The sequence below is a fragment of the Pseudomonas sp. H2_D02 genome, from assembly GCF_054677635.1.
The window spans coordinates 3,106,184-3,336,869 of sequence record NZ_CP162816.1 but is presented as its reverse complement, the minus strand read 5'-3'; the positions used below and the strand labels follow the sequence as shown (position 1 = coordinate 3,336,869).

Here is a 230,686-nt window from a genome sequence, read left to right as displayed (position 1 = left end):
TCGCGATCCTGTTCTTCGGCGTCTTGTTCGACGCCGGACTGTTCGACCCGATGATCAAGACGATCCTCCGTGTGGTGAACGGCAATCCGGTGAAGATTGCCGTCGGCACGGCCATTCTCTCGTTGACCACCGCGCTGGATGGTGACGGCACGACCACCTACATGATCACCTGCGCAGCGATGCTGCCGCTGTATAAACGCATCCAGATGAACCCGATGATTCTTGCCAGTATCTGCGTGCTTTCATTGAGCGTGATGGGCGGGATGACACCGTGGGGCGGGCCGGCCACTCGGGTCATCGCGGTGCTCGGGCTGGACGCCGCCGAGTTCTTCATTCCGCTGTTGCCGACCATGGCCACCGGCGCCGCCGGGGTGCTCTACATCGCGTATGTACTGGGCCGGCGCGAGGTTCGGCGGATCGGTGTGGTGACCCTGTCCAGCGGTGGAGATGACTGCTACATCGATTCCATCGTCGGCCAGGGGGAGCATAAAAAACCGAAGAACGTGGTGCCCAACCTGATACTGGTATCGATGGTGATGGTCTGCCTGGTCACCGGGCTGCTGAATTCGGTGATCAGTTTCTTGCTGGGATTCGTGATCGCCCTGGTCATGAACTACCCGAACCTGAACCTGCAGAAAGAACGGATGCTCGCCCATGCTGGCAATGCCATGGTCGTTGTGTTGCTGGTGTTCGCAGCCGGGGTGTTCGCGGGTATTTTCTCCGGCACCAAGATGGTCGATGCAATCGCACAACTGCTGGTCAATACCATCCCGCCGTCCTGGGGCCATCTGTTTCCGCTGGTGGTGGCAATCACCAGCATGCCGCTGACGTTCCTGCTGTCCAACGATGCCTATTATTTTGGCGTCGTGCCCATCCTTGCCAATGCCGCGACAGCGTACGGGATCAGCCCGATGGAAATCGCCCGCGCCTCGGTACTGGGCCAACCCGTGCATCAGATCAGCCCACTGGTGGCGTCGACGTTATTGCTGGTCGGCATGATCGATCGAGACCTTGGCGACTTCCAGAAGAGCACGATCAAATGGGCGGTACTGCTTTCGCTTCTGATGACGGGGTTGTCCCTGTTGACCGGGGCGATCAGCCTGTTTACTTGAGGAAAGCGTCGGCGGAACTGGTCGAAGCCCACGGACCTGCTATCTTCATCAAAGACCTGAGTAGTTGCGATCCCATACGTATCCAGGTCTGTACAGGGAGTGGGTGAAGTTGGAAGCAGTGGAACTGCTCGCTATTGACGAACGGCTCATGCCATCGCCCCATGGCGAGTGTGATGTGGTCATCGTCAATTACAACGCTGGTGAGCTATTGCTGGCGAGTGTCGGATCGGCCTTTGCCGCCGGCGCCTCCAGGGTGATCGTCGTGGATAACGACTCCCACGACGACAGCCTGAGGTTGCTCGAGCGAACCCACGCCGACGGCGACTCGCTTCGAATCGTTCGCAATGCCACAAATCTCGGCTTTGCCGTGGCGTGCAACCAAGGCGCCCACCTCTCAGCGGCCCCCAACGTGCTTTTCCTCAACCCTGACACCGAGCTGGCCGCCGATGCCTTGGAGCGCATGCTGCAAGCACTGCGCAGCTCACCCGGAATCGGCATGGTCGGTGGATTCCTGTGCAATCCAGATGGCAGCGAGCAGCCCGGTGGACGTCGGGTATTTCCGACACCCAGGCGCGCCTTCATGCGAGCGTTCGGACTTTCGCGGCTCTCAGCTCTTTTTCCATCGATGCTGTCGGACTTCCTGCTGCACAAGGAACCGCTACCCAGCACCCCCGTTGTCGTCGAGGCCATCTCCGGAGCTTGCATGTTGGTCAAGCGCGAAGCGATCGAGAGCGTCGGGCTGTGGGACGAAGATTATTTCCTCCATTGCGAGGACCTGGACTGGTGCATGCGCTTTCATCAGGCCGGTTGGCGCGTCCTGTTCGTGCCGGATGCCCGGGTGATGCATGTATTCGGTGGTTGCAGCCGGCACCGACCCTATTTCGTCGAATGGCACAAACACCTGGGATTCCTGCGTTTCTATCGTAAGTTTTTCCGCCGCAAGTACCCAGCCGTACTGTGGGTCAGCGTGGTCATCGGCGTGTGGTTTCGATTCGGCCTGATGGTTGTTCGCCACGCGACTTCCCGGCTCTGACATTCATGGAACCAGCGGTAAAGAGCGTTCAATGCGGATAGGAGTATTAGGCGGCTCCAGCCTCCTGGGTAAGCACGCCCTGCCATTGTTGGCACAAAACGGCCATTCGACCAGCGCGTTTACCCGAGGGGTGCCCAACGTATCTTGCCCCGGTGTAACGTGGCGAAACGCAGATGACTGGCACGGATTGACGCTGGACACGTTGCTGTCGTTTGCCCCCCTCTGGGTGTTACCCGACTATCTGGAGCGCCTTGCCAACACCCAGGTCAAACGTGTTGTCGTCCTATCCTCCACGAGCCGCTTTGCCAAGCACGCATCGCCCGATGCCCAGGAAAGGGACGTGGCACAACGTTTGATCGAGGCAGAGGAACAGCTCCAGCAATGGGCGACCGAACGGCAGGTTGAATGGGTGATCCTGCGACCGACCCTGGTCTATGGTTTTGGCCGCGACAAGAACATTTCGGAAATAGCGCGTTTCATTCAACGCTTCGGAATTTTTCCGCTCATCGGCGGCGCGACTGGTTTGCGCCAACCGGTGCATGGTGGTGACGTGATCCAGGCGTGTCTATCCGCCATGAGCACACCGGGCCTGCCCAGTGGCGGCTATAACCTCTCAGGGGGAGAAGTCCTGCCCTATCACCTGATGGTGAGCCGGATATTCGAAGCCATGGGACGCCCGCAGCGAACATTGGTCCTCCCCGCCACCGTCTTGAGCAAGGGCATTTCGCTCCTGCGCTGCCTACCACGCTACCGGCATCTTTCAAGCGCGCTGGTGACGCGGATGAATCAGGACCTGGTATTCGACCATTCCCAAGCCAGCGAACGGCTTGGCTTTGCTCCCAGGAAGTTTCACCTGGGTAACGAAGACTTGCCTGAACGCTGAATTGACCTTCGATAGCTAACGCATTTTCCCCTGTGGGAGCGAGCCTGCTCGCGAAGACGGCATCACCGTCGATGAAGTGCCTGGGCGTGCCGACCTTTTCGCGAGCAGGCTCGCTCCCGCCAAGGGGTTCCGCGAACCTGCATTGCCTCCCACTTAGCCCTTCTCCACGCCAGGCATCTGCCGTTGAACATGGGCCTGCCAAGCGCCCCATTTGCTTTCGAAGTACGCCTGGTTCTTATCCCAGAGCGCCTGATATTCGCCGCTGGCGATCAGCTTCCTGAACGATGCCTGCCCATAGTGATGGATAAACGAATCTTCAGCACACACAGTCCGGTAGCCCGCCGCCTGCACCCGACGGCTGTAGTCGTCGTCCTCGAACATGCCGATCCCGAATGCCTCATCCAGATCCCCCACTTCTTCGAGGATGCCTCGGCGAAAGGCAACACAAAACATCGCGAGCATCGGAATATCGAATGACCGTCCCTTGTGGGCTCCGGTATAGCGGTCTGCAAACGCTTGCATCTGTTGGATATCGGTGTAGGAAACCTCGATTTTCGCTTCGTTGCCGACCGCATTCGTGACCGGCCCCACCATGCCGATACTGGGCTCTCTCAAATGCATGACCAGCGGATCCAGCCAGCCGCCCGGCACTATCGTGTCGTTATTGAGCAACAGCAGGATGTCACCATCGGCTTCTCGCAACCCTTGGTTGTTGGCCGCCGCGAAGCCACGGTTGTCCGGGTTGAGGATGATCTTCGCGGTCGGCACCTCGTTGCGCAGGCGCTCAAGGTAATCCGCCGTGCCGTCCTGCGAGCCGTTGTCGATCACAAGGAGCTGGTAATTGGGCCAGGTGGTATTGCGAAGAATGCTATTGATGCATTGAATCGTCAGACTGAGATTGTTGTACGTCACGAGCACGATGGAGACTTTTTCATACAGTCCGGCGATAGCCAGTTGCAGGCTATTGAATCGATCCTTCCAATCATTGGCCCGGGCGAGCTCCACGCGCCGCTTGTACAAGGCCAGGTCGCGTTCGGCCAGGGCCCGCTCGATCTGCTCGATGAACTCATCGACTCCGGTTGCAAAGTACAGCAAGTCTTCATAAATGCTCATCTCCGCCAATGGCGTGGAGATCACCGGCTTTCCTGCACTGATGTACTCGTAGAACTTCACCGGATCGACCGCATGCGTCACGTTGTAAAGCCTGAAGGGAATCAGGCAGGCGTCGAAATGGTCCAGGTAAAGCGGCATCTGCGCGTAAGGCTTGCGGCCCAGCAACTGCACGTTGGGCTTGTGCTCGAGGCCCGCCAGATCGTCGACGAAAATGTCCCCCACCAGAATGAAGTTCCACTCGGGTCGGCGGTCCGCCAACGCCGCCAGCAATGGATAATCGAGCCATTGCGCCAGGGCGCCGTAGTAGCCAATGACCGGGCCGACCAATCCATTCAGCAAATCATTGGTGAAACAGTTCTGCCGGAAAAAATCGAAGTCCACCGCGTTGCGGACCAGCATGCAGCGGGGGTTGTGGGCGCACCACTTCTGGTAAAGCAGCCCGGCGGAAACGGTGACCAGATCCGCCTGCACAACCAGGGCTTTCTCCTCATTCAGCAATTGTTCGCCGATGTTTGGAAAACCATCCCAGTCATCCATGCAGTCGTAGTGCACGCGCCAGCCATGCAGGGCACGCAGGCTGAGGGCCACGGGGCTCCAGTAAGCGATATGCACCACCGAGAGGGCGGTTCTGATCTGCATATCGGCGACCAACGCAGCCAGGGCATGCAGCAAGGCCTGATGATTCTCAGGCGTTACCACTTTTTCGTAATACGCCGCTTGCGCCTCGCGTTGCAGGGCCACTTCAAAGATATTCGGCGCTACCAACGTCAATCGATACAGCTGCCCCTCCTCCGGTAGGCTGGAGGGCACGATATAAAAAACCCGGTGACCATTGCTCGCGAACTGCCCCATCAATTGCTGCGGTCGCTGGAAGCGTGCGGCCCAATCGATGTTGGCGAAGCAGAGAATATCCAGACGCCCTTTCGTGACGAAATCAGCTTCCACGCCAGGACTCGGCAACGGCCGCGGCGCTGTTGGGTAGGCCGTCGCGGCGACCGGCTCGGGCAATTCATGCGTGGCGCCAAAACCATAACGCATCATCCGGAAAAGCGCGCGCAGGGGCCGGGTCAAACGCCACGAACGGGTGTTCTGCAGGAAATCCACTTGTGCCAGGGCGATATCGCGCTCGTTGATGGCCGCGTCTCTTTGAGCCAAGGCGGCGTCACGGTCGATCTGGCTGCTGTCGATCTTAAGCACGTGGGTACCCATGCAACGGGGTGTCGTCGCCCGCCGGCCACATCGAACTGAGGGAACCCGGTCGATAGAACGTCGCCGTCAGGCTTCGGCGGGAAGAACGGCAGCCGCTCACCACGGGCGTGACCGCATGCCAGGAATTATCCGAACGCACCAGGATCGCCGAGTTGCCCACCAAGGGCTCGATCTCGGCCGCCACGGCGCTGGGATCGTTGCCGCGCAGGATGCTCAGGCACCCGCCGTCGTTGCGATCCCAGGACTCATTGAAATAAAGGATATGGGTGACCAGTTTATCCGGCAGGTCCGGATGGGCCCCCAGGCTCGCGCCGGGGCCGTAATGAAAGACGTTGACCTCCATCGGCACGCTGCGCAGGTCGATCCCGGTCATCTCCGACATGGCCTCTCGATAGCCCGCCGAGCCCAGGTCCTGCGCCAGTTCCAACCACGCCTCGCTCAGTTCTTCGGGGAACGCGATGGCATGGGTGCCCATGCTCACCAGGGCGCGGGCTTCATAGTCATAGTTTTTCTCTCCACCGTAACCGCTCACCGTCTTGAAGTGATCATGGGGAAAGGAGGCCGCCAACGCGGCGGCATCCTCGGGCGAATACAGGCCGCCGATTTCAGCCCATGAGAACGGGTGAGCCTTGAGCGCCGCAGGCGTGAGACGAGAGAGATCTAGCATTGTCTGTTCTTGTTCACTGTGAGGTTTCTGATACCACGGGCGATGGAGCGCAGTGGCGCGGTCATTCGGAACGAGTTGGAGTTCTGCAACTCAAGCATCCTGGCATCACTGAGGGCCAGTTGCTGGCTGAGCTGGACAATCCGTTGCTGCTGAGCAAGGTTGGGTGGCGGCTCGAGGGTGCCTGGCTCCGGCACGACGGGCTTGATCGACGATTCAGCCAGCGCTGGCTCACCCCCCTCGGCCGCGGCCTCGAGCAGATTGGGCAGGTGTTGCAGGAACGCTCCCAAAACCGGCTGGGATGAGGTTTTACCCTGGCGAATAATCGCCGCGACCCGATCCCAGTGATCGACCAACTGATCCGCCGCTGCTTGCGCCGCCAGCGATGGGCGGGTCTTGCCCAACCGCGCGACGAACCATTGCGGGTCGATTGTCGCCGGGTCCGGCAACGCATGAAGCGAGTCGAACCCAGCCAGGGCCGTGTACTTGCCGGTGGTCAGGTCTGCCGAGCAAAACACCGGGACACCAAACGCCAGGGCGGTGATTGCCAGGTGGTAGCTGTGGCCGATCACCGCTTGTGCCTGGCTGATGATTTCCGCCATCAGCAACGGTTCCGGCCAGAACGACAACGTGATGGCCCCGGGCAGACGCCCGGCGATGACCGACGGATCGTCGCCCAGCACGGGGCCTATCGGGACCACCAGGAACTGATAATCCTGGAACGCCTCGGGGTGGTTTTCGAACAGTTTCATGAATGACTCCACGACATGAATGGCGTGGATCACGATGTACGGCCCAGTCAGCCCGGCGTGCTCGCGCAGGCGAATGAATTCTGCGGAGGGCTGCTGCTCATCGATCAGGTGCGGCAAGCCAAACGCGGTATCGGGCAGCACGTCGATGTCGGCATGCTGGGCGAGCGCGCCGAGCGTATCGCGCGTCAGTGCATCACGGACTCGCACGTACTGGCTTTGTTCGAGGGCCATCGTCAATAGCGGCCTGGCCCAGGCGGGAACATCGTTGCAGTGCATACCGGGGGCATTCCATATCACTGGAATAGCATGCTGCAACGCGATCAACGCAGGCGTCAGCCAATAACCGGTCGGGTGATGGATATCGGCAGTTGGCGGACCATAGCCATGGGCCACGACTTTATCGAAGCGGATCAGAAATCCACCGCCGATCAGGACGCCATCCAGGCTGGCCGCCATACCGGGCAGTTCCGTCAGCGACGTCACTGCGTAGGGCCATTCAGGGCGGCGTTTTTCATGATAGGAAAACCGATGCAGCTCGACTGGCCCCAAGCGCCGGCCCAGCTCCGCCTCGGCAATGATCGGAAACAACAGGTCGCCGTAGTTTTCGACGTCGAAGGTGCCGAATATGGCGACCTGCCACCCTCGCTCGTCCTGGTGTCCCGCCAAAACCGTTTCTCCTTGAGCCCCGCAGGCGTTGAGAAGCGACTGGACCGATGGAGGATCGATTCTCTTCAGTCCCAGGTCGACCATGCCCAGGAATTGCCTGGGGCTTGGCAACATGTCGAACGCCAGCGGCGCAACCTGTTTCTCGATCAGTTGCGAAGTGTCTTCCGTCGCCCCGTGCAACAGCTTGAGGGTGACATGATAGCGGCCCTCGGCGAGGTTGGCCGGGAAGCGCACCGTGATCGCCGCCCGCCGCCAGCCGTTCTCGACCGGGCCTGGTTGCAGGGCGAAATTGCCACCACCAATCACCAGCAGCCTGGCCTCCTGGACAGTAAAGCTGATGTTGGGTTGAGTGATCGACTCATGCAGCATCGCCTCGACGCGAATCTCGATGTCGTCGCCATACAGGTAGCTGGAGCAAAGCTGCTCGGTATTGGTGAAGCAGGCAGCGCTGATATGCCCCTCTTCGGTTCCGAAGGCTATCCCCTCCTGCCCGCCGATAAACGACTTGCGTGTCACCGGTATGACCCCGCCGCTGGCCCAGCGACGTTGCTCATCACGCATGTCGAGCAAGTGCAGCTCGGCCATTTCGTCAGGCGAGCCGCTGGCCACGACCCGGCCCGCACGCAGGTAGATGACTCGGTGGCAGAAGCGCTTGACCATGCTCATGTCATGGGAAACGAACAGCAGCGTCGTGCCCTTCGCAGCCAGTTCTTCCAGCCGGTTCAGGCATTTGAATTGAAAGGACGCATCGCCGACCGAAAGAGCTTCATCGACGATCAGGATCTCGGGTTCCACACACACCGAAACGGCGAAGGCCAACCGCACCAGCATCCCGCTGGAATAGATCTTGGTGGGTTGGTCGATGAAGTCGCCGATATTGGCGAAGGCGAGGATATCATCGAAGCGAGCGTCGATTTCCGAGCGACTCAAGCCCAGCACTGCCGCGTTCACATAGACATTTTCCCGCCCGGTGAACTCTGGATTGAAACCAGACCCCAGCTCAAGCAGCGCGGCAATCCGGCCATGTCCCTGGACACTGCCCCGGGTCGGCATCAACGTTCCGCAGATCAGTTGCAACAACGTGGACTTGCCGCTGCCGTTACGGCCGATGATTCCGACGGTCTCGCCCTTGGCGATGGTCAGGGAAACATCATCCAGGGCCCAGAACTCACGGTAGAAACGCTTCCTGCCGCGCACCAGCATCTGCAACAGACGGTCCTTGGGCGCATCGTAAATCTGATAACACTTGCTCAGGTTCTCGGCGCGGATGGCCACTTCAAACGACATCGGCAAAACCCTTCCATGAAACACGACCCATATTACGGCGCCGCTGAACAGTTCCTTTGTCGGGCGCTGCGGATGAGTTAAGCACAGAAACGGGAAAAAACGCCGGATGAATCTACACTGGGTCTACCTCCATGAAGAAGCCACTCAAGGAGCCCCGAATATCGCCTCAAGGATCACGCAACAATGCAGTCGTTCAACACGTCCCCTGCTGCCATGGTCAAGAGTGTCCTGATCAATCGCCTGTTGATCTTCGTGTTGATCCGCAGGGAAGTCGCCGGTCGTTACAAAGGCTCGATGCTCGGTATCTTGTGGTCGTTCTTCACGCCCGTGTTCATGCTGGTGGTCTACACATTCGTATTCAGTGTCGTGTTCAAGGCCCGCTGGTCGGGCGGCGGCGAGTCCAAGAGCGAATTCGCCCTGGTGCTCTTCGCTGGCCTGCTGGTCTTCAACCTGTTTTCCGAATGCATGAATCGTGCGCCGGGCCTGGTGCTGGCCAATACCAATTACGTCAAGAAAATCATATTCCCATTGGAAACCCTGCCCCTGGTGTCGCTCGGCGCAGCACTGTTCCACATGGCCATCAGCGTGCTGGCCTGGCTGATCTTTTATGTCGTCCTGTTCGGCCCCCCGCCGATAACCGCCCTTCTGCTGCCACTGGTGCTCTTTCCAATGGTGTTGCTAACGCTGGGGCTCTCCTGGTTCCTCGCCTCGATCAGCGTCTACCTGCGCGATATCGGCCAGTTCATCGGCATCATTGTCACGGCGATGCTGTTCCTCTCGCCGATTTTCTATCCACGCTCGACGCTTCCGCACAGCTATCAGGCCGCCTTGCAGGCAAACCCGCTGACGTTGCCGGTGGAAATGGTTCGCGATGTGCTGTTCTGGGGCAGACCGCCGCAATGGGATCAATTGGCCACCTACTCGGCGATCGCCGTGCTGGTCGCCTGCGCCGGGTTTGCCTGGTTCCAGAGGACCCGAAAAGGCTTTGCCGATGTCATATGAGCCCGTTGGCGTGGCGCGCTGGGCAGCACCCGCTATGATGATTCATGGCACGGCTGGAGCCGGTGCTTGCCTGGTGATTGAAGTCGACAACAATCCTGAAACATTTGGGGTGCGTTGCCGTAATGACCAAAGGACCGAAGGAACGCATGGACCCAATCAACCGTCTTGTTGATCGCATTGACCAGCTGACTCGCTCGACACAATCCAGATCCATAGAAGCCTTGCAGTTGGTCAAGGAGATCGAGAATCGGGATCGGCTCATCAATCAGCTGCGCCTCGATTCCAAAGCGCTTGGCACTCGTCTGTCACTTCAAGAGTATGACGCCCGGCGGCTGCGCGAGCGGCTGCGGCTGGCTGAACAGCGCCTCAAGAACGCCGAGGCGTTGCTCAAGACGAAACAGCGCGAGGCGGTCGCGCTGTCAGATTGGGCGGTGGATCTGCGTGCCCAACTGGCGGCGAAGCAGGCTGAGCTGTTCAAACTCTGCGACTGGGGCAACGCCATCGAGCGCGCACCGCTGCGTTATTCGATACGCAAGATGGCGTATCGACTGTCACGCTGGGTCTACGCGTGGCTGCCCCTCACCGCACAGGTGAAAAGCAAGCTGGCGCGCCGGCTTCGAAACGGGTTCAAGCAGCGCAAGGCAAAGCCAGGCGAAACAGCGGCATCCGCAAGCCTCGCCCCGCTGCCGTCCCTGCCACCGTCGCCGGACCTGGCTGTGCCGTCCAACGCCGGACAACCGATGATCCTGATGTTCGGCGTGATTGACTGGCACTTCCGTATCCAGCGCCCGCAAAACCTGGCCAAGGAATTGGCCAGGGCAGGACAAACGACTTTTTATATCTCCAACCACTTTATCGACGATGATGACCCCGGTTTTGAAGCCGAGCCCTTGGCGGGTTCCCATCGGCTGTTCCAGATTCGTTTCAAGGTACGCGGCGCGCCAGCCATTTATCATGCCCCACCGTCAGCCGCCGCGATCCGCCAGTTGTGCCAAGGCTTGGCGATGTTGTTGGAGTCAGCGAATGTCGGTGCCGTGGATTGCATCGTCCAGCACGCCTACTGGTTCCCACTGGCCAGGCGCGTCCCCAACTCCACGCTGGTCTATGACTGCATGGATCATCATGAGGGCTTCGGCAATGTCGCCCAGGAATTGCTCGACCTTGAAATCGCCTTGATGCGCAGGGCGGACCTGCTGGTGGCGACATCCGACTGGATCGAACAACACGGCAAGCGGGAAAACCGCAACGTGGAGGTGATCCGCAACGCCTGTGAGTTCAGCTTCTTCAGCCAACGTCCAGGCAAGGTCTATCAGGACCCCGCCAACAGAAAGATCATCGGTTATTACGGTGTCATTGCCGAATGGTTCGATCTGGACCTGGTCAGGCAAGTCGCTCGATCGTTCCCGCAACACCTGATCCTGCTGATCGGCAGCGACACCGTCCAGGCAAGGAAATATTTCAAGCACTGTCCGAACGTGGTCCTGGAGGGCGAAGTCCCGTACGCCTCCCTGCCCTACTATCTGCACGCCATGGACGTGTGCCTGCTTCCATTCAAGGTGATGCCGCTGACCCTCGCCACCAACCCGGTCAAGGTCTATGAGTACCTGAGCGCGGGCAAACCGGTGGTCTCGGTGAAACTGCCGGAGTTGAGCCAGTTCGGCAAACTCGTCTGGGCCGTTGAACAGCCGGATGAGTTTATCTTGGCCATACGCAATGTCCTGGATGCGCTGCCGGAGGCCCGCGCCCTGCGGCAGGCGCGTCAATCATTCGCTCGGGGCCAGACCTGGCGGCATCGGGCCATCCGCCTGCGCCAGGCCATCGCGACATTGCCACTGCCCAAGGTCAGCGTGGTGGTGCTGACCTATAACAACCTCGAACTGACCAAGGCCTGCCTCGACAGCCTGTTGACCCAAAGCCAATACCCCAATCTGGAAATCATCGTCGTTGACAACCACTCCAGCGACGAGACCCCAGCGTATCTCTGCGCCTGGGCCGAAGGGCACCCGGACCGGATCGTCATCCTCAACCCGGACAACAAGGGGTTCGCCGCGGGCAACAACGTAGGTCTCGCGGCAGCCAGTGGTGACTACCTGGTTATCCTGAACAACGACACGATCGTTACCGCTGGCTGGATCAAGGGCTTGATTCGCCATCTACGGGACAACAAGGAAATCGGCATCATCGGCCCGATCACCAACAACATCGGCAATGAAGCCAAGGTCGGCACCCGCTATGACCGGGTAGACGACATGCCCGCCGAAGCCGCGCGAATGACTCGCGCCCGCATGGGCGAATGGTTCGAGATCAATACCCTGGCGTTTTTCTGCGTGATGTTCCCGCGCTCGACCTACGAGCAGATCGGTGGCCTCTGCGAAGAATACGGCCTGGGTTTTTTCGAGGATGACGACTACTGCCGCCGCGTACAGCGTCGCGGCATGCGCGCGGCCTGTGCCGAGGATGTCTTCGTGCACCATCACCTGTCCGCCTCGTTCAACGCCCTGGGGGCCCGGAAAAAGCAGGCACTTTTCGAGAAGAACCGGGCGATCTACGAGAGCAAGTGGGGATCCTGGGTTCCGCATACGTACCGAGACGCCTGAACGTCCTTCGCATGCAACGCTATTTACTTAAGGGAGCAGATGAATGTGTGGCGAGGGAGCTTGCTCCCGCTGGGCTGCGTAGCGGCCCTTAGCCCAGCCACCGCAGCGTGCCAGATTGCTTGCATTCTGCCTTTTGGGGCCGCTGCGCCCGAGGCGTCGGACCGGCCCAGCGGGAGCAAGCTCCCTCGCCACGAATCTTTGGTTTGCCTTAATGAACAGCACTGTCCCTTCAGCCGAGACGATAATTTGCCCAGATACAGCCTGAAATACGCAGTGGTGTTATTGGTTCTACTGGCGAGTGTGGCGGTCGGCGCCTACGGGTTTTCGACGCTTGAAATGGTGTCCATGAACAGCGGCGCCCGGACGATACTGCTGTCCTTGGGAAGCCTGGCTGTCCTCACCGTCTTCACTCGCCGAACACCGTACATCCTCTGCCTGGGTTTACTGGCCTGCTTGTCCATCGTCTGCGCACAGGTGTGGCCGGTGATGGTCGTCGCGTTGTTGGCACTGTCTGCCACTGTGCTCGGCAAGTGGATGCTCAAGCGACACAACACGGCCGACTGGAGCGTCCATCTGCTGGTGGGAGCGGGCACGCTCGGAACCTTCACAGGCTGGGCGGCGTACCTGCCGATCAACTACCCCTGGCTGTACGGCGCGCTGCTGTCGTTGCCACTTCTACTGGGGCGCAAACACGTGATCTCGCTAGGTCACGAACTGCTGGAGCACACCCGGGCTGTCCGCTCGGCGCAAACACCTATCCAGACGGGGCTCGACGTACTGATTTGCGGCTTCGCCTGCCTTTACGTCCTGGTCGCCTTCATGCCCGAGGTCGGCCACGACGCCTTGGCCATGCACCTCTTCATCCCTTCACACATGGCGCAGCGGCATCAGTGGTCGTTCGACGCGAGCACGTACGTGTGGGCGGTCATGCCCATGCTGGCCGACTGGATCTACAGCATCGTCTACCTGCTGGCCGGCGAAACGGCATCACGCTTGACCAATAGCGCATTCACCCTGTTGCTGGCGTGGCAGATCCACAACATGACCCTCTGGGCCGGAGGCTCTGCCACGAGTGCCCGCTGGGCAAGCCTGATCTTTCTCTCGACGCCCCTCGCCTTCGCCGAAAGTAGCAGCCTGCACATCGAGTCGGCGTGGACGGCCTTCATGATGGCCGGGACGCTGGCGATCCTGAAGGTTTCCAGCTTTACACCGGAGCCCAGGGAGCGCTTGTCGCAATTGCTCTTGGCTGGCCTCCTGCTGGGCTTCGCCCTGGCGACCAAAGCCGTGACCTTGAGCGTGCTGCCGGTCCTGTTGGTGGTTCTCTTGTTTCAGTACAAGGCCTGGGCCATCCAAGGGGTCGTCAAGACGCTGCTGCTGGGCGGCGCCGGCCTGATGTTGGCCGGTGCGCCCCCCTACGTCTCGGCCGGGTACCTGACCGGCAATCCGGTATTTCCGTTTTTCAACGCCATTTTCCATTCTCCGCTCTGGCCGGACATCAACTTCGAACCGCCGGCCACTTTCGGTACGGGGATGAGCTGGGACACGCTGTACCGGATGGTCTTCAAGTCGCCCGAGTTCATCGAAGGGCGAGTCGGCGCGGCAGGCTTCCAATGGTTGTTGCTGCCGACCGCTGCGGTCGCCGTGCTGTTGAGTGGCAACAGAAAAGCCCTGTGGATCCTGCTGGTCGCCGCCGGCGCGATGTTCGTGACGTTCCACTCAACGGCCTATCTGCGTTACGTGTTCCCCTCCTTCGCCCTCTTCTCGGTGATCCTCGCCCTACCGTTTTCCGACAGCAGGATCTTCCCGCGCAGCCTCGCCATGGTCGCCGGTGCCTTGTTGATCCTGACCAATACTCGTTTCATCCAGGCCGCCACCTACTATGGCGACATCAAGCCCTCCGCGCTGTTGAGCCAGGCCGGTCGGGAGGGCTATCTGCTGGAGCGCCTGCCCCTGCGGAAAATGGTCGACACCGTCAACGCGTTGAACACCGGCCATCAGCCCGTGGCGATCTTCGCGTCGCCTTTGATGGCGGGCTTGCGCGGCGATGCCCTTTACGCCTCCTGGTACAACCTCAAGTGGAAGGGCGAGGTCGACGCGGCGACTTCATCTTCGGAGCTTGCCCGGCGCTTGCGCCAGCGCCAAGTGAATTGGCTGGTGATCGACCTCAAGTCCCTTCCCCAGGCGCGACTGGACCTGCTGCTCAACGTGTCAACCTCCTATGCCCGACTGGGTGACCTGGACCTGCGCAAACTCAACGTCACGCACTACGAGCATCTGCTCAATCCGCAGCTGTCCAGCCTGGACGGCTGGAGCCTGACGACACCTTCGAGCTACGACCCATCGCGCAAAACCCTCACGGTCAACGTCAAGGCCCCGGCGACGCAACGGGTCGAGGTGACGCCGGGGCTGACGTACATCAACAGCGTATCCGCACGCTGCGCAACGACGCCCACCAAGGGAAGAATCCAGGCCAACTGGATGGACGCCCAAGGCGCCTTCATCACGGCCAGCATCGAAACGTTTGATTGCACCACGCAATGGGAGACCCACGAAATGAACGTCATCGCCCCCGCGAATGCCACCTCCGCGATCATTTATGCCTCCGGCCACACCGACACTCCGCTGGAGTTCAAGTCACTCTCATTCAGGCGATAGCGGGCGATCACGATGAATTCAAAAACCGAGCTTTTCACGGATGAACAGCGAGTCGCCGTGGTCATCCCCAGCTATCGGGTCACCGCGCACATCGTCGATGTCATAGACGCCATAGGGCCGGAGGTCTGGCGCATCTACGTCATCGACGATGCCTGCCCGGATGGCTCGGGCGGGCATGTGCTGGCCTCCTGTAACGATCCTCGGGTCAAGGTGCTGCCCCACGACGTCAACAAGGGCGTGGGCGGTGCGGTCATGACCGGCTATCGAGCAGCCCTGGCCGACGGTGCAAGCATCATCGTCAAAATCGACGGGGACGGCCAGATGGACCCGACCCTGATCCCGCTGTTCATCGAACCGATCCTGGCCGGTGAAGCCGACTACACCAAGGGCAACCGTTTTTTCAATCTTGAAGAAGTCCAATCGATGCCGCGGCTGCGCCTGTTCGGCAACGCTGTATTGTCGCTGATGGCCAAACTGTCGACCGGTTACTGGGACCTGTTCGACCCCACCAACGGCTACACGGCGATTCACCGCGACGTGGCCCGGCTGCTGCCTCTGGACAAGGTCAGCCAACGCTATTTTTTCGAGACCGACATTCTGTTCCGGCTGAACACCGTGCGCGCCGTGGTCGTGGATGTTCCGATGGAAGCCCGATACGGCGACGAAGTCAGCCACCTCAAGATCTCGAGAATCATTGGCGAGTTCCTGTTCAAACACCTGCGCAACTTCACCAAGCGCGTGCTCTATAACTACTACTTGCGCGACATGTCCCTGGCTTCGATCGAGCTGCCGCTCGGGGTCCTGATGTTCTTGTTCGGCATCTTCTTCGGCAGCTACCACTGGTTCGAATCGGCACAGAATGGCGTCGCGACGCCAGCCGGAACCGTGATGCTCAGCGCACTGCCCATGCTCATGGGGCTGCAACTGATCATGGCATTCCTTGGTTATGACATCGCCTCGGTGCCCAACAGGCCCCGGCACTCCAGGCGCAGCAAAGCAACGTCGTTACGGGAAGAAAACTCATCAAAGCATTAAGGGATTTTTTATCGGACCCGTCGCTCAAGGCGTTGGACGTCGATGGCATCGAGCGCCTCGAACTTCACGACAAAGTGCTCGGGCGCAAACGGATGCTGCGGGAGGTCTTCGTGGAGTTCCACCACGCGTTCCATCGCCTGGCAGCGCGCTACTTCACAGCGGAAGGCCTTGAAGTGGAGCTGGGGGCCGGCATCGCGCCCATGCGCAACTCATACCCGCAAGTGCTGGCGACTGACATTGTCTGCACTGAGCGACTGGACATGGCGCTCGATGCCGAAGCAATGAACCTGGGCGATCGTTCGGTCCGGGCATTTTATGGCCAGAACTGTTTTCACCACTTTCCTCACCCGGATCGTTTTTTCAAAGAGCTGGAAAGAACCCTCAAGGTGGGTGGCGGCGCCATTTTGATCGAGCCGTTCCACGGCCCGTTTGCGGCGTTTCTCTATAGGCGCTTGTTCAAATCCGAAGGGTTCGACATGCAATTCCCCTCCTGGGAAACGCCCTCGACCGGCCCCATGAACGGTGCCAACCAGGCCCTCAGCTACATCGTCTTCGTGCGCGACAGGGAGGCGTTCGAGCGCAATCACCCCGGCCTGGAAATCGTCCATCAGGAGATCTGCGGCAACTATCTGCGCTACTTGATTTCCGGCGGCCTGAACTTTCGCCAGTTGTTGCCTGATGCGCTGATCCCCGTGCTCAAAGTCACCGAAAAATTGCTGCATCCGTTGCGGCGGGTATTGGCGCTGCATCACATCGTGGTGCTCAGGAGGACGTCTTGACCTTCATCCGATACGGCGCCATCCAGCTCATGGCCTATACGTTGGACATGGGTGCCTTTTTGCTGTTGATCACGTTTTTCGAGGGGCACCCCGTCCTGGCCAACATCGCCGGCAAAGTCACCGCCGGTGTGTTCGCATTTTTCCTGCATCGACACTTCACGTTCCAATCGACCCACGGCAGCGGCAAGGCCCAAGCGGTGCGCTATTTTTCATTGCTCGCCATCAACATCCCAGTCGCTTCGGCACTGTTCAGCGTGGGCCTGTATTTCGTCGACAGCCCTGCCCCGGTGAAATTGATCTGCGACGTGGTCTGCGTAGCCTTGACCTACTGGATCAGCAAACTGTTCGTGTTTCACTCCAACACGCCCCCGCCCGCTCCCGCTGACCGCGCGGAGGGTGCTTGATGAAACTGGTGATTACCGGCGCGACCGGCTACATCGGACAACGTTTGGCCGCCCTCGCGGCAGCCAGCGGACACGAGGTCATTTGCGCCACGCGCCAGCCATGCCCCGCCCGTTACACCTGGCTTCCCTATGACCTGCGGGGCCCGGCCCCCGATTTCCCCGTTGGCACCCAGGCGTTGATCCATTTGGCGGCCGATACCTCCAACACTGCCCACCGCGACGCGGACGACGAAGTCAGGGCAGCCCAGGCGCTGATCGAACGCGCCCACCAAGGCTCGGCCAAGTTCATCTTCATCTCCAGCCAAACCGCCGAAGCCACGGCCCCGAGCGTTTATGGCAGGACCAAGTGGCGTATCGAACAACAGGTGCTCGCCGCCGGCGGCACCATCATCCGCCCCGGCCAAGTCTATGGCGGCCCCGAGCGCGGGCTTTTTGGGCAGTTGTCCCGTTGGGTCCGGCGAAGCCCGTTCATACCGATCCTCCTGCCTGCGCCTTGCGTGCAACCCATCCATGCCGATGACCTCGCAGCCTCGATACTCGCGGTTGTCGAGCGGGACGACATGCGTGCCGAAATCCTCAACCTGGGCGCCGTGCAGCCCATCGCGTTTGGCCGTTTCCTCATGTCGATCGCGACGCACCGGGCCCGTACCACTCGCCTGCCGATCCCGGTGCCCGTGGTATTGCTCAGGCTATTGCGTCGCTCACTCGGCCAGTCGTTGAGTACGAAAGTGGGCCTGGAGCGAATGTTTTCCCTCATCCAACTGCCGCCCATGGACAGCGAGCGCTCCCTGCAAAGAGTCGGCATCACGCTGCGCCCCCTTGCCTACGGCATGCATCGTTCCGGCCACGGTCAACGTCGAGGCCTTCTCCAGGAAGCTGCGGTTGTCTTGAGCTACCTGCTCAAACACCCGCCACAAAAAAGCCTGGTCCGCCGCTATGCGCGGGCACTGGAGCGAGCCGGCAAGCGGCATCCTGTCCTCCAATCGCGCCTGCTGACGCGCTGGCCAATATTGCTCGCGCTTCTGGACAACCCTGCCGTCCTGCTCAAGCCTGATGGCCGGGAGCTGGCCTGGCGCCTGCACGTCGCACTGGGTATCGCCGAAGCCAGCCGCCAGGGTGCACTCGTGTTTCTCGGCGACCAGCAGCCGCGAAGCCTGGTCGCCACGGCGGTTGCGCTGGGACTGACCGCACTCAAGGCGCTGGTATGGAAGCTGGCGGCGTTGGCGTGCCGTCCCTTTGCCCGCCAACTGATACTTGAAAGGGAAACCCCGCGTGGCGCCTGAATTCGACGTCATCATTGTCGGCAGCGGTCCGGCGGGGACTTCGGCTGCCTATCCGCTGGTCAAGGCGGGCCTGAAAGTCCTCATGGTCGATGCCCAGGCCGATACGGCCTCACCGGTGCTGCCAAGCCGTCCGTTTCTCGACGCCAGGGCCAACGACGAGCACCAGTGGAAATGGCTGATCGGCGAGAACTTTCACGCCTTGAACCAGCTGGACGCGGTATCGCCCAAGCTGAAGACGCCGACCCATACCCATGTCTTCGAAGGGTTCAGCGCCAGCAATCACATCGAGACCGACAACTTCATCGGCATCGGCTCGCTGGCCACCGGCGGCCTGTCCAATGCCTGGGGCTGCGGCGTGGCAGCACTCGGAGCCAGCGACTTTGCCGGGTTGTCCTTCAGTCACTCCGAGATGCAGGCGTCCTACGAAACGGTCGCGCGCCGAATCGGTATCAGTGGTCGTGCCGACGATGACCTGTCGAGCTACTTCGGCCTCGATGAATGGTCGCAACCGCCCCTGCCGCTGGACACCTTGCATCAACGCCTGCTCGACCAGTACACCCGCCGCCACGCGGCATTTCACGAGCACGGGTTTCGCCTGGGCCGCTCCAGGGTTGCCGTCCTGAGCCAGCCCATGGACGAGCGCAAGGCCTGCGATCTATCTGGAAACTGCTTGTGGGGCTGCCACAACCAGGCCTTGTACAGCGCGTCGCAAGAATTGAAGAAACTCAAGCAATACCCCGGCTTCCAGCACGTCCAGGATTTTCTTGTGGAGGACTTGCTGGAACAGGAGGGTTCATGGGCAATCATCGATCGTCGTTCAGCCCGTCGCTTGCGCGCTACGCGCCTGCTGTTGGCGGCCGGCACCCTGGCCTCGACCAGGCTCGCCCTCAAGGCCCTGAACCATCGCGACTCGATACCGCTGCTGTCATCGCCGACGGCGGCGTTCCTGCTGTGGCTGCCAAAAATGCTCGGCACCCCCAGGACCTCGACATTTGGCCTGGGCCAGCTATCGTTCGCCCTGCAGCTATCGTCCAGCACCACCGCGTTCGGCTCGACGTTCAGTACCACAGGCTTACCCATGAGCGAGTTCGTCAGCCGGATCCCCCTGAGCAAGCGCTACAGCATCGAACTGCTGAGGAACCTGCTGAGCGCTTGCGTCGTCGGAAATATTTTCCTTCCCGGGCAGTTGTCCAACAACACAGCGGTCTTGCGTGCCGATGGTTCGTTGCACATCCACGGCCAGGTACGTCCCGAACTCCCCGGACTCATGCAGACTGCCGAGACGAAGCTGCGCCGGTTCTATTGGACGTTGGGCGCGCTGTTGATGCCCATGAGTTTCACCGTCGGCCGTCCCGGGGCGGATATCCATTACGCGGGAACCCTACCGATGCGCTCGATGCCGAAGATCGGGCAGACCGATCGCCTGGGTGAGATCGCAGGCCTTGGCGGAGTGCACATCGTCGACGGCGCCTGCCTGCCCAGCCTGACCGAAAAGTCCCACACGCTGACACTCATGGCCAATGCGGACCGGATAGCCCGCTCACTTGCCACCACGATAGGAAATCAGAAGGCATGACCCACAAGGTACTCTGCATCGTCGGCACGCGCCCGGAGGCGATCAAGATGGCGCCCGTGATCAAGGCGCTCCAGGCCGAAAACAATATCGAGTGCCGGGTGCTCGCCACCGCCCAGCACCGAGGCCTGCTGGACCAGATCCTGGAGGGGTTCGCGATCACAGCCGACCTGGACCTGGACATCATGCGTCCCGACCAGTCATTGGCCACACTGACCTCACGCTTGACGCTTGAACTCGACGGCGTACTGCAATCGGAGAAACCGGATGTCGTACTGGCTCAGGGCGACACGACCACGGTCATGTGCGCCGCATTGACGTGTTTCTACCGGCGGATTCCCTTTGGCCATGTCGAAGCCGGCCTGCGGACCGGCGACCTCTGCAACCCGTTTCCCGAAGAAGCCAATCGGGTGATCGCCAGCAAGCTGACCCGCTGGCATTTCGCGCCCACCCAGCGCGCCGTGGACAACCTGTTGGGCGAAGGGGTCGCCAACAGCGATATCAGCCTGACCGGCAATACCGTGATCGACGCCTTGCTGATGACCGCCGAACAGGACTCAGCCTTGGCTGCCCCGCTGGATGCCAGCAAACGCCTGGTGCTGGTGACCGCCCATCGACGGGAGAACTTCGGCGAACCGTTCCGCAATATCTGCCAGGCCCTCAAGCGACTGGCCGAACGAAACCCAGGCATCCAGATTCTCTATCCCGTCCATCCCAACCCGAACGTCAAGGATGTCGCGCATCGCCTGCTCGGCCAAACCCCAAATATTCTTCTCTGCGCGCCGCTGGATTACGCGGCGTTTATCGCGGCGATGAAACGCTCATACCTGATCATCAGTGACTCCGGCGGGGTGCAGGAAGAAGCGCCAGCCCTGGGCAAACCCGTGCTGGTGTTGCGGGAGGAAACCGAACGCCCGGAGGCGGTCGAGCTCGGCGTGGTCAGGCTGGTCGGTGCCAACCCGGACACCATCGTCGAACAGGCCCAGCGCCTGCTCGATGACCCGCAGGCGTACCGAGCCATGGCCCGCGGGGTATCGCCCTATGGCGATGGCAAGGCCGCAGCCCGCATCGTCGAAGTCTTGAAGCGGTACTTCCAGTCATGCGCATGATCTATCTGTCCCCGGTGCCGTGGGCCAACTTCAGCCAACGCCCCCACCACTTCGTCGACTGGTATCACCACCAGACCGGGGCGCCGGTGCTCTGGATCGATCCGTATCCGACGCGCTTACCTGCATTCAATGATTTCAGGCGCAAGGCGCCTGTTGCCCAGCCACAAAATGTCAGCGTTCCCTCCTGGCTGCAGGTCTGCAAACCCCGAAGCCTACCCATCGAGCCGCTCTGGGGCTCGGCAACGGTCCTGAAGCAGCTCTGGCGCAACACGTTCCAGGAGGCCAGCGCATTCTCCGCAGAAGGCTCCTGCAGGGTGTGCGTCGGAAAACCTTCCGAACTGGCCTTGCAACTGCTGGCGCTCATCCCCGCAAGCCATACCGTCTACGACGCCATGGATGATTTCCCGGCCTTTTACCAGGGCCTGTCGCGCAGGTCCATGGAGCGTCGCCAGGCACAGATCATTCAACGCGTGTCAAAAGTATTGGCGTCGTCCAGCGCGCTTCGCGACAAGCTGCTGGGCATGACCGATCAGGTCGAACTGGCCCGCAATGCCTGTGACATGCACCGGCTGGCGCCTGTCGACAGCCTCGACCTGGGCCCCAAGCAGCAAGTGCTCGGCTACGTCGGCACGCTGGGTCGTTGGTTCGATTGGGACCTGGTCATCGCGCTGGCGCAGGCTAATCCCGGCAACCAGATCCGGCTGATCGGCCCTCTTTTCACTGCGGTGCCTCGCCTATTGCCAGCCAATATCGAGTTGCTTCCCGAGTGCTCCCATGCCAGCGCGATCGCGGCCATGGCGACGTTTTCGGTTGGGCTGATCCCTTTCAAGCTCAACCGCCTCACCGCCTCGGTCGACCCTGTCAAATACTACGAATACCGCGCCCTCGGCCTGCCGGTCATCTCTACCCGCTTCGGTGAAATGGCCCTGCGCGACCGGGAGCCGGGCGTCTGGATCGTCGATGAGGACGCTGATTTGCGTAAGGTCGCCGTCGAAGCGCTTGGCAGTCGAAGTGATCATTCGGCTGTCGAGCAGTTTCGTGAAGCGCATCGTTGGGCCCAGCGTTTTTCTGCGATAGACCTCACGCAATCCCCCCTGGAAAAACCAAAGGTGTCGTAGCTCATCCGGCGGCGATAAACCCCCGCTGCAAATCCTCAATCAACACCCCGACGTCTTCCAATCCGACATGCAACCGGACCACCGGATTCAGCGCCCGGTCCTCGGCACTGTTCCGATCCTGGGTGTCAGCGACCGTCACCAGGCTCTCGAACCCGCCCCAGGACGCCCCCAACCCGAACACCTGCAAGGCGTCGATGAAGCGCTCCAGGCGAGCGTCGTCCTTTTCGCGAAGCTCGAAGGACAGCAGCCCGTTACTGCCCTTGAAATCCCGTTGCCACAACCTGTGACCGGGATGCTCGGGCAGTGCTGGATGGAAGACCCGCTTGACCTGCGGTTGCGCCTGCAACCAATGGGCGATTTCCAGTGCCTGGCGCTCATGCGTCTCCAGGCGTGGGGCCAGGGTACGGGCGCCGCGCAGGACCAGGTAAGCGTCATCCGGGCTGACGGTATTGCCGAAGGTGTCACTCATGGCCGCGAGTGCCGGCCACGCCTCCTGCCGTGTGCAAACGCTGCCCATCACCACGTCGCTGTGGCCGCCCAGGTATTTGGTCAGGGCCATGATCGAGATGTCGGCGCCCAACGCCAGTGGCCGGTACAGCACGCCCGAGCCCCAGGTGTTGTCCACGGCCAGCAAGATGCCGCGGGATTTGCAGAGTGCGGCGATGGCTGGCAAGTCGCATAGCTCGTACAACAGTGAGCCGGGCACTTCGGTGTAGACCATCTTGGTGTTGGCTCGCAGCCGTCCGGGCAGGTCGCAGCCATCGGGAGCGAAGTACTCGACCGCTACGCCGAAGGCTTCGAGGAAATCCCGGGCCACGCGCCGTACCGGGGCATAGACCGCATCGGTGATCAGCACATGATCGCCGGGCCGCAGGTAGGCCAGGAAGGTTTGCGCCACGGCGGCCAACCCGGTGCCAAACAGCCGGGTGCGGTAGCCTCCCTCCAACTCAGTGACCAAGTCTTCCAGCGCGAAGGCCGTCGGATTGCCGCGGGCGCCATACGTCAGGACTCGCTCGCTGTCACGCCGGGAACGGGCGTCACGCATCTGTGCCAGGTTGTCGAACAGCACCGTGCTCAAGCGGCTGACCGGTACGTTGACGGTTCTCGCACCGCTGCCCTTTTCGGTGCGCGCGCCATGGATCAGACGGGTGCGGAGTCGCTCGCCCACAGCGCCTTGAGACGATCCGTGCAACGGCTTGAGGCTGGCGACTTCCTCGGCGTTCATTTGCGCCAGCAAGCCGATCTCCCAAGCCAGGTATTGGCGCGCCGCATCCTTGTTGCCCGCGTGACGGTCATGGGTGAAGAACAGAAAATCGATGCACTGCGCATCCGGCAGCGTGTCCACGCCTTCTCCCAGCGCCAGGCCCGCCGCACGCCAGGCATCAGGACCGCCCTCCAGCAAGCGGACTTCAGCTTGCGGTAGCTCGAGTGCCGCCAAGGCCGCCAAGCGAGGGTCATCAGCCACCAACACCAGTGGCCGCTGCTCCCCCGCCAGCGCACGCGACAGTAATGGCCGGATCGACCAGCGCGCCCCGGCAATATGCCCGTGGCGATACGCCCGACTCGAACGCAGGTCGATCAAGGCCACCGCGTCATCCTTCAGGGCATCGGCCAAGGCCTGCACGCTGATCAGCGGCAGCCTTTCAGGCGTGACGATAGCTGGAGCCGGCAAAACCAAGCCACTACTCAACCCATCTGATAGGACAAAAGCCTGGTGCCCCAGTTGCCGCAGCCAACTGGCGATGATCGGTGCACGCACGCCGTCGTTGTCGAACAGCACCACGCGCGCCTGGCGCACCCCCACATACAGATCGGTGGATTGGATCAACTGCCCGCCCGGTGTGTGTTGCGCACCCGGCAGCGTGCCGGCGGCAAACTCCTCGGCGGTGCGCACATCGCAGAGGAAAAGGCTGCGCCCGGCATCCGCTGTCCACTGCTCGACCTGGGCAGCCCCGACGACAGGCACTCCAGCCCGCGCGGCCAGTCGTGCCGCCGCCAAGCGCTGGCCTGGCAACGCGCTGCGTGACACCTCATCGGCATATCGACGCTCGCTGCCGTGTTCCAGCTGGAGATCTGCCAGGTACCAGCCTTGCGTACCGTTCTCCAGGGCATAGACCGGGTTTTTCAAACCCAGGTCGATCAGCGTCTGGGCACCGATGATGCTGCGGGTCCGACCGGCGCAATTGACCACGATGGGGGTTTGCTCGTCCGACACCAAGTCGTGCACGCGATAGCCCAATTCACCATTCGGGCAACAGATCGAACCGGGAATGGTCATCTTGCGATACTCCTCCATCGGTCGGCCGTCGAGGATCACCAGCGGTTCACCCTCGGCTTGCCATTGCGCCAGTTGGCGGGCAGTGACGTGAGGGGTGTGACGCACCGCCTCCACCTGCTCGCCAAACGCCTTGGAGGGCACATGCACACCGGCGAACAGCTGATAGCCCGCAGCCTGCCAACCTTCGGCGCCGCCCTCCAGGATGTGCACATTCACGTAATCCAAAGCCCGCAGGCGTTGCGCCGCGCGCGCTGCGAGGTCTGTGCCATCCTGGTCGTGAATCACCAACCGGACCTTGGGGTTGGGTGCCAGCCGCCGAGCGTCCAGCTCCAGGCGGCTATAGGGCAGGTTCACCGCGAAAAACAGATGGGCTTCGCCATACTGGCCGTGCTCGCGCACATCAAACAGGGCGATTTCCTGCCCGTCGAACAGCCACTGCTGCAGTTGCTGGGGGGTTACGATCTGGCTCATGGGGGTCCCGTCGGAAGAAATGGAATGACTGAATTCAAGGGGCGTCAGTGGGCATAGGCCTTGATCGACGGTGCCATTTGCGAGGCGTTGTAATTGAGGATGCGCCCGTCGGCCTCGACGCCGTAGCGGCCGTTGAGCGATTCCAGCGGCAAGCCATAGAGATGGAAATGCAGGGTCGGTTGCTCCCCGGCCACGCGGATTCCATGCACGTCCTCACCCAGGAACGCGATGGACGTCCCCGGCTGCACGACGACTTCCTTTTCCAAGTGCAACGTGGTGTAGCCCGGCTCGCGCCCTTCGTCATCACGTCGATAGACGTAGTTGATTTCCTGGCCTTCGACGGCACTGATGATCGCCCACGTCTCATGGTTGTGAGGGATCGTGCTTTTGCCGGGCAACAGCGAGTTCAGGTAGAGGGTCGGGGTGTCGCCGTCGTCATTGAGGCGATAGCGGAACGCAGTGCTGCCCTGCCCCGGGACCGGCGCGGGGAAGGCCTCGAAGTTGAACAGGTCGCGGCGCTCGGCCAGGCCTTCCAGGAGCACGACGATGTCCTCCAAGGCCGCGCGATCCACACCGCGCTGGTGGATGACGCGCACTTTCTGCAGGAAGTCTTCGATGACGTCGGGACGCTTGAAAATACTCATGGGGCGGGCTCCTTGTTTAACGGAAAGTCAGACGGACAGGCTGTAGCGGCTCAGGTTGGTCAGCAGATAAGGATCAGCGCCGATGGGCGGTCGCCGCCCTGGGTCACCCAAGGCATGGCGCAAAAACTCCCGAGTGCGCTCGCTGGTAGGCCGCTGGAAAATCCGGGCGGCGCTGCCGTGCTCGACGATCACGCCGTTCTCGGTGAAATAGACGACGTCGCTGATCTCCTCGGCGAAGCGCATCTCGTGGGTCACCAACACGCAAGTCATGCCCTCTTCCGTCAGCTCGCGGATCACCGCCAGTACCTCACCGACGGTTTCCGGATCCAGGGCCGAGGTCACTTCATCGAACAGAATCAGCTCCGGACGCATCGCCAGTGCACGGGCGATCGCCACCCGTTGTTGCTGGCCGCCGGAGAGCTGCCCCGGGTAGGCATCGGCCTTGTGTTCCATGCGCACCTTGGCAAGCAAGGCACGGGCGTCCTTCTCGGCGTCGGCCCGGTGGCGGCCCAGCACCTTGCGCGGCGCGATCACCAGGTTCTCCAGCACCGACAGATGCGGGAACAGGTTGTACTGCTGGAACACGAACCCCACGCGCTTGCGCAGCTCGATGCGCTGGGCCTCATGGGCCAGGGTGTGGACCTCGGTGGCGCCGACGCGAATGCTGCCCTTTTGAGGCTGCAACAGGCCGGTGATGCACCGCAGGATGGTCGACTTGCCCGAGCCCGACGGGCCGATGATCGACACGGCCTCGCCACGGCGCACGTCCAGGTCAATGCCCTTGAGCACCGGGTTGCCGCCGAACGAAAGGTGCAGGTCGCGCAGGCTGACCAGGGGTTCTGCGACGGTTTCAGTCGAAGGCATAACGTCGCTCCAAGTATTGGGTGAGGCGGGAAATCGGGTAGCAATAGGCAAAGAACAGCACCAGCAGGCTCAGGTAGATCACCACGGTGAAGCCGGTCTGGTTCACGGTGTTGCTGGCGATCTGCGCGGTGTCGATCACGTCGTGCACACCCACCAGGGAGGCCAGCGCAGTGCCCATGGTGATCACTGCGTAGAGGTTCATCCACGGCGGCAACATGCGCTTGAAGCACTGCGGCAGGATGATCGAGCGGAAAATCTGCCCACGGCTGAATGCCAGGGACCGTGCCGCCTCCCATTGGGTGCTGGGGATCGAGGCGATGGCGCCACGGAAGATTTCCGCGACATTGGCGCTGGCTGGCAAGGCCAGGCCGAGGGTGACCTTGACCCAGTCGGGAAACGCGACATAGGTGCTGCCGATACGAATCTCGAACGGGAACACATAGGTGGTGAAATAGATCAGCACCAGCCAGGGCGCGTTGCGGAAGACCTGCACCCAGAGCCGCGCCGGCCAGCGCAGCAGGCGCAGGGGCGACAGGACCATGGCACCGACCAGCAGCCCCGCCACGGAGCCCGACCCGATGGCCAGCAGGCTGATCAGAATGTTCTGGCCGAACCCGGCGGCCAAGGCGGGAGACCACTGCAGCAACGCCTTGAGCACCGGACTGTGCTGCGCGAAGTACACCAGCCCGCACAGCGCGCCCATCCCCAGCAGCAACTTGCCGATATGGCGACGCGGCCAGGCGCGGGGCAAAACGACGGAAGAATCAATGGCCATAGCCGGGCATCCTCAGGCGCGCTTCGAGCCAGCGCCCGACGCAATTGACGGTGAAACTCAGCAGGCCGAAAAAACCCAGGATCAGGATCATCAGTTCCAGCACGTTATCGCTCTGGGTCCAGATCATGATCGCCGCGTAGGTGATGTCACCCACGGCAATGGCCGAGGCCACGGCAGTCATCTTCACCAGGTCGATCAGGTTATTGATCAGCGCCGGCAAGGCGAAACGCAGGGCCAGTGGCAGTTGCACGCTCCACAACAATTGGCGGTTGTTGAACGCCAGCGAACTGGCCGCCTCCATCGTCACCGTGGGCACGGCTTCGATGCCGGCCCGCAGTGCCTCGGCGTGGAACGCGCCCTTGTGCAGCGAGATGACGATCACTACCCAGGCAAAAGGTGTCAGCGGGTTGGCCGCGCCGACGGCTTGGGTCAGCAGCATGTTCAGCACGAGGAACGCGCAATACAGTTGCACCAAGGTCGGCGTATTGCGGGTCACTTCGACAAACACCCGGGCAGGTCCTGCCAGCCAGGGCTTGCCAGAGGTCAACATGGCCGCCAGGCCGACGCCCGCCAGCAAGCTGCCGACGATGGTCAGCAGGCACAGCAGCAGCGTGGTCAACGCGCCCTGCTCCAACGTGCCGCGCTGATAGGCATCAACCAGGAAGTTGTAGTTGAGGCCAAACCCGGCGCTCCAATGAACGAACGCCTCCAGCCAATGAGTCATGGGCGATTACCTTGAGCGTCGGGATGGGTCGAGAGAGACGCAGGCACGACGATCTCAGGCGCCGTTGGCCTGGAACTGTTTCTGCAACTCCACCAAGGCCGGTGACGCCGGGGTGATGCGATGACGGGTCTGGGCCTCGATCAGCCAGCCGCTGCGGTGCAACTGCTGGATGATCGGGTCGAGCCTGGCCTGGGTATCGCTTTCACCTTTGCGCGTCCAGACCACCGAGGGCGCCGGGTTCAGCTCCGGACTCAGGGCGCGGTAGCCCTGCCACTCGGGGTTCTCGGCAACCAACGGATTGATCAGCGTGGCGTCATGCACCGCGGCGACGCAGTTGTTGCCCCGCAGTGCCAGGAGCGACTCCGAGGAACTCTTGAAGGCCTTGATCTCGACGCCCAGCTCGGTGAGCGGCTTGATGTAGCTGCTGCCCTGGGAGGTGCATACCGGTTGATTCTTCAAGTCTTCCCAGCGGCTGATCTTGCTGTCCTTGAGCACTGCCGCAGTACCGCCGACGCGGTAGAACGGCGTGGGCACGAAGCCGAGGATTTCACCGCGCTCGGCGGTCCATTCCATGTTGGCAATCAGCAGGTCGACCTTGCCCTGCTGCAAGAACTGCACGCGGTTGGCGGGCAGTACCGGCACCAACTGCACCTCGGCGCCGAGTTGCCGACCCAGTTCCTGGGCGAGATCGACGTTGAAGCCGCGAGGTTTCTGGGTAGCAGGATCGATTCCGCCGAACGGGCCACCGGACAACAACACGCCCACTACCAACGCGTGGCGTTGCTCGATCTTGTCCAGCGTGGCATCGGCATGGGCAAGGTGGACGGTCGACAACGAGACCAAGGCGCCCAGCAGGACAGGCAACAAGCGTTTTACGGATGAGCGCTCAAGTGACATGGAATTCCCCTCATGGATGGCCGGCGTCCCCCGGCCTGATGAGTGGGCATCCTAGGTAGCGCCCGGAGCCAACGGAAATTCAAATATCTAATATCGTTATAACTCGTCAGGTTTGGTCTCCAAACGAAAAACGAATAACCACGGTTTCCTGGGGTCGCAGAGCATATCGAGCGAGAGCGGCCCACCAAACACATAAAAATCTGTAATGTTTAGGTTTTCAGCCTTGATGTGAAGCGGTGACCATGTCGACCTTGGATCTCGAATTACTGCGCACCTTCATTGCCGTGGTCGATCACCACAGCTTTGCCGAAGCAGGCGCCCAACTGGCCCGTACGCAATCGTCGGTGACCCAGCACATGCAACGCCTGGAACAGCAGGTCGGGGTCACGCTGTTCGAAAAACGCGGCAGGCACAAGCAGCTCACCGAAGCGGGCCAGCAACTGCTACGGCACGCACGACAAATGCTTTCGCTCAACGACGATGCGCTCAATTCCCTGCGTGAAAGCAGCCTGAGCGGCGTGTTGCGCATCGGCTCGCCCCACGACATCGCCGACACCATCCTGCCGCCGATTCTCAGCCACATCGCCCGCTCGGCTCCGCGCCTGCGCCTTGAAATCGACGTTGGGCGCAGCCCGTTCCTGATGGATGACCTGCACCGGGGCAAGGTCGACATGATCATCTCGACACGCCAGGACCCGAACCTGGAAGGCTTCGCGTTGCGCACCTCGCCGGTGTGGTGGATCTGTTCGGCGCAGTATCTCCATAATCCCGGCGAACCCCTGCCGTTGATCCTGGTGGATGAGCCGAGCATCTATCGGCGCTATGCCCTGGAAGCGCTCGAACGCGCGAATATCCCATGGCGCCAGGCCTACCTGGCCTCGAACCTGATCGGCATCAAGGCCGCCACCCGCGCCGGCCTGGGCGTCACGCCCCGCAGCATGGAAATGCTCGGCCCGGACATGCGCGTGCTGGGTGAGAACGATGGCTTGCCACGGCTGCCGGATGTGACCTATCACCTGTGGATCCGGCCCAATACCGTCAACCCGCTGGTGCGCCGGGCCTATGACCTGATCAGGAACAATCAAGGGCATTGAGACGACGCTGTCATTGCCCGAAACTGCTCCCGACAGTCAATACGCGAAGCCCTGCCCCAACTCACTTTCCATCCATTCCAGGAAACGCCGGACGCGAGGGAAACTCGAGTGCGCCTTGGGAAACACCAGGTGGTGGGCAGCCACGGGGGCGCTGAGCGCTTCTGGCGCCACCTCGACCAGGCTGCCGGCCGCCAGGTATTTCTTCGCCAGCAACGTGCTTTCCAAGGCAAACCCCAACCCATGGCTGGCTGCTTCCAGCGACATGTATGACCGGTCGAAGCTCAAGGCGTAAGGTTTCTCCGGGCGCGCCAGGCCATGTTGAGCGAACCATTGCGGCCATTTGAGTAAGGTGGCTTCGGAAAGCACCAGGTCGCAATCCAACAGGTCGGACGCGCTGCGGATCGGGCATTGCGCGAGCAGTTTCGGCGAAGCGAGCACCGCGAAGGTTTCGTTCTGCACGGTGCGGACTTCGTAACTGGGCCAGTTTGCAGTGCCGTGGCGGATATCCACGTCGATCTTGTCTCGACTGAAATGCAGCGATTCGTAGGAACACGACAGATTGATCTGAATATCCGGGTTGGACGCTCGAAAAGCCTCCAGTCTCGGCATCAACCACAACAACCCGAAGCTGGGCGCCGAGTGCAGGCGCAAACAGTCCAGGCTCACGTCGCTGGCCGCGCGCTCGGTGGCGACCGCCAGGCTATGGAGCACCCCAGAGACTTCCTTGAGGTATTGCTCGCCCACCGGCGTCAGCGTTACCCCTCGAGCGGCGCGGACGAACAATTGCCGGCCAATCATGGCTTCGAGTTTCGCCAGTTGATGACTGACCGCAGAGGGCGTCAGGTCCAACACTTCCGCAGCCCTGGCGACGTTGCTGAACCGGGCCGTTTGCTCAAAAGCCTGAATTGCTTTCAGCGGTGGAAGAATCAAGGGGGCATCGGTGTCGGTACGCATGGCAGATCACTCGACAATAGTTCTAATGATTGTTGAGCTTCGCCGTGAAAGCTTCCATCCGCAAGCAACCGAGTGCTGAATTTTTTTCAGCGCTGAATGATTTTTACGGCATTGCTCAGCCGGGAGGCAAAGCAGAAGCTGAGTCATCGGTTTTTTCCAAATCGACCCAATAAAAACAATCCGAGGTATCCCTCCATGCTTCTGCAAGGCAAAGTCGCGATCATTACCGGCGCCGCATCCGCCCGTGGCATTGGCCGCGCCACCGCTACGACATTCGCACAGCACGGCGCCCGCGTCGTGATTCTCGACCTGGATGAATCTGCCGCACGCGATGCCGCCAGCGCCCTGGGCGAAGGCCATCTCGGCCTTGCGGCCAACGTTGCCGATGAATCGCAGGTCCAACGGGCCGTCGCCCAGGTCGTCGAACATTTCGGCCGAATCGACATCCTCGTCAACAACGCCGGCATCACCCAACCCCTCAAGACCCTCGATATCCGCCCATCGGACTACGACAAAGTGCTGGACGTCAGCCTGCGCGGCACCCTGCTCATGTCGCAGGCGGTGATCCCGCTGATGCGCGAACAGCAAGGCGGCAGCATCGTCTGCATGTCTTCGGTGTCGGCCCAACGGGGCGGCGGCATCTTTGGTGGGCCGCATTATAGCGCCGCCAAGGCCGGCGTATTGGGCCTCGCCAAGGCAATGGCGCGCGAGTTGGGTCCGGACAAGGTGCGGGTCAACTCCATTGCCCCGGGCTTGATCCACACCGACATCACCGGCGGCCTCATGCAGGATGAGCGTCGGCACGCGATCATCGACGGCATTCCGTTGGGTCGCCTGGGTGCGGCGCAGGATGTCGCCAACGCCGCCCTGTTCCTGGCCAGCGATTTATCGTCTTACCTGACAGGCATCACCCTGGATGTGAACGGCGGCATGCTGATTCACTGATGCATCTGGGCGGGCCATCGCGGCCCGTGCGGTTCTGGATCGAAGACCCCAGCCGGGCTGTTTGCCTGGCGGTCAATAAAAACAAGAGATCAGGCCATCATGACTACTTTGTCGCTCGAAGCGGTTTCGACCGTGCGTTCCAATGCCTACCGGAAAACGGCCTGGCGGCTGATGCCTTTCCTGATGCTGTGCTATTTGTGCGCCTATCTGGATCGGGTCAACGTCGGTTTCGCCAAGCTGCAAATGATGAACGACCTGGCGCTCAGCGAAACCGTCTACGGGCTCGGCGCGGGCATGTTTTTCATCGGCTATTTCCTCTGCGAAGTCCCCAGCAACGTCATCTTGCACAAGGTCGGCGCTCGCGTCTGGATCGCGCGGATCATGATCACCTGGGGCATCATTTCCGCGCTGTTCGCCTTCGTCGAAACTGCCTGGCAGTTCTATGCCCTGCGTTTTTTGCTCGGGGTCGCCGAAGCAGGACTGGCCCCCGGATTGCTGCTTTATCTCACCTACTGGTTCCCGTCCTATCGGCGTGCGCGCATGACCGTGCTCTGGTTCATCGCCATCCCCTTGTCGGGCATGGTGGGCGGCCCGCTCTCCGGCTGGATCATGAACCATTTCGCCGGCGTGCACGGCTGGGCCGGATGGCAGTGGATGTTCGTGCTCGAAGCCATTCCCACCGTTGTCGTCGGGCTGTTGGTGCTGAGTTATCTCAAAGACGGCGTGCATCAGGCCCATTGGCTGGACGATGAAGAGAAGGCCCTGGTCAGCCGTGAACTGGCCGAGGACAACCAGCAGAAGGTCACCCATGCCTCGGTGGGCGAGTTCGTCCGTGACCGCCGCCTGTGGCTGCTGGCCGGGATTTATTTCTGCGTGGTCATGGGCCAGTACGCCATCACCTTCTGGCTGCCGACGCTGGTGCGCAACGCCGGGGTTTCCGATCCGCTGCACATCGGTTTCCTGACCAGCCTGCCCTACCTCTGCGCCATTACGGCCATGTTGTTGATCGGTCGCAGCGGCGATAAGCATCGCGAGCGGCGCTGGCACCTGATCGCACCGATGATCGCCGGTGCCATCGGGCTGACGCTCGCCGCACTGCTGGGGGGCAACATCCTGCTGTCCATCCTGAGCCTGTGCCTGGCGGCGTCCGGCATCCTCTCTGCGTCCTCGATGTTCTGGATGCTGCCCACGACCTTGCTCGGCGGGGTATCCGCCGCCGCAGGCATCGCGGCGGTCAACAGCTTCGCCAACCTTGCCGGCTTCTGCTCGCCCTACCTGATTGGCTGGATCACCACGCAGACCGGTTCCAGCGCCATCGGCATGTACCTGATCACCGGCGTACTGCTGGGCGGCGCCTTGCTGGTGCTGCGCATTCCCGCCGCCCTGGTCAATCGTTAAGTCACCGGAGTTCCACCATGACTCGCTCGCTTTCATCCGCTTCATCCACGTCCCTGGCCGACCGCGCCCACAATATCCGTCGTCATGCGCTGCGCATGGGTCAGGTCCAGGGACAAGGCTACGTCGGCCAAGCCCTGGGCGCCGCCGACCTGCTGGCAGTCGCGTACTTCCACGCTATGAATCATCGGCCTGAAGACCCTGAGTGGGAGCAACGTGATCGCTTCTATCTCTCCATCGGCCATTACGCGATCGCGTTGTACGCGGCCTTGATCGAGGCCCGGATCGTTCCCCTCGATGAGCTGGAAACCTATGGCGCGGACGACAGCCGGCTGCCCATGTCGGGCATGGCGACGTACACGCCGGGCATGGAAATCACCGGAGGCTCCCTCGGCCAAGGCCTGGGCATCGCCGTAGGTGCCTGCCTGGGCCTGAAGCGCAAAGGCTCGCCCGCCTTCATCTACAACCTGCTGTCGGACGGTGAATTGAACGAAGGCTCGACCTGGGAAGCCGTGATGTCGGCGTCGCACTGGAAGCTCGACAACCTGATTGCCATCGTCGACGTCAACAACCAGCAGGCCGATGGCTACTCCAGCGAAATCCTTTCGTTCGAGCCGATCGTTGACCGCTGGCAAGCCTTTGGCTGGTTCACTCAACGCGTCGACGGCAACGACCTGGATGCCCTGGTGACGGCATTCGATGCGGCGCGTAACCACCCTTCCAGCCAGCCCCGGGTGATCATCTGCGATACACGCATGGGCAAGGGTGTGCCGTTCCTGGAAAACCGCGAGAAGACCCATTTCATCCGCGTCGAAGAACACGAGTGGGACCTGGCGCTGAACAACCTTGAAGAAGGAAAACACTCATGAGCAACGCCGCCAACACACCGAATGCGATGGGCCAGCCGGGCAAGAAACGCTTGACCACCTCAGCGATGATCGCCTCGATTGCCGCCGAAGGACAGGCGACGAAAACAGCACCATTCGGCCATGCGCTGGCCGCATTGGCGGACCAGCGCCCGGACATCGTCGGCCTGTCCGCCGACCTGTCCAAATACACCGACTTGCACATCTTCGCCAAGGCCCATCCGGATCGTTTCTACCAGATGGGCATGGCCGAGCAGTTGCTGATGAGCGCCGCGGCGGGCATGGCCCGGGAAGGTTTCGTGCCGTTTGCCACGACCTACGCGGTGTTCGCTTCCCGTCGGGCCTACGACTTCATTTGCATGGCGATCGCCGAGGAAAACCTCAACGTCAAGATTGTCTGTGGCTTGCCAGGCCTCACCACCGGTTACGGTCCGAGCCACCAGGCTACGGACGACCTGGCGATCTTCCGCGCCATGCCCAACCTGATGATCGTCGACCCCTGTGACGCGTTGGAAATCGAGCAGGCCGTACCGGCCATCGCCGCCCACCAAGGCCCGGTCTACATGCGTTTGCTGCGCGGTAACGTGCCCTTGGTGCTGGACGAATATGGCTACACGTTCGAGATCGGCAAGGCCAAGACCCTGCGTACCGGCAATGATGTCCTGATCATTTCCACCGGGTTGATGACGATGCGTGCCTTGGAAGCCGCCAAGCAACTGCAGGCCGACGGCGTCGATGTCGCGGTCCTGCACATGCCGACCATCAAGCCGCTGGACGAACACACCCTGCTCGCCGAGGCCAGAAAGCCAGGGCGACTGGTGGTGACCGCGGAAAACAGCTCCATCATCGGCGGGCTGGGCGAAGCGGTTGCCGGGGTCCTGCTGCGCAATGGCGTGACCCCGACATTCAGGCAAATCGCGTTGCCAGACGCCTTCCTCGACGCGGGCGCGCTGCCGACGCTGCATGATCGCTACGGCATTTCCACCCAGGCCGTTTGCGCGCAAATCAAAGCCTGGCTTTAACGGCAAGCGCCGGGTACCGGCGATAGGTACCCGGCAGCTCCAAGCAAAAGGGAGCGAAACCTGATGCCTGATGAATGGCTCGATCCCGGGTTCAGCAGTCTTGTGGCCTCGGGTGCGGAACAATGGTCGCTGAGCACGCTGCCGGCCATCCGCGCCCGAGTTCATTCGACCTTCAAACCCGAGCACCACGTGCGATGTGAAGTGTGCTGGATTCCTGGCGCCGATGCCGAGCATTTGCGCCTGTGCCTCTACCGGCCGAAAGGCCTCGCGCCAGATGCGAAGCTTCCGGCGATCCTGTCCATCCATGGCGGTGGCTTCGTACTCGGAAAGCCCGAGATGGCCGATGACCTCCTGGCGGACCTGGCCGACGAGTTGGGGGCCCTCATCGTTGCGGTGGATTATCGACTGGCGCCCGAACATCCTTTTCCTGCACCCCTCGACGACTGTTACAGCGCCCTCGCCTGGCTGTTCGAAAACAGTCAGGACCTGGGCCTGGATTCCCGGCGCGTTGCAATCATGGGCCATAGCGCCGGTGGCGCGCTTGCCGCCGCATTGGCCATCATGGCGCGCGACAAAGGCCGGTTTTCGCTGGCCGGCCAGGTGCTCATCTACCCGATGCTCGATCACCGCACAGGCTCAGCGCAATCCCCCTACCCGAGCAGGAAAACAGCCACGTTCAGTTGGCTGCCGGAGCCCAATCAGTTCTGCTGGCAGTGCCTGCGCGGTGGCTACGCCCTGGACGATGATCGTGTCGGCCTGTTTTCACCGGCCCTGCAACCAGACCTTTGCAACCTGCCGCCGACGTTCATCGCGGTCGGTGCGCAAGATCTGTTTCTCGAGGAAGACGTCGATTTTGCGATGAGGCTGTCTCGCGCTGGGGTCGCCCTGGAGCTTCACGTCTATCCTGGCGCGCCCCATATGTTTGACCAGGTGCCAGGGCGCATCGCGGATCAATCGACCTGCGACATCGTTCGGGCGTTGAAAGTATTTTTGAGGAAGTGACGAAGCGGGATCCGGACCTGCAATCCAACGGTGAAAACTTGCGCGCCAGCGTCTATGGTAGATATCTGCAACGCAGACCATCCCCTAGGGTCTGTACGAAATGTGTTCGCGCGAAAGCCAGACAAGGCGAAACGGGGCGAGGAAGCGGGAGTACATGAGCATTCCGAGCCCCGTTTCAACGCAGTATGGGTGAGTGCGGATACATTTCGTACAGAGCCTAATAACAAGATTGCCGTGAAAGCCCTGCGCGGGCGTCACGCCCGATGGGAGCCTTTCATGACCCTGCACAGCGCGCAGCCGATCCCCAGTGAACTGGCGGCCTTCGTCAACGACCATTTTTCCGGACGCGGCCTGAAGCCCGATGGCGTCATCGCCCAGTCCTGGTACCGCAGCGTCGTGGAGCACCGGCTCGATCCCGGTGCGGCGAGCCGCAAGAACATCCTCAGCGCCGAGGATATCCGGCGTCATCAGGAACAACACCAGCAGTATCTTTCCATCGCCAGCCAGGGCGTCAGCGGTCTGGCCCGGCGCGTGGTGCCCGCCGGCTTTGCCGTGCTGCTGAGCGACGAGCGCGGCATCACCCTGGACTCCCGGCTACCCGACCAGCCCGACATCTATACGCAATCAGGGCTGGTGGTGGGTGCGCAGTGGGAGGAATCGGTGGTGGGCACCAATGGCATTGGCACAACGCTGGCTGCCGCGCAGCCATTGATCATTCATCGGGAGGAGCATTTCCTGGCGTCCAATTTCGGCCTGAGCTGTTCGGTAGCGCCCATTTTCGATGCCCAGGGCCTGCTGCGCGGCTGCCTGAACGCGACCTGCATGAACAGCGCGGGCCCTCGGGAAAGCCAATACCTGACGCTGCAACTGGTGATCATGTATGCGCGCCTGATCGAAAATGCACATTTCCGCCAGAGCTACCGCGACCGCTTGACCTTGTCCCTCAAGCCCCTTGATGAAATCGCCGACCTGGCCAACGAACAGTTACTGGCGCTTGATGAAAGCGGTCGCATCATCGGCGCCAACCGTGCCGCCTTTGTCGCCCTGGACTTGGCTGAGGGTCCAGCACTGCTGGGCACCGTCATCGATCGCCTGCTGCCAACCACGGTGGACGAGCTGCTCAAACTCACCAACGGTGGCGCCCAAGGCGTGCGTTTGCGTGGTCTGCGGGATGAGGCGTTGCTGGAGGTCGGCCTGCGGATCCCGTCTCAACAGCACCGCCCCCGCCCCGTCGCCCGCCCTGCCCCTGACGCACACCCGGACCTGCAACAACTCGCCGGCCTCGACCCCCAACTGCAACAGAGCGTCCACCGGGTGCGCAAGGTGATCGACAAAGGCATCCCGATTTTGATTACCGGCGAGACCGGCACCGGCAAGGAAGCCTTTGCCCGCGCGATCCACCACGCCAGCCTTCGTCGCGCTGGGCCTTTCGTCGCACTCAATTGCGCAGCCATTCCGGAGACCCTGATCGAGAGCGAGCTGTTCGGCTATCGCGCCGGCAGCTTTACCGGCGCGAACCGAAAAGGCATGAAGGGCAAGTTGGAACTGGCGAATGGCGGCACGCTGTTTCTCGATGAAATTGGCGACATGCCCGCCCATTTGCAAACCCGCTTGCTAAGGGTGCTGGCGGAGCGGGAAATCGCGCCGCTGGGGGCTGAAGTGCCGGTGGCGCTGGACATCCAGGTGATCTCGGCGACTCACCAGGACCTGCCCACGATGATCGGCGAGAAGCGCTTTCGCGAAGATCTGTTCTATCGGCTCGCCGGCATGAACCTGGCGCTGCCCGCCTTGCGCGAACGCGGTGACCGCGCCGCGCTGATCGAGCAACTGCTCGCGGCACAGGACGAAACCCGCGCGCTACGACTGAAAGCGGATGCCCGTCAGTGCCTGCTCGACTACCACTGGCCCGGCAATATCCGCCAACTCCTCAATAGCCTGCGCTACGCGGTGGCCCTGGCTGAAAACGGCGTTATCGACCTGGACTGCTTGCCCAGCGAAGTGCTGGCGCCACAGCGCCTGTCACTGTCCGCCAGCACCACACCGTTGGCCGTCAGCTTGGGCGAACAGCTGGGCGACGAAGAGTCCCGTCGCCTGCTGGCAACCCTGCGCCAGCATCGCTGGAACATCAGTGCCGCCGCTACCGACCTGGGCATCTCCCGCTCCACGCTGTACCGCAAGATGAAAAAGCATGGCGTCGTCGCGCCCAACGACCAGTTCTGATACGCCCAGAAAAATGCCGGCGCCCTTGCGGGTGCCGGCATTTTTCTCGCCAGATCACACTTGGATGTAAACCACGTGGGTATGGGTGTACTCATACAAGCCGTGCTTGCCGTCCGCGCCGCCAATGCCGGACTTGCGCGCCCCGGCATGGAAGCCCTGCATCGCTTCGAAGTTCTCTCGATTGATGTAGGTTTCGCCGAAATCCAGCTCGTTGCTCGCGCGCATGGCGGCACTCAGGCTGCGGGTGTAGATCGATGACGTCAGGCCGTACTCGCTGTCATTGGCCAGGGCGATGGCTTCGTCCAGGCCTTCGACAATCTGGATCGGCAGCACCGGGCCGAAGATCTCCTGGCGCATGATCGCCATCTCGCCACCACACCCAGCCAGCACCGTCGGCTGGTAATGGAAGCCCTGGCCCTTGTCGGCCACCGCGCCGCCCGTGACCACTTCAGCCCCCTGCTCCTTGGCAATGGTGACCATCCGCGCAACCTTGTCCAGCGCCGCCTGGTTGATCAGCGGCCCCATGTCCAGATTGTCCTCGGCCAACGGGTCGCCGTAGCGGGTCGCGGCCATCGCGGCGGCGATCTGCTCGATGAACTGATCGGCGACCTTGCGCTCGACATACACCCGCTCGGCGCAGTTGCAGACTTGCCCGGTGTTGATCACCCGCGAAGCCGTGATCGCCTTGACCGCGAGGTCCAGGTCGGCGTCCGCCAGCACGATGGCCGGCGCCTTGCCGCCGAGTTCCAGGTTGAGCTTGGTGATGTTCGGCGCCGCCGCGGCCATGATCCGCGAGCCGGTGCCGACGCTGCCGGTGAAGCTGATCAAGTCGATGCCGGCATGGCGGGTCAGGTTATGCCCCACGGTCGCCCCCGTGCCGCTGACGACATTGAACACCCCGGCCGGCAGGTCGGTCTCGGCCACCAGGCGGGCAAACTCGAAGCAGTTGATGGGCGTTTCTTCGCTGGGCTTGATCACAATGGTATTACCGGCCACCAGCGCCGGCGCCATCTTGCGAGCGATCAGGAAGAACGGAAAATTCCACGGCAGGATACCGGCCACCACACCCAGGGGCTTGCGCAGCAGAAAGATGCTTTCGCCAGCGCGGTCGCTGGTCAGCACCTCGCCCTCAAGGCGCCGTGCCCACTCGGCCATGTAGTCCAGGTAATCGGCGGTGAAGTTGACTTCCACCCGCGCCAATCCCAGCACTTTGCCTTGCTCGGCGGTGATGATATGGGCGAGTCGTTCGGCGTTGTCGCGCACTTTGCTGGCGATTTTGCGCAGGTAGCCGGCGCGCTCGATGGCCGGGCGGGCGGCCCAGCTTTTTTGCGCCTTGCGCGCTGCGGCAATCGCCGCTTCGACTTGCTCGCCGCTGGCTTCGGGCACCCGCGCCAGTAAAGCGCCGTTGGCCGGGTTGTGCACCTCAATGCTTGGGTCGCTGGGAATGAAGGCGTTGGCGATGAAGTTCTGGTAATTGATGATCTCGGTCATGTGCTTGCTCTCGCGGTCAGTTTCAGAACGATGCAGGTGCATTCATTTGGCGGTGAAGGTTTTCCAGACCCCGCCTTCCTGCTGCAGGTCGTGGGCGCGCTTGATCAGGTATTGATGGATCTGCTCCACCTGTTCCGGCGTGAAGGCGTCGGCGAAGGACGGCATGCCATCCGGGACTCGACCGCCGTAGAGAATGCCGAGGAACATCTGGTGTTTTTCCGCCGTCAGCTTGCGCAAGTCCGGCAGCACGCCGCCGCTGACTGCATGAATGCCGTGGCATTGGGAGCAATAGCCGTCGTAGAGCTTGGCGCCGGCGTCCACTGCGGCCAGGTCGCCGGTCAGGGGCGGCGGTTTCGGGGTGTCGGCGAGCGGTGCCGGCTCGTTGAGTTTCGCCGTGCCGCCCAGCTTGTAGGTCAACACCTGGGAGAACGGCCGGACCCCGGCGCGCAAGGACAAGGCACCGGCAAAGGTCGAGAAGGCGCCGCCCCATCCGGCCATGAACGTCACGTACTGCTCACCGTCCACGCTGTAGGTAATCGGCGCCGCCATCACACCGCTGGCCGCCGGCTGCTCCCAGAGTTTCTTGCCACTATCGGCGGCATAGGCAATCACCCGGCCGTCGGCGCTGCCCTCGAACACCAGGTTGCCGAGCGGTGCTCAAGGTGCCGCCGTTGAAGATCGTCACATAGGGCACTTCCCAGGCCGGTTGTTGCTTGACCGGGTCCCAGGCGATCAGCTTGCCCGACCAGCCCTTGGCCATTTCCAACAGCCCATCGGCGTCCTCCGGCATCATCCCGGTGCGCAGGCCCAGTTGGTACATGCTCTTGAACGGGTTGCGCTTCGGCGCCTCGGGAATGTGCTCGTAGTAGGCGGACATGATGTGCGCCGGGATATACACCAGGCCGGTGTTCGGGTTGTAGGACATCGGCTGCCAGTCATGGGCGCCCCAGAACGCGGGCGTGACCAATTTGCGCTTGCCATCCTTCCAGTACGCGGCATTCTCGTCATCGACGATGGGCCGGCCCGTCTTCATGTCCATGCCTTTGGTCCAGCTCTGCGGCACGATGCCCTTGGCCGACAACAGCTCACCCGTGGCGCGGTCGATCACGTAGAAAAAACCGTTCTTCGGCGCCTGCATCAGCACCTTGCGCGGCTTTCCATCGATCGGCAGTTCCGCGAGGATCATGTGCTGGGTGGCGGTGTAGTCCCAGGCGTCCCCCGGCGTGGTCTGGTAGTGCCAGGCGTACTCGCCCGTATCGGCGTTGACCGCGACGATGGACGACAGGAACAGGTTGTCGCCCTTGGCCTGGCTCCGCCATTTCGGGTCCCACAACGATCCATTGCCCACACCGATGTACAGCAGGTTCAAGTCCGGGTCGAACGCAAAGGAATCCCAGGCCGTGCCGCCACCGCCCTGGGCCACATAGGCGTCGCCGTGCCAAGTCTTGGCGGCGATGGCCATGGCCTTGTCTTCCGGCGGCAACTTGGGATCACCCGGCACCGTGAAGAAGCGCCAGGCCTGCTTGCCGGTCTCCGCGTCGTAGGCGGTGACATAACCGCGTACGCCGAACTCGGCGCCGCCGTTGCCGATCACGACTTTGCCATTGACCAATCGCGGGGCCCCGGTGATGGTGTAGCTGCGCGAATGATCGGCCCGGGTGTCCACCGACCAGGCGCGCTGGCCGGTCTTGGCGTCGATGGCTTCAAGACGACCATCGAGCACACCCACGTAAACCTTGCCCTTCCACACCGCGACGCCCCGGTTGACCGCGTCGCAACAAGCCTCACCGGCGCGGTTGCGGTCGGACTTGGGGTCATACTTCCAGATCAACTTGCCGTCGCGCGCATCCAAGGCGTAGACCACCGAGAACGGACCGGTCGTGTACATGACGCCATCGACCACGATGGGCGTGGCCTCGACACCGCGATCCAGGTCCAACTTGTAGCTCCAGGCGAGCCCCAACTGGCCGACGTTCTGGTCGCTGATCTTCTTCAACGGGCTGTAGCGTTGCTCGTCGTAGGTGCGGCCGGTACTCATCCAGTTACCGGGTTCCTGGTCGGCGGCGATGATGCGCTTGCCGTCGACATTCGCCGGCAGGTCCTGCGCCCAGCCCGGGACGGTATGGAAGGTAAGCGCCAGCACGACAAATAGCGTCTTGAGAGGAACGCGAAGGGGCGCGTTCCGAGAAGCAGTAGGCACGGCGAGGCCAATCTGTGTCATGGGAGGACTCCTGGTTCTTATTAGTAGCGAAGCCATTGCGCTGCGCACCAGGAGAGGAGCAACCCCCATGCCACCGTTTGGAAAAGCTTTGCAAGCCCCGTTTTACGGGGTCTTCGGCTCGTTTCGCGGATCGTGCAGCCGTGCGACAGTTGTCGCATTTGCCGCGACAGCTGTGCCAGAGGTGAGTCAGGTTGCGCACGATTCGTGAAGAAAGCCGTCACACGCCGGGCCTTAGCACCCGCGAGCGCGCGCCCTACAATGAGCGCAACCATCAGCAGGAGAACCAAGCGATGTTCGCCTCATTTGAATCGGGCCGATGCCAAGTCAATGGCATCACCGTCAGCTACCGCAAAGGTGGGAGCGGCCAAGGCCTGCTGCTGCTCCACGGGCATCCCCAGACTCACGTCATGTGGCACAAGATCGCCGAACCCTTGGCGGAGCATTTCACCGTGGTCGCGGCGGACCTTCGTGGCTACGGTGACAGCGACAAACCGGCAGGCGACGCCGAGCACCTCGCCTACTCCAAGCGAGAAATGGCCCAAGACGGACTCGAGCTCATGCGCGCGCTGGGATTCGTGAAATTTGACGTGCTGGCGCATGACCGAGGCGCACGCGTCGCCCATCGCATGGCCATGGACCACCCGGACGCAGTGAAGCGTTTGATCACACTGGATATCGCGCCGACCCTGGCAATGTATGAGCAAACCAACGAAGCGTTCGCCCGAGCCTATTGGCACTGGTTCTTCCTGATCCGGCCAGCTCCGTTTCCCGAAACGCTCATCGAGGCTGATCCGGAGCTTTACCTGCGCAGCGTCATGGGCACCCGCAGCGCTGGCATGGCGCCTTTCACCGACGCCGCATTTGCCGAGTACTTGCGCTGCCTGGCACTCCCTGGCACCGCTCATGGCCTGTGTGAGGATTACCGGGCAAGTGCCAGCATCGATCTGGAGCACGACCGGAGCGACCGGCAAGCCGGGCGAAAACTCTCAACGCCGTTGCTGGCCTTGTGGGGAGCGGACGGCGTCGTGGGCCGGTGCTTCGATCCGCTTGGCGAATGGCAAAAAGTCGCGACCGACGTGCAAGGGAAAGCGTTGCCGTCGGGGCATTACATCGCGGAGGAAGTGCCAGGGCTTTTGATGGACGAGGTGCTTGGTTTCCTGCTTCCTTCGGTCCCGGGAGGCAGGTAGTTGCAGGCGGTGTCCGTTTCGACAACACTCGCCAGCAGATGCCCTTATCCATCGAACGGTGAACCGACATGTCAGGCGAAAAATCGATTGCGAAATTGCTCAGCGCAATGAGCCCGACGCTCAACGACGGGGATTACGTCTTCTGCTGCGTCGCCGACATGGACCTCGTCAAAGGCGAGGAAATACTGGGCAGTTTCCGGGAAAAGGAAGGCCTGACCGTCATCATCGAGCGCAACAGGGCCCAGGCCCTGGGCCTGCACTTCGACTACGTCGCCGCCTGGATCACCTTGACCGTGCACTCCGCCCTGGATGCCGTCGGGTTGACCGCCGCCTTCGCAACAGCCTTGGGCAACGCGGGCATCAGTTGCAACGTCATCGCCGCCTACTACCACGACCACATCTTCGTGGGTCGGGAAGATGCGCAGCGGGCGATTGAGGTTCTGGAGGCGCTTGCTCGGTCTGGAGGCAGCGACTGAGCCGAAACTGCGGTCGACGGAACAAACCATCCAGGACAGTTGCTCCCACAACGATCGCCGTGGCGTACGCAAACCTTGGAACCACCCCAAAACAACTGTGGGAGCGGGCTTGCCCGCGAAGGCGTCCGGTCAGCTACATCTTTTTGACTGACACTCCGCCTTCGCGAGCAAGCTCGCTCCCACATGGGTTTTTGGGTCGTTATCAAGATCAGCGTCCACCACCCATCCCTTCTGGGAGCGAGCACGCTCGCGAAAACAGTGGATCAGCTTGCATCTATGTTGAATGTGCCGCCGTCTTCGCGAGCAGGCTCGCTCCCACAGAGGATAGCGTTCAGCCGAAACCAGGTCGGCACCTGCCCAACGGTTGACCTCTACGCCCACCCCTCCAGCCGCAACGTGGCGCGCACCAGGCGTTGCTCTTCGTTTTCGATTTCCCTGAGGTTCTCGCAGATGCTCTGGATGTGGGCGATGGCCGCCTTGCGCGCCTGCTCCGGCAGCCGCCCGGTCACGGCGTTGTAGAGCCGGGCGTGTTGGCGGTCGATCTGGCGCTTTTGCGGCTCACGGTGGTAGAGGTTGTTGACCGAGGCGAACACTGAGCTGAGCAGCAAGTCCGTCAGCGAACGCAAGGTCTGCACCAGCACCGGATTGTGCGAGGCCTCGCAGATCGCCAGGTGAAACGCATGGTCGAGCCGGGCATGGACGCTGGCCTCCAAGGGACGGCTATGGGCGTCGAGCATAGCCTCGTAGCTGCGGGTAATCAGTACGAAATCAGCCTCGGTCCCGCGCAGGGCCGCCAGGCGCGCGGACTCGCCTTCGAGCAGGCTGCGGACCTCGAACAGATCATAGAGCGTGCGTGGCTGCGAGCTGAACAGGTGCATCAGCGGCGACGCCAAGCCATGCCCCGACAAGTCGGCCACGAATGACCCCTTGCCCTGTTCAGTCTTGATAATCCCGCGGGCGCGCAGCAGCTTCAGTCCCTCGCGAAGCGCGGTGCGGGAGACACCGAGCTTTTCCGTCAGTCGCCGTTCCGAAGGCAACAGCTGCCCGGTCTTGAGCACGCCATCGACGATCAGGCGTTCTATGCGCTCGCAGACCACGTCGGCGACTTGCGGGTTACGGCGCGTCTCGAAGCTTTCCATCGAATCTCCAACTGGTATGACCAGCTCTGTCATCGGATCCAGAGGTTTTCAAACACAGCGATAGCTCGCTGATTTTTCATTGAATTTTCAAACAGCCAAAAAGAACAGGGTCGAAGAACTGGTTCGACCAGTCCAACAACACATGGACAGTAGAACGCCTCGGACCAATGATGCAAGTCAGCCGTATCAGAACAGACCTCGAATAAAAACAACTTGAGGGTCGCCTGCGAACCATGAACATTCTCTACGATGAACGCGTCGACGGCGTCTTGCCTGACGTGGACAAAAATGCACTGCTCCAGGCCCTGCAAACCCAGCTTCCCGACCTGGAAATCCTCCATCAGCGCGAAGCGCTCAAACCGTACGAATGCGACGGGCTCTCCGCCTACCGCACCACGCCCATGCTGGTGGTGCTGCCGCGTCACATCGAGGAAGTCCAAGGCGTGCTTCGCCTCTGCCACGCGCGCCAGGTGCCCGTCGTCGCCCGTGGCGCGGGCACCGGTTTGTCCGGCGGTGCGCTGCCGTTGGAGAAAGGCGTGCTGCTGGTGATGGCGCGCTTCAACAACATCCTTCACATCGACCCCGCCGCCCGCACCGCCCGGGTCCAGCCGGGCGTGCGCAACCTGGCGATTTCCCAGGCGGCCGCGCCGTTCGGCTTGTACTACGCGCCGGATCCCTCTTCGCAGATCGCCTGTTCAATCGGCGGCAATGTCGCGGAAAACGCCGGTGGCGTGCATTGCCTCAAATACGGGCTGACCGTGCACAACCTGCTCAAGGTCGACATCCTCACCGTCGATGGCGAACACCTTACCCTGGGTTCCCAGGCCCTCGACTCACCGGGGTTCGACCTGTTGGCGTTGTTCACCGGATCCGAAGGCATGCTCGGCGTGATTACCGAGGTCACGGTCAAACTGTTGCCCAAGCCGCAAACGGCCAAAGTGCTGCTGGCGGCCTTCGATTCGGTTGAAAAGGCTGGCCGGGCGGTGGGTGACATCATTGCCGCCGGGATCATCCCGGGCGGTCTGGAAATGATGGACAACCTGGCCATTCGCGCCGCCGAAGACTTCATCCACGCCGGCTACCCGGTGGACGCCGAAGCCATTCTGTTATGCGAACTCGATGGCGTGGAAGCCGACGTCCATGACGACTGCGACCGCGTGCGCCAGGTGTTGCAACAGGCCGGCGCCACCGACGTGCGCCAGGCTTGCGATGAGGCCGAACGCGTGCGTTTCTGGGCCGGACGCAAGAACGCGTTTCCTGCGGTGGGCCGCCTTTCGCCGGATTATTACTGCATGGACGGGACGATCCCCCGCCGGGAACTGCCCGGTGTGCTGCAAGCTATCGCGGCGTTATCGGCGGAGTACGGCCTGCGGGTCGCCAACGTTTTCCACGCTGGCGATGGCAACATGCATCCGCTGATCCTGTTCGATGCCAATCAGCCGGGCGAGCTCGATCGCGCCGAAGCCCTGGGCGGCAAGATCCTCGAATTGTGCGTGGAGGTCGGCGGCAGCATTACCGGTGAGCACGGTGTGGGCCGCGAGAAGATCAACCAGATGTGCGCGCAGTTCAACAGCGATGAGCTGACCGTGTTCCATGCGGTCAAGGCCGCGTTCGACCCGAGCGGGCTGCTCAACCCAGGGAAGAATATTCCGACGCTGCATCGCTGCGCCGAGTTTGGCGCCATGCATGTCCACATGGGTCAGCTGCCCTTCCCTGAACTGGAGCGTTTCTGATGGGCAGCGAACACGATTTCGACGACAGCGCCGCGCTGCTGGAGCAGGTCAACCAGGCCCTGGAAAACGCCACGCCGCTGCGTATCCAGGGTTCCAACAGCAAGGCGTTCCTGGGGCGCAGCGTGGCGGGCGAAGTACTCGACACGCGCTCGCACCGCGGCATTGTCAGCTACGACCCGACTGAACTGGTGATCACCGCTCGTGGCGGTACGCCGTTGACGGAGTTGTTCGAAGTGCTCGACGCGGCGCAGCAGATGCTGCCTTGCGAACCGCCCGCCTTCGGTGAAAATGCCACGGTGGGCGGCATGATTGCCTGCGGACTCTCGGGGCCACGTCGTCCCTGGTCAGGCTCGGTGCGCGATTTCATCCTCGGCACACGAGTCATCACTGGCCACGGCAAGCACTTGCGCTTCGGCGGCGAGGTCATGAAAAACGTCGCCGGCTACGACCTGTCGCGCTTGATGGCCGGCAGCTACGGCTCGCTGGGCGTGGTGACCGAAGTGTCCCTCAAGGTCCTGCCAAAACCACGGCAGACCTTGAGCATCAGCTTGGAGATGGACGCCCAGCGTGCCTTGCAGCGCCTGGCGGAATGGGGGCAGCAACCGCTGCCGATCACTGCCGCGTGCCACGATGGCCAGCGCCTGAACCTGCGACTTGAAGGTGGCGAAGGCTCGGTGGCCGCGGCCCACGACCGTTTGGGCGGCGAGCGACTGGACGCTTCGTACTGGCAGGACCTGAACGAACATCGGCTGAGCTTCTTCGATGAAGATCGGCCCCTCTGGCGCCTCTCCCTGCCGCCGAACACACCTCGCTTGCCGTTGCCCGGCGTCCAACTGATCGATTGGGGCGGCGCCCAGCGCTGGCTCAAATCCGACGCCGAAGCGACCTTCATCCGCTCGATCGTCGAACAAGTCGGCGGGCATGTGACCTGCTATACCCCTGGATTGGCCGACAGCCCTTTCCAACCGCTGCCCGACGCATTGATGCGCTATCACCGGAACCTGAAGCAGCAACTCGATCCACGGGGCCTCTTCAACCCCGGCCGCCTGTACGCGGAGCTTTGAACCATGCAGACCACCTTGAGCGAATACGCCCGCCAATTGCCCCGCGCCGAAGAAGCCGAACGCATCCTGCGCAGTTGCGTGCACTGCGGTTTCTGCAATGCCACCTGCCCGACCTATCAATTGCTGGGCGATGAACTGGATGGTCCGAGGGGGCGCATCTACCTGATCAAGCAGGTGCTCGAAGGCAACGAAGTGACCCGCGCCACCCAGGAACACCTGGATCGCTGCCTGTCGTGCCGCAACTGCGAAACCACCTGCCCCTCCGGCGTCGATTATCACAACTTGCTGGACATTGGCCGGGCGGTGGTCGATGCGGCAGTCCCGCGCCCGCTCGGCCAACGCCTGTTGCGCGAGGGGTTGCGCAGCGTGGTGCCCAACCCCAGGCTGTTCAAAGGATTGGTGAGCGGCGGCCAGGTTTTCCGCGCGTTGCTGCCAGACACGCTGAAAGCCAAGCTGCCCCGCAACGTGCACCCAGCAAAGCCACGACCGACCACCCGCCATGACCGGCAAGTGCTCATGCTCGAAGGCTGCGTGCAACCAAGCCTCTCACCCAACACCAACGCAGCCGCCGCACGGGTACTGGATCGATTGGGCATCAGCGTCACCGCGATTCGCGAGGCCGGTTGTTGCGGGGCGGTGGACTATCACCTGGACGCCCAGGCCGCCGGCCTCGATCGTGCCCGGCGCAACATCGACGCGTGGTGGCCGGCCATTGAAAGCGGCGCCGAAGCCATCGTGCAAACCGCCAGCGGTTGCGGCGCCTTCATCAAGGACTACGGGCACCTGCTCAGCAGCGATCCGGCGTATGCCGCCAAGGCCGCAAAAGTGAGCGCCCTGGCCAAGGACCTGGTTGAAGTACTGCGCGACGAACCGTTGGATCAGCTCGGCGTACGCAGCGACCAGCGCCTTGCTTTCCACTGCCCCTGCACGTTGCAGCACGCCCAAAGACTCGGGGGCGCAGTCGAAGCGATCCTGGGACAGCTTGGATTCAACCTCACGCCGGTGCCCGACAGCCACCTGTGCTGCGGCTCGGCGGGCACCTACTCGCTGACCCAACCCGAACTCTCCCGGCAACTGCGCGACAACAAGCTCAACGCCTTGGAAAGCGGACACCCGGAAGTCATCGCCACCGCCAATATCGGCTGTCAATCCCACCTCGACGGCGCTGGCCGAACCCCTGTCCGGCACTGGATCGAACTGGTTGAAGAGGCGTTGCCTTGAGCGAGCGCTGGAGACTTCCATGTAAAGCAAAGCCCTACTGAGCAAGCCGAAGCGGCACTTGGATCATTCAACCCGGCACAAAGGCGAGCAACCGCAAAACCCGCTCACGCCTGCCCTCCCTGCCCATCCGCCAACGCCGCGCCGTTGAGGTAATGGTCGCCCAGCAACCGGCGCTGGGTCAGCAACGCCGGCTCGGCGGCGTCCGGCAATGGCCGCGGCAAGCTGCGCCCGGCCAACTCGAAGTACGCGTGACCGGCCACGCGCGCCGCCTCCGCAGCGGCCAGGCGAAAGGCGATGGCGGTCGATTGGGACGTGTCGGCGCGTTCGAGCAAAGCATCGGCGGCGTCGATGCGGATGCGCAGGTCGCCGACTGCCGCGACCACCAGGGCCTCATGTCGCGCGCTCTGCCCGCGCAGGTAGTCAAGCAGAGCCGCCTCGACGTGGCGGGCATGGGCGAGGTCGCTACGACCTTGGGAATGTGAATAGGACATGCTCGATACCTCAATTCCAGGAATGACGTTGCGGCTTGATGTCGTTGAGAAGCTGGTTGCCGACCAAGTGATATTTCCAGCGCACCGGGTCGTGCAGGGTGTGGGTCCGCGCGTTGCGCCAGAACCGGTCCAGGCCCTGGCTGGCCGAGACGCTGCGCGTGCCGCCCAGCTCCAGCAAACGGCTGGACGCCTCCAAGGCGATCTCGGTAGAGAGCACCTTGGCCTGGCCAACGATTACGGAAGCCTCGGCGACTCGTTCCTCGCTGGGTTCGGCGACGGCACGGTCGACGGCTCGGGCCGCACGCTGCAAAATCGCCTCGGCCGCTTGCAGGCGCCAGGCCAGTTCACCGATCAACGCTTGGCCCAGCGGGTCTTGCCAACCGTGCTGCAGGCCGCTGTCGACCCAGGGGCGCGCCTGGCGGGCGACGCGCAGGGTCTCGGCGAAGGCGCCACGGGCAATTCCGGTGTCCACGGCGGCTTGGATAATCTGCGAAATCGGACCGTCGGAAGTGGGTTGGTCATAGGCCTTCCAGGCCGGCACCACGTCGATGGCAGGCACTCGCACGCCGTCGATACGCACCTGGCCGCTGGCGGTGATGCGCTGGCCGAAACCGTCCCAACTGTCGATGACGGTCAACCCGGCAGCATCGCGCGGCACCAGGGCGATGTGCACATGCCCCACCTCGTCAACCCCGGCCACCGGCACGATATGGGCGAACAATGCGCCGGTGCAGTAGGCCTTCTCGCCGTCGAGTACTGCCGTGTCGCCATCGAAGCGGATCTGCGTCTGGAAGGTCGTGACGTATTGGCTTCGCGCTTCGGAAAAGGCGTTGCCGAAGCGATCCCCCTCAAGCACCTTCGCGTAGTAGCGCCGCTTCTGCTCTTCGCTGCCGGTCAAGCCGAGATTGCTGAGGACGCCGAAATGGTTTTGCGGTAGCTGGCCGAGGGATGAATCGGCGGCGGAAATGATGGCGATCACCTCGCTGAGGGTGACATAGGACACCCCGGCACCACCGTAGGCCTTCGGCACGCTGATCGCCCACAGGCCGCTTTCGGAGAAGCGTTCCAGTTCATCCCAGGGCAGCCGTCGCTCACGATCGCGCAAGGCGGCCTCCCGGGCGAAATCCTCGGCCACACGCTGCGCCACCTCGATGGCCTCGGCGTCGCTGCGAATGATATGGGCCGGGCGCCGAGGGCCTGGACGGGCCGGCTGGGACGGGTCAACGGTCGGTGAATGGCTCATGGGCTGCTCCTTGCGTAACGGGTTCACCCAAAGCCAGAGCACACTCCGTACCAAGCCTTTAAACCCTTTGTATTCAATGCATTGCGATCCGACAGCAGGCCTGGAAAAGCCCCTGCAACAGCAAACTGCGGATTCACTGTTGCCCACCGAACACTCGACCGTCAGCCGGCCTTGCCGCCCAGATAGAAATGCTGGATGTCTTCCCGCGCCGCCAACTCCGCACCGCTGCCCTCACCCACCACCCGACCGTTTTCCAGGACGTAGGCGTAGGTGGCATGGCGCAGGGCAACGTTGATGTTCTGCTCGGCCACCAGAAAGCTCATGCCCTCCTGGGCATTGAGCTGGGCGACGATGGCGAAAATCTCCTCGACAAGGATCGGCGCCAGCCCCATGGAAGGTTCATCCAGCAACACCAGCCGAGGCCGGGTCATCAATGCCCGGCCGATGGCGAGCATCTGCTGCTCGCCGCCTGAGGTCAGCCCGGCCTGGGTCTTGCGCTTGGTCTTCAGGCGTGGGAACCAGGCGTAGATGCGCTCCAGATCCTGCTCCAGCTGTCGGCGCGTCGGCTTGCGCAGGAAACCGCCGCTGCGCAGGTTGTCCTCGACGGTCAGGTGGGCGAACACATGGCGCCCCTCCAGCACATGGACGATGCCCTGGCGGGCCAGCAGATTGGCTGCAACGCCGGCGGTGTCCTGCCCCTGGAAAGTGATCCGGCCCCGGCTGACGTGCGCACGGTCAGCCTGGACCAACCCGGAAATGGCCTTGAGCGTGGTGCTCTTGCCGGCCCCGTTGGCGCCCAGCAGCGCAACGATGTCGCCCTGCCCGACCCGCAGGGAAACTCCGGCCACGGCAAGGATCGCGCCGTCATAGATCACTTCGATGTCGTGTACCGCCAATAGCTCACTGCTTGCGGTGCCGGCAAGGGTCGCAATGGTCATGGGTGCTTCCTCCTCGGGCGCGGGTGCGCCCGGTTGTGTGTCGTGTGCAGGGTCATTGCGCCGCGCAATCGCGGGCGGACACGCCCTTCTCTTTCGCATACTCGGCGGCCTTGGCATCGATCAACGGGCGCAACGTCACGCGGTCGGCCTGGACCCAGTCGGTGATCAGCTTCCATTGCTGGCCGTCCCATTGCTGGACCTTGGCGGCCCCGCCCCCTTCGTGGTCGCTGCAAGACAACTTCAGCGGCTGCATCAACCCAAGGAAACCAATCTCCTTGAGGCGGGCATCACCGAGGTCGAGGTGCTCCAGGCCCCAGCGACCCTCCTCACCGTTGAGTGGACGATTGCCGAATTTTTTCTGCCCGGTGCGGATCGCCTCGACGGCAATGGCGGCGTTCACCAAGCCGGAGTTGTAGTAGACGCTGCCAAAACTCTTCGGGTCCTTGAGGTCGCTCTTGCCGGTATCGAGGATGTACTGGCGGATGCGTTGGTGGATGTCGAAGTCGGCACCGCCCGGATAAGGCGTCAGCGCCAGGTACCCCTTGCCCGCCTCGCCGGCCGGCAGCACGTCCTCATTGGAACTGGCCCAGATATCACCGACGATGCGCTCCACCGGGTAGCCGAAACGCGCCGCAGTCTTGATCGCCACGGGCGTGGACACGCCCCAGGTCCGTAGGAACACCCAGTCCGGCTTGAGTTGCCGCACCTGGCGCCACTGCCCGGCCTGTTCGTTGCCCGGGTCGGCCACCGCGATCTGGATGTTCTCGAAACCATACTTCTGCGCCAACAGCGCCAGCGGTCCCTGGGTTTCCCTACCGTAGGCCGAGTCGTGGTAGACGGTGGCGATCTTCTTGCCCTTGAGCTTGTCCAGCCCGCCCTCGCGCTCGGCCACGTAATTGATGAACGCCGAGGCCTCGCTGTAGAACGTCAGCATGGCCGGGAAGTTGTAGGGGAATACCCTGCCGTCGGTGGCCTCGGTACGGCCATAGCCGAGGGTGATCAACGGGATCCGGTCGGCTTCGGCCTTGTCCGCGAGGGCATAGGCCGCCGGAGCGCCGTTGGGTGCGTAGATCGCCACTGGCGCGCCGTTGAGGCCGTTCTTGAAGCGCTCGTAGCACTCGATGCCCTTTTCCGCCGTCCATTCGGTCTCGCACTCCTGCCAGACCAGTTTGACGCCGTTGATCCCGCCTTCCACCTCGTTGATGTAGCGCAGGTAGTCAATCATTCCGGCCCACACCGGAATGCCGCTGGAGGCATAGGCGCCGACCCGGTAGGTGGCCAGGGGGAAGAACTGTTCGTTGGCTGCCTGGGCAGCCGGTACCAGCGTTGCACAGGCGCCCAATGCCAGGCCGATGGCGGCGAGGCTACGTTTGAAAGTTGCATGCATGTCTGTCTTCTCGATGTGGTCTTGTGCGGTGTTGGAACCTCCTTTCCCTCGGTAGGGTCAAGGTTCGTTGGGTTGTAGGTCGGCGCTCAGAACCGCAGCGGCCAGACCCTGATGCGTTCGCGCAGGTCGCCGAGCAGGCGCGCCAGCCCCTCCGGTTCCTTGATCAGGAACCCGATGATCAAGGCGCCGAAGAGCACCTTCTGCAGGTTCTGCAATTGCCCGGCGTCGACGTTGCCGTTGAACAGCCATTGCCCGGCATGGCTGAGCAGGATCGGCACGAGGCTGATGAAGGCCGCGCCGATGAAGCTGCCGGCAATGCTGCCCATGCCGCCGATAATGATGATGAACAGAATCTGGAACGAACGGTTGATGTCGAAGCTGCCCGCGCTGGCTGTTCCCAGGTAAGCGAATGCCCAGAGCGCCCCGGCGATTCCCAGGTAGAACGAACTGACGGCGAAGGCCATGCGCTTGTCGCGCTCCACGGCAATCCCGATCACGGCGGCAGCGGTGTCCATGTCGCGGATCGCCATCCAGTTGCGTCCGACCTGGCTGCGCACCAGGTTGACCGCCACCCAGGTCAACAGCACCACGCAACTGAGGGTCAACAGGTAGCGGCCGACCGGCGTCGCCAGGTTATGGCCGAACAGTTCCAGGCGCGGCGCGCTGATGGTGCCGGACGAAGCGTAGTTGTAGAACCACGGGAACTTGGCGAACACCCACTCCAGAAAAAACTGTGAGGCCAGCGTGGTGACCATCAGGTAAAAGCCCTTGATCCTTGAGCTGGGAATGCCGAACAGCAGCCCGACCACCCCGGCAATCACCCCACCGCCCAGCAGCGCCAGTGGCAGCGGCAGGCCAGGTACGCGCAGCAGCAGGCCGTAGGTGGCAAACGCCCCCACGGCCATGAAGCCGGCGGCGCCGACCGAGGTCTGGCCGGTATAGCCCGTCAACAGGTTCAGCCCCAGGCCCGCCAGCGACAGCACCAGAAAGGGAATCAGGATCGCGTTGAGCCAATAGTCGTTGCCCAGCCACGGCAACCCGACAAACGCCACCAACAACAGCAACAACAGGCCCGGCCGCCAACGGCGACGCACCAGGGTCAGGGGCGCGTCGTCGAAGCTGGCAGTGAGGCGCGGAACAGTAGCGGTCATGGCGTCATACCCGTTCAATGATCCGGTCGCCGAACAGGCCGGACGGACGGATGTAAAGGAAAATCAAGGCGAGGAAATAGGCGAACCAGGGCGTGATCCCGCCGCCGACCAGTGGGCCGATGTATGCCTCGGCGAGGTTCTCGGCCGCCCCGACGATCAGCCCGCCGACGATAGCGCCGCCGATCGAGGTGAAGCCGCCGATGATCAACACCGGCAGCGCCTTGAGCACCACCAGTGACAGTGAGAACTGCACGCCTTGCCGCGCGCCCCAGAGCAACCCGGCGACCAGGCCTACCACCCCGGCCACAGCCCAGACGATCTGCCAGATGCGGTTGAGGTTGATGCCCAGCGACAGTGCCGCACGGGTGTCGTCGGCCACGGCGCGCAGGGCAACACCGATGCGGGTCTTGTTGAACAGCAAGGCCAGCACCGCCACCGTCAGCCCCGACACGCCGGCGGCGATCAGGTCGAACTGGCTGACCATGATCTCGCCCACGAACAGCGGGACGTCCTCGATACCCAGGTCCAGCGCACGTACCTGGGCGCCCATCAGCCCTTGGGCGAGGCCTTCGATGATGAACGACAGGCCAAGGGTGGCCATGAACAGGGTGATCTGCGAACGGTTGACCAGCGGACGCAGCACCAGCCGCTCGATCAACAACGCGCCGACAATCATCACCAACACCGTCAGGACCAACGCCAGGGCGAAAGAAAAACCCTGCTCGCGCAAGCTGACGAAGGTCAGCGCGGCGAACAGCAGCATGGCGCCCTGGGCGAAATTGAACACGCCGCTGGCCTTGTAGATCAGCACGAAACCGATGGCCACCAGGGAATACAGGGTGCCGGCCAACAGCCCGCCGACCAGGGTTTCCAAAAAGAAATTCATGCGTGCGAAACCCCCAGGTAAGCGGCGATCACATCGGGGTTGGCCTGGACTTCAGCGGGCGTGCCGTCACCGACCTTGCGTCCGTAGTCAAGCACCACCACATGACTGGAGAGGCCCATGACCACCTGGATGTCGTGTTCGATGAGAATCACCGTAGTACCCAGGTCCCGATTGATATCGGCGATGAAACGGCTCATCTCCTGTTTCTCCTCAGCGTTCATGCCGGCCATCGGTTCGTCGAGCAACAGCAGGGTCGGTTGCGCGATCAGCGCCCTGCCCAGCTCCACGCGTTTCTGCAGGCCATAGGCGAGGCTGCCCACGGCGACGTCGCGCCAGGCCTGCAACTCGAGGAATTCCAGCACCTGCTCGGCCCGCTCGGCGAACGCCCGCGCCTCGCGCCGGGCTCGCGGCAGGCCCAGGGCCTGTTCGAGGAAAAACGTGCGCTGGAAGCGCGACAGGCCGGTGAGCAGGTTGTCCACCACGCTCATTTTCTTGAACAGCGCATTGTTCTGGAATGTCCGGCCGATACCGAGCCGCGCCGCCTTCAGCGGATGCGGACGGTGCAACGGTTCGGCGGCGAAGAACAACTGGCCGGCATCGGCCCGGTAGACTCCGTTGAGGATGTTCAGCAGCGAACTCTTGCCCGCGCCGTTCGGCCCGATCAAGGCGCAGATCTCGCCAAGCCTGACGCTGAACGAGAGATCGGAAATCGCTTTCACGCCGCTGAACGACAGCGACACATTGCGCACCTCCAACAGCGAACTCATGCCGCTCGCTCCAGGTATTCCCGCAACCACGCCGGGCCTTGCCGCACGGCGCCTGCGGTCGCGCTCGGCACCTCGATCCGGCGCAGTCGCTGGAAACCGAGCAGGTGCCGCACCCGCGCCTTGAGCCAGCGTCGCAGGCCACGGCGCGGATCATCCAGGGTCCATTCGCACAATCGTCGGCGCCAACTGTCCGGGGTCGGCAGACGGGCTTCTATTTCCGCCGCCAGCGACTCCACTCGCGCAGCAGACAGCAGCAAGGCCGTCGGGGCGATCTCGCGGCGATCGCGGCTGGCCGATTCTCGAGTTTCCGGAAAGGCCAGGCCTTCGCCGCCCTCCAGCCAGCGACGGAACAGGTGCGCCAGTCCATCACGCCATTCGGTGCCTTCATCGATCCACACCACCGCGTCGTCGGCAACCTGGGCCCAACCCTGGCGCTGCGCTGTCGGCGCCTCGGCGACGAACAGCACCGACAGCGATTGCACCTGCCACAAGCCGCGACGCACCGCATTGGCCTGGGCCGAATACAGCCGCAACGGCCAATCATCATCGAGACCGCACTGCAGCCAGTGCGACACGCTTTCGCGACGCTGGACAAAGGCGAACGCCGGACGGATCAAACGCAACTGGCGTCGCAGATCCTCACCCTGGCTCTCGCGGTCGATCACCACGCTGTGCCCACCCAACTGGCGCGCCGCCAGTGCCAGGATCAGCAGGCTCGGCTCGAAGGCGCCGCTCAGCGCCAACCGCGCCCCCGGGGCAAACCCCTGCTGGCGCAGACCATCGCAGACACGCTCGACCTCGCGTTGCACATCGATCCACCGCCAGGCCCTCCACACGCCGAGGCGTCGATGACGCAAGGCAATCTGCGTCGGTCGCTCCCTGGCCCAACGTTGCAAGGCGACCAAGGCGTTGTCCGTCACGCTTTCAGGCAGTGGTGCATTGAGTTCGAAGAGGCTCATGCGCTTACTCCTCATCCACCAAGGCCGGCTCGGCTACACGGGTGCGCTGGCCCAGCCGGCTCAAGTCCCGATAACCGGCACCCGGGTGGCTGGCGGGCAAGCGCGGGCCGTCACCGAACAGCTTGTCGCGCAGGGTGCCGGGGCGGTATTCGGTCTTGTACGCGCCGCGCTGTTGCAGCTCGGGCACCAGCAGGTCAACCACATCGCGGAAGGTTTCATGGGCCAAGGCGTAGGCCAGGTTGAAGCCGTCCACATCGGTTTCCTCGACCCAGGCCTGTAACTCGTCGGCGACGGTTTGCGCACTGCCGACGATCAACGGGCCGAAGCCACCGATGCCGACCCAATCGGCCAGTTCCTGGACGGTCCACTGCTTGTCCGGGTCGGCGGTCGAGAACGTCTCCACGGCCGACTGGATGGCGTTGGTATGGATGTGCTTGAGCACCTGGTCGGGTCGGTACTGACCGAAGTCGATGCCGGTCCAACCGGAAATCAGCGCCAGCGCGCCCTCGTAGCTGCTGTAGGATTTCAGCTCCTGCCACTTGGCCTGCGCCTGGGCGTCGGTCTCGTCGACAATCACCGTTTGCAAGTTGAAGATCAGCACCTTGCGCGGATCGCGCCCGGCCTCGGCGGCACGCCGCGCGGATATCGGCCACGGTCTTTTTCAGGATGACCTTGGACGGCGCCGCGACGAATACGCACTCCGCATGCCCCGCAGCAAAGTCCTTGCCGCGACTCGATGCCCCCGCTTGATAGAGCACCGGCGTGCGCTGCGGCGACGGCTCGCAAAGATGGATGCCCGGGACCTGGAAATGCTTGCCCTGATGACGGATCTCGTGGACTTTGCTCGGGTCGCTGAAGATGCCGCGCTCCCGGTCGCGCACCACCGCGCCCTCCTCCCAACTGCCTTCGAACAGTTTGTAGAGCACCTCGAGGTATTCGTCGGCGTAGTCATAGCGCGCATCGTGATCGCTGAGCGCCTTCTGCCCGAGATTGCGCGCCCCGCTGTCGAGGTAGGACGTGACGATGTTCCAACCGATCCGCCCCTTGGTCAGGTGGTCCAACGTGGACAGGCGACGGGCAAAGGGATAGGGATGTTCGAAGGTCAACGAGGCAGTCAGGCCGAAGCCCAGGTGCTCGGTCACCAAGGCCATCGGCGTGATCAACGCCAGTGGGTCATTGACCGGGACTTGGGTCGCCTGGCGGATGGCGGCGTCGCCATTGCCGCCGAGCACATCGTAAATACCGATGACATCAGCGATGAAGATACCGTCGAACTTGCCGCGCTCCAGCAACTTGGCCAAGTCGGTCCAGTAATCGAGGTCCTTGTACTGCCAGGCCCGGTCCTTGGGGTGTCGCCAGAGCCCCGGAGACTGATGACCGACGCAGTTCATCTCGAAGGCATTCAAACGAATTTCACGTGGCATGGAAACTCCTGCTCGATAGATTCAGCACCCAGTCCCGGTGCTCTTTACTGCTCTATCAACACGATTCATGCCAAGAAAATTGTTCTTTAGATTTCAATCAGTTAGGTATTTCCCCAGCCAGCAAGGGTGCTGGTTCACCCATAGAGATGTTGATCAGCTGTTCGGTGGCAGACAGTGGCCTGCTCGTTGGAAAACCCCGCAGGAGTCTCCCGACTCGGCTGTCCATGCAGAGGGAACAGCCGCTACGCTTGCCCAGGTCAGCAGCGGCTCATGGAGTTGGAAAGCCAATGGAGAAGAACAGTGAACTTGACCAGGCCACCTTGCGCCTGACCGTCAGCGCCTGCGCACTGTTGTATATCGTCGTGCTGGTCGGCCTCGATCCGGACGCCGCCACGCGTTACGCCCCCATCATCATCTACATCGTCACGTTCATCTTCGCCTCGGTGTTCCTGCGCATGGCAATCAAGCGCTGGCCAGGGCATTTCTTCTGGCGGCGTCTTTTCGCCATGTTGCATGACTACACCGGTATTGCGTTCGCCATGGTGCTGGGGGGCGAAGGCGCGTTGCCGATCTATGCAGCGCTGCTCTGGGTCACCCTGGGCAATGGCATGCGCTTCGGCTCGCGCTACCTGGCCCTGGCAACGGTCATTGCACTGTCGACCTTGGTGCTGATTTTCTGGCTCAACCCCTTCTGGCACACGCAGCCCTACATGTTCCTGATGCTGATCGTCACGACCATCGTGGTGCCGGCCTATGCGCACATCCTGCTCAAACGCACACGCATCGCCTCCGAAGAGGCGATTGCCGCCAACCAGGAGAAATCGCGATTCCTGGCACAGGCGAGCCATGACTTGCGCCAGCCGATCCATTCCATTGGCCTGTTCACCGCGTGCCTGAGGGACGCCAGGCTGGGCCTGGAGGAGCTGCGGCTGGTGGACAACATCGACCGCTCGCTGCACACCGTGTCGCAACTGTTCCGCTCGATCCTCGACATCTACACCCTGGATCACGGCAAGTGGGTACCGCAGGCTGACACCGTCCACTTGGGCGCCTTGCTGCAAGACGTCGTCAAGCAGAACACCGAGGCCGCGCGCTGGGCCGGCGTCGAGCTACGCCTGCGCGCCTGTCCCTATTGGGTCAACGTCAATCCAGGAATGCTGACCACCATGGTCCAGAACCTGTTGTCCAACGCCCTCAAATATGCGCCGGGGCAACCGGTATTGATCGGCGTGCGGCGCCAGGGCAAGGGCCTGGCCGTGGTGATCTACGACAAGGGACGCGGCATCGCCAGTGAGCATCTTCCTGAGGTATTCAAGGAGTTTTATCGCGTGCGCCATGTCCGCGACAAAGACGTCGAGGGGCTTGGCCTCGGCCTGTCCATCGTCAAGCGCATCAGCCAGTTGCTTAATGTCGACATCCACATCCGCTCGACAGTCGGCCAAGGCACCAAAGTGGCGATCAGCGGCCTGGAGCAAGCGGCACCCCGGGCCTCGGCGCCCAGGGTCTCCGGTGCCCGTGACCGCTTGAACGGATTACGGGTGTGCCTGGTGGAAGACGACGCCAACGTCCTGATGGCGACGTCCGCGCTGCTCGAGAAGTGGGGTTGCGATGTGCAAGGTCACAGTGACGGCGAAGGCTTGTCCAGCGACTGCGACATCGTGATCGCCGACTTTGACCTGGGCACCAAGGTCTCCGGTGCCGAGTGCATCGCCGCGATACGCGCCCAACGCGGCTGGGAAGTTCCGGCGCTGGTGATCACCGGACACGACATCGAGCGGATCCGCCAGTCCCTGCAAAACATGAATGTCTCGGTGCTGGCCAAACCCGTACGCCCGCCGGAGCTGCGAGCGGTATTGCTTGAGCAGCTCAAGGCCATGGATCGCCAGGGCGAGGCTCCAGCCAAGTCGTCCTCGGAACCGGATTGAAAGTCCGGGTGGTCAATGACTGAAGGCTTGGCTGAAAGACGTGTCGATAATTCCAGCAGTGGCCAACGGCGCCGGCAGGGCCTTGACCGTGTACAGGAAGTCCGCCGTGCTCTGCAGGTCGGCGGCGGCCTGCGAGTCCACCGGACCGACGCTCATGTGAGCCTGGCGCAACCAATGGCGCGAAACGTCCTGGTCCAGATTGGCTTTCTTCGCCCAGAGGTCGGCGTATTGATCGGTGTGGTTGTCGACCCAGGCGCGGGCCTGCTTCACGCGACCGAGGAAGTCGGCGATGGCTTCGCGCTTGTTGTCGATGGCCGGTGTCGAGGCGGCGATGGCGCTGAGGCCGGGCATCAGGTTCTTCGCGGTCAGGATCGGCCGCGCACCGGAGAATAGGATCTGTTGCGAGATGTAGGGTTCCCACACCGGAAAGGCGTCGATGCTGCCCTGGGGCAAGGCGGCGGCCGCATCGATGGGCATCAGCTTGATGAACTCGACGTGGTTGTCGGGCAAGCCGGCCTGCTCCAAGGCGCGCAGCGTCAGTTGCTGGCTCCAGGCGCCGGGCCAATAGGCGATCTTCTTGCCCTTGAGGTCGGCGATGGTCTTGACCGGCGAGTCCTTGGGCACCAGTAGCGCAATGGTGTCCGGGTTCTGCCGCGAGACACCGATCAGCTTCACCGGTGCCTGTTTGGCAGCCAGGAACAGAAAGCCCGAGTCGCCGAGGAAACCCAGGTCCAGGTCACCGGTATTCAGCGCCTCGGCCAGGGGCGCAGCGGCTTGGAAGTGTTTCCAGTCGACACGATAAGGGGCGCCTTCCAGCACGCCCGAGGCCTCCACCGAAGCCCTGACGTTGTAGTAGTTCTGGTCGCCGACGTGCAGCACCAGCGGCTCGCCAGCCTGGGCCAAAGGGGTGGCGAACAATGTGCTGAAAAGCAAACGACGCAGGGATCGGGTGAACGTCATGACAGCATTTCCTGGATGATTTTTTAGAACATAACGCTCCTATCAATTCCTTTAGAAATTCTTTTAGCGCATAAGCTCATAGTCATAATTCAGCCAGTGTTCATGGCGCAACAGCACCGCAACAGACTGTTCGCCGATCAACATTTCCTCCGATGCCTTGCGCAGTGTCAGCGCCCGTTGGCCGCCTTTTCGAGGCTGTGGCACAGAGCCTGCATTATTCCTTTAAGGCGCGATTTTTTCCCGCTGTCCGATCTTTCGGAAATAAGAACATTGCTTTCTCACCGCCTTGTCTGGAGCTTTCCATGAAACCCGCTCTCCGTTTCACCCTGGCCCACGCTAGACAGCTGATCAGCGCCTGCACCCTGGCGCTGGGTCTGCCGTCCATGGTCCTGGCCGCCGAAAGCCCTCCAGCCGAAGTGCATCTGGACTACGCCTATTATTCGCCGGTCAGCCTAGTGCTCAAGCACTTCGGTTACCTGGAAAAAGCCCTGCCCCAGACCAAGGTGAGCTGGGTCTTGAGCCAGGGCAGTAATCGTTCGCTGGAATACCTCAACAGCGGCGGCGTCGACTTCGCATCGTCCGCCAGCCTCGCCGCGGTGTTGAGCCGAGCCAATGGCAGCCCGATCAAGTCGGTGTATGTCTACAGCCGCGCCGAATGGACAGCGCTGGTGGTGCGCAAGGATTCGCCCTACCAGACAGTCGCCGACCTCAAGGGCAAGAAGATCGCCGCCACCAAGGGCACCGATCCCTACCTGTTCACCCTGCGCAGCCTGCAACAAGCCGGGCTGAAGAAAGACGATGTGGAACTGGTGCACCTGCAGCATCCGGACGGGCGCACCGCACTGGAAAAAGGTGACGTCGACGCCTGGGCCGGTCTCGATCCGCACATGGCCGCCAGCGAAGTCCAGGCCGGATCGCGCCTGCTGTATCGCAATTCCGCTTTCAACAGCTACGGCGTGGTCAGCGTCACGGAGAAATACGCCCAAGAGCATCCGCAGACCATCGACACCGTGATCGCCGCCTACGAACAGGCCCGGACGTGGTCGCTGGAGCATCCGCAAGAACTGGCCAAACTGCTGGCCGACGAATCCGGGCTGCCGCTGGAGGTTGCCAAGCTGCAACTGTCACGCACCGACCTGGGCAGCCCGCAACTGAGTGCCAAGGATGTGCTGGCTTCCAAGGCTGCCGCGCCGATCCTGGTCTCCGAGGAATTGGTACGGCGCGGGGTGAACGTCGACCAGGTGATCGATCAACTGCTCGACACCGGCCGCCAGCAAGCCGTCGCCCGTCAATAACCCCTAGCCCAGGCGACAACCGATCCGCGCCTGGCGCGGATTCGGCATTGCCGGAGAATCGCCATGAGCAGCAACAACAAAGACCTCTCCAACCCACACCTGGCCCTGTCCCCAGCGGACAGAACGCCGCTGTTCGATTCCGATCGCTGGCGACTGCGCCTCAAGGGATTGGCCCTGCCGGTGCTGATCATCGTGTTGCTGGAGATCATCGTGCGCATCGGTTGGCTGCCCGCCTACCAGATGCCGGCCCCCAGCGAGATCGCCCTGACCCTTGGCGAACTGGCCGAAGGCGCCCTGTGGAAGCACATCAGCGCCAGCCTGCTGCGCGTGCTACTGGGCTTTGCCATCGGTGCCAGCCTGGCGTTGGTCTTCGCCGCCTGGGTTGGCCTGAGTCGGGAAGCCGAAGCCTACCTGGAACCGACCTTCGCGGGCCTGCGCTCGATCCCCAGCCTGGCCTGGGTGCCGTTGCTCCTGCTGTGGCTGGGCATCGACGAAACCTCCAAAGTGGTGCTGATCGCCATCGGCGCGTTCTTTCCGGTGTACCTCAATGGCGTGGCGGCGATTCGCAACATCGACCGCAAGCTGGTGGAAGTCGGCCACATGTATGGTTTCAGCCGTCGCCGCCTGGTGCGGCGGATTCTCCTGCCTGCCGCCCTGCCCGGCCTGTTCACCGGGTTGCGCAGCGGCATGAGCCTGGCCTGGATGTTCCTCGTGGCCGCCGAACTGATCGCCGCGACCAAAGGCCTGGGCTATCTGCTCAGCGATGGTCGCGAAACCTCGCGCCCGGACATCGTGCTGGCGGCGATCATCGTGCTCGCCGTGCTGGGAAAGCTCAGCGACGGCCTCCTCGCCGGCCTGGAGAAACGCTTCCTGGCCTGGCGCGACACTTTCAACGGCACCGAGGACTGAGCCATGCCCCAAGCCCTGCTGGACATTCACGTGGCGCGCAAGAGCTTCGCGACCACCACCGTGCTCAACGACATCCACCTGCAACTGCAGCCTCGGGAAACCTTGAGCCTGCTGGGCCCCAGCGGCTGCGGGAAAAGTACCTTGCTGCGCATCGTTGCCGGCCTGGAAAAAGACTTCGAAGGGCAACTGCTCAGCCACACCGAACAGTTGGCCTTTGTGTTCCAGGAACCGCGGTTGATGCCCTGGCTGACGGTGCAACAGAACATCGGCTTCAGCGACGATGACCACTATGACAAAGCCTGGGTCGCGCAGTTGATCGAAGAAGTTGGCCTCAGCGACTTTGCCGATGCCTTGCCCAAGGCGTTGTCCGGCGGCATGGCGCAACGGGTGGCGATTGCCCGCGGCCTGTATTCGCGGCCGCGGGTGCTGCTGCTGGACGAGCCCTTCAGCGCGGTAGACGCTTTCACCCGGATGAAACTGCAAGACCTGTTGCTGCAACTGGCCGAGCGTCACGCCATCGCCCTGCTGCTGGTAACGCACGATGTCGACGAGGCGCTGTACCTGAGCGACCGGGTCCTGGTCATGGACAATCGCCCCAGCCGCATTCGCCAGGAACTGGCGGTGCAACTGCCGCACCCACGCGATCGGCGCGACCCGTTGTTGGCCCGGCTCAAGGCACTGGCGCTGACTGAATTGCATCGGGCTCACGTGATTTGACTAGGGCACTTCGCTAAGCATTTAAAAGCATTAATAAATAAAGAATCAGTATTTATGGTTATAAACATAACCACGTACTCTCAGCTCATCCCGTCCCATTGGTCACGACAGTGAAGTGCCTTATGAAACCGACTGACAACGTTATCGATTGCGTCCAATTCCGCAAACGCAAGCAGGCCCAGCAACGGGCCCGGGCCATGTGGGAAATGTACGCGCGTAATGCCGGTTACCAGGCGTTCCAGTGGGTCCAGGCATCCCAGTCGACCGCGACGTACCAGGCGTGAGCGCCCAGGAACCCTCGCGCTTTCTGGCGAGCACCGACGAACCCGAAGTGGATCTGAACAATCTGGAAGCCTTGGATGAGGATCCGATCTGCGAACGGGTCGCGCAAAACTTGCAACGCCTGCGCGGCAAGCGACACTTGTCCCTCGACGCCCTTGCCCGCCAGTGCGGGGTTAGCCGGGCCATGCTGGCCCAGATCGAATCCGGACGCAGCGTGCCGTCGATCAAGGTGCTGTGCAAAATCGCCAAGGGTTTGAAGGTATCGGTCGCCGCATTCCTCGAACACCGTGCGTTCGAAGGCGTGGCGGTGCTGTCGGTCAGCCAGAGCAAACGCCTGGTCAGCGCCAGTGGTGCCTTCGTCAGTCGCGCCCTGTTCCCGTTCGACGTGGCACGCCAATCGGAATTCTACGAACTGCGCCTGGGCCCCTTGGGCGAGGACCAGTCCGAAGGGCACGGGCCTGGCGTGCAGGAGAACCTGGTGGTGTCCCAGGGTGTGTTGGAGATCAGTGTCAACGACGAGCGCTACCTGCTTTCCACGGGTGATTCGATTCTGTTCTACGCCGACCAGCCACACCGATATCGCAACCCGGCCGACAGTGAAGCAGTGGCGTACCTGGTGGTCACCTATCCGGAACGCCTGGACTGAAGACGAACATGCAAAAAGCCCGGCATTAACGCCTAGATGCTGTTCAAGGCACTCGACAAACCCGTGGCGAGGGAGCTTGCTCCCGCTGGGCCGCGCTTGTAGGAGCTGCCGAGCGAAGCGAGGCTGCGATCTTTCCAATGACACTCGAATCCCAAGCGAAAGATCAAAAGATCGCAGGCTTCGCCAGCTCCTTCAGAGCCGAGCGGGAGCAAGCTCCCTCGCCACAATGGATCGTGCCCGCGTCGAGAGCGAACCAGCCCGGTTGTCATCAGCAGGTGCAGCACATCATCGGCATGCCATTGCAGCTCATCATCATCGGCATGCTGCAGTCGCCCATCATCTTCATCATCAACGCGCAGCAGTTTTTCATCATGTCCATGTTCATGCCGGCCATCGGCATGACTTTGCACATCATGCAGTCCGCCATCACCGTGCTTTCCATCACGCACTTCATCGACGGCATCGGCATGCCCATCATCGGCATTGGCATCATCATGCTCGCCATCGGCATGGCCGTGCTCACCGGGGACATGCACATCATGCTCATGTTGCCGCAGTGCATCATCATCGGCATGCCGCAGTTCATCATCATCTGCATCATGTCGGCGCTGTTCTTGAACATGGCCATGTCCATGCCTAGGCAGCGGGCATCATCTTGCACATCATGCCGTCATCCATCATTTCGCAGGTCATGGTCGCCATCATCATCGGCATGCCCATCATCGGCATCATCGGCATGTTGGCGTTCATCGGCATTGGCATCTGCATGGCGTTCATCATGGTGGTGTTCCCTGTAGGTTCGAGAGTCGGACAAGCTGATGGGGGCGGATTCTAAGGATTGGCCCGGGCCCGACAAGATGGCGATCGAACAGCAGGAATGAACGTTCAAGCAGGCTTACCGGAGTGACGCGCGCCAAGCCTTCTGTTATTGCACGTCTTTCGCTCTCATTGCAGACAGTAAGTAAACGACAGCGTCGATTTCCCGGTCATGGGTATGCCATCCAACGCTATATAAATAACCGTAAGAAATAATCGATCTAAACTCGCATACCGGCCGGACGCACGACCCGGCGGGGTCCGAGATAGGCGCGTCCCATTCCTGGCCCGACTCAAAGCCCTCGCCCCCAATGAACTGCAGAACTTGCCAATGACGGAACGATTGCGAGAATCTCCGCCACATGCAGCGATGGCTTTCAGTTGCTTAAAGAATTGACGCAGAGGAACAATCATGACGGAGCTGCCAGATGGGAGCGATCACGACGCAGCGTCCGACGACGTGAGCCTTGCCGCCTGGACTCGGGTCTGGGCGGATCTCGGCGTCAGGCACGCACCGCTAGAGACGTTTGAAGAACTCATTCGACACTATTGCGAGCCACACCGCGCTTATCACAACCGCCAGCATCTAGCGGAGTGCCTCCACGTACGGCGACGCGTCAATGCCGCTTGCCAGGCACCCGCCGAAGTTGACCTCGCGCTATGGTTTCATGACGCGATCTACGACCCCCTTCGCACCGACAACGAGCTGCGCAGTGCACAGTGGTTGGACGACGTGGCACGGGATAACGGACTGGACGAGGAAACACGACGCAGGCTTTACGACCTGGTCATGGTGACACGGCACGACGGTGCCCCAGCGACGGCAGACGAGGCGGTGCTGGTGGATACTGACCTGGCGATCCTGGGGGCCTCCTTCGAGCGGTTTGAGGAATACGACCGGCAAATCCGCCTTGAATACCAATACGTGCCCCTGCCTATGTACCGTCAGAAGCGGCGCCAGGTCCTGGAGCGTTTCCTGGCGCGTGAGCGTATCTACACGACCCCCTTGTATTTCGAGGCATTCGAGCAGCAGGCACGGGAAAATCTCGCCCGGGCTATCCCCCGCCTTGATTGAAAACCGGATTCAAGCGTCAACGTGATTCGTCTTCAAGGTTTTTCAGTCATTCGCCGATACAGGCCTGATAAACTGACCGGCTCGCCGATAGCCCATCGCGGCGCAACGACTCAAGGAGTTCCAACGGACATGATTGTCGGCATTGACCTGGGCACCACCCATAGCCTTATCGCAGCATGGCGCGACGGCGCGGCGCAACTGGTGCCCAACGCGTTGGGCGAGTGGCTGACACCGAGCGTGGTCGGCCTGGACGATGAAGGCCGCGTCATGGTGGGCCGCACGGCCCTGGAGCGCTTGCAAACGCACCCCCGACTCACCGCCTCGCTTTTCAAGCGCTACATGGGCAGCGCCCGTCTCACCACCTTGGGCAACCAGCAGTTCCGGGCCGAGGAGCTCTCGGCCATGGTGCTACGCAGCTTGCGCGAGGATGCCGAGCGGCATTTCGGCGAACCGGTGGAAGAGGCCGTCATCAGCGTTCCCGCCTATTTCAGCGATGCCCAGCGCAAGGCCACGCGAATCGCCGGCGAGCTGGCCGGATTCAAGGTCGAGCGACTGATCAATGAACCCACCGCGGCCGCACTCGCCTATGGCTTGCACCGGCGAGACACTGCCAGCACTTTCCTGATATTCGACCTTGGTGGCGGGACGTTCGACGTGTCGATCCTGGAGCTGTTCGAAGGGATCATGGAAGTGCGCGCCAGTGCTGGCGACAACTTCCTTGGCGGAGAAGATTTCGACACGCTGCTGGTCCAGGATTTCGTTGCCGCACAGGCAGGCAACAACGAGGCGCCGCTGGCCCTTGGAGACCCACAGCTCTACGGCCGGCTGCGCCGTGAAGCTGAACGCGTGCGCAAATCCCTGGGCCAGGAGTCAAGCGCAACGTTCGCAATACGCCAGGGCGAGCGCGAATGGCGTCGCGAATACACCCAGGCCAGCCTGACCGACCTTTATGCGCCCCTGTTCAGCCGTCTTCGAGCCCCTATCGAGACCGCGTTGCGAGATGCCCGCATCCGCGCCGGCGAGCTGGACGAAGTGTTGCTGGTGGGCGGCACCACCCGCATGCCGTTGGTACGCAAACTGGCCGCCAGCCTGTTCGGACGCTTTCCCTCTATCCAGCTCAACCCCGATGAAGCCGTGGCGTTGGGCGCAGCGGTGCAGGCAGGCCTGAAAAGCCGCGACGCGGCACTTGAAGAAATCGTGCTCACCGATGTCTGCCCGTACTCCCTGGGCATCGAAATTGCGGTTGAGTTTGGCGGCAAGCTCGAAAGCGGGCATTACCTGCCGATCATCGAACGCAACTGCGTGGTGCCCGTGAGCAAGGTCAAGCGCGTCTTCACACTTCAGGACCAGCAAAAGGTCGTGCTGCTGAAGGTCTATCAAGGCGAAAGCCGTCGGGTCACTGAAAACATTCTCTTGGGCGAATTGGAAATTCCCGTGCCGCCCATGGCTGCCGGAGAGGTGGGGATCGATGTGCGCTTCACTTACGACACCAACGGTCTGCTGGAGACCGATGCGCAGACCGTCCAGACCGGTGAACGGCGCAACCTGGTGATCGCCAATAACGCCGGCGTGCTGGATAGCGAAGAAATCGGCCGGCGTCTCAAGGCCTTGGAAACGCTGAAGATCCACCCACGCAACGAACAACCCAACACCTTGCTGATCGCCCGGCTGGAACGTCTCTACCAGGAAAGCCGCGGTGAGCTGCGCCAACGAATCGATGAGTTGGCGACCCGCTTCGGCCAGATGCTCGAAACCCAGGAATTGCATGACATCCGGGCACTGCGGATGCAGATCAGCGCCCAGCTCGACAGCTTGGAAGAAGGTGTCTGACGATGACCTGCTGGGTTGTACTCGGACTGCCGGAAGATGCCGACAAGCGCAGTATCAAGCGCCAATATGCAAGCTTGCTCAAGCAGCTTCGCCCGGACGAAGATCCAGTGGGTTTCCAGCGCCTGCGCGAAGCTTACGAACAGGCATTGGAATGGGCCGACTGGCAGCCGGAAGTCGTAGTCGACGAAGATCAGCCCACCCCTGCCAAGCTGCCCCTCGTGGATTTTCCGGCCCCGCAGTCAGCGCCGACAACGCCTCCACCGAGCCAGCGCGTGGCGACGCAGTGCCTGGAAGCGGTAAGCGCCGCCAATCTCCACGACCGTCTGGTGCAGGCGCGCCTTTATGGCTGCGAGCGTGAGTTCGAACAAGGCCTGCTGGAGCTTTGCCTGGCGCAAGAGGATAGCTACGACCTGGCTGAAGCAGCCGTTGAGCAGTTGCATTGGCTGACCCTTTGGCAACGCGAGGACTTGCCCGCCGCCGCCACCGAGCAGCTGCGCGGCAGGCTCATGGATCTGGCATGGTCTCGCCTGACTGGGGCCTGGCACGATGACCGACGCTTTCTCGATGTCGCCCGCCAGCTCGACACCAGTCCCTGGCTACAGACCCTGGACGCCCGGCAATGGCTGAACCGATGTCTGGCCATGGCGCTGCTGCAGGCGCCGCAGTGGTCGCAAACATTGTTCGATGACATTTGCGAGCAGCAAGGTTGGAAGCAGACCGGCCAGTACACACCTTGTCCCGAACCCTGGTGGAGCCAACTCCTGGCGCGCAGCCACTGCGCCATCTTCCTGGCGCAGCAGGCTCGTCTCACTCAGCTCTTCGACAGCAGCGAGTCCCAGGCCGCGCGAATGCTGTTTGGATCACACGATGAAGACGCCCGGGTGCGTTTGAGCATGACCTTCAGTGCTACGGACTGGGATGCCTGCGAGGCGCTGTATCGCACCGTTCAGCTTCGCTATCCACAACTGCTGAACGAGAGGCCACAGCTGGGGCCGGACAATTGGCGCCCGTTGCGTCGGCAGCCGCCGGTCCTGGCCGTGCCACTGGCCATACTCGGCACTTCGATCTGCATGAGCTGGCTCTTTGAATATCGGCTCGGTGGCTCGTTCTACACCAGCGTAGTCGATATGTTGCTTCGCGCCCTGTTGCTCGGTGTCGTCGGTTGGGCACTTCACGCAGTGTGCAAGAAACTGAGCCGCAAAGCCTGGCGCCTGGACCATTGGATAAATGACCATTACGGTCGCTGGCTGAGTCTGCGGCGCCCCACTCCGATGCCGATCCGCGAGATCCTCTGGGTCGGGCTGCTGGGCGGCCTCATTTACTTAGCCGGCGGTGTTGCCGGGGCGGCGACCTTCTTTGGGACGCTCGGTGTGCTGGGAGCCTTGAGCCGCCGGACGCCCTTCGATCGCGGCAAGTCTTTCCTGGCCCGACTCTATGACCAGGTGCCCGGCGACGTGCTTATTGGCCTTTTCCTGGGCATGCTAGTGCCCATGGTCTTGTTGGGGAATACCTGGGCCAAGAGCACGTATGTCAGCAAGAATGAAGGCCTCCAGGTCTGGCCACAGCGCATTTGTGCCGCCCGACAGTCCACCGCTTCGCCATGCCCTTCGGTACTGTCTGCAACCGAGTGGCAAGCTTTCAAGAAACCTCAGGCCAATCAACCATGATCAGCACCCGCGCTTTCATCACTGCAGTTGTCGTGCTACTGACGATGACTTGGCTGGTTCAGCGCCTGGCCGGGCCGTCGGACGAGGATAAGGAAAACCGCGTGCATTGGGACGAAGTTCAGGAGATAAGTACCTGCCTGGTGGACGGAGCGGAGCTATTCGAGCAGCGTTATGTCGACTACCGTGCCCGCCGGGCCTTGCCGGAGGACGAATGGATTCGCAAAATGGGTTTCGTCGGCTTCGGCATGGGGTCGGGCATCGACGCCGAGGAGTTCATCCGGCCTCAGGGTGCTCAGCCATCACCCTGCAAGCATGGGTTCAGTATTGGTGAGCCCGGCAGTCTGCAAGCCCTCGCGGCGAACTACATCAAGGCCTATGACAACCTGCGCCCGAACGCCCGGATCGCCGAACTGTGGCTGGCGAATCATCGCGATCAGCCTCAGCCTGACCAACTCGATAAGCTGGACCGCGACCTGACCCTGCATTTGCAGGACGCTCGTGACCAGGCGATACCGTTGCGCCAAGCATTGGAACAGCCGCAGCTAAAGGTGCGTGAACAACAGTTGGCGTCCATCGAAAAGCACCTGGGACAGGACCAACATTGGTACACGCTGCGCTTCATGATCCAGGCCCGTCAGACCATCAACGCCTTGGACGCCATGACTGAAGGCGCCCCGCTGACGCCGCAACAACTGCTCGCCCTGCAACATTCGCTGACGGCTCACTGGACAGACACCGAAGCCTTCGTGCAAGCCCTGCCGCGCCTGCGATCGGCTAACGGCAACCCGCCCGTGTGGAGCAAAATCAGTCTGGCAGCCAAGGAATGGCTTACCGCCGTTGAGCGCCTGCAACAACACTGGGGGGCCGGGGCCGACGCCGCAGAACTGAACCAGGATCTTGCTGCCGCACGGGCCGGGTATGACGAATTGCGGATGCGTTACAACGCTGCGGTGCAGTCCCAGTATTGAAATTAATTGGATTGGAGTGGGGTCATGGTTTGCGTAGCTGTCCAGGAAGAAGTTCGAAGCCGTCTGCGCCGCGCCGAGGATGAACATGAGGTCAAGGTCCTGCTCGCCGTTGAGTCAGGCAGCCGCGCATGGGGCTTCGCATCGCCCAATAGCGACTATGACGCGCGCTTCATCTACGTCCATAAACCTGACTGGTATCTCTCGGTCGGCCTTGAGGAACAGCGCGACGTTATCGAGTACCCGATTGTCGACGACATGGACATCAATGGCTGGGATCTGCGCAAGGCATTGAGGCTGTTCTGGAAGTCGAATCCAGGGTTTGTCGAGTGGGTGCAATCCACCATCGTCTACGAGCATTGCGGCTCCTTCCACGAACGTGCCAAAGCGTTGCTACCGCAGGTGTACTCGGTTGAAAGCGGCATCTACCATTATCGCAGCATGGCGAAAACCAATTTCCGTGGGTATTTGCAGGCACCGGAAGTACCGCTGAAGAAGTATTTCTACGTGCTGCGACCCTTGCTCTCCGTACGGTGGCTGGAGCGGTTCGATACACCGGCCCCCATCGAGTTCGACACGTTGCGCCAAGTCATCGACGGCGAACCAGAACTGCATCGGGCGATCGATGACTTGCTTGCGATCAAGCGCGCCTCACCAGAAATGGGGCTTTCACCGCAAATCATGCCTATTCAGACATTCGTCGAGCGTGAACTGCATCGGCTTGAAGCCATCAAGCCGACCCGCAGCGAACGTAAGGAAGTCGAGCCGCTGCTGTCGGAATTGTTTCGCTCGGTCCTGAAGGAAACGTGGAAATAGTCCAAGGCACAGGTTTTAGGCTGGTCTGGCTTACGAGGAATGCATCATGGAGTTCGTAGTTCATAGCTATTGCCTGAAAGGCGCACGCCAGGAGCCTCTGCTGCCTCCTGTCACCCTGACTCCGTCCTCGTTGACCTTGACGGTCGCCGAGTTGATTCGCCTGGCCGTTGCCGAGCAGATCGCCGCATTGTTGGCTCAGCACTCGCTGCAACAAGTGTCGGTGCGTGAAGTGCTCGACCGCCAATACTTGAGCGAGCGGGACATTCTTCAACAAGCCAGCGAAGGGGCGGTAGCCATGCCTCACGCCAGCGCGTCCCTGGACCTGGATGTTGGCGTTGAAGCCGAGCGAGCCTTGAAGGGTTTTGAAACCCGTGCGTTTCGCATTCTGCATAACGGCGTCATGCTCCAGAGGCTCGATGAGTCGATTGAATTGGGCGCGCCATCCACGCTCGCGTTTATCCGCCTGCTGCCACTGATTGGCGGTTGATCCTCGTCGCTCGCTCCCTCGGATACCCACATGCAATCACGCCGTCCTCTGCCCGAACAAGCCACGCGCCTCGCTGCATTGCGAGTATTCTGCGACAGAGCGCTGGATGAGTATCCCGAGCTCAGCCCCTATGACCAATTCGCACCCGGTTTCTGGGACGGCATCGGCGTTCTGCGCATCGCCGAGGACTGGGTCAGGCAGTATCCCGAGGATGGACCCGAAGCGCTGGCTGACGGTTTTGTGTTCCCGACCGTTTGGGACGACCTGGAAGACCTTCGCGATCAGCAGCGCTACGGCCTGCAATATCGAATCTGCGATGCCTGGATCACCGCCCACCCGGACACCTATGCGCTAGAGCAGATTGGCGCGCGGCTGCAGCACATGCTGCAATTTGCCCTCGAAGACAGTGACTATCCATTACCCACTGACGAAGATGGCCCCGCCTATTACCGCAGAAGCCCGGACCAGGCCTGGGCCTTGCCTGACGTCCAAGCCTGTATCCATCGCTTGAGCAACTACCCGTCCACCCCAACCTGGCAGACCTTCGCCGGATGGTTGCTGGATGGCAGCTGGAACCGCGAGCAGCCCCCTTCAGCGCCTGGGGAAGAACAACGGAAAATCGCTGACGCGTATATCTACGTGCACCAGGAAATCAAGCGCATCGCCTTGGGCTTGGTGGAAGCAGGCCGCCTCGATTACCCCCGCTTCGTCCGGGGCGCCAATACCTGGGGCAGCGCCATGATGTTCTACGCAGCCGACGCCGGGTTGGACAGCGATGATGTGGACCCGGATCGGTACACCCACGAAGCACTCGGTGAGGAGGACTCAAGCGATGAGGGTCCCGAAGACGAGGACGTCGATGATGAGTCGTTCCAGGATGATGATGTCCTCGATGAGGCACCCGCACCCGTGCACCCCGAACTGGCAAGCTTCACCGTTCGTTATGTCGAGGAAGCCTTGGCCGGATTGCCCGATAACGCCGCGAAGCTGGCTGACACCTTCCGTTCGGTAGAGGTGTATGACACCCGATGGATGCTGCAGGCCCTGGCCGTCATCGAACGGTTGGGCGCGACGCCGGATGACTTCTTCGACCATTTCGGCGATACGGCCGCGGTGCTCGAACGTTTCCTGCTCCTTCAGGAGTGGCCCGAGGACCAATCGGCAGCACTGCTCGCCGCGCTGACCGGCTTTTCCAGAAATACCCTGCTGACCGCCCTGCCCTATGCAGGACATGCCAGCCGCGTGGTGCTCGACGCGCTCGGTTGGAGTGATCTGCAATCCTTTCAGCGCGAGTATTTGAGCATTGCCCTGGCACCTCGGTCCGGATGGGGTACCGACCTGCCCAATACGCTTGATGAAACGGTGGGCGTGGTGGACCGCTACCTGCTGGACAAGGCGCTGGCCGAGGCGGACCCGGAGCATTTGCGCGACTACCTCGTGACACTCGAGCATTCGCACTGGGCGTTTCCCGAGACGCGTGTACTGCTCGACGCGTACCGAGGCATCGGTCGACCGGCCTTGGAAAAGAAACTGGCCCGCCATGCACAGCCGGCCATGCGCATCTATGGCGTGCTGCCCGTCATGGATTCGGATGATGTACGCCAGCGCTATCTGACGTTGAAAAAACTGCACAAAGAGGTGCGTAAATACGGCGCTCAACGACAGGCCAACTCCCACGCAGCGGTGCAGGCGGGATTGGAAAACCTGGCGCGTGTCGCGGGTTACCCCTCGGCGATTCGCCTGGAATGGGCCATGGAATCGGAGATCGCCGAATCCGCCCTGACGGCTGCCACCATCGATGGCTATGACGTCACGATCGTCATCGACGGCTTGTCGCCGGCATTGCACATCTGCAAAGCCGCAAAGCCCCTCAAGACCGCACCGCCTGCAATTCGCAAACACGCAGACTTCATCGCCCTCAAAACGCAGCAGACCCAGCTCAAGGAACAGATCGCACGCTTCTGCAGAACCCTGGAAACAATGATGAGCAGCGGCGAAACCCTGGCGTTGGCGGAGCTGAAGCCGCTGCTGAAAATGCCTGCGGTTCGCCTGCTGCTCGAACAGCTTATCGTGCAGGTCGACGACGCCGCGTTGGGTTGGCTCGATGCCGCAACGCTGACCGTGACTGACCTCGAAGGCCGGCGACACGTGGCCGAGAAGCACCTGCGTATTGCTCACCCTTTTCACCTGTTCACGGCAGGACAACTGTCGGCCTGGCAGAAAGAAGTCGTGACCCATCGCCGCGTGCAGCCATTCAAACAAGCCTTTCGCGAGTTGTACCTGCTGACACCGGCTGAGCGAGAGACCGCTCTGTGGTCCAACCGATTTGCCGGCCACCGCCTCAAAGGCAAAGTAGCCGCCCGGTTGCTGCAGGTCCGCAATTGGTCGACCTCAAGCGTCGAGGACATCTATTACGAGAGCAAAGAGCATGGCATTTACGCCCTGTTCAACTTTCTCGATACCGGCCACTACCTCTCCGAAACGGAACACTTCACCTTCGACACGATTGCGTTCCACCGCGACCAGAAAGCGATCCCGCTTGAGCAAGTACCGCCGCTGCTGTTCTCGGAAGTCATGCGCGATGCCGACTTGCTGGTCTCCGTGGCCTACGCTGCGGACAGCTACGCCACCAGCAACGAAACCTTGCAACGACGCGCCGAACTGGTCGGCGAATTGATCCAGGGGCTCGGGTTGCAAAACGTCAAATGTGAAGGGCATTTCCTGCACGTCACCGGCCAGCGCGCCAGCTACCGAATTCATTTGGGCAGCGCAGCCATCCATATCGAACCCGGCAACTACCTGTGCATCGTGCCCGTTGTCGCCAGCGCCGAGGCGTTCTACCTGCCGTTCGCCGACACCGACCGGAAAATGGCCGAGGTGCTGAGCAAGATGTTCCTGTTGCTGGACGATATGGACATCACTGACAGCCAGATACTGGAGCAGATACAGCGCGGCGGTTAACTCCAGCAGGATTGGGAACAGCGCATCCATGCCATCGTCAAACCGCCGCAGCCGCAACCATTCTGGAACGCCAGGCGAAAGCCAGCACCATCAGCAACCCCAGCCCCGCCATCGCCGCTCCAGCCAGGGAAATCGCCGGATAGCCCAAGCCCGCGTTGATCACCGCGCCGCCCAGCGCCGCGCCAATCGCATTGCCCAAGTTGAAGGCGCCAATGTTCACGGCCGAGGCCAGATTAGGTGCGTCCTTGGCGGCTTCCATCACGCGCATCTGCAAGGGCGGCACCAAGGCAAAACTGGCGATGCCCCAGATCAGGATGGCGATGGCCGCCGGGAGCGGCCAGCGCATCAGTGCGGTGAACGCCAGCAGGACGAGAATCAGCACGCCCAGCGAAACGATCAGGGTGCGGTCTATCGAGCGATCCGCGGCCTTGCCGCCCCACATGTTGCCCAGCGTCAGTCCGACGCCGAACAGCACCAGCATCGCCGTGATGAAAGTGGCGGAGGCATGGGTCTCGCTGCTCAGGATCGGGGCGATATACGTGAAGACAGTGAACATCGCACCTGAGCCGACCACGGTCAGGGCCAACGCGCCCAACACCGGGCCGCGCCCCAGTACCCGAATTTCGGCCAGCACGCCGATGCTTTGCGGCGCCGGCACGTTGGGCAAGGCGAACCACAGCGCCGCCATCGCCACCACGCCCAGGCCGGTAATTCCCCAGAATGCCGTGCGCCAGCCGAACAGTTCACCAAACCAGGCAGCCAACGGCACACCGCCGATCGTCGCCAAGGTCAGGCCCATGAACATCGCCGCGACCGCCCCGGCGCGTTTCTGCGGGGCGACCACGCTGGCCGCGACGATGGAGCCGACGCCAAAGAACGCACCGTGGTTCAGTGAAGTCACGACCCTGGCGGCCATCAGGCTGTAGTAATCGGTGGCCAGCGCTGACATCAGGTTTCCCAGGGTGAAAATCGCCATGAGTCCGATCAGCAGATAGCGCCGGGGAATCCTGCCGGTGGTCAGGGTCATCAGTGGCGCGCCGAGCAGTACGCCCAAGGCGTAGGCACTGACCAGCAGGCCTGCGGCGGGAATGGAAACGCCGAGATCTGCAGCGATCCCCGGCAACATGCCCATTGGGGCGAACTCGGTTACGCCGATGCCAAAGGCACCCATGGCGAGTGCAACAAGGGGTGGATTGATACGCATAGGAAGGCTCCTCATCTATGCTGCAAATGCTACGATGCGACCTTCTATGGCGGTAGATAGCCTTTCTTGCAAACACCTTTGCGTGTGGAGCACAAATGGACGTCAACGGCAGATCAGGTGAAATGGTTGTGTTCGCCGCGGTGGCGCAGGAAGGCAGCCTGTCGGCTGCCGCGCGTGCTTTGGGGCTGACACCCTCGGCGATCAGCCGGATCATCGCGCGAACCGAACTACGGCTGGGCACCCGCCTGCTGTTGCGCACCACACGAGCGATCACTTTCACCGCCGAGGGCGAGGCTTACCTGCGCGGCGCCCGCCGTATCCTGGCCGACATGGCCGAGGTCGAAGAAGCCGTCGCCGACCAAGGCGTACCCAAGGGCCGTTTGCGGGTCAGCGCCGCCCTCGGCCATGGTCGACAGACGATCGTGCCCTTGGTGGCCGCCTTCAGCGCCCGCTACCCGAACATCGTCGTCGACCTCACCCTCGGCGACGAAGTGGTCGACATTCTCGGCGGCCAGGCCGACGTGGCGGTGCGTTTCGGCCATCTGCCCGACAGCCCGCTGACCGCGCGCCGGATCGGCGACACCGGCCAAGTGGTGGTGGCTTCGCCCGAGTATCTGGAGCGCCACGGCACACCCCTGGAACCGGAAGATCTGCTGCGCCACAACTGCCTGCGCTTCAATTTTCGTCGTGCCGAACCCAACTGGCCGTTCATCCGCGATGGCAAAGCGTTTTCCCTGAAGGTCAGCGGCAACATCGAATGCAGCAGCGGCGAGGCGTTGGCACAACTGGCACGACTCGGCGCTGGCATCGCCCGTATCGGCGAGTTCACCGTAGCCAAGGATCTGCAACGCGGCGGCCTGGTGCCACTGTTGGATACCTGGAACCCCGGAGACCGGGAGCCGATACATGCAGTTTTCGTTGGGGGTTCGGCGATGCCGGCGCGGGTGCGGGTGTTTGTAGACTTTCTGCTGGAACATCATCGGATGTGAACAGCAGCTCTCCATCACAGCCATCAGGACGTATTCCGCAGGAAACGATCGAGCACATTTTTTGTGATCATCACGGTGTAAATATCTGCCTGCATGAGCCCATGTACCCATTCGCACGTGGCGGCAGTAAATACCTCACCTCGGCCTTTGTGGAAATGCACCACCATGCCTGCCCCGCGGCTGTGCCGGTGGACGCTGGCCTCGCTAAGGTCGGGCGCCAGGATGGAAGCACGAAACCGGGCATCGCCATCGCCTAGCATGAACGAATAGGCATCCTCGGATCGGCCATGCTCGGCATTGGTCGCCCAGCCCATGGCGAGGATTTGCAATCCGGCGGGCGCACCGTCCGTGCCGAGCGGTTCCGGGAGACCGTCGACAAATGTGTACTCCAGGCCATCCACCTCATAGCCAAAGATATTAGCTTCGTCCCCGAACATATCCGCGTAGCCCAGCCCCGTGCCCACAAACGCCCAGTGCCGGGGCCTGAAGACCGTGTACCCGCGAGGGCTGCGTGGTGCCATCCCCCCAAATGCGCCATATATTCCTCGCAAGGCGTTCACCCCAAACGTCCGTGCCCCTGGGTGATCCACCCTAGGATCTTCCCAGGCACCGGATAGCCGATGAAGGTCGGTAGCCGCCACGGGATCAAGGTCGCCGGCATCGTATTTGTAGGCCACCTGTTTCTGGCCCTCCTCCTCCAAGCGAATCTGCCACATGAAGTTGCTAGGCGAAGCGCGCAACCTTGCCGCCCCCTTCGACGAAGACATCGACGTGGTCGCGCATTTCCCGCGTCCAGTATTCGTCGTGTCCTATGAAGACGGCGCAGCTATAACCCTCAAGCGCCTGCGGATCCTGATGCAAATCGTCCTGGGTCAGGATGTCGACCGTATAGCCTTGCTGTTCGGCCCAGACCACAAAGGGTCTTTCGTAGGAGGCCCACCCCGCCAGCGCGTAGTACTTGGCGTAGCCGTTAAGAGATGCCCATTCGATGAACTCGTAGCGCGCCGGCCCGGGCTTGCGTTGCCGGGTAGCGTTGACAGAACGTGGCGCATCCTCGGGCAGCCAGACTTGCCCCCGCGCCCAGGGGCGTTGTGCCGAGAGCAATGGCGCGCGGCCCCTCGGCGTTCCGGGGTGGAGACCGAAGTAGTGATTGGCGCCGCCCCAGTCGTTGTAAGCAGCCCACGTCGATGTCGCCGCGACGAGCACCAAAGCGTCGGCACGCTTGCGCGCCGCCTTGATGATGAACAGGTGATGCCCGAGTACGCTGTCAGCACTATCGCGTACTTCCACTACATAGCCACCCGGGTCCGCATCACCCGGGATTGACCATTGCACGAAGACCGGCCATTGGCATCCCTGCTCGTAGGCACGTTCGGGCAACGGGTGGAAGCAAGCATCGAGGCTGTCGGTTTCGTGCAGCGTGCGAGCAACGGCTCCATCACGATAGATCCTGAGTCTCACTTGCGCTCGGTTCGAGGACAGATGCAGGCGCACCGAGTCACCCGGGCTATAGGAGCGGCGATCCGAGTAGCACCAAGCGGCCGCCGGGCCCGACTCGGAAGGGACTTCGACCCAGATCTCGCGCGCGGCCTGACGAGGCCCTGACGTCTGGCTGGCGGTCACGTTCGCGCCCGGTCGCTCACCTCGTGCTGCGGCATTCTTGAGGTCTGTTGAATTCATTGAATCGCACTCCTTGGATCCGCTGATCCGGCGGGTCTACATGCCAATTGATTAGTCCTGAGACAGCGCCACCGGCCGTGAGCCGGCAGCGGTTCGAGCACCGGGCGCCTCGATGTGCGCAAGATCGATGCCCGCCGTTTCGTCGATAAGAAAACCCGCCAGGACGGTAACCAGACCCAACCCCATGACGTAGCAGATGTACAAATAGCCAAGGTCGACGCCGCTGAGATAATTGTGCAAATAGGGCGCGGTGCCGCCAAAGAGCGCCACCGAAACCGACGACACCAACCCAACGCCCTGCGCCCGCGCCTGGGTCGGCACCTGCTCGGACAGCACTGCGGGAAAAATCGCCGCAATCAACGACCAGGCTCCCAACCCCACGACCTGGGCCAGGAACAGCGTGTAGGGTTCAACGGTCACCATTATCGAAATGGGATAGGTCAGCAGGATCACGCCCAGGCCCCAGGCGATGACCATGGGCCTGCGGCCGAAACGATCGGACAACATTCCGCAGACTGGCAACCAGCACACACAAAGGATTTGCGCGAAGAGACTGGCCACATAAGCACCCGTGGCGTCCATGCCCCGGGCAATGGCCGTCGAAGCACCGAAGGTGACCCACGCGTAGTAGGTGACATTGGCAGCCGCTGCAAGCATGACGATGTTGCGCGCCACTCGCAGCATCTCCCCCCTGGATAACTTGCGCGGCGGCCGAGCCTGCCCCTGCTGCTCCACGAACACGTGAGACTCCTGCGCACTGCGGCGCAAAAACAGCGCATAGATGCCGAGCAGCCCACCGATGGCGAAGCCAATCCGCCAGCCGTAGTCGGCCATGGCCTGCGCGCCCAATAGCCAGGTCAGTACCGCCGCCATGGCCGTCGCTGCCATCACCCCTAGCGTCACCCCGACATAGACCGAACTGGACCATAAGCCACGGTGCTTGCTTGGGGCGATCTCGGCGACATAGGTGTAGGAAACCCCGGTCTCGCCGCCATGGGCGAGCCCCTGCATAAGCCGGAAGAACAGCAGCGCGACCGAGGCATACAGGCCAATGCTTTCGTAGCTGGGGATGATCGCGATACCAAGGCTGCTGATCGCCAGCAGCAACATCGTGATGACCATGATGGCCCGGCGTCCCAATCGGTCGCTCAGGCGCCCAAACAGCCATCCGCCGATAGGACGCGCGACAAAACCCACCGCGAACACGGCGAGAGTCGCGAGCATTGCCGAGCGGGCATCAATCTTGTCGAATAGATTGCTGGCCAGGTACACCGAAAAGGTTGCGTACAGCGTCCAGTCGAACCACTCCAGCGCATTGCCTATACCTGCCGCGCGCAAAGATTTGAGGCGTCCTTGGTGAGACGTCGTATTGTTCATGTCTTATCTCCGGATTACGGATGGAATCGAGGCGGCTGCGAAGCCGGATCAGAGATGCAGCGCGGGCCTGGGCCGGGCATTGCCATGGGCGGAAGGAACCCGGACCCGCAACGCAATCAGCAACGCGGCCAGCAGCATCAGCACCGCCGCCGCCACGAATACGCCGACGCTGCCACCGAGGCTGAACATCGCACCGCCAGCGGCGGCGCCCGTTGCGATGGCCGACTGGACAGATGCCACCACCATGCCCCCGGCGCTTTCCGCCTGATCGGGTACCGCGCTGGCGACCCAGTTCGACCATGCCACCGGCACACCACCAAAGGCCAAACCCCAGATCGCCAGCAGCACCGCCTGCCCCGGCACCGAGGCGGGCAACAGAACCAACGCCAGTGCTGCAACGCCCACCAACGTCGGCATCAACACCAGGGTGGCCAGTGGACGGCGCTCAAGCAGCCATCCCGCCAACAACGTGCCGCCAAAGTTCGCCACACCGAAACCCAGCAGCATCAGTGACAACCCTTGCGGGTCGATGCCAGTGGTCCCTTCGAGGAGCGGTCGGACATAAGTGAACATCGCGAAGTGGCCGCTGTGCACCAGCACACAACCGAACATGCCCATGGCGATGCCCGGGCGCTGCAGCACTTCCAGTACGGTGCGCAGGCGTGCCGGCCTGCGCGGCGCAAGGCGCGGCAGCGTGAACGACTGGAAAACCAGGGTCACCACGCCGACTGCCGCCGCTGCAAAGAACGCGCTACGCCAGCCGTATAGCCCACCCAGGTAGCTGCCCAGAGGGACCGCAACCACCGTCCCGACGGCAATGCCGCTGAAAATGATAGAGAGCGCCCGGGGCAACAAAGCCCCCGGCACCAAGCGCATCGCCACCGCTGCCGCCATGCTCCAGAACCCGCCAAGGGCGATACCCAGCAAGATACGCATGACCAGCAGCACCGCGAGACTGGAGGAAACGGCGACCAGCAGATTGGAGGCGATCATCAATGTGGAAAAACCCAGCAGCACCCAACGGCGGTCGATACCGCGAGTCAGGCCTGGCACCAGCAGGCCAGCGAACAGTGCGATCACTGCAGTCACCGTTACCGCCTGGCCAGCCAACGCTTCGGACACCCCCAGGTCGGTCGCCATCGGCGTCAACAGGCTGGCCGGAAGGTACTCGGCGGTGAGTAATCCAAACACGCCCATTGCCAACGAAAACACGGCCATCCACGCGGGTGTGGCGGGTTCTACATCCGGCCCGGCGCCGAGATGGCTGTCGGATACGGCATTACAAACACAGTCAGTCATTGCACAGATCTCCCAATCCTCATTGCGATCCGCAGTCTAGGCGGGCGAATCTGGATGATCTATGATCGAAAACCTCCATTTTTTGACTGAAACACCTGAATCATGCCTACCGATCAGTTTGCCCTCTCCTCGGATCTCATCAATGAACTGTTGCGCGGCATGCGCCTGCGTGGCGTCGAATACCGGCGTATTCAAACCGGCCCAGCTTTTGGCCTGGGTTTCGCTGCCAAACCCGGGCATGCCTGGTTCCACTTTCTGGCAGTTGGCAATGCGGTGCTACGAATGGAAGACGGGGCCACCTATGCGCTGTCTGCCGGAAACGCAGTATTCATCTCCCATGGCGCGGCCCATCAATTGCTTTCCCATACGGATGTGCCTGTTCAGGACATCGACCATCTGGACGGCGCCCCCCTCGGTGAAACCGTGAGCGCGGTGGATACCGGAACCGATGCCAGGCCGACGCCGACCACCCTTTTGTTCAGCGGCTGCATGGAGTTTGAACTGGGCAGCATCCATGGCCTTGGCAAGCTGATGCCGGGCCTGATGCTGATCGACGCCGGCGGCCAGCGCTACCCCGGACTGGTGCCTATCCTGACCACCATGGAACGCGAGGTCAGCGCCGCACGTATCGGCTTCGCGGGCATACTTGCGCGATTAGCCGACGTGGTGGCCGCCATGGTCGTTCGCGGTTGGGTGGAGTGCGCCTGCGGCAATGCCTCTGGTCTGGTCGCTGCATTGCGCGATCCACGCTTGGCCAATGCACTCCTCGCGCTCCATCAACAACCGGGGCGCGACTGGACCGTTGCGCAGCTGGCGGAACAATGCAACACCTCTCGCTCAGCCTTCGCTGACCGCTTCCAAATGACGATTGGCATGGCCCCGTTGCGCTACGTGACCGAACTGCGGATGCGGTTGGCGAGCCAGTGGCTGACGCTCGAAAGGCTGCCTATTGAAGAGGTGGCGCAGCGCTTGGGCTATACCTCCCAGGCCGCTTTCAGTCGCGCGTTCAAGCGCATTACGGGCAAGACGCCTGGATTGAGTCGTCAGTCGGGGCAGTCCGCTGCTCCTTGACGACGAGAGGGAATCGTGGAGGAACCGTAGGGTGTCCGCGTTGGGCTTTACCCAGATGGGAAATGATGATCGGAATGCAGGCTGTTGACCCGACTGTCCGCCAATTTGAACACCACACGCTGGGGATGGTTGATCGAGACCAGGTATTCCACCGGCTGCCCTTGGCGGTCAAAAATCACACCTCGGTAGACCAGCGCGGCCGTCCCGGGCTCGACGTCGAGCAAGCGGGCCTCCTGGTCGCTCATCGTGGCGATGCTCAGTGTGCCCTCGTCACTTTCCATTTCGATCTGGTAGCGCGATAACAGCAACGCATACAACGAGGCCCCCTCGATCAGGTCTCCCGCCACGAGGTCCGGTGCGCGGGCTGCAGGGATGTAGCTGGTCTCTATGCAGAATGGCTTTTGATCCACCGTGCGCAGTCGCCTGATGGTCAGCAAGAGGTCGCCTTCCTGGATCTTCAGCAGTTTCGCCACGCGGGCATTGGCCTGGGTTTGTTCGAAGTAGAGCAATTTACTGCCCGGCCTGGCCCCCGCTTGTTCGACCACTTCGGCGATGCCTTTGCGCGCGACGGTATTGAGTGGCCGCTCGACGCCCGGACCGGTCACGAAGGTGCCGCGGTTGCCACGGCGCTCCAGGACCCCGCGATCGATCAGCGTTTGCAAGGCCTTTCGCAGCGTCATCCGGCTGATGCCCAGGTGCTCGGCCAGGTCCCGTTCCGCCGGTATCCGCTCACTCGGCCCGAACTCCGGGCGCTCCAGCATTTCCAGCAGGGCCTGGACGGCCTGCCAGGCCACCTGCTTGCGTTCGGGCGCCAGCAGGGCCACGTCGGAGGATTTGGAAGGACTAACTTTCATGGTCTACATCCTGGATTTATTTTTCTGTGCAACGGCGTGCCAACAGTACCCACTGAAACCATCGCAAACCCGCCAGCTTGATAATCAGACCCAATAAACGGTCCATTGCCTACCTTGAAAACTGCGGTGACGGTGCATTAGACCACGGAGGAAAAATCTTGTAATGGTATTTTTCGTGGTATAGCTTTTGGTCTACATGGTGATCATGAACCGCAACATGAACACCGCAACAAAGCCCCCAGGAGCTCACATGGCGATCCAGTTCAACCGGGAAGCATTCACCACTTCCTTGCAGCAATCCGTGCAAATCGTCGACGACGCGCAGCAGTTCGGCCAGGAACTGGCGACGCGAATCGACCGCATCTACTTCGTCAGCTGCGGTGCGCCCAACCGCATCATGCTCGGCTTGCAGTACTGGCTGGAGCGCTACAGCCACACACTGGAAGTACGCCGTTATTTCCCCGCCGATTTCATGGACATCGATCCGCCGCGCTTGGATGAACGCACCTTGGTGGTCCTCGCCTCCAAGTCCGGGACGACCCAGGAAACCATCGCCGCCGCGCGTTTTCTGCAGGACAAGCCCTGCCTCACCGTCGGCGTGACGCAAACCGCCGAGCTGCCGTTGGCCCAGGCTGTTCAACATTGCTTTTTGCTGGGACGTACCGATGAGGCGTACTTCGGTTGCTTCATGATCCTCCAGGCACTGGTCGGCGGCATCCTGGCCAAGCGTGAAGGCTGGCCGCTGCTGGACAAGCTCACTCACTCGCTCAAGGCCCTGCCGCAGGCCCTTGCCGACGCTGCGATCAATAACGACCGGCGCGCCACCGAAGAGGCGCGCCTGTACAAGGATGATCGCGTGATGTACTTCCTCGCGTCGGGCCCGATGTTCACCACCGCCTATGTATTCGGGGTCTGTGTGGTGATGGAAAGCCAGTGGTTGCATTGCCTGCCGGTGGAGGCTGCCGAGTTTTTCCACGGCCCGTTCGAAGCCACCGACGCCACCACCCCGCTGCTCCTGCTGGTGGGCGAAGACCCCAGCCGGGCGCAGATGGAACGTGTGGTGCGCTTCTGCCAGCGATACACCGAACGCGTCATGGTCTATGACGCCAAGGATTTCCCCATGGAAGGCATCGACCCGGAAATCCGCGCCATTGTCGCGCCCTACATCGTCGGCATCGCCGTGGAACGTATTGCCGCTCATCTCGCGGTCTGGCACCAGCAGCCGCTGACGACACGCCGCTACATGTGGAAGACGGAGTATTGAACATGGCCAGCCTGATCGCTGTCGGCGACAACACTGTGGATGTTTATCTGGACCGGAACATCGAGTACCCCGGTGGCAACGCACTCAACGTGTCGGTGTTTGCCGCCCGGCTGGAGGCTCGCAGCGCCTATCTGGGCTGCGTTGGCAATGACCGGCACGGCCAGTACCTGCTCGATTGCCTGAAACAGGAAGCCGTCGATGCATCCCATTGCAGAGTGCTGGTGGGAGCCAATGGCTGGGCTTGTGTCGACAGCATCGACGGCGAACGGGTGTTTCTCGGCAGCGATCCGGGTGTCTGCCACCAACTGCGACTCGATGGCGACGACTTGGACTATCTCGCGCAATTCCCGCTGGCCCATAGCAGCCTCTATAGCGGCCTCGAGAACCAACTGGCGCAGATCCGCCAGGCCAGTGGCTGCCTGTCATTCGACTTCTCGGACAACTGGGTCGAGTTCGATTGGCAAGCGTTGATCCGGCACGTCGATATCGCTTTTTTCTCGGCGGCCGACCTGTCGCCCAGCGAAGCCCGTGAACTGGCGGACTCGATGCGGGCGCTGGGCCCGGCAACGGTGGTCATCACCCGCGGCGCCCAGGGCGCGCTCGCAGTCGACGCACAAGGTGCGCATGAGCAGGCCGCGCGGCCCTGCGCGTTCGTCGACAGCATGGGTGCCGGCGACGGTTTTATCGCCGCGTTCCTGCTGGCATGGCAAGCGCGGCAAAACCTTGCCGAGTGTCTCGCACGGGGTGTCGACTATGCCGGCCAGGTGTGCGGCTGGGCCGGGGGCTTTGGCCATGGACAGGCCGTGGACAACCAACGCGCTCGACAACTCAAACACGCCTTGAACATTCAAGGCTGATGTGTGCTGCCCGGGTCTCTTCCCGGGACAGTTCTACCAACCTGTCGTGGATACCCTGTCGATGAAAAAATGTCTGATCGGTTTGATGCTCGTGGCCAGCCCGCTGATGACCTGGGGCGCCAGCGAAGAGCTGCGTTTCGGGGTCGACCCCACCTACCCGCCCTTCGAGTCCAAGCGACCGGACGGCTCGCTGACAGGCTTCGATATCGAACTGGGCGAAAGCCTGTGCAGCGAGCTGCAACGTCGTTGCGTCTGGGTCGAAAACGCCTTTGACGGCATGATCTCGGCCCTTAAAGGCAGGAAGTTCGACGGCATACTTTCTGCGCTCTCGATCACTGAAGCACGCAAAGCCGAAATCGCCTTCTCCGACACCCTGTACGACACCCCGGCACGCCTGGTGGCCCCGCAAGGCAGCCCACTGCAACCGACGGCCGAATCCTTGCGCGGCAAGCGCATCGGCGTGCAGCAAGGCAGCGTATTCGAAGCCTATGCAAAACGGATGTGGGGCCTCAAAGGCGTGGAAGTGGTGCCGTATCAAAGCAGTGACTTGACCTATTCGGACTTGATCAACGGTCGCCTGGACGCGGCATTCGACGATGCCATCGCCGTTTCCGAAGGCCTGCTGAAGAAGCCTATCGGCAAAGGCTTCGACTATGCCGGCGAGGTGGTCAAGTCACCGGAGATCTTCGGTCCGGGCACTGGCATCGGATTGCGTAAAAGCGATACCGCCCTCGCTGGGGAAATCAATCAGGCGCTCGAACGGATCCACCGTAACGGCACCTATGAGCGCATCGCCAGGAAATACTTCGACTTCGACATCTCGCCGAAATAATCCATCCGTGCGGAGCCCGAAAGCATGTTTCTCGAAGGGTACGGTTATCTGATTTTCCAGGGCGCGTGGCTGACCGTCCAGGTCGCCACCTGGGCCGCCTGCGTCGCCATCGTGCTCGGCCTGCTCGGCGCCTTGGCGAAACTCTCGCCGGTGGCGCCGCTGCGGCTGGTCGCGACGGTCTACACCACGCTGGTGCGCAGCGTGCCGGACCTGGTCCTGATGCTGTTGATCTATTACAGCGCGCAAATCGGAATCAACCAGATAGCCCAGGCGTTCGGCCGGGAATCGTTGCAGTTGAATCCCTATGGCACCGCGATCGGTACGTTGGGATTCATCTACGGTGCCTACTGCGCCGAAACCTTTCGCGGCGCCTTCAGGGCCATTCCGTTTGGCCAACTGGAAGCCGCGCGGGCCTATGGCATGAGCCATTGGCAAGTGCTGCGGCGGATCCGCCTGCCGCAAATGATGCGGTTCGCCTTGCCCGGCATCGGCAACATCTGGCAGGTGCTGTTGAAAAGTGCCGGCCTGATCTCGCTGCTGGGCCTCAATGACATGGTCCAGGTCGCCAAGCAAGCGGGCAACGCAACCTCGCGGCAGATGTTTTTCTATCTGGTGATCGCGGCGATCTTCCTCGCCTTTGCGATCCTCTCCAGCCTGGCCCTCAAACACCTTGAACGACGCTACAGCCTCGAACCGCAGCGGAGCGTGTGATGATCGAGATACTGAAAGAGTTCGGGCCGAACTTCCTGTGGTCCGACGGTTACCGCTGGAGTGGCTTATCCGTCACCTTATGGCTGTTGGTGACGTCGGCCATTATCGGCCTGGCCGCAGCAATACCCCTGGCGCTGGTTCGCACCTACGGCAATCGCTGGCTGGCGTTGCCTGTCCAGCTCTACACCTTGGTATTTCGTGGCACGCCGCTGTTCGTGCAACTGCTGATCATCTACAGCGGCCTGGCCAGCCTGAGCCTGATCAGGGAATCACCAAGCCTGTGGTGGTTCTTTCGAGACGGCATGCATTGCGTGATCCTGGCGCTGGCCTTGAACACCTGCGCCTACACCGTCGAGATTCTGGCCGGCGTGTTGCGCACCACCCCACGCGGTGAAATCGAGGCGGCGCTGGCCCTGGGCATGACCCGCCGCCAATTGTTCGTCCTGGTGCTGATCCCGAGCATGCTGCGCCGGGCACTGCCGGCCTACAGCAACGAAGTGATCTTCGTCCTGCACGCCACGGCCATTGCCTTTACCGCCACCGTTCCCGACATTCTTAAAATCGCTGCCGATGTAAACGCCGCCACCTTCAAGACCTTCCAGGCCTATGGCATTGCCGCCCTGCTCTACATGCTGTTGGCGTGCGCGCTGGTGGGTGTGTTTCGATTGGCCGAGCGCCGGTTGTTGGCTTATCAGCGTTGAACAGTTTGGGGGCTGGCTTCCGTCCCGGGCATCACCTACGGAGCATTCTCAGGCGCCCCCGCGTTCATCTTCAAACTTTCAGGGCTGCCTGCGCACAGGCCATCCATCACCAGGTCCATCAATCTGTCGAGACGAGTACGCCATTGGCTCTGGGAATCGATTTGCCATATGCCGGCCGTGGCCAGGAAAAAGTCGTCGTGGGTGACGCCGCTGCGAATGGTCCCGGCCTCCTCATTAGCCCTCAGCAATAGCTCGGCAGCCGCCTGGACTGGCGCGTAACCAGATTTCCCCGGAAATTCGTAGGCAGAAGCGGCCTGTCGTATCGCAGTCGCAAGCCCGGCCTTGGTCATTGCATATTCAGCGAGGCAGCTCATCCATTCTCGGAGCGCCTCTTTCGGTGGTTTTGTCGCGAGCAGTTGTTCGGCCAACGCGGCCACCTGCTGCATTTCGAATTGATAAACCTCGAACACCAGGCTTTCCCGGGTAGCGAAGTGTCGATAGAACGTGCCCTGTCCTACCCCGGCTTTCTTCGCGATCGTACTCAGCGGCACCGCCGGATCGATCGTCAGTTCCACCACCGCGACCTCCAGTATTCGCTCCCGGTTTTTCTTGGCGTCGGCACGCATTGCCGATTCGTCATTCCTAGGCAAGATTTTTCCTTCGCGCATTGCAAAGCGGACAATTGTCCGGTAGATTTTTTACATAAGCGGACACGTGTCCACTTATGACCTTCACTGGAGTCTACTATGAACGGCACTGGCAATACGATTCTCGTTACTGGCGGCACCTCCGGCATAGGCCTTGGCCTGGCACTCAGGCTTCACAAGGCGGGCAACAAAATCATCATCGCGGGACGTCGCCAGGCTCTGCTCGACCAGATCGTGGCCGAACATCCAGGTATTGACTCCGTCCTGCTGGACGTCTGCGACCCACAATCGATCCAGCGCAGCAGCCAAGCGCTCGCGACCCGCCACCCGAACCTGAACGTCCTGATCAACAACGCTGGCATCATGCATTGGGAGGATCTGACCGATTCCGAATACCTGGGTACAGCCGAAGATACCGTGACGACGAACCTGCTTGGCACGATTCGCATGGTGTATGCGTTCATTCCCCAACTGCTCAAGCAACCCAGCGCAACGATCGTGAATGTCAGCTCGGCCTTGGCGTTCGTGCCGCTGCCTGCAACACCGACCTACAGCGCAACCAAAGCGGCCGTCCACTCTTTCACCCAGAGCCTTCGTGTCCAGCTGGAAGCTTCGCCAATCGAAGTCATCGAGCTTGCGCCACCGGGCGTGCGCACCACCTTGCTCGGGCAGGAAAATGACGAACATGCCATGCCCCTGGACGAGTTCCTGGATGAACTCTTCGAGCTTCTCGAGACCTCTCCGACCCCGCGAGAACTGATCGTCGAGCGCGCCAAGCCCTTGCGATTTGCTGAAGCAAGCGGTTCACATGAAGAAGTATTGAACATGCTGGCGGGGTACAAACCTCCGGCAGAATGAGACGCGTAGGAACGCTTCTGTATTCACTGCTTACCCAGCGAAGCATCGACGGGAATATCCAGGATAAACGTCGCTCCCTGCCCAACCCCATCGCTGCGCACGGTCAAGCTGCCGCCCATTTCCTGCGCGGCGAGTGCGCAGCTGTGCAGGCCGAAACCGTGGCCGTCCTTGCGAGTCGTGAAGCCATGGGAAAAGAGGCGCGCCATGTGCTCTGGCGCGATCCCCTTGCCATTGTCGGTCACCGTGATACGCAATGCTGCCTCGTCAGCGAGGAATGCGCTGAACGTGACGCATGGGCTGCGATCGGTCACGCCGTCCAGCGCCTGCCTGGCATTGCGGATCAGGTTCACCAGAATCAGCAACACCCGGTGCCGGTCCAGCGGCAGCAGAGGCAGGTCGGCGATGTCCTTGACCACCGTCATCTCCTGGCGCGCCCGGGATCCAGCACTCATGCGCAAGGCATCATCGATCAACTCCGGGACCGGCACGGTCTCGACCACACTCACCGCAACGGCGTAGGACTGCTGGGCAGCGACAATGGTCTTGATGTGGTCAATGCCCTTGGTCAGTTGCCCGAGTTCTTCGATGATGCTTTGTTGCTCTTCCGCCACGACTTGCGCCAGCTTGAGCAGGTAATCGGGCAGCATCTTTCCCTTGTGGTCGTGGGTCAGGAAATCGCTCAGGTCATGGACGTGTTCGTTCATCAGCTTAGCCACCTTGCCCAGCCCCTGCGCCTTGGACGAGCGCATCTGACTGCTGACCAACTCTGCCGATACGTTCACGCTGTTGAGCACGTTACCGACGTTGTGCAGCACCGTGGTGGCAATTTCGGCCATGCCCGCCTGGCGCGATTTCGCATGCAGCTCGGTCTGCACCTGGCTCATGCGCAGCGCCGCGCGTACGCGAGCCTGGAGCTCCAGCGGCGAGAAGGGTTTGGCGATGTAGTCATCGGCGCCACTCTCCAGCCCGGAGACACAGGCCTCGCTGCCGCCGCGAGCCGTCACCAGGATCACAGGCAGATGGGCAAAACCGGCGCTGGCCTTGATCCTGGCTGTCAGGCCAAAGCCGTCGAGGTTCGGCATCATCACGTCCGAGACGATGACATCGATGGGGCGACGCTGCAGGATTTCCCAGGCCTGTTCTCCATCCGTTGCGGTGACGACGATGTAGTCGTTGCGCAAAAGTTCGCTGAGATAGGTAAGCATTTCAGGGCTGTCGTCTACGACCAGGACTTTGGATCGCGAGGCGTATTCCGGGTGCTGTCCATCGTCTGCGCCTGGCGCCGAAGCCAAGTCGTTGCGATTACCCTGGCGGCCATCGTCGAAACGCAAGTGGCGCTGCTCGGTTGTGCTTGCGGTGTTCGCCGACGATCGCTCGTACACATCGCTGGCTTCGGCCGGCAGGGTGTTTTGTCCATCCCCTATCGGGAGTCGAACGAAGAAGCGCGAGCCCCGCCCGGGCTCGCTGCTGACGCCGACTTCGCCGCCCATCAGTTCGGCCAGGTCCTTGACCAGGGCGAGACCGATGCCCGTACCGCTGTAATGGCGCGTGGCGGAATTGTCGATCTGGGAAAAACGCTGGAACAACAACGGTAATTTGTCCGGCGCGATACCAATGCCCGAGTCTTGCACTGCGAACTCGAACCGCTCGCCCTCCATCGGCGTCGCTGCCAGGTGCACCGTGCCGCCAGCGGGGGTGAACTTGATGGCATTGCTCACCAGGTTGAGCAGGATCTTCTCGAAGTGTCGAGGGTCCAGGAACACCGTGCCGAGCGCGGAATCGATGCTGCAGGTCAAGCTGCAGCCTTTACCCTCGGCCACCATGGCGGCATCTTCGGCCAGCACCCCAACGACCTTGTTCAAGTCAATGAGCGTTGGACACAACTCGAACTTGCCCGCTTCGGCCTTGGAAAAATCGAGGATGTCGTTCACCCGGTTCATCAAGCGCAGCGCGTTGCGTTGGGCGCGCTCGATTTGCACGCGCCAATCCTCCGGCGGGAAGGCTGCCGCCGAGAGCTGCTCCAGGGGAGCGAGGATGAGGGTCAGGGGTGTGCGCAATTCGTGGCTGACCGTGGCAACGAAATCGCTTTTCGCCTGGTTAGCCGACTCGGCCTGGTTGCGCGCCTGGATGAGTTCGATGGCCTGCGCCTCCAGCTCCTCGGTCTGTTGGTGCAGCGTATCGGTCCGTTCGGCGACCATTCTTTCCAAAGAGGCCTGGACTTGCTGTCGTTCGGCTTCGGCCTCGGCCTCCAGCACCCGGATGCGCAGGGCGTTCTCCTGGAACACCCGTACGGCACGGGTCATGACGCCAATTTCGTCGCCGCGTCCGGCACTGGCGATCTCGGCGTTCAGGTCGCCGGCCGCCAGCCGACGCATGACCGAGGCCAGGGCCACGATGGGTTGCGCGATAAAACGCGAGGTGCTCCAGGCGATAGCGCCCGCGAGCAGGATGGCCACGGCACCGGCCACGATCGTCGCAAGCATGCCGCGATCATTGTGGACCAACGCGTCGGCGCGCGCTTCGCCGGCAAAGCGCGCCACCAGCAGGCCGGCGCTCCGTGCCTCGTTGCGAACCTGGTCGCGTGCGCCGCCCAGGGCATTGCTCGCCTGCTGGAACCGGGCGAATGCCGCCCGGTAGCCAGCAATCTGGTCGCTGACCGTCAAGGGCGTCGCCTTCGCTTGCAGCCCGACGGACGAAGGGAGAACGCGCGCGAGACGGGAAAGTTCATCCAGGATAGCGCCGACAGAGGTGGCGATCTCCGCCGACGGTGACAGGCGAAACGATAAGGTCTGCGCCTCCAGCGTGGCGACACGCTCGGCGAAACGCTTGGACAACGCGGCTGCATTGTTCAGCAATCCGGTGGCCGCTTGAATGTCGCTCGCATCATGGGCAACACGCCCATCCACGTCACCCAGCATTGCCTCGAGGCGCTCGGCCAGGTTGCCGATGGCGGCGAGGTGCCGCAAGGCCTCGCCTCCCCGGAGCTTGGGCGCCTCGCCAAGTTTCTCTACCGTCGCACCGGTTGCGGTGATCGCCGCCACCAATTGGTCCAGAACTTCTATCTCCTGTGGCGCCCCCATCACCTCACGTAATTGTTCGACCACGGGCTGGAGTGCCGCGCAGGCATCACGCGCCGCGCCGGCGGCCGTTCCATCATCGTTCACCAGCAGCTTCGCCACATGGGTGGTGATGATCTGTTCGCCGTTGCGCAGGACATCCAGGATGCGGTGGGCGCTTTCGATGTTGCTCACCCGCGCCGTGTGCTCGGCGGCGCGAGAGTCAAGACGCTTCTGGCCATCGACGATGCCTTGCTCGACAACCGTCGCCGCCTCTCGCATCCGGCCGTAGTGGGCCGTCATGTTCTCCGTTTCGCCATCCATGGTCAGGGTCGCCGCCCGCAGGACCGTGATCGCCGCGGAGAGCCTGTCCAGCCCGCCCTTGAGCGATTTTGCCTCGGCCACCGGAATGGCAGTGAGGCTGGCGATCGCCGTTGCGACCATGCCTTCGGCCTGGGACAGGCTTTCCTGGTCGCGGGAGGCGATGAAATTTTCCACCCGCTCGGTCGCTCCGTTGACCGAGGCCAGGATCTCCGCGGAATGGCTGGCGGAATCCACGGCACGCACCATGCCCCGCAGGCCGTAGAGGTTCACCAGCGATACCGCCAGCATCAGGAATACCAGCGCGGCGACGGCCAGCCCGATCCTGACAGCAATGGGCCTGTCAGTGGCGAGTCTGAATGTCACCATCGCCCCTCGCCTCCTGATTCTCTACCCGCCATTACTGCTTCGTCATCTCCGGCAAAGGCGTCGGCGGCGCCGGCGTATTGTTGATGGCCGCATCGATCATCGCCGCTACGGAAGCCTGGCTATACAAAGGATTGGCAGCGCCGCCCACCGGCATCGTGGCGAGCCAGGCATCCAGGTCTTTTGCATCAATGCGTACCAGCGGCACCTCAACGAACTTCGGTACCGATTTACCCGCCAGAATCTGCTGGGCCACCCAGAAACCCACCTGGGAAACGCTTGGCGAGGCGGAAACGGAGACGGTCTCGTAGCCATTGGCATCGCGCTCCTGTTTCCACAGGGCAAGTTCGTCCTGGCGGTTGCCCATCACGATGATCGGCAAAGGGCGCCCCGCCGCCTTGAACGCCATGGCCGCGCCATAACCGTCGCCGCCCTGGGTCGCGACCGCATCGATGCTGGGCAGCGCCGGCAGCGCCAGCGCCACCTCCTTGCGGGCGACGGACGCCGTCCAGTTCCCATAAACGGTCTTGGCAAACTTCAGGCCCGGATAGTCGCTGGCGGCCTTGCGAATGCCGTCGCTGATGTTTTTATCGGTGGCATCGCCGGCAATGCCGCGGATTTCCAGCAACGTTCCATTCCCCTTGAGGCGCTTGGCGATGTAATCGATTTCCACCCGGCCCATGGCCGCCCAGTTGTAGTCCACGGTATAGACACAGCCCTCGGTGACCAGGCTGGCCATGACGACCACCACGATGCCAGCGTTGCATGCATCACGGATCACCCCATCAAGAGCGGTGTCGGACGCGGCCAGGATCACAATGGCGTTGACGCCTTTGACGATCATGTCCTGGATATGGGCGGCTTGTTCCGACGCCGAGTTGTTGGCGCTGACCACCGGAGCTTCCCGGATCAAGCCCTCCTTCTGCGCCTGGACCGCAATTTCCTCCCAGTTGCGCACCATTACCTTGCGAAAATCGCTGCCCGCGTAGGAGTTGCTGAAGGCGATGGTATAGCTTGCGGTTGGGCCACTGGCGATGCCGCTTTCGGCCGCTTGGGCTGGATGGGTGGCGAATATCGCCAGTCCGGTCATGCAGGCGGCGAGGCGCCACAAGACTTGGTGGATCGGTTTAGTGTTCATGCCGCACTCCTTGCTTGGGATCTACTAACCGTAATCCACCTGCATCTGCCATGAGCATAGTCTCGACGCGCCCGCTTCGCGCGCCACATGACGGATTTCATCAAACGGAGCGCGTCACACCTGGCCCGCCTCCTCCGATCACACGCTGCCCTTCAGCATTGTTCAGTACTCGTTCTTCACCATTTGGATACATCAGCGCTTGCATCCAGAAACTGCGGCTACACTCGATCCTGCTGGCCAAGAAGGATCGACGGCAGCCGTGGGTTTTCGTTGGTCCCGTTGAACTATCTATCTTCGAGACAAGGAGCAGTCATGACTTCGCTAGACTCACTTCAGCAAAGACAAATCAATCTGACCCACGCGTACGTGGTGAACAATGCGGCGCTGTCTTCGCCGGATTGGAAAAACATGAAGAACCCTTCGCCGAGCCAGGTCAAAGACAACATTCTTACGCGCCTTAATGGCTCCAAGGTTGGCGGCGGCTATGGCGTAGCCTGGGGACCCGCCCTGGTCCCGGATGGCGAGCATGTGGCTCACATCACGGTGGTGCTCATCGGCGGGCAGAACGAAAACGATATCGTCGTGGTGACGAGTGGGACCCTTGCCGATTCCATCAAGGATCAGATAGATGATCTTGATATTTCTCCAATGGTGCCGCTGCAGAACCTCATCAAGAACTGCCCAGTACCGGCTCACGTGGCGCAGGGGACTGCGGACGGCGTAAACGCGATATTGGGTCAGGAATCGAAAATCGGCAGCCAGGGCAAACTCTGCGATTTCCTGGCAAAACAGCGCAGTGGGGCAACGATCCGGTTGGTCGGGCATAGCCTCGGCGGTGCCTTGATGTCGGTTCTTGCACTTTATTTGAAAGATAAATTTTCGAACTTTGATTTCCACTGCGAAACGATTGCGGCGCCTACGGCCGGCGACGGTGTTTTTGCGAGCTATTTCAATCAACAGATGGCCGGCAATGCGCTACGCATCTACAACACGCTGGATGTCGTTCCGATGGCATGGTGCGCAACCTCTCTCGACTTCTCCTTGACGCTTTACGAGCCCACCAACGTCATCGATGAAAAAATGAAGGGAATGGTTTGCTCCAATATCGATACCATCACCCGTAATAACTTGAACTACACGCAATGGGGCATGGGCGGCGCAAACATGGAGCTGCGGCTCTGTGGGGAACTTCAATCCCCGTGCCCTAACTACGAAGCGCAATCCGGCTATCAGCACATCTACGAATACATGACGCTGCTGGGGCTGCAGCTAGGTGATATTCCGATGCTCGGCGCCGTCTGGCAGCTAGGGCGCAGTTTCATCGATCAGGGAAGAAACGGGGACAGGCCACGATTATGAGACGGTCCGATTACAGATAAGTCCAAATCGTGGTCTGTCCCCGGTTTCCAACCCACCTGCATTGCCAAAACGCCCCTCTCCTACAGCCGCCGCCTACAACGTCCATCTAGCTACGCATCCTTGCGCCTTTGCCTACAACTACGCCAGAATCCGCCCGCTTGTGCGCCTTGTCCCGGGGCTCTATTGTCTTCCTGCCACTGCCCATCAGTGGTCGGGTTTAGTAGCCCGAGGTAATCGAAGTTGTACAAGCGCGTCTCAAACAGGGTCCTACCCTGTTCTTGATGGTGGCTGTACGCAGGGCGCTCAGGCGCGCCGGCTTCTTCGGTTCCCCGGTCTACTAACCTGCGTACAGCTGCCACCCCTTTGTTTAGTAGCTTCGGGGTGTCGGCACCACATTCGGAACCGAAGCTTATGTTCAAAATAACCCCGAATCCGCCAGAAGCAGATTCCATTTCCAAATCCGCAAAATCCAAAGCCAAGCAGCACGACGAAACCACCAAGCGCGTGCTCGATCACTACTTGCTACCGAAACCGGATAAACCCAAAGACGCCCCCAAACCGGGACAGCTATTCACCGTCGCGAAAGGCCTCGATAACGAATGCCTGCTCGCCAACCTTAGCGAAACCCTGGCTTCGGCTGATGCCATGGTGAGTGATCTGGCGTTTGATCTGGATGGGGCACGGCGTCATGTAGCGCTGGGGATTCAGCAGTTGATTGAGTTGAGTTCGTTATTGGCTAATCGGGTATTGGATAACGTGGAGCCGCGGCAGTAGGATTTATTCCTAAACGGAAAAACCCGACGTTTTGCGTCGGGTTTTGATTTTTCTATCCGTAGGAGTAGGCGAATAACTCTAAATTGCTTTCAAATTTTTCTTCTGCACTTCATCACATTCCTAGCGGTAGGCCACAAACGGTGATGCAAGCGCCACCTCGCATCCAGCGGAACAAACTCATGATTAGGCTGTTACCGAAGAATGAGCTCCAAGAGCTTTCCATGAAAGCTGAAGCAGACGGTTTGGCGCTGAGTGATATTGCCGCCACGTGTGTGAAATTTGATGTTGCCCCACAAGATGTGCTGAACGAGCTGTCCATCGCGATTGCGGAAGGCTATCTACAGGGGACTTTGAATTATGACTTTTGCGACGGCGTCATGAACGGGATCATAAACGCTGTGGTTGAAGTGGGAATGACCAATGACATGCCTCAGCCCGCTTTCTCCCTTTACCAAGCGTTCGACCAAGGTGAGTGGATCCGCAAAAGCGATCCGCCGGAGACCGACCCCAATGAGAAATATGTGAAGCCGATCGTCCTCGAAATAATGCGAACCCTCGATACAGCATCAAGCAAGCGTCCATATGAACTTTGAAAAACCCGAAGCGCTGAGAGTCCAGCAACGATGCGATGCGCTCGACGATCACGACTTCCGAATGCACAGTTCCTTTTTCCTTTTTCCTTTTTCCTTTTCTCTTTTTCGTCTGCTTCCCTGCTCGCTAATGCAGGGATTTTGCCGTTGGCCGGATAGCAGAGCTATCTTCAATAAAATCAGACAAAAACGGTCAGTCAAAAAACTCCATACCTGCATACGGCTGGCGCCGGCATTGCTCAAGCCTTGAAGCTAGGCTGCCTACATGCACTTCCAGGCGATGCCCATCGGGATCCGAAAAATAGAACGAGTTGCCTTCGCTCGAGTTGGATTTCCACTCAATTACCTTACGAAGCCGCAAGTAAGCGGCGACTTCTTCAAAGTCGTCCTGCCCCACCGAAAACGCATAGTGGGTGTAATCAGGCTTTTTTTCCGCCACGCGGCTCTCGTCGACAGACAGACAAAGCCAGAGGTCACCGAGGGAAAGATAAGCTCCCGTCTCCCAGCGGGCAGCCAATCTAAAGCCGGGAAGAGCCACATAAAACTCAATACTGAGAGAAAGGTTCGCAACCGCCAACGTCAGATGATTCAAGCCAGTCAACATGAGCATCTATCCAGAACCAGTCCATGAGAACGGTCGAGGATAACAATATCGACTTTTTCGACACAATCGGTCGTTTTTTGCCTGTTGTGAGGAGCAGCATACGATCCATGGCTGTCATTGTTGTGTGAAAGTAACGAAGCTGGTTTCCATTTCGACGCTTGCAGAGTAGAAACGGGGACAGACCACGATTATGAGACAGTCCGATTACAGATGAGTCCAAAATCGTGGCCTGTCCCCCGGTTTCCCTCTCAATCGTAGGCCTATCGAACCAGCTGCCGTATCCCAAGAGACAAAATCAAACCACCGCATAATCGATCAATAGCTTTTTTCCTCCTTCGATACGCTGAAGCAATCCCAGGTTGCGAAAGAGCGATTGCGACCACTCCGTACCAAGTCATCGAAACCACCGCTACGACTGCCAGCATCGCCAAAAACGTGCTGGTTGAAACGTGCGTGGGGGCCGCCGCTGAGAAATAGCGGCATAGAAAGCCATGGATTTAGGGTTGCCGATGTTTGTAACGACCCCCTGAATGAACGACTGCCGAGCGTTTGCGACGACTGCATCATTGCAGGGGGCAAGCGCGCTCTTCCCCGCCTTGAGCAGCAGTCGGAATCCAAACCACATCAAATAGGCTGCGCCCAGGACTTTTACGATCAGCGCCGCCCAAGGGAACGCAGCAAATACAACGCCGATACCTGCGATTGCGCAGGTTGCCCAAAATACATTGACCAATACGATGCCTGCTACCAAAGCCAAAGCTTCTGCGCGCGTCGCAGCAACCGCCTTGTGTACTACTGCAACGAAATTTGGTCCTGGAATGACGACACCGGCCAGGTATACCAAAAAGACTGTCAAAACGGCGGGACCATCGATCATGTCATTCCTTTGCGAGTGTTGTGGCCGGGGACGGTCATCATTCATTTCAAAGCCAGCTACGGCTCCAACGTACAATGAAATAAAAGTTCGATACAGGGCTTTTAAGCCTCGTTGTGTTTTTACACACTCGCTTCACAAAGTGGAAACCAGACCGAGCCCTGTCTATTGTCTTTGGCGACGTATAGCCATCGGAGACATGGACATGACTCAGAGCACTTCGCCCGCCGCTTCAGCCGTGCGGAACACAGGCACGGTAGCCACGACCCTATGGGGCTCGGACACCGTCGCAGGTATCGCGGTCGATCCGGACGGTAACATCTGGCTGGGCGCTTATAGTCGCCTGGGACTGGGAGGCGAAGAGGATTCAGGCTTTACCGGCAGCCTGGTCCGGTTCAATGCCGAGGGTCGCCTGGACCGCAACTTCAGTGGAGACGGTAAGTCCCTCCTCCCTGTGTCGCTCGATATCGAGGACGGCGGGAATGCCGCCGTGCAGCCGGGAGGGAGCTACTTGGTGGCGCAGTACGTGAAAGTCGGCGACGCCTGGGTGTCGGGCGTCAGTCGCACCTTGGCCGACGGCAGCCTCGACACGAGTTTCGGCAATGGCGGCACCGCGACAGTGCCCTTCTACTGGAATGACAATCTTGGCCAGCAAGCGTCGTTCTCCGTGCAACACGACGGCAGTTTTTTCGCAAGCGCCGGGTATCCCTCCGGGGAGATCTATATTGCTCGTTTCGACGCGACGGGGACCTTGGTCTCGTCTTTCGCTGAGGCTGGGGTCCTGCACCTGCCAACGTCCGTTGGTATCCACCCCGGCGGCACGATTGACGTTTCGCTGCAGGGAGACGGCAAGGTATTGGTCACCGGGCAAGATACCCTGACCCGCCTCAACCCGGACGGTACGCTGGATAGCACCTTTGCGAATGGGGGCAGCCTGGTCCTGGATGTTCATGCAGACGCGCTCGTCATACAGGATGACGGAAAAATCCTGCTGGCGGGCGCCTCAGGTGGCGTGGCGAGCGTCATCCGACTCAACGCCGACGGTTCGCTCGATACCGATTTTGGTGATCAGGGTCAGGTGCGTTGGGGCTCGGAAAGCGCTCCCTTCGCGGTCGCCGACATGGTCGTGCGGGCCGACGGCAAGCTGTTGATTGGCGGAAGCCAAGGCACGAGCGCGGACGGCTATCTGGCCGCCCTGGTCCAGTTGAACCCCGACGGCAGCCTGGACCACAGTTTCGGCAATCCCGACGACGGCTATCACCACCTTGACGGTGGCCGCGAGGATGACTTCTTGCTGGGTACCGCGTCGTTCGACGATGCGATCCTTGGCGGGGCCGGTAACGATCTGCTCGATGGCCAGCAAGGTCGCGACCAGCTGACGGGCGGTGTTGGGGCCGATACGTTCCGTTACGAGTCAGTCACCGACAGCTACCGAACCACAACCACGGCCCATAGCGATCGAATCACCGACTTCGACCCCAGCACCGATACGCTCGACCTCTCCTCCCTGGGCTTCCTCGGGCTGGGTGATGGACATGACGGAACCCTGGCGATACGCGTCAATGAAAGCGGGACGCGGACCTACCTCAAGAGTTTCGAGGCCAATGCGCAGGGGGAACGCTTCGAAGTGGTCTTCGACGGAAACCTGGGCCAAGCGCTGGATGAAACCAACATCCTGTTCCAGCAAGCCAGGTTGATGGGCACCGAAGGGGTTGATCAATTACAAGGCAACGCTCGGGGCGAAATCATCGAAGGGTTCGCGAGCGACGATCGCCTTTATGGCGCGCTAGGGAACGATGCATTGATTGGCGGAGAAGGCCGGGACTTATTAACGGGTGGCGGCAACAGCGATGTGTTCCGCTTCGACGCACTGAGCGACAGTTACCGTACCGATACCGAAAACCACGCTGATCGCCTGATGGACTATACCGCCGGTGAAGACACGATCGATGTGTCCGCCCTGGGCTTTACCCGACTGGGAAATGGCTACAACGGCACGTTGGACGTGGTTTTCAATCAAGCCAGGAACCTGACGTACTTGAAGAGCTACGAAGCCGACGCCTCCGGGGCGCGATTCGAATTGAGCCTGACAGGGGATCACTCCGGTTACCGTAACTTGGACATCACCTTCGCGCCCTCGGAAGAAGAAGTATTTCAATTGATCGGCGTCGCTGACTTCCAGGTTTAGCGCGGCCAACAAACGAGAAAGGAGCAAAAACCCAACAGTCCGAGCAAGGCTGCCGAAGAGAGGCACGTCAAAAAGCAGCAGAGTTGAACCGTCGAAACGACTGACAACCACTGCTTGGAGACCTGTCATGACTCAATTCAATTCAACCCCTGATGAAGTTGCAGGCAAAGTAGTCCTGGTGACCGGTGCGGCCAGTGGCATTGGTAAAGCCATTACCGAGCTGCTCCATGCCCGCGGTGCCAAAGTAATCGCCGAGGACATCGACCCGTCTGTAAACGACCTGGAGCGAGACGGCATTGTGCCCTTCGTCGCGGACATCACCGTGGATGGCTCCGCTGAAAAAGCCGTCGCCCTGGCCGTCGGGACGTTCGGCAAGCTGGACGTGCTGGTCAATAACGCAGGCCGAATTCTCTACAAACCGATCGTGGAAATGACGCGCGAAGACTGGACGTGGCAGATGGAAACCAACGTCACCGGCGCGTTCCTGCATTCTCGCGAAGCGATGAAGGCAATGATGAAAAACAAATCCGGGGCGATCGTGAACATCGCCTCCTACGCCTCGTATTTTGCGTTCCCCGGCATCGCCGCCTACACCGCCTCCAAAGGCGCCCTCGCCCAACTGACGCGCACCCAGGCGCTTGAAGCAATCGAGCACGGCATCCGGGTAAACGCCATCGGCGTCGGCGACGTGGTGACCAACCTGCTGAACCACTTCATGGACGACGGCCGCGGTTTCCTGGAGGAACACGGTAAATCGGCCCCCATCGGCCGGGCGGCGGCGCCAGAGGAAATTGCCGAAATCGTCTCCTTCCTCGCCTCCGAACGCGCCAGCTTCATCGTCGGGTCGGTGGTCATGGCTGACGGCGGCATGAGTATTCCCGTGGGCTGATGCTGGTCCTGATCCGCGCGGTGCGGCGTTGTCTGCACCGCGCTTTTTTTGGACACCGCGATGACGAACACATCGGCAAAGGGCTCACTTGCGATAGTGGCTCGGCGTCACGCCCACTTGGCGTTTGAAAACTTGGGAAAAATGGCTTGGGCTGCTGTACCCCACGTCCAGGCCGATATCGATAATGCTGCGATCCGTCTCCAACAGAAGCTGCCGGGCACGGGCCATTCTCAGTCGGATGAAAAACTGCGAAGGCGAGTGCCCCGTCGCTTTCTTGAACAGCCGGCTGAAGTGGAATTCGCTCATGTCGGCTGCTTCGGCCAACGCCCGCAAGCTGAACTCCTTTTGCAGATTGGCTTCCATGTCCGTCAATACGCGTCGCAGTTTATAAGCCGGCAAAGCATTGCGACGGGCGATATCGTCTGCCGAATCGTCCAGGTACTCACGGGCGAGGTGAACGGCCAGGCACTGCGCCAGTCCCTGCAAAAAGAGTCCGCTGCCCCGGTGGCGAGTGGTCAGTTCCGCGCGGAACTGTTCCAGCAGCATGGACAGCACGTCGTCACGACCACCCGACACCTCGCGCAAACGGACAGCACCAGGGCCGCCGAGCGTCTCCTGAATGGCTTTCTCCAGCAGCGCGATGCCCAGGTAGATATGCATCACGACAAAAGCGTCTGCGCCAGACACGCTCCAGCGCATTTCGTAGGGCTCAGCCGATGTGGTCAAAAAGAAATCGCCCTTGGACACGACGCTGGTTTGCCACTCGCCGCCCAGGCTGCGTTCCTGCACCGCCGCGGTGCCTGACATGATCCATACCAGCAAGGGCTCAGCGACGGCTGGGACGATAAAGCCTTCCTCCTGAGGCTCGCGGTTGAATATCTGCACCAACACGTCGCGGCCGGCCAAATCATCCGACGCCGCCAAGCGCTCGCCGCGAATATAAGCCTCCAACCCTTGGGGAGAGGTTCGTTCTATTGGCTTCATGCTCATCAGCGCCCCTTTATCGATACCCCCGGCCAGCGCGCCTGACGTTGAAAAATCTATTTCTAAGCGACACCTTTCATACGCCAGTACACCGTCGCCGCCATCACCAGCACGACAATCACGACCACAAGACCTGGGTGTTGCAGCGTGTGCCAAGGCAGCCGCCCGACCCGAAGTTTAACGGCGCGCCATGCTCGTGCCCAGATGGAAACCTTACCGCCGCTCAGCGCTTGGTTGGTGAAATAGAGGACACCAAGGAACACAGCGACCGCGCTTCCCCACCGCAACCATGCAGGGCCGCCGGACCATATGTACGCCAAGAAGGCGGGCGCTGCGCCGGGAAGGATGTGGCGCAGCAACAGCAGCCCGGCGCCCTGTCGGTACCAACGGCGCGGGACCAACCACTGGCTGAGCAGCACGTCCAACCGAGCCGCTGTCACGGCCACCAGCGCCCAGATTCCGTAGGCCTTCATGCCGACCCAGTTCACTGCGATCATCAGCACCGGCATGATAACCGCCGAACTCAGCCCATCCTTTCTTATCAGACCGGTGAACACCGACGTGATCAGCACCACGGACAGCGCCACCCACAGGAACAGGTAGATGCCTCGATAGCTCGTCGGGGGTAGCCAATCCCGCCAGTTGTCGACGGGTTGCAATCCAAGCTGCCCGGGCACCTCTGGATACTGATATTCGATCGCTTGAGCGAGCTGGGCAAAACGTTGCCAGTCACCGCCGTCAAAGCCATCGGCCAATTCACGGCGGTCACCGTCCGCCATGGCTTTCAGCAGCAGAGCGGCCGGCTGCCCGTAGACTTTATCGGTTTCGAACCTGGTAAGGTCCGCCCGCACAGACTCGGCAAAGGCTTGCGCCTCGCACCGTCTGATCAGGCGGTCCCAACGCCAATATTCACAAGGCAGCGTGGCCTGGGCTTCATCCCACCCCATGACCTTGCACACCCCATCGAAAAAGGCCGGCGACCAGCCTTCCGCGGATTCGAGCCATTCCAGGACGCTCAGCTCGAACTGCTGGCGGCGCTCGAACGGCAACAGCCAGTCACTGGCCAGCCAAACGCGAAGCCCGTCCATTACCTGGCGGTCCCGGCCCTCGGCCAACCATTGCTGCATCTGCTCAAGGGACGGTTGCGGCGGGCTGATGGACGTTTGGACGTCGATATCGTCCAAAGAAATGGCGAGCGCAGAGGCCTGCACAACAGTGGGAGATGAGTCCGGGGTTGGCTCGCTGACATCTAGCGAAACATAGCTGCCTTCATCTTCAGCCTGCGCACGCCACTGTGCCTCGGCCAGCGTCGCCTCGTACGCTTGGCGCAGGCGCTGGAACTCATCAGGGTTTTCGTCAGGACGATGGACTTTTAGCAGCCGTGCATAGGCGCGCTTGATACTGCGTTCGTCCGCGTCCGGGGCAAGGCCCAGCATTTGCCAATGGCTCATGACTTACCTCTCCATCTCGAAGTGGGCAAGGCGCTGGCTGATGTCGCCACGGGCTTCGCGGATCCGGTGTTCGTCCTGGGTGTCGAGCATTTGCTGGAAGTGGTTCGCCAGTGCGGCAATATGGTCTCGTCCGTCGCCAAGGCTTTCCTGATACAGGCGGTCCAGCCGAGCCAGCAGCAACGTATTGACCTGCTGGTCCCGCGGATGCACTTTCAATGCTTCAAGGGCGGCCAGCCGTCGGGCGATTTCTTCCGGGGCCAGCACGCCAGGGTTGTTCTCGATGACCAGCCGACGAGTTTCGCCATTGATCGGCAGATGCACCTGGGCTTCGAGCAGGCCGTTGTTATCGTAAGTGAAGCGCACGTCCAGGGTGATCTCCCCGGCCTTGCGCGGCGGCACTGGGATTTCCAGCTCACCGAGAAAAATATTGTTGGCCACCAAACGGCTTTCGCCCTGGTAGATACCCAGCCTGACCACTTTCTGGTTGTCGCTGAGGGTCGACACGTTACGGGAACGACTCACCGGCACCACCGTGTTGCGCTCGATGATGGGCAAGTAGTGACCGCTTTGGTATTGGTTGCCCAGCTGTACCGAGGTTTCGATGCCCAGCGTGTAGGGGCAGACATCGGTCAGCACCACTTCTTCCAGGGAAGCATGGCGTGCTTTCAGTGCCGCCTGGATAGCCGCGCCCTGCGCCACGACTTCGTCCGGATTGAGCTGCATCGCCGGGATCCGTCCGAACAGCGTCGCCACCAATTTGCGCACCAGCGGCATGCGCGTGGTGCCGCCGACCAACAGTATTTCGTCCAGGTCCGCGACCTTGATCCGGGCATCACGCAGCGCGCGCTCGATCGGCGCACGCAGGCGATCCATTAACGGCTGGGCGATGTTCGCCAGATCGCTCTGGGTCACTTCCAGGCACCACTCGCGTGCCTGCTCGCGCAGCACAAAGCGCGCAACCGGCGCCTGACCCAAGGCATGGCGAACACGTTGCGCCTCGCGCCGCAATCGCTGCGCCATGCCAGGCTGGGACGTATCAGGGAGATCGGCGGCGCCGATGCTGGCGATGAAATGCTCGACAAGTCGATCATCGAAATCTTCGCCACCGAGGAAGTTGTCGCCGGCACTGGCGCGCACCTCCATGACCCCTTCGAACAGCTCCAGAATGGAGACGTCGAAGGTGCCGCCACCCAGGTCGAACACCAGGAAGGTGGCCTCGTCCCGCTGTTGCAGGCCGTAGGCCAACGCCGCGGCGGTGGGTTCGTTGATCAGTTTTTCGACCTTCAGGCCCGCCAGCTCTCCCGCAATACGCGTGGCCTTGCGCTGGGCATCGCTGAAGTACGCCGGCACGCTGATCACCGCTTCGAGAACGGGCACGCCCAAGGCACGCTCGGCGTCAGCCTTGAGACTGCGCAGCAGCATCGCCGAAAGCTCTTCCGCGCGGTAGGCCCGCCCGCCCAGCAATGTTTCACGGGCACTGCCCATATAACGCTTGAACAACGACGCGGTGAGGTGCGGATGGGTGTGCAGCCTTTCCCGAGCGATATCGCCGGCGATCAACTGGCCATCGTCGTCGAGGCCAACGACGCTCGGGGTAAGAAGATTGCCAAGGGCATTGGGCAATAGCCGGGCGTGTTCGCCGTCCCAGGCCGCCACGAGGCTGTTGGTGGTGCCCAGATCGATACCTATGATCACTGTCACTTTTCCTTGATTGACACGGTCGGCCAGCAGAGCACCGCATTTCGGCTCAGTCAATACTGATGCGGACGCGGCTCGCGGATTCATGACCGGGGGTATCGGCAGCGTGGGCGGTGGCTTTAGGTTCGGCTGCCTGGAGATTGTAAGGTTGACCGCTTACATTTTTTCATCGTAGAAGGCGATGCGAAGGCCAGGCCTGTCCTTGGAAATAAGGATATTGATGCGATAGCTTCGCCCACTGCCCTGGGCATCGCGCAGTGTAATGCCCGTATCGCCGATCGGGAGGATTTCAGGATCATCCCACCAGTCCATCGTTTGTGGAACGGCCTGAAGAACCTCGTTGAGGACGGACTTGAGAATCGGGCTTTTCCCACCCGTCAGATAGTCATGGCGCGCCTTGAGCAGTACAAGCCTCGCGGCGGACTGCCAGTCTTGAATCTTGACGCCTGGTACAAGCATTTTCGACAGCGGCCGGGCGCCGAGTACCAGGAGCGCTCGATACGGTGATGCTGCACCCTTAGAGCAGCGGAATGCTGTAGCTTACAAAGACCCGGTTCTGATCCTGGTCACGGACGGCTTCGCTATTGGATTTACCGTTGCGCCAACCGAAGCCAACACCTTTGAGCGTTCCTGACTGAACGACGTAGTCCAGAAAGATATCCCTTTCCCATTCTTTCTGAGTGTCACCGGATCTCGTCTTGATGTTGTCACCGGAGAGGTACATGACCGAGGCTTTCAGGCCCGGGATCCCCAGGGCGGTAAAGTCATAGGCGTACTGACCGAATAGCGTGCGCTCCCCTGCACGGGTGAAACTCTGGATCAGACGATCTGTATACAGGTACAAGGAGCTGCCTCCTGCGCCTTTATCTACCAGGCCACCCTGATTGAGTTGGGTGAAGCTGCTACCGTCCGAGACGCTTTGGTAGCCGGCCGTTATCGCATGAGCGCCGAGGCTATAGATCAATGCAGCACTCCAGAGACGATTGTCGATAACGCCATCACCGTTTTTGGTGTAGCCGCTGATTCGGTAGCCCGATGTACCGGAGCTGTTTTCACCTGACGCGTCAGTCCTGAAGTAGCGCAGGTCGGTTTTCAACGATTGGCTGTCCGAGAATGCGAGCATATGCGTCAGTCCGAAAAACTGCTGGTTATAGTAGTTTTCGAGCTGGGCATAGTAGTACTGAGCTGTCAGGTCCTTGGTGACTTTCCAGTCGCCCCCGGCGAAAGCGAACTGGTTGCTTTCACGCGTACCGCCCATAGCGGCGAGCCCTGTCCGGTCAGTTGAAGCACGACCGGTTGCATGTTCAATTCGCCCACCCGTCAGGGTCAGATCCTGGAACTCGCTCGAAGTGATTTGGCCGCCCTCGAAGGTTTGCGGGAGCACCCGTCCATCGTTGGCGACCAGAATCGGAAGTTTCGGAATCAAGGTGCCGTAGCGCAGTTCGGTCTTGGACGTCTTGACCTTACCGGTCAGCCCCAGCCGGCTCCACTCGTTGACGGCGCGGTTGTCACTGTCCGAGGCAATCATCGAGCTGCCAATATGACGTCCCTTGCCACTGTCCAGGGTAACGCCCAGCAACCCAAGGGCATCAACACCAAAACCAACGGCACCCTCGGTATAACCCGACTTGAAGTCCAACATGAAGCCCTGCGCCCACTCTTCGGTTTTCGAAGGGGCAGCGACGCCATCGCGATTGTCATTATTGAAGTAGAAGCTCCTCATGCCCAAGGTGGCTTTGCTATCGCTTAGAAAGTCAGCAAACGCCTGGCCACTGAGGGCGATGCTGCCAGACACCAATGTTGCAGATATTTTCTTCAGGCTCACTTATAACGCTCCGATTTTTATTATTTGTATGTGATGGAAGCGACCACGACCTAGCCATTCGAAGCCAAACGGACAATGGCATCGCGACTGCCTGCCTGCTCTCGAAGTAAAAACTTCTGGATTTTTCCGGTTGCGGTTTTCGGCAACTCCATAAAGACCACTCTGCGCGGACATTTGAATCGGGCCAGACGCGCTTGGCAGAACTCCATTATTTCTGCTTCGGTGGGAGGCTCGACACCCGTTTTCAGCTCAACAAACGCGCACGGTACTTCCCCCCATTTGTCATCAGGCTGAGCGACCACCGCGGCATATAGAACAGCGGGGTGACCATGGATGGTCTCTTCGATCTCGACCGACGAGATGTTCTCCCCGCCGGAGATAATCACGTCTTTGCAACGGTCGGTAATTTGGACGTAGCCGTTGGGGTGAACGACGGCGACGTCCCCCGTATGAAACCAACCCCCTTCGAAAGCTTTTCGGGTTGCACTGCCATTCTTCAGATAGCCCATCATGACGGTATTGCCCCTGAGCAGTAGCTCACCCGTTGTCTGACCATCCTTTGCTACTGGCTGCATCGTATCGGCGTCAGCCACCATCAAGCCTTCGAAGGCGGCTGCACGAGCCCCTTGGCGCACTCGCATAGCGCCTTGCTCACCGACCGTCAGATCATCCCAGCCGTCTTGCCAGACGCAACTGATCGGCGTACCGGACACTTCAGTAATTCCATAGACGTGGTCAACATCGAAGCCTCGTGAAACCACCGCGTTGAGTACGCTGGCCGGAGGTGGGGAACCGGCGGTCAGCACTCGGACCGGAGTCTTGAGCACGCGGCGATCTTCGGCATTGGCAATCATCGCCATGACAATCGGCGCCGCACAGAAGTGATCGACACCGTGGTTATCGATCGCATCAAACACCGTCTCTGCGCACACTTTTCTCAGGCAGACGTGCGTACCGGCCGCAGCCGTGATCGCCCAGGTAAAACACCATCCGTTGGCGTGGAACATCGGCAATGTCCACAGGTAACGAGGCGCCCGCGTGAGCGGCCAGTTGGTCATCTGCAGCAGACTCATGAGGTAAGTGCCACGATGGCTCGCGACCACGCCCTTTGGATCACCGGTTGTACCGGAGGTGTAGTTGAGTGCTATCGGCTGCCACTCGTCATCCGGCCATACGCCTTCGAAATCAGGGTTGCCGCTGCGGATGAAGGTTTCGTAGTCAGTGTCCCCGACACTCGCGCAAAGTGGCGCCAGGTGATCATTGATATCAATCACCATCGGGCGATGCTCGAGGAGCGCTAGTGCGGCATCCGCCAGCGCAGCAAACTCTCGATCCACCAAGAGCAACTTGCATTCGCCATGACGCAGTATGAACGCCACACCTTCGGCATCCAGCCGGTAATTAACCGCATTGAGTACCGCGCCGCTGAGGGGGACCCCGAAATGCGCTTCGAGCATGGCAGGCGTGTTAGGAGACAGAATTGAAACGGTGTCCCCTGCTCCCAGGCCTTTTTCGCAAAGCGCCGAGGCCAGTCGATAGCAGCGTCCGCGGGTTTCTCGCCAGGTTCGTTGCAGTTCGCCATGCACCACCGCTACCCGATCCGGGTGCACAAGGGCTGCCCGATCCAGAAAACCAAGTGGCGTCAGGGGCAGATGGTTGGCCTTGCAGCGATCAAGCCCACTCTCATAAGCACCAGGCTTCATGATGTCGTTTCCTTATTATTGTGATGAAAAGTGCAGAACGCGCTCACCGGCTCCCGATCAGTGACCAAGGTGTTCTCGATACTGGTCTCGTTGGCGTATCCAAGGCTCATTCCGCAAACCAGCATTTGATCCGAAGGGATCGCAAGGACTTGCGAAATGACCTGGTGATATTTCAAAAAAGCGGCTTGTGGGCAGGTGTGCAGATTCCTCCCGCGCGCTGCCATCATTACGGCCTGCAAAAACATTCCGTAGTCAAGGAGGCTGCCCTCCTTCAACACCCGGTCCATGGTGAAAATCAGGCCGACGGGAGCGTCGAAGAACTGGTAATTGCGGCCGTGCTGCGCATGCATCCGCTGCTTGTCGCCCTTTGCAATGCCCAGCAGCCCATAGAGTTCCCAGCCGACTTGCCTTCTCCGATCCACATAGGGTGAAGTCCACTCGCGTGGGTAGTAGTCGTAGGCATCTTCAAGGTCGCTGCCCAGTGATGGGTCGTTGTCAATTTCCGCGATGGCGCATGAAAGATGAGTCTTTGCTTCTCCAGTGACGACATGCACGCGCCAAGGCTGCATGTTCACGCCCGTTGCGCAGAACCGAGCGATATCAAGGATCGCTTCAATGTCTTCGCGCGGTACGGGAGTGGGCAAGAAAGCCCGAATACTGCGCCGTGAAGCGATCGCCCAATCAACCGTTTGACCAAGCAGTTCAGGCGGTATGGGCGGTTTGGATAAGCGATTCATTTTCATGCATTCAATTCCACGGATTCAGCTACAGGCGGGTGCATCCCTCAGTTCGACAGGGCCGGGGATTTCCTGACTTGAGTAGAGTCGGCGCGCGACTGATTGATCAGGGTCACGGCGACAGCGCCGATGAGGCCGGCCAGGCTGATGGCCATGAAGTTTTTCTCAAGTGCAAGATTCAACGACACCAGCCAGCCAATCAGGACAGGGGCGACGATTGCGCCTATTCGTCCCACACCAGACGCGAAACCCACGCCGGTTGAACGAATCGATGACGGGTAGAAATCGCCGGCGTACGCATACGCCAGCAATTGAGTTCCCAGGGTCGATGCGCCGACGATGAACACCACTGGAAACAGCAACGAGGTTGAACGCGTATAACCCAACAGGGTGAGCGCAATCGCACCGATGGTGTAGAAGCAGACCAATACGTGCTTGATGTTCAGCTTGTCGCTCAACCACCCTCCGCCTATTGCGCCGGCAATGGCCCCCACGTTGAAAACAATCACAAAGTTCAGCGCAGAACCCAGGCTGAACCCCGCCATCGCCATCAGCTTGGTTAGCCACGAGTTAAGGGCGTAGACCATGAACAACCCCGTCATGAACGCAGCCCAGATCATTACCGTGCTAAAGCCCCGACCTTCCTTGAATAAATTACGAACGGGGGCTTCCTGTTTATCCAGTACGGTGGCGTTCCCGATCATCAGCGTGTTTTCGTCGATAACCAGAGCTGGGGCCAGTTTACGAGCGATCGCCCGTAATTCGTCCTGACGTCCGCTCTTGAGCAGGTAGCCGATGGATTCAGGTAGGGTCTTCAGGATCAGAGGGATCAGCAGCACGGGCAGCAACGCCACATAAAACACCCACTGCCATCCGTGACTCTCGATGAGTTGCTTACCCGTCAGGGCAACCAGAATTCCGCCCACGGAGTACCCGGCGAAAACCAGGGTGACCAGCCGAGTACGCAGTTTGAGCGGAGAAAATTCACCCATCTGAGCGGTGCAGATGGGCAGTACACCACCGATGCCAAGACCCGCGATAAAGCGAGCAACGCTGAAGCTGATCGGGTCACTGGTGAGGCCTGCCGCCGCCGTGAAAACACTGAACAACGCCACGCAGATGGCGATCATCCTGGGCCGCCCGATACGATCGGCCAGCGTGCCAAGAAAAATCGCGCCCAACATCGTTCCGAAGAGCGCAGAGCCTGCCATGACACCAGCGCTGGTTGGATCGATGTTCATGTCCTTCATGATCGCCGGGAGGGCTGCACCGACGACGGCGAGGTCATAGCCATCGATGATCAGGATAAGCACACACCAGAACAAGATGAGCCCATGGAAGCGGTTGAACTTCGACTCAACCGCGAGCGTATTGACGTTTACCGGCTGCATATCGCGTCTCCTTCGATCTTGTTTTTGTTTGTGAAGTGCGAAGATTTGCTGGCTCGCTTGATAGGCGATGCCAGGGCTACCTGCAGCGCATCGTAGGAGTTGCCTTTGCGGCGGCCTATGCCCGACGACATCGTTGTGCGTGACCGTTTTGGACACCCATGACTTGCCAAGCATGATCGGGCTGGTCCTGGTCCATTGAGGTTTGGGGGGATGAAGCGAGTGGCAGATCACAGCAGGTAATCTGGCGGGGAAGCAGTGCTTTTTATAACCGCAAGAAGGGCTTTTAACTCTCGCCCGATTCGTCAGCATTGGAGCGGCGGTAAGCGCCGGGACTCACCCCCGTCCACTTTTTGAATGCTCGATGAAACGCACTGCTTTCCTGGAAACCCGTGAGGGTAGCCACTTCAGTCACGGTCATATTCGGTTGGCAAAGCAGATTGATCGCCATGTCACGGCGCAGATTGTCTTTCAAACGCTGATAACTGACCCCATCGGCCTGGAGCCTTCGCTGGAGCGTCGAATAAGACATGCACAGCGTGTTCGCCATCTTGTCAAGTTCTGGCCATTCCTCCGGATCGAGGCCTCTCAATCTGAGGCGGATCTGGGCGCTAATACTGTCCTCGTTACGATATTTCACCAGCAGACTGGCAGGCGACTCTTTCAAGAATGCCGATAGGCTGGCTTTGTTTTGCGCGACCTTGAGGCTTAGAAAACTGCGTTCGAAACGAACCATCGTCACTGGCGCACCAAACTGAATGTCTTCACAGAAGCGCATCCGATAGTCGCTATCGTCGAGCGGTCGATTCGGCCTGAAGCAGAGCTCTTTTATGGGAATGCGTCTGTTACCCAGCCAGCAGAGCAGTCCATGGACCAGGATCAGCCATGTTCCATAGTGGAAGAGACGGCGCTCAATGCCTTTGTCATGGATAACGATGACGGCGCAGTCGCCATCAAAACTCAGCTCACCGTGAATATCGTCCAATACGAGACGCAGGAATTTAAGGATGCGTCGCAGCGCTTGCTCTAACGACTCGCAGTCAATCGAGGACTGGCACATCAATCGGAAGCTGCCCCGTCGCATGGGATGGCTATCGATTGCGAAAAACTCGTCGTCGAGCAGATCCGAGAGCGCGACCCACAGGCGAGAAAATGCAGCGGCCGAAACCCTCGCTTGAGGAGAAGTGAGGAGTACCGGGTCGATACGTGCCTGCTGCAATACGATGGAAGTGTCCAACTGGCGTCGCAATGCGCCCTCGAGGGCCTCATGCACCAGTCCAATTGAAGTCGTTCCCTTGTCCTGGATGAGCACGCCCATACCTCTCTGTCGGTGAGTGACTGCTGACCTGATGCTGACCTTCAAATCTCTTCGGCAGATCCTGCTTTATGCAACCCGGCGAGCCTGAGTTCTCTGTCTACGTTCCGATTTCCTGATATTACCTGTCAACCCAACCCTCCCCCAGGCTTGATGGCAGGCCTTGCTCGTTGTCCAAAACATTCAACCACGCTAAGGCTTTTGAGCATTGTCGAGGCCACTGACCACCGACACCATTGACTTAACAATCTTCGGTACGTTGAGTTCAACGCTACAGAATCCAGGGGCTACCGTGGCAGAGAAAGAGTTGTATTGGGAAGACCTCCCGGCGGGCAGTATTTGGACGGCCAAGCAATCTGCACCTATCACAACGCAAGAGATCATTGCCTTTGCCGCCGAGTACGATCCTCTCGATATTCATATCGATCCTGACCTTGCCCGTTCGAGTCCGCTTGGGGTGCATTGTGCCAGCGGGGTGCAAACCTTCGCTATCTCGCAGCGGTTGATGTGCGATGCCCTGTTGCTTCAAACAAATATCGTGGCGGGTGGCAAAATCGACGGTTTCAGGATGGTTGCTCCGGTAGTGCCCGGAGACACGCTCAAACTATCCGCTCGAGTCGTTCGATCATTTATCCACGCGTCAAACCATGAACGAGGTTGGGTCGTGTTTAAAGTCGATGTCACTACGAATGAGGGGAAAACAGTTCTCGTCTATGAGGTGACAGTATTGATAATGCGCGGGGGCGATCAAGTTTAAATATGACGAAGCGTTTTTGAGGGGCATTCACAGAAAGACCGCCACTACCGAATGCGTTGGCAATCCAGCTGCTAAGCTCATTCCTGCTCCAGACCATAACCAACAACAATTTCAAAGAAAGGGAAGGCAGCATGACCACGGCTCAGCCCCCGGCAACGTCAACGTCCGCGAAATGGCGCTTCAAGGCGGGCATCGCCATTCTTTGTCTAATGCTCGCGTTGTGGTTGTTGGTGCCGCTGGCAGCGGCTGCGGATGTGCCCCGCTCCACCATTGCGGCAATCACCGGCGCCCTGTTCATCATCAACAAGGTGCTGTTGCTGTTGGTCATCGCCGTGATGGGCAAGGCAGGTTTTCAAGAGCTCAAGCAGCATGTGTTCAGCTATGTGTCGGGACTTGTGCCGAGCGCGGAGCAGGAAGTCAGCGTCACCCGCCACCGTATTGGCCTGGTGATGTTCTGCTTGCCGTTGGTGTGCTCCTTTCTCGAACCCTATGTCGATACCTTGGCACCCGGTCTGCGCCCCAACAGCTGGGCATTGCAACTGCTTGGTGATGCGCTGCTGGTTGGCAGCTTCTTCGTGCTGGGTGGCAATTTCTGGGAGAAATTACGCGCGCTGTTCATTCGCACCGCACGGGTCGTTGCGACTGACCCGGCCTGAGCCAACGCCGGATCGCGTCTCCCTCGCGCTTTCTGTATTTCTTTAACGGCCATGACCTGCAGGTGCCGATATGCCCGAGACGCAGAATTCGCCCGTTTCCGTCGAGCCAGAACGCCAAGCTGAACCGCCTTCTGAAAAGCCTGCGCCAGGCAATCCGCTGCGACGCATTGCGCTAGGCGTCGCGGTGTTGACCGCCGTGCTGTTTACCCTCTCCATTTTCATGGAACGACGCACGCCCTCGACGTCACAGGCCGTGGTGCAAGCCTATGTGGTGGAAATGGCTGCCGAGGTAGGTGGCCGCGTGACAGAAATCGCGGTACTCGACAACGCCCGGGTGAAAGCCGGCCAGGTGCTGTTTCGTATCGACCCGCAACCCTACAAGCTTGTCGTCAGCGAGGCTGAAGCGCGGCTGGAGGAAACCGGCCAGGCATTGGGCGCCAGCACCGCCTCGGTGGATGCCGCCCAGGCCCAGCTGGTGTCGGCGCGCGCGCAGCGCGACAACATACGCGAGCAGGCCCGGCGGGTGAATCAAATGGTCGAGCGCGGTGTGTTCGCCCCCGCCCGCCAGGATGAAGCCAAAGCCTCGCTGGGTTCCGCCGAGGCGGCCGTGAGCAAAGCCCAAGCCGACCTGGAGCGGGCGCGCCAGCAACTAGGGCCCAAAGGCAACGACAACCCGCAATTCAAGCAAGCCTTGGCCGCGCTGGAAAAAGCCCGGCTGGATCTGGTGCGTACCGAAGTCATTGCACCCGCCGATGGCGTGATCACCCACCTCCAGCTCGCCGTTGGCCAAGTCGTCAGCGCTGGCCAACCGGCACTGACCTTTATCGACAGGACCACGGTATGGGTGTCTGCCGCCTTCAAGGAAAACAGTCTGGAACATGTGCAGGCCGACGATCCGGCGGAACTGGTGTTCGATGTATTGCCGGGGCGGGTATTCAAGGGTCGTGTTGAAAGCGTTGGCTGGGGTGTCGCACAGCAAGACAGCAGCAACGCCGCCCTACCCTCGGTGCGCAACGAGAGTGGTTGGGTGCGCGACCCGCAGCGCTTTCCGGTACGCCTGATAGTGGAGGAGCCCCACCCGATCGGCCCACGTTACGGCTCGCAAGTCACCGTGGTGATCTATACCGGTGACAACCCCATGACCAACGCTTTGGGGGCATTCATGACACGCCTGGGCGCCTGGCTGAACTATGTCTATTGATGGGCAAGCTGCGCCGCAACTGCTGCGGATCAAACGCCAGGGATTGCGCGTCGCCCTGGCCGTGACCGTGGGCTTGTGCACGGGACTGGTCCAAGGCGACATCCTGCCCTTTCTCGCACCCTTGTTCGCCATCCAGTTCCTCTTGGCCAGCCGCCGCGCGCTAACGTTATCCCAGGGATTGATAACGTTGTTGGTGAGTATGCTGACCGGCGCGCTGCTGGTGTGCATGACCGGCGTGCTCGGTGAGCGGCCGTGGATACTGTTACCGCTGCTGTGGCTGTTTTATTTCGCCTGCTTTACCGCGCAAGTCCGACAATTGGGCGGCGCGGGGCCCACATTGATGTTGGTGATTGCGATTGTGGTGCCGATGCTCGATACCGTGCAGCGTGATCTGGGCGAGTCCATCGTGCTCGTTCTGGTCAAGGCGGTCAGCCTGGGTTTGCTATTGACCTGGGGCGCCCATGCGCTAATGCCCGACCTTGCGAGTGAACAGGCCGACCAGCCACTCGCGCAGCCGCAGGAGTTGACGCTAGTGATTCGCCAGGCCATGACCAGCGCGGCGATTTTGCTGGCCATGGTTGCCCTGTGCCTGAGCGATCCACGATTGGCCACGGCGATGGTCGTCCCCATCACGGTGGCCTCGTTGCTCAGCCAATTCTCCTTGGACATGAGCAGCCGCAGCGCCCTCGGGCTGGTGGTCGTCAACCTGCTGGGTGGAGTGGTGGGTTCTCTGGCCTTTACGCTGTTCGAACTGCGACCAAGCCTATGGCTGGTGGCGCTGGTCCTGCTGCTGGTCAGCCTGCTGTTTGCCGGCAAAGCTGCCCTGGGCAACACCGCTGGCAAGGTATTCGGCGGAGGGCTCATGACGTTCCTGATTCTGTTCGGGCTCGGTGTATCACCGTTGCCGACAGAAACGCCCCAGCTGTTTTCCACCCGTATCGCGTACGTGCTGTTTGCGGTTGTCTATGCCATTGGCATGGCCGCGCTGTTGTGGCCGAGAGGGCGTGCAAGAGCTCGCCGTGCAGGCGTAGAGCGATAGGCTGATGAAGGTGCACCTCCCCGCCTAGCGACTGAGTGGGCTCGAAACACCCAACGCCGATTGGGGATTTCGCAAGCCAACTCGCTCCCGAAGTTTATGCGCTAAACCTGTGGGAACGAGCCTGCTCACGAACAAGACTTCAGGGCTGTTGCCCCATAATTCTAATCAGAAGTAGTAACCGATGTTCATGTACAGCTGGTTTTCCCACCGGTCACTCCCCCCAGCCCCCAGACTCTGGGTGAGGCTGCTGCCGCCGATGACCGGGTCATTCTTGCCGTACAGCCATTCCGTGGCGATCCACAGTTTGCTGAGGGAGAACGAGGTGCCGAGAATCATCCGTTGCGAGGTCTTGAAGTCGTCTGCGGATTTATCGAAGGCGCTGTAGTTGGCGTACAGCTGCACGCCGCTGATCTGGTCGAACAAGTACTTGCCGCCAACGTCGTAGCTCACATCCGCCACGTACAGGTTGCCGCGACTGGCCACGTTGTAGGTGGCGTCGTAACCGCCGAAAGTCACCAATTCATCGGTGCCGGGGTTGCGCGGGGACATCTGCTGTCGCGCGGCTTGCAGTTGCACGCCCCACGGGCCGTTTTTGCCAATGTAGTGCACCGCCACGGCATTGCGCCGGCCTTCGTTGTCGGTGTCGCGATTCTCCAGGGACGAGGTCAGGCCAGAAATGCCGACTTCGGACTTCCACGGCCCAAGCTCCAGCGCCTTCGCCACCCGCAGCACCACGGTGTTGCGTTCCTGGTTGTTGCTGCCGTCGATGACATAGCTGTCCGCTTCGGAGACGACGCTGGAGTAGGTTTCACCCTTGCTGGTGCCTTTGCCCTGCGAGGCCGGGCGAACGTAGTAACCGGCCTGGATATTCCAATCGCCGCTTTGCTGGATGTACTTGGCGCCCAATTCTTCCAGGTCTTCCAGACCCACGACATTGCCCAGGGTTTGATAGAACGTGCTGCCAAAGTATGGCTGCAAACCGAACGGCACTTGGTTCAGACCGACCTGGACTTGCTGGTCGGGGTTGAACTTGTAGCCAATCCAGGCCAATTCGGCGAACTGGACGTCTCCTACATTTTCTGTGTACTGGTAAGGATAGGCACGTCCGTAGAAACGGTACTTGGCCTGACCGATCCAAGTGTCGGAGTTGTACTTGGCGGAGAGGATCACGGTATCGAAGTTGAACTTCTGTATATCGCGATCCGGGTCATAGTCCCAACGCGCCCGGACGGCGCCGCCGAGATCGAGGTTATCGGTGACTTGGATCGCCTGCGCGTGGGTGGAAAGTGCGCCCAACAGCGCCAGCGGGATCAGTGAGCCCAAGGCCCGGGTGGTATTCAAGTTCATGGTCGCTCCATCTTTAAGTTTTATTTTTGGCAACAACCATCCCGGCCACGACAAAGCGTGGACTGGATGAAATAGGTATGGCCCGCCGGAACAGAGGTTGGAACAGCGTCCAGGTGCTAGCGGGCTAAGGGTGTTCGAGAAATCGCAGTCGTTTAAATTTCGGTGTCAGTTGCGTTGAATTTCTTCGACCACAGCCGCACAAGCGCGGAAGGTATCCAATGTCCACTCTGGATTGATGAAGTCCGGCCAACTGGACAGTTTTACGATCGTCACTTCAGAAGCCGGATCCCAAAAGATGCTTTGACCAAATACTCCGCGCGCCGAGTAGATCCCATGCTCACTGTCCAATACCCAGCACTTATTGCTATAGGCCGCGGTAGGAAAGTGCTTGGTGTAGTAGCCGTAGAGCACTTCAAAAGCGGGTGTGGAGCCACGTCCGCATGCACGTACAAATGTCTCCGGGACGATTTGCTGGCTGTTGTAATGTCCACCTTGCAAATACATTTGGGCAAATCGCCCGAGATCGCGCAGCGTGGCACTTATTCCCCCATCGGCCAATGCAGTTCCAACACGATCAAGGGTGATGTTCGCGTCTTGTTCTGCCCCCAGTCTTGACCAGATCTCCCGGCTCAACAACACGGGGAGCCGCTCGCCACAGGCCCGCTCGCAGACCCAGGCCAACATGTCGGTATCCACTGAGCGGTACTCAAAGAACTGGCCATGTTCACGATCTTTACCCAGCGACTTCAACAAGGCATAGATGCTGTCGGGTGAGTTTCGCTCGCCCCGTTCACGCCAACCCGAGGCGATATCCAACTGGATGAATTCGGCGTCCGGATCGGTGTAGTCCTCCCTGAATCTCACGCCCGTGCGCATATCCAGCAGATCCTGTACCCGGGCGTCGCCATAGCCGCTTGCTGAAAGCTCGGGCACATAGTGGCTGACACACGCTTGAGGATCGATCCTGCCCTGGCCGATCAACCGGCCGACCAGGCTGCCGATGATGGTCTTGGATACCGATTGCAACAGATGCAACGTGTGCGGCTGCATACCGTTGAAATACTGCTCCGACACCACCTTGCCTTGGTGAAGTACCAAAAAACCATCGGTGTAACTATCGGTCAGGAAGGTCGCCAGATCGGTTTGCCCGCCGTCGACCCGCTGGAAACGTACGTCATCCAGTGAGCGCTCGTTGCGCTTGAGTTCGCTGACCGGCCCGGGACCGCGATGAATAGCGGCCACTGGAAACAGCTGGCTCATGTGCTGGAACGACCAGCGGTTATAGGGCGGGCTGTCCCAGTTATGCAGGCCAATCTGCTTTTCCCGGGACGGCGGATAGCCCTGCATCAGCCTTAAATCCTGGTAGCCAATGCCTGGAGCGGTCATGTCGTTTTTATTGTACATAGGGGTTCAGCTCTCATCGTTCAGAGGGTGGTGGCAAGAAAAGCGGTGGCCGTGATCCTGGGTCTCGGCTGGCACCTCTCGGCGACAACGCTCGCTGGCCCGCGGGCAACGGGGCGCGAAGTGGCAGCCGGTAGGCCGGTTCAAAGGGCTGGGAATTTCTCCGCTCAGGATCTGCAACTGGTCACGGCGTTCCGGGTCGACGGAGGGCACCGAGTTGAGCAGCGCACGGGTGTAGGGATGACGCGGCCTACCGAACACCTGCTCCACAGGCCCGGCCTCGACGATGCGCCCCAAGTACATCACCAGCACCTGCTGCGCCAGGTACTCGACCGTCGCAAGGTCGTGACTGATGAACAGGTAGCTCAGGCCATTGTCGGTCTGCAGCGTCTTGAGCAATTGCAGCACTTGGGCCTGGACCGACACGTCGAGCGCCGCCGTAGGCTCATCGAGGATCAGCAGTCTTGACTCCAGCGCCAGGGCTCGGGCAATAGCGATACGCTGCAACTGGCCACCGGAGAATTCATGGGGATAGCGATCCATGTGCTCCTCGCCCATCCCCACGTTTCCCAAAAGCGAAAGAATGCGCGCGTGCAAGGCGCTGCCGCGCAAACCAAAGGCAACCTTCAGTGGTTCGGCAACAATCGCCTTGATGGTCATTTTCGGGTTCAGCGAGGCATAGGGGTTCTGGAACACCATGCTCAAGCTCTTGCCCCGAGCCCTGGCATCGGAGGGCAGCGGCCGACCTTCGACCAGGATTTGCCCACTGTCGGCTGGCAGCAGACCGAGCAAGGTCGCGGCCACCGTACTTTTGCCACAACCGGACTCTCCCACCAGAGCGACCGTCTCACCAACCTGCACCTCCAGGCTGATGTGGTCGATGGCGGTCACCAGGCCATCGCGGCTGGCGTAGGTCTTGTGCAACTGAGTGACGCTCAGCAGTGCGGGCTGTTGATTGTTGTTCATAGCCGTTTACCTTTCAAAGAAGCCTCACACCTTGACCAATGTGTTGTGGCAAGCCGCCCAGTGTTCCTCGCCGATTTCCACCCTCGGCGCAGCCTGGACGCAGCGCCCGGTAGCGCGTTCGCAGCGGGGGTTGAAGGCGCAGCCAGGCGGGGGAGCCGCCATGTTCGGCACCTGCCCCGGGATAAAGCCCAGGGGTTGGGAGCCCTGCCCCAGCTTTGGCACGGTGCCCATCAATTTCAGCGTGTAGGGATGCGCGGGTCGCTTGAACACCTGATCCACCCGACCGCTCTCCACCACTTCGCCGGCATACATCACCGCCACCCGGTCACAGAGCGAAGCCACCACGCCAAGGTTGTGGGTGATAAACAGAATCGCCAGGTCCTGCTCTCGCGCCAGCTTGCGCAGCAGGGCGATGATCTGCGCCTGCACGGTGACGTCCAGCGCCGTGGTCGGCTCATCGGCAATCAGCAGTTTCGGCCGACAGGCCAGCGCCATGGCAATCACCACTCGCTGCAACTGGCCGCCAGACATCTGGTGCGGATACTTGCCTAACGCAAGAGTGGGATCGGGCATGCTCACCGCTTCCAGCGAGCTCAGCGCCTCGGCGCGAATCTGTGCCTTGCTCAGTTGCCGATGGCAGCCGATGACATCGAACATCTGCCGCCCGACCGTGAAGAACGGGTTGAGCGCCTTCATCGGATTCTGGAAGATCATTGCCGCGCCACCGCCACGCAAAACCGCCAGCTGCGACGCGGACGCGCCATTGACCTGCTGTCCGGCGACTTTGACACTGCCTCCCAGCCGAGCGGCCTCAGGCATTAATCCGAGGCAGGACATGGCCGTCATCGACTTGCCCGAGCCCGACTCCCCCACCAACCCAAGGATCTCGCCGCGCCTTACCTTGAGATCGATGCCGCGTACGGCCTTTACGGTCTTGAACAAACCAGGGAAGGACACCGTCAGTCCTTCCACTTCCAGCACCAGGTCCTGAGCTGCCTCGTTGTTCGAAGCAGCGAGAGGCCCGAGCGTAGAAGTTTTCAAGGATTCGTTGATCATCAGCGCGTCCCCTTCTTTGGATCGAGCACATCGCGCAGTCCGTCACCCACCAGGTTGACGGCCAGCACCAGGACAAAAATCGCGACGCCGGGAAACAGCACCGTCCAGGGATTTTCGAGCAACTGTGAGCGCGACGCCGCGGCCATCAACCCCCATTCGACCATGGGCGGCTTGGCGCCCAGCCCGATAAAGCTCAGCGAGGCAGCGGCAAGTATGGTGTAACCAAAGTCCATGGAGCCCTGCACGATCACAGGGGTGGTGGCATTGGGCAGGACATGGCGAAGCAAGATACGGCAGTGACTGACGCCCATGGCGCGGGCGGCTTGGATATAGGTTTCCGAGCGAACCCGTACTACCGCACCACGCATGATTCTCGCGTACCAGGGAAACCAGGAGACGGCAAGCGCCAGCATGGCGTTGGCCAATCCCGATCCCAGCGCAGCGGTGATAGCGATCGGCAACAACAGCGGCGGAAAGGCCAGGAACACGTCTGAGACACGCATCAGCAGCGTATCGATTCGACCACCGAAGTAGCCGGAAACAAGCCCGATCGGAATCCCGATCAGCATCGCAATCAGCGTCACGCTTATTCCAATGATCAGCGAGGTGCGTGCGCCATAAAGCACCCGTGAAAGAATGTCGCGACCAAACTCGTCGGTGCCCATCCAGTGTGCCCAGTTGGGCGCCAGCAACTTCTGGGAAAAAACAATCTTGTTAGGCTCATAGGGCGCAAGCCAGGGGGCGAAGATGGCTGCCAGGATGATCAACAGCAATAACAGCGCGCCGAAAACAAACAACTTGTTATCGCAGGCAAACGCAAGGACCTTGATGCGCCATGACGGGGCTCGCGAGGGCATGGACAGGGACACGTCTTGGATACTCATTGGACTCGCAACCTCGGATCAACAAGGTGATACAAGAGATCAACAATCAGGTTGATCGACAGATAGGTCGTGGCCAGCACCAAGGTGGCGCCCATCACGGCGGGGAAATCATTCTGGGCAATCGAAAACACCACGAAGCCGCCCAGGCCGGGCCAATCGAAAACGAACTCGACGACTACCGCACCACCGAGCAGATAACCGAAGGTCAGGCCCACCACGGTCAGGAGCGGGATCATTGTCGCCTTCAGGGCATAGGCGTAGTGAATACGCCACTTGGGTACGCCGTAAGAAACGGCCGTGCGGATGTACTCCTCGGAGAGCACCTCCACCATCATGTTGCGAGTGATCCGAGTGACGGTGGCCAAGGTCACGACGACCAGAGTGAGCACGGGCAGCGTCAGGTGTTTGATGGCGCTCCACAGTGCTACGAAATTACCGGCCAGCAGCGTGTCGACCAGGTAAAAACCAGTCACACGCTCAAACGGACTATCGAGAAGAATGGAAGCATCGATACGTCCTTGCAGGGGCAGCCAGTTGAGCTTGCCGTAGAACAGCAACTGCAAACCCATGGCCAGGATGAAAACGGGAAATGCCGTCCCGGCGATGGACCCCGCCCGCGCCACATTATCGATCGCTGAGTTCTGCCGCGCCGCAGAGACGACACCGATCGGCACCCCGAGCACCACCACCCAGAACATCGCCAGGAACGTCAGTTCAAACGTCGCGCCAACCCGCCTGACCACCTCCTCCACCACCGGCCGCCCGGTGCGCAAACTGGTGCCAAAATCACCCTGGAGAAGATTGCCGATGTAATTGAAGTATTGGATCGGCAGAGGTTTATCCAACCCGAGTTTTTCCCGCGCGACGGCAATTTGCTCCGCCGTGGGGTGATTTCCCAGCATCATCTCTACCGGAGAACCGGGAAGAGCTCGGCTCAGCACGAAGGTGATAGTCAACACGCCCAACAGAATGAAGAGCATGACTATCAATCGCTGGGCTATATACTTCGCCATTTAAACTACCTTTTGTGGCTAATAAACTTGGCCGTGACTTCTTACGCCCAGCATAAAGCCCTCAAGGCGAATCAACGCTTGAGGAATGACCGGGCGAATCAACCGACTATCGGATGTCAGGGCAAATCAGGCCTACCTCTACAACTTCATCGCAAACAGCTCGGCATTCAGCGATTCAAGTTGTAATAGAGAATGGCCTCATAGGCCGGATTAAGGCTTTTTTCCATACCCTTGATGTCTTTGCGGGAGACACGTATCTGCTGCACGTCGGCGTACCAGATCGCAGGAGCGTCCTTGGCCAGTAGCTGCTGGGCCTGGACGTACTTTTCAGAGGATTTTGTCCTGTCACTGCCTTCCAGCGCCGCCGCCTCTTCGATCAACTGATCAAAACTTGGGTTGCTGTAATGAGACAGATTGAACAGCGTTGTCTTTTCGGTATGAAACTCACTGAAAAGCCAGTCGCTGGGCGTCGGATACGTCGGCCACCAAGCCATGGACTGCAAGTTGGGAGCGGTGTCCAGCTTCTTCGCCTTATCCCAGATCACCCCCCACTCGCCGGGGCGTAACTCTACTTCTACCCCAACCTGAGACGCCGTCGCCTGGAACAGTTCAGCCGCGTTTGCATAGACGCCACCGATGTACTGCATCGAGACTTTCCAGTCCTGCTTGGGTACACCGGAGGCTTCCAACAATTGTCGGGCTTTATCCAGATCGTAAGAAGCCATGGGCACGCTGGCATGCCCCCAGATACTGCTGGGCAAGGGCCCCTTGGGGACACTGCCGTAGCCGTGCAGAATATCGTTGGTGACACCTTCATAATCCCAGAGGTATTGCAGCGCCTGACGGAATGCCAGGTTATCCGTAGGGTACTTCTGGGTATTGATCAAGAATTGGAAGTTCTTCCACGAAGGCGCGGTGCTCACCTTGATGGCGGGGTTCTCTCCCAACACCTTGAGCTGATCAAGCGGGATATCCCAGGCGACACCGGCCTCGCCATTCTTGATCATCTGGGTACGGGTAGAAGCTTCGGACACGACTTTCACGATGACCCGATCGAACTGCCCTTCTTTCCAGCCGCCCCAGTAACCCTCGAAACGTTCGAGCACCACTTGCTGGCCCTGTTCGACCTGCCCAAGCTTATAAGGACCGGTGCCGATGGCATTGGGGGCCATCATCCAGTCGTGCCCTTTATCCACCGCCGCCGGGGCAATGATGTAGGCAGCGTATTGACCTGCTGCGATCAGATTGGCCGGAGTGGGACTCTGAAACTTGAGCACTACCGTGTCGTCAGCGACGACCTCCACGGAATCCAAGGCCTTCCATACATACGCGGCGCCTTGTTTTAGCGCTTTGACGTAATCAATGGACTTCTTGACCGCAGCGGCATTGAACGCCGAACCGTCATGAAATTTGACCCCATGCCGCAGTTTGAAAGTCCAAGTCTTGCCGTTGTCGCTGCTTTCCCAGGACGTGGCGAGCCCGGGGGAAAACTCCTCGGCGCTGCCTGGCGCGTTATAGACCAGAAGTGTCTCGTAGATATTGCCCAGCACCCGAACCTCTTCGGAAAAAGCCGAGGCTGGATCCCAATCCTTGAAAGAGGCTCGATCAGCGACTACCAAGGTATTGTTTGCCGCACACACCAAGCCACTGGTCAACGGCGCAGAAACGGAGAGCGCCATCAACCCTGCCATCAAGGTTCTTTTGAAGTTCATCGGTGTTCCTCTTATTTTTATGATGGGCGCAGCGGGCCACTTGCACGAACAGACAATCATCCGACCGGAATAAACGACGTGATTGGTCGTCGCGAGACTGCCTGAGCGGTGTGGCCCATTATTGATCTGCCGTACCGTCAGCTCAATTTCGCGAACGCTAAGAAAAAAAGCCCGGTGACGCTTGAAAGCGTCACCTAGCGTCTGTTTTTAAGGCGGGGTTAGAACAAGGGGGGAACAAGGTTGAACTCACCCTCGGATGGGCGGATCAGCAGCCGCGCCCTGACTTCGCTGGGAATCTCAGGGGCATCAATCGGGAAGCAACTGCAACTGGACAGCGCGTTACGCAGGTCGATCGACTCGCCAAGGTACTCAAACACAATCTGCGCACCGAAAGGACGTCGAAAATTGTCGCCCGACACGCCAAGCACCAAGCCATTGAGAAAGCGGAAGCGACTGCGGTAGGAAGGGTAAAGCGCTGACCAGATATAGCCCCGGGAGGATAGGTATTCGCGCTCGACGATGTAAATCAGGTCCGATGATGCAAAGCAGAACCCCCGATATTTATTGATGCCGAAACTCTTCAGTTGGTCATCACCCAACCTCACTCGCTCGTACGTTTTACTCAGGATTTTGTTGCCAGAACGAGTCAAGCGGGTAATCGACTTGATCACCTCCCCTGAACCGGAGGGCGACATCAAATAGACGAAGTAGTAACCCTGGTACTTCGACAGCTCCTGCGCGGAGCTTGGAAAAAAATCGGTGGGTACAGCACTGTCCGGCTCTCGCGACGTGCGCTGCCGGTTGAGCAAAGCGCGGAAGGAATCGTGCTCGGAGAATATCTCATCCTCATCGACCCCGAAAAAGGCGCATATCTTGCGAAGGGTGAACAGTGAGGGAGTCGCCTGCGCCCCCAGGTATTTGTTGAACTGCTGGCGGTTGATATCGAGGGAGCGGCACACCATCGCCACCGATTTGTAGTACCCGCAGAGAAGACGCAAGTTTTGACTGAAATCTTGCATCGACTGGGGTGAATTGGAACTCGCCATTAAAAATATTCCTAACGCCACTATTGAACACGCTGGACTTATCGTCTCTTTGGATCACGGTCAGAAATCTGCAGCGCCAACCCGTGACCGACGTGCGCATTAAGCCCGACCATAGCGCCTGGGTGGGGGAATATTCAACAAGGACACATCATGCATTCGTTGGCCGTGCGTGCTCTCCCGCTGGGCGGCCGTTCAAACATCCAGCACTCGAGTTTCGTTGATCCGTTCATAAACGCCGGGGGATGCCCGGCGGTCATGGCGCAGCATCGCAACCACTCGGTCACGATGTACGCCGCATCACCAAGGCGCCAGCTTCAATCTCTCCGGCATCTTGCGTATCTGACCGTCCCCATGGCTTCGTGCAATCGGCTCTCCATCCCCGTCGAAGGCTTGCACGGCCAGTTCCGCCGCCACCGGGTCCACGTCGATCCGGCAGAAGTTGTCATCCTGGGAGAAACCCCACGCCCTGTAGTGCAAGGTGCCCTGGGCCGGACTGATGGCGAAGCCATCCTGGGTATTCGCAGCGCGTGAATCGTGGACGTAGCCAGCGGGGTCGCCATCGGCAAAAGCAAACGGCCAATAAAATGCGGAGGAGACTATGGAGTAAGCCTTGAGCGCCGCGGCAGGGCCCGAGAATTCCAGTTGCGCCACGCTGGAGCAATGGATGTCACCGGAGAGGAAAATCACGTTCTGCACGTTTCCGTCTACCATCGTCTGCAGAATCCGCCGACGCGTGTTGGGAAAACACGGCCACGAATCATCCTTCTCCTTGTGCTCGTCGCTGAGCAAGGTATCCACGCCGTTTGGCAGGAAGACGCTGGACGTCACGATGAACTTCGGCACGTTGCCGCGGGTTTGCTGCATGTGCATCAGCCACGCGCATACCCGGTCCAGTTGGCTCGGCTCGTTGGGATCAAGCGAGGGCCGGCCCAGCAGGTGATTGTCGGCCAACCCCGGCAGGTCGGCGAGAAAACGCTGGGTGCGGGTGTCGAGGACAAAGAATGGGTAGCCGGCGCAAACGAAGTCGTAGAACAGGTTCAGCGTGCGCATCCGCTTGAGCGAGGCTGGCGCCCCGTACGCCGGATCATTGACGTAGCTGTCGGTGAAACGCGGGCCGTGGCTCCACTGGTAACTCATGTAGGCACCAATGGCCAGGTTGAAGAGTATCCGTTTGCTGTTGCTCTGGTGCAGGCGATCCTGTGACCAGTTGTCCTCGATTTCGTGGTCATCCAGGATCATGTAGGTTGGCACGCGACTCAGCAGCTTGCGCATGTTCCGCGACCCGAACGCAATATGGTAGCGCTCCTGGAACTCTTCGTAGGTATCCGCCAGGCCGATGGGCACCATGCGATTGAACATGTCCGCATAGACCTGATCCCCGGCCATGAGTGACAGGTTGACCGGCCTTGCCTCATGCTGCTGGAGCATGGGGCGAAAGATGCGGTCGGCTTCCTTGCGCTTCCATAGCAAACCTGGATATCGGCACGAGCCCAGCAGGAAACTGAGTGGGGATGCGGCTTGTCCTGGCGCCGTCTGTGTGGTGAACGTAGCCTCGGCAAACGCTTCACCCAAACCATTTTCGAGATTCAACTTGTCCGCCCACACGGACGCGTCTGGGAGCTTGGACGCAATTTCCTCGCTGGTTACATTGCTGTCATTGGGATAAGCGTCATCCTGATTCAGCGACGCCATGCGCACGGTGTAGGTGGTGGCGGGATCGAGCGTGTAAGGCTGCAGTTTCTTTTCCTCCGCCGCATTTTTCCAGAGGGACTTGTCTACACCGAGATTCAAAGTGCCGGTACGGTCGTATTCGCGGGGCAAGCGAAAATAGAAGATATCCCCCGGCTTTACCTTGCCGTTTTTTCCTACGACACCGAGTACACCAATGGAGCGGACCTCTTCATCCAGTTCTTTTCGATCGAGACAATCCGAGGCGGCAATCCACAACCGGCACGAACGATGGGTCGTGTGTCCCACGATGGGACCGAGTGCGGGCGCGCGAAGCGTAGTCATGCAGAGGCATCCTTGAGTTCAGCCGTTACACGCTAGTTGACTTTCCGTGGCACCGCTATATAGCGCTGGCGTCTAAAAAGAAATAACGCATCCGATTGAAATAGCGTTACTGCAGAATTCTGGCTACCGAACCTGAACTTTCTTTTTTATTACCCATAGCCCCAGAAAAGTCAGCACGGCAAAGCCGGCTCCCATCACGAAAGTAGCCTGGTAACCCACCGAGTCCCACAGAACACCCGCAGTGACGCTTGCCACCAGCAAGGTCAACCCAGTCAACAGATTGAACATGCCAAATGCCGTGCCACGCAGCTCAATAGGCGCGCAATCGGCGATCAAGGCAGCGAATATTCCCTGGGTAAACCCCATGTGCAGTCCCCATAGAACCACTCCTGCAGCCAGGCCGGTGATGCCCGGAACGAATGCCAGTGTCAGGTCGGCGATGATCAGCAATATCAGCCCTGTGCCGAGCACCGACAGGCGGTTGATACGATCAGACAGTGCGCCAGCTGGATAGGCTGACAGCAAGTACGCCACGGCCATCAAGACCAGCACTGCAGGTGCCCACATCGGCGCCAGTCCAACGGCGTGGCCTCGCAGGATCAGGAAGGCTTCGCTGAAGCGTGCCAGGGTGAACACCGCAGCTACACCCACCACCCACCAATAGCCGGCGCCCAGTCGTGCCAACTCCCGTCGACTCAAGGGCATACGCACCCGTTGCGCTCCTGGCGCCTGTGCGGGCTCATGGACAAACAGAAGCAACACCGCGACGGCAAGGAAGGCCGGGATGACGGCCACCCAAAAAACCGTCTGGAAGTGGTTCGCCGTCAGCCACATCAAGCCAATCGCAAGCAGCGGCCCCAGGAACGCACCCACGGTATCCAGCGTCTGGCGCAGGCCGAAAGCTGCCCCTCTTATCGCTGGCGGAGTGATGTCGGCGACTAATGCATCACGCGGGGCACCGCGGATCCCTTTGCCAATACGATCGATAAAGCGGGCACCGGTCAGCCAGTCCAGCGAGCCTGCCAAAGGAAAGATCGGTTTCGACAGCGCCCCCAATCCGTAACCCAGCGCCGCAAGCAGTTTGCGCTTGCCCAATCGATCACTGAGAGCCCCGGAGAATACCTTGGTGATCGAGGCTGTAGCCTCGGCGATTCCTTCGATGAGACCCACCGCCAGGACGGAGGTACCCAGCACTGTGATCATGTAGAGCGGCAATAAGGCATGGATCATCTCCGAGGAAATATCCATCAACATCGAGACGAAGCCCAGTGCCCAGATACCGCCTGGCATGGTGCGCCAGGCATTGCCGGTCGAAGCCTTGCGGATTGGCGCAGTCGTTGGAACACCGCCCGGCCTGTCAGTGGTTTTCATCATGAGCCTCGGAAAACGCCTTGGAGCGTTGGGTCAGACGGGACGATATTCGACGGTCAGATGGCTGACTTCGTGAACCGGCTTGAGACGTTCACGAATGCTATCGGCGTCCACCGTGTTGTCACCCATTACGCTGACAATGGCCGCATGGGCTTGCGGTCCAATCTGCCACACGTGCAAGTCCGTAATGGTGGCATCCCCATTCTTCTCCACCAGCTCGCGGATTTCCTCGGCAATGTGGGCATCTGTCTGGTCCAGCAATACAGCCGCGGTGACGCCCATCAACGACCATGCCCAACGCGCGATAACGAGGGCGCCGACGATCCCAATGACCGGGTCCAGCCACACCCAACCGAGATAGCGGCCGGCGAGCAGTGCAACGATGGCCAGCACCGACGTCAGCGCGTCTGCGATGACATGGAAATAGGCCGATTTCAGATTATTGTCGTGCCCGTGGTGGTGATGGTCATGATCACTGTGATCGTGCCCATGGCTATGTCCGTGGCCCAGCAGCAGTGCGCTGATAATGTTGACGATCAAACCGACAATCGCAATGAGCGTCGCAGAGCCGAACTGGACGTCTGTTGGCTGCAAGAGACGCATGACAGACTCAACGCCAATCCCCAGGGAGACCATGCCGAGTATCAACGCCGAGGCAAACCCGCCCAAGTCGCCAACCTTCCCGGTACCAAAACTGTATCGCTGACTGGACGCGTGGCGTTTTGCATATCCGTAAGCGGCGGCCGTGATGCCCAATGCGCATCGGCATGGGTTGCCATATGAAAACCATCGGCCAATAAGGCCATCGACCCTGTGATATAGCCGGCGATTATTTCGCCAATCATCATCACGACGGTCAGTGCCACGACCCAAAGCGTACGCTTGGCGTTTTCGTCGTGCGCCGAGCCAAGGAACATGTGGTGGTGGGTGTAGTTGAGGTGGGAGCCGCTCATGGGGGTGTACCTGGATGCGTTCACTTGGAATAACGGCGAATGGCTTCGAGCAGCTCTTCGACGCCTTTGTTGCGCTGCGCTTCGCTGAGCGCAGGGTTAGCGACATGCTCCCGTGCGTGGTCTTCGATGATTTCTTCCATCAGACCGTTGAGGGCGCCACGAGTGGCGGCCACGAGGTGAAGTGTCTTGGCGCAATCGAGATCCGACTCCAAGGCCCGCTCAACGGCCTGGATCTGTCCGGCGATACGTTTCACGCGCTTGAGAAGATCGTCTTTGTTTGCTGCGATATGACCCATTGGATACCTCTGCTATGCGTTGCGCACGATAGGTATACCCCCTACCCCTATTCGCCGACAAGCTAAAAGCGCCTTAACAGGCCCCAATGCGCGAACAGTGCAAGCGCTTACGTTACACTCGCCACCCTAAGCATCGGCCAGGGAGGCAAGCATGAGCGTTCGCGGCAAAGACCGACAAATCGACAATATCGAGCTTAATGTAGGCGACATCGCCCGTAGCAAAGCCTTCTACGGCAGCGCATTCGGTTGGACCTTCGTCGACTATGGCCCCACCTACACTGAATTCACTGACGGCCGCCTCACCGGTGGTTTCACTACAGGCGAGCCCGTTCGACCGGGTGGGCCTTTAATCATTTTGTACGCCGACAACCTCGCTGAAACACAACGGCGGCTCATAGCCCTGGGCGCTGTTTTAACCCGGGAGGTATTTTCTTTCCCGGGTGGCAGCAGGTTCCACTTCACGGATCCAGATGGCTATGAACTGGCCGTGTGGACAGAGCAGCAATAAAACAAACCCTTCAAAGGAGTTGAATTGCCATGGCCCCACTGGATAACGCTTTTCACAGCCTCCACCAGAATGGACTGTTGGTTCTGGCCAATGTGGCCGACGCGGGTGGTGCGCGTATGGTCGAACGCCTGGGTGGCAAGGCCGTAGCCACCAGCAGCGCGGCCATGGCCTGGTCCCACGGGTATCAGGATGGCAACAAGCTGCCTCTTGACCTGCTGAGTACCACCGTCAAATCGATGGCCAGGGTGCTCAGCGTACCGCTCACAGTGGATATCGAAGGCGGCTACTCGGATGATCTGAAGCAGGTCGGCCAGGTGATCAATGCCGTCATTGCCGCCGGAGCGGTCGGGATCAATATCGAAGACGGCCTGGGCTCGCCAGAGCTGCTAGTTCGCAAGGTTGACGTGGCGAGGACGGTGGCAGACCGGGCGGGCGTCAAGCTGTTCGTCAACGTACGGACCGACGTTTACCTCAAGAACCTTTTCCCCGCCGAACAGCGCCTGGAAGAACTACTGAAACGCGCCGCGCTGTATGCCGCCGCCGGGGCAGATGGTCTGTTTGCCGCCGGCGTGATCGATGCGGACGAAATCGCCACCGTCTGCCAGGAAACCAGGCTGCCAGTGAACCTGCTGTCACGGGACGGGTTGCCCTCCCCCGACGAACTGAAGCGCCTGGGTGTCCGACGGCTCAGCGCAGGTTCCAGCATCGCCGAATTTTTGCATGGCGCCATGGGCGCGTTGGTCAGCAGCTTCCTCGACAACGGCCAACTCGACACCCTCGCCTTGAAAGCCCATACATACGGCGAATTGAACGCGTTGATGGCGGCGAAAACCGAGTGATGCCGAGGCCCCGAGCGGGGCCGAACACCATTGATGCCTTGGACATGCCTATACGCCAAAGGGTACTTCCATATTTATCTTCCGCCAGAAGGCTTCAGAGAAGCTGTAAGCCGAGAAAGCAATCAATCCGAAGGCCATTACCATCAAAACCAGCCACCCAGCTGGTAAATTCTGGAGCGCCTCAAGGGCTTCCTTCATACCGGGTGGATTCATGGCTTGGTAGGCAGAGCCACTAAGGGCCAACAGCAATGCAATCTCTATAAAGACGACGCCACGTGCAATCAGGCCAAACCGAGACACTGGGCGGACATACCGCATGACGTCTTCATCGGCCTCGAAATACTTCTCAAACGATGCCTTCCATCCCTTGATAATGTGAGCGATTCCAACGCCAAGCGGAATAACAGCAATCAGATACACCAATACGTTGGAATGCTGCCAGGACAATAGATGCGCCAACCAGTCTTTGGTGTGTTCCCCTGAGTTGCCCGAGCTACCTATTCCGCTTACAAGTAGGCCTAGCGCAAAAAATGCCAGGGCACCATTGACCAAACCTCCCGCAAACAGACCGGTGCGAATTATCAGACCCTTGAGATGTTTGCCGTGATGGTCGACATCACGCGTAGCTTGCAGAACACGCCATGCCGCAAATGCGAGCAGACCCGCCACGACGATTCCCACTAAAAAATAGCCAAACGGCTGGCCTAATAGGGCTTCCAGGCTTTTTTGACTGTCTTTCGGCTTTGTCGAATCTTGTGCCGCAAGCAATGCAAAGATACCGATGATCAGGTAAATCACTCCTCGAGCAGCGTACCCTCCGCGTGCAAGGACAATAAGGCTATGGCGCGCTGACATTGGCTGTTTTCCCGAAAGTAATACAGGAACAGACTCGTCTGACTGGAAGGGGTTCTATCGTTAAATTCAAGGCCGCAGCCCTGACCGACTCAGAGTCGCTCGTTGATGACCGAGGCGACAGGCAGCTCCCAAGCCAAAAGCGGCCGGTTAGCATTTACGAAAATCGAGAAGCTATTGCTTATCGCTGTTATGCAATCTGCTCGACCGCCGTCAGGCTGACCTGAGTGCACACCGGTTCACAGCGCGAGCCATTGCCAGCAAGCGTTGGGGTTCACAAAGTCCTAAGCCCCGTAATCCATTTTAATTTACCATTCGCAGGCGGTCTGCTCCGGCGCCGCCCAGCCCACTCCTGCACTCCGAATTTCAACTGGAAGGATCCCCGTTTCATGTCCAATACTTTGTTCCGCACACTCGCCTTGTCCAGCGTGTTAGCCCTCGTCAGCTGCACCACTGCAAAGCCAACCGTATCGACGCCTGTCACCTCCAAGGCCATCGAAGCCTTCGTCGACATCTGTCTGAAGACCGCCCCCTCATTCGCCGGCTCTGCTGAAGCGGCCAAGCGGTTCGGCATCAACGACCTCCAGGACATGGGCTTCACGCGCATCGGCTTCACCGCGGACAAAAACCTCGCTGTGCAACTTTCCGAAAAGGAATGCGTCGTCACCACCCCGAAGCAACCCGACGACAGCCTGACCCGCCAACTACTGAGTGCCGCGCAGACTTACTCGCAAACGCCGGTAGCAGATCGTGTGCCATCGAAGGTGCGTATCCAGGACAACAACTTTATTCTTCAACATGACCGAAACGGCGGTGAAGCTTATGTGCTGTTGCGGAATAGGTAATTAGCACTCTTACCGGACATCACGGGCATTTTGGCGACGGTCTGTATCTGGCGGGCAAACTCGAGGAAATAAACCTCACGTGCCTCACCCTGCATGGCGGCGACTTCGTAACGGCCGCCAGATAATTCCACCAGGTCCCCCCCAGGCCGCCGTTGGCAGCCCCACCAGCGAGACACCCAATGGAAAGGCTCTGCCTAAACGCTGCCGAAGCCCCTACCGCTGACAGATCCAGAAGCCCGCTGGACCGCAGCTGAAGGTGGCCCAGCGCTCGGGCGCGATCCCAATGAGTGGGCTATGGTTCAAGCGGCCGCTCGTCTTGACGTGCGTGAATAGCAAAACAGAAAGAAGGATAGGTTATGCACTCATCCGCTATTTTTCGTGCGACTGCGCCTGGTCGCTCCCTGCTTCTCTCACTGGGTCTGCTCGCTGCGGCTATCACCTCGGGCGCAGGGGCTGAGGATTATCCCCACGCCCAGGAACCGATTGGCACCGTGGAGCAGATCTATGACGGCGCCATGCTCCCCGATCTGGCGGTCAGTACCTACCGCAACATCGACCGGCTGTTCCCCACCCACAGGATCAAAGCCGGCGATCACCCGTATGCACTGCCGAAATCAGACAAACAGTTGCCCAACGTTCGCTTCACTGTCGGGGACAAAAAGTACGACCTGTACGACTTCGTCGCACTGGACAGCATCACAGCAATGCTCGTGCTCAAGGACGGCAAGATCGTGTTCGAGACCTATCAGCGTGGCAACACCGAGAAAACCCGATGGATGTCGATGTCGATAGCCAAGTCCATCACCTCCACACTGGCGGCTGCAGCGATCAAGGACGGCCTCATCAAGGGCATTGATGCGCAGGTGGTGGATTACGTTCCCGAGCTCAAGGGCAGCGCCTACGAAGGCGTGACCGTGCGCGACGTGCTGATGATGTCTTCGGGCGTAAAGTGGAACGAGACCTACACCGATCCGGCGTCCGATCGTCGCGCGCTACTCAAGGCGCAGATATCGCAGAAACCGCGTTCGGCCATGGCTTTGATGGCAAGTTTGCCGAGAGCTGCCGAGCCCGGCACGGCCAACACTTACAGCACTGGCGAAACGCAGGTGCTCGGCGAGATCGTCCGTGGCGCTGTGAAGATGCCGCTGGCCGATTATCTATCGCAGAAGATCTGGCAGCCGTTCGGTATGGAGAGTGATGCCCGGTGGTGGCTCGATTCGCCTGACGGGGTGGAAATCGGTGGCAGCGGCATCAGCGCCACGCTACGCGATTATGGACGCTTCGGGCTGTTTTTCATGAACGGCGGCAAGATCAATGGCACATCGATTCTGCCTGAAGGCTGGGTCAAGGAAGCAACGCTGCCGACCACACTCAAAGGCGGTAAGTCCCTGGACTACGGTTACATGTGGTGGACGGCGTGGACCGAGCCATCGGTGAAAGACGGCGCCTATTCGGCGGTCGGTATCCAGGGCCAGAACATCTATATCAACCCTGCCAATAACGTGGTAATTGTCACCTTTGGTGCCCAGCCCAAGCCGGTTGACAAAGAGCCGATCGACCCGATGGTATTCTTCGATGCCGTGGTAGCTGCGTTGAAGTAAATTCGCGCCTTGGAGAACGTTAATCTGCGGCGCGGAGGACAACTGTGGGGGTGATGACAGTGCCCGAAATATATCGGGCACTGCTTCTTATAGATGGGAACCTGCTTACCAGCTGTAACTCACTTTGGCGGTAATTTCGCGACCCGGGTTGTAGAAGTTCGCTGTGCCGGAACCGACCACGTGCTGCTCATCCAGCAGATTGCTGACGTTCACCGCAAGGTCGGTGCCCTTGGCGATCTCATAGTTGAAGGCGGCGTCGAACAGCGTGGTGCCATCGCTTTTGCCGGAGTTGGCTGCATCGAAGTAATAAGAGCCGACGTAGCGCGCACCCAAGCCAACGCTGACATCAGTGCCCGGCACGTCGTAATAGCTCCAGAGCGAAGCGGAATGCTTGGGTGCCGTGGAGAACTCATTACCCTTCAGCGAGCTGCCGTCGTACAACGAACCGCGCAGTACCTCGGACTCCATATAGGAATAGCCACCGATCAGGCTGAGGTTCTGTGTCACCTGCGCCTTGGCCTCCAGGTCGAGGCCACGCGCCCGCGATTCGCCCACCGTCTGTTGCTCGATGATGCCGCTCGGCAGCACCACGGCGATGGTGACGTTTTCCTGGGTCAAGTCATAAACAGCTGCGGAGAACAGTGCGTCCATCCCCATCGGCGCGTACTTCACGCCCACTTCGTACTGCGTGCCCGTCTGCGGTGTTACGCCAACCTGAGGCGGTGAGACGGATTCCACCATGCTCACATAGGTGGACACCTCATCGTTGACGATATAGGTCAACGCACCTCGGTAGGAGGTTTCGGAGAAGTTGTCTTTCTCAGTCGATTGCAAGCCTTTGCTGGTCAGGTCCATCGAATCGTTGCGCATACCCGCGGTGACGATGAAACGCTCGTAGAACGACAGGTTTTGCTGAAGGAATAAGGCCTTGGTGGTCGCGTCTCGCTTGTTGACGGCATACGGCGCAATTGAGCGTGAAACGCCAGTAAACACCGGATTTGCAATATCAATCGGGGTCGTCAGGGCGTAGACCGAGCTTTCCTTGGTGGTCGAATCGAGGTACTCCACGCCCACCAGGCTGCTGCTGTCGATGTTCTCGAAGCGGGCATCGTATTGCAGCATCAGATTGCCGTTGAACTGGTCGGCCTCAGTGTCCGTTCCAAACAGATACCGGTCGACGGCAGTACCGACACGTGCGGCGCTGTCGCTGAGGTAAACGTAGCCAAAATCATCGGTCAATTTGCTGTAGCGCAGATTGCTGCGCAGGACGAAGCCGTTGTCGAAATCATGGGTGACGTTACCGCTGAGGCTGGTGCGCTCGACATCATGGAAGTTGTAGCTGGGCTCACCATAAAACTTGCTGCGGTCGTATTCCTTGTCCAGCGGATAGCCGCCACTGTTGGGTGAACTTTCAGTTTTCAGATAGTCCAGAATTACGGTGGCTGACGTGTAATCCGTCGGTGCCCAGGTGAGGCCACCCATCACCAACCGGTTGTCGTCCTGTGAGTGATCGTACTCGCGGTCGCTGTTTTGGCCTTTGGCAGTAAAACGGCCAGCCAAGGTTTTCTCGTCGTTCAGCGCATCCCCCACATCGATGCCTGTCTCGACATGGTCAAACGAACCGTAGGTCACATAGCCTTGGCCAAACTGCTCGAAACGCGGCTGTTTGGTCACGAAATTCACCGAACCGCCCGGGTCCGCTGGGCCAAACAGCGTGGAGTTGGCGCCACGCAGAATCTCTATGCGTTCATAAGCGAATGGATCTTCGCGTACGCCGCGCATCGAACTCAGGGTCAAGCCGTCACGGTAGGTGGTGGCCTGGAAACCCCGGATCTGGAAATAGTCGTTGCGGTCATCCGTACCATAGAAGTCACTGACCACGCCCGGCGTGTATTGCAGCGCCTCTTCCGTGGTGCTGACGCTGCGTTGCTCCATTTCCTTGTTGGTAACAACCGACACCGATGCCGGTGTATTGAGAATGCTGGTTGCCACCTTGCCGCCAACCCAGAGCTCCTTGGCGACCACCGAGTTGGCATCGTCATCGGCACTGACCCTGACCTTGGCATTGATGATGAGAGGTGCAAGGCGGTATTCCTCGACGTCCGTTGCGTCGAGCTCCAGCGGGCCGGCGGGCTTTGGTTGAGGGATCAGTAGATAGGCATTCGGGCCTTGCTGTTCGATTTGCAATTCGCTCCCCTGCAGCAACGATGACAGCGCTGCCGACGTAACGAGCGTGCCATTCACGCCAGCAGTGCTGCGGTTCGCTACACTCGACGCGTCGAAGGAAAGACTGATGCCAGCCTCGCGCGCAAAGCGGTCAAGCGTGCGGCGCCAGTGGGCCGGCAGCGATGTTCCACTGTTTGGCTTGATTGTTGTGGTCAGCGCTTGACGTTTGCGCCAGCGACGGCAATGCATAGCTGCTAACGATCAAACCCAAAATCACACCTTGCAAGGCACGATTTAATGGATGGCGCTGTGAAACAGGGGACGAACTCATTTTCTCGCTCCAAGAAAGGACATCGGCAGACTGGCCTGTATTCCGGCCTTCCTTAGAGGTCGAACGAGAATGAGAAACTACCTCATTATTTTTCAGCTGATACAAAGTTTGGATGGGTTCAGGTGGCAGCGGTCACGGTCACCCAATAACGGGTTCGATAATCAATGTGCAAGTGCAATGACTGCGCGATCAATGCCAGCACCTGGTCGTTGTCGGCGAGCTGGAAGGTGCCGGAAACGCGACGATCAGCGACTTCTTCGGCGCAGCGCAGTACTCCGGGGCGATAACGCGACAACTCCGCGATGAAATCATCGAGGCGCATATTGCGCGCACTGATCACCCCGTCACCCCAACTCCATAGATCAAGGCCGTTGTCCCTGAACATTCGGGTGCCGCTTGATGTGAACAGCAGCTGATTTCCAGCCTGGACGCTGCGGCTCGCAGGACTCTGACTGGAGCCGGGGAACACCGTGACTGATCCTTCCCGAGCCGCGACCAGAGTGCCATCGTCAAGCTCGCGTGCCAGAAAGCGGGAACTCTGAGCGCGCATGATCCCGTTACGTGATTGCACCCAGAACGGTCGTGCTCGAGGCGAGTGTTGATCCGCGCCGACATTCACGATGATTTCACCACGTCGAAGGATTATCAGGCGTCGCTGGGCGTCGAAATCGCTGTCGACGGCGCTATCGCTATTGAGCTGGATAAGGCTGCCATCATCGAGTTGGAAGCGTCGTTGCTCGCCGGTACTGCTGCGCTGCTGCGCAAGCATGGCGGGTACGGGTGTATAGTCCCGGCCGAGCCAGGCTGCCGTGCTGACAGTAGCCAATAGACCCAGTAACTTCAGGCTTTCCCGCCGCCGCATTCCATGACGGGTACCATTAAGGGTTTGCCGGGCCAGTTGAGCTGGCACGCCTGCAAATTCATCCCCAAGCGTATCCACACGCTGCCACGCCAACACGTGCTCTGGGCGCTGCTGCAGCCAGTGCTCAAAAGTGCGCTGTGTTTGCTCATCGGGTTGATTGAAGCGAAGGCGCACTTGCCAGTGGATCGCCTGGTCGACAACGGCCGGATCCAGCGCCTGCGACTCACGCCTCGACATAACGCAAGCGATAGCAGTGTTGCAGGGCTATGGCCAGGTCGCGTTCCACCGTCGCACTGGAAACACCCAGCTTTTCGGCTATTTGCGCGCAGGTCAAACCGTCGAGCCGGGCAAATAAAAACGCTTGGCGAACTCTCGGCTTAAGCATATCGAGCATGCGGTCTATGCGCTCAAGCGCATCAAGAATCAGCAGTCGGCGCTCTTCCGAGGGAACCTCGTGTTGAGGCAGCAACGTGATGCTTTCCAAGTAGGCACGTTCGAGTTCGCGACGACGATACTGATCAATCATCAGTCCGCGGGCGATACTGCTCAAATAGGCGCGTGGTTCACGCAAGGGGCTGGACTGACGGGATTTGAGCAGACGTACAAAGGTGTCCTGCGCCAAATCTGCTGCGTTATCGCGACATCCAATGCGTCGGATCAGCCAACCTTGTAACCACGAGTGGTGGGTGCGATAGAGCAGCCCTAGATCTGCAGTACCTAGTGTTTCATCGCTGCGCATCGGAATACCGGCAAGTACATGATTGATAATTAATCGCATTCTACTCGCGCAATAGGCCTCAGGTAAATACGTGGCGCTCAGCGTCCGCTTTTGGGCAAACGCTGTGATTCAACACCCGCCGCCCTTCCAGCGATGATAAAGGATCTGCCCGCCGCCGCAGTCGTTGCTGCTGGTGGCCGAGCGACGGAACGACCCGCACACCGTGCCTGGAAAGGATGCCGTGTGAGCTTCTGGCTCAAACGATTGGGATCATGTTGCTGATGATCTCGCGCGTGTGGCTCGCCAAGTCCTTGCTATTCATGCTTGCCACGACATCCGCCTCGATGGGCGGGTGGGCGACGATGCTGACGTCAGTGGAGCGCAATGAATTGTAGGCAACGTCTCTGACAGCGGAGCAGATCGTCACGGGAACGATCCCCACCCCCATGTCCTTGGCGAGCCGGAACGCGCCGCTCTTGAAAGGTAACAAGTTCCCGCCGTTGTTCCGGGTGCCTTCAGGGAAAATCCAGAGGGACGTATTGTTGGCCGCGACATTCTTGGCCACCTTGCGCATGCTCTGGATCGAGGCCCGCGGATTGCTTCGGTCAATGAACAGGCTGCCGGTCAGCCAATACAATTGCCCCACCAGGGGCAACCACTTGAGCGATTCCTTCCCGACAATGACCGTGCCTGGCTTGAGCGCCTCGGCAACGATCATCACGTCATAGTTGCATTGATGGTTGACCACGTAGATATACGGCTTGCCCTCGGCAATCGTGTTGAAGCCCCTGACAGCGACACGAACCAGAAATATTCGATTGATCACCGAATAGGCGCGGCAGGCGACGTGCAGGTTCCGGTTCTTCTTCGGATTGATCAACATGAACACACATAAAAATGGAAAGCTCAGGACGATGAACAGCCCGACCAACAGCCATCTCACTACCAGAATCATACGTCACCCACCTTGCTTGAATCCCTTGAACCCTTGGCAGCACCGGCCTGGGCTTCGCTACACCCCACCAATGCGATGCCATAGAAGCCTTCCTCATCGACACACGCCATTACCCCAACATCGCCGGCCTTGACCGATTGCGCCAAGTCGGCGAGTTGGTAGGCTCCGACCAGGGACAGGCTCAATGCTTTTGCCCGTTGCAGGACAGCGAGTTTTTCCCCGAATGCCTGGCCGAGATCGTCCAGGGCGGCCCGCCACGATTCCGCTACCGACACGCTGACCTGACCGAGTCTATCAAGCGCCACCCCATTGCCTGCCACGAACGTGAGTATCAGGTCGCCCAGGCTGGCCCCGCTCGTGGGGAACAAGCGCCCGGTCACGCAGGACCTGACCACCGGCCCCGGCGTTTGCGGATCGGAACAGGTTCGGAGACTGAAAATCGCGGCGGTATCGATTCGTTCTGCCGCGTCCAGCCCATGGCTGTCGGCATAAAGAGTACCGAATTCGCCGCTGAAGGTTTCCATGGCTGTCGCGTAGATCCGCTCGCAGTCCCCGCGCCTGGCGAATCGCAGCCCTTGCACCATCGCGCTGTAGAAGCTCAGTTCCTTGGCGCAGAGCGAAACGTTGGCACCCTTGATGCCGTATTTGATCGCCAACTGCCCCACCGAGGAATTTATGACGGTGTTGGGGATCTGTGCCGGATTGACCTGGAATGCAAAACGACTTTCGTTCGACTCCTTGATCAACTGGATGACGGTATCGATCGAACCGTTGGACGTGCCACCAATGACGGCCGCACGCGCCAGGGATTCGCCCTGGTTGGCATCCTCGATCAACGACATCGCCGCCAACAGCAACAGGGACTGTCGATCGAAGTTCTTCAACTCCCGGCTAGGCACCAGTTCGCCCGCCGTCAGGTCCCACCGGGGCGCCAGCCCATGATGCAACTCCGTGCCCCCTTGCTCGAATGCGCCGGGCATCCGCAACATGACCCAATCGTTTACGGCCAGTGCAACGATAGCGTCATTGCTCATTTGGGATTACCGAATACCAGGATTGAATTATTTCCGCCAAAAGCGAAGGCATTGTTGATGACCACGTCGACTTTTCCGGCCCTGAAACCCTCGCAAACCACGTCGATGGGTATTTCAGGATCCTGCTCGCTCACGTTGATCGTCGGCGGCAACCCTTCGCTGAGGGCAAGCATGCAGGCGATGGCACCGAAACCCGCCGCCGCGCCCATGCTATGCCCCATCATGGACTTGATCGAACTGACCGGTGGCGGTGAATGGCCAAAGACCGCCTCGATGGCCTTGTACTCGTTACTGTCATTGGCTGCCGTACCGGTGCCGTGGGCACAGATATAACCCACCGTCCCGGGCGGGACGCAGGCGTTTGCAAGTGCCGCCTTCATGCAGTCGCCAACGCTGTGATGATTGAGCCTCACCATGTGGTCCGCATCGCAATTCATCGCGAAGCCCAGCACTTCTGCATAAATGTGTGCTCCACGGCGAATGGCCCGTTCGTAACTTTCAAGCACCAGCGCGCTGCCGCCTTCGGAGGTCAGGACACCCTTGCGGCCGGCGTTGAACGGCGTGCAGTCCTTGTCGGTCATGCTGCCCAGGCGATGGAAGGTCGCGAAGGTGGCCTTGTACACTGCATCGCTCCCACCGCAGATGGCCAGCTCGCAGTCACCCGCCTGGATGGCCTCGTAGCCGAAGATCAACGCAGCATTACTGGCCGAGCAGGCATTGCCAATCGTCACGGCCTCGCCGGTGGAACCTATCGATCTGGCCACGTCTCGGCTGATCTCGGAGGCAAACGTGCGCCCCAGCGAAGCATGCAGGCCTGGTTGGGACTGCGCCATGGCCGTGACCATGTCGTCGATCAGGTTGGATTCACCATAAGTCGTGCCGAAGTAACAATTGACCCGCTTGCCAGCAATCGCTGCCCGCTCGATCCCGGCATCGGCAAGGGCGAGCCCGGTGGCGGCCAGGGCAAAATGACTCGGCGTACCCGATTCGGCGAACGCATCGAAATCAGCGACCCATTCAGCGATGGTGCCTTTCACCTCGCAGCCGTACTTTCTTTCGAAGCGCTGCGTGTCGATTTTCGACAGCGGCACGGTGCCGTTCACCCCTGTTTTCAAAGCATGGAAAAAGGCCTCTTTTCCGACCCCGATCGGACTGACCGGCCCCAGGCCCGTCACCACCACCCTTGTGCCCTTACCGGAGCTGTTCATGCACACTCAGCCTCAAGGGTCTTGTCGATAAACGAGAGTATCGAATCCACACTGGTGATCCTGGGGATGTAGGTTTCATCGACCCGCACCTGGAATGCACCTTCGATGTAGGCGAGGATTTCTATTCCCGACATCGAGTCGGCGCCATAAGCTTCGATGAAGTCCTTGTGGTTCTGGATTTCTTCGGCGTTGACCCCCAAGACCCGGGAAACGATTTCCTTGATTTTTGCTTCGTGAACGTGAGTCATGAGACCTCCTGGAATGACGCAATCAAATAATGAAAGGAATGACCTTGAAGCTGTCGACCTGATAACGAACGTAGGATTGGCCAAAAAAACCGACCAACATTTTCTCTTCGCCGTCGACCCGTTTAAGAATCAAGGCCAGTGCAACGGCGAAGATGATCGCCGCCGCGTATACGCTGGCGTACAAGCTGAATCCGGTCACAATGAGCAGCGTGCCGAAATAGGCTGGGTGGCGGATGTAGCGGAAGGCGCCCGCGCGGATCAACTCATGGTCATCCAGCACCCGCAGCGAATGGGAAAAGTGCCGTCCCAATATGATCTTTCCATGGGCTCGAAGGCCGATGCCGCACAGGATCAGCAGCGATCCGGCCAATTGCAGCATCGCATCGCTGCGCGTCAGTAACTGCAGCAGCATGACGATCGCGATGGCGCACGACACCATGAAGCCACTTTTCAGGCCTTTGTCGAATTGGCTGCCGCTGTCGGTTTCGCGCAGGAAATAAAACTCTGCGGCGAGCAGGATGGCGGCCATGACGACTGACTGGAACAACGCAAACCCCGTGCAGACATGCAGCACCCAAGAGGCGCATGCGACCGGCACCAGCAAACTCGCGGCGACATCAATCCTGAACGTTTTCAAAATAAGCCCCCACCAATACCGATAACGTTGAACGAGTCATGATCACTCTCACATCCTTTTCGACCCGCCAGGGGTATACGAACAAGTCATTGAAGCGCGCCCAGGGAAACAACTTGCGCTGGCGCCTGAAGGCATCGACGAAAGACAGCACCTTGTAGATCCTGAACAGTGTGCGCACCTTTACCGTGCGTAGCCTCGCCCGGCCTTCGGCGCCCTGGAGCCGGCGGTACACCTCGTCGACCAGATCGTTATAGGTAACTGTGTCGTCGCTCAGCAGATAGCAGGTTTGCAAAGTCCGTTCGGGAGGACGTGAGAGCCATTGGCGGATGGATCGGGCAATGCTCTCCACGCCAATGACGTGCAAGGCTGGAAGTTCGCTGGTGACCAATGGCAGTAACTTCAATTTGCACATCGAAATCATCGGCAGCAGGTTTTTATCGTGGCGGCCCAGTACCGTCGGCACCCGTAGGATCACGCCCTGCACTTTGTGGTCATTGGCACGAATAACCTGCTCGGCCGCCCATTTGTCGTCCGCGTACGCGTCCCGCCTTTTCTCCGGGTTATAGGCCTTGACGCTGCTCAGGTGGAACAGGTTTTTCTTATCGAGCGGGCCGACTCGGATGGACGCCATTATCTGTTGGGTCAGTGTCTCGTTATTGGCACGGCTCGGCCCCAGGCGACTGAGGCCGATGCCCGTGCAATTGACAATGAAATCGTGATCTTTGACCAGTTCGATAAACGCCCCAGAGCCGACCTCGCACACCGCAAAACCCGCCTTTGGCGAACGCGAATGGCGGGTAACCCGCAGGTCTTGTTCCTGCCTGAGGATTTCGTAGACACCCTGCCCGATAAAACCACTGGCGCCTAAAAGCAGTACCTTCTTCACCTGTCAGTCATCCTTTTCCAGGCGCTAAAGCCTCAACCGTAAAACACCCCGAGCGATACACCGTACGGAACTGCATGCCCTGTTTTTGCAGCGTCTTGCGCACGGTCCTCAAGAACATGCCGTGGGAGACCACGACCGTGGTCTCCCCGGTCCTGGTGCAGGCGGTATAAAGCTCATCGGCCACCTCCACGGCACGCAGGTGTTCCGATCTTCGGGATGCGGCCCCCAACGAAATCCCCATCAGCCAGAGCACGCGATGCAAGGCGAACCATTGCCTCAAGCCCATCTTCAACAAAGGCACGCGACCCAGCCGCAGGTCGAATTCCTTCAATCGGTTGTCTTGCCGGATACGTCCGGCATCGAACAGCCGGCAGGCCGTGGCATAGGCTCGGTTGATCGGCGATGAAATGATGTTCAGCCCTGGCGTCATCAACGGCCCGGACAACTCCGCACGACTCAGGAAATCGGCAATTTCGGTCTCGTCGATCGACGAAGTCTGGTTGTACTCATCCAGCAGCACTTTGGCCGAGACAGCACCGCAGCGTCCGTAGTCGATCAGGGGGGTGGCGTGGCGTATCAGATAAATCACAGTAAATAGGCACCAGTGATAATGGCATTGCCGACCATGAACAAGAACGGCGTATCCCACGTGTGAGGGGACTTCGCTTCGGTCAGGGTCAGCGCGAGAGGAAAAACGGCGCACAGCAATACGAACTGATGCACTGCGAAGTAATCCTTGAACAACACGCAAAACAGCATCGACATCACAAACACGGTGGCCGAGCCTTCCAGGGTCCTTTTGAATGTCTTGTCGACAAAAAAACCTTTGGTCGTATATTCGTGTTTTCCAAACCTGATACCGACAGGCTCCGCCAGGCCGTCACCAAACGTCGTCGCCAGGATCGTGATGTAGAGCAGTTCCAGCGGGACGCCGATGGCCAGCCAGATATATTGCGTCACCCACAACACCAACAAGCCCGCGACCGTCTGGCTCACCAACCAGGACAGCGTGTTCGGTGCGTCTTCTGGCCGGTCAATACTGGCGAACATTTGTTGCGCGGTCAGCGACCGACGGCGTGACCAGCCACACATGGCAAAGAACAGGATGGCGGTGGACAGCGCCGAGAGCAGCAGCCGTTCATGGGTGTCCTGGATATTGAACAACGCAAAAAACAGACTGGGCAGCATGAACATCGCAAAGTGCCCGACCTTCCTCGTGTAATTGACACGCACCCCTCGGTTGATGACCAGCAGCCCCAATCCCTTGCACAGCATGAAGTAGAAAAGAACGATACTTAACAGCGCCGACCCCACTTGAATCATTTCGTTTTTCGTCCGTTCAAATGATCTGGCGCAGCGCATCGATGCAATAGTCCACATCGCTCTGGGTGTGGTTGTAAGTCAGGCACAACCTGATCCTGGACTGGTGTTTCGGCACGAACGGCGGCACGAACAACGACCCCATGATCCCTTTCCCAACCAACCCGGCGTTGACCCGTGCAGCTTCCATCGGGTCCTTGAACACCACCGGAATCACCGCTGTTTTCGAATAAAGCTTGTCGACACCGAGCGCGTCGATTTGCTCATGGGTGTAGCGAGTGAGTTCAGCGAGCCCGGCCCGGCGCATGCTTCCTTCCGTGGCATTGATCTCCAACGCGGTGCAGGACGCCGAGGCAACGCCTGGCGAAACCGAGCGCGAAGCATTGTAGGTCGGGCATCGGAACCTGACTTTTTCCGCGAACACCTCGTCCTTGAACACCACGAAGCCGCCCGATGAGCCGAACGCCTTGCTCATGGTGCCGACAATGTAGTCGATGTCCGAGAGCACCCCGGCCGCTTCGCAGGCACCTTGGCCGCTGTTGCCCAGCATGCCAACGCCGTGCGCGTCGTCGATGTAGATTTCCAGCGCCGGATGGAGTTGCTTCAAGCGGGTGATTTTCTCGAGATTGGCGACGTCGCCGTCCGCCGAGAACACCCCGTCGGTCACGATCAGGATTTTCTTGTCCAGGTTCAGCAGGACCAATTGCTCCAACATTTCGATGTTGGCATGACTGTAGGCCCTGAAGGGGCTGCCCGATAACTTCACTCCGTCCCAGATGGAAACGTGGGACAGCTTGTCGAGCAGGATCAGGTCGGCGCGCTCAGCCGCCAACGGAATAACGCCGAAGTTCGCCTGGTAAGAGGTGGTGAACATCAACGCGGTGCGCCCGGTATACAGCTCGCTGTAGCGCTGCTGCAAACGCTCGTGGTACTCGGTGAAACCGCTGAAAATCATGGGTCCGCCAATGTTCGAGCCGTACTTCTGGATGGCGGAAATGGCCGACTCTTTCATGCGCGGGTGATTGGAAAGCCCCAGGTAATCGCACGATGCAAAATTCAGCATCGTCCGGCCATCCAACAGCGTCATGTCCCGGCCGCACGCCGAGCGCACTTGAGGGAAGTACGTGTAGAAACCCAACTCTTTCGATTTGAACGCGACGTCATCAATACGCATAAAACTCTCACTTAACCGATGCGGTGTATCTAAAAATGCGATAGACCCTTTCGGTGCAAATGCCATCGCGGGTGAGGTGGCGCATCGTTCGAAGCACCATGACGTTATCCTCGAGCATCCAGGACACACTGATTTTGCTGCGGCCCACCTGATGCAAGGCGATGGCGGACAATTTCAATGTCAGCGCAACCGAGAGGCCTTTCTTCCGATATTCCGGAGCCACCCCGGTAAAGAACGCGCGGCCATATAACCCCTGCTCGTTCATTGCCGGAGCAAACATGGTGAAGCCAAGGATTTCGCCGTCCTGTTCGGCAATCAGTGCCGACATGTCCTTGATGTTGCGAGCCGCCACTTCAAATTGCCCGGCGGTAGAAGGACTGAAACCCCAGTTCCGTTGCCATGCGCGGTTGTAGCAGTCGGCCAACGCTTGACTCTTGGCGACCAACTCGTCCTGGTCATAACGATGAAACTGAATACCCGCCAAGCGCCGGGTCAGTTTTTCTTCCAGGTCGTGCTGTTGGTAGCCCTCGGCTGGGGGCTCGAAGACAATTTCAATCAGGTCCTTTGCCTTTTCGCAGCCGGCCTCGATAAAGGCGTCAGCTAGCTCAGGGCTGTTGGACGGCAACGAAAACACATTGAAGTCCGACTCGAATGTTCGCAAACCGCGCTCAACGAGGAACGAACTGTGGAGAGGCCCCACCAGCTCCGTCACCTGTCCGGGCAACAACCCCGTGTCGTTTATGTACTCGACACAACTGCCCAACAGCTGTTTCAGCATGCTCGCCAGCGGCAAGGCCATCAGCGTGGAGAAATACGCGTTGCCCAAGCCATTGACCGTGTCTTGCCGATCGAAATGCACGATGCAGAACGCGACGACCTCGCCCTCTTCATCCCTCCACGCCACCGGCACATTGTGCTCGGTCGCCGAGTAGGTGCAGGCCGTGGTGACCCGCTGCTCAAGTTGTTGCCGAGAGCGCCCCACGGCCGAAATACGTGCATCCAGGCGTACCAGGGCATCCCAGTCGCACGCCGCCAAGCCCGATACTCTACTCATCAATTATTCCAACCATGATTCGCGATGATGACTAGGCGGCCTGAGACAAAGCGCTGGTGGTTTCGTCGTCGATTTCGATCCAGAAAGGCACGACACTTTTATTGTCGATAAGCCGTGGCGCAGAAATCCTTCGGGTGTTGACGCCCATCCGCGTCAACAGACGCTCGTTGCCCACGGCTGTAAAGGCAATCAGCCGAAACGCGCCTTTCGAACGTGCGACGTCGATGACTTCCTTGACCAGCTTCACTGTATTTCGCCAAGCTTGCTCAGCCGTCAGTACTTGCCCTTTCGGCTTGCTGATGGCGAACCGGGAAAGTTCCCATATCTGCGGCGACGAAGGCAGCGGATTGCTTCCCATCAAATATGGGAAAACATCCCCCAGCAGATAAGGCCGATGCGTGGGAATCAATCGAGCACAACCGAAGATCTCCTGATTGTCATCACAGGCCAGTACATACACTGTGTCAGAACGATCAAAGGCGTCTAATTCAATTCCTTTTTCACAAGCCAAAGGCCAGCCTAACTCTTTAACGAATACTTGGTATCTATATTTAGCCAGTGCAGCTTCCATTCCTGGCAAAAGATCGCTAACAGTCCCTGTTACCGCGGTCAGCATAACTACCTCCTGACGAAAATTATTCCGCCAGTACAACAAACCGGGCTCTTTGTGGGTAGCTGCCCGAATGGGCAGGCCAGGTAAATCAGCGTGTCGCCACACGGTACTTCTTGAAAATAACGAACTGTATCCACGACAAAAGAATAGTCCCGTCTCTTGCCAGCCTTTCTAGCACTTTCGTACTAAAAAATTCGCCATTAGCTCTGCCCGCTATTGCTCTATCTAGACGCATCGGCGATGCCGAATGTTTGCAAGCGTCGTGCTGCTGGCCTTATCGGCTGAAGGATTGCCGTCGGAAGGCCTCTCCATCTCCCGGCAGCGTTTCAATCCTGTATGATGTGCCCCGCTCTTGTCACGAAAGAGCGCTGACCACGGAAGGTAATATTGGTGATTGATTGGCGTGAAGACTTTATAGCGCGTGTGGCTGGCTGCACTTACGAAAACCAGCTATTTAACGAGCTCGTTAAAATTACAAGAAATTTAGGCTTCGAATTTTGTTCTTATGGATTAAGACTAAGTTCGCCGTTAGCGCCGACGCAATACTTTCTGCTTTCAAATTACCCGGACGCCTGGGAAAAAAAGTACATTGCCGGCGATTATTTCTCCCAAGACCCCACCGTTGAACATGGACTGACCCGTTCGATTCCATTGCGCTGGTCTGCGCAGCAGCAAAATCCAGGGCGCGGGTTCTGGGAAGAAGCGCGGCATTACAACCTCAACCATGGCTGGTGCCTTTCTTCGCGGCGCGAACATAACTCGATCGGTCTGCTCTCCGTCTCCCGCTCAAGCGAACGCATTTCAATACAGGAAATGGAAAGCAAAGAGACCAAGCTGATTTGGCTGACTCATCTGGTACATGAGGCCATGGCGCAGTTTTTCTTCGCAAAAACCAGGGTTGATACTTACAAGCCACTGACCGCCCGGGAGAAGGAAATACTCAGGTGGACGGCATCGGGAAAAACCTATGTCGAAATCGGGATCATCCTGAACATCGACATACGAACGGTGAAGTTCCATCTGGTGAATGCGATGCGCAAATTGCGGGCGTCGAACAAGACTGAAGCGGCGGTCAAGGCGTCGTTATCTGGCTTGTTGTCCTGAGACACCAATGTTCTGAAGCCCGAATGATGACCGCGCCTCTCATGGGAAGGCGTGGCCCGTGCAAGCCTCGGTTACCTAAGCGCTAACGTGTAGCTGTACTTTTCTGCCGTGGAAACCATGGTCGGCTTTTTCAACAGAATCGGCCGAAAGCTGCCTGTCGACATGAATACCGACATTTTCTCAGGCACAAAAAAAGCCACTCATCTGAGTGGCTTTTTTAAATCTTGGAGCGGGAAACGAGACTCGTATCTGGTGTCCGACCCATTGAAATCTAAAGGGTTTCTTTTCTTGCCAGGGCAGGAAAAGACTTAATTTTGGACTTGTTTTTAAAGTACTTCAACGGTCAAAAGGGGTTTATTCCAAGCTGCGCTACTGGATTACATCCGTAGCCAATTGGACGAACGCGCGCCGCCGTTACGAACGGTGAGCCTACCAGAACGGTAAATAACATGATGCAACGCCTGACCGCGCCCAACCTCAATGCATTCCCAAAACCAGTGGGTGCGGCTCGTGTTCGATGAGTACACAGAACTTTATGGCGCTGCGCTGGGCCCAACGATTGAGGAATTGAGCGGCTAGGGTGATGATGAAACTCGGAACCCACCGAACCAAACAAGAACTTGCTGCTCCATCCGCGCCTTCTGCCACTCCCGGCACGAAACGCAACCCGTTCGGCCTAGCCTAGGCTTAGAACTGTGCTCTCCTGTTTTCGAAGGCTGACGAGGCCCACATCAAGCGGTACAGCTGCATTTTGCTCGGGAACTCTTGATAGTAAACCATGCCAACGCAGGTCAAGGCCGACTTGCACGATATACAAGTCGCGATCACACAACTCCGGCTTTTGTTCGGCAAAACGGTCTAACGTCAATTACTCAAAACCGATCTGGCGATTGCAGACTTGGCGTCGATAATAAGTCTAGGAAGAACAAAACACTCAGCGTCATTGGTCGATCCGGGTGACCCCTGCCACTTTGATTTACAACGAGAGTTGCCGTAGTAATGTAAAGGCCTGCTTCATTTGGTCTTCACTGACGACGAACGCCCGTAGCTGCCCTGCCATGTCCAGCCCTTTGGCTACCAGCCCCTGTGCCTCAAGGTTGATCTGCCATTGCAAGTCCTTCCGGTTGGTTTCTCCGGCCAGGTGCAGCGGCATTTCCGGGGTCTTGATCTTCACCAGCATCGCCGGGAACTTCACTTGCTCATCGCCACCCAGCACATTACTCGCCAGGGTCATGGCGCTTAACTGAATGGGTTGTAGAAACGGCAGCAGCTTGCCCTGGATTTGCGCGCAATCGCCAACGGCAAATATGTGTGGGTCAGAGGTGCACATGCGTTCATCAACTTCAATGCCACGATCAACCCGTAGGCCAGCCTGCGCCGCTAACGTCGTATCAGGTTTCAATCCGATTGAGGCAATGATCACATCGGTGGTGATTTGCCGGCCATTGGACAAAGTCGCCAACAGGCTATCGTCTCTCTTTTCAATGGATTCCAAAGCCTGGTTGAACACCATTTCCACCCCCATCTGGCATAACCGATGCTGCAAGCGGCTACTCACCTCAACAGGCAGCAACGATGCCAGCAGGCTGCAGGACTTATCCATCAGTACCACTTGCTTTCCGGCACGATTGACATCCATTGCCAGTTCACTGCCAATCAAGCCGGCTCCCAGAATCAGTACGCGCTCTGCCGCTCTCAGAGCGTGTTGTGCATGACGGTATTCTTGCTGACTATTCAAAGTCACCATCCACTCCCGTCCGGGAATTGGCGGAACGATGGCTTGCGCACCCGTGGCAAGAATCAGTTTGTCGTAGCTGAACGCCTCACTGCCGGCGCTGACACGCTTGTTTTCGCGATCAATTGCAGTCAGCTGGCAACCAGCATTCAGGGTTAACCGATACATCTCGGCAAACTCCGCCGCAGACTGACGAGTCATGTCGTCCGCTGTCTGATTGAGACTGATGACGTGACTCAGGTCGGGCTTGTTGTACTCATCGCAAGTGTCTGCAGCAATCAGCCGAATGGGCACCGCTGCATCGAGCCTGCGCAAGTTCTTGACCACCTGACGAGCAGCGAAGCCGGAGCCCACAATGACGATTTCCTTGTTCATTTCGCCTCCGAAGCAAGCTCATCGAATACCGATTTACCCAGTGAACATTCCGGGCACAGGAAGTAATCAGGCACATCACACCAGGCCGTATCGGCCTGCACATCCTGCATTGGTTCCCCGATCGCCGGGTCGTAAATCCATTGGCAGACACTGCACTGCATGCGCGGGCCGTTGTCCGCGATTGGTTCTGCCTGGGCAGTTGCGGCGGCGGCAGATCGTGCGACTTGTGCTTGCGTCGATGGTTGCAGCGCCCATTGCCGAGCAATTTCGCGGCCATGAGCTCGGCAAACCTCAAGCGAGTCACCGTCTGGCCGCCACTTGGCTTTGAGCGTCAATGTGGTTTCAAAACCAGCGTCCATCAAGCGTGTCTGAATACGGTCTACCGCCCCACCATTCCAGCCGTAACTGCCAAACGCCGAAGCCTTTTTGTTACGAAAACGCAGCCCGGTTATTTCCTCCAGCAGGGCGGCGACTTTCGGCATCATGACGTTGTTCATGGTGGACGAGCCCACCAGAACACCTTTTGAGCGGAACACGTTGGTCAGAATCTCATTCTTGTCGTGGCGCGAGACGTTGAAAATCTTCACCGCCACACCCGGATCAACTTCGTGAATGCCTTGTGCGATGGCATCGGCCATCATGCGGGTGTTATTCGACATGGTGTCGTAGAACAATGTGATGCGGTCCTCCTGATAGTCCGCCGCCCATTCCAGATAGCGGTGCACAATCTGCGTCGGATTATCACGCCACACCACGCCATGAGCGGTGGCAATCATATCGACCGGCAGATTGAAACCGAGGATCTCGGTAATCTTAGGAATGACCAGACGACTGAATGGCGTGAGGATATTGGCGTAGTAGCGTTGGCACTGATCGAACAGTTCGTTTTGATCCACTTCATCATTAAACAGGTGTTCGTCGCAGTAATGTTGGCCAAAGGCGTCGTTACTGAACAGTACGGCATCGCCGGTTATGTACGTCATCATGCTGTCTGGCCAATGCAGCATCGGAGTTTCCACGAAAACCAGCTGTTTGCCATTGCCGACATCCAGGGTGTCGCCGGTATGTACGACGTGGAAATCCCACTCTGGATGATGGTGATGACCGTTGATCGAGTCCACGCCATTGGCGGTGCAATAGATCGGCGTATTCGGGATCAGCGACATCAGTTCTGTCAGCGCCCCTGCATGGTCCTCTTCGGCATGATTGATGACGATATAGTCCAGCGTGTTCAGGTCGATTTCCATCGCCAGGTTCTGTATGAACTCCCGGCTGAACCTGTGATCAACCGTATCAATCAGCACGGTCTTTTCTTCACGGATCAGGTAGCTGTTGTAACTGCTACCTTTGTGGCATTTGTATTCTGTGCCATGAAAGTCCCGCACTTCCCAATCGCGCTGACCGACCCAATGGATGTTGTTCTTGACGAGAATTGACATAACCTACCTCGGTAAAAAATGATGTTCTACACCGAAGATGGCAATGTTCGTGCCAGACAATAAGACATTGATTTTAAAGGACAAATAAAACAACTATTGTCAATATGACATTACCCGTTTACTGTCTTTATGACTAATCATTGTCAAAGTGACAAAACATGAGTCTGTCCGTTGAATCCTTGGCGCGCATCGCTATTCAGTTGCAAAGCGGCATTTCCCATCAGGATCGCTTTCAACGTCTAATCAATACCTTGCGCCAATTGCTGGGTTGCGACGCTTCTGCCTTGTTGCGTTATGAACAGCGACAGTTCCGTCCGCTGGCGATTGACGGCCTGGCACCGGATGTTCTGGGACGTCGCTTCAGCCTTGATGCGCATCCGCGACTGGAAGCCATCGCTCGCGCCGGTGACGTGGTGCGCTTTCCGGCAGAAAGTCATTTGCCTGACCCCTATGACGGACTGATACCGAGCCGGCAGGACCTCAAAGTGCATGCCTGCATCGGATTGCCGTTGTTCGCGGACCAGACACTGATTGGTGCGCTGACGATCGATGGCATGGACCCGGCACAGTTTGATCACTTCAGCGACGAAGAGCTGCGAGTGGTGGGAGCCCTCGCATCTGCTGCCTTGGCCAATGCATTGCTGGTGGAGCAACTGGAAAGTCAGACAATTACGCCTCTCTCCATCAGCAATATCCCGGCGGGCAAACCCGGCACCGAAATGGTCGGGCTCAGCGAAGTCATGCGACAGTTGAAGAGAGAGATCGAAATGGTGGCAGGTTCCGACCTGAACGTCTTGATCACTGGAGAAACCGGAGTCGGCAAGGAACTGGTCGCCAAGGCCATACATGAAGGTTCATCACGCGCAGGTCAGTCTGTGGTTTATCTGAACTGCGCTGCGCTACCGGAATCAGTGGCTGAGAGTGAGTTGTTCGGCCATGTCAAAGGGGCTTTTACCGGTGCAATCCATCATCGCACCGGCAAGTTCGAAATGGCTGATAACGGCACACTGTTTCTCGACGAAATCGGTGAACTGTCATTGAATCTGCAAGCAAAACTGTTGCGGGTACTGCAATACGGCGACCTGCAACGGGTTGGTGACGATAACGTCTTGCGGGTCAACGTACGGGTGCTTGCCGCGACCAATCGTGATCTGAAGCAGGAGGTGTTGAACAATCGGTTCCGTGCAGACCTGTTCCACCGTTTAAGCGTATTCCCTGTGCATGTACCACCACTGCGTGAGCGTGATCAGGACATCACGTTGCTAGCGGGTTTTTTCTGCGAGCAGAGCCGGGAACGCATGGGATTGAAACGGGTGGCTTTGGCTGCCAACTGTCTGTCGTTGCTCAAGCAGTACACGTGGCCAGGAAACGTTCGCGAACTGGAGCACGCTGTTTATCGGGCGACGATCATTGCTCGTGCGACCCAGCAAAGTGACGAGCTGCTGCTTGAAGCACAGCATTTCAATCAAGTACCCGAGCAGATGGTAGCGCCGCCTGTTGCTCTGGATGTTCCTTTCCTCGGCGTTGAACAGGGTCTGCGGGAAGCGACGGATGACTTCCAGCGTCAGCTGATTGATAACACGCTGAATAATTGCGCAAGGAAATGGTCTGCCTGTGCTCGAATGCTGGATATGGACGTAGCTAACCTGCACCGACTGGCGAAGCGGCTTGGTTTGAAATAACACTCACGGCCGATCAGGGCTCAATTCAACCAGAACCAAGCATTGATCGACTGGCCGATTGCAGGTCAGTCAAGGCCGCTACCGACACCGGCAATGCTCCAGCACCTCCTACCCGGACTCCGACGATATTTGGCGCGCCTTGCAGAACTCGATTTAATTTAGCGGTTGCACCCAGGAGCCTCCTACGGGAGGAATGGGGTGGCAAGGGGGGGATATGATTGACTCCGAGCTCCTCATAGTCACAGCAACAATCATTTCAGCAAAGCCATACCTCAATGATGTTTTCTTTCTTTTCGAGAACCTATTTTTAATTTAATCACCGCGGATATATTGCCGAGCGTACACAGGGCTTTGCTGACGTCCAGCATATCCTCCACGCCCTATTTTAATTTCAATATATTTTAGCGACTTACACAACACAAACTTAAAGGAAGGGCCATGAAGATAAATAATCAGCATTCAACCCCGGGAGTTGCGAATACGACACACTTAGCATGCATCAGTTAATTATCCACTGGCGACAATTAACCACACGCCCTCCAATACATCCTGATAAAATTGAACGAATGCCCAAAATGGCAAATCTAAAAATCTAATAAAGGTGAAAAGAGCGTTTTTCCACAATTCGGCTCCCCACCGACAATCAACAGCACATGAAGAATGTGAGTACCGATAAATTCACCCTAATAATATTCAATGCGATGCCTGTTGAATAAACCGGAAGCGGGTCGTTTCGAATCTGCTTCGTAGTCTGAGGTAACACTGATGAAAAGGATTCTTGTTCCACTGCTGGCCCTGAGTGCCGCGCTGACGTTGCAGTCAGCTCAAGCCGTTGATGGCGAGGCGCTCTTCAAGAGCAAAACCTGTGTTGCCTGCCATATGGTCGACGCCAAAATGGTCGGTCCAGGTTACAAGGAAGTGGCGGCCAAATACGCTGGCCAAGCCGACGCATCGGCAACCCTGGTCAAGAGCATCAAAGAAGGCAGTACGGGCAAATGGGGGCCAATCGCAATGCCGGCCAACCAGGTGACCGACGAAGAAGCGAAGACCTTGGCCGACTGGATCCTGACGCTGAAGTAAGAGAGCCCAATAAAAAACACCCACACCGCAGAAGCGAGCCCGCTCTCTTCTGCGAACCGGGTCGCTCGGCTACATTGTCGGGGTTTGCTGTAAAAGCGCCAGATCGATATCTTCAAAACGCAACACCCTGCCGCCCTGCTCGCTGGCCAGATTGCGTGCGGTGGCCTCCTCGGAAAATGACGCCAGAACTACACCCATGGAACCTTTAAGCTGAGTGCCGACGACATAGTAGGCTTGGGTTGCATCAATCAGAAAATGGTCGTCGGGTTTCTCCCATGCACTTTTCCCCATGTCGTGCACATACAATTTTGCCTCAGTGTGGTGATTCTCCGGTTGAAGCCACCATCCGAGCATTTCCGCAGTGGAGCAAAATTTCTTGATCGTGCCCTTTTCCACGACCTGACCTTTGGGGCCCGGAAAGTCGGTGATGACCATCCCGCAGACATGACACTCGTCACTCTGATGGATGGCCACGGGTCCAAGGGTTTGCTTTTCCTCTGCGCGATCGTTGCACGCCGCCAATACCAAACTGGTAATGATGACGACCAGGACACGGGCCCCGGTTAGGTACAAAGTGTTCATTTGAATCTCCCGAGCTTGGAAAATCAGGTCAGCCGACGGCGAAACATCCAGGAAGCCAACAGCAACAGAACGCCGACCCAAAGCAGCAGGCAGCCCCACAACATTGAACCCGGCACCGGCAGATCGCTGCTCAACGCCATCAGGCCGACGGCATTGCCGCTGCCCTCGAAACCGGAAAGGTTGATCAAGCGATAGACGTCAGTCGGGTTGAGCAGCAATAACCAGGGCAACAGGTCCGGGTTGAACCGGCCTTTACTGAGGACCAGCAACGCCAGCAGCGCCAAGTCAAACACCAACACGAAGAGGAACCACACCCCCAGCGCCATCCCGGCTGCGCTGGATTTTTCGCTGGCCTTGCTGCTCAGCACGTAAGCCAGCGCCAGGAACACCCAGCCCAGCAGCGTGGAGGAGACCATGAAGCGACCGAACGCCCAGAACAGCATTCCCAACTCGACATCATCGACCAGCAAGGCAATGGCCACGGCGGCACAGCCAAATCCGATCAGCGTGGCCAGCGCCAGGATCAGACCGTGACCGACAAACTTGCCCAACAGGATTTGTCCACGCCCCAAGGGGTAGGTCAGCAACAGCATCAGCGTCCCGCCCTCGTCCTCGCCGACGATCGCGTCATAGGCCAATAGCAGGGCAATCAGCGGCACCAGGAACGTCGCCAGGCTGGCGAGGCTGGCGATGGTGGCCGGAATGGAAGTGAAGCCCACTTGCCCGGAAGCCGCCGCACCGAGCCAGGCGATACCCACCGCCAGAATGGCGAACAACAGGCTGATTGCCAGTAGCCAGCGATTGCGCAGCCCGTCGCTGAACTCTTTACCGGCGATACTCCAGATCTGCATCATGGCTGGGTGCCTTCTGTGCCGGTGGTCGCACGATTCATGTAGTAGCCATAGAGGTCTTCGAGGGACGGTTGCAGTATCTCGATGTCCTGCGGTTGATCCTCGTGGAACAACTGGCGCAGTAGATCAACTTTGTAGCCATTGACAGCCATCACCTCGATCCCGTTGCCGCCCACCGCTGTGGCGGTGTGCCCGGCGGCATTCCAGCGCTGCAACCATTGCTCGCGTCGGCAAAGACCACTGGCCCGGATCCGCGTCGGCAAGTCGGCGTCTTCACGCAGTCTGGACAGACTCCCGATCGCCTGTAAGCAGCCATTGGCCAGGATGGCCGCACGGTTGATATGCGCTTCGACACCTGCCAACACATGGGAGCAAAGGATGATGCTCGCGCCCTGTTGGCGCAGGCGGTCGATCAATAGGTAAAGATCCTGGGTAGCGATCGGGTCCAGCCCCACCGTGGGTTCGTCCAACAGCAACAAGCGCGGCTCGCCGAGCACCGCCTGAGCCAGGCCCAGACGCTGGCGCATGCCCTTGGAATAGGTTTTCACCCGACGGTCTGCGGCCCCCGCAAGCCCGACCTGCTCGAGCAAATCGTCCACTTGCGTCAGGGCGGCTCCTTTGAGGCGGGCGAAATACCGCAGAGTTTCGCGGCCACTGAGTTGCGGGTAGAACGTCACGTTTTCCGGCAGGTAACCGAGTTGGCGACGCACGTCGGCTTGTGCGGGTCGGCAGCCAAGTACGTGCACCTGGCCGGCGCTGGCCTTGAGCAGGCCAAGGATCAATTTCATCACCGTGGTCTTGCCCGCACCGTTGTGGCCAAACAAGCCCAGCACCTCGCCTTCACCCAGACTCAGGGTCAGATCGTGCAGCACGGTCATGCTGCCGTAACGCTGGCTGACCCCTTCGATTTCGACGGCGATCATAAGGTCGGCCGCGTTGTTTGGGGCATCGTCGGAAGGTTCATCAGGGGGAAACTGTCTTTGACCCCCGGTGATTTCGTCACGGGGAAACTGCTCTGAACCCAACGCAATAATTGAACGCTCGGGCTATTCATCAACAGACGGACCTGCGGATACAGCCACAGCAGACGGTCGACGTTGTCGTTGGGTTCGTAGATCACGTCGCCCACCGCATCGTTATTGCGATCCCAACCCAGGTAATCACTCCAGTAATTGCCCTGCCCCTCGGCCGACCATTCCTGCAAGCGGGTGGCGACGTATTTGACTTGCTGCTGATTGTCGACGAAGGCGTTGTCGGCGATCCGGTTGTCTTCGGAGCCTGCGGTGAGGTGAATGCCCACGGCACTGCGCTCGAAGTGGTTGTGTTCGATGACATTGAACAGCGAGTTGTAGATAAACAGCGCCTTGCCTTCGGCACCGCTGACCATACCGCCATCGGCGGAACCGCTGCGCACGTCGCTGACGAAGTTGTCGCGCAGCTCGGAATAGGTGATGTAGTTCATCAGGATGCCATAGCTCTCGTCCTGCTCGGAACGGTTGCCAATCACCGTCAGCTTGCGGCTCTGCATCAAGGCATAACCGGTGCGTGTCCGGCGGGTGGTGTTGCCGAGCAACTGGTTGTCGTTGGCGTACATGTAGTGCACGCCATAGCGCAGGTCTTCCAAAGTATTGCCCTGCAGCAGGTTGCCGTTCGAGGTATCGATGTAGATCCCGTCCCGGGTCTGTCGCACGTGATTACCGATAACCTTGGCGCCGTGCACGGCATACAGATGAATCCCATTGCCGCGATCCTGGGAGCGAATGCTCGGGTCGCCTTCGATATCGTTGTCAATCAGGCTGACGTCGTGGGTGCTATCCACCCAGATGCCGAAGCCTGGTCCTTTCATGCGGTTGTTGCGTATCACCGCACCCCGGGCTTTGGGACCGATGAAAATCGCTGAGTTCATGGCCGTCATGTCGCGCCCCCAGTCGCGCAATGTGCAGCCCTCGATCCGCACGTCGGGAGCGCTGATGAACACAGCGTTGCCCTGCCCCTCGCTCTGGATCACCGCGCCCGGCTCACAGATAAACTGCATCGATTGATCGACACTGAACGAGCCGCGGTATTCCCCCGCCGGCAGGTGCCAGCGTTGCTCGGCGTCCAGCTTCAACGGCAGCGTGGTGATGGGTTGTACTGCCGCCAGCGCGCTGCCACCTGTCAACAGCGACGCCAGCACAATGACCTTCATCGGGGTTGGCTTGAATGGGGTCATTGGCCTGCGCTCCTGACGATAGGCAACGATCAGACTTTCTCCACCAGCATGCGGCCGACCATTTCCATGTGCAACGCATGACAGAACCAGCTGCAGTAGTACCAATGCAGGCCGGCCTTGTCGGCGATGAAGGTGATCGAGGCCGTCTGTTGCGGACTGATCTCCATGCTCACGCCATGGTTGGTCATGACGAAACCGTGGGTCACGTCTTCAATCTTGTCGATGTTGGTGATGGTCACCGTGACCTCGTCACCCTGTTTGACGGTGAACTCCGGCAGACCATAGGCCGGGGCCATCGAGGTCATGTACACACGTACTTTCTTGCCGTCGCGTATGACCTTGTTATCGGTTTCCAGCTTGATCCCATCCTTGGCAGCAATCGCTACAGTTTCGGCGAAAAACGGGTCGTTGCGATCCCAGATTTTTTTGGTCCGGATCTGGTCGCGACGGGCCATGACGCAGTCGTGAGGTTCGGCGAAGGCCGGGCCGTCGTGCACCAGTTTCATCTCGTCGCCGGAGATATCGATCAACTGATCGTTTTCCGGGTGCAGCGGGCCAGTCGGCAGGAAGCGGTCCTTGGAGAATTTGCTCAGGACCATCAGCCATTTGCCGTCGGCCTCGCTGGTTTCGGTCAGCGAGGCATGGTTGTGGCCAGGCTGATACTGCACGTCGAGTTTTTGCTTGATGTAATTGACCTTCTCGCCGGTGTAGGCGCGAACGGCTTCGTCCATGTTCCACTTGACCACCTGGCTGTCGATAAACAGCGTGGTGTAGGCGTTACCGCGACCGTCGAAGGTGGTGTGCAGAGGACCCAGACCCAGTTCTGGCTCGCCGACCACCGCGTCACGCGGCTCCTTGAGTTTGTCGTCAAACAGATCGTCCAGCTTGGCGGTGGCGATGATGGTGCAGGTCGGCGAAAGCTTGCCGGCGGCGATGAAATACTTGCCGTCGGGCGACATATTGATGCCATGCGGGTTCTTCGGCACCGGGATATAACGGGTGAATGCGCTGTCCTTGCCCTCGGTTCTACGACCGTCGACCACCGGCACTTTCGAATCGCCCAGCGTGATGAACTTGCCGGCCTTGATCGCTGCCTCGATGCGCGGAATGTTGAATACCACCACCCAATCGCGCTCGTTGCGCATCATGCCGCCCAAGTCGTAGGCCTTCTCCGAGTTGTAGCAAGTCGAAGCCGCATACTTGCCGGTGTAGTCGGCATCGGTGTTGTCCAGGTTGCCCTCGACGATGACCTGGAACGCCATCTCCATTTTCTCGGCATCAATGGCATTGAACATGGTGTAGCTGTTCTTGTCCTGAAGGTCGAAGGTGCTGCCGTCATTGGGGTGAGGAATGACGAATTCGGCGTTGGCGAACACATATTTAGTATGCGGCATTTTCTGGAGACGCAAACCGTGCACGGCCTGCACATTCGGTACGGTGAGCATTCTGTCGCATTTCATGACATCCAGGCGGATGCGCGCGACCCGGCTGTTGGCCTTGTCGTTGATAAATAGGTACTTGCCGTCGTACTTGCCGTCGGTCATGGACAAATGCGGGTGGTGGCAGTCGCCGTTCTGGAATTTGGCGCTGTCGCCCATGATCCGCTTGCTTTCGTTAGTCAGGCCCCAGCCGGTGGCGGAATCGATGTTGAACACCGGAATGCGCAACAGCTCGCGCATCGACGGGATGCCCATGATCCGAACTTCGCCCTGGTGGCCACCACTCCAGAAACCATAGTAATCATCCAGATCGCCCGGCCCCACGTGGACCTTCGATTGCGCGTCCTTGGCCGCTGCCGCCCAGGTTTCACGGGTGAATACCACGCTACCAAGGGCCGTGGCGCCGGCCAACGCGACGCTGGCTACGGCACTCGTGCCGAGGAAACCGCGACGGCTCAGGCCGGTCGATTCCGTCTCCTGCTTTGCTTTCACGGTTTCATGATCGCTTTTCGACTTGTTATCGCTCATGGGTGTTGCTCCATCGGGGGCAGATATGAAAAAGCTCGGTCAATCGAGTCTTGATACCTCGTTTGCAGCGAGGTGGCTCAGGGCTCGAACACTTGCACAACAGGAATCAACTCTTCGCGATCCAGCACTGGCGCAGGTTTGCTCCGCGTTTTGCGCTTGTTCTTGATGACCAGTGGCGGGCATTTGTTTTCGTTGTGATAGGTCATCTGGCAATCGAGGCAGTAGTGGCACTCGTTGGCGTTGATATGGCCGTCCGGGTGGATTGCCTGGATTTCGCATTCCTTGGCGCAGAGCTGGCAAGGGGTACCGCACTCTTTGCGGCGTTTTAGCCAGTCGAACAGCCGCAGCTTGGTCGGAATCGCCAGCGCCGCGCCCAAGGGGCAGACGTAGCGGCAGTAGACCTTGCGGGTAAAGATATTGATCACCAGCAACGCCACCGCGTAGGCCACGAACCACCATTGGCGATCGAATTTAAGGGTGATGGCGGTCTTGAACGGTTCCACCTCGGCAAATTGCTCGGCAGTGGCCATCGACTCCAAGGAGATGCCGAACAGCAGCAGCAGGATGATGTACTTGATCGCCCACAACCGCTCATGGACCGCGAACGGCAACTCGTATTGCGGAATCTTCAGCTTGCGCGCGGCTTCGTTGATCAACTCCTGCAAAGCGCCGAACGGGCACAGCCAGCCGCAGAACACACCACGGCCCCAGAGCAGGATGCTGGCGGCGGTGAAGGTCCAGAGGATGAAAATGATCGGGTCCGTGAGAAACAGTTCCCAGCGGAAGTTCTCGAACAGGGCATGGACGAACGTCAGCACATTGACCACAGAAATCTGCCCAAGGGCATACCAGCCGATGAACACCACGGTGAAGACCAGATAAACCCGACGCAGCCAGTGGAGGAAGCGTGGGTATTTGGTAAAGGTGTCCTGCAGGAACAAAATCACCATCAACACAGCAAGGGCCGTGCACAGTACCCCGATCTGAAACGCTTTCTGGTACCAGATATTCACCCAGGTCGGCCGGTTGGCAACCTCGATGGCGGCCAGTTCTTCGGCAGTGGGCGGTGGCCGCAGGAGGTATTGCTCGGGCATCTGGTAAGACAGCTCGAAGCTACTGAACACGCCGCTGACTGCGCCTGTCTGACGACGTACCAGCAATTCCAGCGACCAGGGCGATCCCGGATCGAACCGGGCCGGTTCACGCACAATGAAAATCGACATTTCATCGAACTCCGGCATTCCCTTGGCAAACACGTCGGAGAGCCGCTGGTGGTCCATGTCGCGGAAACTGATGACATTGCCGAACTGGCGCAATTGCACCCGATCGAAAATTCCGCCGCGCACATAACCCGAGCCCTTGTAGGAGAACAGGCCGCGGCCCAACACCGCGACGGCCTGCTCGCCCGGCTTGAGATCCTGCATGAGGAAACGGTATTGATTGTCGCCTAACAGGTTGCGACCGATGGCTGGCGGGTTCAAATCGGCGATGTACAGCTCAATAAAGGTGTCATCGACTTGATCGGCGGCGGCGTTGTCGATACCTTCGGCTTCGGTGCCCTTGAAGGCGGCATCAACCTGGCCACGGGTCAGGTTCAACCGGCGCACCGCGCCGTTACCGGTCAATTGCTCCCAGGTGGCGGGTTCGTAAAAGTCCTGGCGCACAGTGGCGGGCTTTTGTGCTGCGCCGGCCCTGTCCTCGATCAGCTTCAGCGATACGGCGACCTTTTGCGCGGCGCGCATGATGATCTCATTGACCACCATGACGGTCACCGTCGCGCCGGAGATCCCATCAACGGTCACCGCCTCTAGATCACTGGACCGGCCAACGACCACCCTTCGGTCGGCCTTGACCCCTTTGTATTTGGCATCGAAGGCATGAAGCTTTTCCACGGGAATGCCGATCAGCAAAATCGGCTCATGGTGCTCCAGCACGTAGGCATCCTGGATGACGCCGTGGGTATCGAGGATGACCTGCATGTTGATCGGTTTGCCCGAGTAAGCCGGAATATCCACCACGTCCTGACTCTGGAACACGTAACCGAGCACCTCTTTGCCGGTGCGGATGGTGCGAACCTTGAACTCGCCGTCAGGCTCGGAAAGTCCATCGCTACCGGGAAATATGGCTTCTACACGCTGCTGCTCGAGCCCGCCATAATCCTTCGCCTGTAATCCGAAAAACCCATCGAACATCAGGCACAACAAAATGATCAGCCCATAGTGAAATGGACGCCGGACACCGGGCATTGGGAGTTTGGAAGCACGCATGGATTCGCTGAGCGATCGACCTCTGAAAAAACACCCGTCGAGCAACGATTATGCTCAATCGCTCTTAACTGAAATTATGTGATCAACACTCCTCCTTACTCACGAAAATAGCAATCATATTCTATAAACGGGTCAAACCAATTATCAGCACCAGTGGTTCAATATTTATTTAAAAGATTATCCAGTAGACAAATAGCATCTCCCAACAGGTCGATATATTTTTCCTCATGGCACGAAAACCTCTCCTGACGGGCATTCATGCCTGATTTTATCGCCTTTCGTCTAAAATACAGATTTGAATAGATTATTTATTGACTATGACCGAAATTTCCGCCCCCCCCTGCAAATATAATTTCAGGCGACGGACCATCAATCGATGGTGAAGCGTTTAACCCTACGCCTAAGCCTTCCAAGAGACAGTAAACGGAGTCGATGTTCATTGTCATAGTTAGCACTCTTGGTATTGTTGGACCGAGCCAATATTCAAGTTGCAGCAACTTACATATCCGAATCGCGCCCACACTAATGGACTCTGGATCAGATAAAGTTTTCATAACCATGGCGACCATGCATCGTCCGAAGAACTTGAACAGGCTTTTTTTGCGTTTGCAAGAACTCAGTCAGGACCAGCGATGCGATCCTATGTGGGAGGCCGTCTGGTGGCGTTGTCATCGCAGAATCATAGCGGACTACCTTCTCTTTGATTACTAGCTTTTCCAAGGCAAGAGCTCGGATATGAAGGCAGACTAATTCGGCACCCGACAACTCTGGAATTTCGGTAGCCGCCATGATTGCAGTTCTACTGCTGCTCCCTTGTTGCCCGCGCCGATGCGTCGCACCTTCTCAGGAGGTGGATTGTCTATTAGCGGCGCTTCACCGTCTGTCCCGTAAGCTGGCGCCGAATAAGCCACCAGTCGAGAAGTCATATTGACTATTGTTTTGTCATTATGACCCTTTCCGGACTAGGTCGTAATGACCATTCAAATACTTAACTAATTGATATTGTTGAATAAAATTCTTGGCCCGTTTTGTGTATTGAGTATTGAACTTAACGCAAACCCCAAAGGGACAATGTCATGACTCGTTCAATCGCGCTCAGTTTTACCCTGTGTACTCTACTGTCTCCGCTATGCCTGGCAGACCAGATAATCCGTGAAGTCCCCGACACAACTGCCGGCAAGGGTTTCGGCGCCTTGACCGGAATGATGGTTGGCGCGGTAGGGGGGCCGATTGGTGCATTAGTCGGCGCAGCTGGCGGTTTTTTCGCAGGCAGTGCGGTGCAAACAGGGATTGGTAAATCTGAAACCGCTTATCAAGTAAAAAACACACAAGGTGAGACTAGTACAGTGCGCTCACCCAATGCCAGATTTGAAGTCGGGCAGCAGGTCACGCGTAAAGGTGCGCGACTGGTGGCAGTTGAGGAGTAAGAAGCCGGAACAGTTTCATGCGACTAATAGCCCCCCCTTTTTAGGCCCGCTTGCGGGCCTTTTTAAGTCGTTTTTGATATCTATCATTAACGATTCGATGTTTGATCAGATTCCTAAATGGATTCCCACCGTTCGGACTTTTTCGAGCTGCGCCGCCCTTGATTACTCGATCGACTCTATCTAGATCGGAAATTTGAATCCCGGATCATGAAAAGAGACGAAATACCGATCTCAAAATATCATGAAGCCATCGAGCTTACGGTTGACCATGACTGAATGCCATGCGCCTCCGCCCTCAATAGAGATATACTGATCATTTGCTTCACCTGATTATTTCAATTTCTTCTATGTATCCGTCACTACGACTTGTTAAAATTTCATAGAATTTCTTGACAGCCATGCAAAGCCTACTACCCTCAAGATCATTCATTCTCACAACTTGAACCACCACACTCAAATATGCAGCGCTTGGTATCGTTAATAATACCCAACCGGCAGAGCGCTTTTCCAAGAACTTTCCAACTGCACTTTCTACTCGGGATGCAGCCGTGCAAAAAGCTTTGAAGATAGTCAGCTATGCCGTGCTCGTGCTGATGGCCAGCGCGGTCGTTTATGCCAGCGTTATCGGCATCACCTATTGGACGGGTATCGGCGTCTAGGGAGTTCGCAATGAACAAACGCCAGACACGCTCGTTCGCGCTGATATCGACGGCCATCGCCGCCATTGTGTTTCTTGGCATGACGGTTGATAGTCACCGGCAGTTTCCAAAATTGACCAACGCTCAACAGATCACGCCAGAAGTCACTCGCGGCAAGGATGTATGGCATGAATACAATTGCATCAATTGCCATACGTTGTTTGGTGAAGGCGCGTATTACGCTCCGGACCTTACGAAAATCACCCAGCAGCGCGGCACCCCCTATCTCACCGCGTTCCTCAAAGACCCCTCAAAGTTTTATGACGAGCAACGTCATCGCCGGTTGATGCCGAACCTAAAACTCAACGACGAAGAAATCGCGGCGTTGATCGCCTTTATGGATTGGGTGAGCAAGGTCGACAATCAAGGCTGGCCGCCGCGGCCGATCCTGGTGACCGGCACGTCGATTCCCGGCATGGACCTCACCGTTGCGCAACAGAATGTCGCCGGTGGCAACCAGCCACCCGCCGCACGCCCGGTGTCCGACAAGGAAGACCCGATCGCCCTGGGCGAGGCGCTGTTTCGAACCACGGCCACACCGGTGTGCAGCGCTTGTCATTCGATTGCACCGGGAGTCAATCTCGCCGGACCGACACTGGCCGGGTTGGCTGCTCGGGCCAAACAGGTCATTGCCTCGCCTGACTACAAGGGCAAGGCCAAGGACGTCGAAGGCTTCATCCGCGAATCCATCGTCACGCCAAGCGCGTACCTGCATCCGGGCGACATGTATTCCGCCAATGGCATGTCTTTCATGCCGGACACCTTCGCCAAATCGCTAACGCCCGAACAGATCGATCAACTGGTCGCCTATCTGGCGTCGTTCCAGTAATCAAAGGGGATGACCATGCGTTACAGATCTCAATCCGTCGCTTACTGGTACTTCGCCGTTGCCATGGCGCTATTCGGTCTGCAACTGGTATTCGGCTTGCTCTCGGCGGCCAAATACCTCGGACCGGATCCCCTGCTGGACGTGTTGCCCTTTGATGTCACCAAGGCAATACACACCAATCTGTTGATCGTCTGGGTACTGACCGGGTTCATGGGGGCAACCTACTGGATGGTGCCGGACGAGTCCCGTGGCGAGTTGCACAGCACCAAACTGGCGTATATCCAGCTCGGGTTGTGGACGGCCATGGGGGTCACCGCCGTGCTGGGCTATCTGTTCGGTTATGGCACCGGGAACAAACTGCTCGAACAACCGCTGCCGCACAAGATCGTGATCGTGATCTGCATGCTGATGTTTCTCTACAACATCGGCATGACCATCAAGAAAGCCGGGCGTTTCACTGCCACCGAAGGCGTTCTTTTGTTGGGCCTGGCCAGTGCCGCCGTGCTTTATCTGCCTGCACTGCTGCATTATGAAAACTACGTGGTATCGATCTACTACCGCTGGTGGACGATTCACCTGTGGGTCGAAGGTGTCTGGGAAATGATCCAGGGCGGCTTTCTGGCCTATCTGCTGATCAGACTGTCCGGTGCTGATCGCGAGGTCATGGAGAAGTGGCTGTACGTGATTGTCGGCCTGGTGTTCATTGCCGGTATCCTTGGCACCGCCCACCATTATTACTGGATCGGCGTCCCCCATTACTGGCTTCCATTGGGCGGTTTCTTCAGTGCACTTGAGCCTATGGCGCTGGTCGGTATGGCGATCTACGCCTACAACGCCATGCGCCGCTCCGGCCTCTCTCATCCCAACAAACTGGCCTTGCACTGGACCATGGGCAGCGCCCTGTTCACCATGTTTGGCGCTGGCCTCCTCGGTCTGGCTCATACCTTCCCCGACGTCAACAAATGGACCCATGGCACCCTGATTACCGCAATGCACGGCCATGCGGCCTTCTATGGGGCCTATGCCATGATAGTCCTGGCGATGATCACCTACGCACTTCCAGGCATGACCCGTCGTCCCGTGGAAGAAAGCAGTATCGGTTATTGGGCATTTTGGCTGCAGTTGGGAGGGATGTTCGGCATGACCCTGTCATTTGCCACTGCGGGCATTGCTCAGGTGTACCTGGAACGCATTCTCGGCATGGGCTATCTGGATGTGCAGTTGAAGATTCAGGTGCATTTCCTGATGCTGGTGGCGACGGCGTCGATGTTCAGCCTGGGTGTCGGGCTGTTTATCTTCGATTTTTTCCGCCATGCGCCGCAATTCAATGTCGATGAAGCCGATCCGGTTCTGGTGCCTCGTGCGTCGGGCGCAGCGTTGTGATTGATCGTTCACGAATGCAGCAGAACCTGTCGGCCGCAGAACCCGCATCGCCGCAAGCTGAACCCTATTACCAGCCCAGCGGCGACGAGGTGGCGATCTTCGATCAATGCCATGCACAGCAGCTGGCTATCATGCTCAAAGGACCCACCGGGTGTGGCAAGACCCGTTTTGTCGAACACATGGCCTGGCGTCTCAAGCGCCCGCTGATCACTATTTCCTGCCATGACGACTTGAGTGCCAGCGACCTGGTCGGGCGCTTCCTGATCGGTCACCAAGGTACCCACTGGACGGAAGGCCCGCTGACCCGGGCGGTGCGCGAAGGCGCTATATGTTACCTGGATGAGGTGGTCGAAGCGCGGCAAGACACCATTGTCGTCCTGCACCCGCTGACCGACCACCGACGCATTCTGCCCCTGGACAAAATCGGCGAAATCGTTGAAGCCTCGCCACACTTTCAATTGGTGGTGTCCTACAACCCCGGCTACCAACGAATACTCAAGGATTTGAAGCCGAGCACTCGACAGCGCTTTGTGGCGCTGGATTTCGATTTCCCGCCGGCCGAGCGCGAAATCGCCATTGTCATCCATGAAGGTGGAACCGACTACGCCATCGCCCACGCGCTGGTCACCCTCGCCCAGCGAATACGCGCCCTGCAGGACCGGGGCCTGGCGGAAGTCCCCAGTACCCGTCTGTTGATTGCCACTGCGCGACTGATTACCTGCGGCATTGCTGCGCCCATCGCCTGTCGGGTCGCATTGATCTCGCCGCTGTCCGACGACGCGGTACTGGTCGCTGCCATGCGCGACCTCGTCGACCTGACATTTATCTAAATGGCCGAAGCCGAGGACCTCATTACCGATGTTGCACGCCACGCGACGGTGTATGCACAGGCGTTGTGGCGTCGTCACCGCCCCCCTCGGAAACTGAAAAAATCGTCACCCTCGGGGATGTCGCACAACACCTCGACTTGCTGATCAAGGCAGTGTTCAACACCCACTATTCGCTGCGCGTCGCGCAACCGCCCTCGCCCCCTACGCTGCTGAAGAAGCTTTTTGTGCGTCACGAAAAGCCGTGTCAGCAAAGCGCCGTCCCAGCGACCGATGGCGTGACTATATGGCTACCGCAGGATTTGGGAAGCAGCGAGAATCCGCTCACCCTGGAGTGCTATAGAGCCCTGGCCTTGCAACAGGCGATGCGCGCCCAACGAGGCAGCGCCAATGCCCTGTCAGCCCTCGACAACCCGATGCAGCGCAGCGTCTATCTACTTCTCGAAGCTTGGGCGGCTGATGCGGATTTGATACGCCTGTTGCCGGGATTGGCGCCCTCGATCCATGACTTGCGCCAGCATGCCCTGGCGACCCGCCCACCGCTTCACGCCTTTCCCAGCCAGCGACAACCCCTGGAAAACTTCCTGCGTTTACTGCTGAACAGTGAATGCGGCGCGCCTCTGGAAGAGTTGGCGACCCCCACCCACACCGCCGATTCGCTGCAACTGTCAGAAGCACTCGCGCAACGTCTCCTCCTCTGCGAAGAATCTCACGGGCTCGGCGCAGACAGGCTTCTCCTTGATGCCTGGACCGGCGACCTGCGCGAACCGTCGGCCGGTGAGGAAGTGTCGCCCTCGCCCGGTGAAATCGACACCGACGATGCCCTGCCACGCAGTGCCCGCCTCACACGTCAGCCCACTGCGCGCGAGGCCTGTGCCGATGAGGACGACGATCAGGAACAAGGCCTATGGATGGTGCAACCCGCCGAACCGCTGGAAAAAGCCGAAGACCCCATGGGCATGCAGCGCCCGACCGACCGGGATACCGATACCCCTGCGGCTGATTTCGCTGAGTCATTGTCCGAACTCAACGAAGCCCGGCTGGTGGTGACGGCAGGTCGCCCGAAAGAAGTGCTGCTGTCCCTCGACCCGCCACGGACCCGATTTCAGCACCGTGCACAGGACCTCGCAACCCACACGATCAGCTATCCCGAGTGGGATTATCACCACCAGGTGTACCGTGATCCGGGGGCGACCCTGCAACTGAGTCCTGTTCGGGAAGGTCCGCAGCAATGGGTTGAGCGAACCCTTGATGCTCATCGTCCGGTGCTGGATGCCATCCGTCGGCAATTCGAAAGTCTGCGGGCCCAACGCGTCAGGCTACGCAAACAATGGGACGGCGACGAAATCGATCTGGAAGCGTATATCGACGCTTGCGCCGAGGCCCGCGCTGGCCTGAGCATGCCGCAAGCGGTGTATCTGACCCAGCGTCGTGGCCGTCGCAACATGGCGATCATGTTGCTGATCGACGTCAGCGGCTCCACCGACAGCTGGCTGTCCTGCCATCGTCGGGTCATTGATGTCGAGCGCGAAGCGTTGCTGCTGGTCTGCCTGGCGCTAGAGAGCCTGGGCGAGCCCTATAGTGTGATGGCGTTTTCCGGCGAAGGGCCGCAGCGGGTCACGATCCGAACTCTGAAAGCCTTCGATGAGCGTTACAGCCTTGAAGTCGGTCGGCGCATAGCGGCTCTCGAACCGGAACGCTACACCCGGGCCGGCGCCGCCCTGCGCCACGCCAGCACGTTGCTGATGCGCGAAGCTGCCACGCACCGTCTCTTATTGCTGATCTCCGATGGCAAGCCCAACGATGTTGACCAGTATGAAGGCCGCTACGGCGTCGAAGACATGCGTCAGGCCGTAACCGAAGCCAAGCTCCAAGGCATCTATCCCTTCTGTTTGACTATCGATCGCCAGGCGACGAACTACCTGCCAGCGGTATTCGGCTCGCGGCAATATGCCTTGCTGCACAGACCCGAGTTGCTACCCAGTGTGCTGCTGGACTGGATCAAACGACTGGTATCAGCGTGAACGAGAGACGCCCGCCAAGGTTTTTTCATGGCAGGCGGTTTTCGGCTCATGACTGAAGTTTCCCGTCAGTGGGGAGATGACTTCATGACTGCGCCTTTTCCTGAATCCATTGGTTCCTCCTGAAGATAGGTCAGAAGGTGTAAACCTTATTCAGGACGAGACACTGCGATGACGCGCACAGTAACTTCTAAACCTAAATCTTTGAATGCAGAGCAAGCTGTGTCGCGCAGGCCAGGCCGCGCAGTGCCTCGATGGCGCCTTTGGCATCAGCCAATACACCGAGGCCGGGTGCTCAATAACCGGGAGCAGGCCTCCACGACGCTGGATCCGACAGAAATCCAGAGCCAGATCAAAGGTTGCACGCATCAAGCCACAAGCCTTTACACCCACCAATGCCGTTGTCGAACTGAAGCAGGCCTCGATCATTGGCGAATAGTCTCTTGCATACCGAATGGAGGATGGTTGTTCATATTTCCGACAGCTTTCGAAATCTCACTGCACGGTCGACGCTGTTGACCATTTGGGATGCAGCATGAATCGTCAAAGGGTGCTGGGTAAAACCCGGTCTAGGCCGAATGTAGCCAGCCATTTCACGCGCGACCGTAAGCTGTTGATCCGTCCCTTGGGCGAGCAACGCGATAACCAGATTTTCCAGTGCAATCACACGAACACGAAGGTGAACCAACTCGGTATTTGATAATTCAGGAAACTCATTAATGCCTTGGGTGGGAAAAGCTTTTGATGTGTCTTCAGCGTCCCATCTCGAAAGCGTCATCTGAAGTTGTTGTGCAACAACCGACGATGGGGTCTTGTCTTTAGGCATAAGAGGACTCTCCAAAGAGAAGGCGAATTGTGGAGGTTCAAGCCATCACCAGCCTTTTGATCCCCTTCACGCCGGGCAACAACTCGGGTCTGGGCAACAAGGCGGATTGACGCGCGCCAAATACCGCAGGCAGATAGTTTGCTGCCTGCCGGTGGATGGTCAAACAGAAGGAATAGATGCCTTGTAAATCAGCTTCGGTGACTGCCTGGCGCATGTCTTCTACACCATAACGACCATTATGCTGATCGATATCATTAGGTTTGCCATCGGAAATCAACAATAGCAGACTATGACTGCTCACTTCGCGCATCGTAAGGTGCTGGCGTGGCTTATGGCGAACCCTGCCCCGGTGTAGCGTTCCGGTTCGAGTGCGGCAATGCGCAGTCCGACATCGTTGCCAGCCGCGAATGCTTGAGGCGCTCAGCGAGTACTCTGCCGTCTTCGACCACGATCGTCGGCCCGCCATCGAGCACACGGAAAAACCAGCGTGAGCGCTGTTTGACCAATGAGAAACCAATGTCAATGGCGTCAACGTGACAATGACCAAAACGGCGTTGGTCAACGAAAAATCATCGCCCAGCAACACCTGCTGAGCGGCCTCGCGGATCACCATCAATAACACTAGGTCGAAGGTAGTGAGTTGCGCCGGGGAGCGCCTGCCGACGATCTGAACAGAATCATCAACATCAGGTAAATGGTGTGGGACGGTCAAGAGCCCACGCCATATCGAGTTCTATCGTGTGGCAAACGACGACGTGATCGAAGTCGTCCGACTCCTGCATGACGCCCTAGAAGTGCAACTGCACCTGACCAACGACTGAACACCGACCTGGCTCAAGGGGTTAACTGGCCATGAACAGCGAAAGTCAGCCCCTCTACATCTGAACCTGAGCACCTAGCTGTCAGTCGACGGAGCAGTCAATTGAAGCGGGAGGTTCTGGGTCCGACCGGATGTTTGAGGCCCGCAACCAGAAACAAAATGCTCAACTTGCATACCACTTTCAATGCTGAGCAACCGCTTTTTAGGCATTTTTCATGACCAGGAGCCTAGCGATCAGCACCCTGGCCACATCATACAGAACGGGAGCATCCCAAGACCAATTTCAGGAAAGGTACTAAGCGAAATACGAGGCTGCTTGATCGCCTACACTCATGCACTTCAACGCAGTGTGGAAAAGCCAGAGTTGGCGCGAAGCCTTTCCTCACTCAATCAGTTCATCGAGATGAAAGAGCGAGCCGGCCGGGAGCGCGCGACATTGGGGGTGGTGTTCAACCAGAACCGTGTAGATTCAGAACTGCTCTCAACCTTCAGCCGAAACCTCGGCGAATTTTCAGCTTATGCTGAGGGCTTTCGCGGCAGTGCCGATGAGGCCTACGTCCGTCAACTGGACGATAAGATGGCGGCAGCCGACGCTATGGAAGTGGCTAGGCTTCAGCGACTGATTTTGGAAACGCCTATGGGCCACTCGCTCGACGTCCCAGCCGAGTCTTGGTTTAAGCTATCGACAGCCAGAATAGACCAGATGAGTGACGTCGAAAATGCGCTCAGCCTGCACATATGCAAGTTGGCCAATCAGGCGCACGACCACGCATATTTCGTGTTATGGGTTGTCCTAGGCTCGGTAGGCGGTGCAGTGGCGGCAGTGACCCTGCTGTCGTACTGCATCATCCGTAACATTAGGGCAGCAGTAGGCGAAGTCAATAACGTGCTGATCGCTCTTTCCGAAAGAGAACTCACCAGCCGCGCCACTTATGAGGGGCGGGATGAGTTCGGCACAATTGCCAACAACCTAAATCGCACGGCCACCGAGCTCAGTCAAATTATTCAAGAAATTGGAACCGCGACCGCGCAAGTGGCCACTGCAGCAGAAGAGTCTTCGGCTGTCACATTTCAGACCAGCCAGAGCCTTGAACGCCAACGCCAGGGAACGGAACTGGTGGTCACGGCCATCAATGAGATGAGCGCTACGGTTCGTGATGTTGCGCAGAGCACCGGCGATGCGGCAGCCCTGTCACAACAGGTGAGCCAAAGCACCGAAAAAGGCAGAAAAGAAATCGAGGCGACCGTCCGTGTCATCCAAGACCTGTCCGAGCAAGCGGATCAAACCGCCGCCATCGTTGTCGAGCTGAAAAATGAAAGTGATTCGATTTCCACTGTGCTAGACGTTATCCGTGGCATCGCCGAACAGACTAACCTGCTGACTCTGAACGCAGCCATCGAAGCTGCGCGGGCCGGCGACCATGGACGTGGTTTCGCGGTGGTCGCGACTGAAGTGCGTACGCTTGCTCAAAGAACCCAAGAGTCCACTGGAAACATCCAAGACATGATCACCAAACTGCAGGCTGGCTCGGATCGCGCCACCAGTTCGAAGCAGGAAACCTTGAGCAAGACGCGCACCGGTGCCTCCAATATCGAGCGCGCGGGGGAACTACTGGCGGAGATTGCCGTGGGCGTTTCGAGCATCAGCGACCGCAACATGCAGATCGCCACCGCTGCCGAGGAGCAAAGTGCCGTTGCGGAAGATATCAACCGAAATGTGATGGAAATCAACGATGTCGCTATTCAGGTCAGCGCCGGAGCTGATCAAACAGCAGCGACTAGCCCGGAGCTAGCCAGGTTGGCAGAACACCAACAAGTCATGGTGAGTCGTTTCAAAATGACTTGATATTCTTATGTACCCAGCTCGTTGGTGAATACTGATCTTTACTATTTTCTAACTCAAGCGCAGCGATAGGACGTCGCTGCGGAACCGGGAGCAAGCTCCCTCTCCCTAGAAAATAAATAGTAGATGAAGAACAGGACTTGCCGCTGTTGGACTCATATGGGACATAGCCGCTCGTCATAAAAACTGGACAAATAGGCCAGTTTGATTTTTCTGTCCTAGTATAAATTCAGGTTCGGCTGGAGAAGCCCCAATGTCGTTGGCTGAAGAACGCAAACCTGATCGCCGCAAGGAAACCCGGCTGTTCCTCTTCCTTGTCGTGTTCCTCTTTCCGCTGCTGTCGGTCGCCATCGTCGGCGGCTACGGTTTCCTCGTCTGGTTTTTCCAGATGCTGTATGGCCCTCCTGGCCCACCCCTCTGACCGGTGGCTTTTTCTTGAGGCTATTGGAGCCCGTTCATGGACGAAACCTTGCATATCGCCAGTCTTGTCGTACTTGCCCGACCGGAGATGTTCGACGCGGTCAAGGCCAACCTGCGCCTGCTCGATGGCCTGGAACTGCATCAGGAAAGTGCCGCCGGAAAACTGGTGGTAGTGCTTGAAGCCGTGCATGAAAGCCAGATCCTGCAACGCATCGACCAGATCAACAACCTGCCCGGCGTACTCAACGCGGCGTTGATCTATCACGAACTCCTCGAGCCCGAAGGAGACATCGAATGAGCATGACCCGCCGTGCATTCGTCAAGACCCAGGCCGCCGCCATTGCAGCCGCCGCTGCGGGCCTGCCGATCGTAACCTCTTCCAGCAACCTGGTAACCGAAGCGGATATGGTCACCCTGGACTGGAACAAGGCGCCCTGCCGGTTCTGTGGCACCGGGTGCAGCGTGATGGTCGCGACCCGGGATAACCGGGTGGTCGCCACCCATGGCGACGTGAAGGCCGAAGTCAATCGTGGGCTCAACTGCGTGAAAGGCTATTTTCTTTCAAAGATCATGTATGGCGTTGATCGCCTGACCCAGCCGCTGTTGCGCATGAAGAACGGTCAGTACGACAAGCAGGGAGAATTCCAGCCGGTCAGTTGGGAGCAAGCCTTCGACATCATGGAGCTGAAGTTCAAGCAAGCCCTGAAAAACAAGGGGCCGGAATCGGTCGGTATGTTCGGCTCCGGACAGTGGACGGTCTGGGAAGGCTACGCCGCCAATAAACTGATGAAGGCCGGCTTTCGCACCAACAACATCGACCCCAACGCCCGCCATTGCATGGCTTCGGCGGTGATGGGGTTCATGCGCACCTTTGGCGCCGATGAACCCATGGGTTGTTATGACGACATCGAAGCCACCGATGCCTTCGTGCTCTGGGGCTCGAACATGGCCGAGATGCACCCGGTGCTCTGGAGCCGGGTCACCGATCGCCGCCTGAGCCAGCCCCATGTGAAAGTGGCGGTGCTGTCCACCTTCGAACATCGCAGTTTCGAGTTGGCCGACATCCCCATGGTGTTCAAGCCGCAAACCGACCTGCTGATTCTTAACTACATCGCCAACCACATCATTGAAAGCGGCGCGGTGAACCAGGATTTCATCAGCAAGCACACTCGCTTTGCCCGGGGTGCCGACGACATCGGCTACGGCCTGCGTCCTGACGACCCACGGGAAACCAGCGCGAAGAATGCCGGCAAGGCCAACACCTGGACGGATATTGACTTCGAGGCGTACGCCGCCTTCGTCAAGCCTTACACGCTGGAGCGAACCGCCAGGGAGACGGGGGTTGCACCTGAGCGACTGAAAAGCCTGGCGCAGTTGTATGCCGACCCCAAGCGTAAGGTCGTGTCGTTCTGGACCATGGGGTTCAACCAGCACACGCGTGGCGTCTGGGCCAACAACCTGATCTACAACATCCACCTGCTTACCGGCAAGATCAGTGAGCCGGGCAATAGCCCGTTCTCGTTGACTGGTCAACCGTCGGCCTGTGGCACGGCACGTGAAGTGGGGACTTTTTCCCACCGACTACCGGCCGACCTGGTGGTCACCAATCCCAAGCATCGCGCCACCGCCGAGAAAATCTGGAAGCTGCCCGTCGGCACCATCCAGGAAAAGCCCGGCTTCCACGCGGTGGAACAGAGCCGCATGCTCAAGGACGGTGTGCTCAACGTGTGCTGGACCCAGGCCAGCAACAACATGCAGGCCGGACCGAACATCATGCAGGAAGTCCTGCCGGGTTGGCGCAACCCGGACAATTTCATGATTGTCTCCGACGTCTACCCCACCGTTTCCGCCCAGGCCGCCGACCTGATTCTGCCCAGCGCCATGTGGGTGGAGAAGGAAGGCGCCTTCGGTAACGCTGAACGACGCACGCAATTCTGGCATCAGTTGGTGACGGCACCGGGAGACGCCCGGTCGGACCTGTGGCAGTTGATGGAATTTTCCAAGCGCTTCACCACCGATGAAACCTGGCCCGCCGAATTGCTCGCCAAGGCACCTGAGCTCAAGGGCAAGACCCTCTTCGAGGTACTGTTCAAAAATGGCCAGGTGGACCAGTTCCCCGTCGAGCAGTTGGAAGCCGGCTACAAAAACGATGAAGCCAAGGCCTTTGGGTTTTACCCGCAGAAGGGGCTATTCGAGGAGTACGCCCAATTCGGTCGCGGCCATGGACATGACCTTGCCGCGTTTGACCGTTACCACAGTGAACGGGGCCTGCGCTGGCCGGTGGTGGATGGCAAGGAAACCCGCTGGCGTTATCGCGAGGGGCTGGACCCCTATGTGGAGAAAGGCAGCGAGGTGCAGTTCTATGGCTATCCGGACAAGAAGGCGATCATTTTCGCCCTCCCCTACGAACCGCCGGCCGAGGCACCGGATGCGGACTACCCGTTCTGGCTGAGCACCGGGCGCGTTCTTGAACACTGGCACACGGGCAGCATGACCCAGCGAGTCGAAGAACTCTACAAAGCCGTGCCGGATGCGCTGGTGTACATGCATCCCGAGGATGCCAAGGCCTTGAAAGCACGGCGCGGCAGTGAAGTGAAGCTGATCAGCCGACGCGGTGAGATCCGTGCGCGCATCGAAACCCGCGGGCGCAACAAGCCGCCTCAAGGATTGGTATTTGTGCCGTTTTTCGACGCCAACAAGCTGATCAACAAGGTCACGCTCGATGCCACCGACCCGATCTCCAAGCAAACCGACTACAAAAAGTGCGCGATACGCATCGAGTTGGTCAGCGTGGCCTGAGGAGAACCCTGATGCTTTTTCGAATGCTGCCCTTGTTTCTGCTTGCCGCGATTGGCGTGGTGATCGCGGCTGAAATCGACTACCCGCTCGACGCGCCAGCTCCGGATGGGCGTCGCCCCGGCGGCACTCTGTCCCAGAACATGCCCGCCCCGCCCATTACCGATGAAGAAAACAAAGACCTCAAACGCGAGCGTAATTACCCGGACCAGCCGCCGACCATTCCCCACACCATCCGTGGCTATCAGGTCGACGCGAACGGCAACAAGTGCCTGTCCTGTCACAGCCGTGCCAACAGCGCACGGACCCAGGCAACGATGATCAGCATCACCCACTACATGGACCGCGATGGCCAAGCGCTGGCGGCCGTCTCACCACGTCGGTACTTCTGCAACCAGTGCCATGTACCGCAGGCGGACGTGAAGCCTTTGGTGGGAAACAATTTCGAGACAATCGACAAACTGCTGCAAGACAACGCCAACGCCACGAAGAAACCTTGAGGAGGCAACATGAAAGCACTGTTCGCCTTGCTCAAGGACTACTGGGGCGTCCTGCGTCGTCCGAGCCTGTATTACAGCCTGGGTTTCCTGACGCTTGGGGGCTTTATCGCCGGTATCGTTTTCTGGGGCGGCTTCAACACTGCCCTGGAGGCGACCAATACCGAGACGTTCTGCGTGTCCTGCCATGAAATGCGTGACAACGTGTTTGTCGAGCTCAAGGACACGATCCACTACACCAACCGCTCCGGCGTACGCGCCAGTTGTCCGGACTGTCACGTGCCACACGAGTGGACCCATAAGATCGCGCGCAAGATGCAGGCCTCCAAGGAGGTCTGGGGCAAGATTTTCGGCACCATCGACACCCGCGACAAATTCCTCGCCCTGCGACGTGAACTGGCCGAGCACGAATGGGCCCGACTCAAGGCCAACGACTCGCGAGAATGCCGCAATTGTCACAACTTCGAATTCATGGACTTCACCCGGCAAAGCAAGCGCGCCTCGAGCATGCACTCGACCTCACTGGCCAATGGCGAGGCAACCTGCATCGATTGCCACAAGGGCATTGCTCATAAGCTGCCTGACATGAGTGGGGTGAAAGGTTGGTAATCAAAGTGGTCGGGAGCCAATAGTCTTTTGTGAGAATGAATCCCCTCCATCGATATCAGTGCAAGGTGCTATTGGCAGCACGGTCACCGCCTCGATTTAAGCGATGGCGACTGAACTGTCCTGAAGGTGTCTGGACGGGGCTGACGCCACAAAGGGAAGCAAAACTAGATCCCGAGCGAAAGCAATCGCTGTTGTCTCCAGCTGTCGGTAGAAGCTGGGCGGCTGTCTCCTTTTCGATATACATCGCCCCAACAGATCCAGCAGCTACGCTTCACTTCTCTACCCCCTTTGTCTAAATTGATTTTAGGAAAAACGGGTTAGGTTCCTCCGAATTCGAATGCACACCAAGCCTTTGTCGCCCAGCCCGACCGATGGGCAACATAGTCGATGGCGCACGCTCTCCGGAGCAACAAGCAAAAGGATTTCGAAACCTACTTCGTCTGATAGGGTCGACGGAAATAGAGGGCGATAACGCCTCAGCCAGCGAAGGGCAAACTTGCGTGTACGGAGTACGGAACGTCCAGCGAACCTTTCGATTAGCCAGTCGGGGCGTTATGTAGTGGCTGGCTAACCTGGACGGCAGAATTCCCCTCTCCGGCCCTCCACTCATCCCGATGCATAGATAGGCTTAAGGGAGCACGCCGTGCCGCCGGTCAGTGCAATGGCGTAGAGGCGTGAGTCTATGGGCACAAAGTTAGCATTCAGATGTGTTGCACGCGATCGCTCTCAAGCCCGGCGACGGTAGACCGACGGTGTTGGCATAACCCGATTCAGCATTGCTTGAACCCCATCGCACGACGGCAACATCTTCGGGTGGTGCCGCGCCCCTCTCCCAAAAGCCGAGGATCTGCAGCACATCAACGCTAAAACGACGCTCAGGAGGTGTTTTGCAGGTTCAAAAGCTTGGCATTGCGCTCAAGGCGCCGCTGATCGCGGGGATCGATACCCTTCGCGACCAGCGCCCTGGCGATATCACGCAGAGCGCGAGCATCGCGTAGCGCTCGCTTATTCAACCGCCCTTTGTTTCCACCCCTTCCGCTGCTACGCTCTTGAGTCCTTGATTGGAGCCAAAACGATGCCCAGCGAATATTCACTTTCTGATGTTCATGAGCGGCTATATCAAAATCAGCTCGCCTTGGAGGCTGCGGTGATGGAACTGACCTTGAAGGTAGAAAACCAAAGTGCAACAGATATTGGCGCCAACGTCCGAGGGGCACTTCACACGATCGGCGAGAACGCCGGACATATCAAACAGGGCTTGGCTAAGCTGAGAGCCCAGGGTCACTGATCAGCGGACCCAACGCGCCGGCGAGCTTGGCGGTTATCCTGCACAGCATAAAGGCTGGACTCGCCGAAGTCTCAGACTTCCCGCGCGTTGCGCGGCGACATCGTTAAGATACGGGGGCTCTCAACCTCTCGCTATGAAAGGTGGCGCACCTTGATAATCCTGCCCGAAGCTACCTTATGCTTGGGCTTGGCCATCCGAATAACCGTGTGCGGACCATCGGCCGTTGTTTCAACGAGCACGCCATTCATGACTTCCATCACACTGAGTCCGGCAGCCAGCGTATTGATATAGGCCACATTAATCGCGCCTTTCGCCATGGCTGGAATTTTCTCTTCCAGCCGGCTCACCAGTTCATCATTTAACATCTGGTTGACGTCCATAACGAGCTCCGCATTTCTAGGCCAGCACGGAACCAGCCATCGTTGTTGCTGCGCTCTGTGGCAGGCACCGCCCCTTCCTTGGGATGCACGCAAGACGTGTTTGGCCGTCGACGCTGCATAAACCTTCTACGGAACCACCGACATCCATAAAAGCCCGACCTCCTCAGCAAGATCTAATGATGGCAATTCCGGCTCTAGAGAGCGAATTTTAGGGGTACTGTTCGGTCATTTTGACTCAGCTTTTTCCCGCGATGATAACGACCCCAATCCGCTCTGCCAGATTGAGCACCGTGTCGAACACAGTCGAGTCGCCGGTCAAGCTGCGTGACGCCCCCTGCGGATGGAGTGCGCCGTCAGGAATCCGGTCACCGAAGAGCACCACCGCACGTGCCGAATCATCTTGTCGCGACACCCAAGACAGCCCTTGGGTATCTGGACACTGACGGTGGATCGCCTCTGCCCATTTGCGCGTCGCAGGATATTGATCTTTCTCAGTGTCGATCAGTTGTTTGCGCGTGATGCCCAGTTTCCGCAGAGGCACGCTGGACAGATCAACCAGGTGCAGCGGTTGGCTAACCTGGACGGCAGAATGCACCTGTCCAGTTAGCTTGCTTTTGTCGAAGCTCTTGAAGCCAGCCGTATGGGGAACGTCGTGAAAGACGGTCTCCATCAAGGCGCACTCAACGGTCGTGCCGCCATACAAGGTGGGAATCGCCCGTCCCTGATCATCCTGAATCGGGCTGAAGCGTGCGTTGCCGTGCACACCGGGATTGAATTGATCTGGCTGATACTTATCCTGGTGCACACGGTGAAGCACATCGCCTTTGGCGATCACGGTGAAAGTGACGTGCAACGTAACCACAGGCACCGGGGTAACGGACGCCGCTAAGTCCGTGGGAGGCGTCGCCCTACCCTCACTGGACTCGGTACGCTGCTTAGCCATGGACAATGCCCTGGATTTCATCCTGTGCGGCAGCAATCACCCGATCAGGCGCTGATGCCAACAGGTCCTGGGGCCTTTGGCCGCCCAGAAAACTGTTATCTGAGCGGAACCAGTAAGCCATACCCCAGCCGTCCTTGTGGGCACCAAAAGCCTGAATGACTTTGGCGAGTGCCTTGAGCGGCCGATAGCCCACATCCGGATCCAAGCCGTAACCAGGGAAATAGTCGACCCCACCGTGACTTATGGCAAAGATTTGCCCCTGCTTTTTCCATTTGTTGGGCTGGGCACTCGGGTTGCGGTTACTCAACTGGGCCACCTGCGCGATATCTGCAGAGGTCAACCAGTCACCGCTCTCCAGCACTGCTTTGCGGGCTTGTACCAGCATCGCCGCTTCCTTGAGCAGGCGAGGCGAAGGCGGCTTACGTGTCACAAACACCTCGGCCAGTCGCTCGAGCGACTTAGGGTCCTGACGCTCCTGCAGCACCTCATACATCGAGGAGGCCACGTTGGCGAAGTTTTCCGCCAACGCCTCAAATACACTGAGGTTGACCTGATCGAAAGACACGACCAGCACTCGGTCCGCATGCGAGCGGCTTAAGCTAGCCCGAGCCTCCTTAGGCGTACCGACCAAGGTGGAGACACCCGACTGCTCTGTAACGCTCATGGAAATCTCCTCACTAGTTATCTACGTTATTTAATCGTAGCATAGTCTTGATAACCCTAGCTCCAGCCTAAGCTCCATTCATCTGGATGCATAGGTAGGTTTGAGGGGTGCACGCCATGCCGTCGATCAGCACGGTGACTTCTGGGACTAAAAGTCTAAGGATCACGATCTTGGCTTTCAGGTGTGCGGGCGAGCTAAAGACCAGCAACAGACCGAAAGAGTTGGCAACCCAACTCAGCACCGCTTGAATTCCCGGGCGGTCCCGCTCCCCTAAGGACCGAAAACTTGTACCGCATCGACCTAAGAAGGTGTTCTCTCGGCCAACAGTTTGGCATTGCGCTCAAGGCGTCGCGGATCGCGGGGATCGAGACCCATCGCGACCAGCGCCCTGGCGATATCGCGCAGAGCGCGAGCATCGCGTAGACCTATTTCAGGATAAGTACCGAGCGAAATACGAGGCTGTTTGCCCGCCCAAGAAAAACGGAAGTGCCAGCTCTTGGTGCCTTTCGTATTCACGAAAAGCGCAAGGCCATCAAAGTCAGGAAGGGTGTAGTTTTTGGCGCGAGGCCTGGCGTGTCGGACCGCCGTATTGGTAAGGACCATTGTACTAACTCCACTCATATGGATGAAGGAGGGTTGTACCGTTTTCGGAGTGCCAAGCAGCTCTAAAAACTGATTTACCAAGCGTCGAATTGATGTACTAAAAAATGTACTAAAAATTCGTGGATATTGATGTACCAGAATAGACTTTACTGGAACTAAAAAAGAGGCCGAAGCCTCTTTCTTTGGTTTCTACATACTTCAATGGAAGTCTATAGAAAAATAATTGGAGCGGGAAACGAGACTCGTATCTGGTGTCCGACTCGTTGAAATTTAAGGGGTTTCTTTTCTAGCCGGAGCAGGAAAAGACTTGATTCTGGACTTGTTTCTAGAGCACATCAAGCGGTCATGGTGCCCGTGTGAGGCATGCTTTCGCACCGCGGACCTGCCGCCGATGATCCGGGCTGCCCGCATCATCGGCGATTGACTTTATTGCCCGTTTTTAACCCGACTCCAGACACGCGTGCGCAGTCGGTCGGTCTCTAACGGCATCGCTTCCAGAACGAAGAGTTTCTTCATCACGCTTTCAGGCGGGTACACCATCGGGTCGTTGAGAATGGCCTTGTCGACCATGCCTTCAGCGGCAGCATTGCCGTTGGCATAGTGCACGTGGTTGCTGATGTCAGCCATGACGTTGGGGTCCAGCAGGTAATTCAGAAACGCGTAACCGGCAGCTTCATTCGGAGCATCGGCGGGCATGGCGACCATGTCGAACCACATGGGTGAGCCTTCCTTGGGGATGGCGTAGGCAATCTGTTGGCCATTGCCGGCCTCATTGGCTCTGGCGGCCGCCTGCATCACGTCGCCAGAGAACCCGACGACCAGACACGCGTCTCCCGTTGCAAGATCGCTGGTGTACTTGGAGTTGTGGAAGTAATTCACATAGGGCCGCACTTTGAGCAGCAGCGCCTGGGCCTTCTCGTAGTCGGCCTTGTCCTTGCTGTGATGCCCAAGCCCCAGGTAGTTCAAGGCGATGGGAAGGATCTCGGGGCCGTTGTCGAGCATGGCTACGCCGCATCGGGCGAGTTTTTTCATGTTCTCCGGCTTGAAGATGATGTCCCATGAGTCTATCGGTACATCGCCCAGGACTGCCTTGACCTTGGCGACGTTGTAGCCGATGCCGGTGCTGCCCCACAGGTACGGGAAACCGTATCGGTTGCCCGGATCGTTGGCCTCCAGAACTTTCATCAGCGTCGGGTTGAGGTTCTGCCAGTTCGGCAGCTTGCTACGGTCCAGCGGTTTCAGCGCACCGGCCTTGATCTGCCGGGCCATGAAGTGGTTGGAGGGAAACACCACGTCATACCCGGAACGGCCGGCCATCAGTTTGGCGTCGAGGACCTCGTTGCTGTCGTACACGTCATACTGAGTCGGGTGCCCGGTATGGCTGGTAAAGTTTTGCAGGGTATCTGGGGCAATGTAACTGCTCCAGTTGTAGATCCTGACGGTGTCTGCCGCCTGAGCGGTGGACGCGATCAACAGTAGCGGAACGATCGACTTCAACATACGAGACCTCAACCTTTGTTCTTTACGTTATGGGTGAAGGCAGTTCAGAAAATCAGCACGTAGCTTTTGCGAACGGTTTCTTGTATATCCCAGACTCCCGTGGTGTTCGCAGGCAACATCAATGCGTCGCCGGCCTGGATATGAAGGACCTCACCGCCATCCGGGGTGAAGGTGCAGCGCCCCTGGATGAAATGGCAGAACTCCTGTTGCACGATCTGGCGCCGCCAGCGGCCGGGGTGCATTCCCACACGCCGGCTTCGACGCCGTCATCGCGTTCAACGCTTGTCGTGGCAACCTGTGAAACCGGCTCACCCAGCGGTACGCCGACAGCGCTCGATTCCCCGAGAGGCAAGTGTGGGGTGTCGCGAAAATGATCGATCTTCATGCGAACGGCTCCTTGGACTTCATCAATCGTTCCATGCAACCCGCCAGACCCTCGGCCATCCGGCGACGCCAGCGCGGTACATGGAGGTTGGCCAATATCCGATCCTCGTGAACAAAGCTCTGGATAATGGCGTTGTAACCCAGCCAGCGCAGGGGCTCTGGCTCCCAGCGTGGCAACGAGGCCAGCGGACGGTCGGCCCACACCCAAGGCTGGCGTGTCAGTTCGTTGTCCTGACCAAGAATCAGCGCGGCCACGGTACGGCCACCCAGGTTGCTGGCGCCTACGCCTTCACCGCCATAGCCACCGGCGAGTGCGATCTTCTGGCGACGGTCGGCCAGCATGTGCGGGTGAAAATGCCGGGCGACACCCAGGTTGCCGCCCCAGGCGTGAGTCAGGCGAACATTGCGCAAAACCGGGAATAGTTCGCTAAACAGGTACTGGCGCAACTCACGTTCGGCCTGACTGAGGTTGAAGTCACTGCGCAGGCGACCTCCAAAGCGATAGCCACCGCGGGCACCAAATACCAGGCGGTCATCGCGGCTGCGCTGACCGTAGGTGACTTGTCGACTGTTTTCGCTGAAAGCCTGGCCACGGCTGAGTCCGATTTCGGCCCATACGTCCGCCGGGAGCGGCTCAGTCGCAACGATCAGGCTCTGCGCGGCCAGTTGATATTTGTTCAACGGGGGCAAGGCACTGGCATACCCCTCGACGGCCGGCACCACCCAATCGGCGCTCACCCGACCGTGCTCGGTTCGAACTTGGCCTGCCGTCCAGTCGAGCACAGCGCTTTGCTCGAAAATCCGCACACCCATGCGTTCCACGACATCGGCTAGCCCCCGTACCAACCGGGCAGGTTGAAGGGTCGCGCAGTGAGGTGAATACAGGGCGCCGTACGCCTGGGCCACATTCAATTGTTCGCACAAGGCCTGAGCGCTCAACCAGCGATAATCGTCCTCACCCAGGCCTTGGGCACGGGCGGCAGCGAGTTGTTCGCGCAGGCGCCGTTCTTGCTCGGGATACCGCGCCGCGCAGTACAGCACTCCGCCTTTACGCAGTTCGCAATCGATGCTTTCGACGTGGCACACCCGCGCCACTTCATCGGGAATTCCGTGCAGCAGTTGATATCCTGCATGACGCTGCGCGGCAGGCAAGGGCCCCAGGAGTCGGTCTTCGCCGAGCAGATTACCCATCAACCAGCCGCCATTGCGACCGGAGGCGCCGAAACCGGCAATCTGTGCTTCAACTATGACGATATCCAGGTGCGGTGCTTGCTGCTTGAGGTAATAGGCCGTCCAAAGGCCGCTGTAGCCGGCACCGATGATCACCACATCGGCTCGCAGATCCTGATGCAACGCCGGACGCGGCGTCAGCGCCTCGTCGACTTGCTCCATCCACAAACTCACACCACCCCAACCAGCCATTACCTGCTCCATCGTTTGATTGCCGACAGAGCTTAATGCGCAGCGAAGGGGCCTGTGTTATCTGCGGGTACGCGCGCAATTGGCCTTCAACCAGGCTTTTGGTGTGCAGCCGGTATGGCAGCGGAAAGCCTTGTAGAACGCAGAGGTGGAATTGAATCCGGCAGCCACTGCGAGGGCATCGATGGGTGCGTTTTCGTCGTAACTGGCGAGGCGTTCAAGGAGGTAGGCCAAGCGAGCCTGAGTCACGTAGCGATAGAAGCTTTGCCCGAGCACTTGATTCAATAAGTAAGACAACTGATTACGGCTGTACCCGGTGGCGCTGGCGATCCGTGCAAGATCCAGGTCAGGGTCCAGGAATGGCTGCTGGCGGGTAAAGTAATCGGCCAAGTCTCTCGCCATGAAACTCAACTGGCGCGCCGAGAGCCCCAGCTTACTGATGGCAGGGGCGCGACGCCCGGCGTGCGGCTCGCCGTCACGCACGAGTGACGCGTATTCATTGACACGCAGGATCTGACCCTCACATACGGTGATCGCTTCGCTGGTGCGAAAAACCACCCGCTCGCCACTGCCCTTCAGGGCGGTCTGGTACTGGATGAATGCCGTGCAGCCGTCAGCGCGAATGCGGTCATTGTGCTCAAGATATTCATCGGGATGGCGCGGCAACGTGCCGGTGATGTAGGCGCGCAGCTCGGTCAGGCCCATGCTGCGGTTCTGGAAAAAATCGTTGTATTGCACTTGCGGGTGATAGAGCGCGAGTATCGCCTCCAGGTCGCGGTGCTTCCAGGCCATGTGATAGCGCAGCACCACCTCAAGGGTGAGTTTTGTCTGTTCGGCGGTATCTGACGGGACGAGAAGCATGGGTTGACGGGCCTTATGACTGGGCGGCACCAGTCTAGTCCTTGAGTGGTTGAGCGAACAAATTCAGGCACGCGCAGGCGCACATGATTGAGCGAGCGGAGCCTCTAGCTGCCTGTGGCTCTGCCATGCTTGCCACCCAGCACCAACGCAACGCCGCCCAGTACAGCAATGGATGCCAACACCATCCTTACGCTCAGGCTTTCCCCCAGAAAAACGATGCCCGCCAGCGAAGCCAGGATGGGCACGCTCAACTGCACCGTCGCGGCTTGAAACGCTGCCAGATGACGCACCGCGACGTACCAGACCGCGTAGCCGACGCCTGACGCTAGCGCGCCGGAAAGAACCGCATAAAGTATCCCCTGCGGATCCCAACGCAACGCTGAGAGAAACGGCACGCTTGCCATCAAGACCAGGGGAATAGAGCGCAGGAAATTGCCGGTTGTGGTTGCCAAGGGATCGGCGACAGTTTTGCCAAGCAGTGAGTAGATCCCCCATGCCACCCCCGATAACAGCATCGTGAGTGCGCTAACGGGGTCAGGTGCTGCGGCACCTGGAACCAGCAGGCTAACCAAGCCAACAATCGCCAGCACAAACCCAACGACTGCCAACGTGTGCATCCGCTCGCCTTTGAACATGCCGTACAGAACCATGCTCAGCTGAACCGCGCCAAACAGCAGCAATGCCCCCGTCCCGGTCTCCAAATGACGGTACGCGAAGGAAAAAGCGAAGACGTAAACGAACAAGGCAGCGGCCCCCTGCCAACTGCCTTTGCCTATGGTTGAGGTCCGCCTCAAGGCACACAACAGCCATAAAACCGATGCCCCGCTGGCCAGCCGGACCACGCTGAAACTCGCGGCATCGATGTTGGTGTGCTTAAGCGCCAGGCGGCACAGCAGCGAGTTCGCGGCAAAGGCGAGCATGGCGAAACAGATCATCGCGATCAATCTTGCCGAAGCTGACGAGCTGGACGCCTTCGTTACGGAGTTGCTTATTGTCATGGTCGATTCCAATGCCCAGGCAGGCTCTCAGAACGCTCGACGCCACCACGCCCTTGGAAATACGTTAAACGCCTCTGTACCGATCGGTCAATACAACTATCTTCCTGCGACCTTGGGATGAGCTTCTCCCGTCTGTATCCTTCAGCGCGCACGCATGGGTATGATTGAAGCTCAACCGGTTGGAATCGACCCATGGGAAAAAAGAACGCCGTCGTCGCTGCCGAACCTGCTGAAACAAGCACCAAGGAGCGAATACTGAAAATCGCCGCGCAGTTGTTTTCGACGCGCGGGTTTCACGCGACCGGCATGGCTGAGTTGGAAAAAGCCACTGGCCTGGCTCGAGGCGCGCTGTATTACCACATCGGCAGCAAGGAAGAATTGCTGTTCGAAATCACCAGCCGGTATCTGCGGGTGCTCATCGCAGAAGGCACGCCTCTGTGCGAGAGCGATTTGGCTGCGGAAGATAAATTTCGCCAGTTCTCGGCCATCGTGATGCGCACGATTGTCACCCACCTGGCCGAAATGACGGTGTGTTTCCGGGAAGTGTATTCGGTCATTGGCGAGCGCCAGACCGAGTTGCTCGACCTGCACCGACAGTATGAAAAGCTCTGGTCGAATATCCTCAAGGCTGGCGTGAGCGAGGGGACCTTCCGCACATCGGACTCGTTGGCCGTGAAGGCTATCCTTGGTATTCATCACTACAGCTACTTGTGGATCAAACCCGGAGGCCCACGCTCGCCGGAATCCATCGCGACGTTTTTCTGCGACACCCTCCTGCCCGGACTGAAGGTTGAGCCACGCCTGGCTTGACTGTCATCAGCGGCGCTTCAAATGCGCCGCCTCCCTCGACCTCCTCCTCATTCACGTCCCATCACCGATGGTTGTCCTTGCGACTGGACCACGCGCGTTTTTCGTTCTAGGCTGACTACAGACCGACCGATCAGTCTACAGGCTTGCCGTTGGGTCCATCCCGACAAAGAACCAGAGGGAACAACAATGACAAAAAAATCCATGGTCCCCGCCCAGCAAGACACGTCTCAAACAGCTTTGGCTCGCCGGGATTTCTTGATTAAAAGCGGGGCCGTTATCGGTACTGCTGCCTATGCGCTGGGTAATAGCGATCTGGTCACCGCAGAGACGACCAACATCGCCCCGATTGATCCGAGCCAGCCTCTTGAAGTTCCGCAATGGACCCGCAGTCTTGGCGCCCCGACGGCAAGCCCTTATGGCAAACCTTCAACATTCGAAACCAAAGCCGTCAGGAATCTGTATCCCGGCCTGAAGGACACGATGTCCGCCTACAGCACCTCGCCACTTCAGGAACTGGACGGCATCATTACCCCGAACGGCCTGTTCTATGAGCGTCATCACGCAGGCGTCCCACAAATCGATCCGGCGCAACATCGGTTGGCAATTCACGGCCTCACCGAAACTGCCTTGATCTTTACCGTGGACGAGATACGCCAGTTCCCCGCCGTGTCACGCGTGCACTTCATGGAGTGTTCGGGCAACCCATCGTTTCTACCTCCGTGGGGCAAAACCGCCGCCGAAGTCAGTGGCCTGGTGAGTTGTGCTGAGTGGACTGGCGTTACCCTGAAGACCCTGCTGGATGAAGCCGGGCTCAAACCGCAAGCCAAGTGGATCATTGCCGAAGGTGCGGACGGCGCGGCAATGACACGCAGCATTCCCATCGAGAAATGCCTGGACGATGTGATGGTTGTCTACAGCCAGAACGGCGAGCGTCTAAGGCCGGAACAGGGCTACCCGCTGCGGCTGTTTGTCCCCGGCTACGAGGGCAACACCCACATCAAATGGCTGCGCCGACTTCATGTCACCGATGCGCCCGCCTACAGCCGGGAAGAAACCGCCAAATACACCGACTTGATGGCGGACGGCAAAGCTCGGAAGTTTTCCTTCGTCATGGAGTGCAAATCGCTGGTGACCTACCCTTCCGGCACCCAGAAACTGACACGCAAGGGCCTGCATGAGATGCGTGGCATCGCCTGGAGCGGCCACGGCAAAATCACCCGCGTTGACGTTTCCGTCGATGGCGGCAATAACTGGACGCAAGCCAAATTACAAGAACCCATTCTGACCAAGGCGCTGACTGTCTTCAGGGCGCCTTTCGAATGGAACGGCCAGGAATTGATGATCATGAGCCGCGCCATCGACGAGACCGGCTATGTTCAGCCGATGCTGGAACAGTTGATTGATGAACGTGGCAAGGTCTCTTTCTACCACAACAATTCGGTGCAACCGTGGCGTGTTTCCAGCAATGGGGAGGTGACCAATGGACGGGCTTAAAGGTGGATCGTTTCTCATCGGTTTGCTGTGCGCCTGTGCGCTGACTCATGCCTCGGCACAATCCCAATACGGTTTGGGCACCAAGGCTACCGAAGCGCAGATCGCCAGTTGGAACATCGACGTGGCGCCCGACGGCAAGGCCTTGCCTCCAGGGCGCGCAACGGTGGCTGATGGGGAAAAGGTCTACATGAGCAGCTGCGTCAGCTGCCATGGCGTGAAGCTCGAAGGTGGCATCGGCCCCGCGTTGGCGGGGGGCGCTGGAACGCTGACGACTGACAAACCGCTCAAGACAGTCGGCAGCTATTGGCCCTATGCAACGACGCTTTTCGACTACATCCGCAGAGCCATGCCCTTCCAGGCGCCACAGTCATTGTCCAACGAACAAGTCTATGCGGTGACCGGCTACATCCTGCACATGAACAAGCTGCTGGACGCCAACGCGACCGTGGATGCATCGACCTTGGCGGATGTAAAGATGCCGAATCGAGACGGTTTTTATACCGACGACAGACCGGACAGCAAGGCGGTTGCCTGTATGTCGAACTGTTTAAAAGCTCACTGACGGATCAAAAAATGTAAAATCCGCTCGCCGATAAACCGTTCCTTCTCAACGAGCTTTGCTGATGAAGCTGGCCAGCCGCGAAAAATCGATGATTGCCTGGGTGCTGTACTTCAGCATCCTGTTCGGTTCGTTGCTGTGCGCGATGGGCCATGGACAAATGGCCGGCTTGCGATTGAGCGGTTTGGACGGCGGACTGTTTTGCTCTACTGACGGCGGGGCAATATTCGAGGGCCTGCAGGATGTGCCCGCCCCTTCGCTGCCCGTCGTCGCTGATTGCGTCATTGCGAGCCTGTTCGGTGCGATCCTGCTGGCGGCGTTTTTCGGGCTGCTCGCCCTGCTTGCCGGCGAGCCAACCAAGCCCTTGCCCGCACAACCGACCCGTTGCCTACCCAGGCAGCGATGGCCCTTGATCAATCCTCGCGCCTCCCCCGCCCTGCTTCCCTCGCCTTGACATCATCACCACTTGCCGCTGCATGACGCGCGGTCGGTGTGTGCTCATCGAATTAAGCCAGGAAGCTTTTCATGTTTCGCTTGACTACTTTAGCGCTGCTCGCGGGCAGCACCTGCGCGTGGGCGCAAGACACGACACTGAACTTACCCACCAGCTACATCAACGCCTCGGCCGACCAGCCGAAACCGGCCACCAGCCTGGACCTGGACACCCCCATCGAAAGCGGCTCGCGCCTGAACCTCAGTGCTCGGGAAAATCCCGCCTCTGTGAGCGTGGCCGATCGCAAGACAATGGAACGCATCGGGGCACGCAACTTTCAGGACGCGGCGAACGCCCTGCCTGGGGTGAACGCTTCCGCGCCGCCCGGCTGGGGTGGCTATGTGTCGTACCGTGGTTTCAACGGTGCCCAGATCAGCCAGTTGTTCAACGGCATCAATCTGCAATACGGCGGCGCAGCACGTCCGGTCGCCGCCTGGATTTATGACCGGGTGGAATTGCTCGGCGGCCCCTCCTCGTTCCTCAACGGCAGCGGTGCCGTGGGTGGCAGCCTGAACGTGATCACCAAGCTTGCCAACCGCGACGAAGATACCTTCGAAGGCCGGATGAGCTACGGTCGCTACGACACCTGGGAAACCGCGGTCGGCTTCAATAAAGCGCTCAACAGTGGCGATGGCCCACGCCACTACGCGCGCCTCGACTACAGCCGCACCAACAGCAACGGCTACATCGACCGCCAGGAGAACGGTGCGGGCAACCTGGCCTTCTCGCTGCTCAGCGACATCAACGACCGACTCTCCCATACGCTGGCGATCGAGTACCTGGAGGAGAAGGAAGACAGTCCCTACTGGGGCACGCCGGTGCTGCAACCGCTGACCGGCAAGCTGCAGATCGACAAGCGCAACCGCTTCAACAACTACAACGTCGAGGACGGTCGCTACGAGCAGAGCACCCGCTGGATACGCTCGATCACCGACTACCAGCTGGACGACAACACCCAATTGCGCAATACCTTCTACCACTACGATGGCCAGCGCGATTACCGCAACCTTGAGGTCTACCGCTACAACAGCGACAACAGCGCCATCGCCCGCTCCGGCGGTTACCGCCAGCGGCACGACCAGGAGGTCAACGGTGACCGCATCGAGCTGACTCACCAGGCTCAACTGTTCGGCCTGGCCAGCGATTGGGCGCTGGGCGTGGATTACAACACCAACCAGCAAACCAACTACCCGTTGTCCAAAGGCGCCTTCGACACCATCGATCCAGATGGCTTCGAGCCGGGCCACTTCCTGGACATTCCGGGGATGGATGCACCGCACACTAAAGGTCGCAGTACGTGGACCGATACCTCGTCGGCGTTCGTCGAGAACCGCACGCGCCTGACCGAGCAACTGGCGCTGATCACTGCGCTGCGCTATGACCATATCGACTTCGAGATCGTCGATCATGCGGCGCAGGCCAGGCTCGACAAGCGTTGGGATGCAATCACGGGACGCCTGGGCCTGGTGTACGACCTGACGTCGAATGTCAGCCTTTATACCCAATACAGTACCTCGGCCGAGCCGCCGGGAGGGACGCTTACCAGCGCCTCCATTGCCCAGGTGAGCGACTTCGACTTGAGCACCGGTCGCCAATTCGAGGTGGGCAGCAAGTTCGATTTTCTTGACGGTCGCGGCTCGGCCACCGCCGCGGCCTACCGCATCGTGCGCAAGAACATCTCCGTCCCCTCCTCGACGGTGCCCAACACCACCGAACAAGCGGGTCAACAAACCTCCACCGGCATAGAGCTGGCCGCTTCATTCAAGATCACGCCCAAGCTATTGGCGGCTGGTAACTTCAGTTGGGTAAGGGCTGAGTACGACGAGTTCAATGAAACCATCGCCGGTGTTGTGTTCTCGCGCAAAGGCAAGAATCCGGTGAATATTCCCGACCGCGTAGCCAATCTCTGGCTGACCTATGACGTGGCTCCTGACTGGCAGCTCGGGGCTGACGTGCGCTATGTGTCGTCGGTCTACGCCAACACCGCCAATACGACCTGGGTGCCCTCGTACACTGTCTATGGTTTGTCCATGACCCACGATCTGGACAAACACGTACAGGTCAGCGCGCGCCTGCGCAACCTGACCGACGAGGTCTATGCCCGTTTCATCCACCAGAGCAACACCCAGTATTACGTGGGCGAGCCGCGCAGTCTGGAAATCGCTGTGCAGTGGAAGTACTGACGACCCCGAACGGAATGCAGCACACGGTCTGGCGACCTGACAGGTCTAATCATGATTCGGAGCGCAGTCCTTCCCGCGTTGATCAGCCTGTTTGAATGGCCCGCTGGACGGGACCGCCAGGGACGGCGGCTTTCACTGTTTTTTCTCTGGGCTCAACGCTCACGGGGCTTACCCTCTAATCGGCAATTGAGCGTCCATTGTTCGTACGGACTAAAACTTGAAGCGCCCGACCAATCCTTGAAGCTGGCCAGAAATGGCCGTCATTCGCCCCGATCCGGCATGGGCTGAATGCGCGAACTCCTCTACCATCTGCGCATCGGCGTGGATCTGTGCGATGTGCCGATTGATCTCCTCCGCCACTTGATGCTGCTCCTCTGCCGCCGTGGCGATCTGGGTGTTCTGGTCGCGAATCGAGTCCACTGAAGCGCGGATCTTGTCGAAGCTGTCGCGGGCCCGCTGGATCCGCTGCACGCTAGCCTGGGACGCTTGCAGGCTGCCTTGCATCTGCTGGGTGACTTCCTGGGTACGGCGAGCGAGGTTACCCAGTAGGCTGTCTATTTCGCCGGTAGAGTCGGAGGTGCGACGAGCCAGGGCGCGAACTTCATCCGCGACCACTGCAAAGCCACGCCCTTGATCACCCGCGCGAGCGGCCTCGATGGCGGCATTGAGCGCCAGCAAGTTGGTCTGCTCGGCAATCGAGCGAATGGTGTCGAGAATCGCATTGATGTTATTGCTGTCTTGCTCGAGCAGCTGCATGGTCTGGGTCGATACCTGCAGCTCCTCACTGAGCTTGAGCACGCTGCCGGTGGCTTCGCTGATTTGCTTCTGGCCATCGTGCACGTCGCGGTAGCCTTCGTCAGCACTCGACGCCGCGGCACTGCAGGAACGTGCGACCTCATTGGCAGTGGCGAGCATTTCATTGAAAGCGGTGCTTACCAGTTCCACCGCCTCACGTTGGCGGCCGGCAGCCAGGTTCATGTTATTAGCGACTTCGTTGGTGTCAGCGGCAGCGACTTGCAGATCGGACGACGCCTTGCCAATACGCTTCACCAACTGAGCGATCATGCTTAGAAACTGATTGAACCAACCGGCCAGGTTGGCAGTTTCGTCCTTGCCCCGTACTTGGAGTTGACGTGTAAGGTCACCTTCACCTTCGGCAATCTCTTGCAACCCATCAGCCACGCCACGAATCGGGCGCACGATCACGCTGGCAAAACCAGCACCAACGATGGCGAACACCACGGCCAATGCAACAGCGATGGCTGTAATCAACCAGGTCAGGCTCATGGCGTCGGCCATCACTTCATCACGCTTGATCAGGCCAATAAAACGCCATCCCAGGCCATCGGAACTCAGGACGTTGACCATGTATGGCACACCATCGATCTCGACTTGAGTCACCCCATCAGCGCTTTTGGCCAATTCGGCATAGCCGGGTCCTAGCTCACCTAACGGCTTGAAATTGTTTTTGGCATTTGCGGGATCGACCAAGACATTGCCATTGGCCTCGACCAACATCAGGTAACCACTCTTGCCCAACTTGATGGCTTTGACCAATTCAGTCAGTTGCTTGAGCGATACGTCCACGCCAACGACGCCCACCGCGGCACCGCTCGCGTCATTGATCGTGCGGACCGTGCTGACCAGCACCATGTCATCGGGTGCCCAGTAATACGCGCCCGTCCTTACGGTTGAGCCTCGTGCGGCTTCCATGGCAGCCTTGTACCAAGGTCGCACCCGTGGGTCGTAGCTGGCCATTGTCTGGTCATCGGGCCAACCTGCAAAACCTCCGTCATTGAGTCCAAGGGAAATGGAAGCCGTGGTTGGGTGGGTTTCTGCGAAACTGTCGAATACCACCTGGATCTGTCGATCGACCTTCGTCACAGGCGTTTGCGGGGCGTCAGCGGCCGCATAGTTCTTCAATCCCTGAACGTTGGCGATCCGAGGGTCTTTGGCAAGGTATTCGACGTTTTGGCGGATGCTGTCGAAAAACTGCCGCATCCCGCGGTCAATCTGCCTGATTTCGCGGCCACTGCTGTCCAGGAAACCGGCTTGCGCTGCGCTACGCAAGTTCAGTACGACAACCATTGCGACCAATATGACTGGCGCGCAGGCGATAGCGGCAAACGCCCACGTGAGTTTCTGTTTGATGTTCATGAGTATTCCTGGGCAGGCAGATGGAACGTGGGCGCCCATGGGTAAAAGCGCCCGCGGCGAGTGCCGTAAACGTTGCTCACACGACGTGGAAACGAGACAACTCGGTCGTCATTTTTCTTTCAGAAAATGCCTGCCCTCCTCTCAAGAGGAGGGACGAGAAGGTCGACGCACCGTCAATTCAGAAACGCCCAGGAGCGAAGGGTGCCGGCTCGACCACTGGTGTTTCTCCCATCATTAATTCCGCAAGCAGCCGGCCACTGACCGGACCTAGCGTAAATCCTTGATGGGCATGGCCGAAGTTGAACCAGAGCCCCTTATGCGACGGCGCGGCACCAATGACCGGTTTCATATCAACGGTACAAGGTCGCGCACCGCTCCATGGCGTCCGCTCAACCTGAGATCCCAATGCCAAGAGTTGTCGGGCCGCGCTTTCGGCCTTCCCTAGCTGCACTGGGGTCAGAGGCGCATCGAGACGGGCGAATTCGGCTCCCGTTGATAGGCGCACACCACGCTTCATCGGCGCCAACATGTAGCCTTGCTCGGTATCAAGCACCGGGCGACTCAAGTTTGCCCCGTCGGCGAAATGGGCGTGATAACCACGCTTGATAAACAACGGGATGCGGTAACCCATGGGCCTCAGCAACTCTTGGGCCCAAGGACCAAGCGCCACGACGACCTGTGATGCTTCGACCGGCCCGGACTCGGTGGAGACTCGCCAGCCGGCTCCCGCTTGGCGCAATGAACGGGCATCGCCGCGTTCAAACTGTCCGCCCTCACGCAAGAAGAGCTCGGCATAGCGTTGCACCAGCTCACCCGGATCAACACAGGTCCAAGGTTGAAGCCAGTGAATCCCCCCAACGAGAGCTTCACCCAAAGCGGGTTCTGCGAGCCTGAGCCCGGCGCCGTCCAACGCTTGCGACAATACACCGTGCGCACTCACACGCTGGGCGCTCTCCATCGCCTTTTCATATTTTTCCGAGGTTCGAAAAGCTTGAATCCAACCTTTGCGCACGATCAGGTGTTGGGCCTCGCTTTGCTCGATCAAATCGGAATGCTCGCTGATTGAATGCTCGACCAAGGTCCGAAAGGCGTCCGCAATAGCTTGGTAATGCCTTGGCGCTGAGTTGGCCCAATACCTGGTCAGCGTAGGCATGTACTCCGGCAGCGCACGCAGATGATAATTGACGCCGATATCGCGCTTGGTCACCACTCTCATCAGGCTCGCCAGGTCCCTTGGGAACCCGTACGGTTCAACGGCCTCGCGCTGGATGATCCCGGCATTACCGTATGACGTCTCGCGCCCGGGCGACCCCTTGTCTACCAAGGTCACCGCACAGCCCCGGCGTTGCAGATGCAGGGCCGTGCTTATACCAACGATGCTGAGCACCCAGTACTACTACTTGTTTGTCGTTCACGCTGCCTCCAACTCAAGCACGCTGCTGCGCGATGACACTGATTTCAACCAACGCATCCACCACGAGGCCGGCACAGACGGTAGCGCGAACAGGCAAATTGGTCGTGAAAAACGAAGCATAAATCCTGTTGAACTCGGCGAAGTTACTCCGCTCGGTCAAGTACACCGTGACGCTCACAACGTCATCCAACGACAGTGACTCAGCTTCCAGTGTTTGAGCAATGCGCATCAAGGTCAGGCGCGTTTGTGCCTCGATACCCTCCGGGAAGCTGCCATCCTCATTGAACGGCAACTCTCCAGACAAAAACACGAGACCTTGGCTGTGGCGGACTTTTGAAAAGGGCAGATTGCTAACCGTCATTGTGGTGATTCTCTCTAAGCGGACTTATGAACGCGCCTATAACAGGCGCCATTTTTAGCCATCGACTCGACCGAGCGTGTCACAGCAGATCGGAAATCGGTCTACAAGCCCGATCGATGGGACTGTATATACAGGACTAAGCATTTACCGTGCCTGTTAGACAAGGATCCCCTTCAGACCCCTGATCCGAAGTGGATCGAGCACTGCTTCTGTCCAAAATACTGTCCGCAGAAAGGCCTACCATGCGCTTCCTTTCGACTCATCAACGAGACACCGGAAACACTCCGATGCAACCTTCAGTTACACCCGAACCAATATTCATGTGAGCACCCCCTGGCCTGGAAGGCGTTTACGAGCAGCGATCAACAGAAAAGATAAGGCTTGGCCTGAACATTGCGTTACCTATATATACAGGATCATACAGCAACACCTCCTTGTGGCCCTGCACCTAAGAGGTAATCAATGAAAAAGCTGCACCCTATGACTGCCGCGACTACCGAAGGGATGAGCCTCGCAGGCCGGATCGCCGAACTGGCGACACTCTTCCACTACAGCCTCCCGCGCGAAATCCTTCAAACCGCTGAACAGCCGAGCCCGCAGCGTCCCCTGCGGCACCATCCAGATCGCAATACCTTCCAGCAAAATTCCCGAGAGGTTAGCCTTGTATGAACGCCAACGACCTGACCCTGCTTGCTCGCGCTGAAGTACGCGAATTGGCCAGTTACAACGCCGGCCTCGCCGCTGATGCAGTGCGCAAACGCTTCGGTCTGACACGCGTCGCTAAATTGGGCAGCAATGAAAACCCAATGGGCACCGCCCCCGCCGTCAACGCCGCGACCACCCAAGCCTGCCATGAGATTGCGCTGTACCCCGACTCTGGCTGCCAGGCACTGCGCTCCGCACTCTCGGAAAAACTTGATGTTCCGGAAGATCGCTTCGTGTTCGGCAACGGCTCTGAGGATTTGCTGAGTGTCATCAGTCGAGTGTTTCTGGACCATGATGATGAAGTGGTTACCGTGGTGCCCTCCTTCGGCTTGCATTTCATTTTTCCAGTGGCAGCCGGCGCTCGGGTAATCGGTGTCCCCATGACCGACCAAGGCACTTTTGACGTGGCGGCGATGATTTCCGCCCTTACACCGCATACCCATGTGCTGATGTTTTCCTGCCCCTCCAATCCGATTGGCTGCACCTTGAGCGCAATCGAATTGAAGCAATTGCTCGATGCATTACCTCCCAAGTGCTTGCTGGTGTTTGACGAAGCCTATTACGAATACGCCCAATGGGAGCCTGAGTACCCAGACTGCCTCGGCTTGATCCAGGCCAGCGGCAAGCCGTTTATCCTGCTTCGAACCTTCTCCAAGGCCTATTCATTGGCAGGTTTACGCATCGGCTATGGCATTGTCAGCGACCCGCTACTGGCCGATTTGATCAATCGCCTGCGCACCCCCTTCAACGTAAACCGAGTGGCCCAAGCCGCTGCGGTCGCCGCGCTGGCCGATGAAAATCATCTGAATGCCGGCCTCTCGCACGTCGCCAGCGAACGCCGACGACTGGAGATCGCACTGCAAGAGCAAGGCATCACAACTGCCCCCTCCATGGCCAACTTCCTCTTTTTCAGCACCCCTTATCCTGCCGAAATCATCAACCAGGCATTACTGCGCGAAGGGGTCATCATCAAGCCTTGGCGCGAAGCGGGATATACTCAGTACTTGCGGGTATCCATAGGAAGCTGTGAGGATAACGATCTTTTCCTCCATTCCTTGGCAAGAGTCCTTGCCGCACAAGAGACACGGACCGACTGATGATCAAAAATGCACCACAAGCGCTCTACCGACGCGCGAAGGAATTTGTGCTGGACCAACTTCGAGCGGGCGTTTGGAAACCTGGCGACCTGATCTACTCAGAGAACCAGCTGGTGCAAGAGCTGGGCATCTCGCGCATGACCGTCAATCGAGCCCTGCGCGAGCTGACCGAAGAAGGTCTATTGGTACGGATTTCAGGTGTTGGAACATTCGTAGCCGAAAGCAAGCCGCAATCGAACCTGTTGCGCATCACCAACATCGCTGACGAGATTCTCGCTCGGGGTCATAGTTACGGCTGTCGCGTCCTGCACCTGGGACGCGAATCCGCATCGATGTCAGTCGCTTCCGCCCTGGGCCTGCCCACGGGCTCTTCGGTTTTTCATCTGGTTTGTGCGCACAGCGAAGAAGACGTGCCAGTGCAGCTTGAGGATCGTTACGTCAATCCCGAGCTGGTGCCAGAGTTCCTGAAACAAAAATTCGGCGAACACCTGCAACCGGCAAAATACCTTTTGCAAGTCATCAAGCCCGACGAAATGGAACATATCGTAGAGGCCTGCCACCCCAGCGCAGAGGAGAGCAAACATCTGCAAATCGATGCAACCGAACCTTGCCTGGCCCTCATACGCCGGACTTGGAGCCAAAACAAAATTGTCACCTTTGTGCGGCTCGTCCACCCCTCCTCCCGCTATCGACTGGGTAGTCGCTTACCCATGAATGCAGCTCACAGAGACGTCTGACTCTTCGACACATCTGCCGTAAAACTTGACCAGCGCCGCTTCCAAAGGGCGTCGGTCGCTTTCTGATTCATACATCACAATAGACCCAGGCCCTACGCCCGTAGTGACCGGAAAAAACGAAACTGCTCACCCCCCTCCCCTCAGCGTTTCCAGCCCTTCTTCCACCCATGCACATCCGAGCAGATAAATGGCTGCTTGATTGGCTATGCCTGTATGTACAAGTATGTATTTACGCGGTAAAGTCGATCCGTCACCTCGACACGCTTAAACCAAAAAATGGGCTCTGTGTACCACTCCCATAGCGACACACACGAGCTCCGTACCGCATCCGTGCGCTCAAGCGCTCTTTGGTCCTTAGGAATAAAAACAATGAAAAAATCTATTTTGACCCTCTCTGTACTGGCGTTGTGTGTGGCTGGCAGCTTTGCCTCGGCCAAGGAGTACAAGGAGTTGCGGTTCGGCGTTGACCCCTCTTATGCCCCTTTCGAGTCCAAAGCTGCCGACGGTAGCCTGGTGGGCTTTGACATCGACTTAGGCAATGCGATTTGTGCTGAATTGAAAGTGAAGTGCAAATGGGTCGAGAGTGATTTTGACGGCATGATTCCCGGCCTGAAAGCCAACAAATTCGACGGCGTGATCTCCGCCATGACCGTGACATCCTCGCGCGAAAAGGTCATCGACTTCTCCGATGAGCTGTTCTCCGTTCCTACCTCCTTCGTTTTCAAGAAAGGCTCCGGCCTGACCGAAGATATCAAGACGCTCGTCGGCAAGACGGTTGGTTATGAGCAAGGCACCACCGAGGAAGCTTATGCAAAGGCCGTACTGAACAAAGCCGGAGTCAAAACCCAAGCCTATGCCAACCAGGATCAGGTCTATTCGGACTTGGTGACTGGCCGTCTCGATGCCTCGATCCAGAATATGTTGCAAGCCGAAATGGGCTTCTTGAAGTCGCCGCAAGGGGCAAATTTTGAGGTAAGTAAAGCAGTCGAGCATGAACTGTTGCCCGCGAAAACCGCGGTAGGTCTCGCCCAAGGCAACGCCGATCTCAAGGCCCTGATAAACAAAGGCATCAAGGCACTGCATGAGGATGGCAGCTATGTAGCCATCCAGAAAAAACACTTTGGTGATCAGAATATCTACAGCGGTAAATAACACGCTGCGCCCATTTTCGGATGGGCGTTTTTCTTGATTGACGAAGGGCTGTCCAATGCTAGAAAACCTATTGCAGACTCTAGGCTTCAGCCTAAAGGGTTTCGGCCCGCTGTTGCTGCAAGGCTCCTGGATGACTGTCAAATTATCCGCACTGTGCTTGTTGCTGAGCGTGGGCCTGGGATTGATCGGTGCCAGCGCGAAACTCTCGAAGTCAGCCTTGCTACGCATCCCTGCGCAAGCCTACACCACGCTTATCCGCGGCGTGCCCGACCTGGTCTTGATGCTGCTGATCTTCTATAGCCTTCAGACGTGGCTGACGAATCTGACCGATGCCTTTGGCTGGGAATATATCGAAATCAATCCGTTCAGCGCAGGGGTCATCACCCTGGGCTTCATCTACGGTGCGTATTTCACCGAAACCTTCCGCGGAGCGATTCTCGCCGTTCCAAAGGGGCAATTAGAAGCAGCCACGGCCTATGGCCTGACCCGCGCCCAACGATTCCGCCTGGTGCTTTTCCCGCAAATGATGCGCTTTGCATTACCGGGCATTGGCAACAACTGGATGGTGATCCTGAAAGCGACCGCACTGGTCTCGATCATTGGTCTGGCTGACTTGGTCAAGGTTGCCCAGGATGCAGGAAAGAGTTCCTATCAACTGTTCTTCTTCCTCGTCCTTGCAGCGTTGATCTATTTGGTTATCACCACCGCGTCAAACTATGTCTTGCGCAGGCTGGAAAGTTTTTACGCCGCAGGAACTCGGGAGGCCGTGCGATGATCGAGCTATTGCAAGAATATTGGAAACCCTTCCTGTACCACGATGGTTATCACATCACGGGCTTGGCGATGACACTATGGCTGCTCAGTGCCTCGCTCTTCTTCGGCTTCTTGATGGCGGTCCCGCTGTCGATTGCCAGGGTATCAAGCAACCTTTTCGTGCGCTGGCCCGTGCAGTTCTATACCTATTTGTTCCGTGGCACGCCTCTGTATATACAGCTACTGATCTGCTACACCGGCATCTACAGCCTCGCTGCGGTGCGCTCCCAACCGCTGCTTGATGCATTCTTTCGCGATGCATTGAACTGCACCATCCTGGCCTTTGCCTTGAACACTTGCGCCTACACCACGGAGATCTTCTCCGGGGCGATTCGCAACATGAATCATGGTGAAGTCGAAGCAGCGAAGGCCTTTGGGCTTCGAGGATGGAAGCTTTACACCTACATCATCATGCCGTCTGCATTGCGTCGCTCACTGCCGAACTACAGCAACGAAGTGATACTGATGCTGCATTCCACCACGGTCGCCTTCACCGCCACGGTACCGGACATCCTCAAGGTTGCCAGAGATGCCAATTCAGCAACATTTCTGACCTTCCAATCGTTCGGCATCGCCGCAGCGATTTACCTCGCTATCACTTTCTCTCTGGTCGGTCTGTTCCGTCTGGCTGAGCGCCGTTGGCTGTCGTTCCTCGGCCCAGCTCATTAATTCAGGGTGCTTGAATATGTACAAACTGACCGTAGAAAACCTGCATAAAAGCTATGGCGACCACGAAGTCCTCAAGGGTGTTTCGCTGAACGCAAAGGCCGGAGACGTCATTAGCCTGATCGGTGCCAGCGGGTCGGGCAAAAGCACCTTTTTGCGCTGTATCAACTTTCTGGAAATCCCTAGCAACGGCGCCATGAGCCTCGACAATCAGCCGATACGCATGATCCATGACCACCACGGCATGCGCGTTGCAAATGCAGATGAACTGCAGCGGCTGCGCACGCGACTGGCGATGGTATTCCAGCATTTCAATCTGTGGAGCCACATGACCGTGCTCGACAACATCACAATGGCCCCTCGCCGAGTGTTGGGGGTCAGCAAGAAGGATGCAGAGGAGCTGGCTCGGCGTTACCTGGACAAGGTTGGTTTACCATCGCGAGTTGCCAATCAATACCCGGCCTTTCTCTCGGGCGGCCAACAGCAGCGCGTCGCGATAGCCCGGGCGCTGGCCATGGAACCGGAAATCATGCTGTTCGACGAACCCACTTCTGCCCTGGATCCTGAACTCGTGGGAGAAGTGCTGAAGGTCATTCAGGGCCTCGCCGAAGAAGGCCGAACCATGATCATGGTGACGCACGAAATGAGCTTCGCTCGTAAGGTATCGAACCAGGTGTTGTTCTTGCACCAAGGGCTCGTAGAAGAGCAAGGGCCGCCTGAGGAAGTGCTGGGGAACCCTAAGAGCGAGCGTTTGCAGCAATTTCTCAGCGGCAATCTGAAATAACCGAAGTGCCTTAAGCCGGCTGGACGCTTACCGCGCCTGAAAAATGTTTTCAGGCGCGCGATTGCGGCCGGAATGGTTCGCCGTTCTGTTGACTAGAAGAGCCCCGTGCGAGAGCAATCCCAGCGCCTTGCTATGGCTCAGCTCATGATCCCTGGCTGAAACTGTCACAGCGCGCCCAGTGCGCAAAGCTTGATGGCAAAACCTGCATCAATGCCATTCGAACGAAAAAACTAATCACGTGAAGATATTCATGCCGACAACAATAGCGGTCAAAAATCTGCTTGATTAAGCTTGTATATACATGATTATATTTACTCGCCAGATGTAGCGAAAACCAACAATAAGCTGCAAGTCATTTCGAGAGGATTACCGGTGAGCAAACCACTCCATTTCCGCAATATCGAAATCCGCGCCCCTCGCGGTAACACGCTGACCGCCAAGAGCTGGCTGACCGAAGCGCCGCTGCGGATGTTGATGAACAACCTCGATCCGGAAGTGGCCGAGAACCCCAAGGAGTTGGTGGTCTACGGTGGCATCGGCCGCGCGGCGCGCAACTGGGAGTGCTACGACAAGATCGTCGAAAGCCTCACCAACCTGAACCACGACGAAACCCTGCTGGTGCAATCCGGCAAGCCGGTGGGCGTGTTCAAGACCCACAGCAACGCCCCGCGCGTCCTGATCGCCAATTCCAACCTGGTGCCGCACTGGGCCAGTTGGGAACACTTCAACGAACTCGACGCCAAGGGCCTGGCCATGTACGGCCAGATGACCGCCGGCAGCTGGATCTACATCGGCAGCCAGGGCATCGTGCAAGGCACCTATGAAACCTTCGTCGAGGCCGGTCGCCAACATTACGATTCCAACCTCAAGGGCCGCTGGGTCCTGACCGCCGGCCTGGGCGGCATGGGCGGTGCGCAACCGTTGGCCGCGACCTTGGCCGGTGCATGCTCGCTGAACATCGAGTGCCAGCAGGTGAGCATCGATTTCCGCCTGAAAACCCGCTACGTCGACGAGCAGGCCAAAGACCTCGACGACGCCCTGGCGCGCATCGAGAAATACACCGCCGAAGGCAAGGCGATTTCCATCGCGCTGTGTGGGAACGCGGCCGAGATCCTGCCGGAAATGGTCCGTCGTGGTGTGCGTCCGGACATGGTCACCGACCAGACCAGCGCCCACGACCCCCTCAACGGCTACCTGCCGGCCGGCTGGACCTGGGACGAATACCGTGCCCGCGCCAAGACCGAGCCCGCCGCCGTGGTGAAGGCCGCCAAGCAATCGATGGCCGTGCACGTCAAAGCCATGTTGGCCTTCCAGAAAATGGGTGTGCCGACCTTCGACTACGGCAACAACATCCGCCAGATGGCCCAGGAAGAAGGCGTCGAGAATGCCTTCGACTTCCCGGGTTTCGTCCCGGCTTACATCCGTCCGCTATTCTGCCGTGGCATCGGCCCGTTCCGCTGGGCGGCGCTGTCGGGTGACCCGCAGGACATCTACAAGACCGACGCCAAGGTCAAGGAACTGATCCCCGACGACGCCCACCTGCACAACTGGCTGGACATGGCCCGCGAGCGCATCAGCTTCCAGGGCTTGCCGGCACGGATCTGCTGGGTTGGCCTGGGCCAGCGCGCCAAGTTGGGCCTGGCGTTCAACGAGATGGTGCGCAGCGGTGAGCTGTCGGCGCCGATCGTCATCGGCCGTGACCACCTCGATTCCGGTTCCGTGGCCAGCCCGAACCGTGAAACCGAATCCATGCAGGACGGTTCCGACGCCGTTTCCGACTGGCCACTGCTCAATGCCCTGCTCAACACCGCCAGTGGTGCGACCTGGGTGTCACTGCACCACGGTGGCGGCGTCGGCATGGGCTTCTCCCAGCATTCGGGCATGGTGATCGTCTGCGACGGCACCGACGAAGCGGCCGAGCGGATTGCCCGCGTGCTGCACAACGACCCGGGCACGGGCGTGATGCGCCATGCCGATGCCGGTTACCAGATCGCCATTGATTGCGCGAAAGAGCAAGGCTTGAACCTGCCAATGATCACTCTTGTTAAAGGAGCCACAGCATGAAAACTCTTAACGTTATCCCAGGCCAACTGAGCCTTGCCCAACTGCGTGACGTTTACCAGCGTCCGGTGAAAATTACCCTCGACCACAGTGCCTCTGCGCAAATTGAAGCCAGTGTCGCTTGCGTGGAACAGATCCTCGCCGAGAATCGCACCGCCTACGGTATCAATACCGGTTTCGGCCTGCTGGCCTCGACCCGTATCGCCAGTGAAGATCTGGAAAATCTGCAACGTTCGCTAGTACTGTCCCACGCCGCTGGTGTGGGTGAGCCGATCAGCGATGCGCTGGTGCGGTTGATCATGGTGCTCAAGGTCAATAGCCTCAGCCGTGGTTTCTCCGGCATACGCCGCGTGGTGATCGATGCTCTGATAGCATTGATCAACGCCGAGGTGTATCCGCATATTCCGTTAAAAGGTTCGGTCGGCGCATCTGGTGACTTGGCACCTTTGGCGCACATGTCCCTCGTGCTGCTGGGAGAAGGCAAAGCCCGTCATAAGGGCGAATGGCTGGAAGCCACCGAAGCACTGAAGGTGGCCGGTTTGGCGCCGTTGACGCTGGCTGCCAAAGAGGGTTTGGCGTTGCTCAACGGTACCCAGGTGTCCACTGCTTATGCTCTGCGCGGTTTGTTCGAGGGCGAAGACCTGTTTGCAGGCGCCTTGGCCATCGGTGCGTTGACGGTCGAAGCTGTCTTGGGCTCCCGCTCGCCGTTTGACGGACGTATCCATGCCGCTCGCGGCCAGAAGGCCCAGATTGATACAGCTACTGCTTATCGCGACCTGCTGGGCCAAAGCAGTGAGGTCGCCGATTCGCACAAAGACTGCGGCAAGGTCCAAGACCCCTACTCTCTACGCTGCCAACCTCAAGTCATGGGCGCATGCCTGACCCAGCTCCGTCAGGCCGCGGAAGTATTAGTCGTCGAAGCGAATGCCGTATCCGATAACCCACTGGTCTTTGCCGTTGAAGGTGACGTGATCTCTGGCGGCAACTTCCATGCCGAGCCAGTGGCCATGGCCGCAGACAATATGGCATTGGCCATTGCTGAAATCGGCTCGCTGAGCGAGCGCCGCATTTCGTTGATGATGGACAAACACATGTCACAACTGCCGCCGTTCCTGGTAGCCAATGGCGGCGTGAACTCGGGCTTCATGATTTCTCAGGTGACAGCAGCAGCGCTGGCCAGCGAGAACAAGGCGCTGGCTCACCCCCATTCCGTAGACAGCCTGCCCACATCCGCCAATCAGGAAGATCACGTATCGATGGCACCCGCCGCCGGCAAACGGTTGTGGGAAATGGCTGAAAACACCCGTGGAATCCTGGCTGTGGAGTGGCTAGCGGCCTGCCAAGGTCTGGACTTGCGTGACGGCTTGAAGACGTCGCCCAAGCTGGAACTGGCCAGGAAGAGCCTGCGAAGCAAAGTGGCCTATTACGAGAAGGATCGCTTCTTCGCGCCGGATATCAATGCGGCCAGTGAATTATTGGCTTCCGGCTGCTTGAACGACTTGGTATTGAACACATTGTTGCCCAGCATCTGATAGATGATATCCGCCATGAACAAATGATGACTGCGTTAGGCACAGCGCTTTATGGGCTGTGCCTAACGCGCGTAGGCGATCGCCTCGAAATACTGACACTCAAATCCACCGGGCCATCACAAGGATGACCGCTGGAAGTGCTAATCCTGCCAGCATGGTCTGGCAAGCGATGATCCCAGCCATAAGGGGGGCGTCTCCCCCTAATTGCCTTGCCATGATGTAGGAGGATGAGGCTGTGGGCAGTGCCTGGAATAAAAGTGCTGCAACCGCGGCCTTTCCTTCAAGTTCGAACAGGTGGCACGCCCAAAGCGTAACCAGTGGCATGATTAGAAACTTGGTCAGCGACGAGTAACCCACCGGGCGAAACCATTGCCTTATGCTTCCGAACTCAAGCGCAGCACCAACGCAGAGCAATCCGAGCGGCAGTGACGCTTGTCCCAAGGCCTTGAGCATCGGCTCAATACCGACAGGCAGTCCCCAGCCCGAGACCTGGACCAATCCGTCGGCGAAGCACGCGAGTATCAGTGGGTTCAATGCCAACTGCTTGAGGACTTTGCTAAATGGCATCCTGCCGGCTGATCCGTACTTCGCGAACACCATTACGCACAGAATGTTCACACTGGGCACTATGGCCGCGTTCGCGACCGCTGCCAGGGCTATACCCTGCACACCGAACAAGCCCGCGGCTGCCGACACGCCTACGTAGTTATTGAAACGTATCCCACCCTGAAAAACCGAAGTGAACGCAGCATCGTCCATGGTGATCAGCGACTTCGCGCCCAACAACATTAGCGATACCACCACAGTCGAGAACACGAGCACCGAAACCATGCTTTGAAAGGGCACGCCATCAAGGTTGGCGGTCGCCAGTCCGTGAAAGAAAAGAGAAGGCAGCAACACGTAGTACGCCAAGCGCTCTGCCTGTGCCCAAAAAGTATCCGTCAGAAAATGACGACGCTTGAGCCACGCGCCCAGCATGATCAGTAGTGCGATGGGCAACAAGGCAGTCAACAAGGAAAGGGTCATACGCGTGCCTTGGTTTTTTGTGCCGACGGTTCACATCCCACAATCAGTCGGCTCATCAGCGGCATGTCTACGGCAGGTCCAGTAATCATGGTGCCCTCAAGAACTCACTTGTACGAGGACCACGATAAGAGGTCGGACTCCAAAATAAAAACGTTTTAAACTTCAGCAATCAACAAGTATTACTCATGGTTTATCGTGCAAGACATGCGCTTTCACCGCGTTCGCCAGGGCTGCCGCCAGTCGCCCAAGGGGACGATCTTCGCGCTCCAGCAATACCACGCGCCTAGTTTTTTGAGGGATGCCGAAAGGCCCAACGGCCAGTGTTTTCAAGCTTGCGACTTGATGTCCAGAGAGCGGAATGATGGATACGCCCAGCCCGCTTGAGACCATCTGGATAATCGCATCCTGGCTATCCAGTTCCATGCTGGTCTGCACGCGCAGCCGCATAGCGCGAAGCTCTCGCTCAATGGTACGACCTGCCCAGGCGCGACGATCAAATCGAATGAACGGCTGGCTTTTGAGTAGAAGCTTCAAGTCCTCATGCGCATGGGACAGCCGAGCGCGATGATCCAGAACCCTTCCTCGTAAAGTACCGTGCTTGCCAGGCCATAAGGGTGTGGCTTCACCGGCTCCGTGGTGATCGCAACGTCAAGCTCGCCCGCCTCCACGCGCGAGGCCAACTCAGCGGACATTCCCGACGCAACAGTGATGCGCAGGTGAGGATGCTCAGCACGCATTGCCAACAACGCGAGGGGCAAGACGCTCGCCAGCGCTGTATGAATGGCACCGATTCTGAGCCTGCCGCGCAACTCAGTGTCGCCTCCAATCTCGGAGGAGATCCCGTCGTATAAGGCTAGAATTTCTCGCGCGCGCTCAACGGCAATATGGCCTGCATCCGTCAGCACCGGCAACCGTCGTGAGCGGTCAAACAGGAGCGTATTGAAATCCTCCTCCAATGACCGAACATGAAGGCTGACCGCTGATTGGGTCAGGTGCACGGCGTCCGCTGCCCGAACAAAAGAACCGTATTGGGCAATGGCAAGCAGTGTTCGAAGCGCGCGTAATGACATGGCCATTCATCCTGCAAATTGATGGCCGAGCTTACCAGTTGGGCAGGCGCATGGTTTGCATGGAGCCTCGTTCCTGCCTGGTGATGGTCGCGCGTTTTATACCGGAGTGACCGTGGATTTCTAAGAGCGATAATGACTGAAGCTTTTCGGTTTCAATCATTTAGCTAGACAGTCCGGCAGTCTGCTCACTGTCGCTCGTCTTTCGGACCGGGCTCATGTCACGACAAAACATTCGCCTGTACTCAGACGGCGAGGTGCCGAGCTGAACGCCGAATTGTTGCCTCAAGGATAAGGGGGTGCCAAACCCTGCTTCACCCGCCACACACTCAATGGGCAGGTCAGTCGTTTCCAACAGTTCCTGCGCCCTGACAACGCGCTGGGCATTCAACCATTTAGAGACGGTGCTGCCGGTAGCCTCCCTGAAGCGCCGAGTGAAAGTGCGCCGACTCATCTTTGCCCTGTCCGCCAGGACGTCGAGCGTCAGGTCACTGGACAGATTCATCCGAGCCCATTCCAGTACATCAGACAAATGCGTCTCTCTAGATAAGTGCGGCACAGGATATTCTATGTATTGAGCCTGCCCTCCCTGCCTATGTGGCGGTGTGACTAGCATTTTCGCGGTGCGATTCGCGGCCTCGGCTCCAAGTCGTTCGCGAACCAAATGAAGGCAACAATCAATTGCCGCCACGGTTCCTGCTGACGTCACGATATTCTCTGCGCTGACATAAAGCACTTCTGGCCTGAAACGAACATTTGGGAAGCGTCGCGCAAACTCGTCTCGAGCAGTCCAATGCGTGGTCGCTTCTTTGCCATCAAGTAGCCCGGCATCTCCAAGCACGAATGCGCCTAGACACAACCCAACGATGAGCTTTCCTTCGGAATTGGCGAGTTGAAGCGCTTTCACAAGTTCGGCAGATGCACAAACCGCTTGATCCCCCCACGCAGGGATGATGATCAGGTCAGATGCCGCCATCAATTCCAGGCCCTGAGTGACCTCTAAACCGAGGCCTTGATCGCTTGCCACCATTCCCGGCGTCTCTGCGCAGTATTTGATCTCGTAATGAGGTTCGCCAGGCGCGGACTGAGTTGCCCCCAACACCATCCCGGGTACAGAAAGATGGAACAGGCTTACGCCATCAAAAGCCAAGACAGCAACACGTATGGAATGCATCAGGTAGCCTCGGTTTGGCCCAATGGGCTTGTCGTTACGCTCGCAGGTATCTGGGCGCGCGCCCTCGGTTAAATGCTTGGCAGAGGCTGAATTGAGCTGTCGCCTCCCCCTCTTTCCGTTCTGGAAACGAAAAACTGATTGGCCCGATTATATCGAAATATGTCATTCAGGCCACTGTCAGCCTTGAAAGCATTCAGCAAGAATGAAGCCTTGAGGTACCAACTGGAGACTGAATTCATGAGTTTTAAAACGCTTCGCGTTGCACTAAGCATGGCTTGCGCAGCCGCGACCACGTCGGCATTCGCGGGCACAAATGCCCCAACGGCACCTGACGCGTCCCCTAAAATGGATCTACAGCAAGTTCGTAACGCGACGGCCAAAATCACCTACGGTGAAACGACATTCCTGATCGATCCGATGCTCGCCAAAAAGGGCGCTTACCCAGGATTTGAAAATACCTACCGCAGTAACCTTCGAAATCCATTGGTTGATCTGACCGAGTCACCTTCTGAGGTTATCGCCGGCGTCGACGCAGTGATCGTCACTCACACGCACCTTGATCACTGGGACGACGCCGCGCAAAAAGCCCTACCTAAAGACATCCCTTTATTCACTCAACATGAGGACGATGCGAAGCTGATTCGTTCACAAGGCTTCAAGAATGTGCGCGTCCTGGAAGGCGACGCTGAATTCGGCGGCGTCAGAATTACGAAAACCGGTGGTCAACATGGCACAGATGAAATGTATGCCGTGCCAGCCCTGGCAAAGCCATTAGGTGAAGCCATGGGGGTGGTCTTTCAAGCGCCAGGCTACAAGACCCTTTACCTTGCCGGTGACACGGTCTGGCGTAAAGAGGTAGACCAGACCATTGAGAAGTATCACCCCGAAGTGATCGTACTGAATGCAGGCAAGGCAATGATGACCGGATATGAGGGGTCGATCATCATGGGTGAGGAAGATGTTCTACGCGCCGCTCAGGCTGCGAAATACGCGAAGATCGTCGCCGTACACATGGATGCAATCAATCACATGTCCCTGACTCGTGAAGAACTGCGCACCTATGTCAAGAAGCACGGTATTGAGAACCGTGTAGCGATTCCGGAAGACGGCGCTTCACTGGAGTTCTGATTTATTGGGCCCCAGTTGACGCTGGTTTACCGACGCAAACAGCTCGACTCAAGAAAATGTCATCACGTTGTTTCCTTACGGGAAACTGATTTCATGCAGCAGTTGGATGCCCTTGATTCCGGGTGTCGACTAGACTCTAGGGCTCTTCGGGGCCCTTGATTTCAATTGTTTCCCAATAGCCGAGGGGGGGGCGTAAACCCCTACGGTAGATTTCGACTTACCGGGTCAAAGCGCTCAACGATCGGCATAATCGACTTCGAGAGGATCTTAATGCCGCAAAATCCAGAATAATTTAAAGGGATCAATACCAATCATGAAAGACGCCACCATCGCACTGCACCATGGCTTCACGTCGGACCCGACCACCAAGGCTGTCGCAGTGCCTATCTATCAGAATGTTGCCTTCGAATTCGATAACGCCCAACACGGTGCCGACCTGTTCAACCTGGACGTGCCGGGCAACATTTACACCAGAATCATGAACCCCACCAATGATGTGCTGGAACAAAGGATGGCCGCCCTCGAAGGCGGCGTGGCAGGGCTGGCCGTATCGGCCGGCAGCGCGGCAATCCATTATGCGATCCAAACGTTAACCCGCGCAGGTGACAATATCGTCACCACTCCACAGCTCTATGGCGGCACCTACACTCTCTTCGCACACCTGTTGCCAAGCTTTGGCGTGGAGGTGCGTTTTGCCCGAGATGACTCTGCCGAGGCTATCGCCGAACTGATCGACGACAACACCAAGCTGGTGTACTGCGAAAGCATCGGCAACCCGGCGGGTAACATCATTGATCTCGAAGCCCTGGCTGAAGCTGCTCACACCCGCGGCGTACCGCTGATGGTCGACAACACGGTGGCTACGCCTATCCTGTGCAAGCCGATTCAGTTTGGGGCCGATATCGTTGTGCATTCCGTGACCAAGTACGTCGGCGGACACGGCAATTCCCTGGGCGGTGTGATCATCGACAGCGGCAATTTCCCTTGGACCCAATACCCGGAAAAATTTCCCAGCCTCAACCAGCCCGAGCCGGCGTACCATGACGTGATTTATACCGAGAAGTTCGGGCCCGCCGCCTTCATCGCGCGCGCACGCACAGTGCCATTGCGCAACACCGGCGCGGCACTGGCACCCATGAACGCGTTCCTGCTGCTGCAAGGCCTGGAAACGCTCGCGCTGCGCATGGAGCGTCACACTGACAACGCCCTGAAAGTTGCGCAATTCCTGCAGAGCCATGCTGAAGTGGAATGGGTCAGCTACGCCGGCCTCCCGGACCATCCTCATCACGCACTGGCACAAAAATACATGCAGGGTAAACCGTCGGCGATCCTATCGTTTGGTTTGAAGGGCGGCTATGACGCAGGCGTGCGCTTCTATGATGCTCTGCAAATCTTCAAGCGACTGGTCAATATCGGTGACGCCAAGTCGCTTGCCTGCCATCCGGCCTCCACTACCCATCGGCAAATGAACCAGCAGGAACAAGCAAAGGCTGGCGTGAAGCCCGAAATGATTCGTCTGTCGGTAGGAATTGAGGCGATTGAGGACTTGATCGCTGATTTGCACCAAGCCCTGGGGCCAACTCAACGTCGAGGCTAGTCGTCGCCGCGACGATACGCGTTCCTGAGTATGACGAAGGCATCCGAAAAAATCCGGCTCGAGCGTCCTGACGCTTACGGCCGGATCCGGGTTTCAACTGCGACCTCGGGTGACAAAGCAATCGAGTGCGGAAATTCGGGAGCATAGCCAGGAAAGTCGTACAACCCAGGTTGAAAGATCAGGCGACGGGAACAGCCATGTACTCAATTTTTGATGAAATCGGGTCGCCTGTAATTGAATTTTGGATGAACTAATCGCGTGGTTTTGAGCAGGCCGATTTTAAGAAATGGTGAACACAAAAAAAGCGACCCTGAGGTCGCTTTTTTTGTGTTTCGATGTAGTTCAGAAGAACTACAAAGAACAATATTTGGAGCGGGAAACGAGACTTGTATCTGGCATCCGACTCGTTGAAATTTAAGGGGGTTTCTTTTCTTGCCGGGGCAGGAAAGGCTTGATTCTGGACTTGTTTTTGACGTGCATCAAGGGCTAAGAGGGTGGCCTCGAATCTATGCGACTTTGTTCGATCTATAGCCCATCGGGCGGCAAAGTCCGCATTGGCAGCCGACTCGATGGCCGCTCACAACCGGATCCTGGCGATTAAAGCTGCATGCGGCGAATTGCCAATGACTATAAAAAGTCGCTTTTCGGTGATCCCAATTCCTCTACGCTGATTTCACGCATGCGGAATTTCTGCACCTTGCCGCTGACGGTCATCGGAAAATCGTTAACGAACTTGAAATGGCGCGGCGTCTTGAAGTGAGCGATCCGACCTTTGCAATACTCGCGCAACTCGTCGGCGCTGACCTGGTGCCCCTCATGCAACCTGACCCAAGCTACAATCTCTTCTCCGTAGGCTTTGTCCGGCACACCGATGACCTGCACATCTGCTACCGAAGGATGAGTAAAGAAGAACTCTTCGATTTCGCGCGGATAAACATTCTCGCCGCCCCGAATAATCATGTCCTTATTGCGCCCGATGATCCTCAGGTAACCCTCCTCATCCATGATTGCCAGGTCACCGGTGTGCATCCAGCCTGCGTCGTCGATGGCCTCCGCGGTCGCTTGCGGGTTGTTCCAGTAGCCGAGCATTACGCTGTAGCCTCGGGTACACAGTTCGCCGATCTGACCGCGAGCAACGATCCGGTTTTGCTCATCGACGATCTTGCTTTCCAGATGCGGCTGAGTGCGGCCGACACGGGTGACCCGGTGCTCGATATCGTCGTCCGGGCCGGTCTGGGTGGAGACCGGGCTGGTTTCGGTCATGCCGTAGGCGATCTGCATCTCCTTGAGGTGCAGGTCGTCGATCACTCGCTTCATGACTTCGATCGGGCAGGTGGAGCCGGCCATGATGCCCGTTCGCAGACGGCTCAAGTCCAATAATTGGCGCTCCGGGTGGTCGAGCATGGCAATGAACATCGTCGGCACGCCATACATGCCGGTCGCTTTCTCCTGTGCGGCGGCCCGCAGGGTCTCCAGCGGATCGAAGGCTGCGCTGGGGTAGATCATTGTCGTTCCGTGGGTGACACACCCCAGATTGCCCATGACCATGCCGAAGCAGTGATACAGCGGCACCGGTATCACTAACCTGTCGTGCTCGCTGAGCTTCAGGCTTTCACCGACCATGAAACCGTTATTCAGGATATTGTAGTGACTGAGGGTGGCACCTTTGGGAAATCCAGTGGTACCCGAGGTGTACTGGATGTTGACGGGGTCGTCGAACTGCAGTTGCTCACCGCATTGCCGTAGTTGTTCCGCAGGCACTTGTTCCGCCAGGTCCAACAGGCCCTCCCATGACAACATGCCGTCAGCCGGCGTGTCGCCGAGGCTGATCACGCCCCGCAATTCAGGCAACCGGCCGCTTTCCAGTACGCCGATAGCGCAGCGGTGGAGTTCGGGCAGCAGATCGTGAAGCATCGCGTGGTAGTTGGAAGTCTTGAACGAGTCGGCACAAATCAGCCAGCGACACCCCGATTGCTTGAGCGTGTACTCAAGCTCGGTCAGACGGTAGGCCGGGTTGATGTTCACCAGCACCGCCCCCACCTTGGCGGTTGCGAACTGGGTGATGCACCATTGCGCGCAGTTCGGCGACCAGATGCCTATCCGTTCACCGGCCTTGAGGCCCAGCGCGAGCAACCCTCGGGCGCAACGATCCACCTCCGCGGCCAACTGTGCCCAGGTATAGCGCAGCCCTTGATGCCGTACGACCAACGCTTCGCCATCGGTGAACCGTTCCACCGCTCGATCGAACGCTGCGCCGATGGTCATCGCCAGCAAGGGTGTGGTTTGCGGTCCACTGGTGTAACTGGGAACACTCATATCGATTCTCTCTGTACGATCCAGGTGTGGGCCGGGGGGTTTACCCCGCAGGTGCCCTTGTTGAATGACTTGTCCTCTTTGTTTTTAACGCGTGAATATTTGCGCCGTGGTAATCGCCATGTCACCGCCGGGCAATTTGATGTTGCCGATCTGCTTCAAACTGTCGGCATCGAACACCGCTACGTCGTTGAAGGTACCCGCCAGATAAATCTTGCTGCCGGCCTTGTTGAACGAAATGCAGTAGTAGGAATGATCCAGCGTAGCGGCCTGAAGCAGTTTTTTCTGCTTGATGTCGTACTTGGCCAGCCGGTTGAGCACGCCGAACATCAGGTTCGGGTCTCTTGGCGAACGCATGCCACTGAAGTAGATTTCCGTCAGGGGGCCGAAGTCGGTGGTTTCGGTCTTGCCGGTTTTCAGGTCGATGCTGAACAGCCCATAGAGGTACTCGGCGGTCGCCGGGTCCTGCTTCTTGTCCTTGAATTTCGCTGCGGTGTAGAGCAGCGAAAAATCATGACGGTAGGTCTGCTGGTTCCACACGTAGAGCACATCCGGTGCGCTGTAATTGGCACGTTTCCAATGGCGACTGGGAATCAGCACGTCGAACTTGCCAGTGTTCACGTTGACCTTGTAGACATCCGCTCCCGCCACATACAACGTGCCATCGTCGCCGCTTTGCATGATGGTCAGCTGCCGGGGCGCCGGGAAACTACGAATGGGTTTGGCGTCCATGCCGGCATCGGTGGCGTACACATCAAGCCGAGGTTGCTGCACCTCGTAACGATCGTTGAGCATCAACGTCGGATTGGCGATGGTGAACAGTTCCTTGCCGTCATGGCTGAGGGTAAAGGCGAACATCGACTTCGCTTTCTCACCCGGTTTCTGGGTAATGCTGGCGTGGAAGACCTGCTTGCAGCTGTCCAGCTCAACGCCGTAGACATCCGCGTAGTGGTTGTTCAGCACGTAGGCGGTCTTGCGATCCGGCGACAGCTGCACGGTGCCAGGACCGAAGGCGTCGGGCATTTTGCAGGTCTTGAACAAGCTGTCGGTGGCCAGGTCGATCACGTGCAGGTTGTTCGGATAATTGGTGGTCACCATGTATTCGTGACCGCTTTGGAGCGCGGTGTTTTCATCGGCCAAAACACTGAGCGATATAACGCCCAGGACACCGAACGCGGCCAAGCCGCAGGCTTTGATGCATTGCATGCTGGATTCCTTCTTCATGTCCGGTCACTTGTCTTTCGGAAAGACAGTGCCGAGGTTGCGCCAGTTGTCGTTGGACGCCTGGGCATCCTTGTTCCAGTCCGGGTAGGTGCTCATCATGTCCGGCACCTGGGCCGGCCACCAGCATGGGTCGGAGCAGCCATACAGGTCGGCTTCCATTGGCTGGCACAGCGACGACACGCCGCCAAACGCGTCGATTTCCCAACCTGGATCAGTGGTCGAGGCACAGCCGGCGACGGAGCTCATCGCCACCACTTCTTCGATACGGTTTTCGGCCGCGGCCTGATCGAGCTTCTGGGCTTTGTTGTTGATTGCCTTGAGATGTTTCATATCAGTGAGCCTTGCGCGGAGTGATGTAGCTGCTGATAAACGCAGGGTTGTGAGCCATGATCCGGGTGTAGACCTCGATGCCGAAGTCGACCCAGTCACGCATCAGTTCGCAGTAGTGATAAGTCGGATGGGTCGGGTCGCCGTATCGGGCGTAGCTCTCGTGGTAGCAGCCGCCAGAGCAGAGATTGCGGATCTGGCAGTCTTCGCAACCGGTGTTGGTACGGTCCAGGCGCTGGGACAGGAAATCGTTCAACTCGACCTGTTTCACCCCGCTGTGAACGTTGCCGAACGTCGGCAGGCTCGAACCGGTAAAGCGGTGGCACAGGTTCAATTCGCCCTTGTGATCCACCGCCAGCATCTTCAGGCCCGCCCCGCAAGGCAAAGCCTTTTTGTGGCCTTCATGGATATCGGTGATCAACTGGTGCAGGTTGGAAAAACCGATGTTGCGGTGTTCCAGCGCCGCTTCCAGATAACGCCGACCGAGCTTCTTCATGTTGGCGAACACTTCGATCAGCTCGTCGCTGGACAGGTTGAAGCTACTGATATCGCCGGACGTCACCGGAGCAAAACCGACCTCCGCGAAGCCCAGTTCGTTGAACAAGTGATCCCAGATCGTTTCGACGTCGGTGACGCCAGTGGTCAGGGTTACCCGCGCGCCGACCGGGCGGCTGTTGTAGCGCGACAGCAGCATCTGGGCCTTGCGCCGCACCACGTCATACGTGCCCTGCCCGCCCACGGTGATCCGGTTGCGGTCGTGCACGGTTTTCGGCCCGTCGATACTGACCGAGAGCCCGAAGCGGTGGGCGTTGAGGTAGTCCACGGTGTCTTCGGTGAGCAGCGTGGCGTTGGTGGTCATGACGAATTCGACGAACTTGCCCGCTTCGGCAAAACGCTTTTCACAATAATCGACCATGTACTCGATCAGCTTGCGATTGCTCAGCGGCTCTCCCCCGAAGAACACCACCGTGAAACGCTCTTCATCCGGGGATTCGCGCAGCAGCATTTCTACCGAAGCGACCGCTGTTTCAACGTCCATCTTCTTGCCGGCCGAGGGCTTGTCGAGGTCCTCTTTGTAGCAGTAGGTACAGCTCAGATTGCAGCCCGTGTTGACGTTGAGCACCACGGTATTGATCGCGGTGCGCTCGACGCGTTTGGTACCGATGTCCGGGGTCAGTGGTGAGCCGTCGCTGACCAGTTCCAGGGAGATCAGCTCACGCAGGGTTTCGGTGATTTCTTCTCCGTTGAAGCGTGCGGCCAAGCGTTGGATCAGGTCGTCCGATGAACAGCCGGGACCGCGCAAGGTGTCGATGATGGTGCCCGTCAGCTCATCGCTGGCGAACAGCGAGCTGCTAGGGATGTGGAACAGCATGCGGTCGGCGTCGACATGCACTTCGTGCAAATTGCGTTCGACCAGATTCAAAATAGCGCCCATTGCAAACCTCCTGTGCAAGCCCCGATTCACGAGGTCTGCGGTCATCCCGAAAAGTGTCTGGAACCGCTAAACAACAGCCAACTTATGGAATGGGTGGATTGTTCCAGCGTTGCACGGTGACGATCATGTGGCCTTCGCCGGTCAGGGACCTCCCTGCGTCGTCGACGGCGGCGATCACCTTGAGATTGCCGGCATTGTTGGTGGACATCTTGCGTTGCGGGTTCGGCCCGGCATCGCCTGGGGTAAACACGCCGGTATCGGCCTGCATGGTGCCGGCAAACTTGACGTCTTCATCCTCTTTGGCGCGGTCATCAAAAGCCTCGACCGACCATTGCGCAGGGAACACGCCGATGCGATAGGGCTTGCCGTCAGCGCCCTTGCCCCAGGCTTCAGCATCGAAACGGCCCTGGACTTTCGGCGTCGAGCCACCGCCCTCGCCGATCCGCGCCACCGAGAATTCGGGCACGACTTTGACTTCAGCGATCCTGCTGTAGACCGACAGCGTCGGGCCTTTCAGCGTGCCGACCGTGACGTTGCGCAGGCCCGGTTGCGCATTGGCAGCCGCCTTGAGTTTGACCCTTATGCGCTCGGGCGTTTGCTCCAGCACTTGGACCACTTCCACGCCTTTGCCAAAGTCAGGTTTGCCAGTGAGACCGCTGCCGACCAGGGTGACTTCGGTTTCTCTGCCCGCCTTCAGATAACCCGGCTGCACCGCCAGCAAACGATTGGAACCCTGCTTGGCGGCGACGAAGTCCAGCCCTCGCTCGTCGTGCTCGGCCTCGAACATCCGACCCTGCATGGCGTTGCCCTGGGCGGCGAATACCTGGCGCATGGTCACGCCATCGATGGACACGTTGCCGCGCCATTCGTAGCCGGTGTAGACAATCGCACTGCCATCGCCGTTGAACAGGGTGCCATCGGCGTACTGACCTTTGACGCTGACCTTGAACGTGTCGCTGCCGTCGGCAGTCACGCTCATGACGCCAGCCAGTTCGCCTTTACCCGGCAGGTGCCCGCTGAAGCTCCAGTCGCCGACCAGCGCCTCGGCTTTCGGCGCGCTGCCCTGCCATGCTTTCCAGGCCGAGTTGTCCAGCGGATAACGCTTGGCCAGCAGCGGCACCATCTCTTTGCGGGCCAGATCGAACCAGTCGCGGTCGCGGGACAGGGCCTGGTACTCGAGGGACGGCCACTGGCCGAGGTGGAAGTTCACCAGGCGCTCCCATTCCTGGGCTGGTCGGCGCTGCAGCGCAACCCGCGCACCGGAGTGGCAACGGCCGCACATCTGGCTGGTCTGGTCGTCGAATTTCTCGACGGTATTGAGCCGTCGTTCCAGCGCATAACGCACACCGTCCGTCTCGCTCGGCGCCAGGCCCTGGGTGTCGGCCAGGTATTTGACCAGGATTCGACGATCGTCATCGCTGATCTGCAACCCGTGCATGACCTGCATCCGGGCAATGCTCATCAGCCAGCCTTCCGGCGTCTTGCGCTGGTGGCTGATACGGCTCAGGGCGTTATCGGCTTCGGGGGTGTGGCAGCCCTGACAGGTTTCCTTGAGGATGGTCTGGGCCTCGCGAGCTGCCAGGCTGTAAGGCGAATGCAGCGCCACACAGGCCGCCACGGCCAGCAGACTGACGCTCAGGCCTGATCGGAGTTTTCTCTTCATCAACGTCGAACCTCGCACGGTGCTTTCTTATTTTTGTGGCTTATCGTTTTTATGGTTTCTGCCGTCGGCGACAGCCCGCTGACGGAGGCAAGAGAAACGTCTGTGATGAGCAATACACGGAGCGTGCCAGCTTAACGACTATCTTATTAATCAATTAGTTACATTGTTATTTTGGCTTTGCAACGCGTCAGAACAAGACCGCCTGCGTCTAATATCGCGACAGCTGTTGCACTCTGAGACAAGCATAGATGTCCTCGGCTGAAACACTTCTTGTCCAGCGATGACGTTGGCGTACAACGGGATCCGCTCGTCGTCTCATGCGTTGTCGCGATTTGCGACAAAACCTGGGTGCCAACCGTCCCGTTTCATCGCTAGAACCCCCGTCAACAAAGGCCCATCCACCCGTTCCTGGTACTTGGCACAGCCATTGCCAACTTGGAGAAGTCCACGTTTCTCAGCACAACAAGAGGTCTCATCATGCCGCTGCCTTATCTGCTCCCCGCCACCTCGGCCTTCGTCCAACGCGCCCCACGCATGCTCATCGGCGGCGACTGGGTCGAGGCCGCCGACGGCCAGACCATGCCCCTGCACAATCCGGCCACCGGCGAAGTGCTGTGCTTGGTGCCAAGGTCCACCCCCGACGATGTCGACCGCGCAGTACTCGCCGCCCGCCAGGCTTTCGACGACTCCGCCTGGACGCGCACCCGCCCTAGGGAGCGGCAGAACCTGTTGTGGAAACTCGCCGACCTGATGCAGCGCGACGCCGAACTGCTGGCGCAACTCGAATGCCTGAACAACGGCAAGAGCGCGGCGGTGGCTCAAGTGATGGACGTGCAACTGTCCATCGACTTCCTGCGCTACATGGCCGGTTGGGCAACCAAGATCGAAGGCTCCAGCGTTGACGTGTCGCTGCCGCTGATGCCCAACGATCAATTCCACAGTTTCATTCGCCGCGAAGCGGTGGGCGTGGTCGGGGCCATCGTCGCCTGGAACTTTCCGCTGCTGCTGGCTTGCTGGAAACTCGGTCCGGCCCTGGCCACCGGTTGCACCGTCGTGCTCAAACCCGCCGACGAAACGCCGCTGACCGCGCTGAAACTCGCTGAGCTGATGCTGGAAGCCGGTTATCCCGAGGGTGTGTTCAACGTGGTCACCGGCACTGGTATCACGGCGGGCTCCGCCCTGACTCACAATCCATTGGTGGACAAGCTGACGTTCACCGGCTCCACCGCCGTAGGCAAGCAGATCGGCAAGATCGCCATGGAATCCATGACCCGTGTCACCCTGGAATTGGGCGGCAAATCACCGACCATCGTCATGGCCGATGCCGACCTGAAGACCGCTGCCGCGGGTGCCGCCAGTGCGATCTTCTTCAATCAGGGCCAGGTTTGCTGCGCCGGCTCCCGGCTGTATGTGCAGCGCAAGCATTTCGACAATGTGGTGGCGGATATCGCCGACATCGCTAATGCAATGAAGCTCGGTAATGGCCTGGACCCCAGTGTCGAAATGGGCCCGCTGATTTCCGCCCGTCAACAGGAGCGGGTTTATGGCTACATCGAAAAAGGTCGGGAAAGCGGCGCGACCATCGCCTGCGGCGGTGAATCATTCGGGCCGGGGTTCTTCGTCAAACCCACGGTGATTGTCGACGTCGATCAACGGCATTCGCTGGTACAAGAGGAAATTTTCGGCCCGGTGCTGGTGGCGATTCCGTTCGACGACGAGGCCGATGCGTTGCGCATGGCCAATGACAGCCCTTATGGCCTTGGGGCGAGCATCTGGTCGAATGATCTGGCGGCGGTGCACCGGATGATTCCGCGCATCAAGTCAGGTTCGGTGTGGGTCAACTGCCACAGCGCCCTGGACCCGGCGTTGCCGTTTGGGGGCTACAAGATGTCGGGGGTCGGGCGTGAGATGGGGTATGCGGCGATCGAGCATTACACCGAGTTGAAGTCGGTGTTGATCAAGTTGTGATTGGCGGCGTTCTTTAGACCGCTATCGCGAGCAAGCTCGCTCCCACATTGGAATTGTTTTCGACGCAACTGTGAGAGCGAGCTTGCTCACGATAGGCCAACCCAGGCACCCCAAATATCAGGGCTTGAACCCCTGCCCCAGCAACCAGCTCCGAACCATCCTTCCCTGCTCCACTGACAACCCCGTCAACACCCGCTCGACCGGCTCGCTGCGCAACCGCCGCACCAACGGTGCCAATTCCACTCCTTGCACATGCCAGATCCCCAGCGGCTGATCCGCCGTGATCACCACTTCGGCCTCATCCACGAATCCATCCCTGAGCACCGGCGCAGACTCAATCTTCAAAGCGGAAAAATCCGCCGCGGCGTGGGCGACCTCAGCATCCGGCCATTGCCTTCGCGCCTGCCAGAACGGCTGGTCCGGCCAGCGCTGCTCATCGGCATAGAAGTCCCGGCCAATGCGCGCGAAGCGTAAAAACAACTGCTCTACCCGCTGCTGATGAAAACGCTGTGCCAGCAACCTCCGTTCAGGTTTGCGCAACAGCGTGTTGATCACCGTTGGCGCCTGCAACGCCGAAGACAATGACTGAAAGATGCCATTCCCCGACAGCGGATCCACCGCCATGGCGGCGTCGCCCACACGAATCCAATGGTCGCCACAGACCTGCGGACACAAAATCGCCGTGCTGCTTCGGGCATGCAGGTGCAGATCGGTTTGCGGTTCATCCCCGAAAAACGCCTGGGTCAATGTCGACTGCTGGAACCGCTGGCGGCAGTAATCGAGCAACAGCGCCTTGCCCGGCAACTCGGCACTGGCCACGTCCACTGTCCATTGCCAATAGCACTGGCCGTCGGCCCGACGCGCCATCCAGGCCCAGCCGTCCACAAGGCTTTCCACAGCGCTGGCGGTGATACCCGGCGTACCTTGCCAGCGATTGAGCAGACTGACTGTCTCTGGTCCCCGCAGGCCTTTGCCAAGGGCCGGTGCCTGGCGTCCGCGGGCCTCCACCAGGAAATCCGCGAGCAGCGCGTCACGCCCTTGCAGTTCGATTCGATGCCCCGAAGCATGCGACTGCACCGTCAGCACTCGGCCCTCGATCAATTCAACGCCGGCCAGGCGCAAGTCCTCGCGCAAGCCGCGATCGAAGCTCGGGCGATCCAGCAAAAATTCGATGTTCTGAGCATGCTGCTGACCGTTCCAGGACACCTGTCGCTGGGAAGGCTGCGCCGCATCCGTCAATGCTTGATGCAGCCCCGCACCGCGCAGTGCCTCCAGCACCCGCATGGACACCCCTTCGAGCGCCGCAAAGCGCCGCCACTCACTGACCAGCGTGACGGGGTATCCAAGCCGCCGCAACCCCAGGCCCACCGCCGCCCCCGCAGGCCCCGCGCCAAGAATCACAATCGGCTTCATGGGCCGACGCGCCGTTCAGGGCCGTGATAATGGGCGTTTTTTTGCAGCCACTCGACAATCTGTTCGTTGCTCGCCTCGGGATTTTCAACGAGAAAACCCACAATATGCCCGCTCAATGCCGCACAACCGAGGCTCGCACCCGACTGCCCCGGGTAGGTACCGTAAACACACCCGGCAAAATCTGCCTGGGCGCTGTCGAGCCACGACCATTGCTGCTCGGTGCAACGAGCGTCGCCGGTGACCCGCAGCACCTGCGGATAATCCGCCGGGAACACCCCTAAGCCCTGAGCCGGGCTGGACGCACACAATAGAATGCCCTGCGCCACCGCTGCTGCGCAGGCTTCACGCAACAAGCTTCGATCCTGCCGCAAACCGAGGCTCAGATTGATCAACCGCACGTCCTGCGCCACCAGCCAACCGATGGCGGTAGCGATCTGCAAGGCGCTGGTGACGCCACGCTGGTCGAACACCTGGGCGACGCAAAAAACCGCCGCCGGTGCACGCCGGCTGATGGCCTCGATCACCGCACTGCCATGACCTAGCGGATCGTCGCGCAAATCGCTTTCGGCCAGGCCATCCTCCCGCAGCGAGAACCGTCGACCGGCAATCACCCGCACTCGTTGCGCTGCGCAATGACCACTGTCCACCACCCCAATCCGCAGCTCAGGCCTCATGCTGCACCGTTCTTGACGTAAGCACGCCATCCAGCAGTTCAAAGCACAAATTGGCATCGGCCAGGGTCGAGGGGCGATGGCTGATCAGGATCCGCGTACGCCCGGCGAACAACCGATCGATGGACGCGATCACTTCGCGCTCGGTGGCTTCGTCGACCGCCGAAGTCGCTTCGTCCAGCACCAGGATCAACGGATCCTGCAACAGCGCCCGGGCGATGGCGATGCGCTGTTTCTGTCCGCCGGATAACTGCTGGCCACGCTCGCCCAAAGGGCTGTCGAGGCCTTCGGGCAGTGACTCGATCAGGCTGTCGAGCTGCGCCAGCCGCGCCACTTCGGCAATCGCTTCGCGACTGGCGTCCGGCACCGCGTAGGCCAGGTTGTCGGCGAGGCTGCCGCGAAACAGCACGATGTCCTGACTGACCACGGCGATCCGCCGACGCAACTGGAACAGGTCCAGTTCCCGCAGATCGACCTCCCCCAGCAAGACCCGACCGGACTGCGGATCGTGGTGCCGCTGCAGCAGATCGATCAGGGTCGACTTACCGACACCAGAGCCGCCGCTCAGGGCGACTTTCAAACCATAGGGAATTCGCGCTTGAATACCACGCAAGGTGGTCGGGCGACCGGGGTGGCTGAAGTGCACGTTGTCGAAACGCAGTTCGCCAGAATCCGGCATCGGCTGCGGCGCAACAGGGGTGAGTACAGTCGGCTCTTCACCGCGCAGTTCCATGACCCGCCCAAGGCTCACGGTCATCCGCTGAATCGCGACGTAGAGCCCAAGCAGGCTCTGGACCGGGCCGACAGCCATGCCCAGATAGGTGGAAAACGCGATCAGCGCGCCCAACTGCCAAGTCCCTTGCACTACCCAGTATCCGCCAATCAAAAACGCACAGGCCCGCGACAACGATGTCAGCGTGCCGGGCACCGCTTGGGTGAAAAACTCAGTGACTTGCAGGCGCAGGAGCTGACTCATATACCCTTGGCCCAACGTCTCCAGCCGCCGCGCCTCGCGCTGTTGCTGACCGGCGGACTGAATGAATTTCATCACCGGCAAGGTCTCGACCATGAACGAGGACATGTCCGCGGAACGCTCGCGCAACTGCCGCACATCGCGCTCGACCTTGCGCCGCATCCAGCGTAGCCAAAGCACGTCGAGTGGAATCAGCACCAAGGCCAGCAGCGACAGCTGCCACGACAGGGTCACCAACATCGCCACGGCAACCACCAGGCCAATCACGCTCGACACCGCCGAGAACAGCGAGTCCACGGCAAAGCGCTGGATCTCCGCGACATCGCCATCCAGACGCGACATCAGATCACCGATACGCCGCTGGCCGTAGAAACCCGGCGAGAGCGTCTGCAGATGCCGATAAAGGTCATCGCGCAGGGCAAACAGAATCCGTCCGGATAATCGCGTGTGCAGGTAACGATTGATGCCCGACAGCGCCGTCCCCAACAACCCGGCGACAATCATCAACCCGGCGATCAGCACCAGCATCGCAAAATTGTGCGCCAACAGGCCGTCGTCGATCAGCAGCTTGGTTAGCCATGGTTGCACCAATACCAGCGACGAGGCGCAGACCGACAGCCCAAGCAACCCGGCAATCGCCAACCGGTGCGGGCGCACGAAGCTGTAGAGCCAGCGCAGCGCCGCTTGCAGGGCCGCGGGGTTCTGGCTGTCGATCAGCCGAACGATCAACCGCAACATCACGAACGCAACAGTTTGAGCTTGCGATACAGGGTCGCGCGGCTGATACCCAGGGCATCGGCGGCGGCCGAGACGTTACCTTGATGCATGTCCAGGGACTGGCGAATCAGTTCCAGCTCATGTTCACGAATACTGCCGCTCTGAGGGCGTTCGCCGACGCTCAGTTCGTCGAGCATACTGTCGGGCAGATGGTCGAGGGTGAGTAGGGTGTCCCCCGGCTCACGCATGGCCAGCGCGGTGCGCAGGACCATTTCCAGTTGGCGGATATTGCCCGGCCAATGATAACCGCCTAGCAGGCGGGTCAAATCGTCATGCAGGACCACCGTCGGCGCGTCGAGCTTGGCCAGCAAACGATCGACCAGACCATTGAAGTCGTCGCGCTCGCGCAGGGCCGGGAGCATCACGCTGATGCCGTTGACCCGATAGAACAGATCCTCGCGAAAATGTTTGTCTTCCACCAGACGCTTGAGGTCGCGGTGCGTGGCGCAGATCAGGGCAATGTCGATCTCTTGCTCTTCTCCAGCACCCAGCGGCGCGACCTTGCGGTCCTGCAATACCCTGAGTAAACGGGCCTGCAAAGCCAGCGGCATGTCGCCGATTTCATCGAGAAACAACGTACCGCCGTGGGCCTGTTGCAAGCGCCCTACCATGCCGCCCCGACGCGAACCGGTAAAAGCGCCTTCGCGATAGCCAAACAGCTCCGACTCGATCAGGCCTTCGGGGATGGCTGCGCAGTTCACCGCGACAAAAGGTTTGTCGCAGCGCGTTCCAGCCATATGCAACGCTCGGGCAATGACTTCCTTGCCGGTGCCCGTTTCGCCCAGCAGCAACACTGGCAATTCATTGGCCAGGCCTTGGCGGGCCATGCGCAGCGCCCGGGCGTAACGAGCATTGTTGCCAGCCAGGGATTCAAGATCGGGTTGCGGTTTAGCGGTTTTAGTCGGGGTGCGCGATGGCGTGCTGACATTGATCAAGCGCTGCGGCGCGCGCAGGGTTTTGTAGAAAAATTCACCCTTGGCGGTTTGCAGACTGCCGATGCCGCTCTGATGCAAACGCGATAACAGCTGCAGGCCATCGACACCCAGGAACTCTTCACAGCGTCGGCCAACCAGCACCGAACGCTCGGCATGGAGCAACTGGCACGCCTGGGCGCTGACCGCAAGGATCTGTCCGCCGAGACTCACCGCGAGCAAGCCCTGCCAAGGGGATTCAAGATATTGCCGACGGCTGTGGAAGGCGAGGACGATCTGGTCCGGGTAACAAGCGTTGAACACGCGGCTTTCGATCTGGCTGACGGCCATGGTCAGCAACGCGGTGCTGTCGTGAACGCGGCCGAGCGGGCCTTCGCGGGTCAGGTCAAGGACCCCAAGGATGTCGCCCTGCGGGCAATAAATCGGCACCGAGGTGCAGGAGAAATTGGTCAGACGGTCGAGGTAATGTTCGCCGCAATCAATCATCGTTGGCCGGGCTTCCACCAGCGCGGTACCCAGCGCGTTGGTGCCGCGCGCCGCTTCGCTCCAGCAAGCGCCCAGCGTGATGTCTTGCAGCCCGCTCCCTTTGAAACCATCGGTGCGCCCTTCGGCGGCAAGGATGGTAGCGTCGGAATTGGCGAGGATGATGAGCCCTTCCTTGCCCTGGCGTTCGGCCAGATAATCGATGGCCGGCGTCGCCGCATCGATCAACAATCGATTGCTTTCCAACAGCACTTCAAGGCTCGCGTTCGATTCCAGCGCCAGTTCTTGCTTGGCATTGAAATGCACGCCATGGCTGAGACTGCGCCGCCACGACGCATCGATTTCCGCACGCAACACACCATCGGGAACGGTGCCCTCGAGATGCAGTTTTTCCCGGGCCAGGCGGGCTTCGCGATGAAGTTTGGGATGAGTTGTCTTTATCAGCATCAGCAAGCGCTCCGGATCGGTCCGCCCTGCGCCCTTCTGAGTTCAGCGCCTTGTTGCCATCTTTACGTTAACGTCAGGGCATTGGCAAGTGCGTTACGGCATTTCTAATGCTTAGGGGACAACGTGACCATCCATCGCCCGACCAGACGACCAATGGGCTTTCCCTTCAGAAGTAATAGACGACGTTCGTTACGATGACGAACCTATACGAGTAGCTTGTCAGGCCCAAAGCCCCCCCATGCCAGCCCCGATAACAGCATCGTGGCCGCTTTCCGGGTGTCTTTCGAATGGAACGGCCAAGAGTTGATGATCATGAGCCGCGCCATGGAGTAACGTGCGAATCCAGACTTGACCGACATCGCAACAACTCTACCTGTAGATGATCGCCACGGCGCGAACGAAACCTGCCGAGGCATGCTTGATCTTATACGGAAAGCAGGACACCTCGAATCCGTGGTCCGGCAGACTCTCCAGATTCGCCAGCTTTTCCATCTGACCATAACCAATGTCACGACCGGCCTTGTGTCCCTCCCAAATGATCGAGGCATCGCCGCTGGCAAGAAAGCGCTCGCGGGTTGACTTGAAGGGAGCATCCCAACTCCAGGCATCAGTGCCGACCACTCGCACGCCACGTTCGAGCAGGTATAGCGTGGCCTCGCGGCCCATCCCAATGCCGGCATCCAGGTAACCCGGTTGACCGAAGATTGCCCCGGCACGCACGCTTCTGGGCGGATCTGAACCAGGGAAAAAAGTCTTTCGATCATCAATGAACCACCTAAAATCGCTTGGCTACGAGGATTGACTGTAATTAACGAAAATCACCGGATAGAGATCCAAATCTCAAACGATGTGTTCGTGGGCAAAATGGCATAATATGCCAATAATCAAAAACCTGTCTGCCCAAAGCTGGAGCTAATTATGGCGACGCGAAACGTTGTGCTCACCCCTCACCAGGAACAGGTTATCCATGACCTGGTGCAGTCCGGCCGTTATCAGAATGCCAGCGAAGTGATGCGAGAAGGTGTGCGTCTATTGGAGCAGCGCGTCGCCGAAGACACCGCCAAAATTGAAGCCCTGCGTCAGGCGACCTCGATCGGCATCATGGACCTTGAATGCGGGCGCTTTACGCGGTTGAACGAAGGGGATTTGGAGCACTACCTCGAGGGCTTGAGTCTGGAGGCAACCCTCCCCGCGAGCGAGAAACACTGAGCATGCCGCAGTATCGGATTTCCAACGCGGCGCGCGCCGATATTGTCGACATCCTCAGGCTCTCCCAGACGCAGTTCGGCGATCAAGCACGCCAGCGCTACCAGGCACTGATCCTCGCGGCGCTGCAAGCGATTGCCAACACGCCTTATCGCGTTGGCAGCCACGACCGCGATAAGCTTGCACCGGGCCTTCGCAGCTATCACCTCGTCTATTCACGCCAGCAGGCCAAACAACTTCATGGAGTGGTCAAAAGTCCGCGACATATCGTGTTCTATCGTGTGGGAGACGGCGACGTGATTGAGATCGTCCGACTCCTCCATGACGCCATGGAGGTGCCGTTGCATCTGCCCAACGATTGACCACAAACGCCAAAGGCATAAATCCCAGGCACAAAAAAGCCACTCATCTGAGTGGCTTTTCTGTGAATCTTGGAGCGGGAAACGAGACTCGTATCTGGTGTCCGACTCATTGAAATCTAAGGGGTTTCTTTTCTTGCCGGAGCAGGAAAAGACTTGATTCTGGACTTGTTTTTGAAGGCTATCAAGGGTCAAGAGGGGTGGCTTCGGTGCATGAGACTTGCTTCGTCCCGGCCAATTGGACGGCAAGCAGTCTCACAGGGCCTGAACACGCATCGACCGAGATCTGATGGATGATAAGGCATAGCCTCGGATACTAGCGGTGGGTCGAGAGCCTCCATGACATTGTTAATGCATTGTTCTGGCCGACGGTGCTGCTCGTGATCTATCGCTTCAGGTTGATTAGCTTCTGAGCTGTGGTTTGCCCACGAAACACCATAAGGACGGGCCAAGCCAACACTTTCCCCCAGATAGTGTTGCCCTTTGCGTTTGATTTTTGTAACCGCAACGTGGCTCACATCTAAAGCCGAGAGGGTTTTATGTTCAGTGCACAGGCATCGGTCACAACACTGAGTTCGTTCGCACCGCGCTGAAGTCGCCCGCCTGGTATGAGTAACCGATAGCGCGACACAAAGAGGGTCAATGCCAGTATTGGCCCTCACCCTACTCGTCTATCAGGTACGGAATCGTCGGACCAGGCTGTCCAGTTCAGCGGACAACCCGGCCAGGCCTGAAGAGTTCAACCGCGCCGATTCGGCGAGCTCTGCAACACGTTGCGCATCACCATGGATCTGGCTGATATGCAAGTTGATGCCTTCGGCGACCTGATGTTGTTCTTCGGCCGCCGTGGCGATTTGAGTGTTCATGTCTCGAATCACATCCACCGAATCGCGGATAAGCCCAAAGCTGGTGCGCGCCACGCCAATACGGTTCACCGACTGTTGTGAGACATTCAGACTGGCACGCATCTGGTGCGTGACGACGCTGGTGCGTTTGGCCAAAGTGCCCAGCAGACTATCGATCTCTGCAGTGGAGTCAGCCGTGCGCTTGGCCAGTGCTCGCACCTCATCGGCGACTACGGCAAATCCACGCCCTTGCTCCCCAGCTCGCGCGGCCTCAATGGCGGCATTCAGCGCCAGTAGATTGGTTTGCTCGGCGATCGAGCGAATGGTGCCCAGAATCGACTGAATATCATTGCTGTCACGCTCCAGTTGTTGCATCGACTCGGCTGACTTCTCGATTTCATGACTCAGTTGATCAACGCTGCTGACCGCAGCATCGATCTGCTGCTGCCCTTCGCGTGCCTTGATCCAACCGCTGTCAGCCGACTCAGCAGCCTGGCTGCACGCACGTGCAATCTCGTTGGCGGTGGCAACCATTTCATGGAACGCGGTTGAAACCATATCCACAGCCTCACGCTGCCGCCCGGCGACGT

General features: G+C 59.2%; 188 protein-coding genes and 23 pseudogenes (1 of these 211 only partly in view). 97 read left to right on the top strand and 114 right to left on the bottom strand.

Going from position 1 to position 230,686, the window contains the following annotated elements; genetic code table 11:
* The 3 genes from AB4N42_RS15530 to AB4N42_RS15520 form a co-directional block, all read left to right on the top strand.
* Positions 1 to 1,112, top strand: the 3' portion of a protein-coding gene (locus AB4N42_RS15530; RefSeq protein ID WP_323155335.1) for a CitMHS family transporter. Its footprint begins 193 nt before the window's first position; 1,112 of the gene's 1,305 nt are visible here — the last part of the coding sequence; its start codon lies beyond the left edge, outside the window; it ends in the stop codon at positions 1,110 to 1,112.
* 148 nt (positions 1,113 to 1,260) lie between these two features.
* Positions 1,261 to 2,145 carry a glycosyltransferase family 2 protein gene (locus AB4N42_RS15525; protein WP_323155334.1) on the top strand — a complete coding sequence of 295 codons (885 nt, stop codon included), beginning with the start codon at positions 1,261 to 1,263 and terminating at the stop codon, positions 2,143 to 2,145.
* Positions 2,146 to 2,332: 187 nt separating this feature from the next.
* Positions 2,333 to 3,028, top strand: a complete 696-nt coding sequence (locus AB4N42_RS15520; RefSeq protein ID WP_460114932.1) for an NAD-dependent epimerase/dehydratase family protein — start codon at positions 2,333 to 2,335, stop codon at positions 3,026 to 3,028.
* Between the two features lie 153 nt (positions 3,029 to 3,181).
* On the opposite strand, the gene AB4N42_RS15515 is transcribed toward AB4N42_RS15520, so the two are convergent.
* The 4 genes and pseudogenes from AB4N42_RS15515 to AB4N42_RS15500 form a co-directional block, all read right to left on the bottom strand.
* Positions 3,182 to 5,338, bottom strand: a complete 2,157-nt coding sequence (locus tag AB4N42_RS15515) for a glycosyltransferase (protein ID WP_460114931.1) — start codon at positions 5,336 to 5,338, stop codon at positions 3,182 to 3,184.
* Complete coding sequence (locus AB4N42_RS15510) at positions 5,331 to 6,017, bottom strand: 2OG-Fe(II) oxygenase (RefSeq protein WP_030141695.1); 687 nt, start codon at positions 6,015 to 6,017, stop codon at positions 5,331 to 5,333. Before AB4N42_RS15510 ends, AB4N42_RS15515 begins: the two co-directional genes overlap by 8 nt.
* Positions 6,011 to 7,357: pseudogene (locus tag AB4N42_RS15505) on the bottom strand (polysaccharide pyruvyl transferase family protein); the annotation flags it as partial. The gene AB4N42_RS15510 and the pseudogene AB4N42_RS15505, both read right to left, overlap by 7 nt.
* 138 nt (positions 7,358 to 7,495) lie before the next feature.
* Positions 7,496 to 8,719, bottom strand: a pseudogene (locus AB4N42_RS15500) (ABC transporter ATP-binding protein); the annotation flags it as partial.
* A 183-nt stretch (positions 8,720 to 8,902) separates the two neighbouring features.
* On the opposite strand from AB4N42_RS15500, the gene AB4N42_RS15495 reads away from it, so the two are divergent.
* The 10 genes from AB4N42_RS15495 to AB4N42_RS15450 all read left to right on the top strand — a co-directional run bounded on the left by AB4N42_RS15495 (position 8,903) and on the right by AB4N42_RS15450 (position 22,274).
* Positions 8,903 to 9,721 (top strand): ABC transporter permease, encoded by an 819-nt coding sequence (locus AB4N42_RS15495; RefSeq protein WP_030141697.1) that lies wholly within the window; start codon positions 8,903 to 8,905, stop codon positions 9,719 to 9,721.
* A 146-nt stretch (positions 9,722 to 9,867) separates the two neighbouring features.
* A complete protein-coding gene (locus AB4N42_RS15490) occupies positions 9,868 to 12,318 on the top strand; it encodes a glycosyltransferase (protein ID WP_460114930.1) in 2,451 nt (816 codons plus the stop codon).
* A 246-nt stretch (positions 12,319 to 12,564) separates the two neighbouring features.
* The gene (locus AB4N42_RS15485) at positions 12,565 to 14,973 is read left to right on the top strand and encodes a phospholipid carrier-dependent glycosyltransferase (RefSeq protein ID WP_460114929.1); all 2,409 of its coding nucleotides are present in this window, start codon (positions 12,565 to 12,567) and stop codon (positions 14,971 to 14,973) included.
* A gap of 12 nt (positions 14,974 to 14,985) precedes the next feature.
* Positions 14,986 to 16,008, top strand: a complete 1,023-nt coding sequence (locus AB4N42_RS15480; RefSeq protein WP_460114928.1) for a glycosyltransferase family 2 protein — start codon at positions 14,986 to 14,988, stop codon at positions 16,006 to 16,008.
* A gap of 110 nt (positions 16,009 to 16,118) precedes the next feature.
* Positions 16,119 to 16,787, top strand: coding sequence for a class I SAM-dependent methyltransferase (locus AB4N42_RS15475; protein WP_460114927.1), 669 nt, complete (start codon positions 16,119 to 16,121; stop codon positions 16,785 to 16,787).
* Entirely contained in the window at positions 16,784 to 17,191 is a 408-nt protein-coding gene (locus AB4N42_RS15470) for a GtrA family protein (RefSeq protein ID WP_030141701.1), read from the top strand. Before AB4N42_RS15475 ends, AB4N42_RS15470 begins: the two co-directional genes overlap by 4 nt.
* Positions 17,191 to 18,474 carry an NAD-dependent epimerase/dehydratase family protein gene (locus tag AB4N42_RS15465; RefSeq protein WP_460114926.1) on the top strand — a complete coding sequence of 428 codons (1,284 nt, stop codon included), beginning with the start codon at positions 17,191 to 17,193 and terminating at the stop codon, positions 18,472 to 18,474. Before AB4N42_RS15470 ends, AB4N42_RS15465 begins: the two co-directional genes overlap by 1 nt.
* Positions 18,464 to 20,050 (top strand): FAD-dependent oxidoreductase, encoded by a 1,587-nt coding sequence (locus AB4N42_RS15460; protein ID WP_460114925.1) that lies wholly within the window; start codon positions 18,464 to 18,466, stop codon positions 20,048 to 20,050. The genes AB4N42_RS15465 and AB4N42_RS15460 overlap by 11 nt, the downstream gene beginning before the upstream one ends.
* Positions 20,047 to 21,156, top strand: coding sequence for a non-hydrolyzing UDP-N-acetylglucosamine 2-epimerase (gene wecB / locus AB4N42_RS15455; protein WP_030141704.1), 1,110 nt, complete (start codon positions 20,047 to 20,049; stop codon positions 21,154 to 21,156). The genes AB4N42_RS15460 and wecB overlap by 4 nt, the downstream gene beginning before the upstream one ends.
* Positions 21,157 to 21,242: 86 nt before the next feature.
* The gene (locus tag AB4N42_RS15450) at positions 21,243 to 22,274 is read left to right on the top strand and encodes a glycosyltransferase family protein (protein WP_431145287.1); all 1,032 of its coding nucleotides are present in this window, start codon (positions 21,243 to 21,245) and stop codon (positions 22,272 to 22,274) included.
* Between the two features lies 1 nt (position 22,275).
* On the opposite strand, the gene metC is transcribed toward AB4N42_RS15450, so the two are convergent.
* The 6 genes from metC to AB4N42_RS15420 are packed head-to-tail and all read right to left on the bottom strand — an operon-like array spanning position 22,276 to position 28,927.
* Entirely contained in the window at positions 22,276 to 25,023 is a 2,748-nt protein-coding gene (gene metC / locus AB4N42_RS15445) for a cystathionine beta-lyase (protein ID WP_460114924.1), read from the bottom strand.
* Between the two features lie 44 nt (positions 25,024 to 25,067).
* On the bottom strand, positions 25,068 to 25,667 hold the full coding sequence (locus AB4N42_RS15440) for a cysteine dioxygenase family protein (RefSeq protein ID WP_198795826.1): 600 nt from the start codon (positions 25,665 to 25,667) through the stop codon (positions 25,068 to 25,070).
* A gap of 27 nt (positions 25,668 to 25,694) precedes the next feature.
* Complete coding sequence (locus AB4N42_RS15435; protein ID WP_030141708.1) at positions 25,695 to 26,531, bottom strand: amino acid ABC transporter ATP-binding protein; 837 nt, start codon at positions 26,529 to 26,531, stop codon at positions 25,695 to 25,697.
* Positions 26,518 to 27,306, bottom strand: a complete 789-nt coding sequence (locus AB4N42_RS15430) for an amino acid ABC transporter permease (RefSeq protein WP_030141709.1) — start codon at positions 27,304 to 27,306, stop codon at positions 26,518 to 26,520. The genes AB4N42_RS15435 and AB4N42_RS15430 overlap by 14 nt, the downstream gene beginning before the upstream one ends.
* The gene (locus AB4N42_RS15425) at positions 27,296 to 28,030 is read right to left on the bottom strand and encodes an amino acid ABC transporter permease (protein ID WP_198795823.1); all 735 of its coding nucleotides are present in this window, start codon (positions 28,028 to 28,030) and stop codon (positions 27,296 to 27,298) included. Before AB4N42_RS15425 ends, AB4N42_RS15430 begins: the two co-directional genes overlap by 11 nt.
* Before the next feature lie 54 nt (positions 28,031 to 28,084).
* A complete protein-coding gene (locus tag AB4N42_RS15420) occupies positions 28,085 to 28,927 on the bottom strand; it encodes a transporter substrate-binding domain-containing protein (protein ID WP_030141711.1) in 843 nt (280 codons plus the stop codon).
* Positions 28,928 to 29,169: 242 nt separating this feature from the next.
* On the opposite strand from AB4N42_RS15420, the gene AB4N42_RS15415 reads away from it, so the two are divergent.
* The gene (locus AB4N42_RS15415) at positions 29,170 to 30,021 is read left to right on the top strand and encodes a LysR substrate-binding domain-containing protein (RefSeq protein WP_198795821.1); all 852 of its coding nucleotides are present in this window, start codon (positions 29,170 to 29,172) and stop codon (positions 30,019 to 30,021) included.
* A gap of 36 nt (positions 30,022 to 30,057) precedes the next feature.
* On the opposite strand, the gene AB4N42_RS15410 is transcribed toward AB4N42_RS15415, so the two are convergent.
* Positions 30,058 to 30,975, bottom strand: a complete 918-nt coding sequence (locus AB4N42_RS15410; protein WP_030141713.1) for a LysR substrate-binding domain-containing protein — start codon at positions 30,973 to 30,975, stop codon at positions 30,058 to 30,060.
* A gap of 44 nt (positions 30,976 to 31,019) precedes the next feature.
* Between AB4N42_RS15410 and AB4N42_RS15405 the strand changes: the two genes are divergently transcribed.
* From AB4N42_RS15405 to AB4N42_RS15375, 7 genes are all read left to right on the top strand, one after another.
* Positions 31,020 to 31,148, top strand: coding sequence for a hypothetical protein (locus AB4N42_RS15405; protein WP_264081977.1), 129 nt, complete (start codon positions 31,020 to 31,022; stop codon positions 31,146 to 31,148).
* A gap of 22 nt (positions 31,149 to 31,170) precedes the next feature.
* The gene (locus AB4N42_RS15400; protein ID WP_030141714.1) at positions 31,171 to 31,920 is read left to right on the top strand and encodes an SDR family NAD(P)-dependent oxidoreductase; all 750 of its coding nucleotides are present in this window, start codon (positions 31,171 to 31,173) and stop codon (positions 31,918 to 31,920) included.
* Between the two features lie 99 nt (positions 31,921 to 32,019).
* Positions 32,020 to 33,318, top strand: a complete 1,299-nt coding sequence (locus AB4N42_RS15395) for an MFS transporter (RefSeq protein ID WP_460114923.1) — start codon at positions 32,020 to 32,022, stop codon at positions 33,316 to 33,318.
* Positions 33,319 to 33,335: 17 nt separating this feature from the next.
* Positions 33,336 to 34,184 (top strand): transketolase, encoded by an 849-nt coding sequence (locus AB4N42_RS15390; protein ID WP_030141716.1) that lies wholly within the window; start codon positions 33,336 to 33,338, stop codon positions 34,182 to 34,184.
* Positions 34,181 to 35,203, top strand: a complete 1,023-nt coding sequence (locus AB4N42_RS15385; protein WP_030141717.1) for a transketolase family protein — start codon at positions 34,181 to 34,183, stop codon at positions 35,201 to 35,203. Before AB4N42_RS15390 ends, AB4N42_RS15385 begins: the two co-directional genes overlap by 4 nt.
* 60 nt (positions 35,204 to 35,263) lie before the next feature.
* Positions 35,264 to 36,205, top strand: a complete 942-nt coding sequence (locus AB4N42_RS15380) for an alpha/beta hydrolase (protein ID WP_460116396.1) — start codon at positions 35,264 to 35,266, stop codon at positions 36,203 to 36,205.
* Between the two features lie 276 nt (positions 36,206 to 36,481).
* The gene (locus tag AB4N42_RS15375) at positions 36,482 to 38,425 is read left to right on the top strand and encodes a sigma-54-dependent Fis family transcriptional regulator (RefSeq protein WP_460114922.1); all 1,944 of its coding nucleotides are present in this window, start codon (positions 36,482 to 36,484) and stop codon (positions 38,423 to 38,425) included.
* 54 nt (positions 38,426 to 38,479) lie between these two features.
* On the opposite strand, the gene aldA is transcribed toward AB4N42_RS15375, so the two are convergent.
* Both aldA and AB4N42_RS15365 read right to left on the bottom strand, forming a co-directional pair.
* Positions 38,480 to 39,916 (bottom strand): aldehyde dehydrogenase, encoded by a 1,437-nt coding sequence (aldA, locus tag AB4N42_RS15370; RefSeq protein WP_460114921.1) that lies wholly within the window; start codon positions 39,914 to 39,916, stop codon positions 38,480 to 38,482.
* 42 nt (positions 39,917 to 39,958) lie between these two features.
* Positions 39,959 to 42,137: pseudogene (locus tag AB4N42_RS15365) on the bottom strand (PQQ-dependent dehydrogenase, methanol/ethanol family).
* 290 nt (positions 42,138 to 42,427) lie between these two features.
* On the opposite strand from AB4N42_RS15365, the gene AB4N42_RS15360 reads away from it, so the two are divergent.
* Positions 42,428 to 43,324: an alpha/beta fold hydrolase gene (locus AB4N42_RS15360; RefSeq protein ID WP_198795816.1), complete on the top strand. Its 897-nt coding sequence runs from the start codon at positions 42,428 to 42,430 to the stop codon at positions 43,322 to 43,324.
* A gap of 68 nt (positions 43,325 to 43,392) precedes the next feature.
* Positions 43,393 to 43,800, top strand: coding sequence for an ACT domain-containing protein (locus AB4N42_RS15355; RefSeq protein ID WP_030141724.1), 408 nt, complete (start codon positions 43,393 to 43,395; stop codon positions 43,798 to 43,800).
* Between the two features lie 371 nt (positions 43,801 to 44,171).
* Here AB4N42_RS15355 and glcC read toward each other — a convergent pair whose 3' ends face one another.
* Positions 44,172 to 44,939, bottom strand: coding sequence for a transcriptional regulator GlcC (gene glcC, locus AB4N42_RS15350; RefSeq protein ID WP_198795814.1), 768 nt, complete (start codon positions 44,937 to 44,939; stop codon positions 44,172 to 44,174).
* 233 nt (positions 44,940 to 45,172) lie between these two features.
* On the opposite strand from glcC, the gene glcD reads away from it, so the two are divergent.
* The 3 genes from glcD to glcF are packed head-to-tail and all read left to right on the top strand — an operon-like array spanning position 45,173 to position 48,957.
* Positions 45,173 to 46,672, top strand: coding sequence for a glycolate oxidase subunit GlcD (gene glcD, locus AB4N42_RS15345; RefSeq protein ID WP_431145269.1), 1,500 nt, complete (start codon positions 45,173 to 45,175; stop codon positions 46,670 to 46,672).
* Positions 46,672 to 47,736: a glycolate oxidase subunit GlcE gene (glcE, locus tag AB4N42_RS15340; protein WP_030141727.1), complete on the top strand. Its 1,065-nt coding sequence runs from the start codon at positions 46,672 to 46,674 to the stop codon at positions 47,734 to 47,736. The genes glcD and glcE overlap by 1 nt, the downstream gene beginning before the upstream one ends.
* A 3-nt stretch (positions 47,737 to 47,739) precedes the next feature.
* The gene (gene glcF / locus AB4N42_RS15335; protein WP_460114920.1) at positions 47,740 to 48,957 is read left to right on the top strand and encodes a glycolate oxidase subunit GlcF; all 1,218 of its coding nucleotides are present in this window, start codon (positions 47,740 to 47,742) and stop codon (positions 48,955 to 48,957) included.
* A gap of 104 nt (positions 48,958 to 49,061) precedes the next feature.
* On the opposite strand, the gene AB4N42_RS15330 is transcribed toward glcF, so the two are convergent.
* From AB4N42_RS15330 to AB4N42_RS15290, 9 genes and pseudogenes are all read right to left on the bottom strand, one after another.
* Positions 49,062 to 49,448, bottom strand: a complete 387-nt coding sequence (locus AB4N42_RS15330; protein ID WP_030141729.1) for a hypothetical protein — start codon at positions 49,446 to 49,448, stop codon at positions 49,062 to 49,064.
* Between the two features lie 10 nt (positions 49,449 to 49,458).
* A complete protein-coding gene (locus tag AB4N42_RS15325) occupies positions 49,459 to 50,691 on the bottom strand; it encodes an SfnB family sulfur acquisition oxidoreductase (protein WP_217859737.1) in 1,233 nt (410 codons plus the stop codon).
* Positions 50,692 to 50,852: 161 nt separating this feature from the next.
* Positions 50,853 to 51,629 carry an ABC transporter ATP-binding protein gene (locus tag AB4N42_RS15320; protein WP_198795809.1) on the bottom strand — a complete coding sequence of 259 codons (777 nt, stop codon included), beginning with the start codon at positions 51,627 to 51,629 and terminating at the stop codon, positions 50,853 to 50,855.
* A gap of 52 nt (positions 51,630 to 51,681) precedes the next feature.
* Positions 51,682 to 53,016, bottom strand: coding sequence for an ABC transporter substrate-binding protein (locus AB4N42_RS15315; protein WP_217859739.1), 1,335 nt, complete (start codon positions 53,014 to 53,016; stop codon positions 51,682 to 51,684).
* 86 nt (positions 53,017 to 53,102) lie between these two features.
* Positions 53,103 to 54,167: a branched-chain amino acid ABC transporter permease gene (locus tag AB4N42_RS15310; RefSeq protein ID WP_030141731.1), complete on the bottom strand. Its 1,065-nt coding sequence runs from the start codon at positions 54,165 to 54,167 to the stop codon at positions 53,103 to 53,105.
* Positions 54,168 to 54,171: 4 nt separating this feature from the next.
* Positions 54,172 to 55,053 (bottom strand): branched-chain amino acid ABC transporter permease, encoded by an 882-nt coding sequence (locus AB4N42_RS15305; RefSeq protein WP_030141732.1) that lies wholly within the window; start codon positions 55,051 to 55,053, stop codon positions 54,172 to 54,174.
* Positions 55,050 to 55,820: an ABC transporter ATP-binding protein gene (locus AB4N42_RS15300; RefSeq protein ID WP_334597885.1), complete on the bottom strand. Its 771-nt coding sequence runs from the start codon at positions 55,818 to 55,820 to the stop codon at positions 55,050 to 55,052. The genes AB4N42_RS15305 and AB4N42_RS15300 overlap by 4 nt, the downstream gene beginning before the upstream one ends.
* Positions 55,817 to 56,779, bottom strand: a complete 963-nt coding sequence (locus AB4N42_RS15295) for an AMP-binding protein (protein WP_258647617.1) — start codon at positions 56,777 to 56,779, stop codon at positions 55,817 to 55,819. Before AB4N42_RS15295 ends, AB4N42_RS15300 begins: the two co-directional genes overlap by 4 nt.
* Before the next feature lie 4 nt (positions 56,780 to 56,783).
* Positions 56,784 to 58,203: pseudogene (locus tag AB4N42_RS15290) on the bottom strand (LLM class flavin-dependent oxidoreductase).
* Positions 58,204 to 58,490: 287 nt separating this feature from the next.
* Between AB4N42_RS15290 and AB4N42_RS15285 the strand changes: the two are divergent.
* A complete protein-coding gene (locus tag AB4N42_RS15285; protein ID WP_030141736.1) occupies positions 58,491 to 60,128 on the top strand; it encodes an ATP-binding response regulator in 1,638 nt (545 codons plus the stop codon).
* A gap of 12 nt (positions 60,129 to 60,140) precedes the next feature.
* On the opposite strand, the gene AB4N42_RS15280 is transcribed toward AB4N42_RS15285, so the two are convergent.
* Positions 60,141 to 61,088, bottom strand: coding sequence for an ABC transporter substrate-binding protein (locus AB4N42_RS15280; RefSeq protein WP_460114919.1), 948 nt, complete (start codon positions 61,086 to 61,088; stop codon positions 60,141 to 60,143).
* Positions 61,089 to 61,390: 302 nt separating this feature from the next.
* Here AB4N42_RS15280 and AB4N42_RS15275 point away from each other — a divergent pair, with 302 nt between their 5' ends.
* From AB4N42_RS15275 to AB4N42_RS15255, 5 genes are all read left to right on the top strand, one after another.
* Positions 61,391 to 62,383 carry an aliphatic sulfonate ABC transporter substrate-binding protein gene (locus AB4N42_RS15275; RefSeq protein WP_460114918.1) on the top strand — a complete coding sequence of 331 codons (993 nt, stop codon included), beginning with the start codon at positions 61,391 to 61,393 and terminating at the stop codon, positions 62,381 to 62,383.
* 63 nt (positions 62,384 to 62,446) lie between these two features.
* On the top strand, positions 62,447 to 63,292 hold the full coding sequence (locus tag AB4N42_RS15270) for an ABC transporter permease (RefSeq protein WP_460114917.1): 846 nt from the start codon (positions 62,447 to 62,449) through the stop codon (positions 63,290 to 63,292).
* 3 nt (positions 63,293 to 63,295) lie between these two features.
* Entirely contained in the window at positions 63,296 to 64,009 is a 714-nt protein-coding gene (locus AB4N42_RS15265) for an ABC transporter ATP-binding protein (RefSeq protein ID WP_431145254.1), read from the top strand.
* Positions 64,010 to 64,131: 122 nt separating this feature from the next.
* The gene (locus AB4N42_RS15260; RefSeq protein WP_198795798.1) at positions 64,132 to 64,293 is read left to right on the top strand and encodes a hypothetical protein; all 162 of its coding nucleotides are present in this window, start codon (positions 64,132 to 64,134) and stop codon (positions 64,291 to 64,293) included.
* A gap of 53 nt (positions 64,294 to 64,346) precedes the next feature.
* Positions 64,347 to 64,937, top strand: a complete 591-nt coding sequence (locus AB4N42_RS15255; protein WP_170866797.1) for a helix-turn-helix domain-containing protein — start codon at positions 64,347 to 64,349, stop codon at positions 64,935 to 64,937.
* A gap of 268 nt (positions 64,938 to 65,205) precedes the next feature.
* Here AB4N42_RS15255 and AB4N42_RS15250 read toward each other — a convergent pair.
* A pseudogene (locus AB4N42_RS15250) lies at positions 65,206 to 65,717 on the bottom strand (hypothetical protein).
* Positions 65,718 to 66,165: 448 nt separating this feature from the next.
* On the opposite strand from AB4N42_RS15250, the gene AB4N42_RS15245 reads away from it, so the two are divergent.
* From AB4N42_RS15245 to AB4N42_RS15215, 7 genes are all read left to right on the top strand, one after another.
* A complete protein-coding gene (locus AB4N42_RS15245; RefSeq protein WP_198795796.1) occupies positions 66,166 to 66,828 on the top strand; it encodes an HD domain-containing protein in 663 nt (220 codons plus the stop codon).
* A gap of 129 nt (positions 66,829 to 66,957) precedes the next feature.
* On the top strand, positions 66,958 to 68,658 hold the full coding sequence (locus AB4N42_RS15240; RefSeq protein WP_198795795.1) for a molecular chaperone HscC: 1,701 nt from the start codon (positions 66,958 to 66,960) through the stop codon (positions 68,656 to 68,658).
* Positions 68,659 to 68,660: 2 nt separating this feature from the next.
* Positions 68,661 to 70,325 (top strand): J domain-containing protein, encoded by a 1,665-nt coding sequence (locus tag AB4N42_RS15235; RefSeq protein WP_198795794.1) that lies wholly within the window; start codon positions 68,661 to 68,663, stop codon positions 70,323 to 70,325.
* A complete protein-coding gene (locus AB4N42_RS15230) occupies positions 70,322 to 71,293 on the top strand; it encodes a DUF3829 domain-containing protein (RefSeq protein ID WP_198795793.1) in 972 nt (323 codons plus the stop codon). Before AB4N42_RS15235 ends, AB4N42_RS15230 begins: the two co-directional genes overlap by 4 nt.
* Positions 71,294 to 71,317: 24 nt before the next feature.
* Entirely contained in the window at positions 71,318 to 72,106 is a 789-nt protein-coding gene (locus AB4N42_RS15225; RefSeq protein ID WP_217859758.1) for a nucleotidyltransferase domain-containing protein, read from the top strand.
* Between the two features lie 46 nt (positions 72,107 to 72,152).
* Positions 72,153 to 72,593, top strand: coding sequence for a hypothetical protein (locus AB4N42_RS15220; protein WP_407683110.1), 441 nt, complete (start codon positions 72,153 to 72,155; stop codon positions 72,591 to 72,593).
* Positions 72,594 to 72,623: 30 nt separating this feature from the next.
* Positions 72,624 to 75,554, top strand: a complete 2,931-nt coding sequence (locus tag AB4N42_RS15215) for a DUF4132 domain-containing protein (protein ID WP_460114916.1) — start codon at positions 72,624 to 72,626, stop codon at positions 75,552 to 75,554.
* Positions 75,555 to 75,591: 37 nt separating this feature from the next.
* On the opposite strand, the gene AB4N42_RS15210 is transcribed toward AB4N42_RS15215, so the two are convergent.
* The gene (locus tag AB4N42_RS15210; protein WP_460114915.1) at positions 75,592 to 76,758 is read right to left on the bottom strand and encodes an MFS transporter; all 1,167 of its coding nucleotides are present in this window, start codon (positions 76,756 to 76,758) and stop codon (positions 75,592 to 75,594) included.
* 95 nt (positions 76,759 to 76,853) lie between these two features.
* Between AB4N42_RS15210 and AB4N42_RS15205 the strand changes: the two genes are divergently transcribed.
* Positions 76,854 to 77,747 carry a LysR substrate-binding domain-containing protein gene (locus tag AB4N42_RS15205; protein ID WP_030141748.1) on the top strand — a complete coding sequence of 298 codons (894 nt, stop codon included), beginning with the start codon at positions 76,854 to 76,856 and terminating at the stop codon, positions 77,745 to 77,747.
* Positions 77,748 to 77,770: 23 nt separating this feature from the next.
* Here the strand turns inward: AB4N42_RS15205 and AB4N42_RS15200 are convergent.
* The 3 genes and pseudogenes from AB4N42_RS15200 to AB4N42_RS15190 all read right to left on the bottom strand — a co-directional run bounded on the left by AB4N42_RS15200 (position 77,771) and on the right by AB4N42_RS15190 (position 82,103).
* A pseudogene (locus tag AB4N42_RS15200) lies at positions 77,771 to 79,427 on the bottom strand (N,N-dimethylformamidase beta subunit family domain-containing protein).
* A 51-nt stretch (positions 79,428 to 79,478) separates the two neighbouring features.
* Positions 79,479 to 80,804 (bottom strand): MFS transporter, encoded by a 1,326-nt coding sequence (locus AB4N42_RS15195; protein WP_030141750.1) that lies wholly within the window; start codon positions 80,802 to 80,804, stop codon positions 79,479 to 79,481.
* A 48-nt stretch (positions 80,805 to 80,852) separates the two neighbouring features.
* On the bottom strand, positions 80,853 to 82,103 hold the full coding sequence (locus tag AB4N42_RS15190) for an MFS transporter (RefSeq protein WP_460114914.1): 1,251 nt from the start codon (positions 82,101 to 82,103) through the stop codon (positions 80,853 to 80,855).
* 102 nt (positions 82,104 to 82,205) lie between these two features.
* Between AB4N42_RS15190 and AB4N42_RS15185 the strand changes: the two genes are divergently transcribed.
* The gene (locus AB4N42_RS15185; protein ID WP_217859761.1) at positions 82,206 to 83,174 is read left to right on the top strand and encodes an AraC family transcriptional regulator; all 969 of its coding nucleotides are present in this window, start codon (positions 82,206 to 82,208) and stop codon (positions 83,172 to 83,174) included.
* A gap of 47 nt (positions 83,175 to 83,221) precedes the next feature.
* Here the strand turns inward: AB4N42_RS15185 and AB4N42_RS15180 are convergent, their stop codons facing one another.
* Positions 83,222 to 84,028 (bottom strand): GntR family transcriptional regulator, encoded by an 807-nt coding sequence (locus AB4N42_RS15180; protein WP_198795786.1) that lies wholly within the window; start codon positions 84,026 to 84,028, stop codon positions 83,222 to 83,224.
* Between the two features lie 250 nt (positions 84,029 to 84,278).
* Here AB4N42_RS15180 and AB4N42_RS15175 point away from each other — a divergent pair, with 250 nt between their 5' ends.
* From AB4N42_RS15175 to hisM, 5 genes are all read left to right on the top strand, one after another.
* Positions 84,279 to 85,292: an SIS domain-containing protein gene (locus tag AB4N42_RS15175; protein ID WP_460114913.1), complete on the top strand. Its 1,014-nt coding sequence runs from the start codon at positions 84,279 to 84,281 to the stop codon at positions 85,290 to 85,292.
* A 2-nt stretch (positions 85,293 to 85,294) separates the two neighbouring features.
* Positions 85,295 to 86,149, top strand: coding sequence for a PfkB family carbohydrate kinase (locus AB4N42_RS15170; RefSeq protein WP_460114912.1), 855 nt, complete (start codon positions 85,295 to 85,297; stop codon positions 86,147 to 86,149).
* Positions 86,150 to 86,210: 61 nt separating this feature from the next.
* Positions 86,211 to 86,981 carry an ABC transporter substrate-binding protein gene (locus tag AB4N42_RS15165; RefSeq protein WP_264426765.1) on the top strand — a complete coding sequence of 257 codons (771 nt, stop codon included), beginning with the start codon at positions 86,211 to 86,213 and terminating at the stop codon, positions 86,979 to 86,981.
* Between the two features lie 24 nt (positions 86,982 to 87,005).
* The gene (locus AB4N42_RS15160; protein WP_030141757.1) at positions 87,006 to 87,692 is read left to right on the top strand and encodes an ABC transporter permease; all 687 of its coding nucleotides are present in this window, start codon (positions 87,006 to 87,008) and stop codon (positions 87,690 to 87,692) included.
* Positions 87,692 to 88,393, top strand: coding sequence for a histidine ABC transporter permease HisM (gene hisM, locus AB4N42_RS15155; RefSeq protein WP_030141758.1), 702 nt, complete (start codon positions 87,692 to 87,694; stop codon positions 88,391 to 88,393). The genes AB4N42_RS15160 and hisM overlap by 1 nt, the downstream gene beginning before the upstream one ends.
* Before the next feature lie 35 nt (positions 88,394 to 88,428).
* On the opposite strand, the gene AB4N42_RS15150 is transcribed toward hisM, so the two are convergent.
* Positions 88,429 to 89,019, bottom strand: a complete 591-nt coding sequence (locus AB4N42_RS15150; RefSeq protein WP_030141759.1) for a TetR/AcrR family transcriptional regulator — start codon at positions 89,017 to 89,019, stop codon at positions 88,429 to 88,431.
* 120 nt (positions 89,020 to 89,139) lie between these two features.
* Here AB4N42_RS15150 and AB4N42_RS15145 point away from each other — a divergent pair, with 120 nt between their 5' ends.
* Positions 89,140 to 89,898 carry an SDR family oxidoreductase gene (locus AB4N42_RS15145; RefSeq protein ID WP_460114911.1) on the top strand — a complete coding sequence of 253 codons (759 nt, stop codon included), beginning with the start codon at positions 89,140 to 89,142 and terminating at the stop codon, positions 89,896 to 89,898.
* Between the two features lie 23 nt (positions 89,899 to 89,921).
* Here the strand turns inward: AB4N42_RS15145 and AB4N42_RS15140 are convergent.
* The 4 genes and pseudogenes from AB4N42_RS15140 to AB4N42_RS15125 all read right to left on the bottom strand — a co-directional run.
* Positions 89,922 to 90,263, bottom strand: a pseudogene (locus tag AB4N42_RS15140) (ATP-binding protein); the annotation flags it as partial.
* A 519-nt stretch (positions 90,264 to 90,782) separates the two neighbouring features.
* Positions 90,783 to 91,118: pseudogene (locus AB4N42_RS15135) on the bottom strand (response regulator transcription factor); the annotation flags it as partial.
* 213 nt (positions 91,119 to 91,331) lie between these two features.
* Positions 91,332 to 92,381, bottom strand: a pseudogene (locus AB4N42_RS15130) (sensor histidine kinase); the annotation flags it as partial.
* Positions 92,382 to 93,675: 1,294 nt separating this feature from the next.
* The gene (locus AB4N42_RS15125) at positions 93,676 to 94,779 is read right to left on the bottom strand and encodes an ABC transporter substrate-binding protein (RefSeq protein WP_437128333.1); all 1,104 of its coding nucleotides are present in this window, start codon (positions 94,777 to 94,779) and stop codon (positions 93,676 to 93,678) included.
* A gap of 312 nt (positions 94,780 to 95,091) precedes the next feature.
* On the opposite strand from AB4N42_RS15125, the gene AB4N42_RS15120 reads away from it, so the two are divergent.
* From AB4N42_RS15120 to AB4N42_RS15110, 3 genes are all read left to right on the top strand, one after another.
* Positions 95,092 to 96,138, top strand: coding sequence for a lipase family protein (locus tag AB4N42_RS15120; protein ID WP_460114910.1), 1,047 nt, complete (start codon positions 95,092 to 95,094; stop codon positions 96,136 to 96,138).
* 411 nt (positions 96,139 to 96,549) lie between these two features.
* Positions 96,550 to 96,912: a DUF6124 family protein gene (locus tag AB4N42_RS15115; RefSeq protein ID WP_030141764.1), complete on the top strand. Its 363-nt coding sequence runs from the start codon at positions 96,550 to 96,552 to the stop codon at positions 96,910 to 96,912.
* A gap of 221 nt (positions 96,913 to 97,133) precedes the next feature.
* The gene (locus AB4N42_RS15110; protein ID WP_198795778.1) at positions 97,134 to 97,505 is read left to right on the top strand and encodes a hypothetical protein; all 372 of its coding nucleotides are present in this window, start codon (positions 97,134 to 97,136) and stop codon (positions 97,503 to 97,505) included.
* A gap of 190 nt (positions 97,506 to 97,695) precedes the next feature.
* Here AB4N42_RS15110 and fos read toward each other — a convergent pair whose 3' ends face one another.
* Complete coding sequence (fos, locus tag AB4N42_RS15105; RefSeq protein WP_030141766.1) at positions 97,696 to 98,106, bottom strand: fosfomycin resistance glutathione transferase; 411 nt, start codon at positions 98,104 to 98,106, stop codon at positions 97,696 to 97,698.
* Positions 98,107 to 98,366: 260 nt separating this feature from the next.
* Positions 98,367 to 98,983: pseudogene (locus AB4N42_RS15100) on the bottom strand (LysE family translocator).
* A 202-nt stretch (positions 98,984 to 99,185) separates the two neighbouring features.
* Here AB4N42_RS15100 and AB4N42_RS15095 point away from each other — a divergent pair.
* Both AB4N42_RS15095 and AB4N42_RS15090 read left to right on the top strand, forming a co-directional pair.
* A complete protein-coding gene (locus AB4N42_RS15095; protein ID WP_460114909.1) occupies positions 99,186 to 101,168 on the top strand; it encodes a M10 family metallopeptidase C-terminal domain-containing protein in 1,983 nt (660 codons plus the stop codon).
* Positions 101,169 to 101,295: 127 nt separating this feature from the next.
* Complete coding sequence (locus AB4N42_RS15090) at positions 101,296 to 102,057, top strand: SDR family NAD(P)-dependent oxidoreductase (RefSeq protein WP_460114908.1); 762 nt, start codon at positions 101,296 to 101,298, stop codon at positions 102,055 to 102,057.
* A gap of 84 nt (positions 102,058 to 102,141) precedes the next feature.
* Here the strand turns inward: AB4N42_RS15090 and AB4N42_RS15085 are convergent, their stop codons facing one another.
* The 9 genes from AB4N42_RS15085 to AB4N42_RS15045 all read right to left on the bottom strand — a co-directional run bounded on the left by AB4N42_RS15085 (position 102,142) and on the right by AB4N42_RS15045 (position 113,161).
* On the bottom strand, positions 102,142 to 103,041 hold the full coding sequence (locus AB4N42_RS15085; protein ID WP_431147508.1) for a helix-turn-helix domain-containing protein: 900 nt from the start codon (positions 103,039 to 103,041) through the stop codon (positions 102,142 to 102,144).
* Positions 103,042 to 103,103: 62 nt separating this feature from the next.
* Positions 103,104 to 104,492 (bottom strand): J domain-containing protein, encoded by a 1,389-nt coding sequence (locus AB4N42_RS15080; RefSeq protein WP_198795774.1) that lies wholly within the window; start codon positions 104,490 to 104,492, stop codon positions 103,104 to 103,106.
* A gap of 3 nt (positions 104,493 to 104,495) precedes the next feature.
* Positions 104,496 to 106,187 (bottom strand): Hsp70 family protein, encoded by a 1,692-nt coding sequence (locus AB4N42_RS15075; RefSeq protein WP_258647652.1) that lies wholly within the window; start codon positions 106,185 to 106,187, stop codon positions 104,496 to 104,498.
* Between the two features lie 159 nt (positions 106,188 to 106,346).
* Positions 106,347 to 106,649, bottom strand: a complete 303-nt coding sequence (locus AB4N42_RS15070; RefSeq protein ID WP_407683084.1) for a hypothetical protein — start codon at positions 106,647 to 106,649, stop codon at positions 106,347 to 106,349.
* A gap of 58 nt (positions 106,650 to 106,707) precedes the next feature.
* Complete coding sequence (locus tag AB4N42_RS15065; protein WP_460114907.1) at positions 106,708 to 108,015, bottom strand: OprD family porin; 1,308 nt, start codon at positions 108,013 to 108,015, stop codon at positions 106,708 to 106,710.
* A gap of 50 nt (positions 108,016 to 108,065) precedes the next feature.
* Positions 108,066 to 109,718, bottom strand: a complete 1,653-nt coding sequence (locus AB4N42_RS15060) for an AMP-binding protein (protein ID WP_460114906.1) — start codon at positions 109,716 to 109,718, stop codon at positions 108,066 to 108,068.
* A complete protein-coding gene (locus AB4N42_RS15055; RefSeq protein ID WP_407683081.1) occupies positions 109,715 to 110,461 on the bottom strand; it encodes a nitroreductase in 747 nt (248 codons plus the stop codon). The genes AB4N42_RS15060 and AB4N42_RS15055 overlap by 4 nt, the downstream gene beginning before the upstream one ends.
* Positions 110,462 to 110,502: 41 nt before the next feature.
* A complete protein-coding gene (locus tag AB4N42_RS15050) occupies positions 110,503 to 111,846 on the bottom strand; it encodes an MFS transporter (protein ID WP_460114905.1) in 1,344 nt (447 codons plus the stop codon).
* Positions 111,847 to 112,129: 283 nt separating this feature from the next.
* Positions 112,130 to 113,161, bottom strand: a complete 1,032-nt coding sequence (locus AB4N42_RS15045; RefSeq protein ID WP_258647668.1) for an AraC family transcriptional regulator — start codon at positions 113,159 to 113,161, stop codon at positions 112,130 to 112,132.
* Between the two features lie 289 nt (positions 113,162 to 113,450).
* On the opposite strand from AB4N42_RS15045, the gene AB4N42_RS15040 reads away from it, so the two are divergent.
* The 4 genes from AB4N42_RS15040 to AB4N42_RS15025 all read left to right on the top strand — a co-directional run bounded on the left by AB4N42_RS15040 (position 113,451) and on the right by AB4N42_RS15025 (position 116,811).
* A complete protein-coding gene (locus tag AB4N42_RS15040; protein WP_030141778.1) occupies positions 113,451 to 113,915 on the top strand; it encodes a MaoC/PaaZ C-terminal domain-containing protein in 465 nt (154 codons plus the stop codon).
* A gap of 131 nt (positions 113,916 to 114,046) precedes the next feature.
* On the top strand, positions 114,047 to 114,571 hold the full coding sequence (locus AB4N42_RS15035) for a transporter suffix domain-containing protein (RefSeq protein ID WP_030141779.1): 525 nt from the start codon (positions 114,047 to 114,049) through the stop codon (positions 114,569 to 114,571).
* Positions 114,572 to 114,641: 70 nt separating this feature from the next.
* Complete coding sequence (locus AB4N42_RS15030; protein ID WP_323153895.1) at positions 114,642 to 115,772, top strand: HlyD family secretion protein; 1,131 nt, start codon at positions 114,642 to 114,644, stop codon at positions 115,770 to 115,772.
* On the top strand, positions 115,762 to 116,811 hold the full coding sequence (locus AB4N42_RS15025) for a hypothetical protein (protein WP_460114904.1): 1,050 nt from the start codon (positions 115,762 to 115,764) through the stop codon (positions 116,809 to 116,811). Before AB4N42_RS15030 ends, AB4N42_RS15025 begins: the two co-directional genes overlap by 11 nt.
* A 165-nt stretch (positions 116,812 to 116,976) precedes the next feature.
* On the opposite strand, the gene AB4N42_RS15020 is transcribed toward AB4N42_RS15025, so the two are convergent.
* The 12 genes and pseudogenes from AB4N42_RS15020 to AB4N42_RS14965 all read right to left on the bottom strand — a co-directional run bounded on the left by AB4N42_RS15020 (position 116,977) and on the right by AB4N42_RS14965 (position 130,869).
* A complete protein-coding gene (locus AB4N42_RS15020) occupies positions 116,977 to 118,158 on the bottom strand; it encodes a hypothetical protein (RefSeq protein ID WP_460114903.1) in 1,182 nt (393 codons plus the stop codon).
* Between the two features lie 165 nt (positions 118,159 to 118,323).
* Positions 118,324 to 119,562, bottom strand: coding sequence for a serine hydrolase domain-containing protein (locus AB4N42_RS15015; protein WP_460114902.1), 1,239 nt, complete (start codon positions 119,560 to 119,562; stop codon positions 118,324 to 118,326).
* Between the two features lie 6 nt (positions 119,563 to 119,568).
* Positions 119,569 to 120,525, bottom strand: a complete 957-nt coding sequence (locus AB4N42_RS15010) for an ABC transporter ATP-binding protein (RefSeq protein ID WP_460114901.1) — start codon at positions 120,523 to 120,525, stop codon at positions 119,569 to 119,571.
* A 24-nt stretch (positions 120,526 to 120,549) separates the two neighbouring features.
* A complete protein-coding gene (locus tag AB4N42_RS15005) occupies positions 120,550 to 121,581 on the bottom strand; it encodes an ABC transporter ATP-binding protein (RefSeq protein ID WP_460114900.1) in 1,032 nt (343 codons plus the stop codon).
* Complete coding sequence (locus AB4N42_RS15000) at positions 121,581 to 122,465, bottom strand: ABC transporter permease (protein ID WP_030141786.1); 885 nt, start codon at positions 122,463 to 122,465, stop codon at positions 121,581 to 121,583. The genes AB4N42_RS15005 and AB4N42_RS15000 overlap by 1 nt, the downstream gene beginning before the upstream one ends.
* A complete protein-coding gene (locus AB4N42_RS14995) occupies positions 122,462 to 123,478 on the bottom strand; it encodes an ABC transporter permease (RefSeq protein WP_030141787.1) in 1,017 nt (338 codons plus the stop codon). The genes AB4N42_RS15000 and AB4N42_RS14995 overlap by 4 nt, the downstream gene beginning before the upstream one ends.
* Before the next feature lie 167 nt (positions 123,479 to 123,645).
* Positions 123,646 to 125,190: an ABC transporter substrate-binding protein gene (locus AB4N42_RS14990; RefSeq protein ID WP_431145211.1), complete on the bottom strand. Its 1,545-nt coding sequence runs from the start codon at positions 125,188 to 125,190 to the stop codon at positions 123,646 to 123,648.
* Between the two features lie 218 nt (positions 125,191 to 125,408).
* The gene (locus AB4N42_RS14985) at positions 125,409 to 126,236 is read right to left on the bottom strand and encodes a helix-turn-helix domain-containing protein (RefSeq protein ID WP_030141789.1); all 828 of its coding nucleotides are present in this window, start codon (positions 126,234 to 126,236) and stop codon (positions 125,409 to 125,411) included.
* A gap of 297 nt (positions 126,237 to 126,533) precedes the next feature.
* The gene (locus AB4N42_RS14980; RefSeq protein ID WP_198795763.1) at positions 126,534 to 128,249 is read right to left on the bottom strand and encodes an alkaline phosphatase D family protein; all 1,716 of its coding nucleotides are present in this window, start codon (positions 128,247 to 128,249) and stop codon (positions 126,534 to 126,536) included.
* 123 nt (positions 128,250 to 128,372) lie between these two features.
* Positions 128,373 to 129,539: an MFS transporter gene (locus tag AB4N42_RS14975; protein ID WP_460114899.1), complete on the bottom strand. Its 1,167-nt coding sequence runs from the start codon at positions 129,537 to 129,539 to the stop codon at positions 128,373 to 128,375.
* Positions 129,540 to 129,653: 114 nt separating this feature from the next.
* Positions 129,654 to 130,573 (bottom strand): annotated as a pseudogene (dmeF, locus tag AB4N42_RS14970) (CDF family Co(II)/Ni(II) efflux transporter DmeF).
* Positions 130,574 to 130,593: 20 nt separating this feature from the next.
* Positions 130,594 to 130,869: a metal/formaldehyde-sensitive transcriptional repressor gene (locus tag AB4N42_RS14965; RefSeq protein WP_030141796.1), complete on the bottom strand. Its 276-nt coding sequence runs from the start codon at positions 130,867 to 130,869 to the stop codon at positions 130,594 to 130,596.
* Positions 130,870 to 131,020: 151 nt separating this feature from the next.
* Here AB4N42_RS14965 and AB4N42_RS14960 point away from each other — a divergent pair, with 151 nt between their 5' ends.
* Complete coding sequence (locus AB4N42_RS14960; RefSeq protein WP_198795760.1) at positions 131,021 to 131,377, top strand: VOC family protein; 357 nt, start codon at positions 131,021 to 131,023, stop codon at positions 131,375 to 131,377.
* A 29-nt stretch (positions 131,378 to 131,406) separates the two neighbouring features.
* Positions 131,407 to 132,216 carry an isocitrate lyase/PEP mutase family protein gene (locus tag AB4N42_RS14955; protein WP_431145206.1) on the top strand — a complete coding sequence of 270 codons (810 nt, stop codon included), beginning with the start codon at positions 131,407 to 131,409 and terminating at the stop codon, positions 132,214 to 132,216.
* A 48-nt stretch (positions 132,217 to 132,264) separates the two neighbouring features.
* Here AB4N42_RS14955 and AB4N42_RS14950 read toward each other — a convergent pair whose 3' ends face one another.
* Entirely contained in the window at positions 132,265 to 133,071 is an 807-nt protein-coding gene (locus AB4N42_RS14950) for a DUF1206 domain-containing protein (RefSeq protein ID WP_431145205.1), read from the bottom strand.
* Positions 133,072 to 133,457: 386 nt separating this feature from the next.
* Here AB4N42_RS14950 and AB4N42_RS14945 point away from each other — a divergent pair, with 386 nt between their 5' ends.
* Positions 133,458 to 133,913 carry a hypothetical protein gene (locus tag AB4N42_RS14945; RefSeq protein WP_030141800.1) on the top strand — a complete coding sequence of 152 codons (456 nt, stop codon included), beginning with the start codon at positions 133,458 to 133,460 and terminating at the stop codon, positions 133,911 to 133,913.
* 17 nt (positions 133,914 to 133,930) lie between these two features.
* Here AB4N42_RS14945 and AB4N42_RS14940 read toward each other — a convergent pair.
* A pseudogene (locus AB4N42_RS14940) lies at positions 133,931 to 134,056 on the bottom strand (2,4-dienoyl-CoA reductase); the annotation flags it as partial.
* A 213-nt stretch (positions 134,057 to 134,269) separates the two neighbouring features.
* Here AB4N42_RS14940 and AB4N42_RS14935 point away from each other — a divergent pair.
* Complete coding sequence (locus tag AB4N42_RS14935; RefSeq protein ID WP_460114898.1) at positions 134,270 to 135,514, top strand: serine hydrolase domain-containing protein; 1,245 nt, start codon at positions 134,270 to 134,272, stop codon at positions 135,512 to 135,514.
* 105 nt (positions 135,515 to 135,619) lie between these two features.
* Here AB4N42_RS14935 and AB4N42_RS14930 read toward each other — a convergent pair.
* The 14 genes and pseudogenes from AB4N42_RS14930 to AB4N42_RS14865 form a co-directional block, all read right to left on the bottom strand.
* A pseudogene (locus AB4N42_RS14930) lies at positions 135,620 to 138,011 on the bottom strand (TonB-dependent siderophore receptor).
* Between the two features lie 118 nt (positions 138,012 to 138,129).
* Complete coding sequence (locus tag AB4N42_RS14925) at positions 138,130 to 139,110, bottom strand: FecR domain-containing protein (RefSeq protein WP_030141803.1); 981 nt, start codon at positions 139,108 to 139,110, stop codon at positions 138,130 to 138,132.
* The gene (locus AB4N42_RS14920; protein WP_030141804.1) at positions 139,097 to 139,612 is read right to left on the bottom strand and encodes a sigma-70 family RNA polymerase sigma factor; all 516 of its coding nucleotides are present in this window, start codon (positions 139,610 to 139,612) and stop codon (positions 139,097 to 139,099) included. Before AB4N42_RS14920 ends, AB4N42_RS14925 begins: the two co-directional genes overlap by 14 nt.
* Before the next feature lie 235 nt (positions 139,613 to 139,847).
* Positions 139,848 to 140,546: a lysophospholipid acyltransferase family protein gene (locus AB4N42_RS14915; protein ID WP_051066039.1), complete on the bottom strand. Its 699-nt coding sequence runs from the start codon at positions 140,544 to 140,546 to the stop codon at positions 139,848 to 139,850.
* Entirely contained in the window at positions 140,543 to 141,580 is a 1,038-nt protein-coding gene (locus AB4N42_RS14910; protein WP_217859805.1) for a beta-ketoacyl synthase N-terminal-like domain-containing protein, read from the bottom strand. Before AB4N42_RS14910 ends, AB4N42_RS14915 begins: the two co-directional genes overlap by 4 nt.
* Positions 141,577 to 142,788, bottom strand: a complete 1,212-nt coding sequence (locus tag AB4N42_RS14905; RefSeq protein ID WP_030141807.1) for a beta-ketoacyl-[acyl-carrier-protein] synthase family protein — start codon at positions 142,786 to 142,788, stop codon at positions 141,577 to 141,579. Before AB4N42_RS14905 ends, AB4N42_RS14910 begins: the two co-directional genes overlap by 4 nt.
* Positions 142,785 to 143,036 carry an acyl carrier protein gene (locus tag AB4N42_RS14900; protein ID WP_460114897.1) on the bottom strand — a complete coding sequence of 84 codons (252 nt, stop codon included), beginning with the start codon at positions 143,034 to 143,036 and terminating at the stop codon, positions 142,785 to 142,787. The genes AB4N42_RS14905 and AB4N42_RS14900 overlap by 4 nt, the downstream gene beginning before the upstream one ends.
* Positions 143,037 to 143,058: 22 nt before the next feature.
* Positions 143,059 to 143,634 (bottom strand): methyltransferase family protein, encoded by a 576-nt coding sequence (locus AB4N42_RS14895; protein WP_460116395.1) that lies wholly within the window; start codon positions 143,632 to 143,634, stop codon positions 143,059 to 143,061.
* 19 nt (positions 143,635 to 143,653) lie between these two features.
* Complete coding sequence (locus tag AB4N42_RS14890; RefSeq protein ID WP_030141810.1) at positions 143,654 to 144,559, bottom strand: NAD-dependent epimerase/dehydratase family protein; 906 nt, start codon at positions 144,557 to 144,559, stop codon at positions 143,654 to 143,656.
* 7 nt (positions 144,560 to 144,566) lie between these two features.
* A complete protein-coding gene (locus AB4N42_RS14885) occupies positions 144,567 to 145,148 on the bottom strand; it encodes a histidine phosphatase family protein (RefSeq protein ID WP_030141811.1) in 582 nt (193 codons plus the stop codon).
* Positions 145,145 to 145,882 carry a diacylglycerol/polyprenol kinase family protein gene (locus AB4N42_RS14880; RefSeq protein WP_198795752.1) on the bottom strand — a complete coding sequence of 246 codons (738 nt, stop codon included), beginning with the start codon at positions 145,880 to 145,882 and terminating at the stop codon, positions 145,145 to 145,147. Before AB4N42_RS14880 ends, AB4N42_RS14885 begins: the two co-directional genes overlap by 4 nt.
* Positions 145,883 to 145,898: 16 nt before the next feature.
* Positions 145,899 to 147,053 carry an aminotransferase class I/II-fold pyridoxal phosphate-dependent enzyme gene (locus AB4N42_RS14875; RefSeq protein WP_030141813.1) on the bottom strand — a complete coding sequence of 385 codons (1,155 nt, stop codon included), beginning with the start codon at positions 147,051 to 147,053 and terminating at the stop codon, positions 145,899 to 145,901.
* A gap of 7 nt (positions 147,054 to 147,060) precedes the next feature.
* On the bottom strand, positions 147,061 to 148,107 hold the full coding sequence (locus AB4N42_RS14870; RefSeq protein WP_460114896.1) for an N-acetyltransferase family protein: 1,047 nt from the start codon (positions 148,105 to 148,107) through the stop codon (positions 147,061 to 147,063).
* Between the two features lie 31 nt (positions 148,108 to 148,138).
* A complete protein-coding gene (locus tag AB4N42_RS14865; RefSeq protein ID WP_460114895.1) occupies positions 148,139 to 148,723 on the bottom strand; it encodes an acyl-homoserine-lactone synthase in 585 nt (194 codons plus the stop codon).
* 387 nt (positions 148,724 to 149,110) lie between these two features.
* Here AB4N42_RS14865 and AB4N42_RS14860 point away from each other — a divergent pair, with 387 nt between their 5' ends.
* On the top strand, positions 149,111 to 149,824 hold the full coding sequence (locus AB4N42_RS14860; RefSeq protein ID WP_030141816.1) for a helix-turn-helix transcriptional regulator: 714 nt from the start codon (positions 149,111 to 149,113) through the stop codon (positions 149,822 to 149,824).
* A 976-nt stretch (positions 149,825 to 150,800) separates the two neighbouring features.
* On the opposite strand, the gene norW is transcribed toward AB4N42_RS14860, so the two are convergent.
* Together norW and norV are read right to left on the bottom strand one after the other, a co-directional pair.
* A complete protein-coding gene (norW, locus tag AB4N42_RS14855; protein ID WP_460114894.1) occupies positions 150,801 to 151,934 on the bottom strand; it encodes an NADH:flavorubredoxin reductase NorW in 1,134 nt (377 codons plus the stop codon).
* The gene (norV, locus tag AB4N42_RS14850) at positions 151,931 to 153,373 is read right to left on the bottom strand and encodes an anaerobic nitric oxide reductase flavorubredoxin (RefSeq protein ID WP_025214356.1); all 1,443 of its coding nucleotides are present in this window, start codon (positions 153,371 to 153,373) and stop codon (positions 151,931 to 151,933) included. Before norV ends, norW begins: the two co-directional genes overlap by 4 nt.
* 158 nt (positions 153,374 to 153,531) lie before the next feature.
* Between norV and norR the strand changes: the two genes are divergently transcribed.
* Together norR and AB4N42_RS14840 are read left to right on the top strand one after the other, a co-directional pair.
* Positions 153,532 to 155,055, top strand: a complete 1,524-nt coding sequence (gene norR, locus AB4N42_RS14845) for a nitric oxide reductase transcriptional regulator NorR (protein ID WP_014338859.1) — start codon at positions 153,532 to 153,534, stop codon at positions 155,053 to 155,055.
* Positions 155,056 to 155,820: 765 nt separating this feature from the next.
* The gene (locus tag AB4N42_RS14840) at positions 155,821 to 156,135 is read left to right on the top strand and encodes a c-type cytochrome (protein WP_025214358.1); all 315 of its coding nucleotides are present in this window, start codon (positions 155,821 to 155,823) and stop codon (positions 156,133 to 156,135) included.
* A 69-nt stretch (positions 156,136 to 156,204) separates the two neighbouring features.
* On the opposite strand, the gene AB4N42_RS14835 is transcribed toward AB4N42_RS14840, so the two are convergent.
* The 7 genes from AB4N42_RS14835 to AB4N42_RS14805 form a co-directional block, all read right to left on the bottom strand.
* The gene (locus AB4N42_RS14835) at positions 156,205 to 156,717 is read right to left on the bottom strand and encodes a nitrous oxide reductase accessory protein NosL (RefSeq protein ID WP_095962680.1); all 513 of its coding nucleotides are present in this window, start codon (positions 156,715 to 156,717) and stop codon (positions 156,205 to 156,207) included.
* A gap of 23 nt (positions 156,718 to 156,740) precedes the next feature.
* Positions 156,741 to 157,571 carry an ABC transporter permease gene (locus tag AB4N42_RS14830; protein ID WP_095962681.1) on the bottom strand — a complete coding sequence of 277 codons (831 nt, stop codon included), beginning with the start codon at positions 157,569 to 157,571 and terminating at the stop codon, positions 156,741 to 156,743.
* Positions 157,568 to 158,491, bottom strand: a complete 924-nt coding sequence (locus tag AB4N42_RS14825; RefSeq protein WP_460114893.1) for an ABC transporter ATP-binding protein — start codon at positions 158,489 to 158,491, stop codon at positions 157,568 to 157,570. Before AB4N42_RS14825 ends, AB4N42_RS14830 begins: the two co-directional genes overlap by 4 nt.
* Positions 158,488 to 159,780: a nitrous oxide reductase family maturation protein NosD gene (locus tag AB4N42_RS14820; protein ID WP_460114892.1), complete on the bottom strand. Its 1,293-nt coding sequence runs from the start codon at positions 159,778 to 159,780 to the stop codon at positions 158,488 to 158,490. Before AB4N42_RS14820 ends, AB4N42_RS14825 begins: the two co-directional genes overlap by 4 nt.
* A gap of 29 nt (positions 159,781 to 159,809) precedes the next feature.
* Positions 159,810 to 161,747, bottom strand: a complete 1,938-nt coding sequence (nosZ, locus tag AB4N42_RS14815) for a TAT-dependent nitrous-oxide reductase (protein WP_095962684.1) — start codon at positions 161,745 to 161,747, stop codon at positions 159,810 to 159,812.
* 77 nt (positions 161,748 to 161,824) lie between these two features.
* On the bottom strand, positions 161,825 to 164,014 hold the full coding sequence (gene nosR / locus AB4N42_RS14810) for a transcriptional regulator NosR (RefSeq protein WP_460114891.1): 2,190 nt from the start codon (positions 164,012 to 164,014) through the stop codon (positions 161,825 to 161,827).
* A gap of 537 nt (positions 164,015 to 164,551) precedes the next feature.
* Positions 164,552 to 164,803, bottom strand: a complete 252-nt coding sequence (locus tag AB4N42_RS14805; protein ID WP_460114890.1) for a hypothetical protein — start codon at positions 164,801 to 164,803, stop codon at positions 164,552 to 164,554.
* 287 nt (positions 164,804 to 165,090) lie between these two features.
* Here AB4N42_RS14805 and AB4N42_RS14800 point away from each other — a divergent pair, with 287 nt between their 5' ends.
* The 5 genes from AB4N42_RS14800 (at position 165,091) to AB4N42_RS14780 (ending at position 171,202) form a co-directional block, all read left to right on the top strand.
* Positions 165,091 to 165,441, top strand: a complete 351-nt coding sequence (locus AB4N42_RS14800; protein ID WP_034114485.1) for a hypothetical protein — start codon at positions 165,091 to 165,093, stop codon at positions 165,439 to 165,441.
* A gap of 669 nt (positions 165,442 to 166,110) precedes the next feature.
* The gene (locus AB4N42_RS14795) at positions 166,111 to 166,968 is read left to right on the top strand and encodes a c-type cytochrome (RefSeq protein ID WP_025214367.1); all 858 of its coding nucleotides are present in this window, start codon (positions 166,111 to 166,113) and stop codon (positions 166,966 to 166,968) included.
* Positions 166,969 to 166,983: 15 nt separating this feature from the next.
* Complete coding sequence (locus tag AB4N42_RS14790) at positions 166,984 to 168,351, top strand: cbb3-type cytochrome c oxidase subunit I (RefSeq protein WP_013692871.1); 1,368 nt, start codon at positions 166,984 to 166,986, stop codon at positions 168,349 to 168,351.
* A 14-nt stretch (positions 168,352 to 168,365) separates the two neighbouring features.
* Complete coding sequence (locus tag AB4N42_RS14785; protein WP_460116394.1) at positions 168,366 to 169,181, top strand: AAA family ATPase; 816 nt, start codon at positions 168,366 to 168,368, stop codon at positions 169,179 to 169,181.
* A gap of 275 nt (positions 169,182 to 169,456) precedes the next feature.
* Entirely contained in the window at positions 169,457 to 171,202 is a 1,746-nt protein-coding gene (locus AB4N42_RS14780) for a nitric oxide reductase activation protein NorD (protein ID WP_460114888.1), read from the top strand.
* Positions 171,203 to 171,668: 466 nt separating this feature from the next.
* Here AB4N42_RS14780 and AB4N42_RS14775 read toward each other — a convergent pair whose 3' ends face one another.
* The 3 genes and pseudogenes from AB4N42_RS14775 to AB4N42_RS14765 all read right to left on the bottom strand — a co-directional run.
* Positions 171,669 to 172,025 (bottom strand): hypothetical protein, encoded by a 357-nt coding sequence (locus AB4N42_RS14775; RefSeq protein ID WP_025214371.1) that lies wholly within the window; start codon positions 172,023 to 172,025, stop codon positions 171,669 to 171,671.
* 37 nt (positions 172,026 to 172,062) lie between these two features.
* Positions 172,063 to 172,421 (bottom strand): annotated as a pseudogene (locus AB4N42_RS14770) (nitric oxide reductase activation protein NorD); the annotation flags it as partial.
* Between the two features lie 2 nt (positions 172,422 to 172,423).
* Positions 172,424 to 172,712, bottom strand: a pseudogene (locus tag AB4N42_RS14765) (DUF421 domain-containing protein); the annotation flags it as partial.
* Between the two features lie 14 nt (positions 172,713 to 172,726).
* Here AB4N42_RS14765 and AB4N42_RS14760 point away from each other — a divergent pair.
* The 8 genes and pseudogenes from AB4N42_RS14760 to AB4N42_RS14725 all read left to right on the top strand — a co-directional run.
* A pseudogene (locus AB4N42_RS14760) lies at positions 172,727 to 172,846 on the top strand (type II toxin-antitoxin system RelE/ParE family toxin); the annotation flags it as partial.
* A 183-nt stretch (positions 172,847 to 173,029) separates the two neighbouring features.
* Positions 173,030 to 173,830: pseudogene (locus AB4N42_RS14755) on the top strand (nitrate- and nitrite sensing domain-containing protein); the annotation flags it as partial.
* A 153-nt stretch (positions 173,831 to 173,983) separates the two neighbouring features.
* The gene (locus AB4N42_RS14750; RefSeq protein WP_374046026.1) at positions 173,984 to 174,691 is read left to right on the top strand and encodes a methyl-accepting chemotaxis protein; all 708 of its coding nucleotides are present in this window, start codon (positions 173,984 to 173,986) and stop codon (positions 174,689 to 174,691) included.
* Positions 174,692 to 174,941: 250 nt separating this feature from the next.
* Positions 174,942 to 175,109, top strand: coding sequence for a periplasmic nitrate reductase, NapE protein (gene napE, locus AB4N42_RS14745; protein WP_025214373.1), 168 nt, complete (start codon positions 174,942 to 174,944; stop codon positions 175,107 to 175,109).
* Positions 175,110 to 175,145: 36 nt separating this feature from the next.
* Positions 175,146 to 175,406 carry a chaperone NapD gene (locus AB4N42_RS14740; RefSeq protein ID WP_025214374.1) on the top strand — a complete coding sequence of 87 codons (261 nt, stop codon included), beginning with the start codon at positions 175,146 to 175,148 and terminating at the stop codon, positions 175,404 to 175,406.
* Entirely contained in the window at positions 175,403 to 177,907 is a 2,505-nt protein-coding gene (gene napA, locus AB4N42_RS14735) for a nitrate reductase catalytic subunit NapA (RefSeq protein ID WP_460114887.1), read from the top strand. Before AB4N42_RS14740 ends, napA begins: the two co-directional genes overlap by 4 nt.
* 11 nt (positions 177,908 to 177,918) lie before the next feature.
* The gene (locus AB4N42_RS14730; protein WP_013692862.1) at positions 177,919 to 178,404 is read left to right on the top strand and encodes a nitrate reductase cytochrome c-type subunit; all 486 of its coding nucleotides are present in this window, start codon (positions 177,919 to 177,921) and stop codon (positions 178,402 to 178,404) included.
* A 9-nt stretch (positions 178,405 to 178,413) separates the two neighbouring features.
* Positions 178,414 to 179,010 carry a cytochrome c3 family protein gene (locus tag AB4N42_RS14725; protein ID WP_013692861.1) on the top strand — a complete coding sequence of 199 codons (597 nt, stop codon included), beginning with the start codon at positions 178,414 to 178,416 and terminating at the stop codon, positions 179,008 to 179,010.
* 58 nt (positions 179,011 to 179,068) lie between these two features.
* Here AB4N42_RS14725 and AB4N42_RS14720 read toward each other — a convergent pair.
* Positions 179,069 to 179,239 (bottom strand): annotated as a pseudogene (locus tag AB4N42_RS14720) (transposase); the annotation flags it as partial.
* 846 nt (positions 179,240 to 180,085) lie between these two features.
* Here AB4N42_RS14720 and AB4N42_RS14715 point away from each other — a divergent pair.
* Positions 180,086 to 180,298 carry a hypothetical protein gene (locus AB4N42_RS14715; protein WP_095962603.1) on the top strand — a complete coding sequence of 71 codons (213 nt, stop codon included), beginning with the start codon at positions 180,086 to 180,088 and terminating at the stop codon, positions 180,296 to 180,298.
* A gap of 131 nt (positions 180,299 to 180,429) precedes the next feature.
* On the opposite strand, the gene AB4N42_RS14710 is transcribed toward AB4N42_RS14715, so the two are convergent.
* The 9 genes and pseudogenes from AB4N42_RS14710 to AB4N42_RS14670 form a co-directional block, all read right to left on the bottom strand.
* Positions 180,430 to 180,678, bottom strand: a complete 249-nt coding sequence (locus tag AB4N42_RS14710) for a hypothetical protein (protein WP_095962602.1) — start codon at positions 180,676 to 180,678, stop codon at positions 180,430 to 180,432.
* A gap of 235 nt (positions 180,679 to 180,913) precedes the next feature.
* Entirely contained in the window at positions 180,914 to 181,621 is a 708-nt protein-coding gene (locus tag AB4N42_RS14705; protein ID WP_258637279.1) for an RES family NAD+ phosphorylase, read from the bottom strand.
* Positions 181,614 to 182,285: a hypothetical protein gene (locus AB4N42_RS14700; RefSeq protein ID WP_095973912.1), complete on the bottom strand. Its 672-nt coding sequence runs from the start codon at positions 182,283 to 182,285 to the stop codon at positions 181,614 to 181,616. Before AB4N42_RS14700 ends, AB4N42_RS14705 begins: the two co-directional genes overlap by 8 nt.
* A gap of 315 nt (positions 182,286 to 182,600) precedes the next feature.
* A pseudogene (locus AB4N42_RS14695) lies at positions 182,601 to 182,888 on the bottom strand (Arm DNA-binding domain-containing protein); the annotation flags it as partial.
* A 426-nt stretch (positions 182,889 to 183,314) separates the two neighbouring features.
* Complete coding sequence (locus AB4N42_RS14690) at positions 183,315 to 184,388, bottom strand: polyamine ABC transporter substrate-binding protein (RefSeq protein ID WP_460114886.1); 1,074 nt, start codon at positions 184,386 to 184,388, stop codon at positions 183,315 to 183,317.
* A gap of 44 nt (positions 184,389 to 184,432) precedes the next feature.
* A pseudogene (locus tag AB4N42_RS14685) lies at positions 184,433 to 184,773 on the bottom strand (cupin domain-containing protein).
* Positions 184,770 to 186,194 carry an NAD(P)/FAD-dependent oxidoreductase gene (locus AB4N42_RS14680; RefSeq protein WP_460079000.1) on the bottom strand — a complete coding sequence of 475 codons (1,425 nt, stop codon included), beginning with the start codon at positions 186,192 to 186,194 and terminating at the stop codon, positions 184,770 to 184,772. Before AB4N42_RS14680 ends, AB4N42_RS14685 begins: the two are co-directional and overlap by 4 nt.
* Positions 186,195 to 186,251: 57 nt before the next feature.
* On the bottom strand, positions 186,252 to 187,052 hold the full coding sequence (locus AB4N42_RS14675; protein WP_043042109.1) for a helix-turn-helix domain-containing protein: 801 nt from the start codon (positions 187,050 to 187,052) through the stop codon (positions 186,252 to 186,254).
* A gap of 104 nt (positions 187,053 to 187,156) precedes the next feature.
* The gene (locus tag AB4N42_RS14670; RefSeq protein WP_460114885.1) at positions 187,157 to 187,987 is read right to left on the bottom strand and encodes a DMT family transporter; all 831 of its coding nucleotides are present in this window, start codon (positions 187,985 to 187,987) and stop codon (positions 187,157 to 187,159) included.
* On the opposite strand from AB4N42_RS14670, the gene AB4N42_RS14665 reads away from it, so the two are divergent.
* From AB4N42_RS14665 to AB4N42_RS14640, 6 genes are all read left to right on the top strand, one after another.
* Entirely contained in the window at positions 187,971 to 188,171 is a 201-nt protein-coding gene (locus AB4N42_RS14665) for a hypothetical protein (protein WP_411387231.1), read from the top strand. The genes AB4N42_RS14670 and AB4N42_RS14665 overlap by 17 nt on opposite strands.
* A 71-nt stretch (positions 188,172 to 188,242) precedes the next feature.
* Positions 188,243 to 188,860, top strand: coding sequence for a TetR/AcrR family transcriptional regulator (locus AB4N42_RS14660; protein WP_054069184.1), 618 nt, complete (start codon positions 188,243 to 188,245; stop codon positions 188,858 to 188,860).
* 186 nt (positions 188,861 to 189,046) lie between these two features.
* Complete coding sequence (gene soxC / locus AB4N42_RS14655) at positions 189,047 to 190,354, top strand: sulfite dehydrogenase (protein ID WP_460114884.1); 1,308 nt, start codon at positions 189,047 to 189,049, stop codon at positions 190,352 to 190,354.
* Entirely contained in the window at positions 190,341 to 190,916 is a 576-nt protein-coding gene (locus AB4N42_RS14650) for a c-type cytochrome (RefSeq protein WP_052239506.1), read from the top strand. The genes soxC and AB4N42_RS14650 overlap by 14 nt, the downstream gene beginning before the upstream one ends.
* A gap of 61 nt (positions 190,917 to 190,977) precedes the next feature.
* Positions 190,978 to 191,367, top strand: coding sequence for a DUF2946 family protein (locus tag AB4N42_RS14645; protein WP_025214421.1), 390 nt, complete (start codon positions 190,978 to 190,980; stop codon positions 191,365 to 191,367).
* Positions 191,368 to 191,438: 71 nt separating this feature from the next.
* The gene (locus AB4N42_RS14640) at positions 191,439 to 193,589 is read left to right on the top strand and encodes a TonB-dependent receptor (protein ID WP_460116359.1); all 2,151 of its coding nucleotides are present in this window, start codon (positions 191,439 to 191,441) and stop codon (positions 193,587 to 193,589) included.
* A gap of 210 nt (positions 193,590 to 193,799) precedes the next feature.
* Here AB4N42_RS14640 and AB4N42_RS14635 read toward each other — a convergent pair whose 3' ends face one another.
* The 4 genes and pseudogenes from AB4N42_RS14635 to AB4N42_RS14620 form a co-directional block, all read right to left on the bottom strand.
* Positions 193,800 to 194,567 (bottom strand): methyl-accepting chemotaxis protein, encoded by a 768-nt coding sequence (locus AB4N42_RS14635; RefSeq protein ID WP_374046025.1) that lies wholly within the window; start codon positions 194,565 to 194,567, stop codon positions 193,800 to 193,802.
* 96 nt (positions 194,568 to 194,663) lie between these two features.
* Positions 194,664 to 195,677, bottom strand: a pseudogene (locus AB4N42_RS14630) (cache domain-containing protein); the annotation flags it as partial.
* A 247-nt stretch (positions 195,678 to 195,924) separates the two neighbouring features.
* Positions 195,925 to 197,133, bottom strand: a complete 1,209-nt coding sequence (locus AB4N42_RS14625) for an NAD(P)/FAD-dependent oxidoreductase (RefSeq protein WP_460116358.1) — start codon at positions 197,131 to 197,133, stop codon at positions 195,925 to 195,927.
* Positions 197,134 to 197,173: 40 nt separating this feature from the next.
* On the bottom strand, positions 197,174 to 197,521 hold the full coding sequence (locus AB4N42_RS14620; protein ID WP_411387226.1) for a RidA family protein: 348 nt from the start codon (positions 197,519 to 197,521) through the stop codon (positions 197,174 to 197,176).
* Between the two features lie 462 nt (positions 197,522 to 197,983).
* On the opposite strand from AB4N42_RS14620, the gene AB4N42_RS14615 reads away from it, so the two are divergent.
* From AB4N42_RS14615 to hutH, 9 genes are all read left to right on the top strand, one after another.
* Positions 197,984 to 198,190 (top strand): hypothetical protein, encoded by a 207-nt coding sequence (locus AB4N42_RS14615; protein WP_411387225.1) that lies wholly within the window; start codon positions 197,984 to 197,986, stop codon positions 198,188 to 198,190.
* Positions 198,187 to 199,323, top strand: coding sequence for an aminotransferase class I/II-fold pyridoxal phosphate-dependent enzyme (locus AB4N42_RS14610; RefSeq protein ID WP_460116357.1), 1,137 nt, complete (start codon positions 198,187 to 198,189; stop codon positions 199,321 to 199,323). Before AB4N42_RS14615 ends, AB4N42_RS14610 begins: the two co-directional genes overlap by 4 nt.
* On the top strand, positions 199,323 to 200,060 hold the full coding sequence (hutC, locus tag AB4N42_RS14605) for a histidine utilization repressor (RefSeq protein ID WP_025214428.1): 738 nt from the start codon (positions 199,323 to 199,325) through the stop codon (positions 200,058 to 200,060). Before AB4N42_RS14610 ends, hutC begins: the two co-directional genes overlap by 1 nt.
* A 369-nt stretch (positions 200,061 to 200,429) precedes the next feature.
* A complete protein-coding gene (locus AB4N42_RS14600; RefSeq protein ID WP_025214429.1) occupies positions 200,430 to 201,212 on the top strand; it encodes a transporter substrate-binding domain-containing protein in 783 nt (260 codons plus the stop codon).
* Positions 201,213 to 201,267: 55 nt separating this feature from the next.
* Entirely contained in the window at positions 201,268 to 201,987 is a 720-nt protein-coding gene (locus AB4N42_RS14595) for an ABC transporter permease (protein WP_025214430.1), read from the top strand.
* Positions 201,984 to 202,694, top strand: coding sequence for an ABC transporter permease (locus tag AB4N42_RS14590; RefSeq protein ID WP_030141828.1), 711 nt, complete (start codon positions 201,984 to 201,986; stop codon positions 202,692 to 202,694). Before AB4N42_RS14595 ends, AB4N42_RS14590 begins: the two co-directional genes overlap by 4 nt.
* A 16-nt stretch (positions 202,695 to 202,710) precedes the next feature.
* Positions 202,711 to 203,475, top strand: a complete 765-nt coding sequence (locus AB4N42_RS14585; RefSeq protein ID WP_411387223.1) for an ABC transporter ATP-binding protein — start codon at positions 202,711 to 202,713, stop codon at positions 203,473 to 203,475.
* 372 nt (positions 203,476 to 203,847) lie between these two features.
* Positions 203,848 to 205,539, top strand: coding sequence for a urocanate hydratase (hutU, locus tag AB4N42_RS14580; protein WP_172436063.1), 1,692 nt, complete (start codon positions 203,848 to 203,850; stop codon positions 205,537 to 205,539).
* Entirely contained in the window at positions 205,536 to 207,068 is a 1,533-nt protein-coding gene (hutH, locus tag AB4N42_RS14575) for a histidine ammonia-lyase (RefSeq protein WP_095962580.1), read from the top strand. Before hutU ends, hutH begins: the two co-directional genes overlap by 4 nt.
* Before the next feature lie 99 nt (positions 207,069 to 207,167).
* On the opposite strand, the gene AB4N42_RS14570 is transcribed toward hutH, so the two are convergent.
* The 3 genes and pseudogenes from AB4N42_RS14570 to AB4N42_RS14560 form a co-directional block, all read right to left on the bottom strand.
* Complete coding sequence (locus AB4N42_RS14570; RefSeq protein WP_460116356.1) at positions 207,168 to 208,094, bottom strand: AEC family transporter; 927 nt, start codon at positions 208,092 to 208,094, stop codon at positions 207,168 to 207,170.
* A gap of 183 nt (positions 208,095 to 208,277) precedes the next feature.
* A pseudogene (locus AB4N42_RS14565) lies at positions 208,278 to 209,164 on the bottom strand (LysR substrate-binding domain-containing protein).
* A gap of 160 nt (positions 209,165 to 209,324) precedes the next feature.
* Positions 209,325 to 210,335: a GlxA family transcriptional regulator gene (locus AB4N42_RS14560; RefSeq protein WP_033864582.1), complete on the bottom strand. Its 1,011-nt coding sequence runs from the start codon at positions 210,333 to 210,335 to the stop codon at positions 209,325 to 209,327.
* Positions 210,336 to 210,572: 237 nt separating this feature from the next.
* Here AB4N42_RS14560 and AB4N42_RS14555 point away from each other — a divergent pair, with 237 nt between their 5' ends.
* Together AB4N42_RS14555 and AB4N42_RS14550 are read left to right on the top strand one after the other, a co-directional pair.
* Positions 210,573 to 211,463, top strand: coding sequence for an MBL fold metallo-hydrolase (locus tag AB4N42_RS14555; RefSeq protein ID WP_030141443.1), 891 nt, complete (start codon positions 210,573 to 210,575; stop codon positions 211,461 to 211,463).
* 313 nt (positions 211,464 to 211,776) lie between these two features.
* On the top strand, positions 211,777 to 213,060 hold the full coding sequence (locus AB4N42_RS14550; RefSeq protein WP_159285551.1) for an O-acetylhomoserine aminocarboxypropyltransferase/cysteine synthase family protein: 1,284 nt from the start codon (positions 211,777 to 211,779) through the stop codon (positions 213,058 to 213,060).
* A gap of 627 nt (positions 213,061 to 213,687) precedes the next feature.
* Here AB4N42_RS14550 and AB4N42_RS14545 read toward each other — a convergent pair.
* The 5 genes from AB4N42_RS14545 to peaA all read right to left on the bottom strand — a co-directional run bounded on the left by AB4N42_RS14545 (position 213,688) and on the right by peaA (position 220,022).
* The gene (locus AB4N42_RS14545; RefSeq protein WP_068934536.1) at positions 213,688 to 215,376 is read right to left on the bottom strand and encodes an AMP-binding protein; all 1,689 of its coding nucleotides are present in this window, start codon (positions 215,374 to 215,376) and stop codon (positions 213,688 to 213,690) included.
* 84 nt (positions 215,377 to 215,460) lie between these two features.
* Entirely contained in the window at positions 215,461 to 216,579 is a 1,119-nt protein-coding gene (gene peaD / locus AB4N42_RS14540) for a quinohemoprotein amine dehydrogenase subunit beta (RefSeq protein ID WP_068934534.1), read from the bottom strand.
* 24 nt (positions 216,580 to 216,603) lie between these two features.
* Positions 216,604 to 216,927, bottom strand: a complete 324-nt coding sequence (gene qhpC / locus AB4N42_RS14535; protein ID WP_033061173.1) for a quinohemoprotein amine dehydrogenase subunit gamma — start codon at positions 216,925 to 216,927, stop codon at positions 216,604 to 216,606.
* Between the two features lies 1 nt (position 216,928).
* Positions 216,929 to 218,359: a quinohemoprotein amine dehydrogenase maturation protein gene (peaB, locus tag AB4N42_RS14530; protein ID WP_068934532.1), complete on the bottom strand. Its 1,431-nt coding sequence runs from the start codon at positions 218,357 to 218,359 to the stop codon at positions 216,929 to 216,931.
* Positions 218,360 to 218,441: 82 nt separating this feature from the next.
* Positions 218,442 to 220,022 (bottom strand): quinohemoprotein amine dehydrogenase subunit alpha, encoded by a 1,581-nt coding sequence (gene peaA / locus AB4N42_RS14525; protein ID WP_068934530.1) that lies wholly within the window; start codon positions 220,020 to 220,022, stop codon positions 218,442 to 218,444.
* A gap of 477 nt (positions 220,023 to 220,499) precedes the next feature.
* Between peaA and AB4N42_RS14520 the strand changes: the two genes are divergently transcribed.
* On the top strand, positions 220,500 to 221,990 hold the full coding sequence (locus tag AB4N42_RS14520; RefSeq protein WP_122568232.1) for an aldehyde dehydrogenase family protein: 1,491 nt from the start codon (positions 220,500 to 220,502) through the stop codon (positions 221,988 to 221,990).
* A 117-nt stretch (positions 221,991 to 222,107) separates the two neighbouring features.
* Here AB4N42_RS14520 and qhpG read toward each other — a convergent pair whose 3' ends face one another.
* The 5 genes and pseudogenes from qhpG to AB4N42_RS14495 form a co-directional block, all read right to left on the bottom strand.
* Positions 222,108 to 223,403 (bottom strand): flavin-dependent monooxygenase QhpG, encoded by a 1,296-nt coding sequence (gene qhpG / locus AB4N42_RS14515; protein WP_122568231.1) that lies wholly within the window; start codon positions 223,401 to 223,403, stop codon positions 222,108 to 222,110.
* Positions 223,400 to 224,077, bottom strand: coding sequence for a subtilisin-like serine protease QhpE (gene qhpE / locus AB4N42_RS14510; protein WP_122568230.1), 678 nt, complete (start codon positions 224,075 to 224,077; stop codon positions 223,400 to 223,402). Before qhpE ends, qhpG begins: the two co-directional genes overlap by 4 nt.
* Positions 224,067 to 225,785 (bottom strand): ABC transporter ATP-binding protein, encoded by a 1,719-nt coding sequence (locus AB4N42_RS14505; RefSeq protein ID WP_122568229.1) that lies wholly within the window; start codon positions 225,783 to 225,785, stop codon positions 224,067 to 224,069. Before AB4N42_RS14505 ends, qhpE begins: the two co-directional genes overlap by 11 nt.
* Entirely contained in the window at positions 225,785 to 227,689 is a 1,905-nt protein-coding gene (locus tag AB4N42_RS14500; protein WP_460116393.1) for a sigma-54-dependent Fis family transcriptional regulator, read from the bottom strand. The genes AB4N42_RS14505 and AB4N42_RS14500 overlap by 1 nt, the downstream gene beginning before the upstream one ends.
* A gap of 366 nt (positions 227,690 to 228,055) precedes the next feature.
* Positions 228,056 to 228,409 (bottom strand): annotated as a pseudogene (locus AB4N42_RS14495) (cyclase family protein); the annotation flags it as partial.
* Positions 228,410 to 228,604: 195 nt separating this feature from the next.
* Between AB4N42_RS14495 and AB4N42_RS14490 the strand changes: the two are divergent.
* Both AB4N42_RS14490 and AB4N42_RS14485 read left to right on the top strand, forming a co-directional pair.
* Positions 228,605 to 228,895, top strand: a complete 291-nt coding sequence (locus AB4N42_RS14490; protein WP_460116355.1) for a type II toxin-antitoxin system ParD family antitoxin — start codon at positions 228,605 to 228,607, stop codon at positions 228,893 to 228,895.
* Between the two features lie 2 nt (positions 228,896 to 228,897).
* The gene (locus AB4N42_RS14485) at positions 228,898 to 229,254 is read left to right on the top strand and encodes a type II toxin-antitoxin system RelE/ParE family toxin (protein WP_068934520.1); all 357 of its coding nucleotides are present in this window, start codon (positions 228,898 to 228,900) and stop codon (positions 229,252 to 229,254) included.
* 671 nt (positions 229,255 to 229,925) lie between these two features.
* On the opposite strand, the gene AB4N42_RS14480 is transcribed toward AB4N42_RS14485, so the two are convergent.
* On the bottom strand, positions 229,926 to 230,630 hold the full coding sequence (locus AB4N42_RS14480) for a methyl-accepting chemotaxis protein (RefSeq protein ID WP_460116392.1): 705 nt from the start codon (positions 230,628 to 230,630) through the stop codon (positions 229,926 to 229,928).
* Between the last annotated feature and the right edge of the window lie 56 nt (positions 230,631 to 230,686).

What these genes read in the sequence shown, in the direction of transcription:
- AB4N42_RS15525 (WP_323155334.1), top strand. Translation starts at nt 1,261, where the DNA reads ATGCCATCGCCCCATGGCGAGTGTGATGTGGTCATCGTCAATTACAAC.
- AB4N42_RS15510 (WP_030141695.1), bottom strand. Translation starts at nt 6,017, where the DNA reads ATGCTAGATCTCTCTCGTCTCACGCCTGCGGCGCTCAAGGCTCACCCG.
- AB4N42_RS15495 (WP_030141697.1), top strand. Translation starts at nt 8,903, where the DNA reads ATGCAGTCGTTCAACACGTCCCCTGCTGCCATGGTCAAGAGTGTCCTG.
- AB4N42_RS15490 (WP_460114930.1), top strand. Translation starts at nt 9,868, where the DNA reads ATGGACCCAATCAACCGTCTTGTTGATCGCATTGACCAGCTGACTCGC.
- AB4N42_RS15480 (WP_460114928.1), top strand. Translation starts at nt 14,986, where the DNA reads ATGAATTCAAAAACCGAGCTTTTCACGGATGAACAGCGAGTCGCCGTG.
- AB4N42_RS15465 (WP_460114926.1), top strand. Translation starts at nt 17,191, where the DNA reads ATGAAACTGGTGATTACCGGCGCGACCGGCTACATCGGACAACGTTTG.
- wecB (WP_030141704.1), top strand. Translation starts at nt 20,047, where the DNA reads ATGACCCACAAGGTACTCTGCATCGTCGGCACGCGCCCGGAGGCGATC.
- metC (WP_460114924.1), bottom strand. Translation starts at nt 25,023, where the DNA reads ATGAGCCAGATCGTAACCCCCCAGCAACTGCAGCAGTGGCTGTTCGAC.
- AB4N42_RS15440 (WP_198795826.1), bottom strand. Translation starts at nt 25,667, where the DNA reads ATGAGTATTTTCAAGCGTCCCGACGTCATCGAAGACTTCCTGCAGAAA.
- AB4N42_RS15435 (WP_030141708.1), bottom strand. Translation starts at nt 26,531, where the DNA reads ATGCCTTCGACTGAAACCGTCGCAGAACCCCTGGTCAGCCTGCGCGAC.
- AB4N42_RS15430 (WP_030141709.1), bottom strand. Translation starts at nt 27,306, where the DNA reads ATGGCCATTGATTCTTCCGTCGTTTTGCCCCGCGCCTGGCCGCGTCGC.
- AB4N42_RS15425 (WP_198795823.1), bottom strand. Translation starts at nt 28,030, where the DNA reads ATGACTCATTGGCTGGAGGCGTTCGTTCATTGGAGCGCCGGGTTTGGC.
- AB4N42_RS15420 (WP_030141711.1), bottom strand. Translation starts at nt 28,927, where the DNA reads ATGTCACTTGAGCGCTCATCCGTAAAACGCTTGTTGCCTGTCCTGCTG.
- AB4N42_RS15415 (WP_198795821.1), top strand. Translation starts at nt 29,170, where the DNA reads ATGTCGACCTTGGATCTCGAATTACTGCGCACCTTCATTGCCGTGGTC.
- AB4N42_RS15410 (WP_030141713.1), bottom strand. Translation starts at nt 30,975, where the DNA reads ATGCGTACCGACACCGATGCCCCCTTGATTCTTCCACCGCTGAAAGCA.
- AB4N42_RS15400 (WP_030141714.1), top strand. Translation starts at nt 31,171, where the DNA reads ATGCTTCTGCAAGGCAAAGTCGCGATCATTACCGGCGCCGCATCCGCC.
- AB4N42_RS15395 (WP_460114923.1), top strand. Translation starts at nt 32,020, where the DNA reads ATGACTACTTTGTCGCTCGAAGCGGTTTCGACCGTGCGTTCCAATGCC.
- AB4N42_RS15390 (WP_030141716.1), top strand. Translation starts at nt 33,336, where the DNA reads ATGACTCGCTCGCTTTCATCCGCTTCATCCACGTCCCTGGCCGACCGC.
- AB4N42_RS15385 (WP_030141717.1), top strand. Translation starts at nt 34,181, where the DNA reads ATGAGCAACGCCGCCAACACACCGAATGCGATGGGCCAGCCGGGCAAG.
- AB4N42_RS15375 (WP_460114922.1), top strand. Translation starts at nt 36,482, where the DNA reads ATGACCCTGCACAGCGCGCAGCCGATCCCCAGTGAACTGGCGGCCTTC.
- aldA (WP_460114921.1), bottom strand. Translation starts at nt 39,916, where the DNA reads ATGACCGAGATCATCAATTACCAGAACTTCATCGCCAACGCCTTCATT.
- AB4N42_RS15360 (WP_198795816.1), top strand. Translation starts at nt 42,428, where the DNA reads ATGTTCGCCTCATTTGAATCGGGCCGATGCCAAGTCAATGGCATCACC.
- AB4N42_RS15355 (WP_030141724.1), top strand. Translation starts at nt 43,393, where the DNA reads ATGTCAGGCGAAAAATCGATTGCGAAATTGCTCAGCGCAATGAGCCCG.
- glcC (WP_198795814.1), bottom strand. Translation starts at nt 44,939, where the DNA reads ATGGAAAGCTTCGAGACGCGCCGTAACCCGCAAGTCGCCGACGTGGTC.
- glcD (WP_431145269.1), top strand. Translation starts at nt 45,173, where the DNA reads ATGAACATTCTCTACGATGAACGCGTCGACGGCGTCTTGCCTGACGTG.
- glcE (WP_030141727.1), top strand. Translation starts at nt 46,672, where the DNA reads ATGGGCAGCGAACACGATTTCGACGACAGCGCCGCGCTGCTGGAGCAG.
- glcF (WP_460114920.1), top strand. Translation starts at nt 47,740, where the DNA reads ATGCAGACCACCTTGAGCGAATACGCCCGCCAATTGCCCCGCGCCGAA.
- AB4N42_RS15330 (WP_030141729.1), bottom strand. Translation starts at nt 49,448, where the DNA reads ATGTCCTATTCACATTCCCAAGGTCGTAGCGACCTCGCCCATGCCCGC.
- AB4N42_RS15325 (WP_217859737.1), bottom strand. Translation starts at nt 50,691, where the DNA reads ATGAGCCATTCACCGACCGTTGACCCGTCCCAGCCGGCCCGTCCAGGC.
- AB4N42_RS15320 (WP_198795809.1), bottom strand. Translation starts at nt 51,629, where the DNA reads ATGACCATTGCGACCCTTGCCGGCACCGCAAGCAGTGAGCTATTGGCG.
- AB4N42_RS15315 (WP_217859739.1), bottom strand. Translation starts at nt 53,016, where the DNA reads ATGCATGCAACTTTCAAACGTAGCCTCGCCGCCATCGGCCTGGCATTG.
- AB4N42_RS15310 (WP_030141731.1), bottom strand. Translation starts at nt 54,167, where the DNA reads ATGACCGCTACTGTTCCGCGCCTCACTGCCAGCTTCGACGACGCGCCC.
- AB4N42_RS15305 (WP_030141732.1), bottom strand. Translation starts at nt 55,053, where the DNA reads ATGAATTTCTTTTTGGAAACCCTGGTCGGCGGGCTGTTGGCCGGCACC.
- AB4N42_RS15300 (WP_334597885.1), bottom strand. Translation starts at nt 55,820, where the DNA reads ATGAGTTCGCTGTTGGAGGTGCGCAATGTGTCGCTGTCGTTCAGCGGC.
- AB4N42_RS15295 (WP_258647617.1), bottom strand. Translation starts at nt 56,779, where the DNA reads ATGAGCCTCTTCGAACTCAATGCACCACTGCCTGAAAGCGTGACGGAC.
- AB4N42_RS15285 (WP_030141736.1), top strand. Translation starts at nt 58,491, where the DNA reads ATGGAGAAGAACAGTGAACTTGACCAGGCCACCTTGCGCCTGACCGTC.
- AB4N42_RS15280 (WP_460114919.1), bottom strand. Translation starts at nt 61,088, where the DNA reads ATGACGTTCACCCGATCCCTGCGTCGTTTGCTTTTCAGCACATTGTTC.
- AB4N42_RS15275 (WP_460114918.1), top strand. Translation starts at nt 61,391, where the DNA reads ATGAAACCCGCTCTCCGTTTCACCCTGGCCCACGCTAGACAGCTGATC.
- AB4N42_RS15270 (WP_460114917.1), top strand. Translation starts at nt 62,447, where the DNA reads ATGAGCAGCAACAACAAAGACCTCTCCAACCCACACCTGGCCCTGTCC.
- AB4N42_RS15265 (WP_431145254.1), top strand. Translation starts at nt 63,296, where the DNA reads ATGCCCCAAGCCCTGCTGGACATTCACGTGGCGCGCAAGAGCTTCGCG.
- AB4N42_RS15260 (WP_198795798.1), top strand. Translation starts at nt 64,132, where the DNA reads ATGAAACCGACTGACAACGTTATCGATTGCGTCCAATTCCGCAAACGC.
- AB4N42_RS15245 (WP_198795796.1), top strand. Translation starts at nt 66,166, where the DNA reads ATGACGGAGCTGCCAGATGGGAGCGATCACGACGCAGCGTCCGACGAC.
- AB4N42_RS15240 (WP_198795795.1), top strand. Translation starts at nt 66,958, where the DNA reads ATGATTGTCGGCATTGACCTGGGCACCACCCATAGCCTTATCGCAGCA.
- AB4N42_RS15235 (WP_198795794.1), top strand. Translation starts at nt 68,661, where the DNA reads ATGACCTGCTGGGTTGTACTCGGACTGCCGGAAGATGCCGACAAGCGC.
- AB4N42_RS15230 (WP_198795793.1), top strand. Translation starts at nt 70,322, where the DNA reads ATGATCAGCACCCGCGCTTTCATCACTGCAGTTGTCGTGCTACTGACG.
- AB4N42_RS15225 (WP_217859758.1), top strand. Translation starts at nt 71,318, where the DNA reads ATGGTTTGCGTAGCTGTCCAGGAAGAAGTTCGAAGCCGTCTGCGCCGC.
- AB4N42_RS15220 (WP_407683110.1), top strand. Translation starts at nt 72,153, where the DNA reads ATGGAGTTCGTAGTTCATAGCTATTGCCTGAAAGGCGCACGCCAGGAG.
- AB4N42_RS15215 (WP_460114916.1), top strand. Translation starts at nt 72,624, where the DNA reads ATGCAATCACGCCGTCCTCTGCCCGAACAAGCCACGCGCCTCGCTGCA.
- AB4N42_RS15210 (WP_460114915.1), bottom strand. Translation starts at nt 76,758, where the DNA reads ATGCGTATCAATCCACCCCTTGTTGCACTCGCCATGGGTGCCTTTGGC.
- AB4N42_RS15205 (WP_030141748.1), top strand. Translation starts at nt 76,854, where the DNA reads ATGGACGTCAACGGCAGATCAGGTGAAATGGTTGTGTTCGCCGCGGTG.
- AB4N42_RS15195 (WP_030141750.1), bottom strand. Translation starts at nt 80,804, where the DNA reads ATGAACAATACGACGTCTCACCAAGGACGCCTCAAATCTTTGCGCGCG.
- AB4N42_RS15190 (WP_460114914.1), bottom strand. Translation starts at nt 82,103, where the DNA reads ATGACTGACTGTGTTTGTAATGCCGTATCCGACAGCCATCTCGGCGCC.
- AB4N42_RS15185 (WP_217859761.1), top strand. Translation starts at nt 82,206, where the DNA reads ATGCCTACCGATCAGTTTGCCCTCTCCTCGGATCTCATCAATGAACTG.
- AB4N42_RS15180 (WP_198795786.1), bottom strand. Translation starts at nt 84,028, where the DNA reads ATGAAAGTTAGTCCTTCCAAATCCTCCGACGTGGCCCTGCTGGCGCCC.
- AB4N42_RS15175 (WP_460114913.1), top strand. Translation starts at nt 84,279, where the DNA reads ATGGCGATCCAGTTCAACCGGGAAGCATTCACCACTTCCTTGCAGCAA.
- AB4N42_RS15170 (WP_460114912.1), top strand. Translation starts at nt 85,295, where the DNA reads ATGGCCAGCCTGATCGCTGTCGGCGACAACACTGTGGATGTTTATCTG.
- AB4N42_RS15165 (WP_264426765.1), top strand. Translation starts at nt 86,211, where the DNA reads ATGAAAAAATGTCTGATCGGTTTGATGCTCGTGGCCAGCCCGCTGATG.
- AB4N42_RS15160 (WP_030141757.1), top strand. Translation starts at nt 87,006, where the DNA reads ATGTTTCTCGAAGGGTACGGTTATCTGATTTTCCAGGGCGCGTGGCTG.
- hisM (WP_030141758.1), top strand. Translation starts at nt 87,692, where the DNA reads ATGATCGAGATACTGAAAGAGTTCGGGCCGAACTTCCTGTGGTCCGAC.
- AB4N42_RS15150 (WP_030141759.1), bottom strand. Translation starts at nt 89,019, where the DNA reads ATGCGTGCCGACGCCAAGAAAAACCGGGAGCGAATACTGGAGGTCGCG.
- AB4N42_RS15145 (WP_460114911.1), top strand. Translation starts at nt 89,140, where the DNA reads ATGAACGGCACTGGCAATACGATTCTCGTTACTGGCGGCACCTCCGGC.
- AB4N42_RS15125 (WP_437128333.1), bottom strand. Translation starts at nt 94,779, where the DNA reads ATGAACACTAAACCGATCCACCAAGTCTTGTGGCGCCTCGCCGCCTGC.
- AB4N42_RS15120 (WP_460114910.1), top strand. Translation starts at nt 95,092, where the DNA reads ATGACTTCGCTAGACTCACTTCAGCAAAGACAAATCAATCTGACCCAC.
- AB4N42_RS15115 (WP_030141764.1), top strand. Translation starts at nt 96,550, where the DNA reads ATGTTCAAAATAACCCCGAATCCGCCAGAAGCAGATTCCATTTCCAAA.
- AB4N42_RS15110 (WP_198795778.1), top strand. Translation starts at nt 97,134, where the DNA reads ATGAAAGCTGAAGCAGACGGTTTGGCGCTGAGTGATATTGCCGCCACG.
- fos (WP_030141766.1), bottom strand. Translation starts at nt 98,106, where the DNA reads ATGTTGACTGGCTTGAATCATCTGACGTTGGCGGTTGCGAACCTTTCT.
- AB4N42_RS15095 (WP_460114909.1), top strand. Translation starts at nt 99,186, where the DNA reads ATGACTCAGAGCACTTCGCCCGCCGCTTCAGCCGTGCGGAACACAGGC.
- AB4N42_RS15090 (WP_460114908.1), top strand. Translation starts at nt 101,296, where the DNA reads ATGACTCAATTCAATTCAACCCCTGATGAAGTTGCAGGCAAAGTAGTC.
- AB4N42_RS15085 (WP_431147508.1), bottom strand. Translation starts at nt 103,041, where the DNA reads ATGAAGCCAATAGAACGAACCTCTCCCCAAGGGTTGGAGGCTTATATT.
- AB4N42_RS15080 (WP_198795774.1), bottom strand. Translation starts at nt 104,492, where the DNA reads ATGAGCCATTGGCAAATGCTGGGCCTTGCCCCGGACGCGGACGAACGC.
- AB4N42_RS15070 (WP_407683084.1), bottom strand. Translation starts at nt 106,649, where the DNA reads ATGCTTGTACCAGGCGTCAAGATTCAAGACTGGCAGTCCGCCGCGAGG.
- AB4N42_RS15060 (WP_460114906.1), bottom strand. Translation starts at nt 109,718, where the DNA reads ATGAAGCCTGGTGCTTATGAGAGTGGGCTTGATCGCTGCAAGGCCAAC.
- AB4N42_RS15055 (WP_407683081.1), bottom strand. Translation starts at nt 110,461, where the DNA reads ATGAAAATGAATCGCTTATCCAAACCGCCCATACCGCCTGAACTGCTT.
- AB4N42_RS15050 (WP_460114905.1), bottom strand. Translation starts at nt 111,846, where the DNA reads ATGCAGCCGGTAAACGTCAATACGCTCGCGGTTGAGTCGAAGTTCAAC.
- AB4N42_RS15045 (WP_258647668.1), bottom strand. Translation starts at nt 113,161, where the DNA reads ATGGGCGTGCTCATCCAGGACAAGGGAACGACTTCAATTGGACTGGTG.
- AB4N42_RS15035 (WP_030141779.1), top strand. Translation starts at nt 114,047, where the DNA reads ATGACCACGGCTCAGCCCCCGGCAACGTCAACGTCCGCGAAATGGCGC.
- AB4N42_RS15030 (WP_323153895.1), top strand. Translation starts at nt 114,642, where the DNA reads ATGCCCGAGACGCAGAATTCGCCCGTTTCCGTCGAGCCAGAACGCCAA.
- AB4N42_RS15025 (WP_460114904.1), top strand. Translation starts at nt 115,762, where the DNA reads ATGTCTATTGATGGGCAAGCTGCGCCGCAACTGCTGCGGATCAAACGC.
- AB4N42_RS15020 (WP_460114903.1), bottom strand. Translation starts at nt 118,158, where the DNA reads ATGAACTTGAATACCACCCGGGCCTTGGGCTCACTGATCCCGCTGGCG.
- AB4N42_RS15015 (WP_460114902.1), bottom strand. Translation starts at nt 119,562, where the DNA reads ATGTACAATAAAAACGACATGACCGCTCCAGGCATTGGCTACCAGGAT.
- AB4N42_RS15010 (WP_460114901.1), bottom strand. Translation starts at nt 120,525, where the DNA reads ATGAACAACAATCAACAGCCCGCACTGCTGAGCGTCACTCAGTTGCAC.
- AB4N42_RS15005 (WP_460114900.1), bottom strand. Translation starts at nt 121,581, where the DNA reads ATGATCAACGAATCCTTGAAAACTTCTACGCTCGGGCCTCTCGCTGCT.
- AB4N42_RS15000 (WP_030141786.1), bottom strand. Translation starts at nt 122,465, where the DNA reads ATGAGTATCCAAGACGTGTCCCTGTCCATGCCCTCGCGAGCCCCGTCA.
- AB4N42_RS14995 (WP_030141787.1), bottom strand. Translation starts at nt 123,478, where the DNA reads ATGGCGAAGTATATAGCCCAGCGATTGATAGTCATGCTCTTCATTCTG.
- AB4N42_RS14990 (WP_431145211.1), bottom strand. Translation starts at nt 125,190, where the DNA reads ATGAACTTCAAAAGAACCTTGATGGCAGGGTTGATGGCGCTCTCCGTT.
- AB4N42_RS14985 (WP_030141789.1), bottom strand. Translation starts at nt 126,236, where the DNA reads ATGGCGAGTTCCAATTCACCCCAGTCGATGCAAGATTTCAGTCAAAAC.
- AB4N42_RS14980 (WP_198795763.1), bottom strand. Translation starts at nt 128,249, where the DNA reads ATGACTACGCTTCGCGCGCCCGCACTCGGTCCCATCGTGGGACACACG.
- AB4N42_RS14975 (WP_460114899.1), bottom strand. Translation starts at nt 129,539, where the DNA reads ATGCCAGGCGGTATCTGGGCACTGGGCTTCGTCTCGATGTTGATGGAT.
- AB4N42_RS14965 (WP_030141796.1), bottom strand. Translation starts at nt 130,869, where the DNA reads ATGGGTCATATCGCAGCAAACAAAGACGATCTTCTCAAGCGCGTGAAA.
- AB4N42_RS14960 (WP_198795760.1), top strand. Translation starts at nt 131,021, where the DNA reads ATGAGCGTTCGCGGCAAAGACCGACAAATCGACAATATCGAGCTTAAT.
- AB4N42_RS14955 (WP_431145206.1), top strand. Translation starts at nt 131,407, where the DNA reads ATGGCCCCACTGGATAACGCTTTTCACAGCCTCCACCAGAATGGACTG.
- AB4N42_RS14950 (WP_431145205.1), bottom strand. Translation starts at nt 133,071, where the DNA reads ATGTCAGCGCGCCATAGCCTTATTGTCCTTGCACGCGGAGGGTACGCT.
- AB4N42_RS14945 (WP_030141800.1), top strand. Translation starts at nt 133,458, where the DNA reads ATGTCCAATACTTTGTTCCGCACACTCGCCTTGTCCAGCGTGTTAGCC.
- AB4N42_RS14935 (WP_460114898.1), top strand. Translation starts at nt 134,270, where the DNA reads ATGCACTCATCCGCTATTTTTCGTGCGACTGCGCCTGGTCGCTCCCTG.
- AB4N42_RS14925 (WP_030141803.1), bottom strand. Translation starts at nt 139,110, where the DNA reads ATGTCGAGGCGTGAGTCGCAGGCGCTGGATCCGGCCGTTGTCGACCAG.
- AB4N42_RS14920 (WP_030141804.1), bottom strand. Translation starts at nt 139,612, where the DNA reads ATGCGCAGCGATGAAACACTAGGTACTGCAGATCTAGGGCTGCTCTAT.
- AB4N42_RS14915 (WP_051066039.1), bottom strand. Translation starts at nt 140,546, where the DNA reads ATGATTCTGGTAGTGAGATGGCTGTTGGTCGGGCTGTTCATCGTCCTG.
- AB4N42_RS14910 (WP_217859805.1), bottom strand. Translation starts at nt 141,580, where the DNA reads ATGAGCAATGACGCTATCGTTGCACTGGCCGTAAACGATTGGGTCATG.
- AB4N42_RS14905 (WP_030141807.1), bottom strand. Translation starts at nt 142,788, where the DNA reads ATGAACAGCTCCGGTAAGGGCACAAGGGTGGTGGTGACGGGCCTGGGG.
- AB4N42_RS14900 (WP_460114897.1), bottom strand. Translation starts at nt 143,036, where the DNA reads ATGACTCACGTTCACGAAGCAAAAATCAAGGAAATCGTTTCCCGGGTC.
- AB4N42_RS14880 (WP_198795752.1), bottom strand. Translation starts at nt 145,882, where the DNA reads ATGATTCAAGTGGGGTCGGCGCTGTTAAGTATCGTTCTTTTCTACTTC.
- AB4N42_RS14875 (WP_030141813.1), bottom strand. Translation starts at nt 147,053, where the DNA reads ATGCGTATTGATGACGTCGCGTTCAAATCGAAAGAGTTGGGTTTCTAC.
- AB4N42_RS14870 (WP_460114896.1), bottom strand. Translation starts at nt 148,107, where the DNA reads ATGAGTAGAGTATCGGGCTTGGCGGCGTGCGACTGGGATGCCCTGGTA.
- AB4N42_RS14865 (WP_460114895.1), bottom strand. Translation starts at nt 148,723, where the DNA reads ATGCTGACCGCGGTAACAGGGACTGTTAGCGATCTTTTGCCAGGAATG.
- norW (WP_460114894.1), bottom strand. Translation starts at nt 151,934, where the DNA reads ATGAACAAGGAAATCGTCATTGTGGGCTCCGGCTTCGCTGCTCGTCAG.
- norV (WP_025214356.1), bottom strand. Translation starts at nt 153,373, where the DNA reads ATGTCAATTCTCGTCAAGAACAACATCCATTGGGTCGGTCAGCGCGAT.
- norR (WP_014338859.1), top strand. Translation starts at nt 153,532, where the DNA reads ATGAGTCTGTCCGTTGAATCCTTGGCGCGCATCGCTATTCAGTTGCAA.
- AB4N42_RS14840 (WP_025214358.1), top strand. Translation starts at nt 155,821, where the DNA reads ATGAAAAGGATTCTTGTTCCACTGCTGGCCCTGAGTGCCGCGCTGACG.
- AB4N42_RS14835 (WP_095962680.1), bottom strand. Translation starts at nt 156,717, where the DNA reads ATGAACACTTTGTACCTAACCGGGGCCCGTGTCCTGGTCGTCATCATT.
- AB4N42_RS14830 (WP_095962681.1), bottom strand. Translation starts at nt 157,571, where the DNA reads ATGATGCAGATCTGGAGTATCGCCGGTAAAGAGTTCAGCGACGGGCTG.
- AB4N42_RS14825 (WP_460114893.1), bottom strand. Translation starts at nt 158,491, where the DNA reads ATGATCGCCGTCGAAATCGAAGGGGTCAGCCAGCGTTACGGCAGCATG.
- AB4N42_RS14820 (WP_460114892.1), bottom strand. Translation starts at nt 159,780, where the DNA reads ATGACCCCATTCAAGCCAACCCCGATGAAGGTCATTGTGCTGGCGTCG.
- nosZ (WP_095962684.1), bottom strand. Translation starts at nt 161,747, where the DNA reads ATGAGCGATAACAAGTCGAAAAGCGATCATGAAACCGTGAAAGCAAAG.
- nosR (WP_460114891.1), bottom strand. Translation starts at nt 164,014, where the DNA reads ATGCGTGCTTCCAAACTCCCAATGCCCGGTGTCCGGCGTCCATTTCAC.
- AB4N42_RS14805 (WP_460114890.1), bottom strand. Translation starts at nt 164,803, where the DNA reads ATGGCGGCTACCGAAATTCCAGAGTTGTCGGGTGCCGAATTAGTCTGC.
- AB4N42_RS14800 (WP_034114485.1), top strand. Translation starts at nt 165,091, where the DNA reads ATGACTCGTTCAATCGCGCTCAGTTTTACCCTGTGTACTCTACTGTCT.
- AB4N42_RS14795 (WP_025214367.1), top strand. Translation starts at nt 166,111, where the DNA reads ATGAACAAACGCCAGACACGCTCGTTCGCGCTGATATCGACGGCCATC.
- AB4N42_RS14790 (WP_013692871.1), top strand. Translation starts at nt 166,984, where the DNA reads ATGCGTTACAGATCTCAATCCGTCGCTTACTGGTACTTCGCCGTTGCC.
- AB4N42_RS14785 (WP_460116394.1), top strand. Translation starts at nt 168,366, where the DNA reads ATGCAGCAGAACCTGTCGGCCGCAGAACCCGCATCGCCGCAAGCTGAA.
- AB4N42_RS14775 (WP_025214371.1), bottom strand. Translation starts at nt 172,025, where the DNA reads ATGCCTAAAGACAAGACCCCATCGTCGGTTGTTGCACAACAACTTCAG.
- AB4N42_RS14750 (WP_374046026.1), top strand. Translation starts at nt 173,984, where the DNA reads ATGAGCGCTACGGTTCGTGATGTTGCGCAGAGCACCGGCGATGCGGCA.
- napE (WP_025214373.1), top strand. Translation starts at nt 174,942, where the DNA reads ATGTCGTTGGCTGAAGAACGCAAACCTGATCGCCGCAAGGAAACCCGG.
- AB4N42_RS14740 (WP_025214374.1), top strand. Translation starts at nt 175,146, where the DNA reads ATGGACGAAACCTTGCATATCGCCAGTCTTGTCGTACTTGCCCGACCG.
- napA (WP_460114887.1), top strand. Translation starts at nt 175,403, where the DNA reads ATGAGCATGACCCGCCGTGCATTCGTCAAGACCCAGGCCGCCGCCATT.
- AB4N42_RS14730 (WP_013692862.1), top strand. Translation starts at nt 177,919, where the DNA reads ATGCTTTTTCGAATGCTGCCCTTGTTTCTGCTTGCCGCGATTGGCGTG.
- AB4N42_RS14725 (WP_013692861.1), top strand. Translation starts at nt 178,414, where the DNA reads ATGAAAGCACTGTTCGCCTTGCTCAAGGACTACTGGGGCGTCCTGCGT.
- AB4N42_RS14715 (WP_095962603.1), top strand. Translation starts at nt 180,086, where the DNA reads ATGCCCAGCGAATATTCACTTTCTGATGTTCATGAGCGGCTATATCAA.
- AB4N42_RS14710 (WP_095962602.1), bottom strand. Translation starts at nt 180,678, where the DNA reads ATGGACGTCAACCAGATGTTAAATGATGAACTGGTGAGCCGGCTGGAA.
- AB4N42_RS14705 (WP_258637279.1), bottom strand. Translation starts at nt 181,621, where the DNA reads ATGGCTAAGCAGCGTACCGAGTCCAGTGAGGGTAGGGCGACGCCTCCC.
- AB4N42_RS14700 (WP_095973912.1), bottom strand. Translation starts at nt 182,285, where the DNA reads ATGAGCGTTACAGAGCAGTCGGGTGTCTCCACCTTGGTCGGTACGCCT.
- AB4N42_RS14690 (WP_460114886.1), bottom strand. Translation starts at nt 184,388, where the DNA reads ATGTTGAAGTCGATCGTTCCGCTACTGTTGATCGCGTCCACCGCTCAG.
- AB4N42_RS14680 (WP_460079000.1), bottom strand. Translation starts at nt 186,194, where the DNA reads ATGGCTGGTTGGGGTGGTGTGAGTTTGTGGATGGAGCAAGTCGACGAG.
- AB4N42_RS14675 (WP_043042109.1), bottom strand. Translation starts at nt 187,052, where the DNA reads ATGCTTCTCGTCCCGTCAGATACCGCCGAACAGACAAAACTCACCCTT.
- AB4N42_RS14665 (WP_411387231.1), top strand. Translation starts at nt 187,971, where the DNA reads ATGGCGAAACAGATCATCGCGATCAATCTTGCCGAAGCTGACGAGCTG.
- AB4N42_RS14670 (WP_460114885.1), bottom strand. Translation starts at nt 187,987, where the DNA reads ATGATCTGTTTCGCCATGCTCGCCTTTGCCGCGAACTCGCTGCTGTGC.
- AB4N42_RS14660 (WP_054069184.1), top strand. Translation starts at nt 188,243, where the DNA reads ATGGGAAAAAAGAACGCCGTCGTCGCTGCCGAACCTGCTGAAACAAGC.
- soxC (WP_460114884.1), top strand. Translation starts at nt 189,047, where the DNA reads ATGACAAAAAAATCCATGGTCCCCGCCCAGCAAGACACGTCTCAAACA.
- AB4N42_RS14650 (WP_052239506.1), top strand. Translation starts at nt 190,341, where the DNA reads ATGGACGGGCTTAAAGGTGGATCGTTTCTCATCGGTTTGCTGTGCGCC.
- AB4N42_RS14645 (WP_025214421.1), top strand. Translation starts at nt 190,978, where the DNA reads ATGAAGCTGGCCAGCCGCGAAAAATCGATGATTGCCTGGGTGCTGTAC.
- AB4N42_RS14640 (WP_460116359.1), top strand. Translation starts at nt 191,439, where the DNA reads ATGTTTCGCTTGACTACTTTAGCGCTGCTCGCGGGCAGCACCTGCGCG.
- AB4N42_RS14635 (WP_374046025.1), bottom strand. Translation starts at nt 194,567, where the DNA reads ATGAACCTGGCTGCCGGCCGCCAACGTGAGGCGGTGGAACTGGTAAGC.
- AB4N42_RS14620 (WP_411387226.1), bottom strand. Translation starts at nt 197,521, where the DNA reads ATGACGGTTAGCAATCTGCCCTTTTCAAAAGTCCGCCACAGCCAAGGT.
- AB4N42_RS14615 (WP_411387225.1), top strand. Translation starts at nt 197,984, where the DNA reads ATGAAAAAGCTGCACCCTATGACTGCCGCGACTACCGAAGGGATGAGC.
- AB4N42_RS14610 (WP_460116357.1), top strand. Translation starts at nt 198,187, where the DNA reads ATGAACGCCAACGACCTGACCCTGCTTGCTCGCGCTGAAGTACGCGAA.
- hutC (WP_025214428.1), top strand. Translation starts at nt 199,323, where the DNA reads ATGATCAAAAATGCACCACAAGCGCTCTACCGACGCGCGAAGGAATTT.
- AB4N42_RS14600 (WP_025214429.1), top strand. Translation starts at nt 200,430, where the DNA reads ATGAAAAAATCTATTTTGACCCTCTCTGTACTGGCGTTGTGTGTGGCT.
- AB4N42_RS14595 (WP_025214430.1), top strand. Translation starts at nt 201,268, where the DNA reads ATGCTAGAAAACCTATTGCAGACTCTAGGCTTCAGCCTAAAGGGTTTC.
- AB4N42_RS14590 (WP_030141828.1), top strand. Translation starts at nt 201,984, where the DNA reads ATGATCGAGCTATTGCAAGAATATTGGAAACCCTTCCTGTACCACGAT.
- AB4N42_RS14585 (WP_411387223.1), top strand. Translation starts at nt 202,711, where the DNA reads ATGTACAAACTGACCGTAGAAAACCTGCATAAAAGCTATGGCGACCAC.
- hutH (WP_095962580.1), top strand. Translation starts at nt 205,536, where the DNA reads ATGAAAACTCTTAACGTTATCCCAGGCCAACTGAGCCTTGCCCAACTG.
- AB4N42_RS14570 (WP_460116356.1), bottom strand. Translation starts at nt 208,094, where the DNA reads ATGACCCTTTCCTTGTTGACTGCCTTGTTGCCCATCGCACTACTGATC.
- AB4N42_RS14560 (WP_033864582.1), bottom strand. Translation starts at nt 210,335, where the DNA reads ATGCATTCCATACGTGTTGCTGTCTTGGCTTTTGATGGCGTAAGCCTG.
- AB4N42_RS14555 (WP_030141443.1), top strand. Translation starts at nt 210,573, where the DNA reads ATGAGTTTTAAAACGCTTCGCGTTGCACTAAGCATGGCTTGCGCAGCC.
- AB4N42_RS14550 (WP_159285551.1), top strand. Translation starts at nt 211,777, where the DNA reads ATGAAAGACGCCACCATCGCACTGCACCATGGCTTCACGTCGGACCCG.
- AB4N42_RS14545 (WP_068934536.1), bottom strand. Translation starts at nt 215,376, where the DNA reads ATGAGTGTTCCCAGTTACACCAGTGGACCGCAAACCACACCCTTGCTG.
- peaD (WP_068934534.1), bottom strand. Translation starts at nt 216,579, where the DNA reads ATGCAATGCATCAAAGCCTGCGGCTTGGCCGCGTTCGGTGTCCTGGGC.
- qhpC (WP_033061173.1), bottom strand. Translation starts at nt 216,927, where the DNA reads ATGAAACATCTCAAGGCAATCAACAACAAAGCCCAGAAGCTCGATCAG.
- peaB (WP_068934532.1), bottom strand. Translation starts at nt 218,359, where the DNA reads ATGGGCGCTATTTTGAATCTGGTCGAACGCAATTTGCACGAAGTGCAT.
- peaA (WP_068934530.1), bottom strand. Translation starts at nt 220,022, where the DNA reads ATGAAGAGAAAACTCCGATCAGGCCTGAGCGTCAGTCTGCTGGCCGTG.
- AB4N42_RS14520 (WP_122568232.1), top strand. Translation starts at nt 220,500, where the DNA reads ATGCCGCTGCCTTATCTGCTCCCCGCCACCTCGGCCTTCGTCCAACGC.
- qhpG (WP_122568231.1), bottom strand. Translation starts at nt 223,403, where the DNA reads ATGAAGCCGATTGTGATTCTTGGCGCGGGGCCTGCGGGGGCGGCGGTG.
- qhpE (WP_122568230.1), bottom strand. Translation starts at nt 224,077, where the DNA reads ATGAGGCCTGAGCTGCGGATTGGGGTGGTGGACAGTGGTCATTGCGCA.
- AB4N42_RS14505 (WP_122568229.1), bottom strand. Translation starts at nt 225,785, where the DNA reads ATGTTGCGGTTGATCGTTCGGCTGATCGACAGCCAGAACCCCGCGGCC.
- AB4N42_RS14490 (WP_460116355.1), top strand. Translation starts at nt 228,605, where the DNA reads ATGGCGACGCGAAACGTTGTGCTCACCCCTCACCAGGAACAGGTTATC.
- AB4N42_RS14485 (WP_068934520.1), top strand. Translation starts at nt 228,898, where the DNA reads ATGCCGCAGTATCGGATTTCCAACGCGGCGCGCGCCGATATTGTCGAC.
- AB4N42_RS14480 (WP_460116392.1), bottom strand. Translation starts at nt 230,630, where the DNA reads ATGGTTGCCACCGCCAACGAGATTGCACGTGCGTGCAGCCAGGCTGCT.